This is a genomic window from Pseudomonas sp. MWU16-30316 (assembly GCF_020515645.1).
In the GTDB taxonomy this organism is placed as follows: domain Bacteria; phylum Pseudomonadota; class Gammaproteobacteria; order Pseudomonadales; family Pseudomonadaceae; genus Aquipseudomonas; species Aquipseudomonas cerasi.
This window is the reverse complement of record NZ_JAIZAZ010000002.1, coordinates 458,916-689,601: the sequence shown is the minus strand read 5'-3', so window position 1 is coordinate 689,601 and position 230,686 is coordinate 458,916. Positions and strand designations below refer to the sequence as shown.

Sequence of the window (230,686 nt, the reverse complement as noted above, 5' to 3'; positions counted from 1 at the left end):
TGTAATTTCTGAAGTAACTCTTCTCCCAGAAGAGTTTTAGAGGTCCGTCGAACAGGGTGCTTAACGTTTTTACGCCCTATGAAGTCAATGATATGCTGAGGGGAGAACCCATGTGAGCCTTGGCTGAAGACGCGATTTCTTATCAATAAAGCCAAATGTGGAATGTAACGCTCATATGACCTATCCTCTCCGTGAGAGACATTTGGGAGTTTCAAGAGCAAACCGACTTCAACAAGCAGGCTAATCATTCTATTGAATAGAGGATTTTCTTCCTCCTCTATCCCAACAATAATTTGTTTTTGCGTCGTTTTCTTAACGGGAGAGTTAGCGTCTTTTATTAACTCAACGATCCTGTTTAACGTTGCTTCGCCTGTATCGATTATACTTTCCAATCGAGGCAACTTACTTACTAGTGATCTATACTCACTCAGTCGAACGCTTGTATATTTCTCAATGAGCTTATTAAATTTCTGCTGTGAACTTCGAGAACTATCAGAGTGATATTCTCGAAGCATCATCAAGTAGGCTCGAGGTATTCCAAAAGCCGCATATTTTAGAAGTTGAGAGATATCCTCCGGTATTTTCTCATACTCATTGAATCGCTTTTGTGCGATCGCACCCAACACTAAAGCGTAGTTGTCCGCCTCAATAGAAAGCCAAGCATCAACACTTTCAGCCTCATGTGCTACGTGAAACTTCGGGCCATACTCTGTAGTTCCCGGATACACCGATGCCTTTGGGGATATACGGGACGTTTTCAGTGTTCTAACAATATCAAAAAATTCGTAAAGATATTCAGGCGTTAGGGTTATTGCAGCATCATCAAGTAAAACAACTACTCGTTTTCTTTCTAACCATTCAGTCAAAGAATGAAGCGCGCTTGTCACGCCGGAAACACTTATTTTCTCTACCAGAAATTCCAAATCAGATGTAGGTGATAAGCTTTGCTCTAGCCGCTCAACGATGCTTTCTAGGTCTTGTTTTGTAGCAATCAGGATTGAGCTCAAATCGAGTTCTTGATCATCCTCGATATCACACGTCACTTCATGAGCGGCAATAAGTATTTTGGCTAGCACCCAAATATTAAAAAGTGCAATTGCGTTAGGCTTCGACTTTAGCAAGGGCTCGAGCCGAAAATACTTATTGAACGAGACATAAATAGCTAAGGGTAATGACTCATCCCCTTTACATTTAGTCCAAGCATAACGCATTAAATGCGTTTTCCCACAACCGCGGGGACCTACAATCAACTTGGTTCCCCGAGAAATCAGAGCAGTATAAATACTCTTGTAAAAATCGCCATCCTGCACCGTACACGCTAGAAGTTCACTTTCTTCTAGATAATCCGCACGTTCTTCTAAAAAAGACGTAAGCTCTTCAACTTCCAATTGTTGTTTTGCCATTATTTCAAATCCATTTTAAGATGAGCAAGCTGTTTCATGGACATTTGAGCCGCTGCGACACCATAGCTCAACTCAGATATTTTTAACTGTCCGTCTTTCGAACTCACATATTTAAATATTTTTTTTGAGTACTTTTTATCGGAACGAATTATAAATAGGCAATCACTGACAACTGCATATCCTGAAACTACACTAGCTATTTTTTTAAAAAAATTCCGACCAACACGCGCGATCAATATATCCCCAGGACGCGCCACTAGAAACTTAGTAGGATCCAAACTCAGAAGCTCAATGCAACCCGACAACTCATAATTCGAATGTACGCCGCTTAAATCTGTGGTGTGAACAGTCGCGCAGTCCAACTCTCTGACTTGAACGGAGGAGTGCTTTCCTCTTTTGATCTCCGCAATATCTTGCAACTCATGGTGAAAATATGAAGGTCTCGCTCCATGTCGTTGCATCCGTGAGTGATAGCTATAGTCCAATCGATGAACGCCGTCATCCGAGGAAATCGATATTGCCGGAGATAGCTTTCCAGTTTCCAAAATAGTCCGAAGTTCTATTTTTTCACCGATTCTTTCGCAAGAAGCTTTATTGAATATCAATATATGTGTCTGGGCCTCTGTACGCTTGAAAATCTTCCGAGGTAGCTGTATTATTTTTTTTACACAATGCTCTTTTAAAAGAAACTCTCTAAAACTCGAAAATTTTTCCGCAGTAAAAATTCCATCTGGCAATATAACACCCGCCTCACCACCACTTTTTAACATTCTTATCATTTGCGCTAAAAACAATACTTCGGACGAACAAATTTTTGTAATTGAGGAGTATTTGCATATTCCAATCTGCTCAGAAACCTGTTGAAACTCATCCCGCCAATCAGGTTTTATATATGGAGGATTACATACCGCAAGATCTATTGACCCCTCTGTCATCCCGAGAGTACTTGGGAGGTCAAATAGTAATGCATCCCCAACTACATGATACCTATTCTCATTTTCAGAATCAGGAATCTGATGTCTACTTTCAATATCAAGAGAGAATATTTTTGCGTTATTCCAACGTTGAGAAGCAGCGAATGATAGACTGCCCAAACCGCAGCCCAAATCCAATATATTTGTGGCCTTAGCAGTATCCATCAAAGACACTAGCAAACTACTTATGTCGTTTTCTGTATAATATCTACCCAGACTATCTCTAGAAGTAAATGGAACTATATTCATACTTTTTAACATCTCTAGAGTATTTAACGATTTCCGCTATTCGCAATATTGGTTCGACACTGCCTAGGTCGCCTCGCATGCATTGCCTCATTGCAGGGGACCGCCCTCTTAGGCCCGGACACTCAATATTCAGCGCCATAGGGCATCCTGAACGTTACACTCATCGTCCAGCTGGAGGATTCTCCCCCTTTAGGCTAATCATCCCACATCCGTCGCTAACAAAATATCTCCAATCCGAGCCTACTGCTCGTCTGCCCAATGATCCCCATAAGATCAAACACATACACATATCCGGCAGACTCGGATCCCCAAACCTCAAGCCGTCTCCTGACCCACAGCAGGCAAGAGATAGAGAGCAGATTAAGCCAGCCATACTCCTCAACATGCTGAGGAAATTTGACACATTTTTCCCGCACCTCGCACGTAAAACTGGCAGGGACTGAAACGCGGGCGGGTACGGGTAGCGGACATGTGGCGCTATTCGTTAAGGAGGGCCGTGCTTCATGCGACGCGCTGGCCCTGGAAATTCCGGCGGCCGGGGCGCCCCCGTCGATGTGTACATGGTTGGCAACCGGAAAGATGACGCGCGCCTCCAGAGTTGGGCTTCGCATATCGACATCGATTCAGAGAATGGGCTTTGACGATTATGGCCGTCTTACCCTACTGCGCCGCCTCATCAGCTTCCTGCTCGTCAGGCCAGCATTTTGCCTCGGGCTTCCTTCAGATTCGCAGTCACCCGCGACACCCTTGCCTCTGGCTAACACTTCCTCTTGCCAGGTGTGTAGACGACTTGCACCTCCAAGTCACCAGCCTGGCCACGACAGCCAAGCTGGTTGCCCTTGCGCGCAACGCGCCATGGCTGGCGCACCATGAAAAAGCCCATTCTTTTCAGGTTGGGCTAAGTCATTGAAAAATATCTCGGGACGGAGGGATGCGAACTTGCCCCGTAGCACCCCATATTAATCAGCCGACTCACACTGTGCACTACCCGTTGAAATTCGCCCGGTATGCGGCATGTATGTTTCGGGCGTAGGCGGCGGAACGCCAACCTCTAGCGCATCTAATAAGTCCGCCCAATACTGCATCATCCTACGTCTCGGCTCGACGTATTCTGCATGATTGTATGCAGCCCGAATTTGGTTGGTATCAGCGTGTGAGAGCTGCGCCTCAATCCACTCTTCTACAAAGCCAACCTCGTTGAGCGCCGTTGAGATGGTGGCCCTGATGCCATGCCCGGTGAGCCTTCCTTTGTAACCCATCCGGCTGATTGCGGTGTTAAGGGTATTTTCACTGATCATTTCCTGCGGTTCGTACCGGTGAACCAGCAGATACCGCGCACCACGCGCTCTTAACTGCATTAGCCGCTGCACAATTGCAATTGCTTGAATAGACAGAGGAATCACATAAGGTGGGATCTCATTCCCCTGTGTTCGAACACGACTCCGGAGCTGCTTCACACCCTCCGGCGGCACCAGCCAAATCCCCTTGTCGAGATCGAATTGGCCTGGGGTCGCAGCCCGCAGCTCTCCTGTACGCACCCCTGTCAGCAGCAATAGCCGAATACCAAGCCGTGTCGCTTCTGCACACCCATAGTGGGTAACGGTCCTGAGCAGTCCTGGAAGTTCATTTACCTGGAGGAAGGGATTATGGCGAACTGGCCGCGGCGTCTCGGCGACGATATCAAGATCTGCTGCTGGGTTCACATCAACTAACCCTTCCGCCATGGCAAAACGAAAGATCTGGTTGAGCCAGGTGCGCACCTTTCGCGCAGAGACCAGCGCCCCTCTGCGCTCAATTCGCCTAATGAGCTCCAGCACGTCACCACGAGAAATATCTGAGATCGGAAGATCGCCCAAACACGGCAGCATGTCCTTCTTGAGGTATTTGCTCGCTTGCCCTGCACTGCCCTTCTTACTTTTCGTCAGCTTTTTACTTCGGAACTCATGCCAGCGACCAGCAACCGCTTCAAACGTGTTTTTGGCGGCGTGAGAGGCTTTTTGGCGCTCGGCGCGACGATGTGAGCGGGGATCGATATTGTTGGCCACCAGCGCACGTGCAGCCTCTCTCCGCTGGCGAGCCTCCTTGAGACTGACGTCGGGATAGATGCCAAGGGAAATACGCAATTGCTTGTCATTCCAATAGAAACGGAAATGCCAGCGCTTCGAACCCGTCGTGGGCACTTGCAGAGATAAGCCATCCCCATCAGTTAACGTATAAGGCTTGCTGGCGGGCTTGGCTTGCTTTATCGCTGTATCTGTCAGAGCCATCAGACACCTCCTTTTGCATCAAGGAGAGGAATACAACCCAGCGGTAGACGGACCAATACGAAAATTGATGCGCAAGGAATCGTAAAAGGCTGTGCCAGCGGTGTACTTAAATGTGTACTTAAAAACCGTGGCTGGAGATGGATTCCAGTGGAATTCAGGAAACGAAAAAAGCGGCTCAAGGCTGCTATCTCCGTGGCTTCCAGGCGTTCAGTGGGCCTTAGTGGAAGCAAATATGGCGCAGCGGACGGGACTCGAACCCGCGACCCCCGGCGTGACAGGCCGGTATTCTAACCGACTGAACTACCGCTGCGCGTAACACTAAAAGCGAGTTTGGTGGGTGATGACGGGATCGAACCGCCGACCCGCTGCTTGTAAGGCAGCTGCTCTCCCAGCTGAGCTAATCACCCTTCACTCTCGGTGTGGCGCGCATTCTACGGAGCGACCTGTACTCTGGCAAGCACTTTTTCAAATAATTTTTATAATCCTTCCAAAGGCTTACAAACGCTCTGTACAGGGTTGGCCCCAGCGGCTGAGGAGCGAATAATGCCCGCCTTTGTATAGAAAGAGAGATTCACCTCATGTGGTTCAAAAACCTGCTTGTCTATCGCCTGACCCAGGACGTGCCTTTTGATGCCGAAGCGCTGGAGACAGCACTGGCGACCAAGCCGGCGCGCGCCTGCGCCAGCCAGGAGGTAGCCACCTATGGTTTCGTCGCTCCTTTCGGCAAGGGCGAAGACGCTCCATTGGTACACATCAGTCAGGACTTCATGCTGATCGCCGCACGCAAGGAAGAACGCATTCTGCCGGGCAGCGTCGTGCGTGACGCGCTCAAGGAAAAGGTCGACGAGATCGAAGCCGAGCAGATGCGCAAGGTCTACAAGAAGGAACGTGATCAGCTCAAGGATGAAATCATCCAGGCGTTCCTGCCGCGCGCCTTTATCCGCCGCTCCGCCACCTTCGCCGCCATCGCGCCGAAACAGGGCCTGATCCTGGTCAATGCCTCCAGCCCGAAACGCGCCGAAGACCTGTTGTCCACTCTGCGCGAAGTCATCGGCTCGCTGCCGGTACGTCCGCTGACGGTCAAGGTTTCACCGAGTGCGACCATGACCGACTGGGTCAAGACCCAGAAAGCAGCCGACAACTTCTTCGTGCTGGACGAGTGCGAGCTGCGCGACACCCATGAAGATGGCGGTATCGTGCGCTGCAAGCGTCAGGACCTGACCGGCGACGAAATCCAGCTGCACCTGAGCACAGGCAAGGTCGTGACCCAGCTGTCGCTGGCCTGGCAGGACAAATTGTCGTTCGTGCTGGACGATAAACTGGTGGTCAAGCGTCTGAAGTTCGAGGACCTGCTGCAGGATCAGGCCGAACAGGACGGTGGTGACGAAGCGTTGGGGCAACTGGACGCCAGCTTCACGCTGATGATGCTGACCTTCGGCGAGTTCCTGCCGGAGCTGTTCGAGGCACTGGGCGGCGAAGAGATTCCGCAAGGCATCTGATACGCGCTTTTGCAACATTGCCGCTCGAAACACCGCGCCGTCTCGTCAGACGGCGCATTCATTTCATCCCGGTTATTCAACAAGAAGGAGCAGGCCATGCGTGCGTTGGCAGCCTTGAGTCGTTTTGTCGGCAACACGTTTGCCTACTGGGTTTTGTTGTTTGCCATTCTGGCATTTCTGTTTCCGCAGGTTTTCATCGGCCTGAAAAGCTGGATCGTGCCGCTGCTGGGGCTGGTCATGTTCGGCATGGGCCTGACCCTGAAACTTGACGACTTCTCCGAAGTGGCGCGTAACCCGTGGCGAGTGGCGCTGGGTGTGATCGCGCACTTTGTAATCATGCCCGGTGTAGCCTGGTTGCTGTGCCAGGTGTTTCAACTGCCGCCGGAGATCGCCGTGGGCGTGATTCTGGTCGGTTGCTGCCCGAGCGGCACTTCATCCAACGTCATGGCCTGGCTGGCAAAGGGTGATCTGGCGCTGGCGGTGGCAATCGCTGCGGTCACTACCCTGCTCGCCCCGCTGCTGACCCCGACCCTGATCTGGTTCCTCGCTTCGGCGTGGCTGCCGGTGTCTTTCCTCGATATGTTCTGGTCGATCCTGCAACTGGTCATGCTGCCGATTGTGCTCGGTGTGGTTGCACAGCGCCTGTTGGGTGCGCGGGTCAGCTATGCCGTGGACGTGCTGCCGCTGGTCTCGGTGGTCAGTATTGTGATGATCGTCTGCGCTGTAGTCGCCGCCAGTCAGGCAAAAATCGCTGAATCCGGCCTGCTGATCATGGCAGTGGTGATTTTGCACAACACGTTCGGTTTTCTGTTGGGTTATTTCACTGGCAAGGTTTTCAAGCTGCCATTGGCGCAACGCAAGTCGCTGGCGTTGGAGGTCGGTATGCAGAACTCGGGGCTGGGCGCTGCGCTGGCGAGTGCTCATTTCTCGCCGCTGGCGGCGGTGCCAAGTGCGCTGTTCAGTATCTGGCACAATATTTCCGGGGCGTTGCTGTCGACGTATTTCAGGAAGATGCCGGAGGAAGAGAATACGTCCAGGCCGCAGTGACGCTTTGCTTCATACAGCGGTTCTGTGACATCAGGCGGATTGGGGTTCAGGCTCGACTATCGTTCCCACGCTCCGCGTGGGAATGCCGTTCGTGACGCTCCGCGTCACACGGCGGTTCTGTGACATCAGGTGGATGTGGGTTCCGGCTCAGGTCACCTTTGGCTATCGTGCCAACGCGAAGTGGTTGGCACGTCAGTCGTACGGAGCGCCGACGCTACTGCACTTTCCCTCTCAGTGCTTTCACTTCTTCGCGCACGTCCACGGGGGTTGCCACGTCTGCTGCAATGGGCGAGCCGGCAACCAGCACGACGCGAGACCACAGGCGGCGAAACAGGGTCTTGCTCGGGTCGCGGCTGAAGAAGCTGCCCCACAGGCCTTGCAGTGCCAGTGGAATGACCGGTACCGGGGTTTCCTGAATGATGCGGCTCATGCCGTTCTTGAAGCCGTTGATTTCGCCGTCGGTGGTCAGTTTGCCTTCCGGGAAGATGCACACCAGTTCGCCTTCTGCGAGGTACTGGGCGATGCGTTTGAACGATTTCTCGTAGATGTCCATGTCTTCGTTACGCCCGGCAATGGGGATGGTCCCTGCAGTGCGAAAGATGAAGTTAAGCACGGGCAGTTGGTAGATCTTGTAGTACATGACAAAGCGGATCGGGCGCCTCACTGCGCCGGCAATCAGCAATGCATCGACAAAGGACACATGGTTGCAGACCAGCAGCGCCGCGCCTTCGTCAGGGATACGGTCCAGATTGCGGTGTTCGACGCGGTACATGGAATGGCCAAGCAGCCAGATCATGAAGCGCATGGTGAACTCGGGGACGATCTTGAAGATGTAGATATTGACCGCGATGTTCATCACCGACACGGCCAGAAACAGCTGCGGGATCGACAGTTTGGCAACGCTCAGCAGCAGGATCGAGACAATCGCCGAGACCACCATGAACAGCGCGTTGAGAATGTTGTTGGCGGCTATGACGCGCGAGCGCTCTTTTACCGGCGTGCGCGACTGGATCAAGGCGTACAGCGGCACGATGTAAAAGCCGCCGAAGATGCCGATACCGAGAATGTCGAACAGCACCAGCCAGCCCTGCCCGGAAGACAGCACCGCCAGCCAGTCGTTGGCCTGCACGTTCTGCGGGAAACCGCCAGAATGCCACCACAGCAGCAGGCCGAAAATCGTCAGGCCCATCGAGCCGAACGGCACCAGCCCGATCTCGACCTTATGCCCGGACAAGCGCTCGCAGAGCAGCGAGCCCAGCGCGATGCCGATGGAGAACACGGTCAGAATCAGGGTAACGACCGTTTCGTCGCCGTACATCCATTCCTTGGCATAGGCCGGGATCTGCGTCAGGTAGATCGCCCCCACGAACCAGAACCACGAGTTGCCGACAATCGAGCGCGAAACCGCAGGCGTTTGCCCCAGCCCCATGCGCAAGGTCGCCCATGACTGGGTGAAGATGTTCCAGTTGAGCTTCATCTCCGGCGAGGCGGCATCGGCGCGCGGGATACCGAAGCTGGCCAGGAACCCCAGGCAGGCGACCAGCACGATGGCAGCCGCCACCACCCAGGCATAGTGCGAAGAAGACATCATCACACCCGCGCTGATGGTGCCGGCCAGAATCGCCAGAAAGGTGCCCATCTCGACCAGCGCGTTGCCGCCGACCAGTTCGCTCTCGCGCAGGTGCTGGGGCAGAATCGAATACTTGACCGGTCCGAACAGCGCCGAATGCGTGCCCATGGCGAACAGCGCGGCGAGCATCAACTCCAGATGATTGAACAGAAAACCTGCGGCACCGACCGCCATGATGACGATCTCTCCGAACTTGATGATCCGGATCAACTTGTCCTTGGGGTACTTCTCGCCGAACTGCCCTGCCAGCGCCGAGAACAGAAAGAACGGCAGGATGAACAGCAAAGCGCACAGATTGACGTAGATCGAACGATCCCCGTCGATGCTCAACTTGTAAAGGATGGCAAGGATCAATGACTGCTTGAAGATATTGTCATTGAACGCCCCAAGGGACTGCGTAATGAAAAACGGCAGGAAACGGCGTTTCCCGAGCAGGCTGAATTGTGACTGTTGGCTCATCGTCCGTGGTCCTGAGAGGCTGGGGTGAACTGACGCAGCGGCCAATCCGAGGCACATTGAAGACGTAACGCTGACGAATGTCGATAGGACATTTCTTTTTACAAAACCTGTGTCGCTATTTTTATCACTTCGGGCTTGGTCGGGGCAGCTGCGACACCGCGCCACGCTCGACCTTGGTCGACAAAGACGAAGCGCAGCCATCGTGCGAGACTGCGCGTTATCGATACGGTGTGGAATTTGATATGTCGCTGTCCAGCGGGCTGATTGCGGCCGTTGCCTTGTCCTATATGGCCATCATGTTTGCTATCGCCTTTTACGGCGACCGCTACAGCGCGTCGCTGCGCCCGACCATGCGCGCCTGGGTCTACAGCCTGTCGCTGGCGGTCTACTGCACCAGCTGGACGTTTTTCGGCGCAGTGGGTCAGGCCGCCGAGCAGTTGTGGTCGTTCCTGCCGATCTACCTGGGGCCCATCGTGCTGATGGTACTGGCACCCTGGGTGCTGCAAAAAATGGTGCTGATCAGCAAACAGGAAAACATCACCTCGATCGCCGACTTCATCGCGGCGCGCTATGGCAAATCCCAATCCCTCGCAGTCATGGTGGCGCTGATCTGCCTGATCGGCATGCTGCCGTACATCGCGCTGCAGCTCAAAGGCATCGTGCTGGGGGTGAATATCCTGATCGGTGCCGTGGCCGATTCCACCGGTATTCGTGCTCAGGACACCGCGCTGGTGGTGTCGCTGATTCTCGCGCTGTTCACCATCGTCTTCGGTGCGCGCAATCTGGATGTCACCGAACACCATCGCGGCATGGTGCTGGCCATTGCTTTCGAGGCGCTGGTCAAGCTGTTCGCCTTCATGGCAGTCGGTGTGTTCGTCACGTTCGGCCTGTACGACGGATTCGACGACCTGTTCAATCAGGCCAAACTGGCGCCACGCCTCGAGGAATACTGGAAAGACACGATCAACTGGCCGTCGATGTTCGTGCAGACCGGCGTGGCGATGATGGCGATTGTCTGCCTGCCCCGTCAGTTCCACGTGACGGTGGTCGAGAACATCGAGCCTCAGGACCTGAATCTCGCCAAATGGGTGTTCCCGGCCTATCTGGCGCTGGCTGCGCTGTTCGTGGTGCCGATTGCGCTGGCCGGACAAATGCTCCTCCCCGGCTCCATGCTGCCCGACTCGTTCGTGATCAGCCTGCCGCTGGCGCACGCTCACCCGTCGCTGGCGCTGCTGGCCTTCATCGGCGGAGCATCGGCAGCAACCGGCATGGTGATCGTCGCCTGCGTGGCGCTGTCGACGATGATTTCCAACGACATGCTGCTGCCGTGGCTGTTGAGACGCAAAAACACCGAACGGCCGTTCGAGGCGTTTCGTCACTGGATGCTTTCTGTCAGACGCATCAGCATCGTGATGATTCTCCTGCTGGCCTACGTCAGCTACCGGATGCTGGGGTCGACGGCCAGTCTGGCAACCATCGGCCAGATCGCCTTTGCCGCGATCACCCAGCTGGCTCCCGCCATGTTCGGTGCCTTGTACTGGAAGCAGGCCAATCGGCGTGGCGTATTTGCAGGCCTGGCGGCGGGCATCTTCATCTGGTTCTACACCCTTGTGCTACCGGTAGCGGCGCATGGCATGGGCTGGTCGCTGAGCACTTTCCCGCTGCTTTCCTGGCTGCACAGCAACCCGTTCGACCTGCCTATCTCGCCGATGACCCAGGGCGTGGTGCTGTCGATGGCCGGCAACTGTACGTTGTTCGCCTGGGTGTCGATGTTGTCGCGCACGCGAGTAGCCGAGCACTGGCAGGCGGGTCGTTTCATCGGCCAGGAAACCCAGGGACGCGACTTCAGCCGCCCCCTGCTCGCGGTGCAGATCGAGGACCTGCTGAGCCTGTCGGCACGCTTCGTTGGTGAGGACCGCGCGCGACAGAGTTTCATCCGCTTCGCCCACAGGCAGGGCAAGGGTTTCAACCCCGGCCTGAATGCCGATGGTGAATGGATCGCGCATACCGAGCGGCTGCTGGCCGGCGTGCTCGGCACCTCTTCGACCCGCGCCGTGGTCAAGGCCGCTATCGAAGGTCGCGACATGCAGTTGGAAGACGTTGTACGCATCGCCGACGAAGCCTCCGAAGTTCTGCAGTTCAACCGCGCGCTGCTGCAGGGTGCCATCGAAAACATTACCCAGGGCATCAGTGTGGTGGACCAGTCCTTGCGGCTGGTGGCCTGGAATCGTCGTTACCTGGAGCTGTTCAACTACCCCGAAGGCCTGATCGGCGTTGGCCGGCCGATTGCCGATATCATCCGTTACAACGCCGAGCGCGGACTCTGCGGACCGGGCGAGGCAGAGGTTCACGTTGCGCGGCGTCTGCACTGGATGCGCCAGGGCCGCGCTCACACCTCGGAGCGGTTGTTTCCCAATGGCCAGGTGATCGAACTGATTGGCAACCCGATGCCGGGCGGCGGATTCGTCATGAGTTTCACCGACATCACCGAGTTCCGCGCCGCCGAACACGCCCTCAAAGGCGTCAATGAAAGCCTTGAGCAGCGGGTAGCCGCACGTACCCACGAATTGTCCCAGCTCAACCAGGCGCTGACCGACGCCAAGGGCACCGCTGAAGCCGCCAACGAATCGAAAACCCGCTTCCTGGCCGCGGTGAGTCATGACCTGATGCAGCCGTTGAACGCTGCACGGCTGTTCTCCGCTGCGCTGTCACATCAGCAGGAGGGGATTTCCAGCGAAGCCCAGCAATTGGTTCGGCACCTGGACAGCTCGTTGCGCTCTGCCGAAGACCTGATCAGCGACCTGCTGGATATTTCCCGAATCGAAAACGGCAAGATCACCCCGGATCGTCAGCCGTTTCCGCTCAGCGCGCTGTTTGACACCCTGGGTGCCGAATTCAAGGCGCTGGCCCAGGAACAGGGTCTGAGCTTTCGTGTAAGGGGCAGTTCACTGCGCGTCGACAGTGATATCAAACTGTTGCGCCGGGTGCTGCAGAACTTTTTGACCAACGCTTTCCGCTATGCCAAAGGCCCTATTCTGCTGGGTGTCAGGCGCTACGGTGACAACCTGAGCCTGGAGGTCTGGGACCGGGGGCCGGGCATTCCCGAAGACAAACGCAAGGTAATCTTCGAAGAATTCAAACGCCTCGACAGCCACAAGACTCACGCGGCCAAGGGGCTGGGTCTTGGGCTGGCGATTGCCGATGGTTTGTGCCGCATTCTCGAGCATCCTTTGCAGGTGCGCTCATGGACCGGCAAAGGCAGCGTGTTCAGCGTCCGGGTGCCGCTGGCCGCGCCTCAGGCGGCAGTCCCCGCAACACTGCCCGATGTCAGCCGCCCCGCGCTGAACGGCACACAGGTGCTGTGTGTCGACAACGAGGACAGCATCCTGATCGGTATGCACAGTCTGCTGTCACGCTGGGGCTGTCAGGTCTGGACCGCGCGCAATCGCCAGGAATGCGAAGCGCTGTTGAACAATGGCATCCGGCCGCAGATTGCTCTGGTGGATTACCACCTGGATGAGGGCGAAACCGGTACTGAACTCATGGCCTGGCTGCGCACCCGACTGGGTCAACCGGTACCGGGCGTGCTTATCAGTGCCGATGGGCGTGCGGAGTTGATCGCTCAGGTGCACGCGGCGGGGCTCGATTACCTGCCCAAGCCGGTCAAGCCTGCAGCGCTGCGCGCGCTGTTGAGCCGTCATGTGAGCCTGGACGGGTAACGGAATGCCGGTTGTTCGCAGAGGCTGCGAACAACCGGATCAGAGGGGGAATAACCGGAAAGACTGTCGCTTAACCGAACAACCAGTAGCCCAGCAGCGTCAGTACCACGACGGCCAGAACAGGGCGCAGTACGCGGTAAGCCTTGGGGTTGGCGCGCTTGAACTGCTTGACCTTGCCACTGAAACCATCGCTGAAACGCTTGCTGAATGCATACGCCTGATTGATTCCGCCGACGCGCTCGTCGTCAAGGTTCTGCGGAGCGGTGGCGCGGCCCAGAAACGCGCTGACGCTGCGGTTCACACGGGTCATGAAGCGGTTGGTCAACGGACGCTCGACATCACAGAACAGAATTACACGGGTCTGGTCGGTCTCGTTCTTGACCCAGTGAACGTAGGTCTCATCGAACATGACGTCCTGACCGTCACGCCAGGCGTATTCCTTGCCATCGACGAAGATCCGGCAGTCATCGGAGTTGGGTGTCGACAGGCCCAGGTGATAACGCAGCGAGCCGGCGAACGGATCGCGGTGCGGATTGAGGTGACTGCCACCCGGCAGCAGCGCGAACATCGCGCCCTTGACGTTGGGAATGCTGTTGACCAGTTCAACGGTTTTCGGGCACAGCGCCTCGGCAGACGGCAGGGCCTTGTCATACCACTTCAGGTAAAAGCGCTTCCAGCCCTTCTTGAAGAACGAGCCAAAACCGGCGTCGTTGTTTTTCTCCGCTGCACGAATATAGCCTTCGTCGAACAGGTGCATGGCTTCGTCGCGAATGGTTTCCCAGTTGTCCTTGAGGATGTCCAGCTCAGGGAATTTGCTGCGGTCCAGATAGGGCTCGGACGGGACGCGGGAAAACAGGTACATCAGTGCGTTGTACGGTGCGAACAATGCCGAATGGTTGACGAACTGCCGCAACAGAGGCAGTCGGGCCCGACCGCGCAAATGAACGTACAGCGTGCTGCCCAGAAACAGCATCAGGATCGATGCCTTGGCAACAAATGAAAGGGTCATGAAGCTCTCCTTGAAGCGGGCAGATAACGCCAAACGTCACGCGGGCAGTGCTGATGCATGATTCTGAATAATGACTGGAGCGCCGGGCCGACAGCGCTGATCGTCCGGCGAGTCGTAAGCTGGCCATCATAAACCCTTGCGTTGCCCGCATGAAGTGCGCACTTGCGAAGATGTGTTACTGGGAAAGCTCCTGATCGGTAAACAGATCGCTGAACAGCATGCTCGACAGGTAACGTTCGCCGGAGTCCGGCAGGACCACCACGATCGTCTTGCCCTGCATCTCCGGTTTTTCAGCCAGACGAACGGCGGCCGCCATCGCCGCGCCGCAGGAGATACCACAGAGGATGCCCTCCTCCTGCATCAGACGCCGGGCCATGGCCTTGGACTCTTCATCGGTGACACGCTCTACCCGGTCGACAATCGACAGGTCGAGGTTTTTCGGGATGAAGCCGGCGCCAATGCCCTGAATCTTGTGTGAGCTGGGGGTGATCGTTTCACCGGCCATCGCCTGGGTGATGATCGGCGAACCGTCCGGCTCGACTGCGACCGACAGGATCGGTTTGCCTTCGGTGTGCTTGATGTACCGGGAGATACCGGTGATAGTCCCGCCAGTCCCTACCCCTGCTACCAGGACGTCGATGGCACCGTCGGTGTCTGCCCAGATTTCCGGGCCAGTGGTCTTTTCATGGATGGCCGGGTTGGCCGGGTTCTCGAATTGCGCCGGCATGAAATATTTCTCGGGGTTGTCTGCCAGCAGTTCTTCGGCCTTGGCAATCGCACCTTTCATCCCCTTGGCCGCTTCGGTCAGCACCAGTTCTGCGCCCAGTGCCTTGAGTACCTTGCGACGTTCTATGCTCATGGAAGCGGGCATGGTGAGCATCAGTTTGTAGCCACGGGCAGCGGCAACGAAGGCCAGACCTATGCCGGTGTTGCCCGAGGTCGGTTCGACGATGGTCATGCCCGGCTTGAGCCTGCCGCTGCTTTCGGCGTCCCAGATCATATTGGCGCCGATACGGCATTTAACGGAATAACCCAGATTACGCCCTTCGATCTTGGCCAGAATGGTGACACCGCGCGGCGCGATACGGTTGATCTGCACCAACGGCGTATTACCGATGGAATGGGCGTTATCAGCGTAGATACGGCTCATGAGGGTGTCCTTGTGCACATCGGTTAAAGACCCAAAGCCTATGCCGCCAACTGTGGGGCGTCCAGTCTGACCGAACGGATGACGGCGCGAGCAGTCAATCCTTCATTGAAACAGGAGACTCATGTCATGAAACGTCGCTACAGCTGGCCGCTATGGACCCTGGCCGCTCTGGTAGTCCTGCTGATCGCTGTCAATATCGCCCTGCCGTATCTGGTGCGTGACTATCTGAACGACAAACTGGCCGACATGGGTGACTACCGGGGCGAGATCACCGATGTGGACCTGGCACTGTGGCGAGGGGCGTACCGGATCAAGGGGCTGAAGATCGTCAAGACCGACGGCAAGGTCCCGGTGCCCTTTTTCGACGCACCGATGATCGAACTGGCTGTCAGCTGGCATTCACTCTGGTATGACCATGCAGTGGTCGCGAAAGCCCTCTTCACCGGCCCGCAGATCAACTTCGTGGACGGCGGCAGCAAGCAGGACTCGCAGACCGGTCAGGGCACCGACTGGCGTACCCAGATGGACAAGCTGCTGCCCATCACCCTCAACGAATTGCGCATCGATAACGGGCGCATCACCTTCAATAACTTCAACTCCACGCCCAAAGTAAAAATCGAGGCGGATCAGGTCAATGCCAGCATCTATAACCTGACCAACGTGGTCGACGTGGAAGGCAATCGCGATGCCGAGTTCAAGGGCAAGGCACGTCTGCTGGGCCATGCCGACCTGGAGAGCTCAGCCAGATTCGATCCGTTCAGCAACTTTGAAGACTTCGACTTCAAACTGCGCGCCACCGGCATCCAGCTCAAGAAACTCAACGATTTCTCGTCGGCCTACGGCAAGTTCGATTTCAACGCCGGCGATGGAGATGTGGTGATTGAAGCGCAGGCCGACAAAGGCCAGCTCAAGGGCTATATAAAGCCGCTGCTGCGCAACGTGGACGTGTTCAACTGGCAGCAGGATGTCGAAAACAAGGACAAGGGTGTTTTCCGCTCGATCTGGGAAGCGCTGGTCGGAACCAGCGAAACCGTATTGAAAAACCAGCGGGAAAACCAATTCGCCACACGCGTCGACCTCAGCGGCAGCGTTCATCAGCAGGACATCAGCGGCTTCCAGGCGTTTCTGCAGATCCTGCGCAATGCTTTCGTGCAGGCATTCAATGCGCGCTATGAGAGCAGCAAGGGGTCTTAGCAGTTTTTTCAGGCGCGCCAACGATGAAAAATCGTACGTTTTCATCAGGGACAGCGTTGACTTAACTGTCGGAAAACAAAGTATCCGCGCTTGTCTGGATGTCCAGTTCAGGCCATTCGACGCTCCAGCCATGGTCGCCCAACTGTGCCTGGGCGAACGCGTCATCGGCTATCAGTGGACGCAGGCCGGGGAAGGTCTGCACATCGGAGCTCATGTCGAAGGTGTGTTGCTGATCATCTATCAACGTCAACGCCAGCCGGTGGCAGGCCAATACTTGAACATCCTTAAAGCAGCGTTACAATTTCGACCCGGTCACTGCGTGACGCCCCATTCAAGAACTGAATGAGGCGTCTTCGTTCACAGCCATCGGGCCGCCACGTTATAGTCAGGGCATTGCTTGCCCTATTACGGCGCGCGTGCCGACCGGTTACGCGCACCCACGCGAAAAGGATGGATCAATGAAGTTCGAAGGTACGCCGGCCTACGTTGCCACTGACGATCTCAAGCTGGCGGTCAACGCGGCCATCACGCTGGAGCGTCCACTGTTGGTCAAGGGCGAGCCCGGCACCGGCAAGACCATGCTCGCCGAACAACTGGCCGAGTCCTTCGGCGCGAAACTGATTACCTGGCATATCAAGTCCACGACCAAGGCCCATCAAGGCCTGTACGAGTACGATGCGGTGAGCCGTCTGCGCGACTCGCAACTGGGCGTCGACAAGGTCCACGACGTACGCAATTACCTGAAGAAGGGCAAGCTCTGGGAGGCCTTCGAGTCTGACGAGCGGGCGATTTTACTGATCGACGAGATCGACAAGGCCGATATCGAATTCCCCAACGACCTGTTGCAGGAACTCGACAAGATGGAGTTCTACGTTTACGAGACGAATGAAACCATCAAAGCCAGGCATCGACCGATCATCATCATTACCTCCAACAACGAGAAGGAGTTGCCGGATGCCTTTCTGCGTCGCTGCTTCTTCCACTACATCGCCTTCCCGGATCGGGCCACGCTGCAACGCATCGTCGATGTGCATTACCCGGACATCAAGAAAGACCTGGTGAGCGAAGCGCTGGACGTATTCTTTGACGTGCGCAAGGTGCCGGGGCTGAAGAAGAAGCCCTCCACCTCCGAGCTGGTCGACTGGCTGAAGCTGCTGATGGCCGACAACATCGGTGAAGCCGTGCTGCGCGAACGCGACCCGACCAAGGCGATTCCGCCATTGGCCGGCGCGCTGGTCAAGAACGAGCAGGACGTGCATCTGCTGGAACGTCTGGCGTTCATGAGCCGTCGCGGCAATCGCTGATCGTGTCTATCCAACCTGCCATGTAAAAGGGCGACAGCCATGCTGCTCAACCTGTTCAACGAAATGCGCGCGGCCAAGGTGCCGGTGTCTCTGCGTGAACTGCTGGACCTGATCAATGCGCTTAAACAGCGGGTCGTGTTCGCCGACATCGATGAGTTCTACTTTCTGGCGCGCACGATTCTGGTCAAGGACGAGCGCCATTTCGACAAGTTCGACCGGGCCTTCGGTGCGTATTTCAACGGCCTGGAAAACCTCGACGAGCATTTGCAGGCGCTGATCCCGGAAGACTGGCTGCGCAAAGAGTTCGAGCGTTCGCTGACGGACGAGGAACGCGCGCAGATTCAATCGCTGGGCGGCCTCGACAAGCTGATCGAAGAGTTCAAGAAACGCCTGGAAGAACAGAAGGAACGCCATGCCGGTGGCAACAAATGGATCGGCACCGGTGGCACCAGCCCGTTCGGCTCGGGCGGCTACAACCCGGAAGGCATCCGCGTCGGCGATGCAGGCGAGCGCAAAGGCAAGGCCGTCAAAGTCTGGGACCAGCGCGAATATAAAAACCTGGACGATCAGGTTGAGCTGGGGACGCGCAATATCAAGGTGGCCCTGCGTCGCCTGCGCAAGTTCGCTCGTCAGGGCGCTGCGGATGAACTGGACATCGACAGCACCATCGATCACACCGCACGCGATGCGGGCCTGCTGAACATTCAGATGCGTCCGGAGCGGCGCAACACCATCAAGTTATTGCTGCTGTTCGACATCGGCGGCTCGATGGATTCACACATCAAGGTCTGTGAAGAGCTGTTCTCCGCATGCAAGACCGAGTTCAAGCACATGGAGTATTTCTACTTCCATAACTTCATTTACGAATCGGTGTGGAAGAACAACCAGCGCAGAAACTCGGAGCGGACCGCCACCCAGGACCTGCTGCACAAGTATGGCGAGGACTACAAAGTGATTTTCATCGGCGACGCCTCGATGGCGCCCTATGAAATCACCCAGCCCGGCGGCAGCGTCGAACACTGGAATGAAGAGCCAGGCTATGTGTGGATGCAGCGCTTCATGGCCAAATTCAAGAAGATCATCTGGATCAATCCCTATCCGAAAGATGCCTGGGACTACACCACCTCGACGCATGTTGTGCGTGATTTGATCGAGGGTCAGATGTATCCGCTGACCCTTAGCGGTCTGGAAGAAGGCATGCGCTACCTGGCGAAGTGAAGGCGGCGGGCGCGCGACCATAGCGACGCCCGCTCTGCTTGTCACAACGGCCTGCAGTCAACTCCTGTGGCGTTCGAACTGCGGCTTGCGTCGTCCGCCGTGGATCACCCAGCCGAGCAACAGCACGAAGCTTTCGATCACCAGCGCCAGCAGCAATGCACTGATAATGCCCCAGGCAATGACCTCGGGGGCCAGCAGAACCTGCCACGTATAACCGTTGAAGGTTTCGCGACGGATATCCGGATCGGAAGAAGTGGCCACGAACAAGGCTTTGGAATACCAAGGCCCCTGAAGCCCGAGCCACTGACGCTCAAGGATGTGGGTGCGGTTCATCAGGGTGTCGATAGTGTCCGCATCGCTGCGAAAAACCGGGTCCTCACTGCTGCGATAATGCTGGATCAGCGCCTGAATATCGCCCTTGAAGAACTGCTGCGCAGTGGCGGTATAGCCCTTGACGGATTGCTGCGCCTCGATCAGATGCGCTTCGACACGCTTGCTGTAGTCACTGATGAAACCGGGAATCTGTACCCCGAACAGCAGGCCCATGGTGAACAGGACCAATCGCAGATAACTTCGCAGCATCAATATCCCTCTTCTTTTTTATCCAGTAAGCCGATGGGTCGGTGTCTCAGGGCCTGGTCGTTTCAGTGACGGTGTCGACCGAGCCCTGCGCCACGCACTCGCCCTTGCGCCACAGGCTCCACTGGCCCGGCTCATAGCGGTTCCAGTTTTCGTTCTCGGTCAAGGGTTCGGTCGCGATGACCGTGACCACGTCGTGCGGCGTCGTTTCAGCCTGAAAATCGACAATCACGTCGACATCTTTCAACCTCGCCGGACCGAATGGGGCACGGCGAGTGATCTGAACCAGTTTGGTACTGCAAAAGCAAAACAGCCAGTCACCGTCGCTCAACAGGCAGTTGAACACGCCTTTGCTGCGATATTCGGCACACGCCTGGACCAGAGAAGGCAGCAATTCCTCGACTTCGACCGGTTCGGGAAAGGCTTCGCGGACGCGATTGAGCAGGTCGCAGAATGCCGCTTCGCTGTCGGTATCGCCCACCGGCCGATAAAAGGTAACGCCCGGGGTGAAATCCGCCAACTGACCATTATGGGCAAAGCACCAGTTACGGCCCCAGAGTTCACGCACGAAAGGATGGGTATTGGACAGGCAGACCTTGCCGACGTTGGCCTGACGAATATGGCCAATCACGACTTCGCTTTTGATGGGATAGCGCTGCACCAGTTGTGCGACTTCCGATTCGCTGCTGGCTGCCGGGTCCTGAAACAGGCGCAGGCCGCGGCCCTCGTAGAAGGCAATGCCCCAGCCATCGCGATGCGGACCGGTGCGGCCGCCCCGCTGCATCAGCCCGGTAAAGCTGAAGACTATGTCGGTCGGGACATTGGCGCTCATGCCCAGTAGTTCACACATGCTCAGGTTCTCGCTTCAAGACGTTTTGCAGCAGGTCACGCGCCGCTGCTAACGGCGCTTGCCAACGAAGCGGGAGCTACAGCCGCGGCTCGACCCGTGCAGCCCTGGTCGGCGGAAGGGGCGCAGCGTTTCTGCGAGCGTAGTGATCGTCTTCGGCAAACGGTTCGTCAGCAGGGTCGGTATCCACAGGCTGGGCCGCAGCCTTGGGTTGGCGAGCCTTGCGGCTGCGCTCGATCGGCCAGCGGATCAGCACGAACAGCAGGTACGCGGCGAAGGCGAACATGCCGTACATGGCAAGGTCCGACACGGCGGTCCAGACATTGCTGCCGACCTTGAACATCAGGTCGAGCGCGGTGATCGCCACGGCTGGTGCCATCGCGTCCTTGGCAGGGTCGACCATGGTCGGCGTAAACAGCAGCACCGCGACCGCCACCAGCAACGGCTCCTTGAGATACCGCCACATCCAGCGGGTCATCAGAAACCATACCAGCAGGCAACCCAACGCGGCGAAGGCGTAGACGCTCCAGGCGATCAGATAGTCGTTTTCGGTCATGACGTCCGTGGTAAGCCAGGTAAAGAGGCGCTTATGATAACGGCTTTTGCCTGACGCGGCTTGCCTCGCTGCAGTATTCGGTTCAGCGTGTACCGATATTTTCCTGATTGATGCCTTAACAGAGAGCCCAGCATGTCCTTCTCGAATGCAACCTCCAGCGCCCCGAGCGCTCGCAAGGCCGACGGTTCCGACCCCTACGCCTGGCTGCAGAACCGCGACACTGACGAAGTGCTCGACTACCTCAATGCCGAAAACGCCTGGCAGGAGCAGCAACTGGCAGAGCAGGCCGGACTGCGCGATAGCCTGTTTGAAGAGATCAAGGGCCGTATCCTCGAAACCGACCTGTCGCTGCCCTCCCCCTGGGGGCCGTACCTTTATTACACCCGCACCACACAAGGCGACGAATACGCCCGGCACTACCGCTGCCCGCGCCCGGCCGACGACAGCAACACGGTGGATGAAAACGCTGAGGAGCTGTTGCTCGACCCCAACGAGATGGCCGATGGCGGCTTTTTCTCACTGGGCGCGTTCAGCATCAGCCCGGATCACCAGCGTCTGGCCTACAGCCTGGACACCAGTGGCGACGAGATATACGAGCTGTACGTCAAAGAGCTGAGCACCGGTCAGATCAGCAGCCTGCCTTTCGAAAACTGCGACGGCAGCATGACTTGGGCCAACGACAGTCAGACCCTGTTTTTCGGCGAGCTGGACGAAACCCATCGTCCGGGCAAGCTGCATCGCCATACCCTGGGCACGTCATCAGCCGAGCTGGTGTTCGACGAGCCGGACGGCAGATTCTTCCTGCATTGCTTCCGCAGCAGCTCAGAGCGCCAACTGATCATTCTGCTCAACAGCAAAACCACCAGCGAAGCCTGGGTGCTGGACGCCGATCATCCGCAACAGGCCTTCACCTGCCTCGCGCCACGCAGCGAAGGCCACGAATACTATCCGGACCACGGGCTGCTCAATGGCGTCTGGACCTGGTTCATCCGCAGCAATCAGAGCGGCATCAACTTCGCGCTGTATCACGCTGCGCAACAAGCCAGTGATGTACCGGGGCGCGAGGACTGGCAGACACTGGTCGCGCACGACGACCAGGTCATGCTCGAAGGCGTCAGCCTCAACGCCAAAGGCATCAGTCTGAGCCTGCGCGAGGGCGGCCTGCCGATCATCGAAGTGCGTCCGCAGGCGCTGCCGACTTATCGCGTGCAGCTGCCTGACGCCGCTTACAGCCTGTACGTGCAGGACACGCTGGAATTCGACAGCGACAAGATTCGCTTGCGCTACCAGTCGCTGAACCGTCCGGCCCAGGTCCGCCAATTGACCCTGGCCAGCGGCGAGCAGGCAGTGCTCAAGGAAACCCCGGTACTGGGCACCTTCGACGCCGATGCCTACGTCAGCCAGCGTTTGTGGGCCACGGCCAGCGATGGCACCCAGGTGCCGATCAGCCTGGTGGTCAAGCGCGAACTGGCCGGACAGGCCACCCCGCTGTATCTGTACGGCTACGGCGCCTATGGCGAGAGCCTCGACCCGTGGTTTTCCCACGCCCGTCTGAGCCTGCTCGACCGTGGCGTGGCGTTCGCCATTGCTCATGTGCGCGGCGGCGGCGAGCTGGGCGAGGCCTGGTATCGCAACGGCAAGCAGGAGCACAAACAGAACACCTTCGGCGATTTCATTGCCTGCGCCGAACACCTTGTTGCCCAGGGGCTGACCAGCGCTGAACAACTGGTGATCAGCGGTGGCAGCGCCGGTGGCCTGCTGATCGGTGCGGTGCTCAACCAGCGGCCAGAGCTGTTCAAGGCAGCGATTGCCGAAGTGCCGTTCGTCGATGTGCTGAACACCATGCTCGACCCGGACCTGCCGCTGACCGTCACCGAATACGACGAATGGGGCAACCCGCAGGAGCCCGAGGTCTACGCGCGTATCAAGGCTTACGCGCCCTACGAAAACGTCACGGCCCAGGCATACCCGGCCATGCTGGTCATCGCCGGTTATAACGACAGCCGCGTGCAGTATTGGGAAGCCGCCAAATGGGTCGCGAAGTTGCGCGCCACCAAGACCGACGACAATCCGCTGCTGCTCAAGACCGAACTGGGTGCCGGACACGGAGGCATGAGCGGTCGCTATCAGGGCTTGCGTGACGTGGCGCTGGAATACGCGTTTATCTTCAAGGTATTGCAGATCGCTGAATGAACTTGGTGTGAAACACCTGTCTTACTAGGATCGGGGGCAGCGGAGTTGCCCCTTTGTCAGGATTACCAGACCTCACATGTCAGAACCACTGTCCAACCTGAACAACGCCATACGCGACATGCTGCTGGATTGCGGCCTGTTCGACACGCTGCTGCCGGGCGATTTCTTTACCGTAGCGGGCTATTTCAGCATTACCGATATCGATAAAGGCGAGACCATCTTCGCCGAGGGCGATGCCGGAACCTTCATGTGCATCATCCATCAGGGCACCGTGTCTGTGCAGAAGCTTGCTGCAGACGGTCAACAGGTGGAAATCGCCGTTCTGCGGCGCGGACGCGCCTTCGGAGAAATGGCGGTGCTGGATGGCGAGCGCCGCTCGGCCAGTTGTATCGCAGCCACCAGTTGCCAGCTATTGAACCTGGGCCGTGATTCGCTGGACAAGATGCTCGAGGACGCGCCGAAAATCGCCGCCAAGATCATTCGCGCCCTGGCCATCTCGTTGTCCAAGCGCCTGCGCATGGTCGATGGTCAATTACTCTCCCAGCAGGTGTGAGTTTGCCCATCTGGCGCTAAACTTGCCGACATTCCGCTTTCAATGCGCACACGCACAGGTGACACCATGAGCACGGCCAATCCTCCTTCCCATACTGCCAAGCTGGACCGCATCCTGGCCGACGCCCAGCGCGACCGCGAGATGGGCTACCGCGACAAGGCGCTGCGCATGTACCCGCACGTTTGCGGCCGCTGCGCGCGCGAGTTCGCAGGTAAACGCCTCAGCGAACTGACCGTACACCACCGCGACCACAACCATGACAACAACCCGCAGGACGGCTCCAACTGGGAGCTACTGTGCCTGTATTGCCACGACAACGAGCACTCGCGCTACACCGATCAGCAGTACTTCGCCGATGGCTCCCTGGGCAGTCCGAAAACCGCCAAGGCGACCCACAACCCGTTCGCTGCACTGGCCGGACTGATGAAAAAGGACGAGTGACCTCGGTACCTTCAACGCCCCGCGCTCCCCCGCCCTACCTGCACTTCTCCTGGCCTGCGGCCACCCGACCGACCGGATATTTCGCCATGCCCACCCGAACCTCAAGACGAACCTTTGTGAAAGGGCTGGCCGCCAGTGGCCTGCTCGGCGGCCTCGGGCTATGGCGCAGTCCGGCGTGGGCGGTGCCCAATCCGGGTCAGCCCAACGGGTTGTCCGGCACTGAGTTCGATCTGTATATCGGCGAAACCCAAGTCAACATCACCGGCAGCGCCAGGACCGCGCAGACCATCAACGGCGGCATTCCTGGCCCGCTGCTGCGCTGGCGCGAAGGCGACACCGTGACCCTGAGGGTCAAGAACCGGCTCGACGAAGCCACATCCATCCATTGGCACGGCATCATCCTGCCGGCCAACATGGACGGCGTGCCAGGGTTGAGCTTTGACGGCATCGCGCCGGATGGCCTGTATGTCTACCGCTTCAAGGTCAGGCAGAACGGCACCTACTGGTATCACAGCCACTCCGGCTTCCAGGAACAGTCGGGGGTCTACGGGCCACTGGTGATCGACGCGAAAGAGCCGGAGCCGTTCGAATATGATCGCGAACACGTGATCATGCTCAGCGACTGGACCGACGAAAAGCCGGTCCAGCTGATGAAAACGCTCAAGAAACAGTCCGATTACTACAACAATAACCAGCGCACCGTCGGCGACTTCATCAACGATGTGGGTGAAAAGGGCTGGAGCGAGACCACCAGGGATCGCTGGATGTGGGCGAAGATGAGAATGGACCCGACCGATCTCGCGGATGTCAGCGGCGCAACCTACACCTACCTGATGAACGGTCAGGCGCCGAACATGAACTGGACCGGGCTGTTCAAGCCTGGCGAGCGGATCCGACTGCGGCTGATCAACGGCTCGGCAATGACGTACTTCGACGTGCGTATTCCGGGCCTGAAGATGACCGTGGTGGCCAGCGACGGCCAGCACGTCAAGCCGGTGACTGTCGATGAGTTGCGCATCGCAGTGGCGGAGACTTTCGACGTGATTGTCGAACCGGCGGAAGGTGCCTATACCCTGTTCGCCCAGTCGATGGACCGCACCGGTTATGCCCGCGGCACCCTGGCCAGCAGGCCCGGCCTGCAGGCTGTCGTTCCGCCCCTCGATCCACGCCCGCTGTTGAGCATGGATGATATGGGCATGGCGGGCATGGATCATGGCAGCATGAACCACGCCGCAGCCCCGACAACGCACGACATGTCAGGCATGGACCACAGCAAGATGGGGCACGACGCGATGCCCGCAATGGACCACACGCAGATGCCGGCCCCGAAAACGCCGAACCCGCAATCGCACCCCGCGAGCGAAAACAATAACCCGCTGGTCGACATGCAAGCCATGAGCACCTCGCCCAAGCTCGACGATCCGGGCATCGGCCTGAGGGGCAATGGCCGTAGAGTCCTGACCTACGCTGATCTGCACAGCACCTTCGAAGACCCGGACGGTCGTGAGCCAAGCCGCACGATCGAGCTGCACCTGACCGGGCATATGGAAAAATACGCCTGGTCGTTCGACGGTGTGAAGTTCTCGGACGCCAAACCGCTGATGCTCAAATACGGTGAGCGGGTGCGTGTCGTGCTGGTCAACGACACGATGATGACCCACCCCATCCATCTGCATGGCATGTGGAGCGACCTCGAAGACGAAAACGGCCGGTTCATGGTGCGTAAACACACCATCGACATGCCACCGGGATCACGCCGCAGCTATCGGGTGACCGCCGATGCGCTGGGCCGTTGGGCTTATCACTGTCACATGCTGTACCACATGGAAATGGGCATGTTCCGCGAAGTGCGGGTTGAAGAATGAGGACCTTGATGTTGAGCAGAACGCTGAATTCGCCCCGCCTGCCGATGCTGTTGCTGGCTGCCGGGCTGACCGCTGCACCGTGGACCTTGAGCATGGCCGCGGGGATGGAAGGCATGGACCACGGCAGCCATGCGATGCATATGGATGCCAGCGACAGCGAGGACGCGTCCTCGACGCAGTCTGCGCCCGCCCAGAGCCGAACCCCGATCCCGCCGATCACCGATGCGGACCGGGCTGCGGTGTACACCAGCCACGCCGGCCATCAGGTCCATGACAGCGCCATTAACAGTTACTTTCTGGCCGACAAGCTGGAATGGCAGGACGCCAATGACGGCAGCGCGCTGGCCTGGGACCTGTCCGGCTGGATCGGCGGTGATATCGACCGCCTGCTGTTGCGCTCCGAAGGCGAGCGAACCAACGGCAAGACCGAAGAAGCGGAAATCCAGGCGTTGTGGGGCCACTCGATCAGCCCATGGTGGGACGTGGTCGCCGGTGCACGTCAGGATTTCAAACCGGGCGCGCCGCAAACCTGGGCCGCCTTCGGCCTGCAGGGCCAAGCCATTTCGGATCTGGATATCGAGGCCACCGCGTTCATCGGTGAAGCCGGGCAGACCGCCGCTCGCCTGGAGGCCGACTACGACCTCCAACTGACCAACAATCTGGTGCTGCAGCCCACCGCGGAGCTGAACTTCTACGGCAAGAACGACCCGCAACGCGGCAATGGTTCGGGCCTGTCGACCAGCGAGTTCGGCCTCAGGCTGCGCTACGAAATCACCCCGCAATTCGCACCTTATGTCGGCGTGAGCTGGGACCGCTCCTACGGCAAGACCGCCGATTACGCGCGCGAGGACGACGAGGACACCCAGGACGCGCGACTGGTGGTCGGCGTGCGCATGTGGTTCTGAACACAGTCAATGGCATTGCTCTGAGGCTGCCGTATAATCCCCGGTTTTCTTCAGAGCACCCTCCCCGTGGCCAACAAACGGTACGCCTGCATCGGTCTTTACAACCCCAAGTCCCCGGAAAACGTCGGCTCCGTGATGCGTGCGGCCGGCTGTTACGGCGTGGCGTCGGTGTTCTATACCGGTAAACGCTATGAGCGCGCGCGGGACTTCATCACCGACACCAAGAAAATCCATCAGGACATCCCGCTGATCGGCATCGAAGACCTCAAAAGCATTCTGCCGCTGGGTTGCATCCCGGTGGCCGTCGAACTGGTCGACGGCGCCCGCGCACTGCCCGAATACACGCACCCTGATCGCGCGCTGTATATCTTCGGCCCGGAAGATGGCTCGCTGGATCAGGAGATTCGCGACTGGTGTGAAGACGTGGTCTATATCCCGACCGAGGGCTGCATGAATCTGGCGGCGACCGTCAACGTCGTCCTCTACGACCGCATGGCCAAAGGTATCAATACCCGTTCGGGCCCGCAGTTCGGTCGCGAGAAAATTGATCCGGCCAGTGACCGCTGACGGAAAAGCATTGAACCTGTGTCGCGCGCGGGCAGTCAGTTTCTCTGAATCGAGCAACTGCTTCCAATTTGCCAACTCCGACCTACTACCTCTTTGCCAACTCCGACCTACTACCTCATGGAGAGCCATCATGCGCGACACCCCGATCATCGAACGCATCGACACACCTGAACTGCTTCAACGCAACCCCGAGCAGAATGTACAGGGCTGGGAGCGCATCGGCTCACTGGCTGGCGGCGTACTGCTGATGGGTAAAGGCGTCCGTCGTGGCGGCTTTCTGGGCCTGATTCAACTGGCCATCGGCGGCGCGGCACTGGCTCGCGGTATCAGTGGTCACTGCTCGGCGAAAAGCCTGATGGAAAAAGGCCGCAGCGATCTGCAAAGCGCACGCTCGACCATCGAACGTGCAGGCGCAGAACTGAACACCCTCAAGGACGACGCTGAAAATGCCGTGAAGACGGCGGCTGTCAAAGGCGTGGAAGCGTTGACCGAGCCAAAGCCGGTCATTTAAGCATTCAACCTGCGCGAAAAATCAGGTAATCCTCCCAGTCGTCTTCGGCCACATTGTTCTCGCTGAGCATGCGGCCTGACTGGGAGATGCGTTCGTGATGCACGGCCGTGCGATCACCACACACCAGATGGTGCCAGAGCGGCAAATCCTTGCCCTCGCTGACCAGACGATAGCCGCAGGTCGGCGGCAGCCACTTGAACTCATCTGCCTGACCAGGCGTTAGCTGAATGCAATCGGGCACCGAGGCACGACGGTTTGCGTAGTCGGAGCACTGGCAGGTTTTCAGATCCAGCAGCTTGCAGGCAATTCGCGTGTAATAAACCGCGTTGTCTTCCTCGTCCTCAAGCTTCTGCAGGCAGCACAGGCCACAGCCGTCGCACAACGACTCCCACTCCTGGGTATCGAGCTGGTCAAGGGTCTTGCGAATCCAAAAGGGTTCAACTTTAGCGGCCATGGTTCGGACAACGGTATCGATAATGAAAAGGCCGCCAGTCTAGAGGTACGCGCGGTGCGGGCCAAGCACTTGCGACTGCCGGTAGCCGGGACTTGTCAGCGACGGGGCAAAACAGTAGCGTTAACGGGTTTTCAGTGCGTTCAAGCGATGCCTGCCGACCACGGCCCATCAAGCCACGCTCGTTTTCAACCTTCGCTATCAAGGACTTTCATGAGCACGAACCCTCGCATCGCCGATCACCCTATCGACCCGCAATTCACCGAGCGCTGGTCGCCACGTGCCTTCAGTGGCGAGAGCATCGACCAGGAAACCCTGCTGAGCTTTTTCGAAGCCGCACGCTGGGCACCCTCGGCGTATAACTCGCAGCCCTGGCGCTTTCTCTATGCACGTCGCGATACGCCAAACTGGGAGCGTTATCTGGGCCTGCTGAACGAGTTCAACCGCAGCTGGGCGCAACACGCGGCGGCCTTGGTGATCGTCATTTCCAAGACCACCTTCGTCGCCCCCGGCGCAAGCGAAGAGAGCCCGGCGCTATGGCACACCTTCGACACGGGTTCGGCATGGGGTTACCTGGCACTGCAGGCCAGCCTGAGCGGCTGGCACACCCACGGCATGGCCGGTTTCGATCAGGATCTGACCCGCAAGGAACTGAATATTCCCGAGGGCTACGCTGTGCACGCGGCCATCGCGATCGGCAAGCTGGGTGACAAGTCGACCCTGCCGGACTACCTGCAAGGCCGCGAAGTGCCAAGCCCGCGCAAGCCGCTGGCAGAACTGGCCGCCGAAGGTGATTTTTCGCTGTAACTGACTGGTTGCAGTAATCGATGCCTGCGAGCCGGCGCCTGAAACGTCGGCTCGTTGGCAAGGGCGTCAGTAACCTCGCGAAAAATCGACCTCGCCGCGCAGCGCTTCTCCTGCCTGGAAAGCTTGCAGGTTATGGACGAAAAGCTCGGTCATGGCCACGGGCGAGGTAGGCGCCGAGCTGTGACCGGTCAACAGCAGACCGTAGGCAGTCCAGAACGGATGCCGCTGCGGCAAAGGCTCCTGACGGCAGACGTCAATCACCGCGCCAGCCAGATGCCCTTCCTTCAACGCCTCGACCAGATCCGCATCGACAACCGCCACGCCGCGCCCGACGTTGATGAACAGCGCCGTGGGCTTGAAGCTGGCGAACAGCTTGGCATCGTACAGGTCGTGCGTCTCGGGCGTGTTGGGCAGCAGGTTGATGACGTAATCCATCTCGCCGAGCAGACGCGTCATGTCTGACAACGCCGTCACTTCGATGAACGGTTCCTGTGCGCGCGCACTGGAAGCCACACCGTACACCTGCACACCGAACGGCAAGAGGAACTCGGCAACCCGCTGACCGATATCACCGGCACCGACGATCAATGCCTTGCGGCCCGACAGACTCTGCCCGGTCCGGTTGTCCCACTTGCGTTCGACCTGGCTCATCAGGCGCGCCAGCACCTCGCGCTCATGGCCAAGCATGTAGGTCAAAACGAATTCGGCCATGACCTGACCGAAAATCCCGACTGCACGGGTCAGGCGATATTCCCGCGACAGGCTGTCAGCCAGCAGCGGTGTGATGCCCGCCCAGGTGGATTGCAGCCACTGCGGCTTGTGCCCCTGCCGCAACAGGTTGGCCATCAGGTCCGGCTGTCCCAGCCAGACCGGGCAGTCGCTGGCCATGCGCGACAGCTCGGCAGAATCGCCAGTGCTGAAAACTTCCAGATCAGGCGCAGCCTTGCGCAACAATTGGGTGTAAACGTGGTAATCGTGCTCGGCAATCAGAACGCGCATGTTTCAAAAACCTTAAAAACAGGACAGGCAACCCACGTCGATGTGGGCTGCTTTACAACGTGGGCAACGATTACATGGGATCGTTGCGGCGCAGCAGCTCTTCGGGCAGGTGCTCGATGTAATCGTCTTCAGCCGGCGGCATCTGCAAGTGATAGCCCTGGCTGTCAAGGTTCTCAAGCACCACATTGATATCTTCACGCGACAGCGCCCGCTCGGGGCTCAGCACCAGATCGAATGCATGAACCGGCTTGCCGAACGCCACCATCAGCTCTGGAGGCACACGCTTGAGAACGTCGCTCTTCAGGACGTAAAGGTACATCTCGTTTCTTTTCGGGCTGCGATAAATCGAGCAGATGCGCTTCAAGACGGTTCTCCGGGGGTGGCCAGGCTGTCCAGCAGCGCCTGACCCATCAACTCGCGACGCCAGCCACGCAGCGAGTCGGGTAATTGGTAAGGACCATCGGGGTAGCCGCTCTTGAGCAGGGCTTCGAGGGTCTTCTTGCGCAGCATCAGTTCCGGGGCCATGTCCAGTTGCTCGGCATACTGCTGACCGATTGCACGCAGACGCTTGATCGACCCGGCGGCATCGATGGGCAATGGCTCGGGCAACGCAGGTGGCCACTCTTCTGGAGGCAGCACGCTCGCGGTCTTGATCAGCTCGAGCAGAAACTCGCCGTCATGGCGGACCGTACGCGGGTGCATGTCTTCGATCCGCGCCAGCGCGCCGAGGTTGTCCGGCTGGGTCTTGGCCAATGGCCAGAGCGAGTGTTCGCGCACGATACGGTTGCGCGGCAGGTTGCGGGCACGCGCCTCGCGCTCACGCCAGGCACACAGCTCGCGCAGCACCGCCAGCTGGGCACGGGACAACTTCCAGGCCAGCTTGGCGTCGCGATACACCTCGTACGGGTCCACCTCACGGCGCAGGTTGGCGACCAGTTCAGCGCCGTCGTCCAGCAGCCAGGCGTATTTGTCGTCGGACAAGCGCGGGCGCAGGATGGTGAACAGCTCGGCCAGGTGCACGGCATCTTCGGCCGCGTAGCTGATCTGCGTTTCCGACAGCGGACGCTGCAGCCAGTCGGAGCGGGTTTCGCCCTTGGGCAGGTCGATGTCGAGGACCTCCTGCACCAGACGCGAGTAGCCCATGGAAAAACCGAGGTTCAGGTAGGCAGCTGCCAATTGGGTATCGAACAGCGGAACCGGCAGGCTGCCGGTCAGGCGCAGCAATACCTCGAGGTCTTCGCTGCACGCATGCACCACTTTGATGACGTCGGGGTTTTCGAGCAACGCAGACAGCGGCCGCCAGTCGTTGATCAGCAATGGATCAATCAGCCAGGCGCTCTGCCCGTCGCCGATCTGCAGCAGCGCAGCGATCGGATAAAAAGTTTCGACCCGCATGAACTCGGTGTCGAGCGCCACGAAAGGCAGTGACTGCCATTGTGCGCAATGCCGGGCGAGGCTGTCGTCGTCGCGAATCCAGTGAATATCGATGGCCACACGGCTCTCCCTTCAACAATGGCGCGCAGTATATATCGTCATGGGAGATTATCGCGCGTCTGTCGTCCGGGTCTGGCGCATCTTCATGCAAATGAAGGACAGGAGGAGCTATTGCCTCACAGACACGCTGCCAATGATCGCCCCCACGGCTTGAGAGGACGATCAATACCCGGCACGCCGCGCATGTCGTTACTTGTCGGTGGTCGCCAACTCGCTGCGGCATGCGGCAAACATATCGAGACTGGGGTCATAGACCTTGGTATCGACTTTCAGCAGACCGAGCATGGAATGGAAAAGATTGTCCTGGCTCAACGGTGCATTGCGCTGTTTGGCCAGACACTCCGGCGTAACGGCAAAGGACTTCTGATAGGTATCGGACAACCAGACCATCATCGGCACATGCTTTTGCTGATCAGGCGCCAGCACATAAGGCGTGCCATGCAGGAACAGATTATATTCGCCCAGAGATTCGCCATGATCCGACAGGTACACCATGGCGGTATCGACCTTGTTTTGATTGGTGCGCAGAAGATCAATCAGCGTGGACAATACATGGTCGGTGTACAGCAACGTATTGTCGTACCCATTGACGATGCTGTCCCGGCTGCAATTGTTCAGCGCATTGCTTTCACACACCGGGGTAAACGTTTCAAAGTCTTTCGGGTAACGTTTGTAGTATTCAGGACCGTGGCTGCCCATCTGATGCAGAACAAGCACCGTGTCCTTGTCGAGGCCGTCGATAAAGGCCTGCAGGTTTTGCAAGAGTATCTCGTCCCGGCATTCATGGTTGTTGCACAACAGCGGGTCCTTGAGATTGCTCACGTCCTGGAAGGTCACTCGATCACAGGTGCCCTTGCAGCCCGCTTGATTGTCACGCCATATCACGTCTATACCCGCGCGCTTCAGTACGTCCAGCAAGCCTTCCTGATTACGCGCCTGGGTAGCGTTGTAGTTCTTGCGTCCCATATTGGAAAACATGCAAGGCACCGATACTGCGGTTTCGGTACCGCAGGAATACACATCGGTAAACGCCACCAGTCCGCTTTCCTTGTTCAGGTTGGGCGTGGTGTTACGACCGTAGCCAAGGATTCCGAAGTTCTCGGCCCGGGCACTTTCGCCGACCACCAGCACGGTCAATGATTTGCGGGCGTGCGTGGCCCAGTCCGCAGAACGCTTGGCGTCCTCGCCGATCTTGACGAAGGGACGCCTGGCGGAGATCACCTGCTCACTCAGGTAGCCCAGCGACGCACCAATGTAATTGCTTGGCACTACCATCAGGCGCAATTCATGGTGGTTGCGGAACAACGACGACAAGCCCTGGTAATTGGCCAGTGCAATGGCGCCGATTGCCACGCAGCACGCCACCGTCACCAACAGTTTGCTGAACAATTCGAGGTGCCAGCGACGGTAGCTGATCGGCAGTTTCCAGAGTATCAGCGAAGGCACTATGCCCAGCAGAAGGATATACAAAGCCAGTTTTAAAGACAGCAGCCCCTGCACTTCCGTGACGTTGGTTTCGGCGAAGTTTCGAAACATGCCCGCGTCGATCATGACCCCGTATTCGGTCATGAAATAAACCACCCCCGCGCTGATCATAAACAGACTGATCAACACCGGTTTAAGCACACGACGAAATGCCAACAGCGTCAACACGATATTGAACACGCAGAAAATCATCAAGCCAAACGCAAAGCGCATGGCCAACCCTTTGCTATCGGCGCTGGTAATCGAGAAAAGATGCTGCCAAAGATTGATATTGAAACCCAGTAACAGAAACGCACTGGCAAGTAGGGTTACAACCTCTGGACGAACAGTTCTGGGTGTCGGCATCGTGGTCTGCTTATCGAATTAATATGCATCGGGCATTCAGGAGCCAGTGAACACTCCGATGGCGCGCACTGTAGGCAGCGCATCATCAATTTTATGTGAAAAAGGTGAGAGGATTGGGTTGAATGAAGCTTATTTCACTGTAAAGAAACTCATTGCAGCGTTACTGCATTTGCAGAGCAGCGTGTCTCCGCAAGCAAGCTTGCGGAGACGTCATCCTCGCAGATACGCCCGATCAGACCGAGCGGCGGCGATAGGCCCGGTAGCCCGGCAACCAGAAATTACGCTCGATGGCCTCAAGCAGCGCCTCTTCGGTGGTTTCCAGCGCCAGCCCTTCGGCTTGCGCTTCCTTGGCCACAGCCAGGGCGATCTTGCGGCTGACCTGCTGGATTTCCTTGAGCGGCGGCAACACCGCATCGCCCTTCCCTGTCACCATCGGCGAGCACTCGGCCAGCGCATTGGACGCCGCCATGAGCATCCGGTCGGTGATGCGCGATGCCTTGCAGGCCACCACGCCGAGGCCGATGCCCGGAAAGATGTAGGAGTTGTTGCACTGCGCGATGTGTACCGTGCGGCCGTTGATCTCCACTGGCGCAAACGGACTGCCGGTGGCCACCAGCGCATTACCGTCGGTCCAGCGCAGGATTTCTTCCGGAGTGGCTTCTACCTTGGAAGTCGGATTGGACAGCGGCATTACCAAGGGTTTGGCGCAATGCTTGTGTAATTCGCGAATCACCTGCTCGGTGAACAGACCCCGTTGCCCGGACACACCGATCATTACGGTGGCCCCGGCGTGGGTGACCACGTCGAGCAACTGCGGGAAGGCTTCGGCGCCGGCAGTCCAGCCAGATACGTCGGCAGTCTTTTGCGCCAGTCGCTTCTGGAAGTCGAGCAGGTTATCCATGCCTTCGGTCAACAGGCCGAAACGATCGACCATGAAGATACGTTTGCGCGCCTCGCTTTCGCTCAGGCCTTCGATGCGCATCGCTGCGATGATGTGCTCGGCGATCCCGCAGCCTGCCGAACCGGCACCGACAAACACCACCTTCTGCTGGCCGAGGGTTTCATTCTTGGCCTTGCAGGCCGCCAGCAACGTACCCACGGCAACCGACGCGGTGCCCTGGATGTCATCGTTGAAGCAGCACAGCTCGTCCCGATACTTTTCGAGCAGCGGCATGGCGTTGGACTGGGCGAAATCTTCGAACTGCAACAGCACGTCCGGCCAGCGACGCTGCACCGCGTCGATGAACAGCGCGATGAAGTCTTCGTATTCCTTGCCCGATACCCGCTCGTGACGCCAGCCCATGTACATCGGGTCGTCCAGCAGCTCACGGTTGTTGGTGCCGACATCCAGCACGATCGGCAGCGTGTACGCCGGGCTGATCCCGCCACAAGCGGTGTACAGCGACAGTTTGCCGATCGGAATGCCCATGCCGCCGATGCCTTGATCACCCAGACCGAGAATTCGCTCGCTGTCGGTCACGACGATGATTTTGATCCGGTCCTTGGTCGCGCTGCGCAAAATATCATCGATGCGGTCGCGCTCAGGGTAGGAAATGAACAGGCCGCGATGCGTGCGGTAGATCTTGGAAAACTCCTGACAGGCCTGCCCCACCGTCGGCGTGTAGATGATCGGCAGCATCTCGTCCAGGTGGGAGTCGAGCAGACGGAAAAACAGGGTTTCGTTGTTGTCCTGGATCGAGCGCAGGTAGATATGCTTGTCCAGGTCGCTCGCACACTGTTTGTACTGGCTGTAGACCCGGGTGACTTGCTCTTCGATCGTCTCCACGTTCTGCGGCAGGAGCCCGATCAGATTGAATTCGACCCGCTCTTGCGGGGTAAAGGCACTGCCTTTGTTCAGCAGGGGCATTTCCAGCAGTGAAGGTCCTGCGTAGGAAATGTACAAAGGTCGCGAAGTTTTGGTCATTTTCTCTAATCGCCTTTTTCGTCTACTCATTAATTCTTTACGTCGACCGGGGCGGGCAGCCTGGCTCAGTTCTTGTTGTTTTTTCTTGTCGCCAGCTCTCTATCAGGCCATGCCGAAAACCATTCGGCAGATAAGGTCAGGGCGAACATATTACTCGCCTGACAGCGGCTTGCGACATTTTGTCGCGCAAAGAATGGCTAAGTGACGCTACTGCAGGTGCAGCATTCCGTGACCAACCAGTGCATTCTGCACGCTGGAAGCCATCATGGTCTCGGGTTGAAAAAGCCCCGACGGACGTCGAGGCTCCATGGGGTCAGGCTGCGTCAGGCTTTTCGGCGATAAGCCCGATGGTGAACCCATCGACGGCCGAGATTCGGCCCCGCCACAGCACACCGGCATCACAAATCGGGTTGCCGTCAGTGGAATAGGTGCGGCAGTCCTTCAAGTGAATGAAATGGAAGGCCGGGGTGTCTTCAGATGACTCACCGGGCTTGAAGGACAGGATCATCTCTTTCATGGTCGCGTCAGTGCCGTTGGCGAACGAGCTGAACGGTGCCGAGATATCGTCGGCCAACTGCTCGAAATACGCATCGTGAGAAATCAGATGCCCGGAAACCAGATTCCCGCCCACCGACAGCGTCACGCCCATCTCAACCTTGGTGTTGGCAACAAACTTGACCAGCCATTGCAGCAACCAGTCGATCTGCTTGCCCTGCCATTTGAACTGAGCAATCACGTCATCGTGGCTCTGGCTGGGAGAAGGTTGCGACTTTTGTACCTGATCTACGTCTGACATCTGAAAGCTCCTCGCCTCACAAAACGTTGAACCCAAGGTATAGATCAGAAAGGGCGAAAGCGAAACCGGGAGGCAGGATTAGTTTGCGAATGGCCGAATGGGACGAGTGAGACCAGGCGATTTCGCAGGAGGATGATGACAGTGTTTCTACCCTGCACGGGATGCCAGTGGTTCGGTTAGGTGCTGCAGACCGACTATTCGTGATTTTTTTTCACCATGACTGATCCAAAAGGTCTGAGATCAGCCTGAAGGTCATCTATAGAATCAAATGATCGATTTCCGAAACGGAGTAAAACGATGACTCAGAACAATCAATCGCTCGGCCTGGAGAACCATACGGCGTTCAGCGGTACATTCCAGCGTGATCAGTTGACCATCGGGTTCATCTCGCCCGCGCGAGGCTATCCTGACAGCCCTTTTCCCAGCCTGGAGGACCAGGCCGAGATCGTGCAGCGCCTTGATCAGAGCGATGCTGCGGCGCTGTGGCTGCGCGATGTGCCGTTTTACGATCCGTCATTTGGTGATACCGGCCAGGTCCTTGATCCGATGGTGTACGCGGGCTGGCTGGCAGCGCTTACGAGCAGAATCGCCATCGGCACCGCAGGCATCGTCAGCCCGTTGCGGGAGCCGGTTATCACCGCCAAGCAGATTGCGACGGCGGACCAACTCCTCGGAGGCCGCTTTCTCGCGGGCATGGCTTCGGGTGACCGGGCAACAGAATATCCGGCTTTCGGAGTCGACTTTGCCAGCCGGGCTGAACGCTATCGGGAAGCGGTAACGCTGATCAAAACGCTGCTTTCAGAGTCGTTTCCGCGGCTGAAGACACAGCATTTCGGCCAGTTGCGGGGCGACATCGATCTGGTACCCAAACCCGTTGCTCAACCGGTCCCTGTCATCGCCATCGGTCGTGCTGGACAGAGCCTGGAGTGGCTTGCGGCCAATGTCGATGCCTGGATCTGGCATGGCGATGCGCTGCGCATGCCGGAGGCTGTACCGCATTGGCGTGAGGCAACCGCTTCCAGGGGATTCATCCCTTTCGGCTACGGCGCGATGTTCGACCTCGATGCCAATCCTGACGCGCCGCTACAAACGGGGCGGATGCTACGGGGTGGTCGAAAGGCGCTGAAGGACTTCTTCTCCCGGCAACGCGAAGCCGGGATCAATCATGTCGCATTGAACCTCAAGCCGACGCGGCGTCCCTCTCTGGAGGTGATCGATGAACTTCAGGAGCACATTCTCCCCGAGTTTTCCATCACGTCCCAACACGCCCGGCAGGCGTGAGGTTAGCTCCCAGGCAGGCACTTAACGCGCTGACTTTTGGCAGCGCCTCGCGACTTCGCAGCCAGACAAGACTCATCGGCAGGCCTTCGGTAGCAAGATCCAGTAGCACCGCCACCAGCCTGCCGCTATTCAGATGCCGCTGGCCAATCAATACGCGCCTTGCCCTGTGCTCGGTCTGGGTTGAAGTCAGCGCAATCTCGACTTCCTGCAGATCTGAAACGACCGTCGTGCAGGTACGGTAGAAGGTTTCCCCCGCCTCGGTGAGCGACAACCGACGCGTGGTGCACTGAAACAACCGGGTGCGCACACGCCCTTCCAATCACGCTACTGGTGAGGCACAGCGTTCGAGCGGTGGCTCGGCTGGTCTCACGGTAAAAGTAGCCTTTCAGGATAGAAGTGAGGGGCTGGGCTGAGGATCATCAAATCCCGGAAACCAAAAAGCCCCGCATTGCGGGGCTTTTTGGATAAATAATGGCGGAGAGATAGGGATTCGAACCCTAGGTACCGGTGAAGGTACAACGGATTTCGAATCCGTCCCATTCGGCCACTCTGGCATCTCTCCAACGGCGCGCATCATAACAGCATCAACGCAGAAGGCGAAGCCCTTCTGCTGTTTTTTTTCGTGCTATCAAGCGCTTGCGTGCTTTTTCCGCTTACAGCGGCACGCCCAGACGGTTTGCGACTTCTTCATAAGCTTCGATAACGTCGCCCAGACCCTGACGGAAGCGGTCCTTGTCCATTTTCTTGCGGGTGTCCTTGTCCCAGAGACGGCAGCCGTCAGGGCTGAATTCGTCGCCAAGGACGATTTCACCGTGGAATACGCCGAACTCGAGTTTGAAGTCGACCAGCAGCAGGCCAGCGTCGTCAAACAGCTTGGTCAACACGTCGTTGACCTTGATCGACAGCTCTTTCATGCGAACCAGTTGCTCGGCGGTACCCCAGCCGAACGCCACAACGTGGGATTCGTTGATGAACGGGTCGCCCTTGGCGTCGTCCTTGAGGAACAGTTCGAAGGTGTACGGATTGAGCCTGGTGCCCTCTTCGATGCCCAGGCGCTTGACCAGGCTGCCAGCGGCGTAGTTACGCACGACGCATTCGACCGGGATCATGTCGAGCTTCTTGACCAGGCACTCGTTGTCGCCCAACAGCTTGTCGAATTGGGTGGGGATACCCGCCTCTTCAAGCTTCTGCATGATGAAGGCGTTGAACTTGTTGTTCACCATGCCTTTACGGTCCAGCTGTTCGATGCGCTTGCCGTCGAACGCCGAGGTGTCGTTGCGGAACAGCAGGATCAAGCGGTCAGCGTCGTCGGTCTTGTAAACCGATTTGGCTTTGCCGCGGTAGAGTTCTTCACGTTTTTCCATGATGGGCTCCGCTTGCTAAGTAGTTGGGCTAGGCGATATGTCGCCAGTCGAGCCCTGAATCTTGATCGGCCAGTTGCAGCCAGTCCGGGTCGCACCCGAGGGTGTCGACGAAACATTGCCGGGCCAGATGCGGCAGGTTGTTCTTGCTGCTGAGATGCGCCAGCACCAGGTGCTGAAGGTCCTGCCATCCCAGCTCGCTCACCAGGCTGGCGGCCTGATGGTTGTTCAAATGACCTGTTTCACAGCCCACGCGCTGCTTGAGAAAGACCGGATACTGGCCTCGGGCAAGCATGTCGCGACAGTGATTGGCCTCGATCATCAAAGCATCCAGGCCTTGATAACGCTGTAATACGTTGGAGCAGTAAGACCCAAGGTCGGTCAGCAGGCCGAAGCGGCGCTTGCCGTCACTGAAGACGAACTGCGTCGGCTCGAGCGCATCGTGAGCGACCGACACCACGTCGATGTCCAGTGCGCCGATCCGCAAACTCTCCCCGCCTGCCAGGAGGCCGGCAATTTCCACCGGCTTGCGCATTCCGCGCAAGGTCCCGTTGCTGAGGTAGACCGGCACATTGTAGCGCCGCGACAGCAAACCCACGCCATGCACGTGATCGGCATGTTCGTGGGTTACCAGAATAGCGCTCAGCTGGCTTGCCGAGACGCCCAGACGAGCCAGGCGCCGCTCGGTTTCCCGCAAGGAGAAACCGCAATCGACCAGTACGTACGTATCGTTGCTTGCGACCAGCGTGCCGTTGCCACGACTACCGCTGCCGAGAACCGCGAAACGCACTTAACCCAGGTTGTCTTGAATAACGCTCAACACCCGGCGCGCGATATCCGCTGGCGCAACGGTGTTGATGTTCTTCTCGACGGTCACTTGAACGTTGTCACCGACCTTGCTCAGGCGGACCTGATAGCGCTCGGCACGGGCATCGATCTCTTCCTTGGTCGACTTGCTGCCAAACATCCTGCCGAAGAAACCAGGCTCGTTTTCAGGCGTTTTGGCCTTTTCAGCCAGGTTGATGTAGTACAGACCCAGGCTGCGGTTGATGTCCTCGACACGCCAGTCGCCCTGATCCAGGGCGCGGCCAACACTCGACCATGCGCGGTCCAGGTCGGCACCGAGGTTCAATACCGGGTTGCCGCTGCCGTCTTCGCTCAAGGCAACACGGCTCGGGGTGTCGTAGTCACGTGCCGCCAACAGGGAAATAGAGCCGCCCTTCTCGGCGTTGCGGCCCATGCTGGCCAGCAGATCGTCGGTCAGTGCGGCATCGAGGCCCAGGTTGGTGGTGCGCGTCGGGAAGGCCACGTCGGCAGTGCTGCCGGCAGGACGCTCGACGCTGACCACGTAGACTTCACTGGTATTGCGCTGCACGCCCGGCTCGATACGCACCCGCACGCGGGTTTCTGCATTGGCGGCGACGCCAGCGGCGCTCAGACGCTTGGCCACCGAAGCGGACAACTCATCGAGGCGCTGCCACGAGGAGCTGAACTCGCCTGTCTGCGGACGCTCTTCGGCGATACGGAAACCGTTGTCTTCGAAATACTGATGAGCCACCGGCCAGACTTCGGCAGGCTGGCGCTGAGCCAGGATCCAGCGCGCATCGCCACTCTTCTGCAGGCTGAAGTCGCTCGACTCGGAAGTCGTGCCCAGCGGCTGAGGACGCGGCACGATGTACTCGCCGTCTTTCTGGGTGCTGTCAGCCACGTTACGCGGGATCGGCAGCAAAGGATCCAGGCGTTTGACGCCGCTAACATCGGCGGGCAACTGCATGGGCGGGGTCTGGGTCGCCTGGAGGTAATCGCTGCCGCGATCACGGAAGTAACCATCTTCGCCCCAGAGCCAACCGCAACCGCTGGTGCTGGAGATAATAAGAGCAAGTGCGGAAAGTCCGGCCAATCGCTTCATTGCGTGATACTTCCTCAATTAAACCAGGACGCCGGACTGGCGCATGGCCTGACGCAGCGGTTCATGACAGGCTTCGCTGAGCCAGGTAAGCGGCAGACGGATACCGTCTGGCATCAAACCCATTTCATGCAAGGCCCACTTCACGGGGATAGGGTTGGATTCGATGAACAGGGTGTTGTTGAGCGGCATGAGCTTTTCGTGAATCGCCCGGGCCGTTTGCGCATCGCCACGCATGGCCGCTGCGCACAGATCGCTCATGGCGCGCGGTGCAACGTTGGCGGTGACGGAAATATTGCCCTTGCCACCCAGCAGCATCAACTCGACTGCTGTAGCGTCGTCGCCGGAGTACACCAGAAAATCGCTGCTGACGCTGGCCAGGATGTCCTTGGCGCGTTGCAGGTTGCCGGTGGCTTCCTTGATGCCGACGATGTTTTTTACCGTCGACAGACGCGCAACGGTCTCTGGCAGCATGTCGCAGGCCGTACGGCCCGGCACGTTGTAGAGGATCTGCGGGATGTCGACGGCATTGGCGATGTGGCTGAAATGCTGGAACAGGCCTTCCTGAGTCGGCTTGTTGTAGTAAGGCGTCACCAGCAGGCACGCGTCGGCACCCGCATTTTTGGCGTTGGTGGTCAGTTCGACGGCTTCACGCGTCGAATTGGCGCCTGTACCGGCGATGACCGGAATGCGACCTGCAACCTGAGTGACCACCCGGCGGATGACTTCGATGTGTTCGTTCACATCCAGCGTCGCCGATTCACCGGTGGTGCCTACGGCAACAATGGCGTTGGTGCCCTCTTGCAAGTGGAAGTCAACCAGTTTGCTCAGGCTGTCCCAGTCCAGACGACCTTGTGCATCCATTGGTGTGACCAGTGCCACCATACTGCCCGCAATCATGCAACCGCTCCTGCCGGAAAAAGAGAGCCGTAATGGTACTGGCGCTATCAGCCTTGTACAAGCGAAGTACCGCGCTCTGAGCATTCCCCTGAGCGATGGTTTTCGCTACCCTTCGTCCTTTGATCGGTACTGGTCACCTGCGCACCTCGCTCAATCGGTCGAATTTGTCGCCAGAAGCCCTGCCCCAGCGCACTCCAGCCCAGTCATGGTATATCCATGCAGGCCGGGCGCCGAGGGACCCGGCAAGTTATCTTGCGCCATCGATTGTCGAAACAGCCCCGCAAGTCCGAAAAAGTACCGACCGCTCATCGTCTAGGAATGCTGCATGTCGTCCACCCCCACAGTTCGCGAACAATTCCTTGTCATCAGTGCCCTTGGCGCAAACCCCATGGAGCTGACCAACGTCCTGTGCCGCGCCAGCCATGAAAACCGCTGCTCGGTCGTCACCTCGCGCCTCACCCGCCACGGCGAGTGCAGTGCGCTGATTCTTCAGGTGTCGGGCAGCTGGGACGCTCTGGCGCGCCTTGAAACCGGCCTGGCGAGTCTCTCCAAGAAGCATGCGTTCACGACCAGCGTCGTGCGCAGCGCCACGCTGGAGAACCGTCCGGAAGCCCTGCCCTACGTGGCCTACGTCAGCTCGGCGTACCGCCCGGACATCATCAATGAGCTGTGCCAGTTCTTTATTGACCACAACGTCGAGCTGGAGAACCTGATCTGCGACACCTATCAGGCTCCGCAGACCGGCGGCACCATGCTCAACGCCACGTTCACGGTGACACTGCCTGCCGGGACGCAGATCAGCTGGCTGCGCGATCAATTCCTCGATTTCGCCGACGCGTTGAATCTGGACGCACTGATCGAACCCTGGCGCCCACAAGCCCCAATGTAAGGAGTCCTCATGACTGTCACAGTAGATCATCCGGTTCCCGATTTTCAGGCACCCGCTACCAGCGGACAGACTGTCGAGCTGTCTGCGCTCAAGGGTCAGCAGGTCGTGATTTATTTTTACCCGAAAGACAACACGCCCGGCTGCACCACGCAGGGCCAGGACTTTCGTGACCATATCGCGCAGTTTCAGGCAGCCAACACGGTTGTGCTCGGTGTTTCCCGGGACAGCCTGAAGACCCACGAAAACTTCAAGGCCAAGCAGTCTTTCCCGTTCGAGCTGATTTCGGACAAGGACGAAGCCGTCTGCCAACTGTTCGACGTCATCAAGCTCAAGAAGCTCTACGGCAAGGAATACCTGGGCGTCGACCGCAGCACATTCCTGATCGACAAGGAAGGCGTACTGCGTCAGGAATGGCGCGGTGTGAAAGTGCCGGGCCATGTGGCTGAAGTATTGGCGCAGGCAGAAGCCCTGAACAAAGGCTGATCAGCATGCCCCGCTGCGGCGCGCAAGGTGCCGCAGCGATTCAGTCCTTCTGTCGCAATGATCGCGTCAAAGCAACGGGGCTACCGTCGGCTCATTGCGTGGCCAGGCGTCGAGCACGGCCTTGAACAGCGTGGCCAGCGGAATCGCAAAGAAGATCCCCCAGAACCCCCACAGCCCACCGAACAACAGCACGGCGCATATGATTGCGACCGGGTGCAGATTGACGGCCTCGGAAAACAACAGAGGCACCAGCACGTTGCCATCCAGCGCCTGAATGATCCCGTGAGCGATCATCAGGTAGATGAACTGATCACCCCAACCCCACTGAAACAGACCGATCAACGCCACCGGCACGGTGACCACCACTGCGCCGACATAAGGCACGACCACCGATATGCCGACCAGCATTGCCAGCAGCGCCGCGTAATTGAGCCCGAGCGCGGCGAAAGCGATGTAGGTCACGCCACCACAGATGAAAATCTCGATGACCTTGCCGCGAATGTAATTGGCAATCTGGCGCTTCATCTCATCCGCCACCCGGTTGATCAAGGCACGCTCACGGGGCAGATAACCACGCGCCCAGCGGCCGATCATGTGCCGATCCTTGAGGAAGAAGAACACCAGAATCGGTACCAGCACCAGATAGATCATCAGGTTGACCAGCAGAGGCAGACTGGAGATCGAGAACGTCAGCGCCAACTGACCGATCTTGCCCACTTCACCACGGGCGACTTCAATGGCCAGCAGCACTTGCTCGTCGGACACCAGATGCGGATAACGCTCGGGCAGCAACAGCAGTACCGACTGCCACTTGGCAAGCATGCCCGGTGCTTCGTTGAACAAGGTGATCAACTGATGCCAGAGCAGAGGCACCAACACCAGCAGGAACACCAGCAATACGCCGATGAACAGGGTGAATACCAGACCGACGGCGGCCATTTCAGGCATGCGCAGGCGTTCCAGAGCGCTGACCAGACCATGCATCAGAAACGCCAGCACCAGACCGGCGAGAACCGGCGCCAGCATGCCGCCCAGCGTCAGGACAAGGGTGAACGCCAGAAACAGCAAAACTGCCAGGACCACCGCTTCCTCGTCAGAGAAATAGCGTTGCACCCAATTGCGAAGCACATTGAACATCAAACATCCTTTTCGAAAAAAACCGCAGCAATGGATCAGGCCTTGCGCAGCCAGTAACGATAAATGCCAGCATCGACCTCTTCATACAGCAACTCATGCCCGGCAAGCCTGGCAAAGGTTCGAAAATCGCGCTGCGAACCGGCATCGGTGGCAATGACTTTAAGCACCGCACCGCTGGCCAGGCGGTTGAGCTCCATCTTGGCTTTCAGCAGGGGCAGCGGACAGTTGAGACCACTGGCATCCAGTTCGGCATCACAGGCCTCGGGGCGCACTACAGCGTCAGACATCGTTTCTCTCCAGGCGGACACATCGAATTACAAAGCGGGGCCGAAAAGGCAGCACGAACAAGGCGGCAAGAATACCTCACTCTGGTCAGCACGCCATTGAGCCAGCTACAGTACAGGTTCTTCTGACCAGAGCTTCATGCATGAATTTTTTGCGTCCTACACTGCTCACTCTCGCCTGCCTGTTCGCTACACACGGCATGGCGGATGACCTCCCCTCACTGGGTGACGCCAGCTCCTCGATTGTCTCTCCCGAACAGGAGCACCGTCTGGGCCGTGCGTGGCTGGGGTTGCTGCGCGGCCAGGTGGCGCAGCTGTCGGACCCGCAACTCAAGGACTACGTCGAAACCTCGGTCTACAGCCTTGCCGAGACCAGTCAGGTTCAGGACCGGCGGCTTGAATTCATCCTGATCAACAGCCCGCAACTCAACGCCTTTGCCGCACCCGGCGGGATCATCGGCGTCAACGGCGGTCTGTTTCTCAATGCTCAGACCGAGGGCGAGTACGCTTCGGTATTGGCTCACGAGCTGGCTCACTTGTCGCAGCGCCACTTCGCCAGAGGCATAGAAGCCCAGCAACGCATGCAGGTGCCAGTCATGGCCGCGATGCTGGCAGGTATCGTCATGGCAGCCGCAGGCGCCGGTGATGCGGGTATCGCCACCATCGCCGGCTCACAGGCCGCCGCGATCCAGGAGCAACGGCGCTTTTCACGCCAGAACGAGCAGGAGGCCGACCGCATCGGCATTCTCAACCTGGAGAAGGCCGGTTATGACCCGCGTAACATGCCGACCATGTTCGAGCGCCTCATGCGCCAATATCGATTCGACGCCAGACCTCCGGAGTTTCTGCTGACTCACCCGGTCAGCGAATCGCGGATCGCCGACACACGCAACCGTGCCGAACAGGCCAAACCGGGCGGTAAGGAAGACAGCGTGCTGTATCAACTGATGCGCGCCCGCGTGGCACTGATCTATGAAGAAACGCCTGGCATCGCCGCCAAGCGCTTCCGTGCGCAACTGGTTGAAAACCCGAAATCCGATCCGGCGCGCTATGGCCTGGCCATCGCACAGATCAAGGGCGGACAGTTGAACGAGGCCAGGGAAACCCTCAAGCCATTGCTCGAAAAAGCGCCGAACGACATTACCTACAACCTGACGCAGATCGATCTGGACATCACCAATAACCGGCTGGCCGATGCGCAGCAGCGTGTCGATCGCATGCTGACGCTGTACCCCGGCAATTATCCGCTCAACGACGTGCGTATCGACGTGCTGCTCAAGCAGAACCGCACGGCCGAGGCAGAGAAAAGCCTTGAAGCGCTGCTCAAGACCCGCCCGGACGATCCGGACATATGGTACGTCGTGGCGGAAACCCGTGGCCTGAACGGCAACACCATCGGCCTGCATCAGGCGCGCGCCGAGTACTTTGCGCTGGTCGGTGATTTCCGTCAGGCGATCCAGCAGCTGGACTTCGCCAAACGCCGTGCGGCCAATAATTTTCAGCTGGCATCACGGATCGATGCGCGGCAAAAGGATCTGATCGAGCAGGAGCGGATGGTCAAGGACATGATGAACTGATCGTCCGGCGCAAGGCGCCCGATACGACCACAAATAAAAAGCCCGACGCTTCAGTCGGGCTTTTCATCACAGCGGTCAGGCGTTGCCTGCCTGTCGCAAGCGCGCTGCCTGCGTGAAGTCCAGCATGCGTTGCAATGGGCGCACGGCATTGGGGATCAGCGCCGGGTCGACGAATATCTCGTTACCGCCCTCACGCAGGCATTGCAAGGTGCGCTCAAGCGTATTCATCGCCATCCACGGGCAATGTGCGCAACTCCGGCACGCCGCGCCGTTACCGGCCGTAGGCGCCTCGATAAAGATCTTGTCCGGACACAGCTGCTGCATCTTGTAGAAGATGCCGCGGTCAGTGGCGACGATGAACGTCTTGTTGGGCAAGCGTTGCGCTGCAGCAATCATCTGGCTGGTGGAGCCGACCACGTCAGCCAGCTCGATGACCGCTTCCGGCGACTCCGGGTGAACCAGAATCGCAGCCTCGGGGTACAAGGCTTTCATGTCTTCGAGCTGCTTGGATTTGAACTCTTCGTGGACGATGCAGGCACCGTCCCACAACAGCATGTCGGCACCGGTTTCACGCTGAATGTAGCGGCCCAGGTGCTTGTCTGGCGCCCAGATGATTTTCTCATCGTTGTCCATCAGGCTCTCGACGATCTCCAGCGCACAGCCTGAGGTCACTACCCAGTCCGCACGGGCTTTGACCGCTGCCGAGGTGTTGGCATACACCACCACCGTACGCTCCGGATGCTGGTCGCAAAAAGCGGAAAACTCGTCGACCGGGCACCCCACATCGAGCGAGCAGGTGGCCTCGAGCGTCGGCATGAAGACGCGTTTTTCCGGGTTGAGGATCTTCGCGGTTTCGCCCATGAAACGTACACCCGCCACCAGCACAGTACTGGCCGCGTGGTTATTGCTGAAGCGCGCCATTTCCAGAGAGTCGGCCACGCAGCCACCGGTTTCCTCGGCCAGCGCCTGGATAACCGGATCACAGTAATAGTGAGCGACCAGCACGGCGTCCTGCTTCTTGAGTTCCTCAGCAATGTCGGCACGGTAACGCGCCTGCTCTGCCGGGCTCAACGTCCTGGGCTGTTTGGCATCAAGATGCGCCTGCACCAGGAAACGTTCGGAGATCTGTGTCATGTTCACGGGACCTGAAAGCGCCAGTGCGCGAAAGGCAAGTTTACACCCGAAATACAGGCAATAAAAAAAGCCTGACAGAGGTTGTGCCATCTGTACAAAGGCTTATGGCTGATACCCGGTGGATATCGGCCAGACTTCTTGAGGCGCGCCGATTCTAGCGCCAAAAAACTGATTTAACAGCTGTTTCTGGCTCATCAGGCAGCGATGAGAAGCGTTCCTGAAGACCCGCTTGCCGAGGCGTGATTCCGACCGGCGACTCAATGAAACGACGCACGCTATGCCCTGTCACAACCATCAGACCCCTTGTGACGGAGAAAATGACATGGCAGGCGAATCGACCAATACCCCGGTGTGGTTCATCACCGGCTGTTCCACCGGCTTCGGCCGCGAACTGGCCAAACTTGTCATCGCTCGCGGCTGGCGCCTCGTGGCAACGGCCAGGGACAAGTCGCGAGTCGCAGACCTGGCCGAGGGTGCAAAAGGCCAGGTACTGGTGGTCGACCTCGACGTCGGCAAGGCAGACCAGATAGAAGCCGCCGTGGCTGCCGCAAAGGAGCAGTTCGGCAGAATCGACGTACTGGTCAACAATGCGGGTTACGGTTATCAGAGCTCGATCGAAGAAGGCGAAGACGCTGAAATCCGTGCCCAGTTCGATGCCAACGTGTTTGGTCTGTTCGCCGTCACCCGCGCCGTGCTGCCGATCATGCGCGAACAACGCAGCGGCCACATCATCAATATCACTTCGGTTGCCGGCCTTATCGGCTTTCCGGGATCGGGCTACTACGCAGCCTCCAAGCACGCCGTCGAAGGTTTTTCCGACGCGCTGCTCGCGGAGGTCAAGCCATTGGGGATTTCCGTCACGTGCGTAGAGCCGGGGCCGTTTCGCACCGACTGGGCAGGACGCTCATTGCGCCAGACGCCATCGCGCATCGACGACTACAAGGACACTGCCAGCAAGCGTCTGGAGTCGACCAGACAATCGAGTGGCAATCAGGCCGGGGACCCGGTACGTGCCGCAGAGGCGATGGTCGCCCTGACCCAAAAACCCGATGCGCCGCGTCATCTTGTATTGGGTAGCTGGGGGTATGACGCCGTGGTGGCTGATCGTCAGACACGCTTGAAGCATATCGAGCAGGTTCGCGACATCAGCATCGGCGCGGACTTTCCGAAAGAGTGAGGTGCTGAGCACTGCACAGCTGCCAGGCAGGGACGATGAATGCTGTCAGGCACGCATCGCCCGCCCGTTCTCAAACGTTGGTCCAGTCACTTAAATCGCCAGCCCGCAGTCGAGAATTGATCTCCTGCAACTGATGCAAAGGGAGTGCTCCCAGAGGCTTCCCCTTTGCCTGCTCGGCCACTTGAGCTGCCAGGTTTTGCCGAAATGCCTGTATTTGTTGCGCGTCCAGATACTGAGCTTTTTCGCTTTTTTGGCCTTTAACACGCACGACTATATCGGCAGGCAATTCAAAGCCCTTGACCGCGCACCCCAGGCACAATGTGGCGAAATCACCCAGGCTACGCACCTCCACTTCTTTCAGCTTCCCACCATTCTCCGGACTTCCGGCAAGTGGGTGCTCGGTATCCTGATAAGAGTGCTGTGTGGTTTTCGAGCGTAATTTGATTTCATGCGTAGACAGGTTGTTGATTTTCTCGAAACCGAACACCAGTGGAACAATGGCTCCCTTGTTCAACAAACCCAGGTAAGGGGCCTTGCCATTTTCCAGAGAACGCTGCAGTTCACTCGCCGCCTGATGATAAAAGCGATTCAGCTCTTCACCCTGTAACTTCTTTACCTGCCCATCGACTCTCAACTCAATCGAGCCAGGTAACTTCAGTGAGTCCAGATGCTCGCCCAGTGGGGCATTGATGAATGGGAGCCCGCCTAATTTATTGATGTACCCGCCATGCAGTAAACGTTGCAGCCACGCAGCACCTTCGATATGCAGCGTCTCTGGGCTGCTCACTTCGATCGATGGCGCGAGTTCATTGGTGGAGAGCGATCTGCCGTTGTCCAGCGCATGCAGGATCACTTGCGCCATTCGGTGTTGCTGAGCGCGCGAGTAAGCATTGCTGGGATGCATCCCCTCACCTTTCGCATAGATTCTGGGCTTGCTGCGCAAGTCTGCACGAGTGGTTTCAGCGCTCGCACTTTCGCGCGTTCGATCAGAGAAAAACACCTTGCCTTCAAGAGACTGGGTTCCACCCTTTGCATCATTGACACCGCCCCTGAGCGCTCCCGACTGCAGGATTTCCAGCCCCCAGGGCGTTCCGTGCAGAGCCTCGGGCTTGGTATAGCCCAGTGGCGCAGTCGGGTTGAGTGACTGCAGTAATGCCATGCGCAGACTGGAACGGCTGCGCTCGTCGATATCACGCATAGTGTCGAGGACGTCCAGAGGCGAGTGCCCTTGTGCATCCAGTTTATTGGCGCGCGCGCCCTCATTGCGCAGCTGCGCTACGGCCTTGCTGTCGCGACTGACCACTGCAGCATGCAGCGCAGTGCCAGGCGATGGCGCTTGAGTTGCAGGCGAATGAGCGGGCGGGATGAAAGACGGAGAATTACGAATGGGGTTCATGGCGGGTCTCATGGCCTAAAACCCCTTGGTGGACCCGACGCAGACAGCGGTTCCAATACAGACAGGTCTCTGTCCGTCACTGAAGGGCGTCTTGCCGTTACGCCGACTCCACCGCCACCTCAATCATGCGTTGCCTTGGATCGGCGACGCATATACCGCACCAACGCCGCGAGAGTCACCAGTGCTACCACCGAAAGGAAGATTGGCAGGCGATACGGCTTCAGGTCACCAAGTAAATGCTGTAACGCCTCTCCGGCCCAATAGCCGGCGCAGACGAACAGGGTTGCCCAGACTGCCGCACTCAGCACATTGATAAGCGCGAAACGCCAAGGCGACAGGCCACTTGCACCTATTACCATGGGCCCTACCAGGCGCATGCCGTAGAGAAAGCGAACAGCGAATACCGAGGTCGTGGGGTAGCGCTGGATGAGCCCCTCGACCCGCCTAATGGCAGACTGGTGACGCTTGAGTCTGGGCAGCAGGCGCTCCCCGGAATAACGTCCGGTCCAGAATAACAACTGATCGCCGAGCATACCGCCCAACGTGGCCAAGCCGATTACTTGCAGCAATTGCAAAGTGCCCTGATGCGCAGCGATACCGCCAAGGATCAACACTGTTTCACCTTCCAACAGGCAGCCCAGGAAGATGACCCAATAGCCGTAGGCGGCGATCAGCGCGTTGAGGTCGAGATGTTCGAACATGGTCTTTCCTGTACGTCTGACATCACTTGAATCCAGGCTGAAAGGCCAGCGTCGTCACTTTCTTCCCACGAGGTACCGTACGCCATGCTCACCAAACACTTCCGAATGGGGCTCGTTACATTCCAGGTGAAAAATATCTCCTGAGTTGTAGGTGAAATCACTATCAGATTTATGGATGACGAGGCTACCGTGCAGAACCAGCGCCATCGCCTCAAAGTTGTGGGCATGCGAGTTCAGCGTTCCAAACGCTTCGCGCTCAACTTCAACAACGGTTCCAAACCCTTCGGCAGCCAGCAGTTGCAAAAAAGCCTCTTTTTCCATTTTTCACTTTTCCTGAATCTTTTGGATGGAGTAGCGAACCTGATCGACGGCTGGAATGGCGGCGCCGGGACAATTAATCACAGCGTTATAGATCACCTTGAGGGAGCAACATTCAATAAGTTTGCCAGCGCTTCCGGCCCTGCCTGCCGAGCACATTGGAGACCATCGCCTGGTGGCAGGGAGTTCCCGAAAAGCGCACACGCAAGCCTCGACTTCCAGCTGGTGAAAGGCCGGTGGTCTGACAATCAAGGGGGCGTGTGACCGCTTACCGACTCAGTTGCCTAGGCTCGCTTCGTATCCGGCTCGTTGAGGCACTGACTAATGACATCTCTTACGACGATGAATCTGAGGTCGAGGATCGGCTAACCGATGCCTTCGGCCAGGATGTGTTCGTACTGCGCAGATCAAATGCGCAGGTGCGTCAGTTCGACCAGTTGGGATTTCCGGAAGACACCTGCAACACGCCAACTGCCGTAAAGCGCGCTTTCTCCAAGCTGATCGCGCTTTGGAGGATCCATACTGGCTGCGCATCCTGTCAGCGACAACATAATCAGAAAGGATGAGCTGAAAGAAAATCGAGATCTCATAAATGGGATCCGTGATTTTGGTGAATGCGAATATCGAATCCTCGTGCTGAGCAACCCTTGGATCGACATCAGGCCGTGGCGGGCATTAGAACGACTTTTATGAGTTCGTGAAGTGGCTGTTGTCCAGAATAGCGTCGTCCTGGATAACGGCAGCCAGCAAGCCCAAAGGCGCGCCAGCCACCCTCACCACTGCTCAGAACCCCATCAATGTTCTGCCCAGCTACACCATATCTGGTGATTGGGTGAACGCGCTAGCCACACCCACCAGCGACACCTGCGCGGTTGGCGCAAAGATCATATCGTTGTTGCCCAGATCCTGGGTCCAGTCGTCGGTGAGGGCAATCTCAAACCGATGGCCCTGAGCGTCAGGTTCCACATCCTTGAGGTAGGTGCGGTCCAGATCCGCATTATAGGCCATCTTCAGTGTAGTGCCGGTACCGTCACCGAACCCTGTGTAACCCAGCGCCGACACATCTATCTTGTCGTTGTTGTTTGCGAACCGGACAATCAGGTCCACGAAACTCTGGCTGTCCGTGCGGTAGCTGTCAGTGGCTGCCGTGTAGCGGAATACGTCAGCGTCATTGATGCCATTACGGCCAGAGACCGAAAGGTTCGGGTCGTCGCCGCCGATCAGCAAGTCGGCGCCCGCGCCTCCGATGATCACATCCGAGCCTCTGCCGCCGTCGATACGGTCGTTGCCGGCCAGGCCATAGATGACTTCCGACATTGCGCTTCCCGTGATTACGTCCTTGCCAGCCGTTCCTTCGACGGTGGGGGCCGTGAACACCAGGTTGGTGCTGTTAAACTGCCCCGTCAGGTTGCCTTCGAACGCCAGTTCGAAGCGCTGTCCGTTGGCGTCGGCATCGAAGCTTTTCAGGTATGTGCGCGTGCCCTCAGCGTTGGCCTGGATGGCCAGCGTGCCGTTATGGCCATCGCCAATGCCGGTAAAGCCCAACGAAATCAGATCGACACGGTCCTGAGAGGCGTCGAAGTCCAGAATCCGGTCGCTGCCTGTTTCGGTAGCGGTACGGTAGCTGTCGCTGATCTGGGTGAAGCGGAAAATATCTGAGCCCGTCCCGCCTGCCAGCACGTCACGGCCACCCGCGCCTTGCAGCACATCGTCTCCGCCCAGGCCACGGATAATCTCGGCTGTGTCGTTGCCAATCAGGTGGTTGGCCTGGCTGGATCCGTCCACGTGGTATTGGCCGTCCTGGCTGCCGAAGGTGGTGTCCAAGCTGCCATCGGCGTTCAGTCGGGTGATCACGTCGCCGGCGATAAGGATTTTGCCATCCGGCTGAACGATTGCCGAGTGGGCATAGTTCTTCGCGCCTTGGGGCACCTGGATCGTCAGCTTGCCATCGTCACTAAAGGAGGTGTCGAACGAGCCATCCGCATTCAGCCGCAGTACGTTGAAGGCGTTATTGTCGTTACTCTCGCCGGCCACGATGATCTTGCCATCGGCTTGCACGGTTATCGCAGCCCGGTAGTCCAGCCCCAGCGCAGTATCAAAATACACCACACCGTCCACACCGAACGCGGTATCCAGGTTGCCGTCGGTTGCAAGTCGCTGAACGGCATAAACCGGATCGCCCGGGTCGTGGGGGCCGTCGGCGCCCACATACAGCCAACTGCCGAGCAATAAGCTGCCGTCGGTCTGCACAACGGTGGCGATATTACCGGTGCCGTAATGCCCCGTCGGGTTGAGGAGAAGTGCGCCGTTGGCACCGAAATCCTCGACCGGCGCCCCGGTGCTGTCCAGCTTGAACACGATCGCTTGGGACGTGCCGCGAAGGCTGACGTACACCGAGCCATCTGCTGTGGCGTAAATAGCCATTCCATCAGCGCCGATCGGTACATCAAGGCCAGCCGCGCCGCCTTTGCCGAAAGTGGTGTCCAGAGTGCCATCTACGTTGAAGCGTTCTACCTTCAAACCGCCCAGCCCTGGCTGTGCTGATAGCACTTTACCGTCGGCCTGCACCGCCATTACGTAGTAAGCATAATCTTCCGGGTCCAGGTTGCCGGGCACGAGGGCAATTCCCTCTTGGCCGAAGCTGTTGTCCAGGCTGCCGTCAGCGTTGAGGCGCACCGCCGTGTAGCTGCCGCGCGTACCATAGCTTTCATCGCCCGGCGAGCCAGGATAGCCAATGGCAGTCTGGAAGCTTTCGCCACCGACAAGGATTTTGCCGTCAGGCTGAAGGATGATGCTCCAGTTTGAATCGCCACCCGAGGATGGGTCGACCTGCACTGTTCCCGGGCCTGTTCGCACGGTGTAGTTGATGGTGGCCTTGCTATCGATTGACGCCATGACATTGTCCTTTAGGCATGGAACCCGAACGGATTGGGAAGGGGCTTGCACGGATCCTGTGGATCTGACCTTGGCAAGATGAATAAATGCGAACGGTTTAAGCTTTGCCGACAATCGCAGTGCGAGCATCGCTCAGTGCATATTTTAGAGAAGATTTGTCCATCTGATTGTTCCGAGCTATACGGCGGCCCACGATAAACCCTTGAGCCTGCGAACCGCTTTTTAGAAACAGTGCGTAAATCTGTAAATACCCCAGACTCTAAACAACTTGATCCGGCAGCCGTTATGTAGTGGTCTAATGATTCCGGACACTCATTTAGGCGAGAATATCGCCAGATAGAGGTGTCTGATGACCAAGCAACGCCGTACCTTTTCCGCTGAATTCAAACGCGAGGCCGCAGGCCTCGTGCTCGACCAAGGCTATAGCCATATCGAAGCCGCCCGTTCGCTTGGGGTGGTGGAATCTGCGCTGCGTCGCTGGGCGAGCCAGCTCCAGCAGGAGCGCAATGGCGTAATGCCTCAGAGCAAAGCCCTGACGCCCGAGCAGCAGAAAATTCAGAAGCTGGAAGCCAGGATCGCTCGTCTTGAGCGGGAGAAATCCATTTTAAAATCTATGGTCACCCCTTTTTTTGCAATGTCAGGTCATTTTGCTAGGCGCGGCGTGTGCGTGGGTTGTCGAGGTTAGCAAACCATTCGACCGCTGAGGGTACAGCCGCCAATTGCTGAAATTCGACGACGGTCAGCCTGCGTGGATCACCTGAGCTAATCTTCGTCACGTCCTGCATGTATAGCCCTATCATGCCTAATAAGTGATCGAAATCGAAATCATGGTCACAATGGCAACGCCATGAACGATGCCGCACACCATTTCTAAAAGTCGGTAGAAAGTGGTGATAACCTATTTTATCAACCTTTTTGTTACTGGTAACAAGTCTCACTCCGCAGTCAGGCACGAACCCAAAACGTCAAAAACAGATCGCTACGACAATCCACATGTTCTGTGCAATCCCAGAAATACGAAGTTATTGGGTTAAATTTCTATAAGATTCAGTAGCTTATAAGCACCTCAGGGAGAGTTTAGCTCAAGACCGTACGTGTCTAAAGCGGGATGACTTAATCAGAGAGCCTCCGCAAACAACTGTTCAGGGTGGCGTATTGCCACAAGCATTGATCTCAGGCTATGATTCAGACTTGAAAACATATCTGCGATTGAAGTGAAACGTCCTGCCGACGCAGAGTAGCAGTCTATGAATGCACGGCTTTTAATTCCGGCGGTATGTTTGTTTACGTTTTAGCATGCCTAAGGCCAGATATAAATGTAGTCGCCTTTTTTATAATAAAATTCAAGCATATAACCACAGGGAAGAACATGACAACTGCAGTTAAGGTTTTTGTTAGCTACAGCCACCTTGACAAGTCTTACTTAGATAGTTTCGAAAGATGCTTATCAAACATGAGGCGCCACAACGAAATATCTACCTGGACAGACAAAGATGTAACCGCAGGTGAAGAATGGAGAAACAAGATTGAAAGGAACCTTGAAGAAGCTGAGATCATTATATTACTAATCAGCCCTGACTTTATGCATTCTGGATATTGCTATGACGTAGAAATGGGCAAAGCGCTACAGCACCATAGAGAAAAGAAAGCCAAAGTTATACCTGTGTACATAAGAGCAACTGACGTGAAAGGCTCAATAATTGCTGAGCTTCAAGGTTTGCCTGAAGACAGGCGGCCTATTAACCAGTGGGACGACAAAGATGGCGCTTGGAAAAATGTGGTCGAAGGTTTACGCTTGTCGATAGCCGAATACCTGCAGGCCAAGCCAATGCACGTAGAGACAACTCCAAAGCGCTTCGAAAGTTCTTTTAGCGAAACGCATACGCTGTGGCTCGATGACACCGAAATAACGCTCACACACAGAGTCGCTGATATAGTAAGGCTGCGTGATATATTTATAGCCCCAGACCTAATTGTATCTAACAAAACCCTGAACAACAAAGTCAGGAAGAGCATAAACTCTGTCAACTTGCTCAAAGAGTCCAAACTTTCTTTAGTGATCGGCGAGGAACAAGCAGGGAAAACTTCGCTAGCAAAAGCAATTAGCTGGCAAACCCTAGAATTGGGATTGACGCCAATTTACATATGTGGCAGCGAGATAAGATCCGCCAATATCGAGGCACTAATTGAAAAGCGAAGCAGCGAACAACTTCAGCAAAAGACAAAATTAGAAACTGAAGACCTGAAAAGCTGCATACTGATAATTGACAACTTCCATCTGAACGGCCTGAACAAAAAGCATATTGAACAATTGCTCAAGAGCTTGAAATCGTCTTTTCATACAGTAGTTCTTTTTGCAACTGAAACATTCAGATATGTCATGCCGGATTTTGAAGAGCTCGAAGACTTCGATGTTTTTCAGATCAACGAGTTCGGCAACGTAAAGCGTTCTCAACTTATTGAAAAATGGGTCTTACTTGGAGTAGAAGAGTCTCTAAGTGAAAAGGACATGTACAGAGAATGTGATGAAATTGAAACAAAAATCAATTCCATTATACGAAAAAAGCTCCTACCCTCTAAACCGATATTCATCCTTTCCATCTTACAGATGCTCGAGGCATCTACCTCTCAGCGCTTGGACATGACATCGCACGGGCATTGCTATCAAAGCCTAGTTTATCAAGCTTTAGAGCGAATAGAGGTAAAACCTAAAGAAATTGATAAGTACATGAACGTTATGACCGAGCTGGCTTGGGCTCAATATTCTAACTCCGGCAAAGCTTTGTCGGTAGAAGAGCTTTCCAAATTTTACGATAATTATGCCCTCGAATACCTAAGCGTTGATAAAACAAAAATAACGGAAGACCTTCACAAAGCCAGCATTCTAGCCACACATGAAAACTGTGTATCCTTTAAATACCCATACATTTACTACTTTTTCGCCGCAAAGAAACTAGCAGACTCATTCACCAAAACTGATAGCATCAAGAAAGAAATAACGAAACTTCTGGAGGGGCTACATCGCGAAGACTACGCGAATATCATAATATTCATTACTCATCACACCAAGGAGAGGTGGATTTTAGACGAGATAGAAGTATGCCTAATGGAACTGTTCAGCGAGAATGACCCTGCGACGTTAAAAGCTCAAGACACCGCTTTTCTCGAAGAATTTTTGAGAGACATACCAGGCCTAGTAATCAAACAAAGAATAGTTCATCGAGAAAGAGAAAAACATCAACAGCTGCTTGACAGCTCAGAGGAAGACTTCAGCAATGAAGAACAGCATCATGAAGGGATCGATGCGAATGGCTTATTTGCAAAAATCAATAAGGTGTTCAAAGGTTCTGAGTTGATTGGTCAAATTGTTCGAAACCGGCATGCATCTCTGAGCAAAGCAGAACTGACTAGCCTACTGACCGAGGCATATTCGTGCGGACTAAGGTTTTTACAGTTTTTTATTGACATTTCGGACTTGGCAAAAGAAGGTGTAATTCTCACTATAGCTCAACAGATCCGGGAAAATCCGCAACAGACTGATCAGGATATTATAAAAGAAGCACGGGGGACATTCCTCCTTTACACCTATTCAGCTATTTACGCGATGATACGTAAAATCGCTAGTTCAACCGGATGCATCGAAGCTGAAGAAATCTATAAAGTGATCGAGAAACTATCTCCAACACCGGCGGTAAAACTAATCAACCAAGCTATTGAATTGAGCTTTCACAAGAGACTGAATTACGAGGTACTTGATACCTTAGCAAATGAATTCAAAGGAAATGTTGTCTGCGATCGAATACTAAAGGAAATCGTTATTCAGCACATTTACATGTTTCCGGTAGATTACAGAGACAAGCAGAAAATTTCGGCATGCTTAGACCTCCCCATGGACAAGCTCCAACTGCAGGACTTGGACAAAAATACAAAAATGCTGGGGGCAAAGAAATGATGTCGTCGGACACAGTTAACTATCCTCCTACACAGACTGAAGCTGGACGATACTCCAAATTATATCAAAATTCGCATTATGGATTGGTTGCTGTAAACTTGAGCTTGCTGGTTGCAAGTGCTGGCATCGACCTGCTCAATCTTGAAGCCATTGAATATCCTAAAACCTTGCTACTAATTCTGAGCTTAATAATATCTTTCACGATTAAAAAACTGAGACTAGATCAAAAATGGTACGCTTCGAGATCCTTATCTGAGTCAATTAAAACTTTAACATGGCGTTACACAATGGCCGTTCATCCATTTGAAGCGCCAAACTCTCATGTTCAGGAATTATTTGTCGCACGCATCCAAGAAGCTTGTGAACAAACCAACAAAATAATTGGCTTTCAGAAGTTCACTTTTGATACATCACAGCTCCCCCCACAGACTAGCAGTCTAAGTTCAAACTTGCAGAATAGAATCTCTCTCTATGCCAGACTTCGGCTTGGAAACCAGTCAAAGTGGTATAAAATCAAAGCCAGAAAACTGAAAAATATATCTGTCGCTTTTTTTTCCATTTTAGCGTTCAGCAACGTAGCTGCCATAACGCTTTCGATTCTCGATGAGTCAGGTATCTTTATCGGGAGCATTGCCACTGGTCTATTCGCGTCCCTAACAACTGCATTAATCGGCTGGATTGAAGCTAGAAGATATGGCGAGTTATCCGCTGCATACTCATTAACTTATAATGAAATAGAGCTATTGACACACTATCTCCATAGCATAAGTAAAACTTCCGAACTTAATGATTTCGTAGGGGAGGCAGAGTCTCTGTTTTCGAGGGAGCATACTCAATGGGCTGCGAAGCGTGGTTTGATCGAATTCGCAAAAATTTAGTCAATCGAGATCGGCTTGCCCGCTGGTTTCGCTTAAGCTTTTGATCGCTATAGAGCGATGTCCCGGTCTCCTCAGTCACGCTCCATTTCCTACGGAGTTTTCATCCTTCCACAACCCACTGCTACTCAGATAGGGTTTGATAAGGCGCATGACTTCTCAAGCAGGCAATGTTTCCCCTTTGAGTAAAACGACCTCATCGGAGTCCTTATGCGTTTGTATCTGTGCGAGAAGCCCAGCCAGGGTAAAGACATCGCCGCCGTACTCGGGGCCAAGACACGAGGTGACGGCTGCATCAAAGGCAATGGTGTGGCCGTGACCTGGGGAATTGGACACTTGCTGGAAACAGCTCCTCCCGATGCCTATGGAGAGCACCTGAAAAACTGGAGCCTGGACACACTTCCAATCCTGCCTGCGGAATGGAAAGTGCTAGTCAAGCCGAAAACCGCCAGCCAGTTCAAGATCGTCAAGCAGCTACTCAAGCAGGCCACCGAGCTCGTCATTGCGACAGACGCTGACCGCGAGGGCGAGATGATCGCGCGCGAACTGATCGAGTATTGTGGGTACTGGGGACCGATTCAAAGGCTATGGCTGTCTGCGCTCAATGAAGCATCCATCCGCCAGGCGCTCAACACCGTCAAACAAGGCTCTGAAACCTACCCGTTGTATCTCTCGGCGCTCGCTCCAGAGCGGACTGGCTCATCGGTATGAATTTTTCGCGGCTATTCACCCTGCTCGGCCGACAGGCCGGGTACACCGGTGTGCTCTCCGTGGGCCGTGTCCAAACACCGACCCTTCGCCTGGTGGTCGACCGCGACCGGGAGATCTCGAACTTCATACCCAAACCGTTCTGGAGTGTCGAGGTTCAGCTCTGTACGGCAGGACAATCGTTCTTGGCGAAATGGGTCGCCGATGAGTACGTGGTAGATGAGGAAGGCAGTTGCCTTGATCAAGCTGCTGCAACTGCTGCACTGGCCGCGCTGAAATGTAGTCAGGCTGCCTCAACAGTTTCTGTTGATACAAAGCGTGGCAAGGATCCAGCTCCGCTCCCGTTCGATCTGAGCACCCTGCAGGAGGTGTGCTCTGCAAAGCTTGGGATGGGTGTGCAAGAGACGCTGGACGTAGCACAGTCACTTTATGAAACTCACAAGGCGACGACCTACCCAAGGACCGATTGCGGGTACCTGCCGGAGAGCATGTTTGATGAAGTCCCCATGGTCCTCGATGCTCTAAACCGAACTGATCCATCTATCGGTAAGACGCTGCAACTGATCGACCCGGAGCAACGTTTGAGTTCGGCGAATTGGAGGATATTGCTCGCTGGATCAGGGAAAATGCTGCTGGCGAGATGGTTGTTCAGACTGCAGCCGAAGAAGACATAGGCACAATCAGCGAAGGCAAGGCATCTTTTCAATCGCCCAACGGCTGTTACAAGATCCCTTGGAGCAGTGGATCTGTAAAGTGAGTCGACGGTGCGGCGGATCCCTAAATGCCATCATCATGAGCGCTCGCCAGAGCATGTATTCAGTTTCAGTAGACGTGCAAGATAGCCGATAACAGCCACGCACTGCGTCAGGATGAAAAAATATGCGTGGCCTCCAGTAGCTCTGAAGCTGCACTCCGCCTTGCAATTTGACATCACGGCTTGCCGGCGCTATGTCTCGCGACAGACGGCTGCTTGTCTGGGTGGCATCGCGTTCAAACGGTATCGCCTGCCTTCAGCTTCGAAAGACTAGCCAGCTGCCTTACAGATCGTTGCCTCAATGCCGTGACGGAAGCCCAATCAGCTACCCACCTTAGGCCGGATATCTGCAAGGCAAAAAAAAACCTGGAAATCCGCATTTTCATGGGCCTTCCAGATTTTCGAAATGGTGGGTCGTGTGGGATTCGAACCTACGACCAATTGGTTAAAAGCCAACTGCTCTACCAACTGAGCTAACGACCCTCTGTTGTGTGGCGCGTATATTACTGATTTTTATGAGTAATTCAACACCTTTTTTTAAAAAACTTTAAAAATAGCGAGTCGGGTCTGCGATACCGGCGGCGGTAAAGCCCTCTGCGCGCAAACGGCAGCTGTCGCATTTGCCACAGGCACGACCCTGGTCGTCAGCCTGGTAGCAGGAAACCGTCAGCGAGTAATCGACTCCCAACGCAGTGCCAGCCTTGACGATGTCCGACTTGCTCAGATTCTGCAGCGGCGCCCTGATGGTGAAGCCCTGCCCTTCCACACCGGCCTTGGTAGCCAGATTGGCCATGCGCTCGAATGACTCGACAAACTCGGGACGGCAATCCGGATAACCCGAGTAATCCACGGCATTGACGCCAATGAAGATATCCCGCGCGCCCAGGACCTCTGCCCAGCCCAGGGCGAGCGACAGGAAGACGGTGTTGCGTGCCGGTACGTAGGTGACCGGAATGCCTTCAGAAGGCGACTCAGGCACGGCAATCGAGCTGTCGGTCAATGCCGAGCCACCTATACCGTTGAGGTTCAGGCCGATGACCTTGTGCTCCACGGCACCGAGATCACCGGCAACGCGTGCAGCGGCATCCAGCTCGGCGCGATGACGCTGGCCGTAATCGAAGCTCATGGTGTAACAGGTGTAACCCTCGGCGCGTGCCATGGCTACGACGGTCGCAGAGTCCAAACCACCAGACAGGAGGATCACGGCTCTTTTTTCAGTCTTGGTCAATTCACTCATATCAGCGCCCCGGCTCGTCATCCCAAAGAATTTTATGCAACTGCATCTGCAGGCGTACCGGCAGGTTATCAGCCACGATCCAGTCCGCCAGATCACGGCCCTTGAGCTCGTGGTGGCTGGCCGAGAACAGAACTTCGCCCGCACGACGATCAAGACCGTACTGAATCAGCTTGGAAACGGCCCAGTCATAATCCTCGCGCGAACAGATCACGAATTTAACTTGATCATTGGCCGTCAGCAGTTCCATGTTCTCGTAGCGATTACGCGAGACTTCTTTTGACCCTGGGGTCTTGAGGTCTACTACGCGACTGACACGAGGGTCCACCGCCGAGATATCCAGAGCACCACTGGTCTCCAGAGACACTTCATAGCCTGCATCGCAAAGACGCTTCAGCAACGGAATGGCATTGGGCTGGGCGAGAGGTTCGCCACCGGTGACGCAGACATAACGAGGGCGATAGGAGGCCACTTGTCCAAGGATGTCGTCCAGCTTCTGAATGGTGCCGCCACTGAACGCGTAGGCACTGTCGCAGTACTGACAGCGCAACGGGCAGCCGGTAAGGCGTACGAATACGGTGGGCAGGCCAGCCGTACGGGTTTCACCCTGCAACGAGTGAAAGATTTCGGTGATGCGTAATGTGTCTTGCATATCAGCCACGGGCGTAACAGCTAAACAGGCCGTCCGCCTCCGTCAGGCACTTCAAGGGACTCGACAATCGCGGAATCCAGAAAAGCGTAAGGTGTACCGGAATTTCGGGTGCGAGATTCTAACGAAAAAAGCCGCGACTAGCGCGGCTTTCTTGATCAGCGGGTCAGGACATCAAAGGCGCTGGAGATCCCGTTGCGCCAATTGTGCAGCTGAAGTGCCCGGATACTGGGCAACGACCTGCTGCAATATGCCTTTTACCTTATCGGTGTGACCCAGACGGCGTTCGACATCAGCCAGCTTGTAGAGCGAATCAGGCACCTTGGCATGCTTCGGATACTGCTGACTGACTTTGGCGAACGCCTGACCAGCGCCCTGAAGGTCGCCTTTGGCCAGATTTACTTCACCCAGCCAGTATTGGGCGTTGCCCGCATACGAGCTGTTGGGGTATTTGCGCAGGAAAGCGGTGAAGGCCTGACTGGCCTTGTCGAAATCCTTTGCCTTGATCAAATCGAATGCCGCTTCGTAATAAAGCTTTTCCTTCGCCGGATCAGGAGGCTCGGTGCCTGCTGCCGGTGCCTGCTGAGCCGCTGAGGCCGAAGGCGTCCCGCCGGCGTCGATAGCGCCACCAGCAGGTTGGGAATTATTGGTAGCCGGAGCGGCTGCGCCACTGGCTATACGTTGATCGAGTTCCTGATAACGCTCCAGAGCTTCCTGCTTCATGCGCTGGATATCATTTTGCTGGACCTCGACAACACCGCGCAAACGCGCGATTTCGTCCTGCATTTGCTGCAGCTGCATGAACAGCTGACCTTGTGCCGAGGCAGGGGCCGTAACCCCTCCCCCGGCATAGGCGCCGGACGTGCCATAACCCGCTGGCGGATAACTGCTGCTGCCAGAGCCAGAATTGTTATCGACCACAGGTGCCGCACCCAACGCTGAAAGCGGAAGGGCGAGGGCCAAAACGGTTAGAGCACGTCGGCACGTTCGCATGTCAAATTACTTACGCAGTTCGACGCGACGGTTTTGGGCCCAGGACTGCTCGTCGTTGCCGGTAGCAACTGGACGCTCTTCGCCGTAGGAAACCAGTTCCAGCTGAGCTGGGGAAACACCTTGCAGTACCAGGTAGCGCTGAACGGCTTTCGCACGACGCTCGCCCAGTGCCATGTTGTACTCGCGAGTACCACGTTCGTCGGTGTTGCCTTCCAGAACAACGCGAGCGCCGTTAGCTTTCAGGTCTTTGGCGTGCACGTCCAGGGAGCGCATGGCTTCTGGCTTCAGGTCCGAACTGTCGTATTCGAAGTAGAAGGTGGTGATTGCGCGCAGAGCAGCTTCTTCGCTCAGAGAGCCGTCAACAGCACCCGAGTTGGCGCCGTAACCAGCGTTAGGATCAACAGCAGCACCGCCTGCACCGGCATTGTCGCCGCCTTTGGACGAGCAACCTACAGCTACGGCCATGGCCAGAGCCAGCGCAGCAAATTTACCAAACTTCAGCATTTCCATCTTGAAACTCCTAATGAACCCCAGTGTGTTAAGCAAATCGTGTAGCGCCGCGTCAGTTCAGGTAAGGGGACCAGGAAGGTTCTCTGACTTCGCCTTGAGCGGTAGGAAGCGGGAGCCTTACGCGTCCATTAATGGACACGAGCATCAAGACTCCCCGGCCCTGCTGGCGGGTGGCGTAGATTACCATGGTGCCGTTGGGCGCAACAGTAGGCGACTCATCAAGGTTGCTATCTGTGAGGATTTTTACGCTACCGCGGGCCAAATCCTGCACTGCCACCTTGAAATTAGTGAAGCCGTCCTGCCGGTGAATCATTACCAGCGTCTTTTCATCGGCTGACAATTTCGGGTTGGCGTTGTAGTTACCCACGAACGTCACGCGTTCGGCACCGCCGCCATTGATATTGGTCTTGTAGATCTGTGGCTTGCCGCCACGGTCCGACGTGAAGTATAGCGTAGACCCGTCCTTACCGAAGAAAGGTTCAGTATCAATCGAAGAATCGTTGGTGACGCGGCTCAATTGACGCGACGCCAGATTGATTACATAGATCTCCGGGTTGCCGTCCTTGGACAGCACGAACGCCAGCTTGCTGCCATCCGGCGACCAGGCAGGCGCACCGTTCAGGCCTTCGAAGTTGGTGATCTGTTCGCGACGACCGGTATCGATGTGCTGAACAAAGATGCGTGGACGCTTCTGTTCGAACGAGACATAGGCAATACGCTTGCCATCCGGCGCGAAACGCGGCGACAGGATTGGCTCACGGGATTGCAACAGGGTTACCGCACGAGCACCGTCGTAATCCGAACGCTGCAGGGTGTAACGCGTGTTATTTTCAGAGAAGCGTTCGGCCGTCACGTAGAGCATACGAGTGGAAAACGCACCCTTGATACCGGTGAGTTTCTCGAACGACTGGTCGGCAATGTAATGCGCCATGTCACGCAGCTGGTCATTGGTACCCGATACGTTGCCGGTCAGTACCTGCTGCTCGGTAGCGACGTTGAACAGTGCGTACTGGATCTGCAGACGTCCGCCGGCAGGCGTGATGTTGCCGACCATGACGTACTGGGCACCCAGCGCTTTCCAGTCACGGAAAATGACTTCGCTGGCCTGGGTCGGCAAGCTGATCATGTTCTGCTTCGGGATCGGCGCGTAGTAGCCGGAGTTGCGCAGATCGTTGCTTATGATTTCGGCCATGTCTTCAGGCAGAACGTTACCGCCCTGCCATCCGAAAGGCACAACAGCGATGGGCGCTGCACGGTCACTGCCGCTGGTGACCAGAATGTTCTTTTCTTCTGCCGACACCATTGCGGATGCGAAACAGAGAACGACCAGCAGTCCTCGAAAAAGGTTGATCACAAGGCTAGATCTCCAGGTGTGAATGTCATCTTGAATGAACGATAGGGCGCGAAGTCAGCCGGCTTCAGACCCTGCATTTCTGTCAAACGTCCAATGTTCTTCACCGCAGCAACCGCAGAGCTGTCAAACGGTCCGTCACCACTGGATTTGGCAATCGATACAGAGGCAATCGTACCGTCGGGCAACATCCCGATCTGCAACGTTACCGACATGTTGTTACGTGCCGATGGTGGACGACTCCAGCCTTCGGAAGCCCTGACACGAATCAGGTCATCGAAACTGCCAGCCGTTTCATCGCCCCGCTCGTCAGCCAAAGCCTGTTGCCGCTCCGGTTTGTCGGAGAGCAAATCGGCCAATGCCTGCGCCTTCTTGTCTTCAGCGGATTTACGGGCTGCTTCCTGCGCCTTCTTGGCGGAATCGGCAGCGGCTTTTTTCTTCGCGTCCTCGGCAGCCTTTTTCTTGGCGTCTTCTGCGGCCTTTTTCTTGGCCTCATCAGCAGCCTGTTTCTTGGCTTCCTCGGCAGCAGCTTTCTTGGCGTCTTCTTCGGCTTTTTTCTTCGCCTCTTCTTCGGCCTTTTTCTTGGCTATATCAGCCTGCTGCTTCTCTTCAAGCTTTTTGGCGTCGGCAACCTTCTTGGCTTCATCGGCTTTCTTGGCATCGTCAGCCTTTTTGGCCTCCTCTGCTTTCTGTTCGGCCTTTTTGGCTTCGTCGGCAGCTTTCTGCTCTTCGGCTTTTTGAGCAGCCTCTTCTTTCTTTTGTTCCGCAGCTTTTACAGCTTCCTGTTTTTGCTGCTCGATCTTTTTCTGCTCCAGCTGTTCGACTTCGGTTTGTCGCGCAGCGGTTTTCTTCGCCTCACCGGCAATCTTCTGGTTGGTCTGGGTAGTGGCCTGGCTCTTGGACTTGAGCTGATAGAGCGTTGCCTGAACGATAGGCTTGGCTTCGGGCAGATCCGGAGTCATGGCAAAGCTGACGAACAGCATGCCAAAGATCAGAATATGCAATGCCACGGCCCAGACACTGGGCCAGAAGTAGCTTTCCGAGGCGGACGGCTCTCGAATCGGCTGCATCAGGGTGCCTCGGTAATCAAGCCAACATTCCCGACCCCAGCCTTCTGCAGCCCGCCCATCGTGCCCATGACCGAGCCGTAATCGACGGTCTTGTCACCACGAATGAAAACCTGCGTCTGCTTGCCTGCATCACGACCGGCAGCGACGATCTTGGTCACTGCGGCAGTCAGCTGTGGCAGGGTCATTGCCTTGTCCATCTGCTTGTCGGTATCGACTTCGCTGCCAAGGTTCCAGTAATAGGTCTTGTCAGCCTTGATCGAAATGGTCAGGACCTGATTGTTGTTGTCTTGCGGCAAAGCCTCGCTGGAGACCTTGGGCAAGTCGACTTTCACGCCCTGGTTGATCATGGGAGCCGTCACCATGAAAATCACGAGCAACACCAGCATCACGTCGATGTAGGGCACTACGTTCATTTCGGCGACCGGCTTGCGTTTTCTGCGACGATCTCGAGCGATTAAAGCCATGGGGAATTACCTGCTCACTCTTCGCTGGTGTGCACTTTACGGTGCAGGATGGCCTGGAACTCGTCAGCGAACGTGTAGTAACGGCTGATCAAGGTCTCACTGCGCGCGGCGAAACGGTTATAGGCAATAACGGCCGGAATGGCTGCAAACAGGCCGATGGCCGTTGCAATCAGTGCTTCGGCAATGCCCGGTGCCACGGTCGCCAGCGTTGCCTGCTGCGCCGTCGCCAGACCGCGGAAGGAGTTCATGATCCCCCAGACAGTACCGAACAGACCGACATAAGGGCTGGTAGAACCCACGGTCGCCAGATATGGCAGACCCGCTTCGAGCTTCTCTTCCTCGCGGGAGATGGCAACACGCATGGCGCGCGCCACACCTTCCATGACCGCATCAGGATCGACGCCGGACTGCTGACGCAGGCGCGAAAACTCCTTGAAACCGGCACGGAAGATCTGCTCGACGCCCGAGTCCGGATCGGGATTGCTGCCCGCCTGACGGTACAGTTTGGACAGATCGATACCCGACCAGAAACGCTCTTCAAAGCTGTCCAGTGCACGTCGGCCTGCGCGCAGCATGTTGCTGCGCTGAAAAATCACGATCCACGAAGTGACCGAAGCAGCTACCAGAATCAGCATTACCAACTGAACAACAATGCTGGCATTGCTGACCAAACTCCACATGGAGGAATGGTCGACGACGTTAGCTTCCACGCTTTATCTCCTGCTCTGAATGTATGCCCGCGCCGCCCTGGTCGGCAAAGGCCGCTCGCAGAGCTTCGGGAATGGCCCGGGGTTTAAAACTATCGGCGCGTACACACGCCACCAGGAACTGCCCTTCACAGAGCAGCGTTGCATCCGACGCCCGCCTGATCTGCTGTTTAAAGCGCAGGCTGACGCGATTCAATTCGGTTACTTCCGCACTGACGAGCAACTCGTCATCCAGCCGCGCCGGCTTGTGATAACGAGCCTCACTGGAGTGCACGACAAATAAAAGGTTTTCCTGCGCCAGTTCGGATTGGGCAAAGCCCAATTCCCGTAGCCGCTCGGTACGAGCCCGCTCCATGAATTTCAGATAATTGACGTAGTAGACGATGCCGCCGGCATCGGTGTCCTCGTAATAAACGCGACAGCGATGTGCGAACGACTGAACCCCGTTTTGCGCGCGCATACTCTAGAGCTTACTCCTCAGGTTGCCAATCGGGTCAGGCAACTGTTTTTCAACCTTTTGCCACTTAGTTACAGGTATCGGCGGCAGGACTGGCAATGTGACCACAGAGACCGCAAATAAATTGCAAGCCATCGCTATAAATCCACAGGCTCGTCGCCAAAATCGTCCGGCACTGGTATCTCCCCCATCCTCGACGGGATGTTCAGGCCGAAATGCAGATACGCATGCCGGGTGACCACACGCCCGCGAGGTGTGCGCATGATATAGCCTTGCTGGATCAAATAGGGCTCGAGTACGTCCTCGATGGTATGACGCTCCTCGCTGATAGCCGCTGCCAGGCTGTCGATACCCACCGGACCACCGTCGAACTTCTCGATCATGGTCAGTAGCAAACGCCGGTCCTGATGATCGAAGCCGTGCTCGTCGACGTCCAGCAGGTTGAGGGCCTTGTCGGCTGTCTGCCGGGTAATCTGCCCGTTGCCACGAACTTCGGCAAAATCCCGCACCCGACGCAACAGGCGGTTGGCGATACGCGGCGTGCCACGGGCGCGCCTGGCGATCTCGAAAGCGCCCTGCGGTTCGATGACCAGCCCCAGAATGCCTGCCGAGCGCGAGACAATCGTCGAAAGATCGGCGATGTTGTAAAACTCGAGTCGCTGCACAATGCCGAAGCGATCGCGCAACGGGTTGGTCAACATGCCGGCGCGAGTGGTCGCGCCGACCAGCGTGAACGGCGGCAGATCAAGTTTGATCGAACGCGCTGCCGGGCCTTCACCGATCATGATGTCGAGCTGGAAGTCTTCCATTGCCGGGTACAGCACTTCCTCGACGATCGGCGACAGACGATGGATCTCGTCGATGAACAGTACGTCATTGGGTTCGAGATTGGTCAGGATCGCTGCCAGATCGCCAGGCCGTTCGAGGACCGGGCCGGACGTGCTCTTGATCGACACGCCCATTTCCTGAGCGATGATGTTGGCGAGCGTGGTCTTGCCCAGGCCGGGCGGACCGAAGATCAGCGTGTGATCCAGCGCTTCGCTGCGACCACGGGCAGCCTGGATGAACAACTCCATCTGCTCGCGTACGGTCGGCTGGCCGATGTAGTCCGCGAGGCTCAGTGGCCGAATCGCGCGGTCCATCTGTTCATCACGATCACGGCCACCAGTGGCGGTTATCAGGCGGTCGGCGTCTATCACTTAACCCATCCCCTTCAACGCACGGCGAATCAGATCCGCACTGCTCAAATCTTTTTCCTTGATGGCGGAGACGGCCTTGCTCGCCTCCTGAGGTTTGTAGCCCAGCGAAATCAGTGCGCTGACCGCATCGGACTCTGCCGACGCGACAGGCTCGGCCTGATTGGGGCCATTGGAAACCAGCGTAAAGGTGCCTGGCAAGGACTCCCAGGCCTTGAAACGGTCCTTGAGCTCGACCAGCAGCCGCTCGGCGGTCTTCTTGCCCACGCCGGGGATACGCGTCAGCGCTGATGTGTCCTGCGCCTGCACGCAACGCACCAGCTCATCGACTTCCAGACCGGACATCAGCGCCAGTGCCAGCTTGGGGCCGACGCCATTGAGCCGGATCAGCTCACGAAACAGCTCGCGTTCGCGCTTTTCGTAGAAGCCGTACAAAAGGTGCGCGTCCTCGCGGACCACCAGGTGGGTGTGCAAAGTCACCGTTTCGCCAACATGCGGCAGCCGGTACAGGGTGGTCATCGGCACTTCCACCTCATAGCCGACACCGTTGACATCCAGCACCAGATGCGGAGGCTGCTTTTCGGCGAGAGAGCCGCGTAAACGTCCAATCACGTTTCAGATCCTTTCGTGTTGCCTGTCGCTCGCGCGAAGAAGTTGAACACCGTCATCATAGAAAATAGGCGGACACATAATGCCAGTCAGAGCCGCAAGCGGCCGCCGCGACTGCGCGCAGTGCCCAACCCGTGAGGAATCAGACTGGAGCGCGTATGCGCGTGGCACAGGGCGATGGCAAGGGCATCGGACGCATCGATTTGCGGTTTCTGGGTCAGCTTGAGCAGGTGCATGACCATCATCATCACCTGTTCTTTATTGGCACCGCCGGTTCCTGCAACGGCCTGCTTGACCTGGGTTGCGGTGTATTCGGCAATTTCCAGCGCTTCTTCGGCACCCGCCACGATGGCCGCGCCCCTGGCCTGCCCCAGCTTCAATGCCGAATCGGCGTTACGCGCCATGAACACCTTTTCGATACCCATCGTCACAGGTCCGTAGGTCTTGATGACCTCCCGCACACCGCGATAAACGATCTGCAAACGCTCGTGCAGCTCGCCGCTGCCAGTGCGGATACAGCCCGACGCGACATAGACACAGCCGCGCCCGGTGTCGCGTACCACACCATAGCCGGTAATTCGCGAACCGGGATCGATACCAAGAATAAGAGTCATAACGCCTGCAGCTTGAGGAGGTCACGCAAAACAATAGGTGCAGCATAAAGGCAGAAGCCGGGGGCCGATAGCTGCGTGTTGCTCACAGCTTCGTTCCCCCGGCTTCCGACCTGGTGTTACCGGTGAGCGATCAGCCCAGCTGCTCCATCACTTCATCCGGGATTTCCGCGTTTGAATAGACGTTCTGCACGTCATCCAGGTCTTCGAGCATATCAATCAGCTTGAGTACCTTTTCAGCGGTTTCCAGATCAAGCACGGCGCTGGTGGTCGGCAGCATGACGATTTCTGCATCTGCCGCCTTGAAGCCCGTAGCCTCCAATGCGTTACGCACCGCGTAAAACCCGGAGAACGATGTGAACACATCGATCGAGCCGTCTTCGTTGGTCACGACATCGTCTGCATCGGCCTCCATGGCAGCCTCGATCAGCGAATCCTCATCGACACCGGCAGCGAAGGATATCTGGCCCTTGCGATCGAACAGGTAGGCAACAGAGCCGTCGGTGCCGAGATTGCCGCCGCATTTGGTAAATGCGTGGCGCACAGCCGCCGCGGTACGGTTGCGGTTGTCGGTCATGGTTTCGACCATGATCGCCACGCCGCCCGGACCGTAGCCCTCGTAACCCAGCTCCTCGACATCATCACCGTCGGATGCCCCTACCCCTCGCGCCACCGCACGATCAATGGTGTCACGGGTCATGTTCGCACCAAGCGCCTTGTCCAGCGCCAGACGCAGACGCGGGTTGGAACCAGGGTCACCGCCGCCCTGACGTGCAGCAACGGTCAGCTCACGGATCCACTTGGTGAAAATCTTGCCTTTTTTGGCATCCTGACGCTCTTTGCGGTGCTTGATGTTCGCCCACTTAGAATGACCTGCCATTTTTCGCTCCAGATTCTTTTTGAAACACCTTCACCTTCCGCCCCGAACAGCCCGGGCAAAAAGCTTCACTCAATAAGGGCAGATACAGGGCGTATCGACGATACGCCCTGCCCGGCATCACTCGGCCTTCGGCTGCTCACGCAGACGGATGTGCAGCTCGCGCAACGCTTTGGCATCGACAACGCCAGGCGCCTGGGTCATGACATCGGCCGCGCTCTGGGTTTTCGGGAACGCGATCACTTCGCGAATCGATTGCGCGCCGGTCATCAGCATCACCAGACGGTCCAGACCGAAAGCCAGACCACCGTGCGGTGGCGCGCCGTATTTCAAGGCATCGAGCAGGAAGCCGAACTTCTCCTGCTGCTCGTCTTCGGCAATGCCCAGCAGACGGAAGACCGCCTGTTGCATTTCCTTGCGATGGATACGGATCGAACCGCCGCCCAGCTCGGTGCCGTTGAGCACCATGTCATAGGCACGGGACAGCGCGGTCGCCGGGTTGGCTTCCAGCTCTTCAGGCGTGCACTTGGGTGCGGTGAAGGGGTGGTGCAACGCGGTGAAGCTGCCGTCGTCGTTTTCTTCGAACATCGGGAAGTCAACGACCCACATCGGTGCCCACTCGCAAGTATGCAGCTTGAGGTCATTACCGATCTTGATACGCAGCGCGCCAAGGGCCTCGCTGACGATCTTGAACTTGTCCGCACCGAAGAAAACGATGTCGCCATCAACCGCACCAACGCGATCGAGGATGACGTTCAGATTGTCTTCCGGGATGAACTTGACGATCGGCGACTGCAAGCCTTCCGGCCCCTTCGCGCGCTCGTTGACCTTGATGTAGGCCAGCCCCTTGGCACCATAGATGCTGACGAACTTGGTGTAGTCGTCGATCTGGCTGCGCGCCATGCTGGCGGCGCCCGGTACACGCAGTGCGGCAACGCGCCCCTTGGGGTCGTTGGCCGGGCCGCTGAACACCTTGAATTCCACGCCGGTGAGCTGATCGGCAACATCCACCAGTTCCAGCGGGTTACGCAGGTCCGGCTTGTCGGAACCGTAGCGGCGCATGGCCTCTTCGAAAGTCATGTGCGGGAAATCACCGAACTCCAGGTCCAGGACTTCCTTGAACAGCTGACGAACCATCTTCTCGGTCAGACCGATGATGTCCTCTTCATTGAGGAAGCTGGTTTCGATGTCGATCTGGGTGAATTCCGGCTGACGGTCGGCACGCAGGTCCTCGTCGCGGAAGCACTTGGCGATCTGGTAGTAACGGTCGAAGCCGGCCACCATCAGCAGTTGCTTGAACAGCTGAGGCGATTGCGGCAGAGCGAAGAAGCTGCCCGGGTGTGTACGGCTTGGAACCAGATAGTCGCGAGCGCCTTCCGGGGTAGCGCGGGTCAGGATCGGCGTCTCGACGTCGAGGAAACCGTTGTCATCCAGGTAGCGACGGATACTGGTCGTGATGCGCGAACGCAGACGCAGCTTCTCGGCCATCTCCGGACGGCGCAGGTCGATGAAGCGATAACGCAGGCGTGTTTCCTCGCCGACGTCGGAGTACTCATTCAGCGGGAACGGCGGCGTTTCGGACTCGTTCAACACCTCGAGCTCGTAACCCAGAACCTCGATGGCGCCAGACGCCATATTCGCGTTCACGGCACCTGCCGGACGAGCACGAACCTTGCCCACGACCTTGACCACGTACTCGCTGCGCACACGGTCGGCGGCTGCGAAACTGTCGGCACGATCAGGGTCGAACACGACTTGAGCCATGCCTTCACGGTCGCGGATATCGAGGAAGATAACGCCCCCGTGGTCACGACGACGGTGGACCCATCCGCAAAGGGTAATTTCCTGGCCTTCCAGACTCTCGTTCAGTTGGCCGCAATAATGGCTGCGCATCATGATGGTGTTTTCACTTCTCGTAATTCGAATTCGGTGGCGATTTCGCTCCTGGCTTGCGCTCAGTGGTACAAGGCACCGGCACAAGGCTAAAGCCAGCCCTGGCCCACGCAGAGTCACGCCCGCTAGCAAGACGGAGGATTATATAGAGTTAATTGGCACCGTGCAGCCGAACGAACCCATTAACGACCGGATAAGGTTGTGACCACCCCGCGCAGCCGCGCTGTTCACTCGCGCTGCGGGGGACAGCGCAGGCACGCCTGAGCGAGCCCGCAGAAATAAGGATAAAACCAAGCTAGACGTGGGAATTTTCCAGGCAGTCGCCCTTCAAAAGATGCGCCACACAGACAACACGAATCAGGCCACTGAAATTCTTTACCCCCCCGTACCGTAAGTGAACCTCCCGATCAATGTAGGACAATACCGCATTAACGGAGCATTCATTGGAACTGGCGATACCTGAAAGAATGTTCCAGTACACGTTCTCAAGACGCAGGCACGTCGCCAGACCGTTAAGCCGAACGGATTTGGAATGTGGCTGCGCCAGCGTCATATTGAAATCCTCGACAAAAGGATCATGGCGTATTTCCACCTCTCGATGTAACAACTTAAGTTCTCGCTCAGCACTTCGCAACACCATAACCGCCACCTTCGAATCATTGAGTTTTAAACACCAAAAGAAATATTCAAAAACAAATAAATGTCCCGATGTATAAAACATGATTGGCGATTTTATAGCCAGAAGCCCCTACACCTTATCACTGTAGGAGATGGCAACAGGAAATAGCGGAATATCGTTTAAACTTGAAGGGACTATGAAGAAAGCGAGGAGAACTGCAGCGCAGCGCAGGGCATTCGGGCCTTGAGCTGCCCGAGTGATTGCGCAATGAAGGCAGGTGACGAGAGGGAAGAACAGTTGAAGAGCGGGACGAGTGGCACTTGAAGCCACCCGCCCCTGGCCGTTACTTCGATTCAAGCATCGAGCGCAACATCCAGGCCGTTTTCTCATGAACCTGCATGCGTTGTGTCAGCAGGTCAGCTGTCGGCTCATCGCTAACCTTATCCAGAAGAGGAAAGATACTACGAGCAGTACGGACAACAGCCTCTTGACCCTGCACCAGACTTTTGATCATATCTTCAGCACTTGGCACGCCTTCTTCTTCCTTGATGGAAGACAGGCGCGCATAGGTCGAATAAGTGCCAGGAGCAGGGAAGCCCAACGCACGAATACGCTCGGCAATAGAGTCAACCGCCAGTGCCAGTTCGTTATACTGTTCTTCAAACATTAAATGCAGCGTGCGAAACATCGGCCCGCTGACATTCCAGTGAAAGTTGTGAGTCTTGAGGTAAAGCACATAAGTATCCGACAGCAGATGCGACAGACCGTCCACGATCGACTTGCGATCCTCTTCACTGATACCAATATCGATTGCCATGTTTCATGCCCTTTTAGTGAGGATTGAAAAGCAGTAAAGACCACTACTCTATCAAGAGAACCCGAACGGCGCAGCTTTCCGTTGGTGCGATGCTGCCAGCTGACAGCGACTCGCACCAATGCCACGGCTGTTCCAACGGGGCCGCAGCGGCCACCCGGCGCGGAAAATCCCCGCCAGCCTGTAAGAATCATCAGCAAAATCCGCCAGAGCCCTCTGTTTCGGCCTCTGCAGAGGCACTAAAGGACAGCGTGATGCCAAGGCAGGACAGGCGCCTGCACCATTATCGATTGCTGATTTGAGTAGGATCAGGCTTTGCTGTTAAATACACGGCGTGTCGCCAACGAGTTGTCATCCAGCGCTGGCACATAGGCCGGCCCAGCGTCCGTGCATCACGCCTCATCTTGTTCAGAAGCGTACCGGGCGTTACCAGCTATTTCTTGTAATCCTTCTTGCATGTGAGCTTTTTAAAATGTTGAAAATCGTCCACCTGGTAACGGGAGCAGCAGCCCTGTTGCTCTCTTTCATACCCAGCCTGCGTAGTGAAGCGGCATCTCTCTACCTGCAAAATCCTGACGCGATCTGCCTGGCTTTTCTAGGGCTGCTTAACCTGATACTCGCTCCGGTCATTCCTTACTGGAATCGAGGCCCGCGTCATAATCTGCAAAATCTGGTCAGTGCACTGCTTGTCATTGCGGTAATCGTACAAACGCTAACCTTGCTTGTTCCTCTACCAGGCATCGCAGGCCAACCCGCCATTCTGGTGAGCCTGGCTATCGCCATCTTAGCCGTCGCCCTGCACCTGGGTGTCAGCTTTTACAGGTCTTACACCCCTTCGTCCGCGCCGCAAAGCCACGACATGGGAAATCGTGATACCGGCACCGTAAAGTGGTTCAACACGTCCAAGGGTTTCGGCTTCATCTCCCGGGATTCCGGCGACGATATTTTTGTGCATTTTCGCGCCATTCGCGGTGAGGGTCATCGCGTACTGGTCGAAGGGCAACGCGTCGAATTTTCCGTGATGAACCGCGACAAAGGCCTGCAGGCCGAAGATGTCATTGCAGCCCTGCCCCGCCGCTAATTGTTTCAAGCAATAAAAAACCGCGACCTCCTGGCGGAAGTCGCGGTTTTTTTATGCCAGCCGATCAATAGTGAGGTGGCGGGGCATCTTCCTCGAAGGTCTCGAACTGGCTGCCCATTTCCTCCTGACGCTTAAGCATCGCCGCCATCTGCAGTTGCAGATGATCCAATTCGCGCCGCTGCTTTACCAGCACGTCATTGAGTGCCTGGATCGTATCGTCCTGAAAGGCCATACGGCTTTCAAGCTCCATGACTCGCTCTTCAAGGCTCATGATTACTCCTCCTCAAATCGGAAATCATTTGTCAGTACCGGCTTCAACTGCCGACGGATTGCCGAGAGCTGTTCGTCGGTATAAGCGATGGCAGCATGCTTGCCCCACACGGGCGCAGGCCAGGCGGCATCGTCACGTTTGCGCACGATGACGTGCATATGCAGCTGGCTCACTACGTTGCCCAAGGCGGCAACATTGATTTTATCCGCATCGAAGAGCTCGTTCAGCACCTTGGCCAGCGCACTCGTCTCCTGCCACAACTGCATCTGGTCTGCTGCACTCAGCTGAAAGACTTCGGTGATGTCTGCGCGGCGCGGCACCAGAATGAACCAGGGGTAGTGGCTGTCGTTGGAGAGCAGTAACCGGCATAGCGGAAAGTCGCCAATCGGCAAGGTGTCTTGTTGAAGACGGGAATCCAGAACGAACACGATAAAAAGCTCCTGATTGCCAGGTGAATGCACCTGCCCTGTCGGTAACAGGGTGCTGCGATAGGCAGTCAGGATACTAGGCTTCGCGTAAGGCTTCACCTGCGCACCAGAATGCATCCACTGCAACGGTCGCCGCACCGATTTGACGCCACTGACTGACGGCGGATCCCGCTGAAAACAGCCTCACCCTGAACCACCCCCTTACAATTGCCTACCTCGCGTACATGAAAATGAAACATCCATTGCCTCACCATGACCGCCACCCATAGCAATGCTCCAGGTTCAGGCGAACCCGATGGGGAATGCACCAAAATCACACACTGCTGTTGCGTCAGCAACACGGTGGATTCGTTTTCTACTCAATGTAAGCGTATACCGGTAACGTTTTTGGGCGAGAGGGGCAGAAGCCAGCCTTGGCGGAGAAAAGCCAGAGGTATTTTCAAAAAATAAAAATAGTCATTTAAAACAGCTAGATAGAGCAAAAAGGCGATCTTGATTCTGATTTTTCACAAAATTTTTTCATTTTCGGAAACTTTGTGCACGCTTGTTGCTTTATCACCCATATGATCACGACACCCCTGGCGGAAAACAGGGGTGACAGCATCAAGGGAAACAAGGCTTGCGACCCTGAGGGACGCCGTGACGGACCGCACTTTGATCGATCCGACAATGTGCAGAATGCCACTACAGGCTAGCTCGGCTGCGCGTCGTAAAGATTCTGAAAGGATAAGGCTGTAGCTATAGCAACCCAAGTCAGCGTGATATAGATTCCGCCGACAAAAATAGAAAGAGCCGCCCAGATAAAAAAACAGGTGGGACGGCAGACAAATCTTCTAAAAACCAAAGGAGCAATCACGATGAGAGTGATGAAGTGGAGCGCAATCGCACTGGCCGTTACGGCAGCCAGCGCCCAAATGGCAACAGCCGCACCTTTCGTCAGCGATCAGGCTGATGCCAAGGGCTTTGTGGAAGGCAGCACGCTTGACCTGAAGTTGCGCAACTATTATTTCAACCGCGACAAGAAAAACAACCCTGCTCCAGGCGGCCGCAGCGACAAAGACTGGACCCAGGGCATCTGGGCCAACTTCAGCACCGGCTACACTCAAGGCACCATCGGTGTAGGCGTTGAGGCATTCGGCTACGGGGGCCTCAGGCTTTGGGGTCTCGACAAATACTCAGGCTCTGGAAACTTGGTCACTGACGCCAATGGTGATAACGAGGCTACGCAGGGCAAGCTGGGCGGCGCTGTAAAATTCCGCGTATCGAAGACTGAATTGAAAATCGGTGATATGCAGCCTACCAGTCCAGTATTTGCGGTTGGCGGATCACGCCTGCTACCTCAAACCGCTAGTGGTCTAAGCCTGCAAAGCAGTGAGATTGCAGGTCTTGATCTTGAAGCAGGACACTTCTACTCGGGCACAAGCCAGGATGACACCAGTCACGACGGCAGCATCTGGGCAACTTACGCAAACGGCTTCAACGGCCTGAAAGCCAGCAGCGCAGATTTTGTTGGCGGCAAGTACGCAGTGACCGACGGTTTGGGCGTAGCTTTCTATGCAGCCAAACTCGAAGACATCTGGGATCAGTACTACGGTAACGTGAACTACGCATTGCCTTTGGGGAATGATCAGTCACTGGCTTTCGACGTCAACCTGTACCGCACCCTTGACGAAGGCAGCGCTAAAGCCGGGTCGATTAACAACACCACTTACTCGGCATCGGCAGCCTATTCATTCCTGGCAGCGCATACCATTACCGTTGCGTACCAGAAAGTCGACGGCGATACACCGTTCGACTACATCGGTATAGGCGACAACAATCGTGGCGGCGACTCGATTTTCCTGGCCAACTCCGTTCAGTACTCCGACTTCAACGGTCCAGGCGAGAAATCGTGGCAAGTGCGCTACGACCTGAACATGACGCCTTACGGCGTTCCTGGCCTGAGCTTCATGACCCGCTACCTCAACGGTGACAACATTGATGGCACCAAAGTAGACGCGTCCAGTGCCTATGCCAACATGTATGGAGCCGACGGCAAGCACCACGAAACCAACCTTGAAGCCAAATATGTTGTACAGACTGGCCCAGCCAAAGATCTGTCCTTCCGTATGCGTCAGGCATGGCACCGTGGTAACGATGCCCAGGCAGATGGCGACGTCAACGAGTTCCGCCTGATTGTCGATTACCCGATCTCGATCCTGTAATCACCGCTCAGCACTCGTTAATAGAAGAAGCCCGGCACATGCCGGGCTTTTTCATGCTCCCATCAAAGCGCTCTGACGCCACCTGCAAGCCAGCCCCGCCCTGTACGCGACCGGCACACCGCCGTACAATGCCAGGTCATTTCCTGTCTCAGCAACCGACAACGGCCAACCATGCGCACCAGTCAATTTTTGCTCGCCACACAGAAAGAAACCCCTTCCGATGCGGTCGTGGTCAGCCATCAGCTGATGCTGCGCGCTGGCATGATTCGTAAATTGGCATCCGGTCTTTACACCTGGCTGCCTATGGGCCTGCGCGTGCTGCGCAAGGTCGAAGCCATTGTTCGTGAAGAAATGGACGCCGCTGGCGCACTTGAAATTCTGATGCCCGGCATTCAGCCTGCAGAACTCTGGCAGGAATCCGGTCGCTGGGAACAATACGGCCCGGAGCTGATGCGTCTGGTCGACCGCCACAATCGCGAGTTCTGCCTGGGCCCGACCCACGAAGAAGTCATCACCGATCTGGCACGCAATGAGCTCAACAGCTATAAACAGCTGCCAATCAATCTGTACCAGATCCAGACCAAATTCCGTGACGAGATCCGCCCACGCTTCGGCCTGATGCGTGGACGCGAGTTCGTCATGAAAGACGCTTACTCGTTCCACGCCGATCACGAATCGCTGCAGGTCACCTACGATCGCATGCACCTGGCATACAGCAACATCTTCACCCGCCTGGGCCTGAAGTTCCGCCCGGTCGAAGCGGATAACGGCTCGATTGGTGGCGCAGGCTCGCACGAATTCCACGTACTGGCCGAATCCGGCGAAGACGATATCGTGTTCAGCGATGGCTCCGATTACGCAGCCAACATCGAAAAAGCCGAAGCGGTGCCTCGCGAAAAGACTCGTCCGGCCGCTACTGAAGAATTGCGTCTGATCGACACTCCAAACGCCAAAACCATCGCCCAACTGGTCGAGGGTTTCGGTCTGCCCATCGAGAAAACCGTCAAGACTCTGGTGGTCCATGCGGCCGAAGAAGGCAAGCTGATCGCCCTGATCATCCGCGGCGATCACGAGCTCAATGAAATCAAGGCCAGCCAGCTGGAACAGGTCGCCAGCCCGCTGGTCATGGCGTCCGAAGCCGAACTGCGCGACGCCATCGGCGCAGGCGCGGGCTCGCTGGGCCCATTGAACCTGCCACTGCCGTGCATCATCGACCGCTCTGTCGAGCTGATGAGCGACTTCAGCGTGGGTGCCAACATCGACGACAAGCACTACTTCGGCGTCAACTGGGAGCGCGATCTGCCGGTGCCGACCGTCGCCGACCTGCGTAACGTGGTTGCGGGCGATCCAAGCCCGGATGGCAAAGGCACGCTGGAAATCAAGCGCGGCATCGAAGTGGGTCACATCTTTCAGCTGGGCACCAAGTACAGCGAAGCGATGAAGTGCCAGGTGCTGGGTGAGAACGGCAAGCCGGTCAATCTGGCGATGGGTTGCTACGGCATCGGTGTTTCCCGGGTGGTGGCGGCTGCCATCGAACAGAACAGCGACGAAAACGGCATCATCTGGAACGACACCCTCGCACCGTTCCAGATTGCGCTGGTTCCGCTGCGCTACGAGACAGACGCCGTTCGTGAAGCGACGGACAAACTGTACGCCGACCTGACGGCTGCCGGTTTTGAAGTATTGCTCGACGACCGCGACAAGAAGACCAGCCCAGGCATCAAGTTCGCCGACATGGAACTGATCGGTATCCCGCACCGCATCGTGGTGAGCGACCGAGGCCTGGCCGAAGGCAATCTGGAATACAAGAGCCGTACCGAATCGCAACCGCAAGCCATTGCAGTCGCGGACGTGCTGTCGTTCATCCAAGGCAAAGTGAACCGCTGAGTCAAAAGGCGCACCTGTTAGCAGGTGCGCCGCTCTTCACTCGCCCAATCCGCATCAGAGATCCCATGCTCAAACGAAGCACCCTAAGCCTCGGCAGCGCCGTTCTGTGCGGCTCATTTCTCGTCGGCGGCTGTGCCAACCAGCTCTCTCAGCGCAGCGAGCACGAGGAGCGAGTTGAACGCAAACTGCTCGAACATACCCTGCAAGTCGATATCGGCGAACCCAAGACACTGGAGTTGCCGCAACGCCGCGTGCGGATTCACGAGCACAAATCGTTCGAGGTCACCGACTTTGAAGTCACTCGACACTATGACCGCTACACGCCTTACCAACCGTGGCGGGAGGTCTACGAGATCCCGCTCGGCGCGATAGCGGTTGTCGCAGGTGTCGGGGCCAACGTGGTCAACGTGTTTGCGCTGGGCAATTTGCCGGAAAGCATGACCAAGGACTGGATTCACTATGGCGTGGCAGGTCTGAACCCGTTCATGAATGCCCCGTCCCACGGTCGCGCCGAGCAGAATCTGGCGAGCATCGACGAGGTTCAGAAGGACAAGCGGATCGAGAACTCCACCCTGCCCTGGAATGAACGCCCGGTGATGGTCAAGGCTGGCAATGAAACTCACGAAATGAGCACTGACCGCAACGGCATCCTGCGCCTGAACCTGCTGGACAGCCCGTTTGCGGAACAGGACCTGAGCCGCATCACGCGCATCTATATCAATGTCGAAGACGATCAGGACAGCGCGCACGCGAACGCCAGTTTGCCAATCAGCCATTCGCTACGCGGCAAGTTGCTGGAGGCGCACGCCCTGATCTACGACGACCTGGAAGATGACGAGGTCAGCCAATGGGTGCATCGCGTCAAACGTCTTTCTGACATGGGGCTGGAAGAAGAAGCCAGCGAGCTGGAACAGAGCCTGATCGAACTGACGCGCAACGATCCGCAGTTGCAGGGCGAGTTTCTCAAGTCTCTCGCCAGAGACGCTGGCCGTCTGGTCGCCGTTCCTGCCCAGAGTCAGTAGCAAGAGCCCGTAACATGAAAGGCCGCGGCGTATAACCGCGGCCAGTCATTATCGAGAGAACAATTCCAGTTGCTCATGGGCTGCACGCAGATCGTGCAAACGTACGCCTATGCCCAGCAAGCGGACCGGCTTGCCACCACGGGCGAACGCCTGAGCCAGCAACTGTTCATAGCTGCCCAGATCCCTGCCGGCTCCGGACTGCTCCAGAGTCGTCTGCGTAAAGTCGTGAAACTTCACTTTGACGAACGGCTTGCCGGGCCGGTACTGCCCTTCCATTCTGGCCATGCGGCCACTCAACGTTTCCAGCAGGTCCGGCAGCTTTTCCAGGCAGGCCGCCAGATCGGGCAGATCCGTGTCGTAGGTATTTTCAACGCTGACTGACTGACGTCGGCTGTCATTCTGCACGGGGCGGTCATCGATCCCGTGCGCCAGACTCCAGAGGCGCTCGCCAAAGCTGCCGAATTCCCGGACCAGCGCGAGCTTGCTGCGGCTTCGCAGGTCGGCGCAGTCGACGATACCCAGCCGGCCGAGCTTGTCTGCGGTGACTTTTCCGACGCCGTGAAGCTTGGTGACCGGCAAGGAAGCAACGAAATCCTCGACCTGATCCGGTGTGATGACGAACAACCCGTTGGGCTTTTTCCAGTCGCTGGCGATCTTGGCGAGAAACTTGTTGGGCGCAACGCCCGCCGACACGGTGATGTGCAACTGATTCGAGACCCTGCGACGGATGTCCTGCGCGATGCGTGTGGCACTGCCGGAAAAATGCCCGGCCTCGGACACATCCAGAAAGGCCTCATCCAGAGACAACGGCTCTATAAGGTCGGTGTAATCGCGAAAGATCGTGTGGATTTCCCGCGATGCTTCTTTATAAGCATCCATGCGCGGCTTGACGATGGTCAGGTCCGGGCAGAGTTTGAGCGCATGCCGGGACGACATGGCCGAACGCACCCCATAGGCGCGCGCCTCGTAATTACAGGTCGCAATCACCCCGCGCCGCTCCGCAGAGCCGCCTACCGCCAGCGGCTTGCCAGCGAGGTCGGGCTCGTCACGCATTTCAATGGCTGCATAAAAGCAGTCACAGTCGATGTGGATGATTTTGCGCTGCGTCATGACCTGATGGGATTTTGCAATCAATGGCCGCGCAGTATCTCATTCGTACCGCCAAGTAACATCCAATGATGCGAAAGGCCGCCATGAAAAGTAGTCAAAAGCCCATCACGCATGACCGAAAAAGCCGCAAAGCCCCGTCATGCAAGCGCCGATGCCGTGCAGACCGATCATTTGGATCCGCTAAGCATTTGAAGAAAAAGCACTTTTTTAAAACTAACCATTGACACCTCGCCATCTCTCTGTAGAATGCCGCCACACAGACGCGGGATGGAGCAGTCTGGTAGCTCGTCGGGCTCATAACCCGAAGGTCGTCGGTTCAAATCCGGCTCCCGCAACCAAACATCAAGAAAGGCTACTCGAAAGAGTGGCCTTTTTTGTGCGCGCCTGAAAAGCACCCTTCCAAGGCCTGGACATGGACCATGCCTCGCGCAGATATAGATCGCTCCCGGCGACCTGCGTCAAATCCTGACCAAAGGCCTTACGCTTTCCTGATAATGCCCCACGCAAGCGCGCAGCCCTGAAAACTGCGCATCCGAACCCAATCGTGCAAAATCTGCACAATCTGCTACTCATTTGCAGGCTTTCCGGATTAAGGGTTGACACGTCGGCGTTCGGCTGTAGAATGCCGCCACACAGACGCGGGATGGAGCAGTCTGGTAGCTCGTCGGGCTCATAACCCGAAGGTCGTCGGTTCAAATCCGGCTCCCGCAACCAAACATCAACAAAGGCTACTCGAAAGAGTGGCCTTTTTTGTTTCCGGCAAAAAAGCAGTGCGGGCAACGGCTAACTGTCTGACAAAAAAGACTATTTCCAAAGCCCTTTGAAACCCTATCATCACATCTGTAACGTAATGCGTGCATTTACGACAGTTTTTGCGTGCGCTGCCGATAGGTGTTACTAAGCTGAATCACGACTGAACCGCAGCTGAACAGCATCACCCGGCTCGATTCGCTATTCGCTCGTTAGACGTTGACGCGCTAACATCCTGAAATATTTTCTGCGTAGGGATTGGTAACTTGGCTGCATACCTCCATCCTGTCGCGCACGATCCAAGGAGTGATTGATGCGCGACAACATGTCCGATTCCAATGAAACCATTGATGCAGAGCAACCCATCAGCCCACCGCGCCATAACTGGCGGGAGCTGCTGAGCAAATACCGACAGCCCATCGGGCTGGCAGTGATGCTGCTGTTGTTCAGCCTGGCCCTTATAGCCTGCCGCCACATGCTGGTCGAAATGGACTGGTATGCGCTGCACGACTCGCTGTTCGCAGTCCCCCTGCCCGCCTTGGGCGGTGCGCTGCTCGCGGCAATCGTCGGCTATATCATCCTGATGGGCTATGAACTGTCGGCCAGTCGCTATGCCAATGTCGACCTGCCCATCAAGACGCTGCTTCTCGGCGGCTTCACCTCATTTGCCATCGGCAATGCGGTCGGCCTGTCGATGCTGTCCGGTGGCTCGGTGCGCTACAGGCTTTATTCACGCCACGGCGTAGGCGCAATCGAAATTGCCCGCATGACCGTGTTCGCCAGCCTGTCACTGGGTTGTGCGCTGCCGCCGCTGGCTGCACTGGCCACGTTGAGCAACCTGTCAGGCGCGTCACTGGCACTCAAGCTTCCCGTCGACGTGCTGGCTGTCGTCGCCACAGCAGTTTTGATCGGCAGCTTGCTGCTGGCGGTGTTTGTCTACCGTCGCCGCCTGCCGGAACAGGACATCCCGCACAATATTCTGGTTCGTCTCGGTCGTCGTACCTTGCGCCTGCCGGATTTGAAGCTGACGCTGATCCAGCTGGTGATCACCGCGCTGGATGTCGCCGCCGCAGCGATGGTCCTGTACCTCCTGCTGCCGCACGCGCCGCCGCTGGGTGCATTCATCCTTATCTATCTGCTGGCCCTCGCTGCTGGCGTACTCAGCCATGTGCCTGGCGGCGTCGGTGTGTTCGAAGCGATTCTGCTCGCAGCCTTTGCCAACGAACTGGGTGCCGCCCCGCTCGCCGCTGCGCTGCTGCTGTACCGCCTGATCTACGTGATCCTTCCGCTGCTGCTGGCCTGTCTTACCCTGCTGTTTACCGAAGCCCAACGTCTGCTGCCGACCCGGCAAGCCATGCGCGTCGCCTCAGGGCTGGCGGCACCGATTCTGGCACTACTGGTTTTCTTGTCGGGGGTGGTGCTGCTCTTCTCTGGTGCCACCCCTGAAATCGATACCCGTCTGGAAAACGTCGGCTTCATGATCCCGCATCGACTGATCGATGCATCGCACTTCGGGGCCAGTCTTGTCGGCGTACTGTGCCTGCTGCTTGCCCAGGGCCTGCGTCGGCGACTGTCGGCCGCATGGATGCTGACTTCTATTTTGCTGCTGGTCGGTGCAGTGCTGTCGATACTCAAAGGCTTCGACTGGGAAGAAGCCAGCATGCTGCTGCTGACCGCCTGCCTGCTGCTGACCTTCCGCCGTTCGTTCTACCGTCCAAGCCGCCTGCTGGAGCTGCCGTTCTCGCCGGTCTACCTGATTGCCAGCATTTGTGTGGTCGGTGCCTCGATCTGGCTGCTGCTGTTCGCCTATCAGGACGTGCCTTACAGTCACCAGTTGTGGTGGCAGTTCACCCTCGATGCAGACGCCCCGCGCGGTCTGCGTTCGGCGCTGGGCAGCGCAGTACTGCTGGTGGTGGTTTCGCTGACCTGGTTGCTGCGTACTGCCAGACCGGTCATCAAACTGCCCGACGCGGCAGATCTGGACAAGGCAGCCGAGATCCTCAAGGCATCCAAACAGCCGGATGGCGGCCTGGTGCTGACCGGCGACAAGGCGATCCTGTTTCATCCGGCCGGCAATGCATTCCTGATGTACTCGCATCGCGGCCGCAGTCTGGTGGCGCTTTACGATCCGATCGGCCCTACACAGCAGCGTGCCGAGCTGATCTGGCAATTCCGCGATCTGTGCGACGTGCACCATGCACGTCCGGTGTTCTACCAGGTACGTGCAGAAAACCTGCCGTTCTACATGGACATCGGTCTCACCGCCATCAAGCTGGGTGAAGAAGCGCGCGTCGACCTGCGGCGCTTCGACATCGACGCCAAGGGCAAGGAGATGAAGGACCTGCGTTACACCTGGAACCGGGGTGGCCGCGATGGTCTTTCGCTGGAAATCTACGAACCGGGCCAGGCGCCGATCGACGAGCTGAAAGTGATTTCCGACGCCTGGCTGACGGGCAAGAATGTCCGTGAAAAAGGCTTCTCCCTGGGCCGCTTCAGCACCGAGTACCTAAAGTACTTCCGCATTGCCATCGTGCACTTTCAGGGCAAGCCGGTCGCGTTCTCCAACCTGCTGGAAACCACCAGCCCGGAACTGGCCAGCCTTGACCTGATGCGCTCTCACCCGGATGCGCCCAAGCTGACCATGGAGTTCATGATGGTCGGCCTGATTCTGCATTACAAAGCCCAGGGCTATGCGCGCTTCAGCCTGGGCATGGTGCCTTTGTCGGGTCTGCAGCCACGACGCGGTGCACCCATCACCCAGCGTCTGGGTTCGATGATCTTCCGCCGTGGCGAACAGCTGTACAACTTCCAGGGGCTGCGTCGCTTCAAGGACAAGTTCCAGCCTGACTGGGAACCTCGTTATATGGCCGTGCCTGCCGGACTTGATCCGCTCGTGGCACTGGCTGACACCGCCGCCCTGATTGCGGGCGGCCTGACTGGATTGGTGAAACGCTGATGATTCGACGCTCCTGGCGCCTTTTGCTCGCAGCTCTGGTAATTGTTCTTTTAATCGTAGCGCTGGGAGTCTGGGTCTGGACCCGCCCCGCCCCGCCCGCATCACTGGAACACTCGAACCTTGACGGTGGCGCGCCGCTGACCAGCGTAACACCGGCCACCAGCATCAAGACCCGTATCGCACTGGCCGTTACCGCTGAAGACATGTTGACCGACAAACAATTGCTGGCGATCAGCAAGGATGCGTCAGCACGCATCATTCAGGTGGTGTTGCCCAAGGACGACTGCGTCCTGCAGCAGAAGACCTTCCAGGACGCTCTGGCGAAGCTCGACGGCCCGGCAAAGGTCGTCGGTGGCATAGGCCCTGGTGCAACGCTGGCCTGGCGCTGGCTGGCCGCACAGACTGATGACAAGGCGCAGGCCATTTCCGTAGGTTTTGCGCTTGAACATGCCTCGAACCCGCCGCCTGTTGTGGAAGAGGACGAAAAGCCACCACAGATCTGTGACGTGCCACTGCCACAAAAGGCTGAGCACGGGCACTGGCTGGCCGCCTGGAATGACGCGCCGGATGATCCGAGCGCAGCGTTCGTGCGCGACCAGACCAACGCCGACACCAGCATCAGCGACTACGACATTCCGCTGCCTCAGGTGCTCAATACCGAACTTCGTCATCTGCTGCTCGGCGAGAATGACAGCGGCGGACTGGGCATACCAACGGTCGAAGTCCCGGCCAGCCAGCCTTCTGACACGGTGACGCTGTTCATGTCCGGTGACGGCGGATGGCGCGACTTGGACAAGGTCGTGGCTGGCGACATGGCCAAGATGGGCTACCCGGTGGTCGGCATCGATGTGCTGCGCTACTACTGGGAACACAAGACGCCGGAACAGACCGCCGTCGACCTCACCGACCTGATGAACCACTACCGTCAGAAATGGGGCACCAAGCGCTTCATTCTGGCTGGCTACTCGTTCGGTGCGGACGTTATGCCAGCCATCTACAATCGCCTGGCCGCAGACGATCAGAACCGGGTTGACGCAATCATTCTGCTGGCCTTCGCGCGCACTGGCAGCTTCGAGATTCACGTTGACGGCTGGCTCGGTAACGCAGGCAAGGAAGCCACCACCGGACAGGAAATGGCCAAGCTGCCAGCCGCCAAGGTGTTCTGCGTTTACGGCGTAGAAGAGAAGAAAGACAGCGGTTGCACCGACACCACCGCCGTTGGCGAAGCGGTTCAGTTACCAGGCGGTCATCACTTCGATGAAGACTACCCGGCACTGGCCAAACGTCTGATCGACGCGATCAACAAGCGTCAGGGCAAGACTACCGCTCAGTAACGCTGCAGTCTGCGACCCAAAAAAATCCCGGCACCGTGAGGTTGCCGGGATTTTTTTATCTGCGCTGCCGGACAACCCGGCCAACGTTTACATCTCCACTTGCGTACCCAGCTCGATCACCCGGTTGAACGGCAGCTTGAAGAAGCGCAGGTTGCCGTTGGCGTTCTTGAGCATGAAGGCGAACAGCGCTTCACGCCAGCGCGCCATGCCATCCATCTTGGACGGGATCACCGTCTCGCGGCTGAGGAAGTACGTGGTGCGCATCGGACTGAAGTCCAGCTCCGGCAAGTGACACAGGGCCAGTGCAGCCGGTACATCGGGCTCATCGATAAAGCCGAAGTGCAGGATCACCCGATAGAAGCCTTCGCCATAGGATTCCACTTCGAAGCGCTGAGCGGACGGTACACGCGGCGAATCTTCATACACCACCGTCAACAGCACCACTTGCTCGTGCAACACCTGGTTGTGCAGCATATTGTGCAACAGCGCATGGGGCACGGCATCCGAACGCGCCGTCAGGAACACTGCCGTGCCCTGCACCCGATGCGGGGGCTGGACGCGAATACTGCCGATGAAGATCGGCAATGGCAGGCCGCCCTCGTCGATTCGCTCCGCGAGCAATTGCTTGCCGCGCTTCCAGGTGGTCATGAGAATAAACAGCACCGCACCCGCCAGCACCGGGAAGGCCCCGCCCTGGAAGATCTTCGGCACGTTGGCCGCGAAGAACAGACCATCCACCAGCAGCAGGCAGATCAGCAATGGAACGGCCAGCAATGGCGGCCATTTCCAGAGCATCAGCATGACGGTCGACACCAGAATGGTAGTGCAGAGCATGGTCCCGGTCACCGCCACGCCGTAGGCAGACGCCAGCGCGCCAGACGATTCGAAGCCGATCACCAGCAGAATCACGCCCGCCATCAGCGCCCAGTTGACGGCACCAATGTAGATCTGGCCTTGCGCGTCGCTGGAGGTGTGCTGGATGTGCATGCGTGGAATGTAGCCCAGCTGGATCGCCTGCAGCGTCATCGAGAACGCGCCGGAGATCACCGCTTGCGAGGCAATGATGGTCGCCATCGTCGACAGGCCGATCAGCGGCAGCAGCGCCCAGCCCGGCGCCAGCAGGTAGAACGGGTTACGAACCGTTTCAGGATTGCCCAGCACCAGCGCACCCTGACCGAAATAGTTGAGCAGCAACGCAGGCAGCACGAGGATAAACCAGGCACGTGAAATCGGCTTGCGGCCAAAGTGACCCATGTCGGCATACAGCGCCTCGGCCCCCGTCAGGGCGAGCACTACAGCACCCAGAATGGCCACACCAATGCCCGGATGGATGATGAAGAAATTCACACCCCATGCCGGATTGACCGCTTTCAGCACTTCCGGCGACTGCATGATGCCATAGACACCCAGCGCACCGAGCACCAGAAACCAGGTCACCATCACCGGGCCGAACAGCACGCCGATGCGCGCGGTGCCATGACGCTGAATCAGAAACAGGCCCACCAGCACCACCAGCGCCATGGGCACGATCCAGTGATCGAGGCCATCGAACGCCAGTTCAAGCCCTTCCATTGCCGACAACACCGAAACTGCCGGGGTGATCATGCTGTCACCGTAGAACAATGCGGCGCCGAACAGTCCGAACACCACCATCATCATTTGCAGGCGGGGATGCTTGGCAGACGCACGCCGCGCCAGGGCCATCAGCGCCATGATGCCGCCCTCGCCCTGGTTATCAGCACGCAGGACGAACGCCATGTATTTGAAGGAAACCACCCAGATCAGCGACCAGAAGATCAGCGACAGTACCCCGAGAATCGCATCATGGGTCACTTCCACGCCGTACCCCCCCTGAAACACCTCCTTGAGGGTGTACAGCGGACTGGTGCCGATGTCACCGTAAACCACCCCGACTGCGGCGATCAGCAGTCCGATGGGCTTGGCAGCGCCTCCGGCCTCCGCATGACTGTTTGCTTGACTCATCCACTACTCCCGGAAACCAGACATGAGGTTCAACACTGAGAACATCACAAGGCGTAACAATTCAGATTCAGCCAGACATTGACATGCCTCGGCGCGATGGCGCGAAGCATAACGCAGCACTCGTCGTAATTCTTGGTGAAACGCAGATGGTTATATCGATCCGGCCTGCCACCACGCCTTGATCACGGCCCCTTGAAGCAGTTTTTCGAAGCAACATTTCTCATGGAACGACAAAAATATTGACCGGTCATTACTTAAGCCTGCCGCATCAGGGGTCTTCAAGAACCGCATCGACGCCAGGGCACCCTGATCCCCTCCCACCGAGATGCTCTGATGACCACACAAAACCTGACTGTCCAGCCGTTACCCTTCCAGCCCTCATTTGAAGTCGTTCCGGACGATGAAGCGCAGACCAGCAAAGAGCTGGTCGAAGCCATGCATTCCATCCTCGAGACCACGTATCAAGACACAGGGCACGCCATTCGCAGTGTGCACGCCAAGGCTCACGGCTTGCTTCACGGTCAGATTCAGGTCTACGGCGACCTGCCCGAGCCGTTGGCCCAGGGTGCCTTTGCCAGGCCCGGCAACTTCCCGGTCGTCATGCGCTTCTCGACCAACCCGGGCGACATTCTCGACGACAAGGTATCCACGCCCAGAGGCCTGGCCATCAAACTGGTTGGCGTCGAAGGCGCGCGCTTGCCTGGCAGTGCAGAGGCAACCACTCAGGATTTCGTCATGCAAAACGCCAAGGCCTTTACCGCCAAGGACCCCAAGGCCTTCCTGAAGACCTTGAAGTTGCTGGCCAAAACGACCGACAAGGCTCCGGGCATGAAACGTGCGTTGTCTGCCGTCCTGCGCGGCATAGAGTCGGTGATCGAGTCTGCAGGGGGCGAAAGTGGCACACTGAGAAGTCTCGGCGGGCACCCGATGACCCACATCCTCGGCGAGACGTTCTACACCGTCGTGCCTTTTCTGTATGGCCCCTACTATGCCAAGCTCAGCGTCGTGCCCGTCTCCGCCGAGCTGATTGCGCTGACCGACAAGGCACTGGACCTCAAAGACAATCCGGACGGTCTGCGCGAAGCGGTCAAAGCGTTTTTTCTTGAACACGACGCCAGCTGGGAAGTCCGCGTTCAGCTGGCCACGGACCTGGAAAAAATGCCGATCGAGGACGCCTCGGCGATCTGGCCGGAAGACCTCAGCCCCTACGTCACCGTCGCTCGCATCGATGTGCCCCGCCAGTCGTCGTGGTCCGAGCAAAACGTCCAGGAAATTGACGAAGCCATGGCATTCAGCCCCTGGCACGGCCTTGAGGCACATCGTCCATTGGGCGGCGTCATGCGCGTACGCAAGCCGGCCTATGAACACTCAGCGGGCTTTCGCAGTCAGCACAACGGCTGCCCGATGCATGAACCGCGGCGCTGAGAACATGTGAAAGTCAGTCCAGGCCCGTTCATGCGGGCCTGGACTGCATTCAGAATGTCTCAGTCGCACGCTGCAACCTCGGCCATGTCCCTCAATACACTGCGTGTACCGAAGCTACTGTCGATCATGATGCGATCGAATGGGTGGGCGCTGACCCCGTCTGCGTCTCGCGTACGTCGTAATTCTCATGCAAACGCTGGTCATCCTGTCCACTCACCGCTAGAATCGCGCACTTTTTGATCAGAGGCGCAGCAAGCGCCCAGTCAGCGCCTGCGCTTCGCGTCCGGGTGCCCTTCACGCCGAGGTTTGCCATGTCCACCGTCACCACGCCGTCCGCCCCCAAGGTTGGATTCGTTTCACTGGGTTGCCCAAAGGCACTCGTTGACTCTGAACGCATCCTGACCCAGCTGCGCATGGAAGGTTACGAAGTCGTTGCGACCTACGAGGACGCCGACGTGGTGGTGGTCAACACCTGTGGCTTCATCGATACGGCCAAGGCCGAGTCGCTGGAAGTGATCGGCGAAGCCATCAAGGAAAACGGCAAGGTCATCGTTACCGGCTGCATGGGCGTCGACGCCAATGTCATCCGCGACGTACACCCCAGCGTGCTGTCGGTGACCGGCCCGCAGCAATATGAACAGGTGGTCAACGCCGTGCACGACGTAGTGCCGCCCCGTCAGGACCACAATCCGCTGATCGATCTGGTGCCGCCACAAGGTGTCAAACTGACCCCGCGTCACTACGCGTATCTGAAAATTTCCGAAGGCTGCAACCACAGTTGCAGCTTCTGCATCATCCCGTCGATGCGCGGCAAGCTGGTCAGCCGCCCGGTGGGCGATGTGCTGGACGAGGCCAAGCGCCTGGTAAAATCCGGCGTGAAGGAACTGCTGGTCATTTCCCAGGACACCAGCGCCTATGGCGTTGACGTCAAATACCGTACCGGTTTCTGGGACGGTCAGCCGGTCAAGACCCGCATGACCGAGCTGTGCCAGGCGCTGGGCTCGATGGGCGTCTGGGTGCGCTTGCACTATGTCTACCCGTACCCGCACGTCGACGAACTGATCCCGTTGATGGCCGCTGGCAAGATCCTGCCGTACCTGGACATCCCGTTCCAGCACGCCAGCCCGAAAATCCTCAAGCTGATGAAGCGTCCGGCCTTCGAAGACAAGACGCTGGCGCGCATCAAGAACTGGCGTGAGCAGTGTCCTGACCTGATCATCCGTTCGACCTTCATCGTCGGCTTTCCGGGCGAAACCGAAGAAGACTTCCAGTACCTGCTGGACTGGCTGACCGAAGCGCAGCTGGACCGGGTTGGCTGCTTCCAGTACTCGCCGGTTGAAGGCGCGCCCGCCAATCTGCTGGACGCGGCCATCGTGCCGGACGACGTCAAGCAGGATCGCTGGGATCGTTTCATGGCTCATCAGCAGGCAATCAGCGCTGCGCGCCTGCAGATGAAGATTGGCAAGGAAATCGAAGTGCTGATCGACGAAGTCGACGATCGTGGTGCCGTGGGCCGCTGCTTCTTCGACGCCCCGGAAATCGACGGCAACGTGTTCATCGGCCTGGAAGACGGCAGTACCGTTCAGCCCGGCGACAAGATCATGTGCCGGGTGACCGATGCCGACGAATACGACCTGTGGGCCGAGATGCTCTAAGCGCTCGCCCTGGTTGCAAACGAAAGCCCTGCCCTTTAACCGGCAGGGCTTTTTTGTCTCCGGCTGTTGTCTATCCAGGACCAGCTGAAAGGAGGACGCGAGATGCCGCTGTATACACCGGATACCCACGATTACCCGGAATTGACCGAGGTATGGGAACGCTCGGTGCGCGCGACCCATGACTTTCTGCCAGACGCCTACATCACCCGGCTCAAGGGGCTGCTGCCGCAGTATCTGGGCAGTGTGACCCTGTTCTGTACCCGGGATGAACAGCTCAACATCACCGGCTTTGCGGGCACGCGCAAGACCAGTCTGGATATTCTGTTCATCGAGCCGGACCATCGCGGCCAGACGCTGGGCACGCAGTTGCTGGCTCATGCAATCGAGCAGTTCAATATCCGTGAACTGGACGTCAACGAGCAGAATACGCAGGCGTTGGGGTTTTACCGCAGGTATGGTTTCGAGGTTGTCAGCCGCTCTGAAGTCGATGGCCTGGGCCAGCCTTACCCCATGCTCAGAATGCGCCTGATCGATCGTCAATGACATCGATTGCAACGCAGATGCAATGTTGCCGCGATTAACCGTCGCCAGACGGTTACAATGGCGACTTTATTTTAGCAAACGGCTTTTTTGTCATGACAGACCCCATTCGCCTTTCCAAACGCCTAATCGAGCTGGTCGGTTGCTCCCGCCGGGAGGCCGAGCTGTTTATCGAGGGCGGCTGGGTCACGGTGGACGGCGAGGTCATCGAAGAACCGCACTTCAAGGTCAGCACCCAGAAAATCGAACTCAGCCCGGACGCCAAGGCCGACGCCCCGGAGCCGGTGACGATCATCCTGCACAAACCCGCCTCGGCAAGCGCCGAAGAGGCTTTGCAGATGATCACTCCGGGCACGCTTTCCGTAGAGCACAGCTACAGCAAGCGTCCGCTCAAGGGCCACTTCATGCGCCTTGAGGCGATTTCAAGCCTGCAGGCCAACGCCAGCGGCTTGATGGTGTTCAGCCAGGACTGGAAGATCCTGCGCAAGCTCACCGATGACCGCAGCAAGATCGAGCAGGAATACGTGGTGGAGATCTCGGGCGAGATGGTTGCTCATGGCCTCAACCGGCTGAACCACGGCCTGACTTACAAAGGCAAGGAGCTGCCGGCCGTGAAAGCCAGCTGGCAGAACGAGAACCGCCTGCGCTTTGCGATGAAAAATCCGCAGCCCGGCATCATCGCCCTGCTGTGCGAGGCCGTCGGCCTGAAGATCGTCGCCATCCGCCGTATCCGTATTGGCGGCGTGTCCATGGGCAAACTGCCCGAGGGCCAGTGGCGCTACATGACGGCCAAGGAAAAGTTCTGACCCTCGCGCCACCCACCTTATTACAGCGCGCATGACCACCGTCATGCGCTGCCCTACGACTTATCAGGAACCACGCCTCATGATGAACAACGACGTACTGCGCAGCGTGCGCTACATGCTCGATATCAGCGACAGCAAGATTGTCGAGATCACCGCACTGACCGGTTTTGAAGTGTCGAAAAGCGATGTCATCGCGTTCATGAAAAAAGAGGAAGAAGAAGGCTACCTGGATTGCAGCGATGAAATCATGGCGCACTTCCTTGATGGCCTGGTCTACTTCAAGCGTGGCAAGGACGAAAGCCGTCCGCCACAGCCGATCGATTTGCCGATCACCAACAATATCGTCCTGAAAAAACTGCGCGTGGCGTTCGAACTGAAAGAAGATGACATGCACGCCATCCTCAAATCGGTCGACTTCCCGGTTTCCAAACCAGAACTGAGCGCCCTGTTCCGCAAGGTCGGACACACCAACTACCGCGCCTGTGGCGATCAACTGCTGCGCAATTTCCTCAAGGGCCTGACCCTGCGCGTGCGCGGCTGAACCTGCCACGATGAGCTACAAGGTCTCCCCTGTCGGCTTCGTGCGCTCCTGCTTCAAGGAGAAATTCGCCATCCCTCGCCAGCCACAACTGGCCCCGGCGGCCCGCGGGGTGCTGGAGTTGGTGGCACCGTTTGATCAGGGTGAAGCGGTTCAGGGGCTGGAACAGGTCAGTCACGTCTGGCTGCTGTTTCTGTTCCACCTGGCGCTGGAAGACAAGCCACGCCTGAAGGTGCGCCCGCCGCGCCTGGGTGGCAACCAGTCGATGGGCGTGTTCGCTACCCGCGCAACCCATCGTCCCAATGGCATCGGCCAGTCGGTGGTCAAGCTGGACAAGGTCGAGCCTGGGCGACTCTGGCTGTCCGGCATCGACCTGCTGGATGGCACGCCGGTGCTGGACATCAAGCCCTACGTACCCTACGCCGATGCAATTGGCGGTGCGACCAACTACATCGCCAGTGCTGCGCCAGCCCTGATACCGGTGCACTGGCAAGACGCCGCGCTGCAACAGGCTCGCGAACACGCGCTGCGCCTGAATGAGCCGCTGGTCGAACTGATCGAGCAGTGTCTGGCCCAGGACCCGCGCCCGGCCTATCAGCTGCCCACGCCGGAACGTCGCTATGGTGCTCAGTTCTGGGATCTGGACGTGCGTTGGCACTACCCGCAAGCGGGTGTGATTTGCGTGCTGGAAGTGCTGCTCGCCTGAAGCTGCTGCTTGCCTAAACTGATCGAGGCGACAAATCCCGCGCGACAAAAACCCGCCTGATCCAGTCAAGGACGAGGCGGGTCTTGTGCAGCCGGTTTACTTCTCGACGAAAGCACGCTCGATCAGATAGTCGCCCGGCTCGCGCATACGCGGCGATACGGTCAGGCCGAAGCTGTTGAGCACTTCACTGGTCTCGTCGAGCATGCTTGGGCTGCCGCACAACATGGCACGGTCGTCCTGCGGGTTGATCGGCGGCAGGCCGATGTCGCTGAACAGCTTGCCGCTGCGCATCAGGTCGGTCAGACGACCTTCGTTCTCGAAGGGCTCGCGGGTGACCGTCGGGTAGTAGATCAGCTTGTCACGCAGCGCTTCACCGAAGAATTCATTCTGCGGCAAATGCTCGGTGATGAATTCGCGATAGGCGACTTCATTCACGTAACGCACGCCGTGGCAGAGGATGACCTTCTCGAAACGCTCGTAGGTTTCGGGATCCTGGATGACACTCATGAACGGCGCAAGGCCGGTGCCAGTGCTCAGCAGGTAAAGATGCTTGCCCGGCTTGAGGTCGTCCAGCACCAGCGTGCCCGTAGGCTTCTTGCTGATGATGATTTCGTCACCTTCCTTGAGGTGCTGCAACTGGGAGGTCAGCGGGCCGTCCGGCACCTTGATGCTGAAGAATTCCAGATGCTCTTCCCAGTTCGGGCTGGCAATCGAATAAGCACGCATGAGCGGACGACCGTTTGGCTGCTGCAGACCGATCATCACGAACTGACCGTTCTCGAAACGCAAACCAGGGTCGCGGGTGCACTTGAAACTGAAGAGGGTGTCGTTCCAGTGGTGGACGCTGAGGACACGCTCGTGGTTCATGTTGCTCATGTACGTGAGGACTCCTGAAAAAATAGTGCGCGCAGAAGCACTGCGCTATTGCGCGACATTCTAGTGGCAGACACAATATCTGTTAAATGAATTATCAAGATATAGGTTATCGGTTATATAGATATGCGATTTACTCTCCGTCAGCTCCAGGTATTTGTGGCCGTCGCCCGGCAGGAAAGCGTCTCCAAAGCCGCGGTACTGCTTTCGCTTTCGCAGTCGGCTGCCAGCACCTCCATCACCGAGCTGGAGCGCCAGTCGAGCTGCCAGCTATTTGACCGCGCCGGCAAGCGCCTCAGCCTCAACGCCACCGGCAGGCAATTGCTGCCGCAAGCCGTCGCGCTGCTCGATCAGGCCAAGGAAATCGAAGACCTGCTCAATGGCAAATCAGGCTTCGGCTCACTGGCGGTCGGAGCCACGCTGACGATCGGCAATTACCTCGCAACCCTGCTGATCGGCGGCTACATGCAGCGCCACCCGGAAAGCCAGGTCAAGCTGCATGTCCAGAACACAGCGCATATCGTGCAACAGGTCGCTCACTACGAGATCGATCTGGGCCTCATCGAAGGCGATTGCAGCCACCCGGACATCGAAGTGCAATCCTGGGTCGAAGACGAACTTGTGGTGTTCTGTGCCCCGCAGCATCCGCTGGCCAAACGCGCTCAGGTAACGCTGGAAGAGTTGACCCACGAAGCCTGGATCCTTCGGGAACAAGGCTCGGGCACGCGCTTGACGTTCGATCAGGCGATGCGTCATCACCGTAACGGGCTGAATGTCCGGCTGGAGCTTGAGCACACCGAAGCGATCAAACGTGCAGTCGAATCCGGGCTGGGCATTGGCTGCATCTCCAGACTGGCGCTGCGCGATGCCTTTCGTCGCGGCAATCTGGTGGAGCTGGCCACGCCCGAGCTGGACCTGGCCAGGCAGTTCTATTTCATCTGGCACAAACAGAAATACCAGACCTCAGCCATGCGCGAGTTTCTTGAGCTGTGCCGCGCATTCACCGCCGGAGTTCAGCGCAGCGACGAAATCGTGCTGCCAAGCCTGTATTGACGCGTCTGTATCGAAAGGCATCAGCCCAGCAGAATGATCGCCCACACCAGACCGATCATGCTCAGAGCGATGAACTGGGCAGCGCTGCCCATGTCCTTGGCGTTCTTGGACAGCGGGTGCAGGTCCAGCGAGATGCGGTCAATGGCCGCCTCTACGGCCGAGTTGAGCAGCTCGACGATCAGCGCCAGCAGGCACACGGCAACCAGCAGGGCATGCTCACCCTTGCTGACGTGCAGAAAAAACGACAGCGGGACCAGGACCACGTTGAGCAGTACCAACTGACGGAAAGCCGCTTCACCTTTGAAGGCAGCGCATAAACCGTCCAGTGAATAACCTGCGGCATTAAGAATACGTTTCAGACCGGTTTGGCCTTTGAAGGGCGACATAGAGAGGCTGCTGTGTAAAAAGATGAGGAAAGCTAAGGCAATAAAGGTCAAAAAAGCGTGAATACTGGAACCTGAAAGCCGTCAGCTGGACGAAATGGACTCAAGCTGCTGTAACAACAATGCTGCCTGGGTGCGCGTGCGTACGCCAAGCTTGCGGAAAATCGCCGTGACATGTGCCTTGATGGTGGCTTCGGACACGCTGAGTTCGGAAGCAATCTGCTTGTTCAGCAAGCCTTCACAAACCATCGTCAACACTCGAAACTGCTGCGGCGTCAGGCTGGCAAGGCCTGCGCTGGCGGCCTTTGCCTCGTCTGAAACACTGATCACTTCATTGACCTGCGGCGGCCACCAGACGTCACCATCAAGCACCGTGCGTACCGCCTGCTGAATGACTTCCAGCGAGCTGGATTTGGGAATGAAGCCACTGGCACCAAACTCTCTGGAGCGCACCACGATGGAGGCTTCTTCCTGCGCCGAGACCATCACCACCGGTATCTGCGGATACTGGCCACGCAACAGGACCAGCCCGGAGAAGCCATAGGCCCCTGGCATGTTCAGGTCCAGCAGAACCAGATCCCAATCAGCCTTCTCCGCCAGGCGCGACTCAAGCTGGGCAATGCTTTCTGCCTCGACCAGCCGTGCGTCAGGCCCCAGACCGATGCTCAGCGCCTGATGCAGCGCACTGCGAAACAGGGGATGATCATCGGCGATCAGGATGTCGTAGGTCATGTAATGATCCTGTTTTTATAGTGAGGGACCGACGAATCGGCCACCCAGCGAGGCTGGCGAACGCGCAGTGCGCAACCCAAAACGGGCGCCGGCGCAATGCCAGACCAGATGAATCGGCTTCCAGGCGGCGCCAAGCATGCCCAGCATGGCCATGACGGTCAAGCGCGAAGCGTCGATACCCGAGAACATAGATGGCAATTAGCCAAACCAGTGGACTTCGGCAGCCCCTTGTTATGAACAGCCTTCAAATGAACGCTTTCAAATGGGTATGCGCCACGTCGTCGGAATCAATCGGATTCTGATACTTGGCGCCCAGATAATGAGCGCTGAACACGTCCAGATAAGCATCCAGCACTCCGCTGGCGCTGGCATCACCGGCCAGCTCCAGACACAGGGCGGCCACTTCCGCCGTGCAGAAGTGATCGTCGCGCCTTGATCGACGCAAACGGTAGCGCGAGATCTGCTCGGGCTCCAGACTCAATACTGGAAAACGCTCCAGATAAGGGCTCTTGCGAAACATCTTGCGTGCTTCGGTCCAGGTGGCATCCAGCAGAATGAACAGCGGGCGCTTGCCATCCAGGCGCGAAACCGTATTCACCACGCGGTCCTCGGCAACAAACTCACCGGGAAAAACGATGTAAGGCTGCCACTGCGGGTCATCCAGCAAGGCGAGCAATTGCTCATCGACCTCTATCCGCGACCAGAGAAAGGCATGAGTGTCCTTGATGACGTCGGCGATCAGCCAGCCGGTGTTGGTCGGTTTCAAGGGCTCGGTGTCATACATCAGCAGGCAGATGCCTGACTCGGCAGCGACGCTGGGTCGCCATTCGCACAGGCAATAGCTGAAAATCACCCGGCAATCCGGGCAGCGCGGCGCGCGCGAGCCTCGGGCAATGAAAGGCCTGGTACTGCGGGCCAGACGCTCATCGCGCAGGCGGGAAACGGCATGGCTCATTACAGGACACGCCTGCGGGGGAAAGACATCGACACCACAAAGACTCGGCAGGATTAAAGTCCGCGCAGTTTATCAGAGCCCCGGCACTTCAACGCGCTTTCGGTCCGCAGGCCTGTTTTCGTACAGAGCCTAGGCCCGATGAAGGCTCCTGCTCTATACTGCTGCGCCATCGCACCCCGCGCTATCGGTGGGCTGCCCGGAACGCACTTTGAAGTCGCTGGTCCAACGGCCAGTTACTTAACCAGGAGAGTTTAATGCTGCGCCTTATCGTACCCACCCTTACGCTTTTGCTCGTTGCTCCACTGTGCGCCCAGGCGGCGTCGAAACAGGAGTTCGAACTCAGCAAGATGCTGGAAAAAGTCGCTAAGGAAAGCAGTGTCGGCACGCCGAGAGCGATCAACGAAGACATCCTCGATCAGGGCTACACCGTCACCGGCAACCAGTTGATCAACCACTTGAGCGTTCGTGAAGGCCAGGCTCAGCAGATGCGCGCCAATCCGGACGTGATGCGCAACCAGTTAGGCAACAGCGTTTGCCACAACAATGGTTTCCGCCAGTTGATGACCAAGGGTGCCGTCCTCAAGTATCAGTTCACTGAGTACAAGACCAACCGCCCGGTTGCGACGCAAACCTTTCAGGCTTCCGACTGCACTGTAAAACCCAAGCAATAAGCCATATCCGACATGTAACCTCCCCCGCGCGCCTGTCCCTCAGGCGCGTCAGTCGAGCAACTCTCAAGACATCCTGCAACTAATCCACCCTGGCAATGAACAGGGAATGGGTAGCCTTTCGCTGCAAACCGGGACATCATCGATTCAACACGCCCCATCGGGCCATTGATCCAGCAGGAGGAAAAATCCCGAATGCCGTATGTACCTGACGATCTTCTATCCCGACACTTCCAACGCGACGGTCTCGACCTGACCAGCCAGATTGAAGAGCACATCAATGAGGTGGCTCCGGGCACGAAAAACCTGCCGCTGTACCGCGACATGATGCTCACGGTGTTGCGCATGGCCCAGGATGACCGCAACCGCTGGGACGTCAAGATAACGCTGCAAACCCTGCGCGAACTGGACAAGGCCTTTCGGGTGCTCGAGCGTTTCAAGGGCCGCCGCAAAGTCACTGTATTCGGCTCCGCTCGCACACCGGCGGAACATCCGCTGTACGCACAGGCCAGAGAGCTGGGTGAAAAGCTGGCCCGCTCCGACATGATGGTCATCACCGGCGCGGGCGGCGGCATCATGGCGGCAGCCCATGCCGGCGCAGGCTTGAAACACAGCCTTGGGTTCAACATTACCCTGCCCTTCGAACAGCACGCCAATCCGACAGTGGAGGGCAGCGAAAACCTGCTGCCCTTCCACTTCTTCTTCACACGCAAGCTGTTCTTCGTCAAGGAAGCCGACGCGCTGGTGCTATGCCCCGGCGGCTTCGGAACTCTGGATGAAGCCCTGGAAGTGCTGACATTGATACAAACCGGCAAAAGCCCGTTGGTGCCTGTTGTATTGCTGGATACGCCTGGCGGAAGTTTCTGGCAAGGTGCACTGGACTTCATCAAGCATCAGTTGCAGGACAATCACTACATTCTGCCAGCCGACATGAAACTGATGAGGCTGGTCTACAGCGCCGATGAAGCGGTGGAAGAGATCAACCGGTTTTATGCCAACTTCCATTCCAGCCGCTGGCTGAAAAACAAGTTCGTGATCCGTATGCATCATGCGCTGAACGAACAGGCCCTGGAGCACATGCAGGAAGCGTTCGCTGACCTGTGCATCAATGAAAACTTTCATCAGCACAGTTATCAGGGCGAAGAGCACGATGAAGCGCAATTCAGTCACCTGACACGACTGGCGTTCACCTTCACAGGACGCAATCAGGGCAGGCTTCGGGAACTGGTGGATTACATCAATCAACAGGAAAACTGGGAAGACGCTTCAGTGACAAGGGACGCAGCTCGGAATCGGGCGCCACAGTAAGCGCCCTGATAGATCAGTCATCCCCGCCACGGCCGCTTAACAAGCGGCCGATCATTTCCAGCGGATAGCCGCGATAACTCAGAAAACGCCCCTGCCTGGCCCGCTCGCGCGCATCGACAGGCAGGGCACCGGCAAACTTGCGCTGCCAGAGCTCGTGAAGCTTCTCCTGCCAATCAACGCCGCACTCCCTGAGCGCCTGCTCAATGTCGGCACGTTGCAAGCCTCGCTGACCCAGCTCTTCGCGAATACGAACAGGACCGTAGCCCGAACGTGCCCGGTAAGAAACGAAGCTTTCGAGGTAACGGGATTCAGAGAGCAGACCTTCCTCGACCAGACGATCAAGGGCTGCATCGATAAGCTCGGGGGGAGCGCCGCGCTGACGCAGTTTACGCGTCAGCTCGACTCGACCGTGCTCGCGACGTGCGAGCAGGTCCATTGCAGTGCGCCGGACGGCGACGGGTGTATCGAGTACGGCAGGCATGGCTATCAGATATCGACATCTGCTTCAGACATGTCATCGGCAGCCACTGCTTCACGTGAGCCGACAGCCTTGGTATCGACCCCAGGGGTCAGCAACTTGTCGCGGATCTGCTTCTCGAGCGCCTTGCAGATTTCCGGGTTATCTGCCAGGAACTTGGCCGAGTTGGCCTTGCCCTGACCAATCTTGCTGCCCTGGTAGCTGTACCAGGCGCCGGACTTCTCGACAAAACCATGCAGAACGGCCAGATCGACGATTTCACCGTTCAGGTAGATACCCTTGCCGTAAAGAATCTGGAACTCGGCCTGACGGAACGGCGGAGCTACCTTGTTCTTCACGACCTTGACGCGGGTTTCGCTGCCGACAACTTCATCGCCTTCCTTGACCGCGCCTGTACGGCGGATGTCCAGACGTACCGAAGCGTAGAACTTCAGCGCGTTACCACCGGTGGTGGTTTCCGGGCTGCCGAACATCACGCCGATCTTCATGCGGATCTGGTTGATGAAGATCACCAGGCAATTGGCGTTCTTGATGTTACCGGTGATCTTGCGCAGCGCCTGCGACATCAGACGCGCCTGCAGACCCACGTGCATATCACCCATTTCGCCTTCGATCTCTGCCTTGGGTACCAGCGCAGCAACGGAGTCGACCACGATCACGTCGATGGCATTGGAGCGCACCAGCATGTCGGTGATTTCCAGCGCCTGCTCACCGGTGTCCGGCTGCGAAACCAGCAGGTCGTCGACGTTGACGCCCAGCTTGCCGGCGTATTCCGGATCCAGTGCGTGCTCGGCGTCGACAAAGGCACAGGTAGCACCCATTTTCTGGGCCTGAGCGATGACCGACAGCGTCAGTGTGGTTTTACCGGAAGACTCAGGACCGTAGATTTCCACGATCCGGCCTTTCGGCAGACCGCCAATACCGAGTGCGATATCCAGACCCAGCGAACCGGTGGAGATGGCAGGGATCGCCTGGCGATCATGATCGCCCATGCGCATCACGGCGCCTTTACCGAACTGACGCTCGATCTGACCCAAGGCCGCAGCCAAGGCTTTCTTCTTGTTGTCGTCCATTGAAGTCCTCACGTAATCAAATTCAATTAGGGCCTTGATGGCCACAACACCTGTATAAGTAGACAGTATTATTCCACAGCAGTGAGCGCGCGCCTACCCCTGTTTTGGCATTTCTCCGCGTGCAAGCTGTATCAGCCCGTGCAGCGCGGCTTCGACCGTCTGTCGACGGACCTGATCACGGTCGCCATCGAAGTGGCAACGCCGGGCGATCAGCGCATCATCCTTGCCCCAGCACAGCCACACAGTACCGACCGGTTTGTCCGGCGAACCGCCGCCAGGCCCCGCGACACCGCTGACCGCGACGGCGAATCGTGCACCGCTTTCACGCTGTGCGCCTCGCACCATGGCCTCGACAACCGGCTGACTGACCGCCCCGACCTGTGCGAACAACACCTCGGGCACCCCTAACTGGCGGGTCTTCTGGGCATTCGAATAGGTCACGTAGCCCGCTTCGAACCACGCCGAGCTGCCGGCAATGCGCGTGATCGCTTCGGCTATTCCGCCCCCCGTACAGGATTCGGCAGTGGTCACTTGCGCGCCCATTGCACCCAGAAGCCTGCCAAGCGTATCGGCAAGCCCGGTTATCTCATCCTCGGTGTAATCGTTCATGCTAAAAAGCCTGTAAAGGTGAATCCTGAGGCAGCGCACCTGCCGCGCAACGGGGCTGAGCATGCTGCTTTACTGGTCATTTTTCCTGCGCCCGGGCTTTTTGACCGTTTCCACCGTGGTTTCTCTCGGCCTTTTTCTGGCTTCTTCCAAAGGAATGAAGCGCCCGCTGACAGAGTCCCTTGCTCGTTTGTTCTTCATATAAAAGTCCTTTTTTATAAGTTACCGTCCGGTTATCGGGTGGCAGCGATGAAAGTCTATACGCCAAATCGGGATGCATGGCTGTCTGGAAACGCCCGGTCACCAATACGCGGGAAGCCACGCGGTCACTGCACCACCCGGTCGAGCGTGATAACCTTGCCGCCATCGCACATACCCGGCAGACGCCCCTTGATTCAGACAAGGGCCACCCGTCGCGTCTCAAGGTTGCCTCACTCCTCTCAAGAACTTGCCTAAGCCACTGATGAATAAAGCAATTTCCGACCTCTCCGCACACACTCCGATGATGCAGCAGTACTGGAAACTGAAAAACCAGCACCTGGATCAGCTGATGTTTTATCGCATGGGCGATTTCTACGAGATCTTCTACGAAGACGCGAAGAAAGCCGCCAAGCTGCTGGATATAACCCTGACCGCACGCGGCCAGTCGGCAGGTCAGAGCATTCCCATGTGCGGGATTCCCTACCACGCAGCCGAGGGTTATCTGGCCAAGCTGGTGAAACTGGGCGAATCAGTGGTGATCTGCGAGCAGATCGGCGACCCCGCCACCAGCAAGGGGCCGGTGGATCGTCAGGTGGTGCGGATCATCACGCCAGGGACCATCAGCGATGAGGCCCTGCTCGACGAGCGCCGCGATAACCTGATCGCCGCCGTGCTGGGTGACGAACGTCTGTTCGGCCTCGCGGTACTGGATATCACCAGCGGTAACTTCAGTGTGCTGGAGATCAAGGGCTGGGAGAACCTGCTGGCCGAGCTCGAGCGCATCAACCCGGTCGAGCTGTTGATCCCGGACGACTGGCCACAAGGTCTGCCTGCCGAGAAGCGCCGTGGTTCTCGACGTCGCGCGCCTTGGGATTTCGAGCGCGACTCAGCGCATAAAAGTTTGTGTCAGCAGTTTGCAACCCAGGACCTGAAGGGTTTCGGTTGCGAAAACCTGACGCTGGCCATCGGTGCTGCCGGCTGCCTGCTGAGCTATGCCAAGGAAACCCAGCGTACCGCCCTGCCCCATCTGCGCAGCCTGCGTCACGAACGTCTCGACGATACCGTGATCCTCGATGCCGCCAGTCGCCGTAATCTGGAACTGGACACCAACCTGTCCGGAGGCCGTGACAACACCCTGCAATCGGTCATGGACCGCTGCCAGACCGCAATGGGGACACGGTTACTGACCCGCTGGCTGAACCGGCCATTGCGCGACCTGACCATCCTTCAGGCACGCCAGACGTCGATCACCTGTTTTCTGGAACGCTATCGCTTTGAAAACCTGCAGCCACAGCTCAAGGAAATCGGCGACATTGAGCGGATTCTGGCGCGCATCGGCCTGCGTAACGCGCGGCCACGTGACCTCGCTCGCCTGCGCGACGCCCTGAGCGCCCTGCCCGAGTTGCAACAGGCGATGACCGATCTGGAAGCGCCGCATCTGCAGCAACTTGCGCAGACCGCCAGCACCTATCCCGAGCTGGCCGATCTGCTGCAGCGCGCGATCATCGACAACCCGCCAGCCGTCATTCGTGACGGTGGCGTTTTGAAGACTGGCTACGACGCTGAGCTGGATGATCTGCAGTCTCTGAGCGAAAACGCCGGCCAGTTCCTGATCGACCTGGAAGCCCGCGAAAAAGCCCGCACCGGTCTCGGCAACCTGAAAGTCGGCTACAACCGCGTACATGGCTACTTTATCGAGCTGCCAAGCAAGCAGGCCGAGCAGGCGCCGGCTGATTACATACGCCGCCAGACCCTGAAGGGCGCCGAGCGCTTTATCACGCCCGAGCTCAAGGAGTTCGAAGACAAGGCGTTGTCGGCCAAGAGCCGCGCCTTGGCTCGGGAAAAGATGCTCTACGAAACGCTCCTCGAAGACCTGATCGGTCATCTTGCGCCGCTTCAGGATACGGCGGCGGCGCTGGCCGAACTGGACGTGTTGAGCAACCTTGCGGAGCGCGCGCTGAATCTGGACCTCAATTGCCCACGCTTTGTCGCCGAACCCTGCATGCGCATCGAGCAAGGCCGTCATCCGGTGGTGGAACAGGTTCTGAGCACGCCTTTCGTTGCCAACGACCTGGCGCTGGACGACAGCACTCGCATGCTGGTCATCACCGGCCCGAACATGGGCGGTAAATCGACCTATATGCGTCAGACGGCGCTGATCGTGCTGCTGGCCCATATCGGCAGCTTCGTGCCCGCTGCCAGCTGCGAACTGTCGCTGGTCGACCGGATCTTCACGCGCATCGGCTCCAGCGACGACCTGGCGGGAGGACGCTCGACGTTCATGGTCGAAATGAGCGAAACGGCAAACATCCTGCACAACGCTACCGATAAAAGTCTGGTGCTGATGGACGAAGTGGGGCGCGGCACCAGTACTTTCGACGGCCTTTCGCTGGCCTGGGCGGCAGCCGAGTGCCTCGCGCAGCTGCGCGCCTATACACTGTTCGCCACGCACTATTTCGAACTGACGGTGTTGCCGGAAAGCGAACCGCTGGTGACCAATGTGCACCTCAACGCCACCGAGCATAATGAGCGCATCGTGTTCCTGCACCGCGTCCTGCCAGGGCCTGCGAGCCAGAGCTACGGTCTGGCCGTGGCGCAACTGGCCGGGGTGCCGGGCAAGGTCATCAGCCGCGCCAAGGAACACTTGCAGCGTCTGGAAACCACCAGCCTGCCGCACGAGCAGCCGCGCGCCAAACCCGGCAAGCCCGCAGTCCCGCAGCAGAGCGATATGTTCGCAAGTCTGCCGCACCCGGTGCTCGACGAGCTGTCGAAGGTCAAGGTCGACGATATGACCCCGCGGCAGGCGCTGGATTTGCTATACACATTGCAAACTCGCCTGTGACGCGAAGCGTTACATACTGTTAGAATCCCGCGCGGTTTGGGACGCTCTCGGCTTTTAGCCTGGTCGAGGCGTTTTTCGAGCCGCGTGAAAATGCAGCGAACCATCGGTAGGTAGCAGGGACAGGTAGCAGACGCCGCAGTCTTACCGCTTCAAGGCCACCCACCAAAAGCACGTGTTTTCATAGGGCCGGGAAACCTCCCGAACCTGGCACCCCTGTCTGGAAGGGCTCTGCCGCAGCCGCCTGAGGAGAAAATTAGAAATGACCTTCGTCGTCACCGACAACTGCATCAAGTGCAAGTACACCGACTGCGTAGAAGTCTGTCCGGTGGACTGCTTTTACGAAGGCCCGAATTTCCTGGTGATCCACCCGGACGAGTGCATCGACTGCGCGCTCTGCGAGCCAGAGTGCCCTGCCGTAGCCATTTACTCGGAAGACGAGATCCCTGCCGGCATGGAAAACTTCATCGAGCTCAACGCCGAGCTTGCCGAAGTCTGGCCCAATATCACCGAAAAGAAAGACGCTATGCCGGAAGCGGCAGAGTGGGATGGCAAAACCGGCAAGATCGCTGATCTGGAACGCTAGATTCCAGACAGACAAAAGGCCCTCAAGAGGGCCTTTTTTATTGAATGCGCTTTTCTGCAGACAAAAAAAGGGGCGGTATAACCCGCCCACGTTTTTCCCTGATCCCTGTATTCCCTTGTCATCATCCTGATGAATCGCATCCCGCGATGTCCTTGACCGTCATCCTTGATGGCCCGTGCCTGTCCGTTGGCACAGCTTCGATATTAGAGATTTAACCCTGGAGAGCAACACCCGAAACGCTCCAGAATATTTCCCGGTCGATTGTTTTACAGGATTAAAACCTTTTCTAAAACAAAGCCTTGCAACGAAAAAACCGTGAAATTGGCGACTAGCCTTACTCCGATTACCTGAATGACTTACAGCAAGCGTGCGCAATGACTTACAGGCTTTGAACCTTCCAAGTACACCGACCGCGAGATTGAACAGGCAAAACCGTATTGGCGGGTCCCGTGAGCAGCAATATTGAAATGACGAAAGACATATAAAAAGGCCGATATACACACACTGTGTTATATCGGCCCTGGATGGATGCTGCAGAGGGGGGATTACTGGAAGAGGGATTCGCTGGACAGACCATTTTTCTCGAGGATCTCACGCAGACGCTTGAGTCCTTCAACCTGAATCTGCCTTACACGCTCACGCGTCAGGCCGATCTCAAGCCCTACATCTTCAAGCGTGCTGCTTTCATGCCCGCGCAAACCGAAGCGGCGAATCACCACCTCGCGCTGCTTCTCGGTCAGTTCAGACAGCCATTGATCGATACTCTGTGAGAGATCGTCGTCCTGCAGCAACTCGCAGGGGTCTGTCGGACGGTCGTCGGTCAAGGTATCGAGCAGCGTCTTGTCCGAATCCGGGCCCAGCGAAACGTCCACTGACGAAACACGCTCGTTCAAGCCCAGCATGCGCTTGACCTCGCCTACCGGTCTTTCCAGCAGGTTGGCGATCTCTTCAGGAGAAGGTTCGTGATCCAGCTTCTGGGTCAGCTCTCTGGCCGCACGCAGATAAACGTTCAGCTCCTTGACCACATGAATCGGCAGTCGGATGGTCCGCGTCTGATTCATGATCGCGCGTTCAATGGTCTGACGAATCCACCAGGTGGCGTAGGTAGAGAAACGAAAACCGCGCTCCGGGTCGAACTTCTCAACCGCCCTGATCAACCCCAGGTTGCCCTCCTCGATCAGATCAAGCAATGACAGCCCACGATTGACATAGCGTCTGGCAATTTTCACTACCAGCCGCAGATTGCTTTCAATCATGCGTTTGCGCCCGGCCGGATCTCCACTTTGCGACAGACGCGCAAAATGCACTTCTTCTTCCGGGGACAATAGAGGAGAAAAACCGATTTCATTGAGGTACAGCTGGGTAGCATCAAGCGCCCGCGTGTAGTCAATGTACTTGTGTTGTTTGAGCGATGTTGATTGCTTGACCTTGGTACGTCCCGAGACAGCGGCTGGCTGCTTCTCGTTTGACGCTTCCTTCAGGACAATGCCGGCTTCCATAAGGAGCACTTCATCATCGATGTCAAACTCCGGCGCTTCGTTGCCAAGAGCCATTGTTTTAGTCCTTTGGTGAGTTCGACCTCAAGCTCCAGCATCGCCTGGTTCCATGGCAACGCTTGAGCCTGTTCCTATTACGCCTGGAACAGGCTGGCAACTATCAACGACGTGGCAAGAATCCTAACGGATCTACAGGTTTCCCTTGGCGGCGAATCTCAAAATGCAGTTTCACCCGGTCAGTTCCTGTTGACCCCATTTCGGCAATCGTCTGCCCTGCCTTGACCTGTTGTCCTTCCCGTACCAAAAGCCTGCGGTTATGACCGTAGGCACTGACGTAGGTATCGCTGTGTTTGATGATGATCAATTCGCCGTAGCCCCGTAATCCACTTCCGGCGTAAACAACTGAACCATCAGACGCTGCCAAAACAGGCTGTCCCAAATCACCAGCGATATCAATTCCTTTATTCAAACTGCCGTTTGAGGAAAATTTTCCTATCAAAATGCCACTCGAAGGCCAGGTCCAACCTGTCGGGGACTTGCCGGCCGGGCCTGTCCCGGTGGTCGCCGAGGGAGGTATAACCACAGGTACAACCGCAACAGGTTTGGACATAACCGTGGTTTTGACGGATCCGGAACTGCTGGTAGTGGTTGACGTGGACGTCACTGGACGCCCGGCGCCCGACGTTGAAACCACGCTCGGTGTTGAAGAGGAGCGTCCGTCAAAGCGAATTGTCTGACCAGGCTTGATGGTAAACGGCTCCGGGATCTGGTTACGGGCAGCCAGCGCCTTCCAGTCCCAGCCGTAACGAAATGCAATGGAAAAAAGTGTGTCACCGCGCCTGACCACGTATTGGCCAGTGGTCACCGTCGGACGCTGGGCCACGGCATTGCCGTTGCGATCAACGACGCGAACGCCGCCTGAGGGCGAGCTGGAGCAGCCGACCAAAAGGACACTGAGAGCAATGCCAATCACCAGACGCTGATAACTTCTTGAAGACCTGAGCTGCTGAATGACTGTGAGACTCACCCGCCACTCCCTTTACTGGTGACTGAATTCAAAAAAGATGCCTATTGTGCCGTAATAGCGACGGGCAGCCAGTGATATCCGCTGAAAAACGCTGTTAAGTATCAATCAGCTGCATGGAAATGATGCCATCAGGCCATTCAACATTCCGGGCCGCGCGCTGTAGACAGATGACTGACGCCAGAATTCATTGTTTACCGCAGACAATCTTCAAGCGATGGGTCCATTGAGCAATGGCACGAAGCGCACAGCCCCCAGCACGTGCCGGGAAAAACCGTGTTCCTCACGGATGATCAGCATCAACTGCTGAACCTCCCCCGAGCCCACGGGAATGACCAGACGGCCTCCCGGTGCCAGCTGATCGAGCAATGCCTGCGGTACATCGGTTGCCACCGCCGTGACGATGATGCCGTTATAGGGCGCCAGGGCTGGCCAGCCTTCCCAGCCGTCACCCCAGCGGAACACCACGTTGCGCAGATTGAGCTCGACCAGACGTTCCTTGGCGCGATCCTGAAGCACCTTGATGCGCTCGACCGAGAACACTCGTTCTACCAGCTGCGCCAGCACAGCAGTCTGATAGCCTGACCCCGTACCGATCTCCATGACCTTGTCCAGCGGCCCGGCTGCCAACAGCAGCTCGCTCATCCGCGCGACCATGTAAGGCTGGGAAATGGTCTGGTTGTGACCGATGGGCAATGCGGTGTCTTCGTAGGCGCGATGCGCCAGCGCTTCATCGACAAACAGATGCCGTGGCGTCTTGCGAATGACGTCCAGTACCCGCTGGTTGGAAATGCCCTCTTCACAGAGGCGCTGAATCAGACGCTCGCGGGTACGCTGCGATGTCATTCCGATCCCTCGACGCAATAAATCATCCTGCTCGCGTGACATCAACGAAGTCCCTCCAGCCAGGTGTTCAGGCTGCTGAATCCGTCCTGATAGGTTCTATCCAGCTGCAACGGCGTGATCGATACATAGCCTTGTACGACCGCATGAAAGTCGGTCCCGGCGCCGCCGTCCTCGACATCACCGGCAGCAGCGATCCAGTAGCCAGCGCGGCCACGCGGGTCGACGACCTTGATCGGCGCCGCAGCGCGGGCACGATGCCCCAATCGGGTCAGTTGAATGCCGCGGATGTGCTCGAGCGGCAGGTTGGGAATATTCACGTTCAATACCGTGCGGGGTGGCAGGTCGAGTTGCTCATGGGCCTCGACCAGCAAGCGCGCGTAATGCGCCGCCGTCGCCAGATTATCCGGCTGACGTGACAGAAACGAAAAGGCAAACGACGGGCGCTGCAGAAAACGCCCTTCAAGCGCTGCGGCGACCGTTCCGGAATACAGTACATCGTCGCCCAGATTAGCCCCCAGGTTAATGCCTGAAACCACCATGTCCGGTTGCCGCTCCAGTAGCCCGTGAATGCCCAGATGCACACAATCGGTGGGCGTACCGTTGACACTGATGAAGCCGTTTTCCAGGGTGTGCGGATGCAAGGGCCGGTCGAGTGTCAGAGAACTGCTGGCACCACTTTTGTCCTGATCAGGCGCAATCACCACGCAGTCGGCGTAGTTCGCCAACGCCGCATGGAGCGCGACAAGACCGGGCGCATTCACCCCGTCATCATTTGATATCAGAATACGCATGAGCTGTCCGTCTGCCCAACCGGCACCAGATCGATGAGTTCGCGTACCAAGACGGTCGCAAAGCATCCGGGCGGAAGGACGAATTCCAGTTGCAGAATGTCAGACTCGGGATAATGCCACGTCAGCCGCCCAATGGGCAGTCGCAGGATGCGACGTTCGTGCTCCATGCCCGCTCTGACCAGCCAGTCACGCAACACGGATTCGTCATCGGCAACGGTATTTTCCAGCGCTGCCGTCGCACCGCCAGCTGGCGAAGGGCCTTCACCCCACTGAGGACCGGTGGGGTGCAGATCGAGGATCGCCAGACGAGGATCGCTGCATTCATCCAATCCGGCCGGGAAAAAACTGCGACTGTCGGTGAACGCAAGCAAATCCCCGACCTGAGCCTTCTGCCAGCTGCCATCGGCAACCCGGGCGGCCAACACCCGGTTGAACAGGTAACTGCGCGCCGTGGACAACAGTCGCGAACGCACGGCGCGCTGCTCAGGCAGCGCCTTGCGGGCGGCGTAATCGCGTGCCTCGCCAAGATTTCCGCCCTGATAGCCAAAACGCTGCGTGCCGAAATAATTGGGGATGCCCTGCCGGGCAATGGTTTCAAGGCGCTGATTCAACGCGCCCTGATCTGCATCCAGCTGAGTCAGACGCAGGGTGAAGCCATTGGCCGCATGGGCGCCACGTTGCAGCTTGCGTTTGTGACGACCGCTTTTGAGAATCTTCAGCGTGTCGTCCTGCGCAGCAGACAGATCAGGATCGGCCTTGCCCGGCAGTTGAATACTGAACCACTGACGGGTCAATGCCTGGCGATCCTTGAGACCGGCGTAGCTGACTGTGCGCAACTGAACGCCCGCAGCCCGGGCCAGCCGGCGCGCCGCCTCTTCCGTGTTCAGGCCGCGTTTCTCGACCCATAGCCACAAGTGCTCGCCATCCCCGGAAAGCGGAATGTCCAGCACTTCATCGACCTGAAAGTCTTCGGCAGTCGCCTTGAGCACTGCACGCCCCAGTGCATCGCCGTAAGCTCGCGGGCCCAGCAGTTCAAGTTCATTCATGCGCGCAGCAACAACGCAACGGCATGCACCGCGATGCCTTCTTCACGCCCGGTAAAGCCAAGCTTTTCGGTCGTTGTGGCCTTGACGTTGACCTGATCCAGCTCAACCTGAAGGTCTTCGGCGATCAATGCACGCATGGCATCGATGTGCGGTGCCATTTTCGGTGCCTGAGCGACGATGGTCGCGTCGACATTACCGACCTTCCAGCCTTTGCCATGGATCAGCGTGAGGACATGACGCAGCAGCACGCGGCTGTCGGCGCCCTTGAACCGCGGGTCGGTGTCAGGAAAGTGCTTGCCGATATCGCCCAGCGCTGCGGCGCCCAGAAGCGCGTCGCTCAAGGCATGCAGCAGGACATCGCCATCGGAATGGGCCAGCAGGCCGAACCCGTGTGCAATCCGCACGCCGCCCAAGGTAATGAAGTCGCCTTCAGCGAAACGGTGCACATCATAGCCATGGCCAATACGCATAAAAAAAACGCCCTGAAAAAAGTCAGGGCGTGATTCTACCTGCTTTGGCGCGCGTTAGCTGTTCAAGGCTGCAGCGTGATGCCTGAGATGGTCTTCGATGAAGCTGGCGATGAAGAAATAGCTGTGGTCGTAACCTGGCTGCATGCGCAGGGTCAGCGGGTAATCCGCAGCCTTGGCCGCCTGAACCAGCACCTCGGGTTTGAGCTGGTTGACCAGAAAATCATCACGATCGCCCTGATCGACCAGGGTCGGCAGCTTTTCGGACGCCTGCGCAATCAGCACGCTGGCATCCCACTCGCGCCAGCGAGAACGGTCTTCGCCCAGATAACGGGAGAATGCCTTTTGCCCCCAGGGGCAATCGATCGGATTACTGATCGGCGAAAACGCCGACACCGAGCGATAGCGGCCAGGATTGCGCAATGCGCAGACCAGCGCGCCGTGACCGCCCATCGAGTGGCCGCTGATACTGCGCACCTGCGACGCCGGGAAATGCCCCTCGATCAACGCCGGCAGTTCCTTGACCACGTAATCATGCATTTGGTAATGCCGCGCGTAAGGCTGCTCGATAGCGTTAAGGTAGAAGCCCGCGCCCTGACCGAAGTCCCAGGCGCCGTCAGGGTCATCTGCCACGTCGGCACCGCGCGGACTGGTATCAGGCGCCACGATGATGATGCCCAGCTCGGCCGCCAGTCGATGGGCCGCTGCTTTCTGCATGAAGTTCTCATCCGTGCAGGTCAGGCCGGACAGCCAGTACAACACCGGCAGCTTGCCGCCCTGCTCCGCCTGTGGCGGCAGGTAGACGGCAAACACCATGTCGCAACCGAGCACTTGAGAATGATGCTTGTAGCGCTTGTGCCAGCCGCCGAAACTCTTTTGGCAGGAAATATTTTCCAAAGGCATAGGGTTTCCTCCAGTTGCAGGCGTCAAGCCTCAGGCTGCAGGCATGGACCAGAGCATCCTGCTTGCTGCTTGAAGCCGAGCGCCTGCCGCTGCTCCTTAAAAATGAATGACCGTGCGGATGCTTTTGCCTTCATGCATCAGGTCGAATGCCTTGTTGATGTCTTCCAGGCCCATGGTGTGGGTGATGAACGTATCCAGCGGGATTTCACCGGTCTGCGCCATGTCCACGTAGCTTGGCAATTCGGTACGACCACGCACGCCACCAAATGCCGAACCGCGCCAGACGCGCCCGGTCACCAGCTGGAACGGACGAGTAGCGATTTCCTGACCGGCACCGGCCACGCCGATGATGACCGACTCGCCCCAGCCCTTGTGGCAGGATTCCAGCGCTGCACGCATCAGTTGCACATTACCGATGCACTCAAACGAGAAGTCGACGCCGCCATCGGTCATGTCGACAATGACTTCCTGGATCGGACGGTCGAAATCCTTCGGGTTGACGCAATCAGTCGCGCCCAGCTGTTTGGCGATTTCGAACTTGGCCGGGTTGATGTCGATGGCAATGATTCGAGCTGCCTTGGCTTTGACCGCACCGATCAATGCCGAAAGGCCAATACCGCCCAGGCCGAAGATGGCCACGGTATCGCCAGGCTTGACCTTGGCGGTGTTGAGCACCGCACCGATACCGGTGGTGACACCGCAACCCAGCAGGCAGACCTTTTCCAGCGGTGCCTGCTTGTCGATTTTGGCCACCGAGATTTCCGGCAGTACGGTGTACTCGGAGAAGGTCGATGTGCCCATGTAGTGGAAAATCGGCTCGCCCTTGTAGGAAAAGCGCGTGGTGCCATCCGGCATCAGGCCCTTACCCTGAGTGGCACGAATCGCCTGACACAGGTTGGTCTTGCCCGAGCGGCAGAACTTGCACTGACGGCATTCCGGGGTGTACAGCGGAATCACGTGGTCGCCGACCATCACCGAGGTCACGCCCTCTCCCACCGCTTCGACAATCGCACCGCCTTCGTGACCGAGGATCGACGGGAAAATCCCTTCAGGGTCAGCCCCGGACAGGGTGTAGGCATCGGTGTGGCAGACGCCGGAGGCTACTACTCTGAGCAGCACTTCTCCCGCCTTGGGCATGGCGACATCGACTTCAACGATCTCCAATGGCTTTTTGGCTTCAAAAGCGACAGCAGCGCGCGACTTGATCATCAATCTTCTCCGACGGGTAAAAACAAGGATTGCAGTGTAGTACAGTGCCAATTGACGAGTAATGCGGCTAAAAGCAAAACATTAATGCTGTACAGGGATAATCGATGTACACCAATCGCTGGGAAGGTCTGGATGAGTTCGTTGCCGTTGCAGAATGCGGGCAGTTCACGGCGGCAGCTCAGCGGCTCGGGGTCTCCTCGTCGCATGTGAGCCGTCAAATCGTTCGTCTTGAAGAGCGCCTGCAGACCCGTCTGCTCTACCGCAGCACACGCAAGGTCGCGCTGACGGAAGCCGGGCAAACCTTTCTGCACCACTGCCAGCGCCTGCAGGACGGCCGCGAAGAAGCTCTGCGCGCCGTGGGCGATCTGGCCAGCGAACCGAAGGGTTTGTTGCGCATGACCTGCGCGGTGGCCTATGGCGAGCGCTTCATCACGCCGCTGGTCACGCGTTTCATGGACGTTTACCCGCACCTGCGGGTCGATATCGAGCTGAGCAACGACACGCTGGACCTGGTTCATGAAGGCATGGACCTGGCGATTCGGCTTGGCCGGTTACAGGACTCGCGTCTGGTCGCGACCCGCCTCGCGCCACGGCAGATGTACCTGTGCGCTTCGCCGTCCTACATCGAGCGTTACGGCAGACCGCACAGCCTTTCGGAACTGAATCGCCATAATTGCCTGATAGGAGGCAGCGATACCTGGCAGCTTCAGCAGAACGGGCGTGAGTTTTCCCAGCGTGTACAAGGCAACTGGCGCTGTAACAGCGGCCAGGCCGTGCTGGATGCCGCGCTGCACGGAGTCGGTTTGTGTCAGTTGCCGGATTACTACGTGCAGAAACATCTCAACGACGGCACGCTGGTTTCATTGCTGGAGGCGCATCAACCGCCTAACACTGCAGTATGGGCGCTCTATCCGCAGCAAAGGCACCTGTCACCCAAGGTGCGCAAGCTGGTGGATTATCTTAAGGAGGGGTTGGCGATGAGGGATGAGTATCGCCAGTAGCGGAAACCTGGCGCCCGAACTTGCTGCGGCGCTGGCGCAGCCACTCCAGGTCTTCGGGACGCGTGACCTTGATGTTGTCGGAACGTCCCTCGATCAGGCGTGGCGACTGCCCCGCCCACTCGATGGCCGATGCCTCATCGGTGATGCTGACGTTAGAGACCAGGCTGTCCGCCAGGGCGCGATGCAGGGCACCAAGACGAAACATCTGCGGCGTGAAGGCTTGCCAGATCAGGCTGCGATCCACTGTTTCCAGCACGCGACCGCTGCTGTCGGCACGTTTGAGCGTGTCGCGGGCCGGCACGGCCAGCAGGCCGCCGACAGGGTCATCGGCCAGTTCGCCGAGCAGATTGTCCAGATCGCTGCGCGCCAGGTTCGGACGCGCAGCGTCATGAACCAGCACCCAGTCATTGTCACTGGCGCCCTGCGCATGCAGGTGCAGCAGCGCATTGAGTACCGAGCCTGAGCGCTCGCTGCCGCCGTCCACGCGCTGAATGCGAGTGTCATGCGCGCAGGGCAATGCAGCCCAGTAAGGGTCGTCCACAGCCAGACTGATCACCAACCCCTTGAGCCGGGGATGATCGAGAAAGCAAAGCAGGCTGTGTTCCAGAATTGTCAGGCCGCCCAGTGGCAGGTACTGCTTGGGACGGTCGGCTGCCATGCGAGCACCAATGCCCGCTGCAGGTATCACTGCCCAGAAGGCAGGAAGAAAGTCTTTCATCGCACCAACTTGATTATTGCGCGAGCTGGTAAAGGGTTTCGCCGTCCTTGACCATGCCCAATTCATGTCGGGCACGCTCTTCGACGGTTTCCAGACCTTTTTTCAATTCCATGACCTCGGCATCAAGCACGCGGTTGCGCTCCAGCAGCACCTGATTTTCAGCATGCTGGTCGGCAATCTGCTGAGTCAGGCTGGCCACTTGCGCAAGGCTTCCGTTACCGACCCAAAGGCGGTACTGCAAGCCAGCCAGCAACAGGAGCAGGACGAGGAACAACCAGTTAGGACTGCGCATTGAAATATCAGGTACCCAGTAAAAAAGACAGCAGAGCCAACGTGAACAACAAACGACTGAGGGCATTGAGCCTGACATAAGCCAGGCTCAATCACTCCAGATTACCGCGGAGCGTCAGCATCGGAGCTGCACGGGCAAGTCAGGGGACTCGAATCCGTGCAGCACTCTGCGTCTTTTTACCATCTATGGCTCAGCCGCGAAACTCGGCACGACCACGATACACAGCCTTGGAGCCCAATTGCTCCTCGATGCGCAGCAATTGGTTGTACTTGGACACGCGGTCGGAGCGGCACAGCGAACCGGTTTTGATCTGACCGGCAGAGGTGCCCACAGCCAGGTCGGCAATGGTCGAATCTTCGGTCTCGCCGGAACGGTGAGAGATGATCGCCGTGTAACCGGCAGCCTTGGCCATCTGAATGGCTTCCAGGGTTTCGGTCAGCGTGCCGATCTGGTTGAACTTGATCAGGATCGAGTTGGCGATCTTCTTGTCGATGCCTTCCTTGAGGATCTTGGTGTTGGTCACGAACAGGTCGTCACCCACCAGCTGGGTTTTCTCGCCGATCTTGTCGGTGAGGATTTTCCAGCCATCCCAGTCGGACTCGTCCAGACCGTCTTCGATGGAAATGATCGGGTGCTTGCGAGTCAGCTCGGCAAGGTATTCGGCGAACTCGGCAGAGCTGTATTCGCCCTCTTCGCTCAGTTTGTACTTGCCGTTCTTGTAGAACTCGCTCGCTGCGCAGTCCAGCGCCAGGGTCACGTCGGTGCCCAGCGTATAACCCGCATTGGCAACAGCCTCGGCGATAGCGTCGAGCGCTTCCTTGTTGGATGCCAGGTTAGGCGCGAAGCCACCTTCGTCACCCACTGCGGTGTTCAGGCCACGCGCCTTGAGGACCGCCTTGAGGTGATGGAAAATCTCGGTGCCCCAGCGCAGGCCTTCAGCGAAGGACTTGGCGCCGACAGGCTGGATCATGAATTCCTGGATGTCGATGTTGTTATCGGCATGCTCGCCACCGTTGATGATGTTCATCATCGGCACCGGCATGGAGTACACACCCGGGGTGCCATTGAGGTTGGCGATATGCGCGTACAGCGGCAGGTCCTGATCCTGTGCCGCCGCCTTGGCAGCTGCCAGGGAGACCGCGAGGATGGCGTTTGCGCCCAGGCTTGCCTTGTTTTCGGTGCCGTCCAGCTCGATCATCGCGTGATCCAGCGCCTTCTGGTCGACCGGATCCTTGCCCAGAAGCAGGTCACGGATAGGGCCATTGATGTTGGCCACAGCTTTCAGAACGCCCTTGCCCATGTAACGGCTCTTGTCGCCATCACGCAGCTCCAGCGCTTCGCGCGAGCCGGTTGAAGCACCGGACGGCGCGCAGGCGCTGCCGATGATGCCGTTATCGAGGAGCACATCTGCTTCCACGGTGGGATTGCCACGGGAGTCGAGAACTTCACGACCTTTGATGTCGACGATTTTTGCCATTGTTGTAAACACTCCAAGATTGACGAAAACGACGCAGCTGGGAAAACAATGCTCGCAATCAGACGCAGGAAAAGGCAGGTCTGAATGCGACAACCCCGTCACGGATGACGGGGAACGGCACTTTACCGGAGAACCCTGTTCAAGCGGTCTCTACGATCGGAAAACTCTTTACAAGTTCATCCAGGGACTTGAGTTGGGCCAGAAACGGCTCGAGCTTGTCCAGACGCAGGGCACATGGCCCGTCGCATTTGGCGTTGTCAGGATCCGGATGGGCTTCAAGGAACAGACCGGCCAGATTCTGACTGATACCGGCCTTGGCAAGATCCAGCACCTGGGCGCGGCGCCCGCCCGCAGAATCGGAACGACCGCCCGGCATCTGCAGGGCATGGGTCACGTCGAACAGGATCGGGTACTCGAACTGCTTCATGATGCCAAAGCCAAGCATGTCCACGACCAGATTGTTGTAACCGAAGCTGGAGCCCCGCTCACAGAGAATCAACTGATCGTTCCCCGCCTCTTCGCACTTGGTCAGGATGTGTTTCATTTCCTGGGGTGCAAGGAACTGGGCTTTCTTGATGTTGATGACTGCACCGGTTTTCGCCATCGCGACGACCAGATCGGTCTGCCGCGACAGGAAAGCCGGCAGTTGAATGATGTCGCAGACTTCGGCCACCACGGCGGCCTGATGAGGCTCGTGAACATCGGTGATCAGCGGCACGTTGAAGGTGCGCTTGATCTCTTCGAAAATACGCATGCCTTCTTCAAGGCCCGGCCCACGGTAGGAGTTCACCGAAGAGCGGTTGGCCTTGTCGAAGCTGGCCTTGAACACGTAAGGGATACCGAGCTTTTCGGTGACCTTTACGTATTCTTCACAGACCTGCATGGCCATATCCCGGGATTCGAGTACGTTCATGCCGCCGAACAGCACCATTGGCTTGTCGTTGGCGATCTCGATCGAACCTACGCGGATGATTTTCTGAGCCATGTCTGCAGTCCCTGTCAGGAATTTTTCTGATGTTGAGCCAATGCCGCCTTGACGAAGCCGCTGAACAGCGGATGACCGTCACGGGGCGTTGAGGTGAATTCCGGGTGGAACTGGCAAGCGACGAACCATGGATGATCCGGTGCTTCGACCACTTCAACCAGTGCGCCATCGCCCGAGCGGCCGGAGATCTTCAGGCCCGCCTCGATCAGTTGCGGCAACAGGTTGTTGTTCACTTCATAGCGATGACGATGACGTTCGACGATCACGTCCTTGGTGTAGCAATCGTGGACCAGCGAACCGGCTTCAAGCTGGCACTCTTGCGCGCCCAGACGCATGGTGCCGCCCAGATCGGAGCTTTCGGTACGGGTTTCGACTGCACCGGTGGCGTCTTCCCATTCGGTGATCAGACCCACTACAGCGTGTGCGCTGGTACGGTCGAACTCGGTGGAGTTGGCGTCTTTCCAGCCCAGCACGTTACGCGCGAACTCGATGACCGCGACCTGCATGCCCAGGCAGATGCCGAGGTACGGAACCTTGTTCTCACGGGCGAACTGAACGGCAGTGATCTTGCCTTCGACGCCGCGCAGACCGAAGCCACCCGGAACCAGGATCGCGTCCACGCCTTCCAGCAGGCCGGTGCCCTGGTTTTCAATGTCTTCAGAGTCGATGTAGCGCAGGTTGACCTTGGTGCGATTGGTGATACCGGCGTGGCTCATGGCTTCGATCAACGACTTGTAGGCGTCGAGCAGCTCCATGTACTTGCCGACCATCGCGATGGTCACTTCGTGTTCCGGGTTGAGCTTGGCGTCGACGACCTTGTCCCATTCGGACAGGTCGGCACCACCACATTGCAGACCGAAGCGCTCGACCACAAAATCGTCCAGGCCTTGCGAATGCAGAATGCCCGGGATCTTGTAGATGGTGTCCGCGTCTTCGAGGGCGATGACCGCACGCTCTTCGACGTTGGTGAACTGAGCGATCTTGCGACGCGAGGAAACGTCGATCGGGTGATCGGAGCGGCAGACCAGCACATCAGGCTGCAGGCCGATGGAGCGCAGTTCCTTCACCGAATGCTGGGTCGGCTTGGTCTTGGTCTCGCCGGCAGTAGCGATGTACGGCACCAGCGTCAGGTGCATCAGCATTGCGCGGCGTGCGCCGACTTCGAAACGCAACTGGCGGATGGCTTCAAGGAACGGTTGGGACTCGATGTCGCCTACGGTACCGCCGATCTCGACCAGCGCCACATCGGCATCGCCTGCACCCTTGATGATACGGCGCTTGATTTCATCGGTGATGTGCGGGATGACCTGAATGGTCGCGCCCAGGTAATCACCACGGCGCTCTTTGCGCAGGACGTGCTCGTACACACGGCCGGTGGTGAAGTTGTTGTTCTGGGTCATGGTGGTGCGGATGAACCGCTCGTAGTGACCAAGGTCCAGGTCGGTCTCGGCGCCGTCGTGAGTGACGAACACCTCACCGTGCTGGAACGGGCTCATGGTGCCTGGGTCCACGTTGATGTAGGGATCCAGTTTGAGCATGGTGACCTTGAGTCCCCGCGCCTCCAGGATGGCCGCCAATGAAGCCGAGGCAATGCCTTTCCCCAATGAAGAAACAACACCGCCCGTGACGAAGATGTAGCGCGTCATGAAAAACCCTAGAAGTCTGCGTTAAAGCGGTCAGAGCCGCCGGGGATAGCGAAGGAAGGCCGAAGCCCCCGATTACCGACAAAATTCACGGTGCACTCCCGAAACTGCTGCGTTGAAACCGACCGGCCGAAGCCAGTGTGGTGTGCGCTACATTTTAAGAATTACCCAGTAAATACTGGTTGGTAACCGGCAACTCATGTCGTTTCAAAAGAACCGACAGAAGCTGTATCAAGAAGGGAGCGTAGTCTACCTGAAAGGGCCTTTCAGCTCAAACTTTGGTCGCCGGTCGGCGCAACCCAGCGCAAACGCCAGTTTTCATTGGGCGAACCGTCCAGTCCAGGCAGGTTGGCGACGGCCAGCAGCACGTTATCGAGGTAGAGCAGCGGCAATCTGCCGCGCAGAAACGCCGGTACTGACTGCTCGTTGAGCAGGCGCTTGAGATCACGGCTGCCACGCCCGTCCAGGCGTAACACTTCACCGCCCTGCCGATAGCGGACTTGCAGACACCCCGACGGCGCCTCGCCTTCCAGAACCACGCGGCCATTGCCGGGCAAGTCCAGCGCCACACCAGGGTCCGTCCAGTCCATTGCCTGATGACAGAGCCGCTCCCAGGCAGCCGGCACCCACCAGATGCAGCCCTGCGCCCTGTGCAACGTTCCATCGGCGAGCCGCCACAGCGGACCCGTGTCCTGCGCCGCATCGCGCAACGCCTCCCAGCCAGCCCAGTGATCGGTGTCCGGCAGACGCGTCAGTGGCGCAAGCCAATGACGCACTGCATTGCGCTGCCGGGCTGCGGACAAAGCGGCAATCGGCCCGAGACTCAACACCGGCAGGCCAACCCAGCCGAACGACGTAGCCGCCTGAGCATTGGCAATATCCTGCAGCGCAAGCTCATCGAGCAATTGCTGCGCTTCGCCGAGGTGGTGTGCGGTACGTGCCAGGCTGGCGGCTGCCTGCGGCCATCTGGAGGTCAGCAACGGCAGTACCTGATTGCGCAGAAAATTGCGCGAAAACTGCTGATCGTCATTGCTGGGATCTTCGATCCAGTTCAGTCCATGTCGACGCGCGTAATCTTCCAGTTGCATACGCGATACATCCAGCAGCGGCCTCAGCAGATGCCCACGGCCCAGCACCCGCTGATCGGGCATGGCAGCCAGACCACGCACGCCTGCGCCGCGCAGCAGACGGAACAGCAGGGTCTCGGCCTGATCATCGCGATGCTGCCCGGTCAGCAGCACCTCACCCTCACCCAGCCGCTCAGTGAAGGCGCCGTAACGCGCCTGACGGGCAGCCTGCTCGAGACTTGCAGCGGGCTCGACCTGAACGCGAACAGACTCGAATGCCACGCCGAGCGCCTTGCAGACCTGCTGACAATGCTCTGGCCAGGCATCGGCAGCGGTCTGCAGACCGTGGTGCACATGGATTGCGTTGAGCGCAGGCAGGGTTTCGCGGCCGGCGAGTTCAGCCAGAAGATGCAAAAGCACGGTTGAGTCGAGGCCGCCGGAGAAACCGACATGCCAGACAGGCGCATTGCGCCAGGGGGCCAGAACTTGAAGAAGCCTGACAGAAAGATCATGACCGGCGCGTGATGGAGTGGTCATGGGTGTTTTTCACCGGTCTGGCGGGTTCGCACACTAAACGCTTCAGTGCTCAAGCCAGTCCTTTCGCGAACAGGTTCGCTCCCACGCCTTCCGGGCAGAAGCCCGCAAGACGTGGAAGCAATCGGGCGACGCAGCTTACAGACCGTAGCTCATCAAGCGGTCATAACGGCGGGCCAGCAGCTCATCGTTATCGAACTCCTTGAGCATCGCCAACTGACTGCTCAACTCTTCGCGAATCAAGGCAGCGGCGGCGACCGGATCACGATGCGCGCCACCCAGTGGCTCGGCGATGACCTTGTCGACGATACCCAGGCCTTTCAGGCGGTCAGCGGTGATGCCCATGGCTTCAGCAGCATCCGGTGCCTTCTCGGCGGTTTTCCACAGAATCGACGCGCAGCCTTCCGGAGAGATTACCGCGTAGGTCGAATACTGCAGCATGTTCAACTGGTCGCATACGCCAATCGCCAGCGCACCACCGGAACCGCCTTCACCGATAACAGTAGCGATGATCGGGGTCTTGAGACGGGCCATCACACGCAGGTTCCAGGCAATTGCCTCGCTCTGGTTGCGCTCTTCCGCGTCGATACCAGGATAAGCGCCCGGCGTATCGATAAAGGTCAGGATCGGCATCTTGAAGCGCTCGGCCATTTCCATCAGGCGGCAGGCCTTGCGATAGCCTTCGGGGCGCGGCATGCCGAAGTTGCGACGAACCTTCTCGCGCACTTCCCGGCCTTTCTGATGACCGATAACCATGACTGGCTGGTTGTCGAGACGGGCAATACCGCCGACGATCGCCGCATCATCGGAGAAATGACGATCACCGTGCAGCTCATCGAACTCGGTAAAGATGTTTTCGATGTAGTCCAGCGTGTAGGGACGACGCGGATGGCGCGCCATGCGCGCGATCTGCCAGCTGGTCAGGTTGCCGAAGATGCTTTCAGTGAGCGTCTTGCTCTTGTCTTGCAGCCGGGAGATCTCGTCGCCGATGTTCAGCGAGTTGTCATTACCCACCAAGCGCAGTTCTTCGATTTTGGCCTGCAAGTCAGCGATAGGCTGTTCGAAATCAAGAAAATTCGGGTTCATAGGCATCCGTCTTGGGTCGACGGCCAAGAGGCCGGCCGGTTGATCCGTCTGCGCCGTTCCTGTTCGGAACCGGCGCGTTCAGGTCGAAATTAAAATTCAGGGTTGAGCGCAAGTCGAGCCTGCGACGTTCAACGATACTGGAGAAAGACGTTCTCACGTCCGAACTGGTCACGCAGAGCTTGAATCAAGCTGTCCGCAGGATCAATCCGCCATGCTTCTCCCAATTGCAGCAATGCGCGGGCGTCCTGCCCCGTGTAGTCCACCGTGATCGGACAGGCACCGCGATGGCGCTTGCACAGATCGCCCAGCCAGCGCAGCCGGTCGCCCTTGAGCGCTTCGGCACGCACCGTCACACGCAGGCTCTCGGCCAGATTGGTGCGGGCATCCTCGATACTCATGACACGCTTGGCCCGCAGGCGCAGCCCGCCGGAGAAGTCATCATTACTGACTTCGCCCTCGACCACCACCATAGCATCGGTCTGCAACAGTGACTGAGCCGAGTGAAACGCTTCGGCAAACAGCGACGCCTCGATGCGCGCCGAGCGATCGTCCAGGGTAATGAACCCCATCTTGTCGCCCTTCTTGTTCTTCATGACGCGCAGGGCAATGATCAGGCCTGCGACCGTCTGGGTGTCTCTTGCGGGCTTGAGATCGATGATCCGTTGCCGGGCGAAACGGCGGATCTCGCCTTCATATTCATCGATCGGGTGCCCGGTCAGGTACAGCCCCAGGGTTTCCTTTTCACCACGCAGACGATCCTTGAGGCTCAGCTCACGGGTCTTGCGATGATTCGCATAAACATCGGCGTCCGCTTCGACGAACAGGCCGCCGAACAGGTCCGAGTGACCACTGTCGCGACTGCGCGCTGTCTGCTCGGCAGCCTGAATGGCCTCTTCCAGCGCCGCAAGCAACACCGAACGGTTACGATCGATATTGGCCTGATAAGCTTTGGGCTCGAGTTCGAAGTACGGCCCGAGACGATCCAGCGCACCGCTGCGAATCAGGCCATCCAGCGTTCGCTTGTTGACGCGCTTGAGGTCGACGCGGGCGCAGAAGTCGAACAAGTCCTTGAACGGCCCGTTCTGGCGCGCATCGGTAATCGCCTCGACCGGCCCCTCGCCTACGCCCTTGATCGCGCCAAGGCCATAAAGAATGCGGCCATCGTCACTCACCGTGAACTTGAACTCCGAGGTGTTCACGTCCGGCGCGTCGAGGCGCAGCTTCATCGTGCGCACTTCTTCGATCAAGGTCACGACCTTGTCGGTGTTGTGCATATCCGCCGATAACACCGCCGCCATGAACGGCGCCGGGTAGTGAGTCTTCAACCAGGCAGTCTGGTACGACACCAGCCCGTAGGCCGCGGAGTGGGACTTGTTGAAACCGTAACCGGCGAACTTTTCCACCAGGTCGAAGATGTTACCGGCCAGGTCCGGGTCGATGTTATTGGTCTTGCAGCCATCGATGAAACCACCGCGCTGCTTGGCCATTTCCTCGGGCTTTTTCTTGCCCATTGCGCGACGCAGCATGTCCGCACCGCCAAGGGTGTAACCGGCCATGACCTGAGCGATCTGCATCACCTGTTCCTGATACAGGATAATGCCGTAGGTCGGTGCCAGTACCGGCTTGAGGCCTTCGTACTGGTAATCGACGTGCGGATAGGACAGCTCGGCGCGACCATGCTTACGGTTGATGAAGTCGTCCACCATGCCCGATTGCAGCGGGCCGGGGCGGAACAACGCCACCAGTGCGATCAAGTCTTCCAGACAGTCGGGCTTGAGCTTTTTGATCAGCTCTTTCATGCCGCGCGACTCGAGCTGGAACACCGCCGTGGTCTCGGCGCGCTGCAGCAACTGATAGGTCGGCATGTCGTCGAGCGGGATGAACGCGATGTCCAGCGGTTCTTCGTTGACCTTGGCGCGGTCGCGGTTGATGGTCTTGAGTGCCCAGTCGATGATGGTCAGGGTACGCAGACCGAGGAAGTCGAACTTCACCAGCCCCGCAGCCTCGACATCGTCCTTGTCGAACTGGGTCACCAGACCGTCACCGGCCTCATCGCAATAGATCGGCGAGAAGTCGGTCAGCTTGGTCGGGGCAATCACCACACCACCGGCGTGCTTACCGACGTTACGCACAATGCCTTCGAGCTTGAGCGCCATCTCCCAGATTTCCGCAGCTTCCTCATCCACCTTGAGGAAATCGCGAAGAATCTCTTCCTGCTCGTAGGCTTTTTCGAGGGTCATGCCGACTTCGAACGGGATCATCTTCGACAGACGATCCGCCAGCCCGTAAGACTTGCCCTGCACACGCGCTACGTCACGCACCACCGCCTTGGCGGCCATGGAACCGAAGGTGATGATCTGGCTCACCGCGTTGCGACCGTACTTCTCGGCCACATACTCGATCACCCGGTCACGACCATCCATGCAGAAGTCGACGTCGAAGTCGGGCATGGAGACCCGTTCCGGGTTCAGGAAGCGTTCGAACAGCAGGTCGTATTCCAGCGGGTCGAGGTCGGTGATCTTCTGCACATAGGCAACCAGCGATCCGGCCCCCGAACCACGACCCGGCCCCACCGGTACGCCGTTGCTCTTGGCCCACTGGATGAAGTCCATCACGATCAGGAAGTAACCGGGGAAGCCCATCTGGATAATGATATCCAGCTCGAAATTCAGCCGATCGACATACACCTGACGCCTGGCTTCGTAATCTTCGGTCGTGTCCTTGGGCAGCAGGACTGCAAGACGCTCTTCGAGACCGTCGAAGGAGACCTTGCGGAAATACTCATCGATGGTCATGCCATCGGGAATCGGGAAGTTGGGCAGGAAGTGCGTGCCCAGCTTGACGTCGATGTTGCAGCGCTTGGCAATCTCGACGGTGTTTTCCAGCGCTTCCGGCAGGTCGCTGAACAGCTCGGCCATTTCTTCCGGGCTTTTCAGGTATTGCTGATCGCTGTAATTGTGCGAGCGACGCGGGTCGTCCAGCGCACGGCCTTCACCGATGCATACGCGGGTTTCGTGGGCTTCGAAATCGGCCTGTTTGATGAAGCGCACATCATTGGTCGCCACCAACGGCGCGCCGTGACGCTCGGCCAGGGCCACCGCAGCGTGCAGGTGTTCTTCGTCATTGGCGCGGTTGGTACGCTGCACTTCGATGTAGAAGCGGTCAGGAAAGACTTCCAGCCACTCGCGCAACAGTTCGTCGGCCTCCCCCGGATTGCCGCCGAGCAAAGCCATGCCGATCTCGCCTTCCTTGGCCGCGGAAAGCGCAATCACGCCTTCGCTGGCCTGCGCGACCCACTGGCGCTGAATGACGATCTGACCGTTGCGCTGGCCTTCGATAAAGCCTCGGGAAATCAGCTCGGTCAGGTTGCGGTAGCCCTGGGCATTCATGGCCAGCAGGCTGATGCGGCTGAGCGCGGCATCTTCGTCCCTGCCTGCCAGCCATAGGTCGACGCCACAGATCGGCTTGATGCCGGAGCCTTGAGCGGCCTTGTAGAACTTGACCAGCGAACACATGTTGTTCTGGTCGGTCACCGCCACGGCGGGCATGTTCATGCCGGTCAGCGCCTTGATCAACGGCTTGACCCGGACCAGACCGTCAACCAGAGAATATTCGGTGTGCAGGCGTAGATGAACGAAAGAAGCCGGCATGGTGATCCTATAAAACGCGAAAATACAAAAAACGAAGGGCAGGATTGTAGCTGGCCCGGAGTGAAACGTCAGTCCTGCAGCAAACCGGCTGACAACGGAAGCGAGCCGCCGAGCATCAGCGTGGCGCGCGCTTCATGGGCTGCACGCACCGGAGCGAAGGAACGCCGATGAATGGGCGTAGGCCCAAGCCGGGCCAGTGCTTCCAGATGCACCGGCGTAGGATAACCCTTGTGCCCACCGATGCCATAACCCGGATAGATGAGTTCAAACGCCGCCATTTCCCGGTCCCGGCTTACCTTGGCGAGAATCGATGCGGCGGCGATGGCGGGTACCTTGGAGTCACCCTTTACCACCGGCGCCGAAGGCACCGACAACTGCGGGCAGCGGTTGCCGTCGATAAGCGCCAGTCTGGGCGTGATACTCAACCCTTCGACGGCGCGCTGCATGGCCAGCATCGTGGCGTGCAGGATATTCAACTGGTCGATCTCTTCGACTTCAGCCCTGGCGATGAACCAGCACAGGGCTTTCTCCTGAATTTCGACGTAGAGCTTTTCGCGCCTGGCTTCGGTCAGTTTCTTAGAGTCATTGAGACCGAGAATGGGCCTGGTCGGATCGAGAATGACGGCGGCGGTTACCACTGCACCGCACAGCGGACCGCGACCCACTTCATCGACACCCGCCACCAGGTCCTCGACGAGGGTAAAATCCAGACCTGTTTGCATCATGGGCGACCTCACAGTGAAGGCGACCGTCCGAGCAGGCTCAATACCGCATCGGCGGCCTGATTGGACGCATCGCGGCGCAGAACCCGGTGAATAGCGTCAAAACCGGCGGTTTGCTCGCGACCGTCTTCGATCAATGGCAGCAGCGTACGCGCCAGGGCTTCTGGCGTAGCGTCGTCCTGCAGCAGTTCAGGCACCAGCAGACGCTGGGCCAGCAGGTTCGGCAGCGACACATAAGGGCTCTTGACCATTCGCTTGAGTATCCAGAAGGTCAGCGGCGCCAGGCGGTAGGCAACCACCATGGGACGCTTGTAAAGCAGCGCTTCCAGGGTCGCCGTGCCGGAGGCGATCAGTACCGCATCGCAGGCGGCCAGAGCAACGTGCGACTGGCCGTCGAGCAGCGTGACGGGCAAATCACGACCCTGCAGCAACTGTTCCACCTGAGCCCGCCGCTGCGGGCTGGCGCACGGCAGTACGAAGCGCAGGCCCGGGCGCCGGGCAAGCAACAGTTCGGCCGTGTCGAAAAACAATGCGCCCAGACGCCCCACTTCACCGCCCCGGCTGCCCGGCATCAATGCCACAACCGGCGTATCCTGCGCGAATCCCAGGCCAGCGCGAGCACCTGCACGATCGGACTCCAGGGGGATGGTGTCTGCCAGCGGATGCCCGACGAAGCGCACCGGTACGCCCTGCTCTTCGTAGAAACGCGCCTCGAACGGCAACAGGGTCAGCATCAGATCACAGCCTTCACGAATCTTCAGCACACGCTTCTGGCGCCAGGCCCAGACTGAGGGGCTGACGTAGTGCACGGTCTTGATGCCGGCGCGACGCAGCTGAAGTTCGATATTGAGCGTGAAATCAGGGGCGTCGATGCCGATGAAGACGTCCGGCTTTTCAGTGATCAGGGTCTGGACCAGCAGCTTGCGCCGGGCCAGCAGCTCGCGCAGTCGCCCGAGCACTTCAACCAGCCCCATCACCGACAGGCGTTCCATCGGGAAGAAGGACTGCATGCCTTCGGCTTCCATCAACGGACCACCGACACCAATGAAGCGGATATCGGGATGGCGCACCTTGAGGGCACGCATCAAACCGGATCCGAGGATATCGCCGGATGCTTCACCCGCGACCAGAGCGATACAGAGTGGACTGGTCATGATTAGCGAATGATGCCGCGAGTCGACGTCTGAATGGACTGAAGAAATATGGCCACTTCAGGAAACTGCGCCGCAGGCTCTGCCAGATCGGCCAGCGCCTGGCCGATGGTCAGCCCCTGGCGATAAACCGTCTTGTAGGCTCTGCGCAGCGCATGAATGGCTTCTTCGGAGAAACCCCGACGACGCATGCCCTCGAAGTTCATGCTGCGCGCCTCGGCCGGATTGCCAAACACCGTGACGAACGCAGGTACATCCTTGCCGATCGCAGTGCCCATGCCGGAGAAGCTGTGCGCACCGATATGGCAGAACTGATGGACCAGAGTAAAGCCCGACAGGATAGCCCAGTCATCCACATGAACATGGCCTGCCAGGGCGGTGTTGTTGACCAGAATCACGTGGTTGCCGATCACGCTGTCGTGCCCGATATGGGCATAGGCCATGATCAGGTTGTGATCACCCAGCGTGGTTTCGGCACGGTCCTGAACGGTCCCGCGGTGAATGGTCACGCCTTCGCGGATCACGTTGTGATCGCCGATGACAAGGCGGGTTTCCTCGCCCTTGTATTTCAGATCAGGCGTGTCTTCACCCACCGATGAAAACTGGTAGATACGGTTGTGCTTGCCGATTCTGGTTGGCCCCTTGAGGACAACGTGAGGACCGACAACTGTACCCTCGCCAATTTCCACACCGGGTCCGATGATCGACCAAGGGCCGACCTCAACATTGTCGGCCAGAACGGCCGTCGGATCGATGATTGCGCGAGGGTCAATCAAACTCATAGTTTGCGTTCCGCACAGATGATTTCGGCAGAGCAGACTGCCTTGCCATCAACGGTAGCCTTGCATTCGAACTTCCAGATCTGACGTTTGCTGCTCAGGAACTTCGCCTCAAGAACCAGTTGGTCGCCCGGCAGGACCGGCTGACGGAAACGCAGTTTGTCCGAGCCCACGAAATAATAGAGCGTGCCGTCCGAAGGCTTGGAGTCGAGCATCTTGAACGCAAGAATACCGGCAGCCTGCGCCATCGCTTCGATGATCAGCACGCCGGGCATGATGGGATGCTCGGGAAAGTGACCGTTGAAGAAAGGCTCATTGACGCTGACATTCTTGTAGGCGCGAATGTTCTTGTTCTCGATATCCAGCTCGGTCACGCGATCCACCAGCAGGAACGGGTAACGATGAGGCAGGTATTCGCGAATTTCTTTGATGTCCATCATTTCGAGGGGAAGCCTGTAGTAAAGATTAGGAGTGCGTCGCGACTGCGCAGCACCCCTCTACATCAAGGAGGCAGTTTATCGACTGAGCACGCTTGATATTAAAAAGGTATCAGCCATCAGATGAGCGATTATCAGCGCAGGTCACCGTCTCTATGGCCTTTTCAAGCTTTTGCAGACGTCGCGCCATATCATCGATTTTGCGCAGACGAGCTGCACTCTTGCGCCACTCGCCGGCCGGCTGCATGGCCGTACCGGACGAGTAGGAACCCGGCTCGGTAATGGAATGCGTCACCATCGTCATGCCGGTGATGAAAACACCATCACAAATCTCGATATGCCCTACCAGACCAACACCACCAGCAAGCATGCAATGCTTGCCGATTTTAGTGCTTCCGGAAATGCCGACACACGCGGCCATCGCAGTGTGGTCGCCAATCTGAACGTTGTGAGCAATCTGAATCTGGTTATCCAGTTTCACGCCATTGCCAATGCGTGTGTCAGCCAGTGCACCGCGATCGATCGCCGTATTAACACCGATCTCGACGTCATCACCCACGGTGACGCCGCCGATTTGTGCGATTTTCTGCCAGACACCCTTTTCATTGGCAAAGCCGAAACCTTCACCGCCCAGCACAGCACCCGACTGAATGACCACACGCTTGCCGATGCGCACATCGTGATAAAGCGTCACACGGGGTGCCAGCCAGCCGCCTTCACCGATCTCGCAGCGAGCGCCGATGAAGCAGTGCGCACCGATGGTGACACCTGCTGCAATGCGCACACCGCTCTCGATGACGGCAAAAGCGCCAATGCTGGCGGCAGGATCAACCAGTGCATCCTCGGCAATCAAGGCCGTCGGATGAACGCCTGCGCTGCTTTTGGGCTTGGGATCGAAAAAATGCGAAATACGGGCATAAGCCAGATAAGGATCCGGGACCAATAGCGCATCTCCGGTGTAGCTGTCGGCATCTGCGGGCTTGAGCAGCACGGCAGCAGCCTGGGCATCGACCAGGAATTGACGGTATTTGGATTTTGCCAGAAAACTGATTTGACCAGGGCCAGCCTCTTCTAAAGAGGCCAGCCCGGTGATGTCCTTGTCCTTGTCGCCACGTAACGTGGCACCAAGGAACTCGGCCAACTGACCGAGTTTGATGGTTATGCTCATGGTTACTTCAGCTGGTTCATGCGCTCGATGACCTGACGAGTCACGTCATACTGAGGCTTGACGTCGATCACCGCACCGCGCTCGAAAACCAGGTCGAAACCACCTTTCTTGATGACTTCTTCTACAGCCTGATCCAGCTTCGGCTTCAACTGCTTGAGCATTTCACGGTCAGCAACTGCCTTGGCTTCGTTCAGTTCCTTGGACTGGAACTGGAAGTCGCGGGCCTTTTGCTTGAATTCAAGCTCCAGACGCTCGCGCTCAGGCTGAGCCATCTTGTCGCCACCGCTGACCAGACGATCCTGGATACCCTTGGCGCTGCTTTCCAGACTTTTCAGCTTGGTCAGTTGCGGACCGAATTTTTTCTCGGCATCGACAGCGTATTTCTTCGCAGCGTCAGATTCCAGCAAGGCCATCTGATAGTTCAGTACCGCAATTTTCATGTCGGCGAATGCAGGGCTTGCGACCAGTACGGTTGCCAGCATTACCAGTTGAGTCAACTTACGCACAATACAACTCCTACAAAATTCGTTGCGTTATCAAAGATCAGACGCTTAGAAGGTCTGACCCAAGGAGAATTGGAAAACCTGCGTTTCGGCTTCGTCGTCCGGCTTCTTGATCGGCATCGCCAGAGCGAAGCTCAGCGGGCCGAGTGCGGTGATCCAGGTGACGCCGATACCCACAGAGCTGGCCATGCCGGAAAGGTCGATGTCGTTACATTCGACTTTCTTGCCTGACGAGCTTGTTCTGGTCGAGTCGCACTTGGTATCGAAGACATTACCCACGTCCCAGAACACAGACGTACGCAGCGAGCGCTGATCCTTGACGAATGGCAGCGGGAACATGACTTCTACACCACCCTGAACCAGGGCGTTACCGCCGAACGGCAGTGGATCCTGATCGGGGTCACGCAGAGTACCGGGCTTGCCCAGGCCGCTGGGATCATCAGCTCCGCGACTAGGCGTACTACGCGGACCGAGAGTGCTGTCCTTGAAGCCGCGTACCGAGTTGAAACCGCCCGCGTAGTAGTTCTCGTAGAACGGCAGACCCGAGGTCGAACCGTAGCCGTCACCGTAACCCAGCTCGGTGTGCAGACGCAGGGTGTAGTTATCGGTGATCGGGTGGAAGTACTGAGCACGGTAATCCAGCTTGAAGAACGACAGGTCGCTGCCCGGCAAGGTGGATTCGAACACCAGGCTTTGCGAGTGACCACGGGTCGCCAGCACGCCTTTGTTCAGAGTCGATTCAGACCAGCCAATCGAGCCCTTGAAGTTCAGGTACTTGTCGCCTTCCTTCTCGACGAAGTCAAAAATCTCGTCAACGGTGTACTTGCCGGTCTTGATTTCGTCCTGCTGCACGGTCAGGCCGTAGGTCAGGCGCGAAGTCTCGCTGATCGGGTAGCCGAGGTTGATACCGGCACCCAGGCTGTCAACCGCATAGCTTGCAACATCAACGTCGAGGTCATCGTAGTTGGTGGTGCGGTAGAACGCGCTGTAACCCAGGCTGACACCGTCCGGCGTGTAGTACGGATCGACGTAGCTGAAGTTGTAACGGCTCTGGTATTCGCTGCGGGTCAGACCGATGCTGACCTTGTTACCAGTACCCAGGAAGTTGTTCTGGCTGATCGAACCACCGAGGATCAGACCGGCGCTTTGCGCGAAGCCGACGCTGGCGGTGATCGAGCCGGACGCCTGCTCTTCAACGGCGTAGTTCACATCGACCTGATCGTCGGTGCCTGGAACAGGTGGCGTCTCGACGTTGACTTCCTTGAAGAAGCCCAGACGATCCAGACGGGTTTTCGACTGGTCGATCAGGTAGGTCGATGCCCAGCCGCCTTCCATCTGACGCATTTCGCGACGCAGCACTTCGTCTTCCGACTTGGTGTTGCCGCGATAGTTGATACGGTTGACGTAGGCACGCTTGCCCGGGTCGACGACAAAGGTGATATCGACCGTGTGGTCTTCGTTGTTCGGCGTCGGCACGCCGTTGACGTTGGCGAAGGTATAGCCTTCGTTACCCAGACGACGGGTGATCAGTTCGGACGTCGTGGTCATGACCTTGCGCGAGAAGACCTGGCCCGGCTGCACCAGCAACAGGGATTTGACCTGGTCTTCAGGGACCTTGAGGTCACCGCTCAGCTTGACCGACTTGACGCTGTACTTCTCGCCTTCGTTGATGTTGACCGTGATGTACACGTTCTTCTTGTCAGGCGTGATAGACACCTGGGTCGAGGCGATATCCATGTTGATATAGCCGCGATCGAGGTAGTACGAACGCAGACGCTCAAGGTCACCCGACAGCTTTTCACGGGCGTACTTGTCATCATTCTTGAAGAACGACAGCCAGTTGCTGGTCTTGAGCTCGAACAGGTCGGTCAGGTCTTCATCGGAGAAGACAGTGTTGCCCACCACGTTGATGTGTTGAATGGAGGCTACGGTGCCTTCATTGATGTTGATCTTCAGGCCTACGCGGTTGCGCGGCTGAGGAACGACCTCGGCGTCAACCTCGGCAGAGTAACGGCCTTGGGCAACGTATTGACGTTGCAGCTCGTTACGCACACCTTCGAGGGTTGCACGCTGGAAAATCTCACCTTCGGCCAGACCGGACTGTTTCAGCCCCTTCATCAGGTCCTCGGTGGAAATGGCCTTGTTACCCTCGATTTCGATACTCGCAACCGAAGGGCGCTCGACGACATTGATGACGAGCACGTTGCCGTCGCGACCCAGCTGGATATCTTGAAAGAAACCGGTTTTAAACAGCGAACGGGTAGCATCGACCAAACGACCATCGTCCGCCTGCTCGCCTACGTTCAGCGGCAATGCACCAAAGACACTGCCGGCGGATACCCGCTGCAGGCCGTTGACACGGATATCGGAGATGGTGAAGGACTCGGCGTGAACTTCAGCGATCATCAGTGCGGAAAGAACCGCAGTTAGCAGCAGACGTTTCATGAAGTCCTTTCTTATTCCAACTGGCAATAAACAAACTGCCGCAAAATGCGGCAGATTCGCAACTCGGCAACGCTTTACAGTCGGCCCAGATCGTTGACCAGCGCGAGCAACATTACGCCCACTACCAGACTGATACCGATCTGCGCCCCCCAACCTTGAACCTTTTCCGAAAGGGGACGACCACGCGCCCACTCGATCAGATAAAACAGCAAATGCCCCCCGTCCAGGACGGGAATGGGCAGCAGATTCAGAACACCCAGGCTAATACTCAGATAAGCGAGGAAGTTCAGAAAATCTCCGATGCCCGACTGGGCCGAAGCGCCCGCCACTTTAGCAATGGTTATCGGTCCACTCAAGTTTTTTACCGAGAGCTCGCCGAACAACATTTTCTTCAGCGAGTCCAGGGTCAGCACACTCATGTTCCAGGTGCGCTTCACACCCTCGGCCATCGCCGCGAAAGGCCCGTAACTGACCTCGCGCAGCATTTCCGGTGGCCAATCGACAGCTTTCACACCAGCACCGAGGTAACCCGCGGCAGCCTTGCCCTCGCCCTTGGCCGCGAGAGTCACCGGCACGTCCATTTGCACGCCGTCGCGCTCGATGCGCAGCGAAATCTTCGCCTCAGGACGCTCGCGTACCCGATCCACAACCTGTTGCCACTCATTGAGCGGCTGACCGTCCATCGAAACCAGACGATCACCTGTTTTAAGCCCCGCGCTCTGCGCTGGACCTTTCGGATCGATTTCTGCCAGCACCGGCAACAGCGCGGGACGCCACGGACGAATACCCAGCGACTTGATAGGATCAGGCTCTTCTGCGCCCCTCAGCCAGTCATTGAGTACCAGCTCACGGGAGGTGTCGACCGTAGAACCCTGATCCCTGACCTTCAAAGCGATAGTACCGCTTTCACCCAGACGACGGACCAGTTGCAGGTTGACCCCGGCCCAACCAGAAGTAGGCTCGCCATCGACAGCGACGATTTCCTGTCCAGCCGTCAGGCCAGCCTGCTGGGCGATACTTCCGGCCTCCACTGCGCCGATAACCGGACGCACCTGCTCACTGCCCATCATCGCCAGCACCCAGAAAAATGCGATGGCGAGAAGGAAGTTGGCTGTCGGGCCGGCGATCACGATGGCGATGCGCTGCCCTACTGTCTTGCGATTGAACGATTGGTCAGCGAGCTCGGGCGGAACATTACCCTCGCGCTCGTCGAGCATTTTCACATAGCCGCCCAGAGGGATGGCAGCCACCACGTATTCTGTGCCCTGACGGTCATGCCAGCGCAGCAGAGGCGTGCCGAAGCCTACTGAAAAACGCAGCACTTTGACGCCACAACGACGCGCCACCCAGAAGTGGCCGAATTCGTGGAAGGTCACCAGCACACCCAGCGCAATCAGGGTGCCGAGAATCATGTATAAAGCGCTCATCAGTCTTCTCCGGGTACCGACTGGTCGGCCAGTGTGTTAATCATTGCAGGCCTTCAGGCCCGCCGTTGACGCACCACATCAACCCTTTCACTCACACCCTGACGGGTTTTCAGGTCGCTATCGCCCGTGTCTCTCAAGCCATTGGCCTGCCAGCAAACGCGCCTTCGCGTCAGCTGCGAACACCGCATCCAGCCCTTCGACCGCAGTGACAGGCTCGTGATCGAGAACCTCCTCGATAATACCGGCGATTTCCAGGTAGCGGATACGCCCTTCGAGGAATGCCGCAACGGCCACTTCATTGGCCGCGTTGAGCATGGCAGGTGCACTGCCCCCAGCCTCCGCCGCCTGTCGGGCCAGCCGCAGACATGGGAATCGTTCCTCGTCCGGCGCCTGAAAATCAAGCTGGCCGATACGAAACAGATCCAGTGGCGCAACGCCAGAGTCTACACGCGCAGGCCATGCCAGTGCATTGGCGATGGGGGTACGCATGTCGGGATTTCCCAACTGAGCCAGCACCGAGCCATCGACATAGTCGACCAGCGAGTGGATCACGCTTTGCGGGTGAATGACCACCTCGACCTGATCCGGACGCGCATCGAACAGCCAGCAGGCTTCGATCAGCTCGAGCCCCTTGTTCATCATGGTTGCCGAATCGACGGAGATCTTGCGCCCCATCGACCAGACCGGATGGGCACAGGCCTGCTCTGGCGTAACATTCTGCAACTGCTCCAGCGGCGTTTCGCGGAACGGTCCGCCCGAGGCAGTCAGCATGATCCGCCGGACACCGACGGCACCCAGCCCGCGGGCGAAGTCGCCGGGCAGGCACTGGAAGATCGCATTGTGCTCGCTGTCGATGGGCAACAGCACAGCGCCATTTTGCCGAACAGCCTGCATGAACAGGGCGCCGGACATGACCAGCGCTTCCTTGTTGGCCAGCAATACCTTCTTGCCCGCTTCCACCGCAGCCAGCGTCGGACGCAAGCCGGCAGCCCCGACAATGGCGGCCATGACCGCATCGACCCGCGGGTCAGCGGCCACTTCGCACAAACCGCCCTCGCCGACCAGCACCCGGGTATCGAGCCCGGCAGCCGCCAGGTCATCCTGCAGTTTGCGGGCGACCACCTGATCAGGCACTACGGCGTATTGCGGCGTGTGCCTGATGCACAAGGCCAGCAGTTCGTTCAGACGGCTGAAGCCGGTGAGCGCGAACACTTGATAAAGCGTTGGATGACGGGCAACGACATCCAGAGTGCTCAGACCGATGGAACCGGTTGCACCCAGAATGGTAATTTGTTGCGGCCCACTCACATGACACCCCAGTCAGCGGCCCAGAGCAGAACGGCAAATACCGGAATGGCCGCCGTGAGGCTGTCGATACGGTCCAGCACCCCGCCGTGGCCAGGCAACAGATTGCTGCTGTCCTTGACCCCGGACTGGCGTTTGAACATGCTTTCGGTCAGGTCGCCAATCACCGAGATGAATACGATCACCGCTGCGCCGAAGAGCGCCGCAATGAACTGCGCAACTGTCCAGTCGCGGGAAAAGCCCACTGCTGCCGTGATGCCCAGACTGACCACCAGACCGCCATATACGCCCTCCCAGCTCTTGCCAGGGCTCACCTTGGGCGCAAGCTTGCGCTTGCCAAAAGCCTTGCCGGAGAAATAAGCACCAATGTCGGCGGCCCAGACCAGCACCATTACCGACAGAATCAGCCAGTTACCCAGCGGCCATTGCTTGATCAGAACCAGACCCTGCCATGCAGGCAGCAGAATCAGAAGACCGATGACCAGCTTGCACGCTGCACTTGCCCAGTGACTGCTCGAGTCCGGATAGGTAAGGACCAGAAAGGTCGCAACGCCCCACCAGATGACTGCGGCAACCAGCACCCAGGGCTCCAGCCCCGGCAGCAGGTACATGAGAAAAAGCAGAACAGCGACCACAGCCGCATAGCCGATACGCATCGACTGTGCGGCAAAACCTGCGAGTCGTGCCCATTCCCAGGCACCCAAAACCACGACCACCCCGATGAACAGGGCGAAGTACATGCCGGTCAGCAGGAAAAACCCGCACAAGGCGATCGGCAACAGAATGAGTGCCGTGATGATCCGTTGTTTCAGCATTAAGCCCGGGCTCCAGCTTCTACCTGTTCGCTGGTTTTACCGAAGCGACGTTGGCGAGAAGCGAAATCTGCCAGCGCAGCGCGCATGGCATCGTGTTTGAAGTCCGGCCAGAACAGGTCGGAGAAGTACAGCTCGGCGTAGGCCAGCTGCCAAAGCAGGAAGTTGCTGATGCGGTGCTCACCGCCGGTGCGGATGCACAGATCCGGCAACGGCAGGTCGCCGGTGGCCAGACAGGTCTGCAACAACTGGGGAGTAATGTCCTCCGGCTGCAGATGTCCGGCCTGAACCTCACGCGCCAGCCGCTGGGCGGCCTGCGCGATGTCCCACTGCCCACCGTAGTTGGCAGCGATCTGCAGCACGAAGCGGCTATTGCCGGAGGTGCGCACTTCCGCCTCGCGCATGGCCGCCTGAAGTTCAGGGTGAAAGCGCGAGCGGTCGCCGATGATACGCAGGCTGATCTCGTTTTCGTTCAAGCGCTTGGTTTCACGGCGCAGCGCCGTGAAAAACAGCTCCATCAGCGCACCCACCTCTTCGGCCGGGCGCTGCCAGTTTTCACTGGAAAACGCGAACAGTGTCAGCACTTCGACCCGGGCTTCAGCGCAGACCTCGATAACGGCCCGCACAGCATCGACACCCGCCTTGTGGCCTGCAACGCCTGGCAGCAGGCGCTTCTTGGCCCAGCGATTATTACCATCCATGATAATCGCGACATGGCGCGGCACCGAGGGCGTCATGGCCGGTTTTATCTTTTCCATGAAAGCGTCCGAAACCTTAAACAGCCATCAGATCGGCTTCTTTCTGCTTGACCGCAACTTCGATTTCCGCCACGAACTTGTCAGTCAGCTTCTGTATGTCGTCAGCCGCACGACGCTCTTCGTCTTCGCTGATTTCCTTCTCCTTGACCAGGTCTTTCAACTGGCTCAAGGCGTCACGGCGAATGTTACGGACGGCCACACGGGCATCTTCTGCGGCATCACGCGCCTGCTTGGTGAAGCCCTTACGGGTTTCTTCGGTCAGCGCCGGCATGGAGATCAGCAGCAACTCACCCAGGTTGGTCGGGTTGAAACCCAGACCGGAGCTCTGGATGGCCTTGTCGACAGCGGCCAGCATGTTGCGCTCGAACGCTACGACCTGAAGGGTACGCGAGTCCTTGACGGTGACGTTGGCCACCTGGCTGAGCGGGGTATCGGCACCGTAGTAAGGAACCATGACTCCACCGAGGATGCTCGGATGCGCTTTGCCGGTACGGATACGGGTGAACGCATGGGTCAGCGATTCCAGACTCTTCTGCATGCGGGTCTGAGCGTCTTTCTTGATTTCGTTGATCATTATTGTGCTTCCTCGATCAGGGTCCCTTCAGCGCCACCATGGACGATATTCAGAAGAGCACCCGGCTTGTTCATGTTGAAGACGCGCAATGGCATCTTGTGATCGCGACACAGGCAGATTGCGGTCAGATCCATCACACCCAGCTTGCGATCCAGCACTTCATCGTAGGTCAGATGATCGAACTTCTCGGCATTCGGGTCCTTGAACGGATCTGCAGTGTAGACACCGTCCACCTTGGTGGCCTTGAGCACTACATCGGCGTCGATCTCGATCGCTCGCAGGCAGGCAGCCGAGTCGGTCGTAAAGAACGGATTACCAGTGCCGGCAGCAAAAATCACCACTTCCTTCGAGCTGAGATGGCGCATGGCCTTGCGGCGGTCGTAATGATCGGTCACGCCTACCATGGAAATGGCCGACATCACGATGGCGGTGATATTAGCGCGCTCCAGCGCATCGCGCATTGCCAGGGCGTTCATCACAGTGGCCAGCATGCCCATGTGATCGCCTGTCACCCGATCCATGCCCGCAGCACTCAAGGCCGCGCCACGAAACAGGTTGCCGCCGCCGATCACCAGACCGACCTGAACGCCGATACCGACCAGCTGGCCGACTTCCAGCGCCATGCGATCCAGCACCTTGGGATCGATGCCGAACTCTTCCGAGCCCATGAGGGCCTCACCGCTAAGCTTGAGTAGAATGCGTTTATAGCGAGCCTGATAACCACTGCCCTGCTGAGCCATTGCGAATCTCTCCTGCGGCGTTTTCTGAAAAAAATCTGTGCGGGCTATTTCAAGCCTGCGCTTACTTTAGCTTGACGCTTTGCGCGCGTCGGGAGAATGCAGCCTTGTGGGCACAATCTCCAAGGAAAATTTCCCTTTCTCTTTCGACAAAGAGGCCGCACGCGTGAGCGGGCAGCCTCTTTGGGGCGACAGTTGAAAAACCGTCTTACTGCTTGGCGGCAGCCAGTTGAGCAGCCACTTCATCAGCGAAGTTATCAACTGGTTTCTCGATGCCGTCGCCTACTTTGAAGTAGGTGAAGGAAACGATTTCAGCGCCGGCTTTCTTGGCCAGATCACCGACCTTGACTTCCGGGTTCTTGACGAAGGCTTGCTCGACCAGGCTGGCTTCTGCCAGGAACTTGGTGATACGACCGCCAACCATTTTCTCAACGATGTCAGCCGGCTTGCCTTTGATCTTGTCTTCGTTCAGTTGCAGGAAGACATTCTTCTCGCGCTCGATCGCTTCAGCAGACACTTCCGAAGGGAACAGGAACTCAGGGTTGCTTGCCGCTACGTGCATGGCGATATCTTTGGCCAGCTCGACGTCGCCACCCTTGAGGGTAACAACTACGCCGATCTTGTTGCCGTGCAGGTAAGTACCTACAACATCACCTTCGATACGCTTCAGGCGACGGATGTTGACGTTTTCGCCAACCTTGCCGACCAGTACCAGACGCGCAGCTTCCTGAGCTTCGATCAACGGAGCGGCATCAGTCATCTTGTCAGCGAAGGCTTTTTCGACGCTTGCAGCAACGAAAGCCTTGAAGTCGTCTTGCAGGGCCAGGAAGTCGGTCTGCGAGTTGACTTCGATGATGACAGCGGCTTTACCGTCGTCCTTGATGGCGATAGCGCCTTCAGCAGCCACGTTACCTGCTTTCTTGGCGGCCTTGATGGCGCCGGAAGCACGCATATCGTCGATTGCTTTTTCGATGTCGCCGCCAGCCTTGGTCAAGGCCTTTTTGCAATCCATCATGCCTTCGCCGGTACGCTCGCGCAGTTCTTTGACCAACGCTGCAGTAATCTCTGCCATTTCAAAATCCTCTTGGATAGGTCTTCAACCATTCCACCCGACAGGCCGGGCGTGCAATTCTTGAAAAATCAGGGTGGCAGCAACACATGACAGCGAGGTCATGGTTACAGACCGACAAATCATTTCCTAGGTGGCAAAAAGGGGGCTAAGCCCCCTTTTCGCGTACTGAGTAAACGCCAGGCGTTTGTACTCAGCCTTCTACAGCAGCTGCAGCTGGAGCTTCTTCGACGAAAACGTCGGTGCCGCCAGCAACATTGTTACGACCACGGATAACAGCATCAGCCATCGAACCCATGTACAGCTGGATGGCGCGGATTGCGTCATCGTTGCCCGGGATGATGTAGTCGACGCCTTCCGGGCTGCTGTTGGTATCGACGACGCCGATAACCGGGATGCCCAGCTTGTTGGCTTCGGTGATCGCGATGCGCTCGTGATCAACGTCGATGACGAACAGAGCGTCCGGCAGACCGCCCATGTCCTTGATACCACCCAGGCTGCGATCCAGTTTTTCCAGATCACGGGTACGCATCAGGGCTTCTTTCTTGGTCAGCTTGGCGAAAGTACCGTCTTCAGCCTGTACTTCCAGCTCACGCAGACGTTTGATCGACTGACGGATGGTCTTGAAGTTGGTCAGCATGCCGCCCAACCAGCGATGGTCGACGTACGGCGAACCGCAACGTGCTGCTTCTTCAGCAACGATCTTGCCAGCGGAACGCTTGGTGCCGACGAACAGAATCTTGTTTTTGCCCGAAGCCAGGCGCTCAACGAAAGTCAGAGCTTCGTTGAACATAGGCAGGGTTTTTTCAAGGTTGATGATGTGAATCTTGTTACGCGCGCCGAAAATGTACTTACCCATTTTCGGATTCCAGTAACGGGTCTGGTGGCCGAAGTGGCAACCAGCCTTCAGCATATCGCGCATATTGACTTGGGACATAAATAGTTCCTTGATAAGTCGGGTTAGGCCTCCACGTATCCCAATGACCAACCAATGGCATCTGCCAAGGGCACCCAGGTCATCGTGTCGACACGTGTGTGGGTTTGTGCTTCAAGGACGGACCTTGGAAAGCGGCGCATTTTATATCATAAAAGGGAAGAGAACGGAACTCCCATCAAGTGCTTGTTTTGCGGTGACTTTGCAGCTTCATGGACAGCCTATAGAAGGAAGCGATGATTACCCGGCACCGGCGGTCTGATAGAATTGCGCCTTTGCGCACCAACCGCGTGCCTGCCACGCCGAGAGAATTCGTATGACCATCACCCTCAAAACCCCGGAAGACATCGAAAAGATGCGCATCGCCGGTCGCCTGGCCGCCGATGTTCTGGAAATGATAGCGCCGCACGTCAAGCCCGGTGTGACCACCGAAGAGCTGGACCGCCTCTGCCACGACTATATCGTCAACGAACAGAAGGCGATCCCGGCCCCGCTGAACTACAAGGGCTTCCCCAAGTCGATCTGCACCTCGATCAACCAGGTGGTCTGCCACGGCATCCCGAGCGACAAGAAGCTGAAGGACGGTGACTCGCTGAACATCGACGTCACTGTCATCAAGGACGGCTACCATGGCGACACCAGCAGGATGTTCCATGTCGGCACCGTTCCGGTATGGGCCGAGCGCCTGTCGAAGGTGACTCAGGAGTGCCTGTACAAGGCCATCGAAATCGTCAAGCCCGGCACGCGCCTGGGGGACATCGGCGCCGTCATCCAGAAACACGCTGAAAAGAACGGTTTCTCCGTGGTTCGCGAGTTCTGTGGTCATGGCATCGGCAAGGTGTTTCATGAAGAGCCGCAGGTCATGCACTTTGGCGAGGCCGGAACCGGTATCGAACTGCAGGAAGGCATGACCTTCACCATCGAGCCGATGATCAACCAGGGGCGCCCTGAAACCAAGATCCTCGGCGATGGCTGGACGGCGATCACCAAGGATCGCAAGCTCTCGGCGCAATGGGAGCACACGCTGCTGGTGACCGCCGACGGTTACGAAATCTTCACCTTGCGCAGCGACGACACCATTGCCCAAAAGGCTCCCTGACCCGAGTCTGCCCGGCTGAACCCACGCCCGTCACTTGCACAGCCCGACACGAGGAATACTGCTCAATGCCGCAAGTAGATCCAGACTTGTTCGATCGTGGCCAGTTCCAGGCCGAACTGGCCTTGAAAGCCAGCCCCATCGCTGCGTTCAAGAAGGCCATCCGCAAAGCGAGAGACGTCCTTGATGAGCGCTTCCGGTCGGGCCGTGACATTCGACGACTGATCGAGGACCGGGCATGGTTTGTCGATAACATCCTGCAAAAGGCCTGGGATCAGTTCGAATGGAGTGAAGACGCCGACATCGCGCTCCTGGCAGTGGGTGGCTATGGCCGCGGCGAGCTGCACCCGTACTCGGACATCGATCTGCTGATCCTGCTGGACAGCGACGACCACGAAGTTTTCCGCGAACCCATCGAGCGGTTTCTGACGCTGCTGTGGGACATCGGCCTGGAAGTCGGACAGAGCGTACGCTCGGTCAACGAATGCGCACAGGAAGGCCGCGCCGACCTGACCGTGATCACCAATCTGATGGAAAGCCGCACCATCGCCGGCCCCGAGCATCTGCGCCAGCGCATGCTGGAAGTCACCAGCACCGAGCACATGTGGCCGAGCAAGGAGTTCTTCCTCGCCAAGCACGCGGAACAGAAAAAACGTCACCACAAGTACAACGACACCGAATACAACCTGGAACCCAACGTCAAGGGTTCTCCAGGCGGCCTGCGCGATATTCAGACCATCCTCTGGGTAGCGCGACGCCAGTACGGCACGCTGAACCTGCATGCGCTGGCAGGCGAAGGCTTCCTGCTGGGCAGCGAAAACGCCCTGCTCGCCTCCTCTCAGGAGTTTTTGTGGAAGGTGCGTTACGCGCTGCACATGCTGGCCGGACGCTCCGAGGACCGGCTTCTGTTCGATTATCAGGTACGCATCGCCGGCTTGCTGGGCTATGAAGACAACGATGCCAAGCTGGCCATAGAGCGCTTCATGCAGAAGTACTACCGAGTGGTCATGAGCATCGCCGAACTCAGCGATCTGATCATCCAGCATTTCGAAGAAGTGATTCTTTCCGACGACAGCGGTACGGCACAGCCGATCAATTCACGCTTTCAGTTGCACGACGGGTATATAGAAGCTACCCACCCGAACGTCTTCAAGCGCACCCCGTTTGCCATGATCGAAATCTTCGTGCTCATGGCCCAGCATCCGGAAATAAAGGGTGTGCGTGCCGACACCATTCGTTTGCTGCGTGAACATCGTCACCTGATCAACGATGACTTCCGCAATGATATTCGCAACACCAGCCTGTTCATCGAGCTGTTCAAGTGCGAAATCGGCATTCATCGCAACCTGCGCCGGATGAACCGCTACGGCATTCTCGGCCTGTACCTGCCCGAGTTCGGCCATATCGTCGGCCAGATGCAGCATGACCTGTTTCACATCTATACCGTCGATGCGCACACGCTGAATCTGATCAAACACCTGCGCAAGCTGCAATACACCGAAGTGTCCGAGAAATTTCCGCTGGCCAGCAAGATCATGGGCCGTCTGCCCAAGCCGGAGTTGATCTACCTGGCCGGGCTTTATCACGACATCGGCAAGGGTCGTGGCGGTGATCACTCGGAGCTGGGCGCAATCGACGCACAGGCGTTCGGCACGCGCCATCATCTGCCTGCGTGGGACACCCGGCTCATCGTCTGGCTGGTGAGCAACCATCTGGTGATGTCGACCACCGCCCAGCGCAAGGACCTTTCCGACCCGCAGGTCATCCACGACTTTGCCCAGTTCGTGGGCGATGAAGTGCATCTGGATTACCTGTATGTGCTGACCGTCGCCGACATCAATGCGACCAATCCGACGCTCTGGAACTCGTGGCGTGCCAGCCTGCTGCGCCAGCTGTACACCGAGACCAAGCGAGCCTTGCGCCGCGGCCTGGAAAATCCGGTAGACCGCGAAGAACAGATTCGTCGCACACAGACTGCCGCGCTGGATATTCTGGTACGCAACGGCACCGATCCGGATGACGTCGAGCAGCTCTGGTCAGCGCTGGGCGACGACTATTTCCTGCGTCACACCGCAGGCGATGTGGCCTGGCATAGCGATGCAATTCTGCAGCAACCGGCCGACGGCGGGCCGCTGGTGCTGATCAAGGAGACCACGCAGCGTGAATTCGAGGGCGGTACACAGATCTTCATTTACGCCCCGGATCAGCATGATTTCTTCGCGGTGACCGTGGCGGCGATGGATCAGCTGAACCTGAACATTCATGACGCGCGTATTATTACGTCCAGCAGCAAATTCACACTCGACACCTACATCGTTCTCGACCATGAAGGCGGTTCGATCGGCAACAATCCGGAGCGGATTCAGGATATCCGCGAAGGCCTGACCGAGGCCCTGCGCAACCCGGATGATTACCCGACAATCATCAAGCGCCGCGTGCCACGGCAGCTCAAGCACTTTGCTTTCGCACCGCAAGTCACCATTCACAACGACGCCCAGCGTCCGGTGACGGTACTCGAACTGCTGGCACCGGATCGCCCCGGCCTGCTGGCGCGCATCGGCAAAATCTTCCTGGAATTCGACCTGTCCCTGCAAAACGCCAAGATTGCGACGCTGGGCGAACGTGTGGAAGACGTGTTCTTCATCACCGACGCCAACAATCACCCACTGTCCGATCCACAATTGTGCCGCCAGTTGCAGGATGCAATCGTCAAGCAACTGAGCGTCAACTCAGAGCCAGGCGGCGATTTGCGGATCAGCATATGAATACTCGGTCATACGAATCGACTCAACGCAGCTCATTGAGGAACACGTTCCATGAATAACGCCATGCAACTGCTTCAGCCTTACCCGTTCGAGAAGCTGCGCGCTTTGCTGGCCGGCGTAACGCCCAATCCGGAAAAGCGTCCGGTAGCGCTGTCGATTGGCGAACCGAAGCACCGCTCCCCCGATTTCGTTGCCAAGGCGCTGGCCGACAACCTTGATCAGATGGCGGTTTACCCGACCACGCTGGGTATTCCGGCACTGCGCGAAGCCATTGCCGGCTGGTGCAGCCGTCGGTTCGACGTGCCACAGGACTGGATCGATCCGGCGCGCAATGTACTACCGGTCAATGGCACGCGCGAAGCGCTGTTCGCCTTCACCCAGACCGTGGTCAATCGCAGTGATGACGGCCTGGTGATCAGCCCGAATCCGTTTTACCAGATCTATGAAGGCGCCGCTTTTCTGGCCGGAGCTCAGCCGCACTACCTGCCATGCCTGAGCGAGAACGGTTTCAATCCCGATTTCGATGCCGTCAGCCCGGATATCTGGAAGCGTTGCCAGATCCTCTTTCTGTGCTCGCCAGGCAACCCGACCGGTGCACTGATCCCGGTTGAAACTCTGAAAAAGCTCATTGCCCTGGCTGACGAACATGACTTTGTCATTGCTGCGGACGAGTGCTACAGCGAGCTGTACTTCGACGAACAAACCCCGCCGCCGGGCCTGCTCAGTGCCTGCGTCGAGCTGGGCCGCAAGGATTTCAAACGCTGCGTGGTCTTCCACAGCCTGTCCAAGCGCTCCAATCTGCCGGGCCTGCGCTCCGGTTTTGTGGCGGGTGACGCGGAGATCCTCAAGGCCTTCCTGCTGTATCGGACCTACCACGGCTGCGCCATGCCGGTTCAGACTCAACTGGCCAGCATCGCGGCCTGGAATGATGAGGAGCACGTACGCGCCAACCGTGATCTGTACCGCGAGAAGTTCGCTGCGGTGCTCGACATCCTGAGCCCGGTGCTCGACGTTCAGCGCCCGGACGGCGGCTTTTACCTGTGGCCGAATGTTGGTACCGATGACGCTGCATTTTGCCGCGATCTGTTCGTCGATCAGCACGTCACCGCAGTACCGGGCTCGTACCTTTCCCGCGAAGTGGACGGCGTCAACCCTGGCGCAGGCCGGGTGCGTCTGGCACTCGTGGCACCATTGGCGGAATGCATCGAAGCGGCCGAACGTATCCGAGCCTTCCTGAGCAAGTAAAAGCCAAACCCAAAAAAATCACCCCGCCGCATGCAATGTGCGGCGGGGTAATTAGTTACCACCTCCCGCCCGCTGCGTGAACGTACTCTCAACCTTCATTTTTCATGCTTCCGGACACGGAGCGAATCACCATGAAGGCCAATCCCATGCCCGCATCCACTGCTCCCAAAGGCGTAAAACTGCCCGCATCCTGCTGCATGCGCAGCGCTGGAAATCACCAGGCTTCGTATGAAGCAGCGATTCACGAAAATCCCGCCAACGCGGCTATCAATCCTGCTTACAACTCGGAAACCGACGACACCGGCCAGCCAAGGCAGCAGGCGCGCCTGCTGGTTTCGTTCAGCAAATACTGGGCTCGCGGGCGAACCCTGAAAGTTCTTTTCCTTAAGAATCCTCCAGCCACCCTCACAGCCCCCATCGTGGAAGCGGCAAGCAAATGGCTGCCGCACATAAACCTGAAATTCGAGTTCGTGACGGACGGAGCGAGCGATATCCGAATTGGCTTCAATGAACATCTGAACTGGAGCGCCATAGGCACCGATACCCTGCTGGCCGAGCCTGATGAATCGACCATGGAGTTCAACGTCAAAGAACTGTACGCGGCGGACCTGAAACCAATGCCGGACCTGACGCGTATCGTTCTGCATGAATTCGGACACGCATTGGGCGCGGTTCACGAGCATCAACATCCGCAGGCAAACATCCCCTGGAACGAACCACTGGTGCGCTCACTGCTTTCGCAAACCGGGTTGAGTGACGAAGAGATCAATATCAATTTCTTCGACAGGTACGAGGCCGCCGATTTCCACCATTCGGCTTACGATCGTGATTCGGTCATGCATTTCGATATCCCCAACGGCCTGACCCTCGGCGATTTCGAGATCATCAATGTGGGCAAGACGCTCAGCAGCAATGATATCGCCGTGATGAGCGCCATCTACGCGGACCGGAGCAACTCGAAATTCGAAACGCCCTGACAGGACAGCGTTCGAACAGGTGCTGATCCTGCTGCAATCAACAGTGCGCCATACGTTTCGCACGTGTGGCGTGACCGCCTGAGAAAAGTGCTGACTATTCTCGGGTTCGCAGCTTTTCAGCTACCCAGCCGACCGCCCAACTGACAGGATCATGAGACTGCATGGGCAGCAACGGCTTTCCTTCACGAGCAGCCAGCCGGCCCTGGGCTTCGGCTTCACCGTGAATCCAGAGGGTACTTTGCTTGAATCCCTCGGCACGTTGACGCTCCCTGTAATAACGCTGCCGGACAAGCGCTTCCTGACGCTTCTTCTCTTGCTCAGACATAACGCACCCAAACTTCAAATGACGAGTAATAATTGCCCGCAGCAGCCAGCGACTCAAGCGTGAGCGGGTGAAGTTTTCTTAATGATGGTTAGCCTTATTATCTAGTTTCCGTTCAGTCTCTGTACTGGCGCTGTCACAACACTGAACGGAATGACGTGGCATAATAGTCGGCTAAATTGCGAGGAGAGGACGTGGGGAGTATCGAGCAAGATCAGCCACCCCACCTTAAACAATGACTTACACTCTGTTTGGCATCAAAGCCTGCGACACGATGAAAAAGGCCCGTACCTGGCTCGACGAGCATTCGGCGAGCTACGAATTTCACGACTACAAGACCCAGGGCATCGACCGTGAGCACCTCGAGCAGTGGTGCAATGAACACGGATGGCAGGTTGTGCTGAACCGCGCAGGTACGACCTTTCGCAAGCTCGAAGACGGACAAAAGGCCGATCTCGACCAGGCGAAAGCCATAGAACTGATGCTCGCGCAGCCGTCCATGATCAAGCGTCCAGTGCTTGATCTGGGCAATAAAACCCTGATCGGCTTCAAGCCTGACCTGTATGCAGCGGCTTTACAGTAAGCCAGAGCGCTACTGAAAGCCCCTTGATAAAGCCACGAGGTATTTACATGTCCACCACCCTGTTCAGCCTGGCCTTCGGCGTCGGCACCCAAAATCGTCAAGGCGCATGGCTTGAAGTATTTTATGCTCAGCCTCTGATCAATCCTTCTGCGGAACTGGTAGCGGCCATCGCACCGGTTCTGGGTTACACCGGCGGCAACCAGGCAATCACCTTCAATGTCGATCTGGCCTACAAGCTGGCCGAAGCGGTCAAATCCGTGGACACGACTCAAGCCGCACTGCTGACTCGCCTGGCCGAAAGCCAGAAGCCGCTGGTCGCGACCCTGCTGGCTGAAGACGCCACACTGACGTCGACTCCCGAGGCGTACCTCAAGCTGCATCTGCTGTCGCACCGCCTGGTCAAGCCGCACGGTCTGAACCTGGCAGGCATCTTCCCCCTGCTGCCAAATGTGGCCTGGACCAGCCAGGGCGCGGTCGACCTGGTCGAACTGGCCGAGCGTCAACTCGAAGCACGCCTCAAGGGCGAGCTGCTGGAAGTATTCTCGGTCGACAAATTCCCGAAAATGACCGATTACGTTGTGCCGAGCGGCGTTCGTATCGCTGACAGCGCTCGCGTGCGTCTGGGCGCCTATATCGGCGAAGGCACGACCGTCATGCACGAAGGCTTCGTCAACTTCAATGGCGGCACCGAAGGCCCGGGCATGATCGAAGGCCGCGTTTCCGCCGGCGTATTCGTCGGCAAGGGTTCGGATCTGGGCGGCGGCTGCTCGACCATGGGTACGCTGTCCGGTGGCGGCAACATCGTCATCAAGGTCGGTGAGGGCTGCCTGATTGGCGCCAACGCCGGCATCGGCATCCCGTTGGGTGATCGCAACACCGTGGAGTCGGGTCTGTATGTGACCGCAGGTACCAAGGTCGCGCTGCTCGACGAAAACAATGAGCTGGTCAAGATCGTCAAGGCCCGTGAGCTGGCAGGTCAGACAGACCTGCTGTTCCGTCGCAACTCTCAGACCGGCGCAGTGGAATGCAAAACCCACAAGTCGGCCATCGAGCTGAACGAAGCACTGCACGCTCATAACTGATGCTGTGTGCGGGTTCGAGGCCGATGGCGTTGAACCCGCCTCCACACGCTGGACGAACAATGCCCCTCTTCTCTCCCTGGCGCAGCGACTTCCCCGCACTCGCCGCTCTGCAACGGCAAGGCCAGACCTATCTGGACAATGCCGCCACGACGCAGAAGCCTCAGGCGCTGATCGACGCCCTGACTCATTACTACACCAACGGTGCCGCCAACGTGCATCGTGCCCAGCATCTGCCCGGCGCGCACGCCACCCAGGCGTTCGAGGCCAGCCGTGGCAAGGTCGCCCACTGGCTGAATGCCGGTGAACACGGCCAGATCATCTTCACCCATGGCGCAACGTCTGCGCTGAACCTGCTGGCCTACGGGCTGGAACATGAATTCGCTGCGGGCGACGAAATCGCCATCAGCGCGCTGGAACATCACGCCAATCTGCTGCCATGGCAGCAACTGGCTCAGCGACGCGGCCTGAAACTGGTAATTCTGCCGCTGGACATTGATGGCGTGATCGACTGCGATGCGGCAGCCAACCTGATCGGACCGCGCACACGCCTGCTCGCAGTCACCCAGCTCTCAAACGTGCTCGGCACCTGGCAACCCTTGGCCCGCCTCATCGCACTGGCCAAGACCCAAGGCGCACTCACCGTCGTGGACGGCTCACAAGGCGTGGTGCACGGACGCCACGATGTGCAGGCGCTGGGTTGCGATTTTTATGTGTTTTCCAGCCACAAACTGTACGGCCCGGAAGGACTCGGCGTGCTTTACGGACGCAACGAGGCGCTGCCCAGCCTCGCGCATTGGCAGTTCGGCGGCGAGATGGTGCTGACGGCCGATTATCAGCACGCGAAATTTCGTCCGGCCCCCCTGGGTTTCGAAGCCGGCACCCCGCCCATCGCCAGCGTGATCGGCCTGGGCGCTACGCTGGGTTATCTGGACAGTCTCGACCATCAGGCGGTTGCAGAACATGAAGCCAGACTGCACCGTCGCCTGCTCGAGGGCCTGCAGCAGCGGGACGGCATTCAGGTTCTGGGCTCGCCGGATCTGGCACTGGTCAGCTTCGTCGTCGACGGTATTCACAATGCCGATGTGGCCCACCTGCTGACCGAACAGGGCATAGCCGTACGCGCCGGTCATCACTGCGCGATGCCGCTGTTCAAGACCCTTGGCCTGCCCGGCGCGATTCGGGTGTCACTGGCGCTGTACAACGATTCGGACGATCTGCTGCAGTTCTTCAGCGCACTGGATCAGGCACTGGAGCTGCTTCGATGAGCCTGCCCGCATTGGCGCAAACTGCGCTCGACAGTTTTTCCCGGCAACAAGGCTGGGAACAGCGCGCGCGCCTGCTGATGCAATGGGGCGATCAACTGGCGCCGTTGAGTGACGAAGAAAGGACCGACGACAATCTGGTGCACGGTTGTGAAAGCAAGGTCTGGCTGACCGGCGAAGTCAGCGACGACGCCTGGCTGTTTCGAGCTGCGAGCGACGCTCGACTGATTCGCGGTCTGGTAGCGCTGCTGCTGGCGCGTGTCAACGGCCTGTCGGAGCGAGAACTGGCAGCCGTGGATTTACCTGACTGGTTCAATCGATTGGGACTCGCCCGCCAACTCTCACCCTCGCGCAGCAACGGCCTGAATGCCGTACTGCAGAAGATGCGCCATCTGACTCAAGCCTGATCGGGCGTTGCAGCCGCTGGCTTGACCCGCTCCGAAGGCCGTCGCGTGCCCGCCACCAACTTGTCCACTGCACGGGTGGCGGCAACCATGCCAAAGGTCGCGGTCACCATCATCACGGCACCGAAACCACCGGCGCAATCGAGCTTTACGCCCTCGCCGACGAATTTCTTTTCCAGACAAATGCTGCCATCCGGCTTGGGGTAGCGCAGTTGCTCGCTGGAAAACACGCAAGGCACGCTGTAGTGACGGTTCGGCGTACGTGAAAAACCATAATCCCGACGCAGGGTCGAGCGCACCTTGGAGGCCAGCGGGTCATTGAAGGTGCGGTTGAGGTCGGCGATCTGAATAAGGGTCGGATCGATCTGCCCACCCGCCCCGCCGGTGGTGACCATCTGAATCTTGCGTCGTTTGCACCAGGAAATCAGCGCAGCCTTGGCATTGACGCTGTCGATACAGTCGATCACGAAGTCCATGTCAGGGGTAATGCACTCGGCCATGGTGTCGCGGGTCACGAAATCAGCCACGGCGTGGACAATGCAATCTGGGTTGATCGCGCGGATACGCTCAGCCATCACCTCGACTTTCGGCTGGCCGACCGTACCGCCCAGCGCATGCAACTGGCGGTTGCTGTTACTGACACAGACATCGTCCATGTCGAACAGCGAAATCTCGCCCACGCCACTGCGCGCCATCGCTTCCGCCGCCCAGGAGCCCACACCGCCGATACCCACCACCGCCACATGAGCCGCGCGCAGGCGTGCCAACCCCTCGATGCCATATAGACGGGCGATACCCGCGAACCGTGGATCTTCTGCGCTCATGATCAATACCTCAAAAACCGGCGCGCATTATAGGGGTTTGTCGACGGCAAGACACCTGACTTGTTCCCGGCAGGCGAGGTCGTTGTCCGTTGACGAGCTGCCCCAGAGACTCAAGGGAAGTAAAAAATAATGATCTCAGAACGCGATCAACGCTGACTGCTTAAACGCCATACCGTTTTTGGAAAAGCCCGAGGAAAAGAGTCTAAGCATTGCAAACGGCAATGAACGAGGACGACTAAGGTTAATCAACGCGAAGGGAACTCGCGGCACCGGCGCAACAAGCATGGAGCACATTGCAGACATGGATGAATATTCAAACAAGGCAGGCACGTGGCTGAAAAACCTGTTCAAAACCAGGTTCAACTATCCGCCCAACTGGCCTGCAATGATCTCTGGCGTGGCCTACGCCCCTTTTCGACCGGGCCAAAGCCCCTACAAACAGATTTTTCCGACGCGTGATCAGATAAGAGAAGACCTGCTGCTACTTCGAAGCATTACACGGAATATAAGAACTTACTCGGTGGGAGGGACATTGATGCATATCCCCGAACTCGCCGAAGCACTTGGCATGAATGTCACGCTTGGCGTGTGGATAACAGAGGATGAAACGCACAATATCGAGGAAATAAATGCAGGGATCGAACTCGCCAACCGTTACTCCAGCGTGCAACGCCTGGTCTTGGGAAATGAAGTCCTGTTTCGTGATGATGTTCCGATCGACCTGCTTATTCTCTATCTGCAGACCGCACGACGCGCCGTCAATGTGCCTGTTTCGACCTCCGAGATATGGACACAATGGTACGAGACGCCGGAACTCGTCAGGCATGTCGACTTCATTGCCGCCCATATTTTGCCTTTCTGGGAAAGCGTTTCAGCGCTGGACGCGACCGCGATCACTCTGGCACACGCGAACGAACTGAGAACGAGATTCCCCGACACCCCCCTCATACTTTCCGAGATTGGCTGGCCGAGCAAGGCCATCGCCAAGAGGCGGATGACGACCTCTGACGCAGAGCACTCGATATACCTGCGCAACCAGATTCCATTACTGGATCAGCACGGCCATGACTATTTCGTGATAGAAGCCTTCGATCAGCACTGGAAGACTGAAGAAGGTCTGCCCGGGCCTAATTGGGGTTTGTTCGATGCAAAGCGCAGATTAAAACTGCACATCAACGGCCCGGTAAAAATGCCGGTCAACATGCTCTCGGAAATACTCAGGCTTATCACCCGCCTTAAACCGGAGTCGTGGCCTACAGGCGCCTTGATAATCGTGCTGGCTTATTGCGTATTGTCAGGGTTCGGCATGCACTACTCACAGCCACTGCCCGCCTGGCTCGCGCTGCCTGTCGCCTTTATCTGGGCTGCCAGCGTGCTGACTTACGTGGGTATCGAAACGCACGAATTCCTCGAAGCCTGCTGGGGACCGGACACCCCACGGTCTTTCCGCCCCGTCCATCGTCCTGTTGGTCCCGCCCCGAAAGTTTCCCTGCATGTTCCGTGCTGCAACGAACCTCCGGATATGGTGAAACGGACCCTCGACTCGCTGCAAAAGCTGGACTACCCGGACTTCGAGGTGCTGGTCATCGACAACAATACTCAGGACCCGGCCATCTGGAAGCCTATCGAGCGATACTGTCAGCAGCTCGGCCCTCGGTTCCAGTTTTTTCATGTCAGTCCACTTCCCGGATTCAAAGCGGGTGCACTTAACTATCTCCTGAGACATACCGCTGAAGACGCAGAAGTAGTGGCAGTCATCGACGCTGATTACTGCGTCCATCGACAGTGGCTCAAACATATGGTGCCCCACTTCACGGACCCGAAGGTTGCAGTCATTCAATCGCCGCAGGATTATCGCGACGGTCACGAAAGCCTGTTCAAGTATTGCTGTCAGGCCGAGTACCAAGGTTTTTTTAACATCGGCATGGTGATCCGTAACGATCACGATGCAATTATCCAGCACGGCACCATGACACTGATCCGCCGATCAGCACTGGACCGACTGGGCTGGGCGGAATGGTGTATATGCGAAGACGCCGAACTTGGCCTGCGTATGCTGGAAAGTGGTTTCTCCACGGGTTACGCCGCTATCAGCTATGGCAAAGGGCTGACTCCCGATACGTTCATGGACTTCAAGAAACAACGATATCGCTGGGCATATGGAGCTATGCAGATCGTCAAGCGGCACGCCGGAAGCCTGATTGCAGGAAACTGCGAGTCCCTGAGCGCGATGCAACGCTACCATTTCATCGCGGGGTGGATGCCGTGGGTGGCAGAAGGAATGAACTATCTGTTAACGCTGGCTGCGTTGGCCTGGTCGATGGCAATGATCCTTAAGCCCGAGACTTTCGGGCCGCTGCCATGGATATTTTCCACGTCGTTGATACTGATGTTTGCCCTGCGCTCGTTAAAGATGATTGTGCTCTACCGGCAGTTGGTCAGCACACATACCAAAGAGGCACTGGCGGCGATACTGGCCGGCATGGCGCTTTATCCGACCTTGGGCAAGGCAGTGCTGGCGGGGCTTTTCACCTCGGCAATGCCTTTCTACAGAACGCCCAAACATACCTCTGCAAACCGGATCGGACAAAACCTGCTCGATGTAAGGGAAGAACTGTCTACCTTGGCGATCTCCTGGATCGCGATTGTGCTTTTGCTCACAGGCAGGGCATCCATCGATACGAATTCCGGTTTCTGGATAACCATGCTGTTCGCACAATCACTCCCTTATCTGGCAGCCATTACCATGGCAATCCTGTCCGCTCGCGCAACTCGCCCCGCCCCATCCACAACCTGACCTATTCACAGCGCACGATAAACGACGGCCTCAGGTCGTCGTTTTGCTTTAAGATATCTGCCTTTTCGCGCCCAAAGTCTTGCTACCGGAGTTCTGTACATGACGGCCCCAGCCGACCTCTCGCCCACCCTCCAACTCGCCTGCGATCTGATCCGCCGTCCTTCAGTGACGCCGGTCGATGCCGATTGCCAGACCGTGATGATGCAGCGCCTGGGCGATGCCGGCTTCAAGCTGGAGCCAATGCGTATCGAAGACGTCGACAACTTCTGGGCCACCCACGGCACCACCGACGGCCCGGTGCTGTGTTTCGCCGGTCATACCGACGTGGTTCCGACCGGTCCGCTGCAGAACTGGCAGAACGACCCGTTCGATGCGTTGATCGACGAGCACGGCATGCTCTGCGGGCGCGGCGCGGCAGACATGAAAGGCAGTCTGGCGGCCATGCTGGTGGCGGCCGAGCGCTTTGTCGCCGATCATCCTGATCATAAGGGCTCGGTGGCATTTCTGATCACCAGCGACGAAGAAGGCCCGGCGCATCACGGCACCAAGGCTGTCGTAGAGCGCCTCGCGGCCCGTAACGAGCGTCTGGACTGGTGCATCGTCGGTGAGCCTTCGAGCACCACACTGGTCGGCGATGTGGTCAAGAACGGTCGACGCGGCTCGCTGGGGGCCACGCTGACGGTGCGCGGCAAGCAAGGCCATGTGGCTTACCCGCATCTGGCGAAGAACCCGATTCATCTGGCCGCGCCGGCCCTGGCCGAACTGGCCGCCGAGCACTGGGACCATGGCAACGATTTCTTCCCGCCGACCAGCTTCCAGATCTCCAACCTGAACGCTGGCACCGGCGCCACCAACGTCATCCCGGGCGATCTGGTGGCGGTCTTCAACTTCCGCTTTTCCACCGAATCTACCGTCGAAGGCTTGCAGCAGCGCGTTGCCGACATCCTCGACAAGCATGAACTGGACTGGCACGTGGACTGGGCATTGTCCGGCCTGCCATTCCTGACCGAGCCGGGCGCGTTGCTGGACGCCGTGTCCTCAAGCATCAAAAGCGTCACGGGCCGTGACACCAAAGCCTCGACCAGCGGCGGAACCTCCGATGGTCGCTTCATTGCCACACTCGGTACCCAAGTGGTCGAGCTGGGGCCGGTCAACGCGACGATCCACCAGGTCAACGAACGTATTCTGGCCAGCGATCTGGATGTGCTGACCGAGATCTACTACCAGACCCTGGTCAAGTTGCTCGCCTGATGCTGACCTGCCCGATCTGCTCAGCGCCGCTCAGCACTGCCGACAACGGCGTTGTGTGCCCGGCCAATCATCGCTTCGACCGCGCCCGTCAGGGTTATCTGAACCTGTTGCCGGTGCAGCACAAGAACAGCCGCGACCCTGGCGACAATCAGGCCATGGTCGAGGCGCGACGCGACTTTCTCAACGCCGGGCACTACGCTCCGGTAGCCCGACGTCTGGCTGAACTGGCCGCCGAGCGATCCCCCGCGCATTGGTTGGACATCGGCTGTGGCGAAGGTTATTACACCGCGCAGATTGCCGAAGCCTTGCCTCATGCCGATGGCTATGCGCTGGACATCTCCCGTGAAGCGGTCAAGCGCGCCTGCCGTCGTGACCCAACGCTGACCTGGATGGTCGCCAGCATGGCGCGTGTGCCACTTCCGGATGCCAGTTGCCAGTTTCTGGCCAGCGTGTTCAGCCCGCTGGACTGGCAGGAAGCCAAACGCCTGCTGACCCCAGGCGGCGGACTGATGCGGGTCGGCCCGACCAATGAGCATCTGATGGAGCTGCGTCAGCGGCTCTATGATGAAGTGCGCGATTATGCCGATGACAAGCACCTGTCGCTGGTGCCGCAAGGCATGCAGCTGCAACACAGCGAAACCCTGCGCTACACGCTGAAGCTGATCGACGGCCAGTCCCGCGCCGATCTGCTGGCCATGACACCGCACGGCTGGCGCGCCAGCGCCGAACGTCGGGCAGCGGTCATCGAGCAACCAGGACCTTTCAAGGTCACCGTTTCCATGCGCTACGATTATTTCGTGCTGCAATAAGCATTCAACAGAGGCCCCCATGCGCCAACCCGATATCGAGATTTACCTGAAAGACGAAGACGTCGATCACAAGGCCATCGCCCAATGGCTCGGCGACGCGCTGGGCTCCTGCAGCGAATGGAAGCAGAAAGGCCAGACCTGGAAATGCACAGCGGGCAGTGTGGCCGTCACCTGGCTGCCCAAAGCGGTCGGCAAATGGAACAGCCTGCACCTGGACAGCGATCAGACCCCGTGGGAAGACGACATCGCCTGCGCCCGCGCTGCATTCAAGGCCTTGAACGTTGAAGTACGTTGCGCCCCGGGCACCTGGGTTGAAGAAGAAAGCGACGAGACTGCCGATCGCTGGATACGCGTGAGTGCCGACGGCGAAGAAGAGATAACCTGGCGAACCTCGTAGGATTTTTCGCTGCGACGTTGCCGATGCGTGCCGTCGTGAGGTGAACCCGGCTCGGTGCGCGGTCATTCAGACTTGATCCGTTCAGCCGGCATACGGCGCTTTTGCCGATCGCTGCGGGATACGTCACACTGGCGCCCATCCAGGGCAATCGCCCGCCCCTCACTCAGCAGAAGCCGTATGACCCGTTCTCCATTCCGTCGTCTTGTGTTCGGCACCCTGCGCCGGTTGTTGTATCTCTGGGTTCGCTCGGAAACCATCAATCAATCGTCTTTCACGCTGAATCTGGACCGCAGTCGCCCGGTGTTCTATGCGCTGCAATCGCCGTCGATCAGCGATCTGGCAGTGATCGACACAGAATGCCGCAAGGCCGGTCTGCCTCGTCCGGTGCTGTCGGTGGCGGTCGGTAACCTGATTGAGCCCGCCGCATTCTTTTACCTGACCCCCTCCCCTGACTGGCTCGGTCGCCAGGACAAGCGCGGTGCGCCCCCGACGCTGGAGCGTGTGGTTGCAGCCATCAGCCAGAACCCCGGCGAAGACGCGCAGATCATCCCGGTCAGCGTGTTCTGGGGCCAGTCACCTGACCGCGAGTCCAGTGCCTGGAAGCTGCTGTTTGCCGACAGCTGGGCGGTGACCGGTCGCTTACGCCGTCTGGTCAGCATCCTGATTCTGGGCCGCAAGACCCGCGTGCAGTTTTCTGCGCCGATTCACATGCGCGAACTGGTGGGTGAAAACAAGGGTTACGAACTGACGCTGCGCATGACTCAACGTCTGCTGCGCGTGCATTTTCGCAACCTGAAAAGCGCCGTGATCGGCCCGGACGTTTCGCACCGGCGCACGGTGGTCAAGGGTCTGCTGGATGAGCCACTGGTCAAGCAGGCGATCATCGAAGAGGCCGAGCGTGAACACATCACCCAGGAAAAGGCGCGGGAACGGGCACTGAGCTACGGCAACGAGATCGCCTCGGACTACACCTATTCGGTGATCCGCTTCATGGAAGTGGTCCTCAGCTGGTTCTGGAACAAGATCTACGATGGCATCAAGGTCAGCCACATCGAAGGCGTTCAGGAAGTGGCGCCGGGACATGAGGTCATTTATGTACCTTGCCACCGCAGCCATATCGATTATCTGCTGCTGTCTTACCTGCTGTTTCGCAACGGCCTCACGCCGCCGCACATCGCCGCCGGCATCAACCTGAATATGCCTGTGGTCGGCAGCCTGCTGCGACGTGGCGGGGCATTTTTCATGCGCCGCACGTTCAAGGGCAACCCGCTGTATACGGCGGTGTTCACCGAGTACCTGCACACGCTGTTCATCAAGGGCTTTCCGGTCGAATACTTTGTCGAAGGCGGCCGTTCGCGCACCGGGCGCATGCTGCAACCGAAAACCGGCATGCTCGCCATCACCCTGCGCAGCTTCCTGCGCAACTCGCGGATGCCCATCGTCTTCATTCCGGTGTACATCGGCTACGAGCGTGTTCTGGAGGGCCGCACCTACCTGGGCGAGCTGCGCGGGGCAACCAAGAAGAAAGAGTCGATCTTCGATATCTTCAAAGTCATTGGCGCGCTGAAAAAGCGCTTCGGCCAGGTCTCGGTGAACTTCGGTGCGCCCATCAAACTGGCCGAGTTCCTTGATGGCGAGCAACCGGACTGGCGTGAACAGCAACTGGACCCGCAATTTCGCCCCGAATGGCTGAGCGAGACCACGCACCGCCTGGGTGAGCGTGTGGCCCAGCACCTGAACGAAGCCGCTGCCGTCAACCCGATGAACCTGGTTGCCGTGGCGTTACTGTCGACGCAAAGGCTGGCGCTGGACGATCAGGCCATGGAGCGGGTTCTCGACCTGTATCTGACCCTGCTACGCGCCGTTCCGTACTCCCCGCACACGACGCTGCCCGAAGGCGACGGCCGCTCGCTGATCGAGCATGTCAAAGGCATGGACCTGCTCGCCGAGCAAAAAGACGCGCTGGGCAAAATTCTGTACCTGAACGAGCAGAATGCGGTGTTGATGACCTACTACCGCAACAACGTTCTGCACATCTTCGCCCTGCCGTCGCTGCTGGCGAGCTTTTTCCAGAGCTCGTCGCGCATGACCCGCGATCAGATCCTGCGCTACACACGTGCGCTGTACCCGTTCCTCCAATCGGAGCTGTTCATTCGCTGGCCGCTGAACGAACTGGATGAGGTGGTCGATCAATGGCTCGCTGCGTTCGTGGAACAAGGTCTGTTGCGCTTCAAAAAGGACGCCTACGTGCGACCCGAGCCCAGCTCGCGCGAGTTCGTCTTGCTGACCCTGTTGTCACGCGCCATCGCCCAGACCCTGCAGCGCTTCTACATGGCGATCGCCTTGTTGCTCAACAGCGGGCAGAACACGCTGAGTCCCGAACAGCTCGAGGACCTGTGCACGGTCATGGCCCAGCGCCTGTCGATTCTGCACGGCCTCAATGCGCCGGAGTTTTTCGACAAGAGCCTGTTCCGGCACTTCATCCAGACCCTGCTGGACCTGGGCGTGCTGCGCAAGGACAGTGCTGGCAAGCTGAGCTATCACCCGATGCTGGGCGAACTGGCGGAAGGGGCGGCCAAGCGCGTATTGCCTGCCGAAATCCGTCTTTCGATACGGCAAGTGGCCTTGCACAGCAACGAAGAGGAGCAGGATGTGGGAACTGATCAAGGCGCAGCGTAGTGATTTTCCGTAATCTGGCAGGGATCTTTAGACGAGTGTTTTGTGCTGTCTGGACCCTGCTAGGTTTGGTTTGCACCAATGACTGGTGCCTATCAACTCAGGCAGCCTGCTGATCCGTTCAACACCGACTGCTCCCTTCAAAGGTGCGCCTCGGCGCGCCGTTGTCGTTTCACAAAGCTTCATCCCCTCGACATCGATTGACGTCCATCGCTACCGGGTGCAAGTGCCTGTCGCGACTTCCTGATACGCTTGCTCATGCACCGCACCACTATCGCCCCGGGTTCAGGTCAGAACCCACTTCAACAAGGACGCTCTCATGCTTCGTTTTTCGTTCTCCCTGGCCGGCCTGTGCGCTGGCCTTCTGCTGTCGGCCAACGTTTTCGCCCTGTCGTTGAGCGACCTCTCGCAATCGGACGCAACCGGTGGACTCAAGGATGCCCTGACTCAGGGCGCACAGGTCGCCGTCAAACAGCTCGGCGTTCCCGGTGGTTTCAGCAAAAATGAAGAGGTGCGCATCGAGCTGCCGGGCAAACTCGGCCAGATCGCGAAGAAGATGAAAATGCTGGGCATGGGCACTCAGGTCGATCAGCTGGAAACCAGCATGAACCAGGCCGCCGAAGCCGCCGTGCCTCAAGCTCAGGCACTGCTTGTGGATGCAGTGAAGAAGATGAGCGTAACCGACGCCAAGGCCATTCTCAGCGGCGGCAAGGACTCGGCCACCCAGTACCTGAGCAGCACCAGCCGCGAGCAGATCCGCGCCAGGTTCCTGCCTATCGTCAAGAAGTCCACCGATCAGGTGGGTCTGGCCCAGAAGTACAATGCCTTTGCCGGCAAAGCGGCGGCGCTTGGTGCGCTTGACAGCAAAAGTGCCAACCTTGAAGGCTACGTGACCGAACAAGCGCTGAACGGGCTGTTCGAAATGATCGCCAAACAGGAAGAAAGCATCCGCGCCAACCCTGCTGCTGCCGCTACGGGCCTGGCGAAGAAGGTATTTGGCGCGCTTTGAGTATAAGGTCTGCGCCTGTATTCACGGGCGCCTCTGCGTTTGACTCGGGCCCGGGCCGTTGAGAATAGGCGCTATGCACCGCTTTCCTCTGCGGCTGCCTTGGGCTTCAAGGCCTTCTTCGGGTAAATGTCGTAGCGGCTGGATTTGCCGTCCAGCGCATAACCTGGCTTGAGGCCGTCGATGCAGGGGGCCTTGCGCGGGCGTTTGACCACCACGCGGTGGGTGGCAAGCGCCAGTGCTGCCTCAAGCAACGCAGGCGCGTCCATGTCATCACCGACCAATGGCCGGAACAGACGCATTTCCTTTTTCACCAGTGCGGTCTTTTCCCGGTGCGGAAACATCGGGTCCAGGTAGATCACCTGAGGCGGCTCCCCTGTCCAGGCACGGATGATATCGATCGAGTTGCCGGTCAACAGGCGCATCCGGGCGATGATAGAACCGACATCACGATCACCGCGCCCACGGGCCAGACCGTCTTCCAGCAATGCAGCGATGATCGGCTGACGCTCGATCAGACTCATGTCGCAACCGAGACTCGCGAGCACGAACGCATCCTTGCCAAGGCCTGCCGTTGCGTCCAGCACGCTGGGGCGAATGCCTGGCTGAATACCGACCGCTTTGGCAATCATCTGCCCGGTCCCACCACCGAACAGCCGCCGGTGAGCGACTGCGCCCTCGACAAAGTCGACACGTACAGCGCCCGGTGCATCATCGCCCAACTGCTGCAATTGCAGCCCGTCGTCAGTCAGTTGCAGTGCAAAATCAGCGTGCGCATCGCTCAACGGCAGGCCCAGGCGCTGCGCCCATTGCGCCGCCTGCTCCTGCTCGCCAACGGCCAGGGCTTCGACCCGGATACGACTGCCTGCTTGCTGCTCAATCATTGCGTCTACACACTCAAAAATTGTTAATGATCGGCAAAGTCTGCCGATAACCAAGTATCCGGCATTTTGCCAGACCCAAGGCCAGTACTGATCGCTATGTCAGAGATTGTTCAATCATCCATCGGCTATTTGTCGCACTCAGGCGACTTTAGCGTACGCAACAGCCGCACACTGGGTGGTGTGACACAGCTGTGGTCGGATGCATTTGCCCGGGCGATGGCGGATCAGGTCAGTGAAAGCGCTTCAGTACCCGTACACCCGACGGCTGTTGAGGTGGATGTAGAAACAGGCGAGCCGGTCGCTGGCGCCAAAACCCTGAGCAAGATCGTCGAGCAACGCACCTGCCCGGTCACCGATACAGAGGTCAAGCCTCCAGAGCCGCTGTTCCTGCCGATTGCCGAGTTTGACCTTGATCTGCTGCCTCCGCCTGCAGAGCCGTTCAGCATGGCTGAAATGATCGAACAGCAACGCCATCTGGAGTTCGAGAGCCACTGGGTACGCCCTACCGTTCTGAACCCTTATGACGATAGCGTCAAACCAGGCCCAGGCCCGCAGCCACGCCCGCTGCATCTGCCGATTGCCGAATTCGAATGGGAACTGGCCGACAAGCCTGCCCAACCTCTGGATGAGCAGACCATCGCCGCCCAACAGCGCCAGTTCGACTACGAGAACGGCTGGGCACGTCCGCTGATCCTGCAGAACCTGCGCATGGCGGCATAAGCCCGAACACTTACCTGCACACCGACCAGCGCCCCATGTCGACGTGAAAATGATCGCGATGCGTAGCGTTGTACTCAGGCCCGAGCACCGTGCTGAAGTTTTTGCAGGCACCGTCACGTAACAGCCTCAGAAAACGCCCCTTTTCCCCCTCGTCGCCCCAATCCTTGAGAACAACGATGCGCTGACCGTCTGCCAGGCGAAAACCTGCCATGTCCAGCGCATTGGCCGTGGCGTGCTGGCTGAGCCGAGCATTGGCGCGGTTGTAGATGTTGCGGCAGGCAAAGCTGCCCAAATGATCGATCCGCGCTACCCGCTGGCCGAAAACAGCCTGGGCGGCGGGTTGCAAGGTGTGAATATCAAACAGCGCATAGGCGACCGCCAACGGGCAACTGGCCAGAAAGCTGCTGCTCAGCGCCACGTCGCCACCCTGAATGCGCAGGGTATTTTCCAGGGGGCAACGGGCAGAAGGATCACTGTCGGCCTGGCGACTGAAACGCAACCCTGACGAACTCAGCACCTGATCGCACAGCGCGGGATCATTTTGCAGTCGCGACAGCTTGTAAGACGTCAGAAAGTTGGGCTCGGCCCGCACATCCAACGGCGCCCACGGGTTCCAGCGCTCGGGTACATCGACCCAGCCGCGCCAGACGGCGAACGCCCCCATTGCACAGAGCAGCAGGAATACCAGCAGCACGCGCATGCTTAACCCTTGACCCGCGCAACGGGTGCGAATCGAACAGAAAATCTGTGAACAGGAACAAAACAGCGCAGTTGCGAATCCATAAGCGGGCTCTCCACAAGGTCGGACTCTGTCAGCCCACACCTGGAAGACCTCAGAGCAAGCCCAACTGTTCCACCTGAGGCCCGCGATCCAGTTCGAACAATGCCGGCAGGCCAGGCAATCGCGCCATCAGTTGCTGATGAAAGCGCATGGCCTGTTCGGCAGCCCTGATGTTGTCCGGGGTGTGCAGGAAGACATAAGGCGTGCGCCCCTCTTCGATCCACACGGCGACCTTTTCCACCCACTGCACCAAAAACTGATCATTGGCCTCCAGGTCAGGACCGCCGATGAAACGGACCTGAGGAAACAGGGTCAGCGCGGCCGGACGAGGTGGCACCTTGGGTTTTTTCGATTGGGCGTGCAGGACTGCGGGATCGCTTGAGACGCAGCTGAACAACGCGCGGGAATCGAGACAGATGCGCTCGACGCCTCGGTCCAGCAACAGGCGATTGAGCATGCGCTCTTCATCACCTTTCAGGAAAAACGCCATATTGCGCACTTCTACGGCAAGCGGCACGTTGAGTTCGTCGAGAAAGCCGGCCAGCTCGGCCAGACGCTGCGGCGTGAAGCTGGCGGGCAACTGCAGCCAGAACGGCGCGATCCGCCCGCCCAGAGGCGCAAGTAACCGGATGAATTCCTCAGCGGCGCCGACCTGCTCACGAAGGTCGCCGTTATGACTGATGTCTTTATGGAATTTGGCGGTGAAACGAAAATCGTCGGGCATCGTTTCTGCCCAGCGCTGCACCGTGGTGGCGGCGGGACGGGCGTAGAAAGTGGTGTTGCCTTCGACAGCGTTGAATACCTGAGTGTAAAGATTCAGGAAATCATTGGGGCGGGCATCTTCTGGATACAGCGAATCGCGCCAGGCGTTTTCACTCCATGACGGACAACCAACGTAGTAAGGCAGACGGGACACAATCAAACGTGCAGATCGAGCCCCGATACTTCAAGGTCCCAATCGACAAAACTGGCAGTGGCCATATAACTGGCCAGCGCGTGGGCGACACGAGAGCTCATGGAGCGCGGAAAAATGATGTCTTGCGGACGCGCAGGCACGTTGGCAGTGCTGCCAATCGGTGAATCACCCGTTTCACGGCGAGCGCGCGCTGGGGGCGGCGGCAACTCGGCATCAACTACGACTTCCTCAAAAGACCCTTCGACGGTCGAAGGCGTTTTCTGCGGCTTTCGCTTGATGGGATACGAGCGTGATGAGGTTCCGTCTATGCGCATCGATTATGTACTCGGCGTCGATAGTAGCAATTTAGCGTTACCGCCTTGTAGTTCGCAAATTGCGTAACGATAACTAGACCACATATCTTGCAACTTGTTATCGCCAAATGAGATTAAAGACCATTCAGACGATAAACGGTAGATGGCAAACTGATATTTTTAAATACTGGCTGCGCGGTTGGCGAGTATTGAAAGACATCTGCATGGAATGCGGCAGGCTGTTGTGCAAGCCCCGCCCTTCCGTCAACGCGCCTTCGGCGTAGCCACCTTGTCACGCAGGTAAACCGGCTGAGCGTCATCCGCAGGCAGGGCTTCGCCGCGGTGCCAGGCAAAGGTTGCCAGCGTCAACAGATCCTGCGCGTGCGGCAGCATGGCTGCATCATGGCCTGTCAGACTGAGCGGAATACGCTCTGCATAGCCCCAGCCCGTACCGGCGCCAAACCACTGCCCGCTGGCGTGCGCAGGCAGCGCGGCCAATTCGGGCGCCATCACCGCCTCTTCGCCCAACAGGCGCATTTCCCCGGCGGCCTCGTGATAGCAACCCCAGTACACCTCGTCCATGCGCGCATCGATAGCCGATGCCACCTGCGACACGCCGTGTTCGCGCAAGGCGCGCTGCGCCAGCACGGCGAGGTTCGACACGGGCAGCACCGGACGCTCAAGGGCGAATGCCAGGCCTTGCACGACGCCGATGGCAATACGCACGCCGGTAAACGCGCCGGGACCGCGCCCGAAAGCGATGGCGTCCAGCGCCGACATGGCAATGCCCGCCTCGGCCATCAGGCTTTTGATCATGGGCAGCAGCCGCTGGGCATGCAGGCGCGGGATCACCTCGTAGTGGCTCAGCACCTTGCCGTCATGCAGCAAAGCGACCGAGCAGGCTTCAGTGGCGGTGTCCAGGGCCAGCAAGGTGGTCATCGGTGTTTCCGTCGTGGTCAATGTGAAAAAGTGCAGCAGTATAAATGACAAATGGCCCGCAAGCGGGCCATTTATTGTTCAGACCGAGAGCCTTACTTCAGGGCTTCCAGTACTTTTGCAGTGATGTCCTCAACCGAACCGACGCCCGGAATATGGCTGCACTTGGGCTTGCCGTTCTTCGCTTCCAGCTTGCTGTAGAACTCGACCAGCGGCTTGGTCTGAGCGTGGTACACCGACAGGCGATGACGCACGGTCTCTTCGACGTCGTCCTTGCGCTGCAGCAGTGGTTCGCCGGTCACATCATCAATGCCTTCAACCTTCGGCGGATTGAAGATGGTGTGGTAGATGCGCCCGGAACCTTCGTGAACCCGGCGGCCGGACATGCGCTTGACGATTTCTTCGTCATCGACGGCGATTTCCAGCACATGGTCGATTTCCAGACCGGCTTTCAACAGGGCTTCGGCCTGTGGAATGGTGCGCGGAAAGCCATCGAACAGCACGCCGTTCGCGCAGTCCGGCTGGGCCAGACGGTCCTTGATCAGGCCGATGATCAGGTCATCGGAAACCAGACCGCCCGAGTCCATGACGCTTTTGGCCTTCAGGCCCAGCTCGGTTTCAGCCTTGACTGCAGCACGCAGCATGTCGCCTGTCGAAACCTGCGGGATGCCGAACTTTTCAGTGATGAATTTTGCCTGAGTACCTTTACCGGCCCCGGGAGCTCCCAGCAGAATCACGCGCATCGTCATGCTCCTCAAATTTTTTATAGTGAAATCATCGGATTCGCCTCGGGGGCCAATCTAAAAAATGAATCAGGCCAATAGGCCGAAAGGCTGATCAAGATACACAGCAGACCGAGGCCGCACAAGCCGCCGAAAGTCGCAGTAAGCGCAGGCGTACCGCCTTGTCAGCCTTGATTTCAGAGTGATATGACCTGTATCAAGGTTTACGGCAGGCCAGCCTGCAAATCCCGCGCTGACCATCGCCGGACCGAAAAGGCCCGGCGATGGCATGGGCCTCATCCATCAGCCGGTGTTGCGCAGACCGGCAGCAATCCCCGCTACAGACACCAGCAGCGCCAGTTCCAGAGGACTGTCCAGACTGGCTTCACGATTACGCGAGCGCGACAGCAGCTCTGCCTGAAGCAAATGCAACGGGTCAAGGTAGGTGTTGCGCAGACTGATGAATTCCAGTGTTTCAGGACTGTGGGCCAGCAGTTGCTTCTGCCCGGTCAACCCCAGAACCACATTGCACGCCTGCGACAATAGGTCGCGTAAATGTGCGCCCAAATGTTGCAGCTCGGCGCTGACCAGACGTTCGTCGTAGAGTCGGGCGATGTCCGCATCGGCTTTGGCGAGGACCATTTCCAGCATGTCGATACGGGTTCTGAAGAACGGCCACTGCTCACGCATCTGTGCCAGCACCTCGCCTTCGCCGCGCTCCAGGGCTTTGCTCAGTGCAGCTTCCCAACCCAGCCAGGCGGGCAGCATCAGACGCGTCTGCGTCCAGGCGAAGATCCACGGAATGGCACGAAGACTCTCTACACCGCCCTCGCGGCGCTTGGCCGGACGACTGCCAAGTGGCAAACGCCCCAGTTCCTGCTCGGGTGTCGCCTGGCGGAAATACTCGACGAATTCAGGGTTCTCACGCACCACCGCGCGATAGGCGCTGACCCCGTCGCCGGCCATCTGGTCCATCATCGTCCGCCACGCCGGTTGTGGAGGTGGCGGCGGCAACAGGGTCGCTTCCAACACGGCGGCCAGATAAAGATTGAGGTTCTGTTCGGCGATGTCCGGCAGGCCGAATTTGAAACGAATCATTTCCCCTTGCTCGGTGGTCCGAAAACGCCCGGCCACAGAACCCGGCGGTTGCGACAGGATCGCCGCGTGCGCGGGACCGCCGCCACGACCGACTGTACCGCCACGGCCGTGGAACAGCAGCAATTCGACCTGCTGCTCGCGACAGATCTCCACCAGCCTTTCCTGAGCGCGGTACTGCGCCCAGGCCGCCGCCGTCGTGCCGGCATCCTTGGCCGAGTCGGAATAGCCGATCATCACCTCTTGCGGGCCGTGCAGACGCGAGCGATAGCCCGGCAGCCCGAGCAGCGTCTCGATCACTGGCCCGGCGTTATCCAGATCGGCCAGTGTCTCGAACAACGGCACCACACGCATGGGCCGCTGCAGCCCCGACTCCTTGAGCAGCAGCTGCACGGCCAGCACATCCGAGGCCGAGCCGGCCATCGAGATCACATAAGACCCCAGGGACGCCGCTGGAGCGGCTGCCACCTCCCGGCAGGTTGCCAGCACCTCTGCGGTGTCGGCTGCCGGCTTGAAGTAGCTCGGCAGCAGCGGCCTGCGGTTATTCAATTCACGCAATAGAAAGTCGATGCGGGCCTGCTCATCCCACTCTTCGTAGCGACCCAGCCCCAGGTAATCAGTGATTTCGGTCATCGCTGCGCAGTGACGGCTGGAATCCTGGCGAACATCCAGACGCACCAGAAACAGACCGAATGTGACTGCGCGACGCAGGCAATCCAGAAGCGGCCCGTCGGCGATCACACCCATGCCGCATTCGTGCAGCGACTGGAAGCACAGCAGCAAAGGGTCCAGCAGTTCACGGTTGTCCCGCAGCACCGCTTCCGGCGCAGGCAAGGTTTCGCTCAATGAGGCATTGGCCCAGTTGCGCGTCGCACGCAAACGCTCGCGCAGGCGTTTGAGCTCCGCCCGATAGGGCTCGGCGCTGTCACCCACGCTGGCACGCAAAGCGTCACTGGCTTGCTGCATCGACAGTTCTGCGGCGAGATTGTCCACGTCACGCAGATACAGGTCAGCCGCCATCCAGCGCGCCAGCAACAGCACTTCGCGGGTGACCGCAGCCGTGACATTCGGGTTACCGTCACGGTCGCCGCCCATCCAGGAGGCAAAACGGATCGGCGCGGCTTCCAGCGGCAAATGCAGGCCGGTGGCCGCATGCAACGCATGGTCAGCCTTGCGCAGGTAGTTTGGAATGGCGTGCCAGAGCGAGTGTTCAATGACCGCGAACCCCCATTTGGCTTCATCGACCGGCGTAGGTCGGATGCGCCGGATCTCTTCGGTGTGCCAGGCCTCGGCGATCAGCCGCTGCAGGCGCGAAGTAATCTGTGTGCGCTCGGTGCTGTTGAGGTCGCGATGATCGAGTGCTGCCAACTGCGCAGCGATGGCGTCGTATTTCTGAATCAGCGTACGGCGTGCGACCTCGGTGGGGTGCGCAGTCAGCACCAGCTCGATTTCCAGTTTGCTCAGCTGACGTGCCAGGGCAGCAGGTGAATGGCCTTCGGCCTTCAGGCGATCAAGCAGCTCGGGCAGTACTCGCGACTCGAACGGCAGCGGCTGTTTATCGTCGCGGCGGTGCATGAGCTGATATTGCTCGGCAATATTGGCCAGGTTGAGAAACTGGTTGAACGCACGTGCAACCGGCAGAAGCTCGTCATCACCCAGCCCGTCGACGCTGGAACTGAGTTGCTCGGCCCCTTCTGCGGAACCGCGCCTGCCCGCTTTGGCACCTTTGCGAATACGCTCGATCTTGTCGAGAAATTCAGCGCCTCGCTGCTCACGAATCGTATTCCCCAACAGCTCACCCAACAGGTGAACGTCTTCGCGCAGACGCGCATCGATATCGGCCATCGTTCCTCTCCCGCTTTTTATCTGGGCTCAGTTGCGTACCCGCTCGGCAGCACGGGCATACGTGAATTCAAATCCGCTGTGCCAACAGTGCACCAAAAGCCTGCAATTGGACAAATGCTTCAGCAAAAACCTGAACGCCATCAGGGTTATTGATCGTGGCTTCACGCCCCTTCATATGATGGATAACATATTGGCAATCGTCTGAAGGCCTCTGAAAAATCCTGACCGCTCAGTAGATATTTATCTGAACTATTCAAAAACCGCGCAGGTCGGAACGATTAACCATTACAGGAAAGCCCGAAAGGCAGTAGGCGGTTGTACAACCTGATGCCCGGACTTGATGCAACGACTGTCATGGATAACCACGTTGGAGTCAGACATTGGAGTTGATCAACATGAACACCCTAACTGCCAAAACCAAGTTCAAAGGCCTGCGCGGTCTCAAGCTGGCTGCGCTGGCACTCGGTAGCACCTTTATCCTGGCCGGTTGTGCCGGTAACCCGCCCTCCGAGCAGTACGCGGTTTCGCAATCGGCCGTCAACAGCGCTGTCAGCGCTGGCGGTACCGAGTTCGCGGCGGTAGAAATGAAGTCGGCTCAGGACAAGCTCAAAGCTGCTGATCTGGCCATGCAGGATCATAAATACGATGAAGCACGCCGTCTGGCTGAACAAGCCGAGTGGGACGCTCGCGTAGCAGAACGTAAATCTCAGGCCGCCAAAGCTGCCAAGGCCGTGCAGGACGCTCGTCAAGGCGTCAACGAACTCCGTGAAGAAGGCCTGCGCCAGGTACAGTGATTGCCCTGCGCCCCCTTCTGTTTTCATGAATTCGTAACTGATTAAAGGACGACCCTATTATGCGTAAACAATTGATGATCCCTGCTCTGCTGGCCATGAGCGTTGCCTTGGCAGCCTGTGCAACCAAGCCGAACCCTAACCTGGAACAGGCTCGCAGCAACTTCACCGCGCTGCAGACCAACCCTCAGGCCACTCAAGTCGCAGCCCTGGAAACCAAGGACGCCAGCGAATGGCTGACCAAGGCAGAACAGGCCTTCCGTAACGATGAAGACGTACAGAAAGTCGATCAACTGTCGTACCTGACCAACCAGCGTATCGAGCTGGCCAAACAGACCATCGCCCTGCGTACCTCTGAAGCAGCTCTGCAAAACGCTTCTGCCGACCGCGCCAAGGCCCGTCTGGAAGCGCGTGACGCGCAGATCGCTGCACTGAAAAACAGCCTGAACGCCAAGCAGACCGAACGCGGTACGCTGGTGACTTTCGGTGACGTACTGTTCGACTACAACAAGGCCGAACTGAAGCCAACCGCCCAGGGCGACATTGGCAAGCTGGCTGGCTTCCTGCAGGAAAACCCGGACCGTAAAGTGATTGTCGAAGGCTATACCGACAGCACCGGTTCGGCTTCCTACAACCAGTCGCTGTCCGAGCGTCGCGCCAACTCGGTGCGCATGGCTCTGGTACGCATGGGTGTAGACCCAGCGCGCGTTGTGACCATGGGTTATGGCAAGGAATACCCGGTTGCTGACAACTCCAGCAACTCGGGCCGCGCCATGAACCGTCGTGTGGAAGTCACCATCTCCAACGACAACCAGCCTGTTGCACCACGCTCTTCGATGAAATAAGCGACTGAGCTGCTGCACCGAAGCCCCGCCTGCGCATACAGGCGGGGCTTTTTCATGGGCGAGGGTTTTTACCGCTGTCTTTATTGCCGAGGCGTTTGCTGACCCAGGCAACGTACTGCCTGCCTGCGATCATCGATCAATACGCCCGACAGACCTTTTCGTGACGTATCGAACAACACCAGTACGCCATCAACGCACTGCGCCACCTCGGCGGCCGGCGTGGCAGCGACTTTATAATCCTCGCCGGGTACGGTTTTTAGCAGTGTGAATTCACCGAGCAGCAGCGCATCTTCTGGCTTTGCGAAGTGCAGGTAACCGTAAAGCCACAGGCAGCCCACCGTGCCGATGACTGCACCGACAGCGCTGAGGATCATGCCATTGAGGTTACGGTCGCCACTCATGGCGCTGGCGGTGTGGCGGGGGTCGGGTAGTTGGGCACTTCCGCAAGGCGGCGCAGGCCGTTGAAATGCGTCGGATCGTCCAGATAACGCAGCATCACCTGACGCCAGAGAGGGTCTGCGAATGTCTGTACGTGCTCGCCCCGGGTCAATTGCAATACGCGCGGTGGTGGCGCGGCCTTGTACAGCTCGATACCGTTGGCGAGTGGTACCAGCGTGTCGTCCATGCTGTGAAAGATCAGCATCGGCGTGCCGGCCAATCGTGGCAGGCCGTTGACGGCACTGTCTGCCTCCGGGATCAGCCAGGACAAGGGCGTTTTCAATGGCCAGGTCAGCCACGATTTACTCAGCGAGTTTCGCGCGACGCTGCGGTAGCTGGCCGGCACGCTGTCCAGCACCAATGCCTTGAGCCGCGAGCGCTCCTGCGGGTGTTCGGACAGGTAATGCACTGCCAGTGCTCCACCAATACTTTGTCCCAGAACCACAAGGGGTTTGCCTTGCACTTGCGGTGCAGTGTTCAACCAGTCGAAAGCGGCTTGAACATCCTTATAGACCGCAGGCAGGCTCGGCTCGCCCTGCGACTCGCCATAGCCGCGGTAATCCAGCATCAGCACCTGATAACCCTGCTCGGGCAACCACCAGACGCCACCAAGGTGCCAGGACAGGTTGCCACCGTTGCCATGCAGATGCAGCACCGTACCCTTCACCGGCACGCCTTCCCTGGCGGGCAGCCACCAGCCATGCAGGCGTGTACCGTCGGCCGCAGTGAGGTTCACGTCCTGATACTGCAGGCGCGCCTTGTCGGGCGTGAACGGAACACCTGGTTCGGGGTAGAACAACATCGAACTGCAACCGGTGAGCGCAAGGATCAGGGTGAAGATGCCGAGCAGTTTCAAATGAGGTTTCCTTGTTGTTTTCATCGCCACATCACTGCCGTGCTGGCGCAGAGCAATGGCACGATAGTTACAAGATTATCGTTCCTCACGCTCCAGCGTGGGAATGCCGTTCTGGACGCTCTGCGTCCGATCCTGACTGTGCAGCGCGGCGCAGATTTGTGACGCCGAGCGTCACCCACTGCGTGCCAACGCGGAGCATTGGCACGATAGTCAGTTCGGCCTACAAAATATTCGAGTAGTCCGCTTCGATGCGGTCCAGGCTCAGGTGGTTGAGGAAGTTGGAGAAGCACATCCAGGCCGACAGGGCGTTCATGTCCCGGAACTGCTCGGGCAGGTACTTGGGTGCAACCACCAGCCCTTCGTCCACCAGTTGGCGCAGGGTACGCATGTCTTCCAGCGTGGTCTTGCCGCAGAACAGCAGCGGCACCTGTTCAAGCTTGCCCTTGCGCACGGCGAGCTGAATGTAGTTGTAGACCATGATGAAGCCTTTCAGATAGGACAGGTCCTTGGTGAACGGCAAGCCGTTGGGCACCGAGCCGCGGAAGACGCGACTGGCATTGCCGTAGCTCTCCGACATGCCAAAACCCTGCTCGCGATAGAACTCGAACACCTGCAGAAAATCAGCGCCCTGCTCGGCCATGTGAATGGCGCGCGTGCGGTTGGTCAGCTTGCGCAGGCGGCTGGGATAGGATGCAAAGGCGATGACTTCCATGAGAATCGCCAGGCCTTCCTGCGTCACCGTCGACGACGGCGGCCCCTTGGACAAGAACGTACAGATCGGCTGGTTTTGCCCGTTCAGCGTGGTACCCACGTGCACCAGCCCTTCGTGCACTTCCAGCGCACGGACGTCGCGCTCGTTGAACATGGCGTCGGTGCGGATCTTGATGTAGTCGGCACCGGCAGCCGCATCAGCGACGATCCCGTCGGATTCGAAAACCCGGATGGTCTCCTCGGCCTCACCGAACACGCGGTTCAAACGCGATTGCAGCAGCGAAACGGCGTCCTTGGCGGTGAGCGTTTTCGGCTCGTCCTTCAGGTCGCCGCGTCCGGCAATGTTGTTCAGGTAATCCGAAAGCATCAAGCCAAGATCGGCCAGCGTCGGGTCACCCGCATGAAAGGCGTCGGATGCCGCGCCGTACAGTTCCTGAGAAATCAGGCCGAAGTCGGACGTACCGCGGGCCTCGAGCATACGCACCACCATGCGGTACTCACGGCACATGCGGCGCATGATCTGACCGACCGGATTGAACTGCCCCAGTTGGCGCGTGACGTCGCGCTCGATGTTCTGAAACTCCTGTTTCAAGGCGGAAGAGTCGAAACCCAGCGGACGGTTTTCGTAGTAGGCGCGGTCCACGGCAGGAAGCGCCTTGCCCTTGGCGGCCAGAAACTCCTTGCGGACGTTCTCATCCCATTTAACTGCATCCAGAATGCGAATCGGCGTCTGTGCAACGACGATCCGATCCGATAAAGCACGAATAGTCTGTTGATACTCGTCCACCGGTACTCCTTGGCTGGCTGTCACGCTACTGCTTGGCGGCGCCGAACAACACGCCACCTCTGGAAAATATCGAAACCGGCAGGATCGTCAAGCCATCTGAACAGCCGATCCCAGGCACTCGCGCAGCAGTATAGTCACCCTCGAAGCGGCTGCGGGGTCCCCAGGACCAGACGCATCTGCCGCGTCAGGATACAGAGCATTTCTTCGTCCGCCTGACGCTGCGGCCCATGCAGCAGACCTTGATACTCAATGCGACGAATAAGCCCCGTCAACACCTGAGCATCCTGATAGGGCTGCAGGGAACCGATCACCTGAAAGAACTGACAACTGCCTTGCAGAAGAATTTCCTGATGGGCCATGACCAGCGGCGTCAGGCGCGGGTTGATCAATGCTTCGTGGTAGAACGCCTGCTCGGCGATCAGATAGTCACGCCGGGTCAGCAATTGATGGCGAATATGCTCCGTCACCATACGCGCAATGTCGTCCGCCAGACGAAACCGGTCAGTCGGGCTCCCGGAACTGCGGCTCATCATCTCGCGCAGAATGCCTTCAGTGTTTTGCCACAGCCGCGCCAGATAGTCGGCACTACGCTGTACATACTGGGCGAAGGCATCGGTCAGCAGATCATCGATGTCCTTGAAGTAATAGGTGGTTGCCGACAGCGGTACGCTGGCTTCGGCGGCCACTGCACGATGGCGTACGGCGCGTACGCCGTCACGCACCACGATACGCATGGCGGCATCGAGAATGACCTGCCTGCGTTGCTCACTGCCCTCACGCGCAGCCTTGCGCCCCTGATACTTGACACTTTTGGCCACCGCGCTCGCTACTCCGGCGGCCCCTTCTCTGGCAATCGTCACGACAGCTTCCTTATAAGTCGCTCTGAAATGAGTCGATCTGAAAAAACACTTAAAAAAAAGCCGCCCAATGAAGGCGGCTGTTTTTCCACTGATTACGCTTGCGGGCGCATGTGCGGGAAGAGGATCACATCACGGATCGATGGCGAGTCGGTGAGCAGCATCACCAACCGGTCGATACCGATCCCCTCGCCTGCCGTCGGCGGCATGCCGTACTCCAGCGCGCGGACGAAGTCGGCGTCGTAGTGCATGGCTTCGTCGTCACCGGCATCCTTGTCGGCCACCTGAGCCTGGAAGCGTTCGGCCTGATCTTCGGCGTCGTTGAGCTCGGAGTAGGCATTGGCGATTTCGCGACCGCCGATGAACAACTCGAAACGGTCGGTAACATTCGGGTTTTCGTCATTGCGGCGCGCCAGCGGCGACACTTCGAACGGGTACTGGGTAATGAAGTGAGGCTGTTCCAGCTTGTGCTCGACCAGCTCTTCGAAAATCATCACCTGCAATTTACCCAGACCTTCGAAGCCCAGCACCTTGGCACCGGCCTTTTTCGCGATGGCGCGGGCCTTGTCGATGTCCTGCAGGTCGGCAGCGGTCAGCTCGGGGTTGTACTTGAGGATCGAGTCGAACACCGACAGGCGCACGAACGGTTCGCCGAAGTGGAACACCTTGTCGCCGTAAGGCACGTCGGTGGTACCCAGAACCAGTTGCGCCAGTTCGCGGAACAGTTCCTCGGTGAGGTCCATGTTGTCTTCGTAATCGGCGTAGGCCTGGTAGAACTCGAGCATGGTGAACTCGGGGTTGTGCCGGGTCGAAACACCTTCGTTACGGAAGTTGCGATTGATCTCGAAGACCTTCTCGAAACCACCGACCACCAATCGCTTGAGGTACAGCTCCGGGGCGATACGCAGGAACATTTCCATGTCCAGCGCATTGTGATGGGTTTCGAACGGCTTGGCCGCCGCGCCACCGGGAATGGTCTGCAGCATCGGCGTTTCGACTTCGAGGAAGTCGCGCTTCATCAGGAAGCTGCGGATGTGAGCGATAACCTGCGAGCGCACGCGGAAGGTCTCGCGCACGTCTTCGTTGACGATCAGGTCGACGTAACGCTGACGGTAGCGCTGTTCGGTATCGGTCAGGCCATGGTGCTTGTCGGGCAGCGGACGCAAAGATTTGGTCAGCAGACGAACGCTGGTCATCTCGACGTACAGGTCGCCCTTGCCGGAGCGTGCCAGAGTACCTTCGGCAGCGATAATGTCGCCCAGGTCCCAGGTTTTCACCTCGGCCAGGGTTTCTTCAGGCAGGGTCTTGCGGTTGACATAGACCTGGATGCGCCCGGTCATGTCCTGGATCACCATGAACGAGCCACGGTTGAGCATGATGCGACCGGCAACCTTGACCGGAATCGCTGCCTCTGCCAGTTCTTCCTTGGTCTTGTCGACGTACTGTTTCTGCAGGTCATTGCAGTAGCTGTCGCGGCGGAAGTCGTTGGGGAAGGCCTGACCCTTGGCACGGCCTGCTGCAAGCTTTTCCTTGCGCAAGGCGATCAGGGTGTTTTCTTCCTGTTGCAGGGCTTGCGGGTCGAGTTGTTGGTCGCTCATGTCTTTAAAGATTCCATCACAGGTTCGCCCTCGACTTGCGACGAGGGACTTGAGGTGTCGGCTGACGGTTTACAGCCCTTGCTTGAGGCTCGCGATCAGGTATTCGTCGATATCGCCATCAAGCACCTTGTCGCAGTCGCTGCGTTCGATGTTGGTCCGCAGGTCCTTGATACGCGAGGCGTCCAGTACGTAGGAGCGAATCTGATGACCCCAGCCGATATCGGACTTGGTGTCTTCGAGTGCCTGGGACGCTGCATTGCGCTTCTGCACTTCCTGCTCATACAAACGGGCCCGCAGCATTTTCATGGCGGTGTCCTTGTTCGCATGCTGGGAACGCTCGTTCTGGCAGCTGACCACGGTATTGGTCGGAACGTGGGTGATCCGCACCGCCGAGTCAGTGGTGTTTACGTGCTGACCACCGGCCCCGGAAGAACGGTAGGTGTCGATGCGCAGATCCGCCGGATTGATGTCGATTTCGATGTTGTCATCGATTTCCGGCGAAACGAATACGGCCGAGAACGAGGTGTGGCGACGGTTGCCGGAGTCGAACGGGCTCTTGCGCACCAGACGGTGAACGCCGATCTCGGTACGCAACCAGCCGAAGGCGTATTCGCCCTTGATATGCACGGTAGCGCCCTTGATACCGGCGACCTCACCGGCAGACAGTTCCATGATGGTAGCGTCGAAACCGCGCTTGTCAGCCCAGCGCAGGTACATGCGCAGCAGGATGTTCGCCCAGTCCTGCGCTTCGGTGCCACCGGAGCCGGCCTGGATGTCCAGATAAGCGTTGTTGGGGTCCATGTCGCCGCTGAACATGCGGCGGAACTCGAGCTTTTCCAGCGATTCGCGCAGGCGCTCGACTTCGGCGGCGACGTCATCGACGGCAGCCTGGTCTTCTTCTTCGGCAGACATCAGCAACAGGTCTTTGGCATCGGCCAGACCCGAGGACATTTCGTCCAGGGTTTCTACGATCTGCGCCAGCAGGGAGCGCTCGCGCCCCAGTTCCTGGGCGTAGGCCGGGTTGTTCCAGACGTTTGGATCTTCGAGCTCGCGGTTGACTTCGGTCAGACGATCATGTTTGTGATCGTAGTCAAAGATACCCCCGAATGGTTTCGGAGCGCTCGGACAAATCCTTGATGCTGTTTAGGATCGGGTTGATTTCCATGGTAGGCAGCACTCGCAGGCGAAATTTTCAAAGCCGACGAGTATACCCCAGGCAAGGCCACGAAAGCAGCCCGTCGAGCGGGCGTTGTGAGGCCTATTTACCGGTCGCTGCCGGCGTCAGCCCGCCGCGACCTGATTGCGCCCGTTATTCTTGGCCTGATAAAGCCCCTTGTCGGCATCCAGAATCAGCTGACGGCTGTGCATTCCGAGCTGCGGCGTCACGGTTGCCACGCCGATACTCACCGTCAGGCTGGAGCCAGGCGCTGGCGCCATATGCGGGATATTCATGCCGGAGACACTCTGGCGCAGCTTTTCAGCCAGCAGACGCGCCCCTCCCGGCGAGGTGTTGGGCAGGACCATGGCGAACTCCTCGCCGCCGTAGCGAGCCGGCAAGTCCGACGGGCGACTGCAACTGTTGCGGATTGCCTTGGCGACCTGACGCAGGGCCTCGTCACCCTCAAGATGCCCGAAGTTGTCGTTGTAGGGTTTGAAGTAGTCCACATCGATCATCAGCAACGACAACTGGGTCTGCTCGCGAACTGCACGGCGCCACTCCAGTTCCAGATACTCGTCGAAATGGCGGCGGTTCGACAGCCCCGTGAGGCCATCGGAATTCATCAGGCGCTGCAGAACCAGATTGGTATCGAGCAGTTGTTGCTGGCTGACGCGCAGGGCCCGATAGGCCTCGTCGCGCTGCAACAGGGTCATGTACGAGCGCGAGTGATAGCGAATGCGCGCCACCAGCTCGATGTTGTCCGGCAGCTTGACCAGATAGTCGTTGGCCCCGGCCGTGAACGCCGCGCTCTTGATCAGCGGGTCTTCCTTGGTGGACAGCACGATGATCGGGATATCGCGGGTCAGCGGGTTGCTGCGGTACTCGCGAACCAGCGTCAGCCCGTCCAGGCCCGGCATCACCAGGTCCTGCAGAATCACCGTCGGCTTGATCTGCACGGCCTGTGCAATCGCCTGATGCGGGTCGGCACAAAAATGAAAGTCGATGGACTCATGGCCGGCCAGGCCGCGTCGTACGGCTTCACCAATCATGGCCTGATCATCCACCAGAAGCACCATTGCGCTGTTTTCATCCGGCGTCTTGAGCTCATCCGTTTGCAGGTCATTCATGATCTTTCTCCTGATCGCCGACTGCCACTGAGTTCAGCAGAGCAGTCATTGAGTAAATACCTCGATCAAGCGAGGTGCTATGGCGGGCAATGGGGAGATTTCCACGGCAGCATCAATGGCTGCAGCAGCCTTGGGCATGCCATACACAGCAGAACTGGCCTGATCCTGAGCGATGGTCAGAAACCCCCGCTCACGCATGGCCTTGAGCCCCTGTGCACCGTCGCGCCCCATCCCGGTCAGCAGAACGCCGACCGCCTCGCCACTCCAATATCGGGTAACGCTCTCGAAAAACACATCAATCGAGGGCCTGTAAACTTCATTCACCGGCTCCGCTGTGTACGCCAGCGTGCCGTCCTTGAGCAAACGGATATGATGATTGGTGCCTGCCAGCAACACCACACCCGGCTGTGGCGTTTCGCCTTCCCTTGCCAGACGTACCGGCAGGCCGGAGGCCGAGCTCAACCACTCGGCCATACCGGCGGCGAAGACCTGGTCGACGTGCTGTACAAGGACAATCGCTGCCGGGAAACTCACCGGAAGCGCCTTGAGCAGAATCTCCAGCGCTGCAGGCCCGCCTGCCGAGGAACCGATCGCCACGAGCCGGTCACGTTTCGACGGCGCGGAAACCGGCGCAACCGCGACCCGTTCAACGCCGACACGCTGGCCGATCAGCCAGTCGATATTGAGGATCTTGCGCAGCAGGGGCGCCGCCGCCTCCTTTGGATTGGGGCCACCAATGGCCGGCGTGTCCACCACATCCAGCGCGCCGTGCCCCATCGCTTCGAACACGCGGCGCATGTTCTGCTCGCGGTCGACGGTCACGATAACGATAGCGCAGGGTGTTTCGGCCATGATCCGGCGGGTGGCTTCGACGCCATCCATCACCGGCATGATCAGATCCATCAGGATCAGGTCCGGGGTCTGCTCGACGCAACGCTGCACGGCGTCGGCACCATTGGACGCCACCCAGATGATCTGATGCGCGGGCTCGAAAGCCAGTGCACGGCGCAGGGCTTCGATGGCCATGGGCATATCGTTGACGATGGCAATCTTCATCCTTGCGCGTCTCCTATCAATTCGACGACAGCGTCGAGCAAGGCATCATCGTGGAAACTGGCCTTGGCCAGGTAATAATCGGCGCCAGCGTCCAGGCCGCGACGCCGGTCCTCTTCACGGTCCTTGTAGGACACGACCATGACCGGCAGGGACTGCAAGCGGGTATCGCGGCGCAACAGGGTCACCAGCTCGATACCGTCCATACGCGGCATGTCGATGTCGGTAATCAGCAGGTCGAAGTCCTCGGCGCGCAGCGCGTTCCAGCCGTCCATTCCGTCCACGGCCACCGACACCTGGTAGCCGCGACTGAGCAGCAGCTTGCGCTCCAGCTCGCGCACGGTCAAAGAATCATCGACGACCAGCACGCGTTTGCGTGACACCTGGTCTGCCTGACGAGTGCGTCGGTCGATGCGCTCCAGGCGGCCGGTATTCAGAAGTTTTTCCACCGAGCGCAACATGTCTTCGACATCGATGATCAGCACCACCGAACCGTCGTCGAGCAAGGCCCCCGCCGACACGTCCTGAACCTTGCCCAGGCGCGCATCGAGCGGCATCACCACCAGCGTGCGCTCACCGATGAAGCGTTCAACGGCCACGCCGTAAACAGCATCACGCTCACGAATCACCACAACCTTGAGCGTTTCTCCGGCCTTCTGCGCAGCCGGCCGATTCAACAGCTGACTGGCCGAAACCAGACCGACATGACGCTCTTCATCCCAGAAATGCTGACGCCCTTCCAGTTGCAGAATGTCGTCAGGCTGCAGGTCGCGCATGCGCTCGATATGAGCCAGCGGGAAGGCATACGCTTCACCGCCCACTTCCACGACCAGGCTGCGTACCACTGAAAGCGTCAGCGGCATTTCTATCCTGAAGCGACTGCCCTCGCCCGCCCATTGCTGCAGCTCAACGCTGCCGTGCATCTGGCGAACCATATGCTGCACGGCATCGAGGCCGACACCACGGCCGGAGATCTGCGTGACCTTGTCGCGCATGCTGAAGCCCGGCAGGAACAGAAAACTCAGCAGTTCCTCCTCGCTCAGCTGCGCAGCGGTCTCGGCCGGCGAGAGCTTGCGGTCGATAATGTTCTGGCGCAGACGTTCAAGGTCCACGCCGCCACCGTCATCGCTCAACTCAACGACCAGCAAGCCAGCCTGATGCGACGCCTGCAGACGAATCAGACCTTCAGGGTCCTTGCCGGACGCCACGCGCTTTTCGGGCGACTCGATGCCGTGGTCCACGGCGTTGCGCAGCAGGTGAGTCAAGGGTGCATCGAGCTTTTCCAGCACATCGCGATCGACCTGGGTCTTCTCGCCTTCGATCTGCAAGCGGACCTGTTTACCCAGCTCACGCCCCAGATCCCGGACCATGCGCGCCTGACCATTCAGTACGTCGGCGAAAGGTCGCATGCGGCACGCGAGTGCCGTGTCGTATAACAGTTGCGCACGTTGTGCCGACTGCCAGCCGAATTCATCCAGCTCGGCAGTCTGCCGGGCCAACACCTGCTGCGCCTGGGACAGGAGGTTGCGCGCGTCCTCCAGGGCTTTTTGCACATCGGCCGAAGGACCTTCTTCACCAAAGCTGGCCCCCAATACCTCCAGCGCACGGTCGCTGCTGCTTTGCAGGCGCTTGAGACGCTGCATACCGGCCAGCAAAGGCTTGAGGCGCTGAGTCTCGACCAGCGATTTGCTGGACATGTCCAGCAGCCCGTTGAGGCGCTCGGCGGTGACTCGTAACACGCGTTCGCCGCCCTCGGCCACACGCCGTTCACGCAAGGGCGTGAACGGTGCCTCTGGTTCCGAAGCCGGCATGGCGGCTGGACTGGCAAGCGACGCGGCGGCCAACGGCGCTGCGACAGACTCAGGCGCTGGCACAACCGACCCGCTTGACGTCTCAAGCTGCAGCATCGCGCTGGCCAGCAAGGCCTCCGAGGCTGGATCCGGCAGTGGTGTACTGACCGTACGCGCCGTGCCAGCGCCGGAAGCCAGCAACGTATTGAGCCTTTCGACATAACTGTCGATATCAGGCTGACCAATACCGTCGCTGCCGGGCGTGGCGATACGCATCAACAGGTCGGTCCCCGACAGCAGCGCGTCGATATGCTCGGCCTGAAGCAGCAGACGCCCTTCCTGAGCGCTGACCAGACAGTCTTCCATCACATGCGCGACACTCACACCGAAATCGACGCCGACAATCCGCGCTGCGCCCTTGAGCGAGTGAGCGGCACGCATGCAGGCTTCCAGCTGATCCGCCTGAGTCGGGTTACGTTCGAGTGCCAGCAGGCCCGCACTCAATACCTGGGTCTGCGCGTCGGCTTCCAGCGTGAACAGTTCGAACAGCGAGGCGTCACGCATTTGATCTGGCGTCATGTGAGGCTCCGATACACCGCCGACAACAACTCTTCTTCGTCCAGCCAGCGCAGGCTGCGGCCCTTCCATTGCAGCACGCCACGGGTGAAACGGGCATTGGCATGCGTGCCGGATGCCGAAGCAGCTTCCAGCTCACGCTCGTCGATGGCGTGAATACCGTCCACCTCGTCGACCGGCACCACCACCGGGCCGCCTTCGACGCTGACGATCAACATGCGCGGTACCACCCGCGTCGACGGGGTACTCACCGCGGTGCTGTCCAGCCCGAGCAGCTCGACCAGCGAGATGCACGCTACCAGAGCGCCGCGTACATTGGCGACACCCAGCAATGCACGCGAACGCTGGTGTGGCAGTGAATGGATGGTCTGACTGGGGGCGACTTCCGAGAAGCAGCGCGACGCCAGCCCCAGCCATTCTTCACCAAGCCGGAATACCAGAATCGAGCGCGTCTCGATATCGCGCAGCAACACCGAACCCTGAAACTGTTCTGGCGACTCCTGGACCAGCGAGTAGCGGTCCAGCAGACGGGTGGCGGCAGCCGAATAAACCGCGCAATTGCGGCAGTGGATATGCTCTGCAAGCAACGGGCAGGAGCGATCGCCATGAATACCGATGCGGTTCCAGCAATCATCGATATCCAGGGCCTGATCATGGGTCAGACTGGAAAAACCGGACACGCCCGCCATCATTGGTTTCCTTGTTTATTCGTGCCACGTGCTGCGCGGTCCTGCAAGCGCCGGGCGCCGGCAGTGTCACCCTGGGCAGCCAGCAATGCTGCCAGTTGGGCCAGCGATTCGGAGTGCTGCGGTTGCAGATACAGCGCCTTGCGATAGAAGCCCTGCGCCTGTGGCACCTGGCCTTCCACTTCGCTGAGCAGACCCAGCCAGTAAAACACCTGCGCGACCGGCTCATGCTGCTGCAGGTAACGCTCGCACGCAGCCCGAGCCTCAGCACTTTTACCTTCGTTGGCCAGCCCCGCGATCCTGTCGAGCAAGGCCGAAACATCGCTGTTGCCTGCCGCAGCGACGGGTTTCGCGACGGGCGCAAAAGCTGCGGATGTTCGCGGCGCAGGTCGTGGCGCGACCGCTCTGGCAGGTGCCTCGACCACCGGACGCGATGCCATCGGTGCAGCGACAGGCACCGGCACCACCGCATCGACGGGCGCGTGCCGGAAGGCGAAGGACTGGGCGATACCCGTCGAGCGCATGCCGATACCCGCCAGCAGATTGCCCTCCGCCGGACCGATAAACAGCAGGCCGTCTTCACGGGTCAGTTGTTTGAGGACCTTGAATACATGTTGCTGGGTCTGCCGATCAAAATAGATCACCAGATTGCGGCAGAAGACGATGTCATAGGCCACTTGTGAAGCGAGTTTCGGGTCGAGCAGGTTACCCGGCTGAAAACTCACAGAGTCGCGAACACTGTCAGCGATTTCAAAGCCGTCAGCGACAGGACTGAAATAGCGCTCGCGATAACTGATGTCGCTGCCACGGAACGAGTTTTTGCCGTAGACACCGTGCTCGGCCTTGGCAATCGAAACGGGGCTGATATCGATGGCATCGACCTTGAATTGCCGGGCGTCGACACCGGCGTCGAATAACGCCATGGCGATGGAATACGGCTCCTCACCGGTCGAGCACGGCAGGCTGAGAATGCGCAAGGGGCGCGCACCGGCAAGACCGGCGATACGCTCGCGGGCCAGCATACCCAGGGTGACAAATGATTCGGGATAACGAAAGAACCAGGTCTCGGGAACGATCACCGCTTCGATGAGCGCCTGCTGCTCCTGCGGCGACGAGACCAGAAGATGCCAGTACGCATCACTGTCAGGGCAATTGACAGCCGTCGCACGCTGACGCAAGGCGCGCTCGATGATCGCTTCGCCGACGGACGTCACATCCAGTCCGATACGCTCCTTGAGAAAGCTGAAGAAGCGCGAATCATCCACCTTCATCGCGCGTCCTCGAGCAGCTCAAGGTCAATCGGCGGCACCGGGTACAACAACTCGCGGACCGGCTCGCTCAACAGTTCGTGAACATGAATCCACTGCAGCAGGCCCTGCTCGTCCTCGCGGACCGGCCCCAGGTAAGGTGACAGGCGATTGTCCAGCCCGTACGCCTTGAACTGCGCAACCGGGCAGCGCAGCGTTTCGGTCGCCTGCTCCAGAATCAGCCCGAGCAACTGAGCCGGGTGCGCGTCATCGTAGCGATAATGCACCAGCACCATGCGCGTACTGGTACGCGAGCGCGCTGGCTGACCGGAATTCAGCGCGCTGATGTCGATCACCGGGACAATCTCGCCGCGATGAGCAAAGATTCCCGCCACCCAGTGCGGTGCCTGGGCAATCGCCTTGAGTTTTACCCGCGGCAGGATTTCGGCGATCTCGGTCGCGTCCAGCGCATAGCGGTCTTCGCCGATGCAAAACAGCAGAAAAAGCTTGCTGGCGGTCAGTGGCGTGCCATTGCGCCTCGGCGATTGATCGCTCATTGATCCTTCAGACCTTGAAACGCGAAACGCCGCTGCGCAGCCCGACCGCGACCTGACTCAACTCGTCGATCGCGAAACTGGCTTGACGCAGTGATTCGACGGTCTGGCTGCTGGCATCCGCCAGTTGTACCAGCGCCTGATTGATCTGTTCGGCGCCGGTGGCCTGGGCCTGCATGCCTTCGTTGACCATCAGCACACGAGGTGCCAGCGCCTGAACCTGATGGATGATCTGCGACAGCTGCTCACCGACCTGGGTGACCTCGAACATGCCACGGCGCACCTCTTCGGAAAACTTGTCCATGCCCATCACACCCGCAGACACCGCAGACTGGATTTCCCGCACCATCTGCTCGATATCATAAGTGGCGACGGCAGTCTGGTCGGCCAGGCGACGGACCTCGGTGGCAACCACTGCAAACCCGCGACCGTATTCACCGGCCTTCTCGGCCTCGATGGCGGCATTGAGCGACAGCAGATTGGTCTGGTCGGCGACCTTGACGATGGTGACGACGACCTGATTGATGTTGCCGGCCTTCTCGTTGAGGATCGCCAGCTTGGCGTTGACCAGATTGGCAGCGCCCATCACCTGATGCATGGTGTCTTCCATACGTGCCAGGCCCTGCTGGCCGGAACCGGCGAGAACCGACGCCTGATCCGCCGCCGAAGTGACTTCGGTCATGGTGCGCACCAGGTCCCGCGAGGTGGCGGCGATTTCCCGCGACGTGGCGCCGATCTCGGTGGTGGTTGCAGCGGTCTCGGTGGCGGTAGCCTGCTGCTGGCGTGACGTTGCAGCGATCTCGGTGACCGAGGTAGTGACCTGTACCGAGGAGCGCTGCGCCTGGGCAACCAGCGCGGTGAGCTCGGTGACCATGTCGTTGAAGCCAGTCTCGACCGCATTGAACTCGTCCTTGCGCGACAGGTTCAATCGAGTGCTCAGGTCGCCGGTACGCATGACGTCCAGGATCCGAACGATCAATTGCATCGGTGCCGTGATCGAACGCATCAACAGCAGACCGCAGGCCGCAGCCGCCAGCACGGCGACCAGCAGCGACAGGATCATGCTGATCTTGGCAGCCAGCACGGCATTGACAATGTTGGCGGTGGCCTGATCAGCCAGCTGTTTATTGGCGACAATGAGATCATTGAGCTGCTTGCGTCCCGTGAGCCAGACCGGGTTCACTTCGCCATAGAATTCGGCGCGCGCGCCTGCGTAGTCGCCGCTATCGTACTTGGCGTGAACATCGGCGAGCATGCGCGAATAGGCTTCGCGGCGCTTTTCGAAGAGCGCGAAGCTGTCTCTGTCTGCATCATCGAAGATGGACTTTTTGTAGCCGTCCATCTGTGCCTGCAGGTTTTCGTCAAAGCCCTGAAACTGGTCCTTTTCCTGCTTGGTCAGCGGCCGCGCCTGCCCTTCGGCAATCAGCTCCAGCGTGCGGATGTAACTCTCGCCCCAAGCACTGCGCACCAGGGTGCTGTAATACACGCCGGGCAACGCATCCAGACGCACATCTTCCTCGCTGGACTCGATGGACAACAACCGTGAATAAGATACAACGACCATCAACAGCATGATTGCGATGATGACGGCGAAACTCGCCAGAATCCGTTGGCGCAAGGTCCAGTTCTTCACAGTCAGCCCTCAAGAGTTCAACGACGGCGTCGGGCCGTGTTCAAGAAGTGGACCGACGGACGGTCCAAACGGCGTGAGTATAGCCCAGCCGTCAAACGTTACATGGGTAATACAGAACGAAGTCACGGCCGCTATCGATCGCCGCTCCTTCACCCATCCAATGTCTTGTCGGCCATCGCCACCACTACTTGAGCGATGGTCTTCAGAAACAGCGAAAGCACATAGATAGTTAGCACTTGTACGGCAAGTCACGACCGTAAGCTTTGTCGTTGTTCATTCACGACAAGGCACTTAAATGCTGGATCTATCTCTGTCGGGCAAGGCTTCTGCACTCCCGCATCTGCAACTGATAAAAGACAAGGCCCCGGAGTGGCTGCTTCAGGCTGAGCCGGCAACCCATGCGGCCTTGCGCAAGGCCTCGCGGCGCCCCGTGCAATGGCTGAAAGGCGCACGCAAGTCCAGCCCTGATCAGGTCGCCGAACTGCAGCGCCTGTATGCCGAGCATCGCGAGAACGAGCAACAGGTTCGTTCGACGCTGGATCGCCTGTCGACGCTGGAGGACTTCGCAAGACCCTTGCTGACAGCCGCCATCAAGGACCGCTTCGGGCTGGAGGTGGACGTCACCGACACCTGGCTGTTCCACGCCAGTCGGGCGCGAGTCGATCAATCGTTCAATACGGCATCCAGAGACCCTCTAACGCAGGCAAACATTGCACTGAGGGCCGCGACCCAGAGCCTGCTCAAGGTTGCGCTACAGAATTTCGAAGCCTGGGAAACCGCACCAGGCGCAATGGACGCCAGCACCGGTATCAAGGCCCAGGTGTTTTCTTCCTTTGAAATCCTCGGCCCACAGATCACCGGCAAGTCCCTGCCTATTTCCCCGGCCGGCTTTGCGGCGCTGTGCCGTGAGCTGGACCTGGGCGGCCAATATCAGGCGCATATCCAGACCGCCTTCAGCACGCCTTCGACCCCTGACGAAACGGAAGACGCTGCGGCATCGAGGCTGCGCCAGACCTTCATGCAGCTGGAAGCATCGTCGATCCGGCTGCAGTTGCAGATTGCATCCCTGCAACAACAGATCAGCCCGGACTTGCAAGGCGCATTACTGGAGCTTCTCGATGGCAAGCAACAAGTCCGCCTCGATAACCGGCCAGTCAACTGCAGCGTTGTGTGCCTGGGCGATATCGAACTGAGCGGTCTTCTGGTTATTGGCAAGGACCGGGATATTGCCACTCAGGCAGAGCGGATTGTGGTGTATATCCCGGATGATCCCGTTGCGCCGTTGAAGGAATACGACTCGGTCGAAGTCTTCATAAATGAATTACGCGACCGGATGTTCATCAACGACTACCTGAACTTCTTCATGCGCTTCATACCGGCGCGCCATCGAAGTGCCTTGTTTGAAAAGTTGTCCGAGCGCCTATACCCCAAAGTCAAGAAAGGCGGCATTTTCGAGCGCCAGTGGCTGGAGCGTGAGGCGGACCGAAACGCCCGACTCCACCTGAGAGAAACCGTGCTGCAAGGTCCACTGCTGGACAACCTGCACGAGCGCAAACGCGCGGCCTTGCGCGACGACGCACTGTTTCATGGTGTGCCTACAGCAGTACAGGATCAGAAAACCTTCGATGAGCGCGTGCAGTACTTCATGGACACCGCCTTCAATGTCCTGAATATCGCAGGCTTCGTCGTTCCGGTATTGGGCGAAGTGATGATGGCCGTCACCGCCATTCAGCTGGTTCACGAAGTGTATGAGGGCGTGGAAAGCTGGGCCAAGGACGAGAAACAGCAGGCGTTCGCCTACCTGTTCGATGTAGTCGAGAACGTTGCCCTGATATCGGCTCTTGGCGCTGCGTCGACGGGCGCCGCAGGTATCCCGGCGGTACAGGCGCCCGAGTTCGTAAACAGCCTCAAGCCCGTGGATTTGCCGGGCGGCACGACCCGCCTGTGGAAGCCTGACCTGACGCCCTTTGCCCATGACATCGTACTGCCCAAGGGTCTGCAGCCCGACGCTACCGGGCTGTACACCTGGCAAGGCAAGCAGTGGTTGCCACTTGAAGGACGTACCTATTCAGTCAGCCCTGCCACGAGCGGCGACGGTTACCTGATCGAGCACCCGACCCGCGCGGACAGCTATCGGCCCGCCTTGCGGCACAACGGCGCAGGCGCATGGCTGCATGAGCTCGATCAGCCGCTGGAGATGGAAGGCCTGAACCTGTTTCGACGGTTGGGCTATTCCAGTGAAACGTTTTCGGACAGCACCGCCAGGCGCATCGTCAAAGTCAGCAACACGCCTGAATCCGTGATGCGCGAGGCACTGACCGATCAGCGTCGTCCTCCGGCATTGCTTGAGGACACGGCGCGCCGGTTCAGGCTGGACCAGGAGATCGAGCGTTTCATCGAACAGCTGGAAGCCAACGATACGAACGCCGCGGCGCCCCTTCAACTTGAACTGTTGAGCCAGGACCGTGGCTGGCCGAGCAATCGCGCCTTGGTACTGGTGGATGCCGAGGGCCGCACGCTGCAGACATTCGCTCCGGCCTATCAGCCGGTCGTGTCTGACACCCTCAACATCACTGTTCATGCCGACCAGCCGGATGCCCTGCGCCAGGTGCTGGAAAAGCTGAGCAACAACGAAATCCGCACCCTGCTCGACGAAGAGTTCGGTGCAGGCCAGCTTGGCATGTCACCGCGACTGATCACGTTACGGGCGCAATTGGCGGCACGCGCCCGTGCCACGCGGGGCTGGCTGTTCGAGTCTCATTACCGCGCATTGAACACCACCGAGGCGCAAGGTGCGCAAACCCTGCAGAAGGCATTTCCCGGTCTGCCGCCTTTGGTAACCGAGGAACTGGCCAGCCATGCCTCGCCTGCCGAAAGACTGCAACTCGTGACAGAACGACGTGTACCGTTGACCATTGCCGAAGAGGCCAGCGCCTATTTACAACAGGTAAGGCTGGCGCGGGCCTATGAAGGGCTTTATCTGACCTCGGTCTACAGTGCCGACACTGACTGCCTTGCATTGCACAGCCTTGAAGCCCTGCCGCAATGGCCGCCCCAGGTCAGACTTGAGGTCCATGACCGGTATTTCGGTGGCCGCTTGATCGACAGCATCGGCCCCGAGGATGCCCCCGTACGCAAAGTACTGATCAAGGACGGCAATCGTTACCAGGCCCGTGACGCTGAGGACCAGCACCTGCACGGGCTGGACGATCTGTACTCGTCCGTGCTGCACGCCCTGCCCGATGCCCAACGCAAGCAATTGGGCTTTGCCCGGACCAGCGAGGGCCAGACGCTGGCAGCGCTGATTCAGGACAATCCCCTGCCCCGCCAGCACCTGGCACCATTGCTGAAAATGCAGGCGATCAAGCCAGGCTCGAAATCCCCCATGCGCCTGGCTGACGGTCGCCTTGGCTACCCTCTGAGCGGTAGCGGCAGAGTCGACTGGCACATGACCGACGAGAGTCTGCTGGACAAGATCCGCACACTTGAGCTGGAGGATGCGTTTCCCGAAGACATCCTCGACCGTCTGCGCCACGCCGGCTGGGACAACAGAACCATCGATACGCGACTCAACGACCTGCTGGGCGAGCAAATGCTGTTGCGCGCAAGTCTCGACGCCTGGACCTATGAATCCGTGGCAATGCCCCCCATGAGTCAGGCTCATATCGACAGTCGCACGCGCATCCACGAAGCGATCTGGAGCCACTGGCGCCTCAACAACCTCCCCGAGATAGGACGGACGCTTGAGCCGCTGCGCCTGCACCATGTCTCGCTGAGTGATTTTCCGCAACATCTGCCGGACTTCGTCTTCAACCGCGTTACCGCACTGCACCTGGAAAACATATCGGTCGAGTCCGGAGCGCGACTCGATGCAGCGGATATAACGCCAGCAGGCATGAACCTGCCCCGACAGTCGACCAACAGCGTCGAACTTGGCGCCTTCCTGCAGCGCTTCCCGCATACCCGCGCACTGAACCTGATCAGTGAGCCCGCCTCCCGTCTGGCCCCCGAGCCCTCGATCTTTCTCAACCTGCCTCAGCAAGTGTCCCGTGTGCTGCCCCAACTGACCGAACTGGGGCTGATCAACCAGGGCATTTTTCTGGACCAGGCGCAAATGGACCCCTTGCGCAGCATGCCTGGCCTGAGGATGCTGAACCTCAGTGGCAATCGCCTGATCAGCGTGCTGCCCATGGACCTGAGCTGGCTGCACCTCGACCGGTTGGTGCTGGAGCGGGTCAGCATGCACCGCTGGCCGTCCTGGCTGACCGACATAATCCCGAACAACATTCGCGAACTGTCGGTGGCGCACAATAACCTGACGGAACTGCCCGGGTGGATCCTCGACAATCCTCCCAGCCCTGAGCATCGGACAGTGATTGACTTGCGCGGCAACATCCTGTCCCGACACACTGCGATGCATGCACGTATCAATGAAGCGGTAGCCGGCAGTTCCTTCAGTTTTGTCATGGACACTCCGGTTGCCGTGCAGGCCGCTGTAAACAGGCAATTGAACGAAGGTGCAGAATTATTTGCCGCCGTTGATCGGTGGACGCATGCCTCCAGCTCGATGGCCTTACCGAGCGAGCAGACCCTCGAATCACGCCGTCGGATCGGCAGGCTTCTGACCGATCACTGGCGAACCTTCAGCCTGGGGCAAATCCACAGTCCACTGCGCCTCGCAGACATTGCGTTGGCCGACTTTCCCCGACACCTGCCGGATTTCTTTTATCGCCAGGTACGCTATCTGCATCTGAGCAGAATCATTGGCACAGCCGCTGATCTGGATCAACTGTTGCGCCGCATGACGGATCTGATCTCGCTGGAAATAAGCGGGCATGTCGCCCCCCTGCTGCAACTGCCACCGGCGCTGCTCGAGCTTCGATCTCTTCGTACACTATCGCTGATGGATCAGGGGATGCTGGTAGAGCAACAGCACATCGATTTCTTCGGCCGGATCGCGACGCTTGAAAGGCTGGAGCTGGATGGCAACAGAATCGGTGCCATCAGCGACCTGGCCAGCCTCAGTGGCACAGCACTTAACTGGCTGTCACTGAACAACATCGGATTGGTCGAATGGCCAACCTGGGTGGAGAGCATGGTCCCAGCCCAGATCAGGACACTGTTGCTGGAAGGCAATCTGATCAGCGAACTGCCAGAACACATACTCGCCAATCCCGGCAGCGAGTTTTCGCACACGGAAATAAGCCTGCTGAGCAATCCGCTTTCCGAAGACACCATGCGCCGGGCACATCTGTCAGAACGTTATGGACGCTCTTTCACCTTCGACATGGATCTGCCGCCCGAGCTCAGCGCGATGGACTGGACGGAACACCATGACTCGGACGCATCGATCTCTGATTATCTGTCATCAGATGACAGTCGGGCATCGACTCCGGAGCCCGTCACCGTCGAGCCCTGGCTGGACGACAGCAACCCGTTGAGCGCCGGGCGGCGTGAGATGTGGGAGCAACTGGAGGCCAGCGAGCACACCCGCAACCTGCTCGACCTGATCGACTCGCTGCGTCGCAGCGCCGATTATCGCAACATCACCAGCCGCACAGCACTGCGCGAGCGCGTCTGGCGGGTACTGACCGCAGTGAGTCAGGAGCCTCAACTTGGAGAGACCCTCAACGCCATCGCCGAAGAACCGCTCAGGCTGTTTCGTGACAACGACACTTGCCCGGACGGCATTCTTCTGGAATTCAACCAGATGGAGGTGCTGGTGTTCGTCCGGCAGTCGTTGCAGGACGTCGTAGCGGAGCAGCGCGGCGCCCTGTTGTATCGGCTGACCGTCCGGCTGTATCGCCTCTCCGAGCTGGATGCCGCAGCCCGCGAACAGTCCGGGGGCCGTGATGAAGCCGAGGTGCGTCTGGCGTATCGCACGCACTGGGCCAGCGCGCTGGACTTGCCAGTACCACCGGAAGGCATGCTTTTCCAGGCTCACGCAGCCATCAGACCCGGTGAGTTCGACACTGCAATGCTTCGCGTGCAAAACGGAGAACGCGGCGAGCCCTTCCTGCGCTTCGCTCAGCAGCAGGATTACTGGATCAGCTACCTGCGTGAAACCCACACTGGACGCTTCGAAGCACTCGAACGTACCTACAGGACTGAACTGAACCAGCTCACCGACGAGTTCGAACAACGCAATATCAGTCTCGAAGACCCGGAGTATGAAGAACGGATTGTAGAGTTCGAAGCCACATTCAAGGAGCAGCAGACAGCGCTGATCAGGGAACTGACCAACGCCGAAGGAATGGAACACCCCTGATCGGGGCAGTTGCCTGGCACACAAGGCGTGCCAGGCAACTCACTGGCCGGAGAGCCGGTTTACTCAGCGTTCCGCACCTGGCCTTCAAGCTCGGTCTTGAGGCCGGGTTCCAGCTTTAACTCACGCGCCAACTCATCGAGGTAGGCGCGTTCCATGAAGTGCTCTTCATCCACCAGCATCACACTGGCGATGTACATTTCCGCCGCCATTTCCGGCGTGGTCGCGGCCCGGGCCACCTCTGCCGGGTCCAGCGGCTTGTTAAGCTCGGCGTGAAGCCATTGCTGAAGCGTCTGATCGTTGTTCAGTTTGGTGAACTCACCTTCGATCAGTTCGCGCTCACGCTCATCGACATGGCCATCGGCCTTTGCGGCGGCGACCAATGCGCGCAGGATTGCCTGGCTGTGCTGCTCGGCTTCAGCCTCGGGCAGCCGGTCGATGGTTTGCGGTTCACGTTGAGCGGCAAGCCCCTGGCTGGACTGCCAGTTGTTGTATGCCTTGTAAGCCAGTACTCCTAGCGCCGCCAGGCCTCCGTAGGTCAACACCTTGCCGCCCATCCCGCGGGTACGCTTGCCGCGCAGAAGACTCATGGCACCTGCGGCCAGGGCGCCACCACCGGCGCCGGACAGCAGACCACCCAGTCCATTCTGGGAACCGCCCTGTCCTTTGCCACCGCCAAGCAGGCTGCCGAGGCCATTGATCAGTGAGTCGCTGCCCGACGATTGCTTGCCGGATTTGCCTTTGTTCTTGTCCTGCAACATGCTTTGTCCGGACTTGAGCAATTGATCGAGTAAACCACGCGTATTCACAGGAAGCCTCCTACAAGGTTTGTCAGATGAGTCATTGACCAACAAGTTGAAGAGAAGTCACTGTCTGGCTATTACCGGTGTGCTTCCGGATGTTACGGGTTTGAGCAGATACCCGTTCGTCAATCTGCCCCGCCTATTGGCGAACTGCGTGCAACCCGCACCTGTGGCGAAGAGTCAATAAAGTACAGGCTGCAGGTAAAAGCAGGTATGCAGCCCCTTTCCTGAACTGAGCAAACACACATCCCTATTCATATGAATACCCTTGCCTCTTCATGCAGATTTTCAGGAGCTTGTCCGAAGTGATATCGCCCACTGGTTTCCCGACCGCCAACGGCAAGGCCGCCGGGATTATCCGATCCAGGGACTGGAGTCAGACTTCACTCGGACCGATCGAGCATTGGCCGGTATCGCTGAAAAACACCCTGAATCTGATCCTCAATTCTCCGGAGTCCATGTACCTGCTCTGGGGACCGGATCTGGTGTTTTTCCACAATGACGCCTATACCCCGATCCTCGGCCCGCGCAAGGACGACGCTATCGGCGCACTCATTCCGGATCTGTGGGCAGACGTCTGGGACCAGGTCGCGCCGCTGGTGATCGACGCCCTCGCCGGCAAGCCCTGCCACTACCAGGACTTGCCGCTGTCCATGGCACGCTACGGCGAGGTCGAGCAGACATGGTGGTCATTCTCGTTTTCACCGGTCATCGACGAGCATGGCGTGGTAGTCGGCATGTTCTGCATTACCAACGAAACCACTGCGCATGTTCTCAATCAGCAAGCGCTGCAGGAAAGCGAGCGCAAACGCCTGAAACTGATTGATGATCTGGTCAGTCTGGAACGACAGCAGACCGCCAGACTTGAACAACGGACGCTGGAGCTGGACACGTTTTGGCAAATATCTCCTGACCCGCTGGCGATACTCGATTTCAACGGTATCTTTCTGCGGGTAAACCCGGCCTGGACAGCGCTGCTGGGCCACCCGGAACAAGAGCTGCTGGGCACCTCCATCATGACCCTGCTGCATCCGGATGATGTCAGCAACACCCAGAATGCTCTGAAACACACTGTCAACCATGTACTGCCGCTGTTTGAAAATCGTTATCAGCATGTCGACGGCAGCTACCACTGGTTCGGCTGGACTGCGGCACCCGGCAACGGAATCATTTTTGCGCTGGGCAAGCACCTGACCCACGAAAAGGACCGCATCAAAGCATTGCGTATTGCCGAAGAGGCCTTGATTCAATCGCAGAAAATGGAAGCGGTCGGGCAACTGACCGGCGGGCTGGCTCATGACTTCAACAACCTGCTGATGGGCGTCACCGGCAACATGGAGCTGCTGCTGTCGAGGATCAGACAGGAACGCTTCACGGAACTGGACCGCTACATCAACGCAGCGCTGGAAGGCTCGAGACGCGCGGCATCCCTGACACATCGGCTGCTGGCATTTTCGCGCCGTCAGACGCTGGCCCCCAAGGCCACGGATATCGATCTTCTGGTCGCGGGCATGGACGAGCTGATTCGGCGCACCGTAGGTCCGGCCATCGATATGCAGGTCAACGCCTCACGCGGGCTATGGGCGACCCTGGTTGATCCGCATCAACTGGAAAATTCGCTGCTCAACCTGTGCATCAACGCCAAGGACGCCATGCCCGATGGCGGAAAACTGCTGATCCAGACGGGCAATCGCCACCTGACGGCAGTCACGGCGACCAAGTATCAACTGCCCACAGGCCGTTATGTGGAACTGTCCGTCAGCGACACCGGCACCGGCATGAGCAACGACGTCATGGCGCGGGCCTTCGACCCGTTCTTCACCACCAAACCGATAGGCATGGGCACCGGGCTGGGGCTGTCGATGATTTACGGTTTTGCACGGCAGTCCGGTGGCGGCGTTTACATTACGTCAAAGGTTGGCGAGGGTTCGAAAGTCTGCATTCTGCTGCCGATGCACGAAGGCGAAGCTGAAACGGTGGTCTTCGATGACAGCCCGTTGCAAGTCCCCGCTTCCAGCACGAGTGACGAAACCATTCTGGTCGTCGATGACGAGCCCGCCGTGCGCTTGCTCATTGCCGAGTTGCTTGAAGACCTTGGCTATATCGTCTTGCAGGCTGAACGGGGTGCCGATGCCCTGACCATTCTGCAGTCCAAAGCGGCGATCGACCTGCTGATCACCGACGTCGGTCTGCCGGGAGGCATGAATGGTCGTCAGGTCGCAGACGCGGCGCGGGATGTCCGGCCCGACCTGAAAATCCTGTTCGTGACTGGTTATGCTGAAAACGCCGCGTTGGCGCATGACACGCTTGAGCCGGGCATGCATGTGCTGCCCAAGCCGTTCGCGATTGCCGAACTGATCGGCCGCGTCACCGAACTGCTGGAAGGCGAGTAAAAAAATTGAGCGCCGTGCGGCGCTCATTTATCGGGTATTGCCAGCAGAGACCAATTGGCGATCAGTCGCGCAGGTCAGACTCATGAATGGGCTGATCACGATGCGTGGCGCGTTGATACTGCGCAGGCCAGGTTGCCAGGCGGCCACCCAGGTCTTCATCGGCGCGCAGTGGCCAGTACGGATCACGCAGGAGCTCACGCGCCAGCAGGATGATATCGGCCTGCCCGGTGCGCAGAATATGTTCTGCCTGAGCCGGATCGGTAATCATGCCCACCGTGCCCGTCGCGATGTCGGACTCCTTGCGAACCCGCTCGGCAAAGCGCGTCTGGTAGCCTGGACCAACCGGAATTTCCGCATTGGCTGACGTACCGCCCGATGAGACATCGATCAGGTCCGTCCCGATTGCTTTCAAGCGACGCGCCAGCTCGACGGTTTCATCGGCGTTCCAGCCGTCTTCCACCCAGTCGGTGGCGGACACGCGAACGAACACTGGCAGCTCTGCAGGCCATACCGCACGCACGGCTTCGGTCACTTGCAGTGTGAAGCGAATGCGGTTCTCGAATGAACCACCGTACTCGTCGGTGCGCTGGTTGCTCAGAGGCGACAGGAACTGATGCAGCAAATAGCCATGGGCGGCGTGGATTTCCACTACCTTGAAGCCTGCCTCCAAGGCACGCCGCGCAGAATCGACAAACGCCTTGATCAACTCCTGAATCTGCGTTTCGCTCAATTGCACAGGGGTCGTGTGCTGCGGATCGAATGCAATCGCTGAAGGCCCGACTGGCGTCCAGCCGCCTTCATTGAGAGAAATACTGCCATGCTTGCCAAGCCACGGGCGCCAGGTGCTGGCCTTGCGGCCGGCGTGCGCCAGCTGGACGCCTGCAACTGCGCCCTGAGCGTTGATAAAGCGCGTGATGCGTTGCAGCGGTTCGATCTGTTCGTCGTTCCACAGCCCAAGGTCTTCGGGAGTGATGCGGCCGTCCGGCGTCACCGCCATCGCTTCGGTGATGACCAGTCCGGCACCGCCGACGGCACGGCTTCCAAGGTGAACCAGATGCCAGTCATTGGCCAGGCCGTCGACACTGGAATACTGGCACATCGGCGACACTGCGATGCGATTGCGAAGGGTCAATTGGCGCAGGGTATAGGGTTCAAGCAGCAGGCTCATGGCAACCTCTCGTAATGAAAATTCAGGTGTCCAGGTTCCGTTCATTCAAAGAACAGGTTTGGCAAACCGTGTAGTGTCGACAACCCGGTGGAGAGAGGGGTTCCTGCTATCGTCAACGCGGTGCGATATGCACCACCATCAGCTGCACGGTTTCGTTGCCGCGAAACTCGTTGAGGTCGAGTTTGTAGGCCAGCTCGACCCAGCGGATATTCGGATTGGGCCAGACATCCCGGTCGACGCCGAACGCAATGCCATCGAGCTTGACGCTGCCGCACTCGGTCTTGAGCACCATCTTCAAGTGACGCTCGCCCACCACCCGTTGCTCGACCAGCTGAAACACGCCGTGGAACAGGGGCTCGGGGAAGTGCTGCCCCCAGGGACCGGCATTGCGCAGCGCGCGGGCCAGTTCCAGGTGGAATTCCTCAACGGCCAGCGAGCCGTCGGACAGCAGACGTCCGGTCAGGTCCTGCTCATCGAGTTGACGACGCACCTCCAGATCGAACGCTTCGGCAAACGCCGGGAAGTTCTCTTCAGGCAGCGAAAGACCTGCCGCCATCGCGTGGCCGCCAAACTTGCTGATCAGATGCGGATGGCTGGCCGCCACAGCGTCCAGCGCATCGCGAATGTGAAATCCCGGCACCGAGCGGGCCGAACCTTTGAGCACACCCTCCCCGGCGCTGGCGAACGCGATGGTAGGTCGGTGGTAACGCTCCTTGAGACGCGAAGCGAGGATGCCGATGACCCCTTGATGCCATTCGGCATCGAACAGGCAGAGGCCGAACGGCATCGACTCTACCGGCAGGTCCTTGAGCTGGGCGAGCGCTTCACGCTGCATGCCCTGCTCGATGGATTTGCGATCCTGGTTCAACTCGTCCAGTTGCACGGCCATTTCCCGCGCCAGTGTCGGGTCGTCACAGAGCAGGCATTCGATGCCCAGGCTCATGTCATCCAGGCGCCCTGCCGCGTTCAGGCGTGGCCCGAGGATGAACCCCAGGTCGGTGGAGGTGATGCGCGAAGGTTCACGCCGGGCCACTTCCAGAATGGCGCGCAGCCCGGGTCGGGCACGCCCGGCACGGATACGCATCAGCCCCTGATGAACCAGAATGCGGTTGTTGGCATCCAGCGGCACCACATCGGCCACGCTGCCCAGCGCAACCAGGTCCAGCAGCTCGCCCAGATTGGGCTGGGCACGCTGATTGCTCTCGAACCAGCCGGTCTCGCGCAGACGCGCACGCAAGGCCATCAATACATAGAAAATGACCCCGACACCGGCCAGCGACTTGCTGGGAAAGGTACAGCCTGGCTGGTTCGGGTTGACGATGGCGTCTGCGGCAGGAAGCTCATGACCAGGCAAATGGTGATCGGTCACCAGTACCTGCAAGCCGGCCGCCTTGGCCGCCGCCACGCCCTCGACGCTCGAAATACCGTTATCCACGGTGATCAACAGCTGAGGTTCGCGCTGCAACGCCACTTCGACGATTTCCGGCGTCAGGCCGTAGCCATATTCAAACCGGTTGGGCACCAGATAATCCACATGCGCCGCGCCCAGCAGACGCAGGCCCAGAACACCCACGGTGCTGGCGGTCGCGCCATCGGCGTCGAAATCGCCGACGATCAGCATACGCTGGCCCTCGCGTAGCGCAGTCACCAGCAGGTCTACCGCAGCATCGATCCCCTTGAGTTGCTGATAAGGAATCAGCCGCGCCAGGCTTTTGTCCAGTTCGGCCTCGCAGGCCACACCTCGTGCTGCGTACAGTCGAGTGAGCAAGGGCGGCAGGTCGCCGAGGAACGGCAAGGTGTCGGGCAATAGACGAGGTTCGATGCGCATGCGGGTCAGCTGATTCTCTTTGCAGTGTCGATGAATGTGTTTTCGATCGGAACCGGCGGCTGTCAGCCGCGCTCGCCCGCAAGCCATTGCAACTGGACTTCATGCTGGCCGCGGTCGTCAGTGACGAACACCGTCCCTTCACTGATCATCACATCCCACTTGATGACCCGCGGCATGTCCTTGGCCAGCACTTCCAGCACTTCCTGCGGGACGGCGGCGATATTGACGTTTTTCAGGTTCTTGATCGCCGGGATGACCTTGCCTTCCCAGACGCGCAGGCTGCCATAGGCCAGCAGGCTGGTGCGTTCGGTACGGCGCGAGCACCAGGTCAGTCGGTCGGCGTCCGGCTGGCCGACTTCGATCCAGTGCAGAACGCGGTCATCGAGGCTTTTTTCCCACAGCGCGGGTTCGTCCACATCAGACAGGCCGCGACCGAACGACAACTGTTCGTTGTACCAGAAGGCATAGGCCAGCAGACGCACGGTCATGCGCTCTTCGGTTTCCGAAGGATGACGGGCAATGGTCTGCTTGACGCTCTCGTACACGCCGCGATCAAGGTCGGTGAGGTTGAGTTCGAATTTGTAGGTCGTGGACGGCTGGGCCATGAACGGGCTTCTAGAGTCTGGAGGGAAGACAGCAAGTCTACCCGATGCCGGGCCTGTGAACGAACTTGCTCGCGCAAGGATGTGCTTGCCCCCCATTTGCAGGACGAACAAAAATCGATAATTTGAAACAAATTTCTGATACATATCTGTGCTAAAGACGATCTGCAGCGAGCACCCGAACTCCCAACCGGGGCACCTGAATGTGACGCCACTGGCGCAGCACCATTCAAAGAGCTGCCAACCCTACCTCAGACTGTTGAACCCTTTTCGAGGATGACACCCGCGAATGCCCCTTCCTGCCTCGTGCTGTACAACGGCTCGATTGATGCTCGCCCTGTCGCTGGCTGCCATGTCGTGCGTCAGCCAGGCCAGGGAGACGCTGACCTGGCTGATGCGCGACATCCCCCCTTCCACGATTTTTTCCGGTGCCATGCGCGGCCAAGGTGCAATTGATCAGTTGATGCCCTTGCTGACAGCACGAATGCCCGAGTACAACCACGTGCTGATGCGGGTCAACCGCGCCAGGGCTCTGCAAATGCTGAGCGACGACACGTCTCTCAGTTGTGATCCCACCATGCTGTGGACGGCAGAAAGAGCCAGAACCCTGCTTTTTTCCATACCGATCGGCGCCATCCTCAGCAGCGGCCTGATTGTGCGCAAGGAGGAGATGTCGAAGTTCGAGCCCTACGTGGAGGACGGAAAGCTAGACTTCGCGGCCTTGATGGCCAGCCGGACGATCAAATTGGGCATCGTTGCCGAACGCAGCTATGGAGAAATGATCGACCACACGCTGCACGACGTCGATGAAGATATCCTCGTGCCGCACTACGGTAACGATGCGGTCGGCAGCCTGCTGCAAATGGAGCGTCTGGGGCGTCTGCAAGCCTTTATCAGCTTCTGGCCGGAAGCGCGCTATCAGGCCATGCAACAAGGCATAAGGCCGGAGGAACTGGCCTTCTTGCCGATCAAGGACAATCCTGCATACCAGTTCGTCTATGTCAGTTGCAGCAACTCGCCCAAGGGCAAGCAGGCCATTGAACTGATCAACCGCGAGATGCGCGTGCTGCGTGAAACCAGCCTGATGGGCTTTTATGCGCAGTGGCTGGAGCCCGCGCAACGGGCCAGCTACCTGGAAGACGTCAAGGCACTGCTGGACAAGGAATGACCGGACAAAAGAAACCCCGGGCAGAGGGGGACCTGCTCGGGGTAAACGTGACCTTATCGGTCATGACGTCAGCCGTTGATCACCGGAGCACAATGATCAAAACTGACGTAATGCATAGGAGTGCAGCGAACCCTTCAGGTTCCAGTTCCTTTAACGCCGGTTAAGCAACTGTTAAGCAAAAGATGGGGTGCCGACAAACGTACGGCTGATTGCAGCATTGCGCATGGCGGCAATGACGCAGGGTTCGATTCGCCCCTCGGCAACCATAAGATCGCGGCGCAGACCGTCTACCACGTCGGTGAGCTGACGTTTGTCGCTCAGTTGATCAGCGCTGAATGCGCGCTCGATCACACAGGTGCCCGCTTTATCTTTCAGAGTCACCAGACGTTCGCCCCGAGAACCGGCCGGGCCAATACTGGCCTGATAGGGAGCCAGCGCTTCGCTTAGCAGTAAGCTGATATTTTCCATCCGGATCACCACTCAACAGTTTGAATGCAAAGGTGCTAACCAATGACCATCGGCGACAGCAGAAAGTTCTTTCTATCGCCAGATCGCAGCACCTGTCTGTCATTTCGAGCATGCCTGCTGAATGTGACAAGGAAAAAACCGGACGCCGATGCCAGCCGAAAGTGAGCTTGTAGGAAGAATCCAACACAATTCCGCTACGCGTCCTACAAGGTGCCTATGCTCTTGATCACTGCGTTAAACAATTCCATCGCGTGCAATACCCGTATAGCCCTTTTGACGGAGCCATCCCTTGAGCGATTCCGCTGATCGCCGGTTGCGGGTCATCGTGGCTGATGACCACCCGATTTTTCTCATCGGCCTGCGCGTTGTACTGGAGCAGGACAATCTGGCCAGCGTCGTCGCCGAGGCCTGCAATCCGGACGAACTGCTCCAGGTACTCGAACGCCACGCCTGCGATGTGCTGGTGACTGACTTCATGATGCCCGTCGAACGGCAGAACGACGGCCTGCGTCTGCTGCAACGTATTCGCCGGGATTTCCCGGCGCTGCCAGTGATCGTTGTCACCACCCTGAGCAATGCCGGACTGTTTCAGTCCATGCTGGACCTGGGTGTCCGGGGTTTGTTGAGCAAGGCCAGCCTTGCCGGAGAACTGCCTGCTGCCATCAAGGGGGTCAGGCGCGGTGGGCTTTTTGTCGCCGATTCGGTACGCAGGGTACTCAGAGAAGCACGCCAGCATGGGCCCGACGCGCTGCTGCAGGCAGATCGCTTGTCGCCAAGGGAGCTGGAAGTGTTACGCCTGCTCTCGGCTGGCCACACGGTGGGGCAGATCGCGGCGCAACTCAATCGCAGCAAACAGACCGTCAGCGCCCAGAAAGTCGCCGCCATGCGCAAGCTCGGACTGGCCAATGACGCTGCTCTGTTCATTTATTTGCAGGAAAGCGGTCTGTCCTGAGGCGGGTTGTCTCTGGAAACAGCTTGCAGATGGCCGCTGTCACGCTCCGCCACCCAGCGCATGAAGGCCGAGGCCGGCATCGGGCGGGCAATGAAATACCCCTGAATGGCGGGATCGCCCAGCGCCAGCAGACTGTCAACGTCTTCAATCGTCTCGACACCTTCAACCACCACCGACATCGACAGCCGCTGCGCCATGAACAAAGCACCGGCCACGACCGCCGATTTACGCGCGTCGTCGGCCATGCCGCGCACGAACTCGGTTGGTATTTTCAGCTCGCTGAAAGGTAATTGCAGAAGGCGGTCGATGTTCGAAGCGCCCATGCCAAAGTCATCGATAGACAACTTGCAACCCTGCATGCATAACCTCAGCAGGCCTTCGAGCTGCCAGGTTTCCGGGCGCGCGGCGTCCTGCTCGAGGATTTCCAGGGTCAGCGCGGTGGCCGGTACGCCATGCCGGGCAAGCGCTTGCATGATCTGCTCGGCGAAATCCAGCTGCTGCAGCACTTGCGGGTCAATGTTGACGGCAACCGACAGCGGCTCACCCCGCTCGCGCATGACCTGCGCAGAGAACTGCAGGGCCTGATCCAGGACCCGCCAGGTCAATGCAACGGTCAGCCCTTCAGCCTCGATGACGTCGATGAATCGCCCGGGTGCCAGCAGCCCATACACGGGGTGCTGCCAGCGAACCAGCGCTTCGGCACCCAGCAACTCGCCCTGCAGACTGACCTTGGGTTGAAAATAGGTGATCCATTGTTCGGCAATGGACGCCACGTCTATCGGTCCGCTGCGCGTCGGGTCAAACAATTCGATGGCGGAAAGAGCTCTAAACGCGCTGCCCGTCGGGGCCTGCTCTACACAGTCTGTCCGACCGGGCCCATACGCCTCAAGCAACTCGTACAACGCCCCGGCGGACGCAGGTTTCTGCACATACCCCAGAACGTTCAGGCCTTGGGCGAGCGCCAGTTGCGCGGCCCCTTCCAGCACGCAGGCGGCGGAACAGCTGACGATGATCAGCGCACGCGCCAAACCGTTCTCAGCCATGAAGCGGATCAATTCCAGGCCGTCAGGCCCTTCCATCTGCAAGTCGCAGATCGCGATGTCGACCGGACCACGGCTTTGCAGGGAAAGCCTGGCGACTTCCACGCTATCGGCCGTCAGCACATCGAACACCTGATTGGCGTTGAGCATCTGATGCAGAGCCATCAGCTGGAAGGGATGATCCTCGAGAATCAGAACCTTGAGTGAGTGCACGATCACGCCTGCGGAGTCAGAGCCAGCGGCCCGGGATAACACTTACTGTAGCGGGTCCCGGACACCCGCCCCATAGGACATGTCCTAAACCCGCCACACGTTGTTCGCAAGATTCAACCGCCTGGCACCGCAGTCTCCGGCACGACCACCAGTTGCACTTCGATATCAGCGCGCAGACGGGTCATGGCTACCTCCAGTGCCTGCCAGCGTTCCGCCAGACTGGCCGTGCTCTGCAGCCGGACACTGTCGTCCAGCGCGGCACACGCCTTGGCAAGCGGCACTGCGTCAACCAGGCTCGCCGCCCCCTTGAGGCGATGCAGACAGGCGCTCAGCATCTTCCAGTCATTGGCCGACACCGCAGGCTCCAGCAAAGCGTATTCGTGCCTCAGATTCTTCCATAACTCGCCCAGCAACCGTTGCATCTGTTGCGGATTAGCCTGAGTCATGGTTTGCAGCGTGCCGATGTCGAACGTCGGCTCACGCACCCGATCCGCCAGCTCCTGGGCCAGACGCGCCAGTGACAGCGGCTTGATCAGCAGGCCGTCCATGCCTGCCTGCTCGCAACGTGCCGCCTCGTCACTCATCGCGTTGGCGGTACAGCCTATGACCGGGCAGCGCTGACGTTGCTCTTTCTCTTCGATCTGGCGAATGGCCTGGGTCAATGCGTAGCCGCTGATACCCGGCATGTTGCAGTCGGTGATAACCGCATCAAACGCCCCTTCACACCAGCTCGACAACGCCGCCCTGCCGTCCTCGACCGCCGTTACCTGATGGCCAAGAAACTCCAGCTGCCGGGTCAATACCAGACGATTGGCCGACATGTCATCGACCACCAGCAGATGAAGGCTACGCGTGTCGACGGGCGCATCCGCAACATCGTCCGCGGGCAAAACCGGCTCGCTCACCCTGGTCAGCGGCAGGTCGATGGTGACCAGCGTCCCTTTGCCCGGCTCGCTGTGCAGGCTGATGTCGCCCTTCATCAGTTCAACCAGTTGCCGGGTGATACTCAACCCCAGCCCGCTGCCCCCGTAGTGTGCGGCCGTGTCGTCATTTGCCTGGGTGAAAGGCTGAAATACCTGCTGCTGACGCTGCGGATCGATCCCTTCGCCACTGTCCTGAATGCCAATGCGCAGACGCGTGGACTCAGGCGAGTCACTGGTCACATCAAGCGTCACGACCACCGCACCTTGCCGAGTGAACTTCAACGCGTTGCCCAGCACATTGTGCAGCACCTGACGCAACCTCAAGGGATCCAGCCAGTAGTCGCCCCGCGCCTGCCCGGAGAACTCCAGGCGCAGTTCCACCCCCTTTTCCCGAGCCTGCGCGGAAAAAAGCTCGATCACCCCGTCGAAAAGCCCTTCCAGGGAAGTGACAGCCAGTGACAACTGCATGCCGCCCGCTTCGATTCTGGCCAGATCAAGGCTTTCGCCAATCAGCGCTACCAGCTCCGTAGCTGAGCGGTGGGCCACTTGCAGGCCTTGCGAGGGAATCCTGCCCAGGCGCAAGGCCTGTTCGCATTCCAGTTCCAGCAAACCAATGATTGCCCCCATCGGCGTGCGAATTTCATGGCTCATGCTGGCCAGGAAAGCGCTTTTTGCCTCGTTGGCCTGAGCGGCCAGATGCATGGCCTCCTGAAGCTGCTGCTCCAGTTGCTTGCGCTCGGTGATATCGATCCAGCCGCCAAGCAGCCCCTGCAACTGTCCATCGGCGGCGAAGAACGGGACCGTCCATTGCCAGACGTCCATGCGTTTGCCAGGCAGTTCGATGGTGCGATCGGAAAAGACCGGCTGATGATTTTCCAGCAGATTGAGGTAATCGGTGTGCATCTGCTCGGCCAGCGCGCGCGGGATCAGATTGACGTCCGTGAGGCGTCGGCCATTCATCTGTTCGAAACTGATGCCCAGACTCTGCTCGTAGCTACGGTTGCAGGAAATCAGACGCCCTTTGAGATCGCGTACATAAATCGGATTGGGGATACCGTCGAGCAGAGCGTGTTTGAAGGCCAGTTGATCATTGAGCTGTCGTTGCGCCCTTTGGCGCTGGCGAATCTGCACCTTGAGGCGACTGCTCCAAATCAGCGACACCAGACCGGTCAGCAACGCCAGGGACACTACCCAGAATACCCATTGCGGTATGCGCGCCCAGAGCGACGGCTGAGGCAGCGCCGATCCCAGCCACTTCAGACGGACTGAACGCAATTCGGCTACCGGGAACTCTTCCAGCGCTTTGTTCAGAATCCCCAGCAGTTCGGGTTGGGTCTTGATCACTGAAAATCTGTCGGGCGACCACTGGCCTTCGACACTTCTGGCAACCTTCAATTGTCCGGACGGAAACAGGTAGGCCCCCACTTCATTCTGAATGGTCGCATCGGCAGCACCACTTTCCACCAGCGCACGGGCCTGATCGTAGGTGTCCACCAGTCGCAGCTGGATCGAGGGGTGCTCGCGCCTGATGAGGTCCTCGAGCGCATGCCTGGCCGGAAGGGCCAGTACTTTCCCGGCCAGACTGTCGAGCGATATGCGCGACGAGCGGTCGGAGCGCACCACGAACATCCAGCTATTGCCGCCGAACGAATAAGTGAAGTCCAGAAACCGGCGACGCTCGGCATTTTCCGCGAGCGTGGTATTCATGTCGGCCTGACCGGCGCGCAGCATGTCGATGGACTGCTGCGTGGAAGGCGATTCCTGATGGACGAACTGCAATCCGGTCATGCGCGAGATACGTGACAGCACATCTGCGTTCAATCCCACCCAGTGGCCGTTACTGTCTTTGTAGATATACGGTGGGTGCTGCGCGGTCGCAATGGTTACACTCGGATGCTTGAGCAGCCAGCGTCGCTCAGCACTGGTAAGGCGAATGCGTTGCCCCTCCACGTCAGCGCCCAGACCCATGGTCCAGCGGCCGAGCACTTCACGACTGGTCGAAGGTGCAATGCTGTCCAGGGCCCGATTGATGAAGGTCAACAGGCGCTGCTCGTCGTCACGCACCGCAAAGGAGAACCCCACCGGGGGCAAACGACTTTCGAATTTGATCTGCAAATCGAGGTAGGGCCGCAGGGCGGTATAGGTACGGACGATGACTTCGTTGCCGATGAACACGTCCACTTCACCCTGACTTAGCGCTTCCAGAGCACTGTAGAGGTTAGGCGCGATAATGATCTGGCTGTCAGGGTAAACGCGATGCACCACGTCCGAATCGGCATAGCCGTCAAGCAGTACGACCTTCTTGCCGGCCAGGCTCGACAACGGGCTCAAATCGTTGCCGCGGCCAACGACCACCGATCGATCAGGCATGTATTCGGTCGAGAAGGACAGTCCTTTCACACCGCGCTCGAAACCGTTGGCACTGGTCAGCAGGTCTATGTTGCCGTCGCGCAGCGCATCGATAGCCTCGTAACGCTTGGCAAACCCGGTGACCTGCACCGGGAGGTTCAACTGGTCGCTGACCAGCCCCAGGTAGTCGGCACTGATGCCCTGATAACGGTTGCGGTCACTGGTGATATCGATCGGCTCGTAGTCTGCGATCGCAATGCCGACCCGAAGAACCTTGCGCTGGTCGAGCCAGGCCCGGTCCTGATCTTCGAGGATCAGATCCGCCGAAGCCACAAAAGGGGCTGTCAGTGAAAACGGCAAGCTTTGCGCCGCATTGGCTGCCCCGGCAAAAACCAGCGCCAGCAACACCCATACCCTGCGCCATGCGCGGCATCTCGATGTGTTGCCTGCCTCCCTGACTACGCCTTGCATACTTGCCTGCTTCACTACGAATGACTCAACTCAGTGGTTCGAAAAACCAGCGAAGTTTGGCACGTAGAAACAGAAAGGCCCGCCAAGTGGCGGGCCTAAAGTTGTTACACGACGCTTCTGTCAGAGCGGTTTACCGCGATTGCCGTGCTGGCTGACAAACGCCTGTATGGCTTTCAGGTCATTTGGCAGAACAGTGCAGCGCTCGTCACGCTCGAACAAATCAGACAAATGTGCAGGTAGCTCAAGCGCTTTTCCTACACCGGCCTTCTCCACCGCTTCCGGAAACTTGACCGGATGCGCGGTGCCCAGAATCACCATCGGCGTGTCCAGACTGCGGCGGCATTCGCGCGCGGCCTTTACCCCGATAGCGGTATGCGGGTCGAGCAGCTCGCCGGTGCTGGCAAACACTTCGGCAATGGTCGTGCAGGTATCCTCATCACTGACTGCCAGCGAATCGAACAGTTTACGGGTCTCGGTCCAGCGCTCTTCTTCGACGCTGAAACCGCCACCCTGGCGGAACGTGCTCATCAGCCCGGCAATGGCAGCGCCGTTGCGACCGTGCATGTCGAACAGCAGGCGCTCGAAGTTGGACGACACCATGATGTCCATGGAGGGCGACAGCGTGGCGTGCAGGGTTTCCTTGACGTACTGATTGCCGCTCATGAAGCGGTGCAGGATGTCGTTGCGATTGGTGGCGACGATCAACTGGTTGATCGGCAGCCCCATGTTGCGCGCCAGATAACCGGCAAAGATATCGCCGAAGTTACCGGTCGGTACCGAGAACGATACCGAACGCGCAGGTCCGCCCAACTGCAGCGAGGCGTGGAAGTAGTAAACGATCTGAGCCATGATCCGCGCCCAGTTGATCGAGTTGACCGCGACCAGCGGTGTGCCCTTCAGGAAGCTCTGGTCAGCAAAGCTGGCCTTGACCATTTCCTGGCAGTCGTCGAAGTTGCCTTCGACCGCGATGTTATGGATGTTGTCGCCGAAGATCGTGGTCATCTGCCGACGCTGTACATCGGATACACGATTGTTCGGGTGGAGGATGAAGATGTCGACGTTGTCGCAGCGACGGCAGCCTTCGATGGCCGCAGAACCGGTGTCGCCCGAGGTCGCGCCGATGATCACGACACGCTGGCCACGCTTGGCCAGTACATAGTCCAACAGGCGGCCAAGCAGTTGCAGTGCGAAGTCCTTGAAGGCCAGCGTCGGGCCATGGAACAGCTCAAGCACCCACTCGTTGCCATGCAGCTGGCGCAGCGGCGCAACAGCGCTGTGGGCAAACACGCCGTAGGTCTCTTCGAGAATCTTTTTAAAGTCGGCATCCGGGATGCTGCCAGCCACGAAGGGGCGCATCACCCTGAAGGCGAGTTCGTGATAAGGCAGACCTGCCCAGGAAGCGATCTCTTCCTGCGTGAAGCGTGGCAGGTTTTCCGGCACATAGAGGCCACCATCGCTGGCCAGACCAGTCAACAGCACGTCTTCGAAATTCAGGGCCGGCGCCTGGCCGCGAGTACTGATATAGCGCATGGGATCAAACCTTTGGTCTGGGCTGAAAGCCAGGGCTCCAGGGCTGCAAGGTCGAAACGATCGGCTTGCGGCCTGGAACTGACAGCTTGCAGTTGATGTTAATTAAGGTGCTCGACGCGGATACGAACCACCGGGCCAACGACATCCTGCAGGGCTTCCAGGGCTTGAATGGCGTCATTGATACCCTGCTCCACTACCCGGTGAGTCAACAGGATCATCGGCACCAGGCCATCGTGTTCTTCGACATCCTTCTGCATGATCGATTCGATGTTGATGCCACGCTCGGACAGGATGCTCGCGACCTGGGCCAGCACGCCCGGGTGATCCTTGGCCTGAATGCGCAGGTAGTAGGCGCTTTCGCAGGCTTCGATCGGCAGGATCGGGTGGGCTGACAACGAATCGGGCTGGAAGGCCAGATGAGGGACCCGGTTTTCCGGATCCGAGGTCATCGCACGGACCACATCGACCAGATCGGCCACCACGGAAGAAGCCGTAGGCTCCATACCGGCACCCGCGCCGTAGAACAGCGTCGAGCCGGACGCATCGCCATTGACCATCACCGCGTTCATGACGCCGTTGACGTTGGCGATCAGGCGATCGGCCGGGATCAGCGTCGGGTGTACACGCAGTTCGATGCCTTGAGCCGTGCTGCGTGCAACGCCCAGGTGCTTGATGCGATAGCCCAGCGCTTCGGCATAGTTGACGTCTGCAGTCGTCAGTTTGGTGATGCCTTCGGTGTAGGCCTTGTCGAACTGCAGCGGAATGCCGAAGGCAATGGAGGCGAGGATGGTCAGCTTGTGCGCAGCGTCGATACCTTCCACGTCGAAGGTCGGATCGGCTTCGGCATAACCCAGGGCCTGAGCCTCGGCCAGAACATCGGCAAAGGTACGGCCCTTCTCGCGCATTTCAGTGAGGATGAAGTTGCCGGTGCCGTTGATGATGCCGGCCACCCAGTTGATACGGTTCGCCGACAGGCCTTCACGAATGGCCTTGATGACCGGAATACCGCCGGCAACAGCGGCTTCAAAAGCAACGATCACGCCCTTCTCACGCGCCTTGGCAAAGATCTCGTTGCCATGCACCGCGATCAGCGCCTTGTTGGCGGTCACCACGTGCTTGCCATTCTCGATGGCCTTGAGTACCAGTTCGCGGGCAACGGTGTAGCCGCCGATCAGTTCCACGACGATGTCGATTTCAGGGTTGGTCGCAATGGCAAACACATCGCTGGTGGTAGGCGTACCGGTAATCTGGCAATTGGGGTTTGGTGTACGAACCGCAATTTGCGCAACTTCGATTCCACGCCCGGCACGGCGGGCAATCTCCTCGGCGTTACGCTTAAGTACGTTGAAGGTACCGCCACCGACAGTACCCAGCCCACATATGCCTACTTTGACCGGTTTCACTGATGAACTCCCCGAAAAACAGCCGAACCTGAATCGGCTGTGGAAAAACTGCCGCATGGCGCCATGCGGCTGAAATTTTGACGACACTTCGGCCACTTGCGCCGTGTATGCACAAGGCGCGCCTGAAAACACCGGCTTATTTGGCGCCCATTGCCAGCTTGGCAACCTGAGCTGCAGGCTGATAACCCGGAATTACCTGACCGTCGGCCAGGACAATCGCAGGCGTCCCGTTCACGCCGATCGACTGGCCTAGCTCATATTGCTTGCTGACCGGATTGTCGCATTTGGCTGCCTTGATGTCCTTGCCATCGACCATGCGGTCCATCGCGCCTTTGCGATCCTTGGAACACCACACCGCCTGCAACTGCTCGTCACCCGGAGAGCCAAGGCCCTGACGCGGGAATGCCAGGTAACGGACTTCGACACCCATCTTGTTCAACTGGCCGACTTCTTCGTGCAGCTTGTGGCAATACGGGCAAGTCGTGTCGGTGAATACTGTGATGTGCGACTTGGTCTCGCCCACTGCCGGATAGATCACCATCTCGGAAGCAGGAATGGCGTTGATGGTCTTGGAAATGGCCAGACGTTCGGTTTTCTCGGTCAGGTTGACCGGCTTGCCGTTCTGCACCTGAAACAGATAGCCCTGAACCACGAACTGACCGTCGGCACTGGCGTACAGGACGCGGCCGCCCTTGAGCTTCACTTCATAAAGGCCATTGAGCGGGCTCGGCGAGATACTCTCGACCGGCAGCTGCAATTCCAGCGAGTCGAGCGTCTTGCGGATGGCCTGATCAGGGGCTGCATCAGCCAGGGCAGACATACTGAAGGTGCCGGCCAGCATCAAAGCCGCGGCAGCGAAAATCTGTGGCAAACGCATGAAAACTCCTATGACGGCGGACAGGCTGGCAACTGTCGAAAAAAGGAGTGCCAGCCTTGATAGGCGAAACCGGCAAAGCCTACCACATAAGGCTCGCGGGGCCGACTCGGAGCGACGTAAGAAGCTTCGCAAAATACGTCGTGAGTCAACCGCGTGGATGATGCTTGGCATGCAATTCCTGCAACCGCGCCCGCGCCACATGGGTGTAGATCTGCGTTGTCGAGAGATCACTGTGCCCGAGCAACATCTGCACCACGCGCAAGTCAGCGCCGTGATTGAGCAGATGGGTGGCGAAGGCATGGCGCAGGGTGTGCGGTGACAGGGATTTGCCAATGCCTGCAACCGTTGCCTGGTGCTTGATACGGTGCCAGAAGGTCTGGCGGGTCATCTGATCGCCACGTGAGCTGGGGAACAGTACGTCGCTGGGCTTTCCGCCCAGCAACTCGTCGCGGGCGCCGCGCAGGTAACGCTCGACCCAGACGATGGACTCTTCGCCCATGGGCACCAGTCGCTCCTTGCTGCCTTTGCCCATCACGCGCAGCACGCCCTGACGCAGATTGACCTGCTCCAGGGTCAGGCTGATCAATTCGGTCACGCGCAGACCGCAGGCATACAGCACCTCAAGCATGGCGCGGTCACGCTCGCCGATGGGCTCGCTCAGGTCGGGAGCAGCAAGTAATGCTTCGACGTCAGCTTCGGAAAGCGATTTGGGCAACGGCTTGCCCAACTGAGGCATGTCGATTTGCAGGGTGGGATCGACGGAAATCAGCTTTTCGCGCAGCAGGTAGCGGTAGAAGCCACGTGCGCCAGACAGGAAACGCGCCGTGGAGCGCGGCTTGTAGGCATTTTCAACGCGCCAGGCAAGATGATCGAGGATGACTTCACGCCCGGCACTGATCAGATCAACGTTGCGCTCCTGCAGCCAGCCGTTGAACAGCGCCAGATCACTGCGGTAAGAATCCCGGGTGTTGTCGGACAGGCCCTTTTCGAGCCAGAGCGCGTCCAGAAACCGGTCAATCAGCGGATGGTCGATGGCAGCCATGTTCACTCAGTGCGTGTTTCGGTAGACAAGGGGTGAATCATCAAACAGCAGACAGCAAAAAGGCAGCCCTGGGGCTGCCTTTTTTATGCATCGAAAAACTGTATCAGGACAGTTTTTCCTTGATGCGCGCTGCTTTACCGGACAGGTCACGCAGGTAGTACAGTTTGGCCTTGCGAACGTCACCGCGACGTTTCACAGCCATGCTGTCGATTTGCGGGCTGTAAGTCTGGAAAGTACGCTCAACGCCAACACCGTTGGAGATTTTACGAACAGTGAAAGCACTGTTCACGCCACGGTTACGCTTGGCAATTACAACGCCTTCGAATGCTTGCAGACGAGCGCGGTCGCCTTCCTTCACTTTAACTTGGACGACAATGGTGTCGCCTGGTGCAAAGGTAGGGATCTCTTTGGTCATCTGCTCTGCTTCGAGGGCAAGAATGATTTTGTTAGTCATGCTGGTGCTCCTAAGGTAATCCGTCTGGATCGACCATCGATACGTTAACTATCGTCCCGCTCGCGGATGTATTCCGCCAGCAGCTTCTTCTCTTCTCCAGAAAGCGAGCGGCTTTCCAGAAGATCAGCGCGTCGTTCATAGGTCCGCCCAAGGGACTGCTGTAAACGCCAACGCCGGATGTGCGCGTGATTGCCACTTAGCAACACGTCGGGAACACGCTGATCCGCATACACCTCAGGTCGGGTGTAATGCGGGCAATCCAGCAGACCGTCCGTGAAGGAATCTTCCTCCGCGGAGTCCACATGCCCTAAAGCTCCAGGCAGCAGCCGCGTAACCGCGTCAATCAGGACCATCGCCGGCAGCTCGCCACCGGAAAGAACATAGTCACCAATCGACCACTCTTCATCGACATGAGCATCAATAAAACGCTCGTCAATGCCTTCATAACGACCGGCGATGAGGATAATCGCTTCCTCCTGCGCCAGTTCGCGTACCGCAGACTGATTCAGCTGGCGGCCTTGTGGCGACAGGTAAATCACCTTCGCCGCATCCCCTGCCGCTTGCCTGGCCTGAACCAGAGCATCTTCAAGGGGCTTGATCTTCATCACCATGCCCGGACCACCGCCAAATGGGCGATCATCCACAGTGTGATGGCGATCAGTGGTGTAATCCCGCGGATTCCAACAAGTAAGCTGCAACAGCCCTTGTTTCACCGCACGGCTGGTAATGCCGTATTCGCTGATGGCGGAAAACATCTCGGGAAACAGACTGATGACTTCTATGCGCAGGCTGGCCATGGCATTCAGAAGTCCGCGTCCCAATCCACCTTCATCTCGCCAGCAGCCATATCGATTACCAACACGCATTGCTCTGTATAGGGCAACAGGCGTTCGCGATCATCCAGGCTACCCGCGCAGGGCTTTACAACCATTACATCGTTCGAACCGGTTTCGAGCAGGTGATCGATTTTCCCGAGCAATTGCCCGAGTTGGTCGATGACCTTGAGGCCTTCAAGCTGGTACCAGTAGTACTCGCCATCGTCCAGATCAGGGAACAGGTTACGCGGCACGCAGATTTCGTAACCGGACAGAAGACGTGCTTCTTCACGATCATCGAGACCCTTGAGCTTTGTGACCAGAAACTTGCTTTGCAAGCGTCCGCTGACCAGCTCCACCTGTTTATCAACGCTGCCTTCGCGCCGAAGCGTCCAGGTTTTGTAGTCCAACAGGTTTCCAATCGGATCAGTAAAGGAATAAACCTTCACTTCGCCGCGAACGCCATGAACCGAGTAAATCTTGCCAATGACGATCAGATCGTCGGCAGATGCAGGCGTCGCGCTCATAAGACTCAGGCCGCGGCCTTGGTCTTGTTGTGCTCTTTGAGCAGCTGGGCAACGCGCTCGGAAGTTTGTGCACCCACGCTCAACCAGTAGTTGACGCGTTCTTCGTTAACGGACAGACGGATTTCCTGACCACGGGCAACAGGGTTGAAGAAACCAACCTGTTCCTTGTGGGAACCGTCACGAGCGTTGCGGCTGTCGGTTACGGTCAGGTGGTAAAACGGGCGCTTTTTGGAGCCGCCAAGGGCAAGACGGATGGTTAGCATTGAACATCGTTCCTGTAGTCGGTGCTGCAAATCTAAGATGCACAGCGGGCATAGGTGCCCGAAAGGCCGCATATTCTAAGGAATATCCCGACTTTTGCAAATGTCTTTTTCCGGCGCCTATCGGCATGCCTTCCAGATTTGCGAGGGAGCTGTCGGTATGACAGCCGGCAAAAGCCCGCATGACGCGGGCTGACTGGGGGTCACCCCCCAGATGGGACGCGTGCAAAGCCTCTTGCACGCGACGCAATTACATTTTTGGCATGCCGCCGCCGGGGAACATTCCACCCATGCCGCGCATCATTTTGGCCATCCCGCCCTTGGCGGAGAATTTCTTCATCATCTTCTGCATCTGCTTGTGCTGCTTGATCAGACGCCCGATGTCCTGAACCTGAGTGCCCGAACCCATCGCAATGCGGCGCTTGCGCGAGCCACTGACCAGATCCGGATCACGACGCTCGGCAGGGGTCATCGAGTTGATGATGGCTTCCATCTGCTTGAACTGTTTTTCAGCTGCGCCCTGGGCGTTGCCCATCTGCGACAGGTTGACGCCGCCGATGCTCGGCAATTTGTCCATCAGGCCGCCAAGGCCACCCATGTTCTTCATCTGCTGCAGCTGGTCGCGGAAGTCTTCGAGATCGAAGCCCTTGCCCTTCTTGAGCTTTTTCGCCAGCTTGTCGGCCTTGTCCTTATCGAGGGTCTGTTCGGCCTGCTCGATAAGGCTGAGCACATCGCCCATGCCGAGGATGCGTGACGCGATGCGGTCCGGGTGAAACGGCTCCAGCGCCTCGCTCTTCTCGCCCATACCGATGAACTTGATCGGCTTGCCGGTAATGGCACGCACCGACAGGGCGGCACCACCGCGGGCATCACCGTCGACCTTGGTGAGGATCACGCCGGTCAGCGGCAATGCGTCACCGAAGGCCTTGGCGGTATTGGCAGCATCCTGGCCGGTCATGGCATCGACCACGAACAGCGTCTCGGCCGGCTTGACCGCCGCATGCAGCGCCTGGATCTCGCCCATCATCTCGACATCGACGTGCAAACGACCGGCGGTGTCGACGATGACCACGTCAATGAACTTGAGCCTGGCTTCTTTAATGGCCGCCTGGGCGATGTCCACCGGCTTCTGGCTGATGTCGGAGGCGAAGAACGTCACGCCGATGTCGTTGGCCAGCGTTTCGAGCTGCTTGATGGCTGCGGGACGATAAACGTCGACCGACACCACCATCACGGTTTTCTTCTTGCGCTCTTTAAGGAAGCGCGCCAGCTTGCCGGCAGTGGTGGTCTTGCCCGCACCCTGCAAACCCGCCATCAGGATGACGGCAGGCGGCGTGACATTGAGCACCAGGTCTTCGTTGGCCGCGCCCATCAGGCTTTCGAGTTCGGCCTGGACGATCTTCACGAACGCCTGACCCGGGGTCAGGCTGCGCGACACCTCGGTGCCGACGGCGCGTTCCTTGACGTTATTGACGAAGTCTTTGACCACCGGCAAGGCGACGTCGGCTTCGAGCAACGCCATACGCACTTCGCGCAAGGTATCTTTGATGTTGTCCTCGTTCAGCTTGGCCTTGCCAGTAACATGGCGCAGCGTCTGCGAGAGGCGGTCAGTCAGATTTTCAAACATGCGCGATCCTTTAGGGCTCTCGTCGAACCCCGGTTGATGCGGCCCGGCCCGTAATGCAGAAATGGCGCTCGGCGAGCCTGCGGCTTGAGCAGGTCGCGGATTATAGCGAAGACTCCGTCGCACGGACACCACGCAGACTGCTTCTGTGGTCTTTCGTGATTTGCCGGTTCTATGCCAAACTCAGCGTCTTTTCAGGCCCGTCCATCAGGATCTATGTCCCCTTTGCCACCCAGCCTGCTTCCCAGCCTCGCCGCCGCCATCATTTATGCCGCTGCGACCGTCTATCAGAGCCTGCGCCTGAGCCAGGCCGTCAAGCCCGACAAGCGGCTGCTTTGCCTGCTCGGTACACTGGCGGTCATCGCACATGCCATTGGTCTGTTTTCCCAACTGACGCACTCGGTCGGCCTTGGCCTGGACTTTTTCAACTCGGCCAGCCTTATCGCGGCGTCGGTGATCGTCGTGACCCTGATCGCCACGTCGCGCATCCCGGTGGAAAACCTGCTGGTACTGTTGTTCCCGCTGGGCATGGTCACCGTACTGCTCGCCCAGTTCGCCCCTAGCGGCACCGTGCAGCCGATCATGGAAGAGCCCGGCATCCTCAGCCATATCCTGCTGTCGTTGCTGGCTTACGGGATGTTTACCATTGCTGCATTTCAGGCGCTGCTGCTGCTGTTGCAGGACTACCGCCTCAAGCACAAGCACCCTTCCGGGCTGATCAAGAACTTCCCGCCGCTGCAAACCATGGAAAGCCTGCTGTTCGGTTTCCTGTGGGCTGGCTGGTCATTGCTCTCGCTGTCGCTGATTTCCGGCTGGCTGTTCGTCGAAAACCTGTTTGCCCAGCATCTGGTGCACAAGACCCTGCTGGCCTGTCTGGCCTGGATCGTGTTCAGTGTGCTGCTGTGGGGGCGTAACCGCCTTGGATGGCGTGGTCACAAGGCCATTCGCTGGACCCTGGGCGGCTTCTGCCTGCTGATGCTCGCCTATTTCGGCAGCAAGCTGGTACGCGAATTCATCCTGCACATCTGACGGGCCCTGATCATGGATAATCTGCCCCTGGGCCCGCTGCTCGGTGTCCTCGCCCTCCTGCTGTTGTGGGCCGGTCTGCTGACCGCAGTCGAGGCTGCTCATCATCAAGTCAAGGCGATGCGCGCCGCCAGCCGCCCGGAAAAGTCGGCACCGCTCCCCGAGCTGGCGTTCAACCTGAACAGCCTGATTCTGGGCAATACCCTGATCAGGGTACTGATCACTGTCATCGCCACGCTTATCGCCGCCAGTTACTGGTTCTACAACGGTCCCACCGTGGCCTGGCTCGCTACCGTGAGCATCATGCTGGTCTTCGCCGAATACATGCCCCGCCGCCTGGCGAACCGCCACCCTGTCTCGACGCTGCTGCTGGGCAACAGTGTGCTGCGCATTCCGATGAAGATCGTCTGGCCGCTGGCCTACGTGTTCAATGTTCTGGCCAAGACACTGCTGCGTCCCTTCCTGTCTCGCGCCGTACAACAGCAGGATCAGGCTTTCGAAGACGACACGCAAAATACCCCGCGCAACGATGCTGCCCAGGAATACTCTCCGCGCGCCAGCGTGCTGTCAGGCATTCGTGCGCTGGACAGCATTACGGTCAATGACATCCTGATCCCGCGCAACGAAGTGGATGGCGTCAACCTCGATGATCCCATGGAAATGATCATCGAACGCCTGATCATTTCACGGCACACGCGCCTGCCGGTCTATCACAACGACATCAATCAGGTGCAAGGCGTCATCAATACCCGTGACATCAGCCACCTGCTGCCCAAGGGCACGTTGACCAAAGAGCAGTTGCTGGCGGTCTGCTACGAGCCTTATTTCGTGCCGGAAAGCACACCGTTGCAGTTGCAGTTGCTGAATTTCCACAAACAGCAACGGCGTCTCGGCGTGGTGGTCGATGAATACGGCGAAGTGCTGGGCATCGTCACCCTTGAGGATATTCTCGAAGAGATTGTCGGCGAGTTCGAAAGCGAGCAGCGACTGGATAATCCGCACGTCAAACAACAGGACGACGGGCGTCTTGAAGTCGAAGGCGCAGCGTCCATTCGCGACTTGAACAAGAGCCTTGGCTGGCACCTGCCTTCAGACGGTCCGAAAACCGTCAACGGGCTGGTTACCGAAGCACTGGAAACCATCCCGGACGCTCCAGTCTGCTTGAAGATAGGGCCTTACCGGCTGGAAATCCTCGAGACCGAGGACAACCGCGTCAAGCGTGTCGCCATGTGGCAAAACACGCTGGTCCGCACGTTCAAATAAATGTCTGCCTTCAAATAGATCGCACCACCCTTGCCTCTCGACCCATTCGGGTTACTCTGCTCGACGCTGCACCCACAATCACAATAAATGCATGCTTGCCGGACACGGTCCTTGCCGACCGGCGAGTCGACTGTCAGGGAATCCGCATGACCAGCACCCCGCTCTCTCGTGAAGATCACGACGCGCCCGCAAAGCCGGTGAATTCGACGACCCGCGTCGCCACGGCCAGCTTCATCGGCACGGCCATCGAGTTCTACGACTTTTACGTTTATGCCACCGCCGCCGCTCTGGTGATCGGTCCGGTCTTTTTTCCGCAGACATCGGGCACGGCACAGATGCTGTCCTCGTTTCTGACCTTCGGCATCGCCTTTCTCGCTCGCCCTCTGGGGTCGACGCTGTTCGGTCACTTCGGCGACCGGATCGGGCGCAAGTCGACGCTGGTGGCCTCGCTGCTGTTGATGGGGATCTGCACCACACTGATCGGCGTATTGCCAGGCTACGCGACGATCGGGGCATGGGCGCCGATTCTGTTGTGCGTGCTGCGCTTCGGCCAGGGGCTTGGCCTGGGTGGCGAATGGGGTGGCGCGGCACTGCTGGCGACCGAGAATGCCCCGAAAGGCAAGCGCGCCTGGTTCGGCATGTTTCCGCAACTGGGCCCTTCAATCGGCTTTCTCGCCGCCAACGGCCTGTTTCTGACGCTGGCAATGACCCTCAATGACGAACAATTCCGCGCGTGGGGCTGGCGGATTCCCTTTCTGCTCAGTGCCGTACTGGTCATGGTCGGACTGTACGTGCGTCTGAAGCTTGAAGAGACACCCGTCTTCGCCAAGGCCATGGCTCGCCATCAAAGGGTCAGCCTGCCCATCGTGGAAACCTTCGGTCAGCACTGGAAACCCATGCTGCTCGGTGCGGCGTCGATGGTGGTCTGCTACGCACTGTTTTATATCTCGACGGTGTTTTCGTTGAGCTACGGCGTGGCCACACTGGGCTATACCCGAGAAACGTTCCTGGGGCTGTTGTGCTTTGCGGTGCTGTTCATGGCGGCGGCCACACCGCTGGCTGCATTGGCGAGCGATCGCTTCGGACGCAAGCCGGTGTTGATTGCGGGTGGCGTGCTGGCGATCCTGTCAGGTTTCACCATGGAGCCACTGTTGACCCACGGCAGCACCTGGGCTGTGGCGCTGTTTCTGTGCATCGAATTGTTTCTGATGGGCATCACGTTCGCCCCGATGGGCGCGCTATTACCGGAGCTGTTCCCGACACAGGTTCGCTATACCGGCGCATCGGCGGCCTACAACCTGGGCGGAATCGTTGGGGCGTCGGTCGCCCCCTTCTTCGCCCAGAAACTGGTGGCGATGGGTGGCCTGAGCTGGGTGGGCGGGTATGTGTCTGCAGCAGCGCTGATCAGCGTGCTGGCGGTGTTGAGCCTGAAGGAAACGCGGGACAGCGAGCTCTAGCTTTGAGGTCATGGTGAATGCAGGCGGCAAGAATACGCGCAGCGTTGTTTCTTGCCGCCTGCGGCGTGAGCCTTACAACTTGACGTCGACTGCCTGCGAGGCACGAGTGGCCTTGGCACGGGCGGCTTCGATGGACTCGTCACGCGCCAGGGCAACACCCATGCGCCGCTGACCGTTGACTTCCGGCTTGCCGAACAGACGCAATGCGGTGTCGGGCTCGGCCAGCGCAGCACCGAGGTTGGCGAAAGCGGTTTGCGTGGATTGGCCTTCGACCAGAATCACTGCCGACGCCGAAGGGCCGAACTGGCGGATCAACGGAATCGGCAGGCCAAGAATCGCGCGTGCGTGAAGGGCAAACTGCGACAGGTCCTGAGAAATCAACGTCACCAGACCGGTGTCGTGCGGGCGCGGCGAGACTTCGCTGAACCACACCTGATCGCCCTTGATGAACAGTTCAACGCCAAACATCCCGCGCCCACCCAATGCCTCGGTCACCGCCTTGGCAACACGCTCGGACTCTGCCAGCGCAACAGGGCTCATAGCCTGCGGCTGCCAGGACTCCTGATAGTCGCCCTTTTCCTGACGATGCCCAACCGGCGCGCAGAACGTGGTGCCACCGATGTGACGCACGGTCAGCAGGGTGATTTCGTAATCGAAGTCGATGAAACCCTCGACGATGACGCGACCCTTGCCGGCGCGACCGCCCTCTTGCGCGTAGTCCCAGGCTTTCTGTACGTCATCGGTGCTCTTGAGCAGGCTCTGCCCCTTACCCGAAGAACTCATGACCGGCTTGACCACGCACGGGAAACCGAGGTCTTCGACCGCCTTGCTGTACGCCTCGAAAGTGTCGGCAAAGTGGTAAGGCGAGGTCGGCAGCTCCAGCTCTTCAGCCGCCAGACGACGAATGCCTTCGCGGTTCATGGTCAGTTGCGCGGCGCGTGCGGTCGGGATCACAGTGAAGCCTTCGGCCTCAAGCTCAACCAGCGTCGCGGTGGCGATGGCTTCGATTTCCGGAACGATGAAATCCGGCTTCTCGGCCTCGATGACTGCGCGCAGTGCCGCGCCGTCGAGCATGTTGATCACATGGCTGCGATGCGCGACCTGCATGGCCGGCGCGTTCTCGTAACGGTCAACAGCGATCACTTCAACGCCAAGGCGCTGCAGCTCGATCACGACTTCCTTGCCCAGTTCGCCGCTGCCGCAGAACAGTACGCGCGTCGCGGTGGGCGACAGTGGAGTTCCGATTTGAGTCATCTCAGGTCCTCGTGAAGCAGATGTCGAGGGCTGCCCGCCGTATGCAAGCAACCGCTGTGGAGAAAGGCGCGCAATTTACCACGAAGCCCCGGCAAATGGGCGCTCAGCCCGGACACGCACTGTTGCGCGCCCGCCAGGCCATGATCATCCAGACAATGGTCACGCCAGCGAACTTCGATAGCAGCGCGGTGAGCACGACCGGCGCTGTCAGGGCGTCGATCATGCCGAAGAAGATAAAGGTATCCAGCGGAATGCTGAGTGCCGAACTGATCCACAACCGATCACGCAACGGGCGCCTGGTAATGCTGAACACCAGCCAGTCAATGCATTCGGAAACCGCAAACGCCGTGGCGCTGGCCAGGGCGATGGTGGGGTCGCTGGTGACATAGGACAGGACCAGCGCCACCAGCATGGCAATGATCGCGCCATGGCCAAAGCGAATCTGCACCATGTCCCGCAACACGAACACCAGCCCGCCCCAGGCAGACCAGATCATGTCCAGGTGCGGCGCACTGGAAAAGGCGAAGTTGATCAGCACGACACTGCTGATGTAAGCGATCAGGAAAAGCATGGAGGGTTTGGGCCTGTGCAAGCGAGCGGCAATGATAGCAAACGCGGGCAAGAGCCGCGCCCAAGCGAAAACGAAAGCGTTATTCCTGACGTAGCAAATGCATCGACTGCACCGCCCTCTTCGCGAACAAGTTCGCGCCTACAAAAGCTCGCGGATAACCTGTAGGAGCAAACTTGTTCGCGACTACAAGGCCATCAGAACATCAGCGTGCCCCGCCAACCGTCCACATCAGACCGCTGGCTCTGGCGCGCTCGTCGCACAGGCCGAGCACGACACGCCGCTCGTCGTTGCTCATGCGGCTCCAGCGGGTGATCTCGGTGACGGTTCGCTGGCAACCGGTGCATATATCCTGCTCATCCAGTGCACAAATACTCACACAGGGGGAGCGGACCGGCTTTTCGATCGGGGTATCAGTGCTCATCAATCTTCCTGCACCGCCAGGTCACGGGCGTAACGCTGGGCATTGTGTACGTAATGGGCTGCGCTGGCTTCCAGCATCTGCTTCTGCACATCGGTAAGTTCGCGCACCACTTTACCCGGTGTCCCCATGACCAGCGAGCCATCAGGAATGACCTTGTTTTCTCCGATCAGAGAATTGGCGCCGATGATGCAGTATTTCCCGATCTTCGCCCCGTTGAGGATGACCGCGTTGATGCCGATCAGGCTGTAGTCGTCAACACTGCAGCCATGCAGCATGGCGTTGTGGCCGATGGTCACGCCTTTGCCGATACTCAGCGGCGAGCCCATGTCGGTGTGCATCACCGTGCCGTCCTGCACATTACTGTTTTCACCGATGTGAATCAGTTCGTTGTCGCCACGCAACACCGCGTTGAACCACACACTCGCGCCGGCCTCGAGCCTGACATTGCCGATCAGCGTCGCATTGGGAGCCACCCAGCTCTGCGGATCGGTCTGGACACGGGATTCTCCCAAGCGAAATTTCATGCAGCCTCCTCGGGCGGGTCGTACTCATGGGGACGAACTATAAACGACGACGCTTCAGGTGCCAGCGACTCAGATCGTCGAGCGTTCGGGCGGATGATGCAGGCTGATTCTGGTGTCGTACAGCACGTTGACCAACTCGACGATCATGATCGCGGTAAGCCCCCAGATCTTGTACTCGCCATAACGGTAACTGGGCACGTACCAGCTGCGGCCTTCGTAATCGATACGGTGAGTGTGCTCGCGCGTGTCCTGACGAAAGAACTCCAGTGGCACGCTGAAGACGGCAGCGATCTCGCCGTCATTGGGCTGGTATTCGACGAAGTCAGGTATCACCCCCACATAAGGCGTGACCTTGATACCGTGCTTGGAAATCAGCGGACTCAAAGGCCCGATCACCTCGACCAGCCCGGGAGGCAGGCCGATTTCCTCCTCGGCTTCGCGCAACGCCGTGAAAATCAGATCGGGGTCGCCCGGGTCGCGGCGGCCACCCGGAAACGCCACTTCACCGCCATGCGTCGACAGGCCACTGGCGCGCAGGGTCAGAATCAGCTCGGGTTGCTCGCTGCGGGTAATCGGCACCAGAACAGCCGCCTCGGGGAATTGTCGATCCGAGTCGAGGGTTTCTGGCGTATGACTGACTACACGGCGAAGTAGCTCATCCAGCATGGGAAATCTCGATCTGTTGCCTGTCTGGCATCATGCACCAAAGCAACGCTGCGCCCAAGCCCTTGTAGGACAACTCCGGTCACACTGAGGGTTGCCGAGCCGCCGCACGACAGGCCAAGATAGCGACTGCGTTCACTATCGACTGATCCCATGAAATTTTGCAGCCAGTGCGGCAACCCTGTTATCCAGCGCATTCCCGAAGGCGACAGCCGTTTGCGCTATGTCTGCGAGCATTGCCACACCGTTCATTACCAGAACCCGAACATCGTTGCGGGCTGCCTGGTGACGTTAGGCGGCAAGGTCCTGCTGTGCCGCAGGGCCATCGAGCCGCGCCTGGGTTTCTGGACGCTGCCGGCCGGTTTCATGGAAAACGGCGAAACCATCGAACAGGCTGCACGGCGCGAAACCATGGAAGAAGCCTGCGCCACCCTGAGCGAACTGCATCTGTACACCTTGATCGATGTGCCGCATATCAATCAGGTGCATGTGTTCTATCGCGGGGAGATGGCGAATGAGGCATTCGCCGCAGGCATCGAGAGCCTGGAAGTGCAGTTATTCGACGAAGCCGACATTCCGTGGTCGGACCTGGCTTTCATGACAGTCGGGCGTACCCTAGAATACTTCTTTGCGGATAGGCGTCGGCAGACCTACCCGGTTCATACCAGCGCCCTTCCCCCGTCACGTCCGTTGCTGGACACCTGAAAGCCAGGGTCGCACACAACATCGGCGCTTTTGTTAAAGAAGTATCTTCAGGGAAATCGTAATGCGCTGGTTGCTCGCACTCTTTTGCATGTCGTTCATGCCGCTTTCGCAGGCCGCGTTTACTCAAACTATCGTGCCCAAGGGCAGCGAACAGAAAATCATCAATAACAAGGTCATCAATACCGAGAGTATCGCCAGCAAGCCTATCGACAAGGTGCTGGTGCTAAAGTCGGTGCGCCAATTGCAGCTGATCAGCGGTGGCGAGGCATTGAAGACCTACCGAATCTCACTGGGCAAGAACCCCAAGGGCACCAAGCTGCAGGAAGGCGATCAACGCACGCCGGAAGGTTTCTACTGGCTCGACTGGCGCAAGCCCAGCAATAACTACAACCTGTCGATGCACATTTCCTACCCGAATATCTCGGACTCGGCACGCGCACGTTCCGCAGGCGTAAAACCGGGGAGCATGATCATGATCCACGGCACACCGGTGGATGAAGAGTATCCGGAATGGTATTTCCACACGCTGGACTGGACCAACGGCTGCATCGCGCTTAAGAACAACGACATGCGGGAAATATGGGATCTGGTGAAAGACGGGACGATGATCGAAATTCGGCCCTGAATAGACGGCGTTGCGCATTCGCGAGCAAGCTCGCTCCCGCGAGACACTCTGAGCGATGGTTATCGTCCCCACGCTCCAGCGTGGTGATGCATTTCCGGACGCTCTGCGCCCAGCTTCAGAACTCTGCCAGCCGCCATACTTCATAAGCAGGCGTTTCGTAGGGATGGCTCTGCCTGAGAGCCTCCACCACGTGCTGAATCAGTTCGTCAGCGACGACCAGCTCGACCTTCCACTCCTCTACCGACTCGACCACACCGCTCTGCCCGATAAATGGCTGACTGCCATCCAGCGGGCGGAACTGGCCCTGGCCGAGCACTTGCCACGAGCAGTGATCGTAAGCGCCGATTCGCCCTGCACCAGCAGCGAATACGGCGTTCTTGACGTCGTCCACATGGCTCGGCGGAACGAAGAAGGCGAGCTTGTACACGCGCCTTAGTTAACCCAGGCCCGCGCGTTGCGGAACATGCGCATCCAGGCACCGTCCTCGTTCCAGTCCTCAGGACGCCACGAGTTCTGCACTGCGCGGAATACACGCTCCGGGTGCGGCATCATGATGGTCACACGACCGTCGAGGGTGGTCATGCCGCCAATACCGCGTGGCGAGCCGTTCGGGTTGGCCGGGTAGGTTTCAGTCACCTTGCCGTGGTTGTCGACGAAGCGCAGTGCCACGGTGCCGGAAACGTCAGCTTCAAGCAGTGCATCGTCACTGCGGAACTCCGCGTGCCCTTCGCCATGCGCGATGGCGATTGGCATGCGCGAACCGGCCATGCCCTGCAGGAAGATCGACGCCGACTCCTGAACCTGGACCATAGCCACACGCGCTTCGAACTGTTCGGAGCGGTTACGCACGAAATGCGGCCAGAACTCGCTGCCCGGAATCAGCTCGTGCAGGTTGGACAGCATCTGGCAACCGTTGCACACGCCAAGCGTGAAGCTGTCGGAACGCTCGAAGAAGCCCTGGAACGCATCACGCGCACGGCTGTTGAACAATGCCGACTTGGCCCAGCCTTCGCCGGCACCCAATACGTCGCCGTAAGAGAAGCCACCGCAGGCGACCATGCCCTTGAAGTCGTTCAGGTCGACACGACCGGCAAGGATATCGCTCATGTGCACGTCGATTGCGTTGAAGCCGGCACGATCAAAGGCTGCCGCCATTTCGACCTGACCGTTGACACCCTGCTCGCGCAGAACGGCAACCTGAGGACGAACACCCGTCTTGATGTACGGCGCGGCGATATCTTCGTTGACGTCGAAGCCCAGCTTGACGGTCAGGCCCGGATTGTCCTCTTCCAGCAGCGCATCGAATTCCTGATCCGCGCATTCGGCGTTGTCACGCAGGCGCTGGATCTGATAGCTGGTCTCGGCCCACTGACGTTGCAACAAACGACGCTGGCCACTGAATACCGGCTCGCCATGGAAGCTGATCGATACTTCATCGTTGTTGATCGGCTGACCGATCACTGCCACGCAGTCTTCCAGACCGGCCGCGCTGAATTGCGCCAGCACCAGTGGAGTAGCGTCCTGACGCACCTGGATGACCGCACCCAGCTCTTCGTTGAAGAGGATCGCGCTCAGTTCGGAAACGTTGTCGGCCACACCGTCCAGATGCAGGTTCAGACCGCAGTGACCGGCGAAAGCCATTTCCAGCGTGCTGACCAGCAAACCACCGTCGGAACGGTCGTGATAGGACAGGATATGACCGTCGGAATTGAGCCCCTGAATCACGGCGAAGAAGGCCTTGAGGTCTTCAGCGTCGTCGACGTCCGGAGCGACTCGGCCGAGCTTGCCGTGAGTCTGCGCAAGAATCGAGGCGCCCATGCGGTTCTGGCCACGACCCAGATCGATCAGGATCAGGTCGGTGATGCCCTTGTCCATGCGCAGCTCGGGCGTCAGGGTTTGACGGATGTCGACCACTGGCGCAAAGCCCGTCACGATCAATGACAGCGGCGAGGTCACGCTCTTTTCGGTGCCCTCGTCACTCCAGCGGGTCTTCATGGACATCGAGTCCTTGCCCACTGGAATGGTGATTCCCAGTTCCGGACACAGCTCCATGCCCACCGCTTTCACGGTGTCATAAAGACGCGCGTCTTCTCCAGGGTGGCCAGCCGCCGACATCCAGTTGGCCGACAGCTTGATGTCAGAAAGCTTTTCAATACGCGAGGCCGCGATGTTGGTCAGCGTTTCGCCGATCGCCATACGACCCGACGCCGGAGCATTCAGCAGCGCCAGCGGAGTACGCTCGCCCATTGCCATGGCTTCGCCGGTGTTGACGTCGAAGCTGGTGGCGGTGACGGCGCAGTCAGCCACAGGCACCTGCCATGGACCGACCATCTGATCGCGAGCGACCAGACCGGTAATGCTGCGGTCACCGATGGTGATCAGGAAGCTTTTGCTGGCGACTGCCGGGTGGCGCAATACGCGCTGCACACTTTCTTCGATGTCCAGCGTGCTTGGATCGAAATCATCGCCGATCTCTTCTTCGCGGGCGACCGAGCGGTGCATGCGCGGCGCCTTGCCCAGCAGGACTTCCAGCGGCATGTCTACCGGACTGTTACCGAAATGGCTGTCAGTAACGGTCAGTTGCGGCTCTGCCGTGGCTTCGCCGACAACCGCAAACGGGCAGCGCTCGCGCTCGCAGATAGCCTTGAAGCGCTCGAAATCCTCGACGCCAACGGCCAGCACGTAACGCTCCTGGGATTCGTTGCTCCAGATTTCCAGCGGGGCCATGCCCGGCTCGTCATTCGGTACGTTACGCAGTTCGAAACGTCCGCCGCGATCGCCATCGTTGACCAGTTCAGGGAAGGCGTTGGACAGACCACCGGCACCGACGTCGTGGATGAAGCTGATCGGGTTACGGTCGCCCAACTGCCAGCAGCGGTCGATGACTTCCTGGCAACGACGCTCCATCTCGGGGTTTTCACGCTGAACCGAAGCGAAATCCAGGTCTGCGGAGCTGGTGCCGGTTGCCATCGAGGAGGCCGCGCCGCCACCCAGGCCGATCAGCATCGCCGGGCCACCCAGTACGATCAGCTTGGAACCCACGGTGATCTCGCCCTTCTGGACGTGATCTTCACGGATGTTGCCCATACCGCCCGCGAGCATGATCGGCTTGTGGTAACCACGAACCTCGTCACCGTGGTGTGTGTTGATGGACTGCTCGAAGGTACGGAAATAGCCGGTCAGCGCAGGACGACCGAACTCGTTGTTGAACGCCGCGCCACCCAGCGGGCCTTCAATCATGATGTCCAGCGCCGTCACGATGCGCTCGGGCTTGCCGTACGGCACCTCCCAAGGCTGCACGAAACCGGGGATCTGCAGGTTGGAGACGGTGAAACCGGTCAGCCCGGCCTTGGGCTTGGCACCGCGACCGGTTGCACCTTCGTCGCGAATCTCGCCGCCGGAACCGGTCGCTGCACCAGGAAACGGCGCAATGGCGGTCGGGTGGTTGTGCGTCTCGACCTTCATTAGAATGTGCACCGGCTCCTGAACCGCGCCGTACTGACGGGTTTCAGGGTCCGGGAAGAAACGGCCGGCGACGTTACCGACGATCACCGAAGCGTTGTCCTTGTAAGCGGACAGCACGCCTTCGTTGTGCATCTGGTAGGTGTTCTTGATCATGCCGAACAGGCTTTTTTCCTGGCTCTGACCGTCGATGTCCCAACTGGCGTTGAAAATTTTATGACGGCAGTGCTCGGAGTTCGCCTGGGCAAACATCATCAGCTCGATGTCGTGCGGGTTGCGCCCCAGACCATTGAAGCTGGTGATCAGGTAATCGATTTCATCTTCGGCGAGGGCCAGGCCCAGCTCGACGTTGGCTTTTTCGAGTGCCGCGCGACCGCCACCCAGAATGTCCACAGCGGTCAGCGGCTTGGGCTGAGCGTGGCTGAACAGGTTGGCAGCCTGCTCGAGGTCGCCCAATACCAGTTGCGTCATGCGGTCGTGCAGGCTGTCGGCGATTGCCTGGGCCTCGGTCTCGCTGAACTGGCCTTCTACATAGAAGGCAATCCCGCGCTCCAGGCGCTGGATTTTGCTCAGACCGCAATTGCGAGCGATGTCGCTGGCCTTGCTCGACCAGGGTGAAATGGTGCCAAAACGCGGCAACACCAGAAACAGACGGCCGCTCGGCTCTTGAACCGGCACGCTGGGGCCGTATTTCAGGAGGCGATCGAGAACCTGCTGTTCTTCGCTGGTCAGAACGTCGTTGACGTCAGCGAAGTGGGCGAATTCGGCGTACAAGCCACTGACAGCTGAAACTTTTTGTTTCAGTTGTTCTAGTAATTTGCTGTGGCGGAAAGCAGAAAGGGCAGGAGCACCGCGCAGGATCAACATCTTCGGGACAGCCTCGAGAAGGGGGTGTGCTTTGAGGCCGCGTATTCTAGCCTAAACCGGGCATTTGATCACCCAAAACGGCGGCATCCGCTGCGCCCGAATGTCGCCCCACGCAAAAAAACTCCGGAAATGCCCATAAAAGCCACTCGCCTATCAGACGCAAGCTTCACTGTCGAGATATGGCGCCCGGTGCGCTTTGCGTATACTGCACCGATGTTCTTCAAACCAGATTTCCGCCCACGTTGCGCCAAATGGCTCATCGCAACCGGACTCTTCCTGATGCTCGGCGCCTGTGTGGAAAAACCCACCACACTGGAGCGAGTCAAGGAGGACGGCGTACTGCGGGTGATCACTCGCAACAGCCCGGCGACTTATTTCCAGGATCGCAACGGTGAAACCGGCTTCGAATACGAGCTGGTCAAGCGTTTTGCCGAGGACCTGGGCGTCGAATTGAAGATAGAAACGGCTGACAATCTGGACGATCTTTTCGACCAGATGAACAAACCGGGCGGTCCGGTACTGGGTGCCGCCGGCCTGATCGAGACGCCAAAGCGCAAATTGCAGGCGCGTTTCTCGCATTCCTATCTGGAAGTCACCCCTCAGGTGGTCTATCGCAACGGCCAGTCACGGCCGACCGATCCCGGCGACCTGGTGGGCAAGCGCATCGTGGTGCTCAAAGGCAGTGCGCATGCCGAGCAACTCGCGGCGCTCAAGGCGCAGAATCCCGGCATTGAATATGAAGAATCTGATGCGGTCGAGGTCGTTGATCTCCTGCGCATGGTCGACGAAGGCCAGATCGACCTGACCCTGGTCGACTCCAATGAGTTGGCAATGAATCAGGTCTACTTCCCCAATGTGCGCGTGGCCTTCGACCTGGGCGAAGCCCGCGCACAGCGCTGGGCCGTAGCGCCGGGTGAAGACAATAGCCTGCTCAACGAAATCAACGCCTACCTCGACAAGGTCGAAAAGAACGGCACGCTGCAACGCCTGAAAGACCGCTACTACGGCCATGTCGACGTACTCGGCTACGTGGGTGCCTACACCTTTGCCCAGCACCTTCAGGAACGTCTGCCCAAATACGAGAAACATTTCCAGACATCGGCCAAGAAAGAACAGGTCGACTGGAGACTGCTGGCCGCCATCGGCTATCAGGAATCGATGTGGCAGCCGACCGTGACCTCGAAAACCGGCGTGCGCGGCCTGATGATGCTCACTCAGAACACCGCGCAAGCCATGGGCGTATCCAACAGGCTGGATGCACGCCAGAGCATTCAGGGCGGGGCAAAGTATTTTGCCTACATCAAGGATCAGCTGGACGACTCGATTAAAGAGCCGGATCGCACTTGGCTAGCTCTCGCTTCCTACAACATTGGCAGCGGTCACCTCGAAGATGCGCGCAAATTGGCCCAGAACGAGGGGCTGAATCCTGATAAATGGCTCGACGTGAAAAAAATGCTGCCGCGTCTGGCACAGAAGAAGTGGTACAGCAAAACACGATACGGCTATGCCCGAGGCGGTGAGCCGGTGCATTTCGTGGCCAACATTCGCCGTTATTACGACATTCTGACCTGGGTGACGCAGCCACAGCTTGAAGGAAGTCAGGTCGCCGATGGCAATCTGCACGTTCCTGGCGTCGACAAGACCCAACCGCCCGTCCCGCCAGCCTCTCCCGTCCCCTCCTCCAGCAGCACGGACGAATCTGCGCTCTAAACGCTGTGTTTGCCAGCGTCCTTGGCTGCCCTGCGCATTCTGAAAAACTCGCTCAACATCGTCCCGCATTCCTCGCCCAGCACCCCGCCTTCGAACAGCACGCGGTGATTGAGAAAAGCCTGACTGAAAAACTGCCCCTGGCTCTGCACGATGCCCGCCTTGGGCTCAAGCGCCCCGTAGACCACACGTGCCACGCGTGAGTGCACGATCAGCCCCGCGCACATGCTGCACGGCTCCAGCGTTACGTAGAGCGTGCTGCCCGGCAGGCGATAATTGTCCAGCGTCTTGGCGGCATCACGAATTGCGACCATTTCAGCATGCGCGCTCGGGTCGCTGCCGCTGATCGGGCAGTTGTAACCGCGACCGATGATCTCGCCGTTCTGCACCAGCACTGCCCCGACAGGCACCTCACCCAACAGTGCGCCTTGCGCGGCGAGCGCCAGCGCCTCGCGCATGAAGTGCTGATCCTTACTGCGGTCGATGATCTGCGGTTGCCGCATCATGCCACCTCGATGGCGGCCATCAGGCCGGTTTCCATGTGATCGATCACGTGGCAATGGAACATCCATACACCAGGATTATCCGCCACCAGCGCCACTCGCGCCCGCTCGTTACGACCCAGCAAGAACGTGTCAGTAAAGTACGGGATGATCTTGCGCCGATTGGAGGCGATCACCTTGAAACTCATGCCGTGCAAATGAATCGGGTGCTGATACTGAGTCATGTTCTTCAGTTCGAAGATATAGCTTTTACCGAGCTTCAACCTGGCGATAGGCCGATCGGCGCAGGTCTTGTCGGTAATGTCCCACGCTTCGCCATTGATCTGCCACAGGCTGGG

199 protein-coding genes, 6 tRNA genes and 6 pseudogenes (2 of these 211 only partly in view) are annotated in these 230,686 nt (G+C 58.4%); 71 read left to right on the top strand and 140 right to left on the bottom strand.

What is annotated here, in order from left to right:
• The 5 genes from LCH65_RS09920 to LCH65_RS09900 form a co-directional block, all read right to left on the bottom strand.
• Positions 1-1,403: the 5' portion of a zinc ribbon domain-containing protein gene (locus LCH65_RS09920; RefSeq protein WP_226439314.1), read on the bottom strand. It extends 319 nt beyond the left edge of the window; 1,403 of the gene's 1,722 nt are visible here — the first part of the coding sequence; it begins with the start codon at positions 1,401-1,403; its stop codon lies off the left edge, out of view.
• The gene (locus tag LCH65_RS09915; protein WP_226439313.1) at positions 1,403-2,626 is read right to left on the bottom strand and encodes an N-6 DNA methylase; all 1,224 of its coding nucleotides are present in this window, start codon (positions 2,624-2,626) and stop codon (positions 1,403-1,405) included. The genes LCH65_RS09920 and LCH65_RS09915 overlap by 1 nt, the downstream gene beginning before the upstream one ends.
• A gap of 959 nt (positions 2,627-3,585) precedes the next feature.
• Positions 3,586-4,893, bottom strand: coding sequence for an integrase arm-type DNA-binding domain-containing protein (locus LCH65_RS09910; protein WP_226439312.1), 1,308 nt, complete (start codon positions 4,891-4,893; stop codon positions 3,586-3,588).
• A gap of 233 nt (positions 4,894-5,126) precedes the next feature.
• Positions 5,127-5,203 (bottom strand) — tRNA-Asp (locus LCH65_RS09905).
• A gap of 21 nt (positions 5,204-5,224) precedes the next feature.
• Positions 5,225-5,300, bottom strand: a tRNA-Val gene (locus LCH65_RS09900).
• A 171-nt stretch (positions 5,301-5,471) separates the two neighbouring features.
• On the opposite strand from LCH65_RS09900, the gene rdgC reads away from it, so the two are divergent.
• Both rdgC and LCH65_RS09890 read left to right on the top strand, forming a co-directional pair.
• On the top strand, positions 5,472-6,392 hold the full coding sequence (gene rdgC / locus LCH65_RS09895) for a recombination-associated protein RdgC (protein ID WP_003317427.1): 921 nt from the start codon (positions 5,472-5,474) through the stop codon (positions 6,390-6,392).
• A 96-nt stretch (positions 6,393-6,488) separates the two neighbouring features.
• Positions 6,489-7,439 carry a bile acid:sodium symporter family protein gene (locus LCH65_RS09890; RefSeq protein ID WP_226439311.1) on the top strand — a complete coding sequence of 317 codons (951 nt, stop codon included), beginning with the start codon at positions 6,489-6,491 and terminating at the stop codon, positions 7,437-7,439.
• A gap of 214 nt (positions 7,440-7,653) precedes the next feature.
• Here LCH65_RS09890 and LCH65_RS09885 read toward each other — a convergent pair whose 3' ends face one another.
• Positions 7,654-9,528, bottom strand: a complete 1,875-nt coding sequence (locus tag LCH65_RS09885; RefSeq protein WP_054080792.1) for an MFS transporter — start codon at positions 9,526-9,528, stop codon at positions 7,654-7,656.
• A gap of 242 nt (positions 9,529-9,770) precedes the next feature.
• On the opposite strand from LCH65_RS09885, the gene LCH65_RS09880 reads away from it, so the two are divergent.
• The gene (locus LCH65_RS09880; RefSeq protein WP_080479508.1) at positions 9,771-13,247 is read left to right on the top strand and encodes a PAS domain-containing hybrid sensor histidine kinase/response regulator; all 3,477 of its coding nucleotides are present in this window, start codon (positions 9,771-9,773) and stop codon (positions 13,245-13,247) included.
• A 70-nt stretch (positions 13,248-13,317) separates the two neighbouring features.
• On the opposite strand, the gene LCH65_RS09875 is transcribed toward LCH65_RS09880, so the two are convergent.
• Both LCH65_RS09875 and cysK read right to left on the bottom strand, forming a co-directional pair.
• Positions 13,318-14,256, bottom strand: coding sequence for an aspartyl/asparaginyl beta-hydroxylase domain-containing protein (locus LCH65_RS09875; protein WP_054080790.1), 939 nt, complete (start codon positions 14,254-14,256; stop codon positions 13,318-13,320).
• Between the two features lie 175 nt (positions 14,257-14,431).
• On the bottom strand, positions 14,432-15,406 hold the full coding sequence (gene cysK / locus LCH65_RS09870) for a cysteine synthase A (protein WP_226439310.1): 975 nt from the start codon (positions 15,404-15,406) through the stop codon (positions 14,432-14,434).
• 126 nt (positions 15,407-15,532) lie between these two features.
• On the opposite strand from cysK, the gene LCH65_RS09865 reads away from it, so the two are divergent.
• Positions 15,533-16,600, top strand: coding sequence for a DUF748 domain-containing protein (locus LCH65_RS09865; RefSeq protein ID WP_054080788.1), 1,068 nt, complete (start codon positions 15,533-15,535; stop codon positions 16,598-16,600).
• Between the two features lie 64 nt (positions 16,601-16,664).
• Here LCH65_RS09865 and LCH65_RS09860 read toward each other — a convergent pair.
• Positions 16,665-16,886 (bottom strand): annotated as a pseudogene (locus LCH65_RS09860) (DUF2442 domain-containing protein); the annotation flags it as partial.
• A gap of 172 nt (positions 16,887-17,058) precedes the next feature.
• Between LCH65_RS09860 and LCH65_RS09855 the strand changes: the two are divergent.
• Together LCH65_RS09855 and LCH65_RS09850 are read left to right on the top strand one after the other, a co-directional pair.
• Positions 17,059-17,904: a MoxR family ATPase gene (locus LCH65_RS09855; RefSeq protein WP_003368308.1), complete on the top strand. Its 846-nt coding sequence runs from the start codon at positions 17,059-17,061 to the stop codon at positions 17,902-17,904.
• Between the two features lie 39 nt (positions 17,905-17,943).
• Positions 17,944-19,122 carry a VWA domain-containing protein gene (locus LCH65_RS09850; RefSeq protein ID WP_003368305.1) on the top strand — a complete coding sequence of 393 codons (1,179 nt, stop codon included), beginning with the start codon at positions 17,944-17,946 and terminating at the stop codon, positions 19,120-19,122.
• 57 nt (positions 19,123-19,179) lie between these two features.
• Here the strand turns inward: LCH65_RS09850 and LCH65_RS09845 are convergent, their stop codons facing one another.
• The 3 genes from LCH65_RS09845 to LCH65_RS09835 form a co-directional block, all read right to left on the bottom strand.
• The gene (locus tag LCH65_RS09845) at positions 19,180-19,704 is read right to left on the bottom strand and encodes a DUF2937 family protein (RefSeq protein WP_003368303.1); all 525 of its coding nucleotides are present in this window, start codon (positions 19,702-19,704) and stop codon (positions 19,180-19,182) included.
• A 46-nt stretch (positions 19,705-19,750) separates the two neighbouring features.
• Complete coding sequence (locus LCH65_RS09840; RefSeq protein ID WP_226439309.1) at positions 19,751-20,551, bottom strand: class II glutamine amidotransferase; 801 nt, start codon at positions 20,549-20,551, stop codon at positions 19,751-19,753.
• 76 nt (positions 20,552-20,627) lie between these two features.
• Positions 20,628-21,104 carry a hypothetical protein gene (locus LCH65_RS09835; RefSeq protein WP_003368300.1) on the bottom strand — a complete coding sequence of 159 codons (477 nt, stop codon included), beginning with the start codon at positions 21,102-21,104 and terminating at the stop codon, positions 20,628-20,630.
• A 132-nt stretch (positions 21,105-21,236) separates the two neighbouring features.
• On the opposite strand from LCH65_RS09835, the gene LCH65_RS09830 reads away from it, so the two are divergent.
• The 7 genes from LCH65_RS09830 to LCH65_RS09800 all read left to right on the top strand — a co-directional run bounded on the left by LCH65_RS09830 (position 21,237) and on the right by LCH65_RS09800 (position 28,139).
• Positions 21,237-23,297 (top strand): S9 family peptidase, encoded by a 2,061-nt coding sequence (locus LCH65_RS09830; protein WP_188056928.1) that lies wholly within the window; start codon positions 21,237-21,239, stop codon positions 23,295-23,297.
• 76 nt (positions 23,298-23,373) lie between these two features.
• The gene (locus LCH65_RS09825) at positions 23,374-23,850 is read left to right on the top strand and encodes a cyclic nucleotide-binding domain-containing protein (RefSeq protein WP_003345583.1); all 477 of its coding nucleotides are present in this window, start codon (positions 23,374-23,376) and stop codon (positions 23,848-23,850) included.
• Between the two features lie 66 nt (positions 23,851-23,916).
• On the top strand, positions 23,917-24,291 hold the full coding sequence (locus LCH65_RS09820) for a YajD family HNH nuclease (RefSeq protein WP_003317410.1): 375 nt from the start codon (positions 23,917-23,919) through the stop codon (positions 24,289-24,291).
• An 86-nt stretch (positions 24,292-24,377) separates the two neighbouring features.
• Positions 24,378-26,156 (top strand): copper resistance system multicopper oxidase, encoded by a 1,779-nt coding sequence (locus tag LCH65_RS09815; protein ID WP_058416643.1) that lies wholly within the window; start codon positions 24,378-24,380, stop codon positions 26,154-26,156.
• An 11-nt stretch (positions 26,157-26,167) separates the two neighbouring features.
• Positions 26,168-27,061: a copper resistance protein B gene (locus LCH65_RS09810; RefSeq protein WP_032609115.1), complete on the top strand. Its 894-nt coding sequence runs from the start codon at positions 26,168-26,170 to the stop codon at positions 27,059-27,061.
• Positions 27,062-27,127: 66 nt separating this feature from the next.
• On the top strand, positions 27,128-27,628 hold the full coding sequence (locus LCH65_RS09805) for an RNA methyltransferase (RefSeq protein ID WP_003317406.1): 501 nt from the start codon (positions 27,128-27,130) through the stop codon (positions 27,626-27,628).
• Between the two features lie 130 nt (positions 27,629-27,758).
• Entirely contained in the window at positions 27,759-28,139 is a 381-nt protein-coding gene (locus LCH65_RS09800) for a DUF2892 domain-containing protein (protein ID WP_003368282.1), read from the top strand.
• A 4-nt stretch (positions 28,140-28,143) separates the two neighbouring features.
• Here LCH65_RS09800 and LCH65_RS09795 read toward each other — a convergent pair whose 3' ends face one another.
• Positions 28,144-28,593, bottom strand: a complete 450-nt coding sequence (locus LCH65_RS09795) for a YcgN family cysteine cluster protein (protein ID WP_003368281.1) — start codon at positions 28,591-28,593, stop codon at positions 28,144-28,146.
• 210 nt (positions 28,594-28,803) lie between these two features.
• On the opposite strand from LCH65_RS09795, the gene LCH65_RS09790 reads away from it, so the two are divergent.
• Positions 28,804-29,397 (top strand): nitroreductase family protein, encoded by a 594-nt coding sequence (locus LCH65_RS09790; RefSeq protein ID WP_003317403.1) that lies wholly within the window; start codon positions 28,804-28,806, stop codon positions 29,395-29,397.
• Positions 29,398-29,463: 66 nt separating this feature from the next.
• On the opposite strand, the gene LCH65_RS09785 is transcribed toward LCH65_RS09790, so the two are convergent.
• From LCH65_RS09785 to gvpU, 6 genes are all read right to left on the bottom strand, one after another.
• Positions 29,464-30,396 (bottom strand): D-2-hydroxyacid dehydrogenase, encoded by a 933-nt coding sequence (locus LCH65_RS09785; protein WP_003368280.1) that lies wholly within the window; start codon positions 30,394-30,396, stop codon positions 29,464-29,466.
• A 70-nt stretch (positions 30,397-30,466) separates the two neighbouring features.
• Positions 30,467-30,760 (bottom strand): YcgL domain-containing protein, encoded by a 294-nt coding sequence (locus LCH65_RS09780; RefSeq protein WP_003317401.1) that lies wholly within the window; start codon positions 30,758-30,760, stop codon positions 30,467-30,469.
• On the bottom strand, positions 30,757-31,890 hold the full coding sequence (rnd, locus tag LCH65_RS09775) for a ribonuclease D (protein ID WP_226439308.1): 1,134 nt from the start codon (positions 31,888-31,890) through the stop codon (positions 30,757-30,759). The genes LCH65_RS09780 and rnd overlap by 4 nt, the downstream gene beginning before the upstream one ends.
• Positions 31,891-32,079: 189 nt before the next feature.
• On the bottom strand, positions 32,080-33,720 hold the full coding sequence (locus LCH65_RS09770; protein WP_003430856.1) for a phosphoethanolamine--lipid A transferase: 1,641 nt from the start codon (positions 33,718-33,720) through the stop codon (positions 32,080-32,082).
• Positions 33,721-33,952: 232 nt separating this feature from the next.
• A complete protein-coding gene (locus LCH65_RS09765; RefSeq protein ID WP_096120658.1) occupies positions 33,953-35,644 on the bottom strand; it encodes an NAD-dependent malic enzyme in 1,692 nt (563 codons plus the stop codon).
• Between the two features lie 313 nt (positions 35,645-35,957).
• On the bottom strand, positions 35,958-36,440 hold the full coding sequence (gvpU, locus tag LCH65_RS09760) for a gas vesicle accessory protein GvpU (RefSeq protein ID WP_003409447.1): 483 nt from the start codon (positions 36,438-36,440) through the stop codon (positions 35,958-35,960).
• Between the two features lie 297 nt (positions 36,441-36,737).
• On the opposite strand from gvpU, the gene LCH65_RS09755 reads away from it, so the two are divergent.
• Positions 36,738-37,721: an LLM class oxidoreductase gene (locus LCH65_RS09755; protein WP_096136962.1), complete on the top strand. Its 984-nt coding sequence runs from the start codon at positions 36,738-36,740 to the stop codon at positions 37,719-37,721.
• On the opposite strand, the pseudogene LCH65_RS09750 reads toward LCH65_RS09755, so the two are convergent.
• From LCH65_RS09750 to dapA, 6 genes and pseudogenes are all read right to left on the bottom strand, one after another.
• Positions 37,693-38,049, bottom strand: a pseudogene (locus tag LCH65_RS09750) (hypothetical protein); the annotation flags it as partial. The gene LCH65_RS09755 and the pseudogene LCH65_RS09750 overlap by 29 nt on opposite strands.
• A 144-nt stretch (positions 38,050-38,193) precedes the next feature.
• Positions 38,194-38,283 (bottom strand) — tRNA-Ser (locus LCH65_RS09745).
• A 91-nt stretch (positions 38,284-38,374) separates the two neighbouring features.
• Positions 38,375-39,085 carry a phosphoribosylaminoimidazolesuccinocarboxamide synthase gene (gene purC, locus LCH65_RS09740; RefSeq protein WP_003430849.1) on the bottom strand — a complete coding sequence of 237 codons (711 nt, stop codon included), beginning with the start codon at positions 39,083-39,085 and terminating at the stop codon, positions 38,375-38,377.
• A 28-nt stretch (positions 39,086-39,113) separates the two neighbouring features.
• The gene (locus tag LCH65_RS09735; protein ID WP_003430848.1) at positions 39,114-39,872 is read right to left on the bottom strand and encodes an MBL fold metallo-hydrolase; all 759 of its coding nucleotides are present in this window, start codon (positions 39,870-39,872) and stop codon (positions 39,114-39,116) included.
• Entirely contained in the window at positions 39,873-40,991 is a 1,119-nt protein-coding gene (gene bamC / locus LCH65_RS09730; protein WP_096120660.1) for an outer membrane protein assembly factor BamC, read from the bottom strand.
• Between the two features lie 18 nt (positions 40,992-41,009).
• Complete coding sequence (gene dapA, locus LCH65_RS09725) at positions 41,010-41,888, bottom strand: 4-hydroxy-tetrahydrodipicolinate synthase (RefSeq protein ID WP_003368265.1); 879 nt, start codon at positions 41,886-41,888, stop codon at positions 41,010-41,012.
• A gap of 325 nt (positions 41,889-42,213) precedes the next feature.
• Between dapA and LCH65_RS09720 the strand changes: the two genes are divergently transcribed.
• Together LCH65_RS09720 and LCH65_RS09715 are read left to right on the top strand one after the other, a co-directional pair.
• Positions 42,214-42,777 carry a glycine cleavage system protein R gene (locus LCH65_RS09720; RefSeq protein ID WP_003368263.1) on the top strand — a complete coding sequence of 188 codons (564 nt, stop codon included), beginning with the start codon at positions 42,214-42,216 and terminating at the stop codon, positions 42,775-42,777.
• Between the two features lie 9 nt (positions 42,778-42,786).
• Complete coding sequence (locus LCH65_RS09715; RefSeq protein ID WP_003317382.1) at positions 42,787-43,260, top strand: peroxiredoxin; 474 nt, start codon at positions 42,787-42,789, stop codon at positions 43,258-43,260.
• A gap of 66 nt (positions 43,261-43,326) precedes the next feature.
• Here LCH65_RS09715 and LCH65_RS09710 read toward each other — a convergent pair whose 3' ends face one another.
• Positions 43,327-44,397 carry an AI-2E family transporter gene (locus LCH65_RS09710; protein WP_011267087.1) on the bottom strand — a complete coding sequence of 357 codons (1,071 nt, stop codon included), beginning with the start codon at positions 44,395-44,397 and terminating at the stop codon, positions 43,327-43,329.
• 35 nt (positions 44,398-44,432) lie between these two features.
• Positions 44,433-44,684 carry a sulfurtransferase TusA family protein gene (locus LCH65_RS09705; RefSeq protein WP_003368260.1) on the bottom strand — a complete coding sequence of 84 codons (252 nt, stop codon included), beginning with the start codon at positions 44,682-44,684 and terminating at the stop codon, positions 44,433-44,435.
• Positions 44,685-44,824: 140 nt separating this feature from the next.
• Between LCH65_RS09705 and LCH65_RS09700 the strand changes: the two genes are divergently transcribed.
• The gene (locus LCH65_RS09700; protein ID WP_003368258.1) at positions 44,825-46,258 is read left to right on the top strand and encodes a M48 family metalloprotease; all 1,434 of its coding nucleotides are present in this window, start codon (positions 44,825-44,827) and stop codon (positions 46,256-46,258) included.
• 75 nt (positions 46,259-46,333) lie between these two features.
• Here the strand turns inward: LCH65_RS09700 and nadA are convergent, their stop codons facing one another.
• A complete protein-coding gene (nadA, locus tag LCH65_RS09695) occupies positions 46,334-47,392 on the bottom strand; it encodes a quinolinate synthase NadA (RefSeq protein ID WP_096128288.1) in 1,059 nt (352 codons plus the stop codon).
• A 322-nt stretch (positions 47,393-47,714) separates the two neighbouring features.
• Between nadA and LCH65_RS09690 the strand changes: the two genes are divergently transcribed.
• The gene (locus LCH65_RS09690) at positions 47,715-48,569 is read left to right on the top strand and encodes an oxidoreductase (RefSeq protein WP_226439307.1); all 855 of its coding nucleotides are present in this window, start codon (positions 47,715-47,717) and stop codon (positions 48,567-48,569) included.
• 70 nt (positions 48,570-48,639) lie between these two features.
• On the opposite strand, the gene LCH65_RS09685 is transcribed toward LCH65_RS09690, so the two are convergent.
• The 3 genes from LCH65_RS09685 to LCH65_RS09675 form a co-directional block, all read right to left on the bottom strand.
• A complete protein-coding gene (locus LCH65_RS09685; RefSeq protein ID WP_060708791.1) occupies positions 48,640-49,965 on the bottom strand; it encodes a hypothetical protein in 1,326 nt (441 codons plus the stop codon).
• A gap of 119 nt (positions 49,966-50,084) precedes the next feature.
• Complete coding sequence (locus LCH65_RS09680; protein WP_003368249.1) at positions 50,085-50,666, bottom strand: DedA family protein; 582 nt, start codon at positions 50,664-50,666, stop codon at positions 50,085-50,087.
• A gap of 54 nt (positions 50,667-50,720) precedes the next feature.
• Positions 50,721-50,987: a cupin gene (locus tag LCH65_RS09675; protein WP_226439306.1), complete on the bottom strand. Its 267-nt coding sequence runs from the start codon at positions 50,985-50,987 to the stop codon at positions 50,721-50,723.
• Positions 50,988-51,346: 359 nt separating this feature from the next.
• Here LCH65_RS09675 and LCH65_RS09670 point away from each other — a divergent pair.
• Positions 51,347-51,439, top strand: a pseudogene (locus tag LCH65_RS09670) (twitching motility protein PilT); the annotation flags it as partial.
• Positions 51,440-51,794: 355 nt separating this feature from the next.
• Here the strand turns inward: LCH65_RS09670 and LCH65_RS09665 are convergent.
• Positions 51,795-53,879 (bottom strand): hypothetical protein, encoded by a 2,085-nt coding sequence (locus LCH65_RS09665; RefSeq protein ID WP_003430838.1) that lies wholly within the window; start codon positions 53,877-53,879, stop codon positions 51,795-51,797.
• Positions 53,880-54,228: 349 nt separating this feature from the next.
• On the opposite strand from LCH65_RS09665, the pseudogene LCH65_RS09660 reads away from it, so the two are divergent.
• A pseudogene (locus tag LCH65_RS09660) lies at positions 54,229-54,489 on the top strand (transposase); the annotation flags it as partial.
• A 43-nt stretch (positions 54,490-54,532) separates the two neighbouring features.
• Here the strand turns inward: LCH65_RS09660 and LCH65_RS09655 are convergent.
• Positions 54,533-54,664, bottom strand: a pseudogene (locus tag LCH65_RS09655) (integrase); the annotation flags it as partial.
• 584 nt (positions 54,665-55,248) lie between these two features.
• Between LCH65_RS09655 and LCH65_RS09650 the strand changes: the two are divergent.
• From LCH65_RS09650 to LCH65_RS09640, 3 genes and pseudogenes are all read left to right on the top strand, one after another.
• On the top strand, positions 55,249-57,831 hold the full coding sequence (locus tag LCH65_RS09650) for a TIR domain-containing protein (protein ID WP_164989714.1): 2,583 nt from the start codon (positions 55,249-55,251) through the stop codon (positions 57,829-57,831).
• The gene (locus LCH65_RS09645; RefSeq protein WP_080348745.1) at positions 57,753-58,709 is read left to right on the top strand and encodes a DUF4231 domain-containing protein; all 957 of its coding nucleotides are present in this window, start codon (positions 57,753-57,755) and stop codon (positions 58,707-58,709) included. The genes LCH65_RS09650 and LCH65_RS09645 overlap by 79 nt, the downstream gene beginning before the upstream one ends.
• Before the next feature lie 207 nt (positions 58,710-58,916).
• Positions 58,917-59,995 (top strand): annotated as a pseudogene (locus LCH65_RS09640) (DNA topoisomerase); the annotation flags it as partial.
• A 580-nt stretch (positions 59,996-60,575) separates the two neighbouring features.
• On the opposite strand, the gene LCH65_RS09635 reads toward LCH65_RS09640, so the two are convergent.
• The 17 genes from LCH65_RS09635 to LCH65_RS09555 form a co-directional block, all read right to left on the bottom strand.
• Positions 60,576-60,651 (bottom strand) — tRNA-Lys (locus LCH65_RS09635).
• A 64-nt stretch (positions 60,652-60,715) separates the two neighbouring features.
• Positions 60,716-61,405, bottom strand: a complete 690-nt coding sequence (queC, locus tag LCH65_RS09630; RefSeq protein ID WP_003364714.1) for a 7-cyano-7-deazaguanine synthase QueC — start codon at positions 61,403-61,405, stop codon at positions 60,716-60,718.
• A 1-nt stretch (position 61,406) separates the two neighbouring features.
• Positions 61,407-62,054, bottom strand: coding sequence for a 7-carboxy-7-deazaguanine synthase QueE (queE, locus tag LCH65_RS09625; protein WP_226439305.1), 648 nt, complete (start codon positions 62,052-62,054; stop codon positions 61,407-61,409).
• Between the two features lie 171 nt (positions 62,055-62,225).
• Positions 62,226-63,044, bottom strand: a complete 819-nt coding sequence (gene ybgF / locus LCH65_RS09620; RefSeq protein ID WP_004418664.1) for a tol-pal system protein YbgF — start codon at positions 63,042-63,044, stop codon at positions 62,226-62,228.
• A gap of 6 nt (positions 63,045-63,050) precedes the next feature.
• Entirely contained in the window at positions 63,051-63,554 is a 504-nt protein-coding gene (pal, locus tag LCH65_RS09615; RefSeq protein WP_003314369.1) for a peptidoglycan-associated lipoprotein Pal, read from the bottom strand.
• A 52-nt stretch (positions 63,555-63,606) separates the two neighbouring features.
• Complete coding sequence (gene tolB, locus LCH65_RS09610; RefSeq protein ID WP_210434907.1) at positions 63,607-64,857, bottom strand: Tol-Pal system beta propeller repeat protein TolB; 1,251 nt, start codon at positions 64,855-64,857, stop codon at positions 63,607-63,609.
• A 47-nt stretch (positions 64,858-64,904) separates the two neighbouring features.
• Entirely contained in the window at positions 64,905-65,975 is a 1,071-nt protein-coding gene (gene tolA, locus LCH65_RS09605) for a cell envelope integrity protein TolA (RefSeq protein WP_003364724.1), read from the bottom strand.
• Positions 65,975-66,430: a protein TolR gene (gene tolR, locus LCH65_RS09600; protein ID WP_161420636.1), complete on the bottom strand. Its 456-nt coding sequence runs from the start codon at positions 66,428-66,430 to the stop codon at positions 65,975-65,977. Before tolR ends, tolA begins: the two co-directional genes overlap by 1 nt.
• A gap of 23 nt (positions 66,431-66,453) precedes the next feature.
• The gene (gene tolQ, locus LCH65_RS09595; RefSeq protein ID WP_002554655.1) at positions 66,454-67,149 is read right to left on the bottom strand and encodes a protein TolQ; all 696 of its coding nucleotides are present in this window, start codon (positions 67,147-67,149) and stop codon (positions 66,454-66,456) included.
• Entirely contained in the window at positions 67,139-67,606 is a 468-nt protein-coding gene (gene ybgC, locus LCH65_RS09590; protein WP_003314364.1) for a tol-pal system-associated acyl-CoA thioesterase, read from the bottom strand. The genes tolQ and ybgC overlap by 11 nt, the downstream gene beginning before the upstream one ends.
• Before the next feature lie 134 nt (positions 67,607-67,740).
• Positions 67,741-68,802: a Holliday junction branch migration DNA helicase RuvB gene (gene ruvB, locus LCH65_RS09585; protein WP_003433316.1), complete on the bottom strand. Its 1,062-nt coding sequence runs from the start codon at positions 68,800-68,802 to the stop codon at positions 67,741-67,743.
• Complete coding sequence (gene ruvA / locus LCH65_RS09580; protein WP_003364731.1) at positions 68,803-69,411, bottom strand: Holliday junction branch migration protein RuvA; 609 nt, start codon at positions 69,409-69,411, stop codon at positions 68,803-68,805.
• An 86-nt stretch (positions 69,412-69,497) separates the two neighbouring features.
• Positions 69,498-70,022, bottom strand: a complete 525-nt coding sequence (gene ruvC, locus LCH65_RS09575) for a crossover junction endodeoxyribonuclease RuvC (protein WP_003364732.1) — start codon at positions 70,020-70,022, stop codon at positions 69,498-69,500.
• Between the two features lie 130 nt (positions 70,023-70,152).
• Positions 70,153-70,899 (bottom strand): YebC/PmpR family DNA-binding transcriptional regulator, encoded by a 747-nt coding sequence (locus LCH65_RS09570; RefSeq protein ID WP_003364734.1) that lies wholly within the window; start codon positions 70,897-70,899, stop codon positions 70,153-70,155.
• 117 nt (positions 70,900-71,016) lie between these two features.
• Entirely contained in the window at positions 71,017-72,792 is a 1,776-nt protein-coding gene (gene aspS / locus LCH65_RS09565) for an aspartate--tRNA ligase (protein WP_002554661.1), read from the bottom strand.
• A 292-nt stretch (positions 72,793-73,084) separates the two neighbouring features.
• Positions 73,085-73,429: a ribbon-helix-helix domain-containing protein gene (locus LCH65_RS09560; RefSeq protein ID WP_003364736.1), complete on the bottom strand. Its 345-nt coding sequence runs from the start codon at positions 73,427-73,429 to the stop codon at positions 73,085-73,087.
• Between the two features lie 322 nt (positions 73,430-73,751).
• On the bottom strand, positions 73,752-74,225 hold the full coding sequence (locus LCH65_RS09555) for a Dps family protein (RefSeq protein ID WP_003314356.1): 474 nt from the start codon (positions 74,223-74,225) through the stop codon (positions 73,752-73,754).
• Between the two features lie 469 nt (positions 74,226-74,694).
• Between LCH65_RS09555 and LCH65_RS26280 the strand changes: the two genes are divergently transcribed.
• A complete protein-coding gene (locus tag LCH65_RS26280) occupies positions 74,695-75,303 on the top strand; it encodes a cold-shock protein (RefSeq protein WP_180336195.1) in 609 nt (202 codons plus the stop codon).
• A gap of 64 nt (positions 75,304-75,367) precedes the next feature.
• Here the strand turns inward: LCH65_RS26280 and LCH65_RS09545 are convergent, their stop codons facing one another.
• Both LCH65_RS09545 and LCH65_RS09540 read right to left on the bottom strand, forming a co-directional pair.
• On the bottom strand, positions 75,368-75,574 hold the full coding sequence (locus LCH65_RS09545) for a SlyX family protein (RefSeq protein WP_003364741.1): 207 nt from the start codon (positions 75,572-75,574) through the stop codon (positions 75,368-75,370).
• Positions 75,575-75,576: 2 nt separating this feature from the next.
• Positions 75,577-76,002: an HIT domain-containing protein gene (locus LCH65_RS09540; RefSeq protein ID WP_003433318.1), complete on the bottom strand. Its 426-nt coding sequence runs from the start codon at positions 76,000-76,002 to the stop codon at positions 75,577-75,579.
• Between the two features lie 857 nt (positions 76,003-76,859).
• On the opposite strand from LCH65_RS09540, the gene LCH65_RS09535 reads away from it, so the two are divergent.
• The 3 genes from LCH65_RS09535 to LCH65_RS09525 all read left to right on the top strand — a co-directional run bounded on the left by LCH65_RS09535 (position 76,860) and on the right by LCH65_RS09525 (position 81,115).
• The gene (locus LCH65_RS09535; protein WP_003433319.1) at positions 76,860-78,206 is read left to right on the top strand and encodes an OprD family porin; all 1,347 of its coding nucleotides are present in this window, start codon (positions 76,860-76,862) and stop codon (positions 78,204-78,206) included.
• A 171-nt stretch (positions 78,207-78,377) separates the two neighbouring features.
• Complete coding sequence (locus tag LCH65_RS09530; protein WP_003364749.1) at positions 78,378-80,093, top strand: proline--tRNA ligase; 1,716 nt, start codon at positions 78,378-78,380, stop codon at positions 80,091-80,093.
• Between the two features lie 65 nt (positions 80,094-80,158).
• The gene (locus tag LCH65_RS09525) at positions 80,159-81,115 is read left to right on the top strand and encodes a hypothetical protein (protein WP_003433321.1); all 957 of its coding nucleotides are present in this window, start codon (positions 80,159-80,161) and stop codon (positions 81,113-81,115) included.
• 48 nt (positions 81,116-81,163) lie between these two features.
• Here LCH65_RS09525 and dinB read toward each other — a convergent pair whose 3' ends face one another.
• On the bottom strand, positions 81,164-82,225 hold the full coding sequence (dinB, locus tag LCH65_RS09520; protein WP_003364753.1) for a DNA polymerase IV: 1,062 nt from the start codon (positions 82,223-82,225) through the stop codon (positions 81,164-81,166).
• Between the two features lie 261 nt (positions 82,226-82,486).
• On the opposite strand from dinB, the gene LCH65_RS09515 reads away from it, so the two are divergent.
• The 4 genes from LCH65_RS09515 to LCH65_RS09500 all read left to right on the top strand — a co-directional run bounded on the left by LCH65_RS09515 (position 82,487) and on the right by LCH65_RS09500 (position 87,265).
• Positions 82,487-82,563: transfer RNA gene (locus LCH65_RS09515), tRNA-Met, on the top strand.
• A gap of 299 nt (positions 82,564-82,862) precedes the next feature.
• A tRNA-Met gene (locus LCH65_RS09510) sits at positions 82,863-82,939 on the top strand.
• A 349-nt stretch (positions 82,940-83,288) separates the two neighbouring features.
• A complete protein-coding gene (gene mprF, locus LCH65_RS09505) occupies positions 83,289-85,931 on the top strand; it encodes a bifunctional lysylphosphatidylglycerol flippase/synthetase MprF (protein WP_003415578.1) in 2,643 nt (880 codons plus the stop codon).
• Positions 85,931-87,265: an AcvB/VirJ family lysyl-phosphatidylglycerol hydrolase gene (locus LCH65_RS09500; protein ID WP_226439304.1), complete on the top strand. Its 1,335-nt coding sequence runs from the start codon at positions 85,931-85,933 to the stop codon at positions 87,263-87,265. The genes mprF and LCH65_RS09500 overlap by 1 nt, the downstream gene beginning before the upstream one ends.
• Before the next feature lie 87 nt (positions 87,266-87,352).
• On the opposite strand, the gene LCH65_RS09495 is transcribed toward LCH65_RS09500, so the two are convergent.
• Complete coding sequence (locus tag LCH65_RS09495) at positions 87,353-89,248, bottom strand: potassium transporter Kup (protein ID WP_003433327.1); 1,896 nt, start codon at positions 89,246-89,248, stop codon at positions 87,353-87,355.
• Between the two features lie 333 nt (positions 89,249-89,581).
• Between LCH65_RS09495 and LCH65_RS09490 the strand changes: the two genes are divergently transcribed.
• The 6 genes from LCH65_RS09490 to tsaA all read left to right on the top strand — a co-directional run bounded on the left by LCH65_RS09490 (position 89,582) and on the right by tsaA (position 94,918).
• Complete coding sequence (locus LCH65_RS09490) at positions 89,582-90,673, top strand: catalase family protein (RefSeq protein WP_003364761.1); 1,092 nt, start codon at positions 89,582-89,584, stop codon at positions 90,671-90,673.
• 311 nt (positions 90,674-90,984) lie between these two features.
• A complete protein-coding gene (gene rimO / locus LCH65_RS09485; protein ID WP_003433328.1) occupies positions 90,985-92,328 on the top strand; it encodes a 30S ribosomal protein S12 methylthiotransferase RimO in 1,344 nt (447 codons plus the stop codon).
• A gap of 102 nt (positions 92,329-92,430) precedes the next feature.
• On the top strand, positions 92,431-92,871 hold the full coding sequence (locus tag LCH65_RS09480; protein ID WP_058416028.1) for a GNAT family N-acetyltransferase: 441 nt from the start codon (positions 92,431-92,433) through the stop codon (positions 92,869-92,871).
• 92 nt (positions 92,872-92,963) lie between these two features.
• A complete protein-coding gene (locus LCH65_RS09475) occupies positions 92,964-93,674 on the top strand; it encodes an rRNA pseudouridine synthase (RefSeq protein WP_003364769.1) in 711 nt (236 codons plus the stop codon).
• A gap of 79 nt (positions 93,675-93,753) precedes the next feature.
• On the top strand, positions 93,754-94,215 hold the full coding sequence (locus LCH65_RS09470; RefSeq protein ID WP_003433332.1) for a DUF1456 family protein: 462 nt from the start codon (positions 93,754-93,756) through the stop codon (positions 94,213-94,215).
• 10 nt (positions 94,216-94,225) lie between these two features.
• Complete coding sequence (gene tsaA / locus LCH65_RS09465; protein WP_058416027.1) at positions 94,226-94,918, top strand: tRNA (N6-threonylcarbamoyladenosine(37)-N6)-methyltransferase TrmO; 693 nt, start codon at positions 94,226-94,228, stop codon at positions 94,916-94,918.
• A 96-nt stretch (positions 94,919-95,014) separates the two neighbouring features.
• Here the strand turns inward: tsaA and fpr are convergent, their stop codons facing one another.
• Positions 95,015-95,794 (bottom strand): ferredoxin-NADP reductase, encoded by a 780-nt coding sequence (gene fpr, locus LCH65_RS09460; protein ID WP_002554680.1) that lies wholly within the window; start codon positions 95,792-95,794, stop codon positions 95,015-95,017.
• A 123-nt stretch (positions 95,795-95,917) separates the two neighbouring features.
• Here fpr and LCH65_RS09455 point away from each other — a divergent pair, with 123 nt between their 5' ends.
• Positions 95,918-96,844 carry a LysR family transcriptional regulator gene (locus LCH65_RS09455; protein WP_003339525.1) on the top strand — a complete coding sequence of 309 codons (927 nt, stop codon included), beginning with the start codon at positions 95,918-95,920 and terminating at the stop codon, positions 96,842-96,844.
• Between the two features lie 20 nt (positions 96,845-96,864).
• Here the strand turns inward: LCH65_RS09455 and LCH65_RS09450 are convergent, their stop codons facing one another.
• The 4 genes from LCH65_RS09450 to LCH65_RS09435 all read right to left on the bottom strand — a co-directional run bounded on the left by LCH65_RS09450 (position 96,865) and on the right by LCH65_RS09435 (position 98,914).
• Positions 96,865-97,230 (bottom strand): diacylglycerol kinase, encoded by a 366-nt coding sequence (locus LCH65_RS09450; protein ID WP_003364775.1) that lies wholly within the window; start codon positions 97,228-97,230, stop codon positions 96,865-96,867.
• An 81-nt stretch (positions 97,231-97,311) separates the two neighbouring features.
• Complete coding sequence (erdR, locus tag LCH65_RS09445) at positions 97,312-97,959, bottom strand: response regulator transcription factor ErdR (protein ID WP_003433336.1); 648 nt, start codon at positions 97,957-97,959, stop codon at positions 97,312-97,314.
• 15 nt (positions 97,960-97,974) lie between these two features.
• Entirely contained in the window at positions 97,975-98,157 is a 183-nt protein-coding gene (locus LCH65_RS09440; RefSeq protein WP_072365702.1) for a hypothetical protein, read from the bottom strand.
• 46 nt (positions 98,158-98,203) lie between these two features.
• The gene (locus LCH65_RS09435; RefSeq protein WP_058398120.1) at positions 98,204-98,914 is read right to left on the bottom strand and encodes a tRNA-uridine aminocarboxypropyltransferase; all 711 of its coding nucleotides are present in this window, start codon (positions 98,912-98,914) and stop codon (positions 98,204-98,206) included.
• Between the two features lie 254 nt (positions 98,915-99,168).
• On the opposite strand from LCH65_RS09435, the gene LCH65_RS09430 reads away from it, so the two are divergent.
• Entirely contained in the window at positions 99,169-99,585 is a 417-nt protein-coding gene (locus LCH65_RS09430; protein ID WP_003364781.1) for a quorum-sensing-regulated virulence factor family protein, read from the top strand.
• Between the two features lie 192 nt (positions 99,586-99,777).
• Positions 99,778-100,890 (top strand): TIGR00730 family Rossman fold protein, encoded by a 1,113-nt coding sequence (locus LCH65_RS09425; protein ID WP_003364783.1) that lies wholly within the window; start codon positions 99,778-99,780, stop codon positions 100,888-100,890.
• 13 nt (positions 100,891-100,903) lie between these two features.
• Here the strand turns inward: LCH65_RS09425 and recX are convergent, their stop codons facing one another.
• The 3 genes from recX to LCH65_RS09410 form a co-directional block, all read right to left on the bottom strand.
• Positions 100,904-101,371 (bottom strand): recombination regulator RecX, encoded by a 468-nt coding sequence (gene recX, locus LCH65_RS09420; protein WP_074805467.1) that lies wholly within the window; start codon positions 101,369-101,371, stop codon positions 100,904-100,906.
• 5 nt (positions 101,372-101,376) lie between these two features.
• Entirely contained in the window at positions 101,377-102,441 is a 1,065-nt protein-coding gene (gene recA, locus LCH65_RS09415) for a recombinase RecA (protein ID WP_002554688.1), read from the bottom strand.
• A gap of 93 nt (positions 102,442-102,534) precedes the next feature.
• Positions 102,535-103,050 (bottom strand): CinA family protein, encoded by a 516-nt coding sequence (locus tag LCH65_RS09410; protein WP_003433344.1) that lies wholly within the window; start codon positions 103,048-103,050, stop codon positions 102,535-102,537.
• A gap of 472 nt (positions 103,051-103,522) precedes the next feature.
• Here LCH65_RS09410 and mutS point away from each other — a divergent pair, with 472 nt between their 5' ends.
• Both mutS and fdxA read left to right on the top strand, forming a co-directional pair.
• Positions 103,523-106,090, top strand: a complete 2,568-nt coding sequence (gene mutS / locus LCH65_RS09405) for a DNA mismatch repair protein MutS (protein WP_161937152.1) — start codon at positions 103,523-103,525, stop codon at positions 106,088-106,090.
• A 259-nt stretch (positions 106,091-106,349) separates the two neighbouring features.
• Positions 106,350-106,673, top strand: a complete 324-nt coding sequence (gene fdxA, locus LCH65_RS09400) for a ferredoxin FdxA (protein ID WP_003433347.1) — start codon at positions 106,350-106,352, stop codon at positions 106,671-106,673.
• A gap of 545 nt (positions 106,674-107,218) precedes the next feature.
• Here the strand turns inward: fdxA and rpoS are convergent.
• The 8 genes from rpoS to LCH65_RS09360 all read right to left on the bottom strand — a co-directional run bounded on the left by rpoS (position 107,219) and on the right by LCH65_RS09360 (position 114,455).
• A complete protein-coding gene (rpoS, locus tag LCH65_RS09395) occupies positions 107,219-108,226 on the bottom strand; it encodes an RNA polymerase sigma factor RpoS (RefSeq protein WP_003364793.1) in 1,008 nt (335 codons plus the stop codon).
• Positions 108,227-108,329: 103 nt separating this feature from the next.
• Positions 108,330-109,196: a peptidoglycan DD-metalloendopeptidase family protein gene (locus LCH65_RS09390; RefSeq protein WP_003364795.1), complete on the bottom strand. Its 867-nt coding sequence runs from the start codon at positions 109,194-109,196 to the stop codon at positions 108,330-108,332.
• A 207-nt stretch (positions 109,197-109,403) separates the two neighbouring features.
• Positions 109,404-110,039, bottom strand: coding sequence for a protein-L-isoaspartate(D-aspartate) O-methyltransferase (locus LCH65_RS09385; protein ID WP_003364797.1), 636 nt, complete (start codon positions 110,037-110,039; stop codon positions 109,404-109,406).
• Between the two features lie 41 nt (positions 110,040-110,080).
• Positions 110,081-110,830, bottom strand: a complete 750-nt coding sequence (surE, locus tag LCH65_RS09380) for a 5'/3'-nucleotidase SurE (RefSeq protein WP_003364800.1) — start codon at positions 110,828-110,830, stop codon at positions 110,081-110,083.
• Complete coding sequence (gene truD, locus LCH65_RS09375) at positions 110,818-111,876, bottom strand: tRNA pseudouridine(13) synthase TruD (protein WP_003433352.1); 1,059 nt, start codon at positions 111,874-111,876, stop codon at positions 110,818-110,820. The genes surE and truD overlap by 13 nt, the downstream gene beginning before the upstream one ends.
• Complete coding sequence (gene ispF / locus LCH65_RS09370) at positions 111,873-112,346, bottom strand: 2-C-methyl-D-erythritol 2,4-cyclodiphosphate synthase (RefSeq protein ID WP_096108165.1); 474 nt, start codon at positions 112,344-112,346, stop codon at positions 111,873-111,875. Before ispF ends, truD begins: the two co-directional genes overlap by 4 nt.
• 54 nt (positions 112,347-112,400) lie before the next feature.
• Positions 112,401-113,246, bottom strand: a complete 846-nt coding sequence (gene fghA, locus LCH65_RS09365; protein WP_058398125.1) for an S-formylglutathione hydrolase — start codon at positions 113,244-113,246, stop codon at positions 112,401-112,403.
• A 96-nt stretch (positions 113,247-113,342) separates the two neighbouring features.
• Positions 113,343-114,455 (bottom strand): S-(hydroxymethyl)glutathione dehydrogenase/class III alcohol dehydrogenase, encoded by a 1,113-nt coding sequence (locus LCH65_RS09360; protein ID WP_003391047.1) that lies wholly within the window; start codon positions 114,453-114,455, stop codon positions 113,343-113,345.
• 104 nt (positions 114,456-114,559) lie between these two features.
• Between LCH65_RS09360 and LCH65_RS09355 the strand changes: the two genes are divergently transcribed.
• The gene (locus LCH65_RS09355; protein ID WP_003433355.1) at positions 114,560-115,456 is read left to right on the top strand and encodes a LysR family transcriptional regulator; all 897 of its coding nucleotides are present in this window, start codon (positions 114,560-114,562) and stop codon (positions 115,454-115,456) included.
• Here LCH65_RS09355 and ispD read toward each other — a convergent pair.
• The 23 genes from ispD to rpsB form a co-directional block, all read right to left on the bottom strand.
• Positions 115,416-116,174 (bottom strand): 2-C-methyl-D-erythritol 4-phosphate cytidylyltransferase, encoded by a 759-nt coding sequence (ispD, locus tag LCH65_RS09350; RefSeq protein WP_003433358.1) that lies wholly within the window; start codon positions 116,172-116,174, stop codon positions 115,416-115,418. The genes LCH65_RS09355 and ispD overlap by 41 nt on opposite strands.
• Positions 116,175-116,187: 13 nt before the next feature.
• Complete coding sequence (gene ftsB, locus LCH65_RS09345) at positions 116,188-116,466, bottom strand: cell division protein FtsB (protein WP_003314315.1); 279 nt, start codon at positions 116,464-116,466, stop codon at positions 116,188-116,190.
• 190 nt (positions 116,467-116,656) lie between these two features.
• Positions 116,657-117,943, bottom strand: a complete 1,287-nt coding sequence (gene eno, locus LCH65_RS09340; protein WP_003339565.1) for a phosphopyruvate hydratase — start codon at positions 117,941-117,943, stop codon at positions 116,657-116,659.
• A gap of 139 nt (positions 117,944-118,082) precedes the next feature.
• A complete protein-coding gene (gene kdsA, locus LCH65_RS09335) occupies positions 118,083-118,928 on the bottom strand; it encodes a 3-deoxy-8-phosphooctulonate synthase (protein ID WP_003314314.1) in 846 nt (281 codons plus the stop codon).
• A gap of 14 nt (positions 118,929-118,942) precedes the next feature.
• Entirely contained in the window at positions 118,943-120,574 is a 1,632-nt protein-coding gene (locus LCH65_RS09330; protein ID WP_003364819.1) for a CTP synthase, read from the bottom strand.
• A 263-nt stretch (positions 120,575-120,837) separates the two neighbouring features.
• Positions 120,838-122,175 carry a tRNA lysidine(34) synthetase TilS gene (gene tilS, locus LCH65_RS09325; protein ID WP_058416024.1) on the bottom strand — a complete coding sequence of 446 codons (1,338 nt, stop codon included), beginning with the start codon at positions 122,173-122,175 and terminating at the stop codon, positions 120,838-120,840.
• A gap of 135 nt (positions 122,176-122,310) precedes the next feature.
• Entirely contained in the window at positions 122,311-123,258 is a 948-nt protein-coding gene (gene accA / locus LCH65_RS09320) for an acetyl-CoA carboxylase carboxyl transferase subunit alpha (RefSeq protein ID WP_003364825.1), read from the bottom strand.
• Positions 123,259-123,386: 128 nt separating this feature from the next.
• On the bottom strand, positions 123,387-126,908 hold the full coding sequence (dnaE, locus tag LCH65_RS09315; RefSeq protein ID WP_003433366.1) for a DNA polymerase III subunit alpha: 3,522 nt from the start codon (positions 126,906-126,908) through the stop codon (positions 123,387-123,389).
• Between the two features lie 68 nt (positions 126,909-126,976).
• The gene (rnhB, locus tag LCH65_RS09310; RefSeq protein WP_058416034.1) at positions 126,977-127,630 is read right to left on the bottom strand and encodes a ribonuclease HII; all 654 of its coding nucleotides are present in this window, start codon (positions 127,628-127,630) and stop codon (positions 126,977-126,979) included.
• An 11-nt stretch (positions 127,631-127,641) separates the two neighbouring features.
• On the bottom strand, positions 127,642-128,784 hold the full coding sequence (gene lpxB / locus LCH65_RS09305; protein ID WP_003364834.1) for a lipid-A-disaccharide synthase: 1,143 nt from the start codon (positions 128,782-128,784) through the stop codon (positions 127,642-127,644).
• 2 nt (positions 128,785-128,786) lie between these two features.
• Positions 128,787-129,563, bottom strand: a complete 777-nt coding sequence (gene lpxA, locus LCH65_RS09300) for an acyl-ACP--UDP-N-acetylglucosamine O-acyltransferase (protein WP_003364836.1) — start codon at positions 129,561-129,563, stop codon at positions 128,787-128,789.
• Positions 129,560-130,000 carry a 3-hydroxyacyl-ACP dehydratase FabZ gene (fabZ, locus tag LCH65_RS09295; RefSeq protein WP_002554719.1) on the bottom strand — a complete coding sequence of 147 codons (441 nt, stop codon included), beginning with the start codon at positions 129,998-130,000 and terminating at the stop codon, positions 129,560-129,562. Before fabZ ends, lpxA begins: the two co-directional genes overlap by 4 nt.
• Before the next feature lie 109 nt (positions 130,001-130,109).
• A complete protein-coding gene (lpxD, locus tag LCH65_RS09290; RefSeq protein WP_003364838.1) occupies positions 130,110-131,165 on the bottom strand; it encodes a UDP-3-O-(3-hydroxymyristoyl)glucosamine N-acyltransferase in 1,056 nt (351 codons plus the stop codon).
• Between the two features lie 2 nt (positions 131,166-131,167).
• Positions 131,168-131,671: an OmpH family outer membrane protein gene (locus LCH65_RS09285; protein WP_003364839.1), complete on the bottom strand. Its 504-nt coding sequence runs from the start codon at positions 131,669-131,671 to the stop codon at positions 131,168-131,170.
• Between the two features lie 45 nt (positions 131,672-131,716).
• A complete protein-coding gene (gene bamA / locus LCH65_RS09280; RefSeq protein WP_226439303.1) occupies positions 131,717-134,113 on the bottom strand; it encodes an outer membrane protein assembly factor BamA in 2,397 nt (798 codons plus the stop codon).
• 74 nt (positions 134,114-134,187) lie between these two features.
• A complete protein-coding gene (gene rseP, locus LCH65_RS09275; protein ID WP_003364845.1) occupies positions 134,188-135,540 on the bottom strand; it encodes a sigma E protease regulator RseP in 1,353 nt (450 codons plus the stop codon).
• A gap of 117 nt (positions 135,541-135,657) precedes the next feature.
• Positions 135,658-136,848, bottom strand: a complete 1,191-nt coding sequence (ispC, locus tag LCH65_RS09270) for a 1-deoxy-D-xylulose-5-phosphate reductoisomerase (RefSeq protein ID WP_003364848.1) — start codon at positions 136,846-136,848, stop codon at positions 135,658-135,660.
• Entirely contained in the window at positions 136,845-137,660 is an 816-nt protein-coding gene (locus LCH65_RS09265) for a phosphatidate cytidylyltransferase (RefSeq protein ID WP_003415535.1), read from the bottom strand. The genes ispC and LCH65_RS09265 overlap by 4 nt, the downstream gene beginning before the upstream one ends.
• Positions 137,660-138,415 carry a polyprenyl diphosphate synthase gene (gene uppS, locus LCH65_RS09260; protein WP_003433380.1) on the bottom strand — a complete coding sequence of 252 codons (756 nt, stop codon included), beginning with the start codon at positions 138,413-138,415 and terminating at the stop codon, positions 137,660-137,662. The genes LCH65_RS09265 and uppS overlap by 1 nt, the downstream gene beginning before the upstream one ends.
• A gap of 16 nt (positions 138,416-138,431) precedes the next feature.
• On the bottom strand, positions 138,432-138,989 hold the full coding sequence (gene frr / locus LCH65_RS09255; protein ID WP_003433381.1) for a ribosome recycling factor: 558 nt from the start codon (positions 138,987-138,989) through the stop codon (positions 138,432-138,434).
• Positions 138,989-139,729, bottom strand: a complete 741-nt coding sequence (gene pyrH / locus LCH65_RS09250; RefSeq protein ID WP_003364856.1) for a UMP kinase — start codon at positions 139,727-139,729, stop codon at positions 138,989-138,991. The genes frr and pyrH overlap by 1 nt, the downstream gene beginning before the upstream one ends.
• A gap of 205 nt (positions 139,730-139,934) precedes the next feature.
• The gene (gene tsf / locus LCH65_RS09245) at positions 139,935-140,798 is read right to left on the bottom strand and encodes a translation elongation factor Ts (RefSeq protein ID WP_003364858.1); all 864 of its coding nucleotides are present in this window, start codon (positions 140,796-140,798) and stop codon (positions 139,935-139,937) included.
• Positions 140,799-140,988: 190 nt separating this feature from the next.
• Entirely contained in the window at positions 140,989-141,732 is a 744-nt protein-coding gene (gene rpsB, locus LCH65_RS09240) for a 30S ribosomal protein S2 (protein WP_003314293.1), read from the bottom strand.
• 313 nt (positions 141,733-142,045) lie between these two features.
• On the opposite strand from rpsB, the gene map reads away from it, so the two are divergent.
• From map to LCH65_RS09220, 4 genes are all read left to right on the top strand, one after another.
• The gene (gene map, locus LCH65_RS09235) at positions 142,046-142,828 is read left to right on the top strand and encodes a type I methionyl aminopeptidase (RefSeq protein WP_003391089.1); all 783 of its coding nucleotides are present in this window, start codon (positions 142,046-142,048) and stop codon (positions 142,826-142,828) included.
• Positions 142,829-142,893: 65 nt separating this feature from the next.
• Positions 142,894-145,590: a [protein-PII] uridylyltransferase gene (locus tag LCH65_RS09230; protein ID WP_003364865.1), complete on the top strand. Its 2,697-nt coding sequence runs from the start codon at positions 142,894-142,896 to the stop codon at positions 145,588-145,590.
• A 51-nt stretch (positions 145,591-145,641) separates the two neighbouring features.
• Positions 145,642-146,835, top strand: coding sequence for a succinyldiaminopimelate transaminase (dapC, locus tag LCH65_RS09225; protein ID WP_003433390.1), 1,194 nt, complete (start codon positions 145,642-145,644; stop codon positions 146,833-146,835).
• A gap of 131 nt (positions 146,836-146,966) precedes the next feature.
• The gene (locus LCH65_RS09220; RefSeq protein ID WP_054080753.1) at positions 146,967-147,812 is read left to right on the top strand and encodes a matrixin family metalloprotease; all 846 of its coding nucleotides are present in this window, start codon (positions 146,967-146,969) and stop codon (positions 147,810-147,812) included.
• Between the two features lie 94 nt (positions 147,813-147,906).
• Here the strand turns inward: LCH65_RS09220 and LCH65_RS09215 are convergent, their stop codons facing one another.
• A complete protein-coding gene (locus tag LCH65_RS09215; RefSeq protein ID WP_003314288.1) occupies positions 147,907-148,137 on the bottom strand; it encodes a hypothetical protein in 231 nt (76 codons plus the stop codon).
• A 232-nt stretch (positions 148,138-148,369) separates the two neighbouring features.
• Here LCH65_RS09215 and LCH65_RS09210 point away from each other — a divergent pair, with 232 nt between their 5' ends.
• From LCH65_RS09210 to LCH65_RS09195, 4 genes are read left to right on the top strand one after another with little or no spacing between them, the layout of a single operon-like run.
• Positions 148,370-148,717 (top strand): ArsC family reductase, encoded by a 348-nt coding sequence (locus tag LCH65_RS09210; protein ID WP_003364871.1) that lies wholly within the window; start codon positions 148,370-148,372, stop codon positions 148,715-148,717.
• 47 nt (positions 148,718-148,764) lie between these two features.
• On the top strand, positions 148,765-149,799 hold the full coding sequence (gene dapD, locus LCH65_RS09205) for a 2,3,4,5-tetrahydropyridine-2,6-dicarboxylate N-succinyltransferase (RefSeq protein ID WP_003364873.1): 1,035 nt from the start codon (positions 148,765-148,767) through the stop codon (positions 149,797-149,799).
• Between the two features lie 59 nt (positions 149,800-149,858).
• A complete protein-coding gene (locus LCH65_RS09200) occupies positions 149,859-151,064 on the top strand; it encodes a cysteine desulfurase (protein WP_003364876.1) in 1,206 nt (401 codons plus the stop codon).
• Positions 151,061-151,468, top strand: a complete 408-nt coding sequence (locus LCH65_RS09195) for a SufE family protein (protein ID WP_003364878.1) — start codon at positions 151,061-151,063, stop codon at positions 151,466-151,468. Before LCH65_RS09200 ends, LCH65_RS09195 begins: the two co-directional genes overlap by 4 nt.
• Here the strand turns inward: LCH65_RS09195 and tcdA are convergent.
• A complete protein-coding gene (gene tcdA / locus LCH65_RS09190; RefSeq protein WP_003433397.1) occupies positions 151,459-152,289 on the bottom strand; it encodes a tRNA cyclic N6-threonylcarbamoyladenosine(37) synthase TcdA in 831 nt (276 codons plus the stop codon). The genes LCH65_RS09195 and tcdA overlap by 10 nt on opposite strands.
• A gap of 301 nt (positions 152,290-152,590) precedes the next feature.
• On the opposite strand from tcdA, the gene LCH65_RS09185 reads away from it, so the two are divergent.
• The 6 genes from LCH65_RS09185 to LCH65_RS09160 all read left to right on the top strand — a co-directional run bounded on the left by LCH65_RS09185 (position 152,591) and on the right by LCH65_RS09160 (position 161,228).
• Complete coding sequence (locus LCH65_RS09185) at positions 152,591-155,086, top strand: glycosyltransferase family 2 protein (protein WP_226439459.1); 2,496 nt, start codon at positions 152,591-152,593, stop codon at positions 155,084-155,086.
• Between the two features lie 99 nt (positions 155,087-155,185).
• Positions 155,186-156,337 carry a succinyl-diaminopimelate desuccinylase gene (gene dapE, locus LCH65_RS09180; protein ID WP_003433402.1) on the top strand — a complete coding sequence of 384 codons (1,152 nt, stop codon included), beginning with the start codon at positions 155,186-155,188 and terminating at the stop codon, positions 156,335-156,337.
• On the top strand, positions 156,337-157,146 hold the full coding sequence (locus LCH65_RS09175) for a putative RNA methyltransferase (protein WP_003433405.1): 810 nt from the start codon (positions 156,337-156,339) through the stop codon (positions 157,144-157,146). Before dapE ends, LCH65_RS09175 begins: the two co-directional genes overlap by 1 nt.
• Positions 157,147-157,165: 19 nt before the next feature.
• The gene (locus tag LCH65_RS09170) at positions 157,166-157,543 is read left to right on the top strand and encodes a hypothetical protein (protein WP_046719794.1); all 378 of its coding nucleotides are present in this window, start codon (positions 157,166-157,168) and stop codon (positions 157,541-157,543) included.
• A gap of 177 nt (positions 157,544-157,720) precedes the next feature.
• Complete coding sequence (plsB, locus tag LCH65_RS09165; RefSeq protein WP_058398134.1) at positions 157,721-160,222, top strand: glycerol-3-phosphate 1-O-acyltransferase PlsB; 2,502 nt, start codon at positions 157,721-157,723, stop codon at positions 160,220-160,222.
• Between the two features lie 316 nt (positions 160,223-160,538).
• On the top strand, positions 160,539-161,228 hold the full coding sequence (locus tag LCH65_RS09160) for a DUF4197 domain-containing protein (RefSeq protein WP_003364891.1): 690 nt from the start codon (positions 160,539-160,541) through the stop codon (positions 161,226-161,228).
• 71 nt (positions 161,229-161,299) lie between these two features.
• Here LCH65_RS09160 and LCH65_RS09155 read toward each other — a convergent pair whose 3' ends face one another.
• Positions 161,300-162,109 carry a class I SAM-dependent methyltransferase gene (locus LCH65_RS09155; protein ID WP_003364894.1) on the bottom strand — a complete coding sequence of 270 codons (810 nt, stop codon included), beginning with the start codon at positions 162,107-162,109 and terminating at the stop codon, positions 161,300-161,302.
• A gap of 96 nt (positions 162,110-162,205) precedes the next feature.
• Between LCH65_RS09155 and LCH65_RS09150 the strand changes: the two genes are divergently transcribed.
• On the top strand, positions 162,206-162,829 hold the full coding sequence (locus LCH65_RS09150) for a hypothetical protein (protein ID WP_003364895.1): 624 nt from the start codon (positions 162,206-162,208) through the stop codon (positions 162,827-162,829).
• A gap of 10 nt (positions 162,830-162,839) precedes the next feature.
• Here LCH65_RS09150 and LCH65_RS09145 read toward each other — a convergent pair whose 3' ends face one another.
• The 6 genes from LCH65_RS09145 to ppc form a co-directional block, all read right to left on the bottom strand.
• On the bottom strand, positions 162,840-163,529 hold the full coding sequence (locus tag LCH65_RS09145) for an extensin family protein (RefSeq protein ID WP_003364896.1): 690 nt from the start codon (positions 163,527-163,529) through the stop codon (positions 162,840-162,842).
• Between the two features lie 133 nt (positions 163,530-163,662).
• Positions 163,663-164,526 (bottom strand): DUF72 domain-containing protein, encoded by an 864-nt coding sequence (locus tag LCH65_RS09140; RefSeq protein ID WP_032609524.1) that lies wholly within the window; start codon positions 164,524-164,526, stop codon positions 163,663-163,665.
• Positions 164,527-164,528: 2 nt separating this feature from the next.
• Positions 164,529-164,840 (bottom strand): hypothetical protein, encoded by a 312-nt coding sequence (locus LCH65_RS09135; protein WP_003364898.1) that lies wholly within the window; start codon positions 164,838-164,840, stop codon positions 164,529-164,531.
• 243 nt (positions 164,841-165,083) lie between these two features.
• Positions 165,084-165,758 (bottom strand): tRNA (adenosine(37)-N6)-threonylcarbamoyltransferase complex dimerization subunit type 1 TsaB, encoded by a 675-nt coding sequence (gene tsaB / locus LCH65_RS09130; RefSeq protein WP_003433409.1) that lies wholly within the window; start codon positions 165,756-165,758, stop codon positions 165,084-165,086.
• A 92-nt stretch (positions 165,759-165,850) separates the two neighbouring features.
• On the bottom strand, positions 165,851-166,498 hold the full coding sequence (gene adk / locus LCH65_RS09125) for an adenylate kinase (RefSeq protein WP_003364903.1): 648 nt from the start codon (positions 166,496-166,498) through the stop codon (positions 165,851-165,853).
• 282 nt (positions 166,499-166,780) lie between these two features.
• Entirely contained in the window at positions 166,781-169,417 is a 2,637-nt protein-coding gene (gene ppc / locus LCH65_RS09120) for a phosphoenolpyruvate carboxylase (RefSeq protein ID WP_003433410.1), read from the bottom strand.
• 380 nt (positions 169,418-169,797) lie between these two features.
• Here ppc and LCH65_RS09115 point away from each other — a divergent pair, with 380 nt between their 5' ends.
• Complete coding sequence (locus LCH65_RS09115; RefSeq protein WP_003409265.1) at positions 169,798-170,211, top strand: DUF4398 domain-containing protein; 414 nt, start codon at positions 169,798-169,800, stop codon at positions 170,209-170,211.
• Between the two features lie 59 nt (positions 170,212-170,270).
• Positions 170,271-171,053, top strand: a complete 783-nt coding sequence (locus tag LCH65_RS09110) for an OmpA family protein (RefSeq protein ID WP_003364910.1) — start codon at positions 170,271-170,273, stop codon at positions 171,051-171,053.
• A gap of 80 nt (positions 171,054-171,133) precedes the next feature.
• On the opposite strand, the gene LCH65_RS09105 is transcribed toward LCH65_RS09110, so the two are convergent.
• From LCH65_RS09105 to LCH65_RS09045, 13 genes are all read right to left on the bottom strand, one after another.
• A complete protein-coding gene (locus LCH65_RS09105) occupies positions 171,134-171,454 on the bottom strand; it encodes a hypothetical protein (protein ID WP_058416020.1) in 321 nt (106 codons plus the stop codon).
• On the bottom strand, positions 171,451-172,347 hold the full coding sequence (locus LCH65_RS09100) for an alpha/beta hydrolase (RefSeq protein ID WP_058416019.1): 897 nt from the start codon (positions 172,345-172,347) through the stop codon (positions 171,451-171,453). Before LCH65_RS09100 ends, LCH65_RS09105 begins: the two co-directional genes overlap by 4 nt.
• 220 nt (positions 172,348-172,567) lie before the next feature.
• Complete coding sequence (locus LCH65_RS09095; protein ID WP_003433414.1) at positions 172,568-173,845, bottom strand: flavohemoglobin expression-modulating QEGLA motif protein; 1,278 nt, start codon at positions 173,843-173,845, stop codon at positions 172,568-172,570.
• 134 nt (positions 173,846-173,979) lie between these two features.
• Entirely contained in the window at positions 173,980-174,705 is a 726-nt protein-coding gene (locus tag LCH65_RS09090; protein WP_003364919.1) for a TetR family transcriptional regulator, read from the bottom strand.
• Positions 174,706-174,797: 92 nt separating this feature from the next.
• Entirely contained in the window at positions 174,798-176,300 is a 1,503-nt protein-coding gene (lysS, locus tag LCH65_RS09085; RefSeq protein ID WP_003364921.1) for a lysine--tRNA ligase, read from the bottom strand.
• 69 nt (positions 176,301-176,369) lie between these two features.
• Positions 176,370-177,465 (bottom strand): peptide chain release factor 2 gene (prfB, locus tag LCH65_RS09080; protein ID WP_096102164.1). Its coding sequence is split into 2 segments (ribosomal slippage): positions 176,370-177,392 and positions 177,394-177,465, totalling 1,095 coding nucleotides; the frame shifts between segments, so codons are not numbered across the junction.
• A 116-nt stretch (positions 177,466-177,581) separates the two neighbouring features.
• A complete protein-coding gene (locus LCH65_RS09075) occupies positions 177,582-178,586 on the bottom strand; it encodes a PleD family two-component system response regulator (RefSeq protein WP_003364923.1) in 1,005 nt (334 codons plus the stop codon).
• A gap of 45 nt (positions 178,587-178,631) precedes the next feature.
• Positions 178,632-179,642 (bottom strand): chemotaxis response regulator protein-glutamate methylesterase, encoded by a 1,011-nt coding sequence (locus LCH65_RS09070; RefSeq protein WP_058416018.1) that lies wholly within the window; start codon positions 179,640-179,642, stop codon positions 178,632-178,634.
• The gene (locus tag LCH65_RS09065; RefSeq protein ID WP_058416017.1) at positions 179,639-182,008 is read right to left on the bottom strand and encodes a hybrid sensor histidine kinase/response regulator; all 2,370 of its coding nucleotides are present in this window, start codon (positions 182,006-182,008) and stop codon (positions 179,639-179,641) included. The genes LCH65_RS09070 and LCH65_RS09065 overlap by 4 nt, the downstream gene beginning before the upstream one ends.
• Positions 182,005-182,694: a chemotaxis protein CheW gene (locus LCH65_RS09060; RefSeq protein WP_003433418.1), complete on the bottom strand. Its 690-nt coding sequence runs from the start codon at positions 182,692-182,694 to the stop codon at positions 182,005-182,007. Before LCH65_RS09060 ends, LCH65_RS09065 begins: the two co-directional genes overlap by 4 nt.
• A complete protein-coding gene (locus LCH65_RS09055) occupies positions 182,694-183,962 on the bottom strand; it encodes a protein-glutamate O-methyltransferase CheR (RefSeq protein ID WP_003364932.1) in 1,269 nt (422 codons plus the stop codon). The genes LCH65_RS09060 and LCH65_RS09055 overlap by 1 nt, the downstream gene beginning before the upstream one ends.
• On the bottom strand, positions 183,959-184,495 hold the full coding sequence (locus LCH65_RS09050; RefSeq protein ID WP_003364934.1) for a chemotaxis protein CheW: 537 nt from the start codon (positions 184,493-184,495) through the stop codon (positions 183,959-183,961). The genes LCH65_RS09055 and LCH65_RS09050 overlap by 4 nt, the downstream gene beginning before the upstream one ends.
• A gap of 7 nt (positions 184,496-184,502) precedes the next feature.
• Positions 184,503-186,125, bottom strand: coding sequence for a methyl-accepting chemotaxis protein (locus LCH65_RS09045; RefSeq protein WP_044309239.1), 1,623 nt, complete (start codon positions 186,123-186,125; stop codon positions 184,503-184,505).
• Positions 186,126-186,420: 295 nt separating this feature from the next.
• On the opposite strand from LCH65_RS09045, the gene LCH65_RS09040 reads away from it, so the two are divergent.
• Complete coding sequence (locus LCH65_RS09040; RefSeq protein WP_058416016.1) at positions 186,421-192,393, top strand: NEL domain-containing protein; 5,973 nt, start codon at positions 186,421-186,423, stop codon at positions 192,391-192,393.
• A 59-nt stretch (positions 192,394-192,452) separates the two neighbouring features.
• Here the strand turns inward: LCH65_RS09040 and LCH65_RS09035 are convergent, their stop codons facing one another.
• Positions 192,453-193,199, bottom strand: a complete 747-nt coding sequence (locus LCH65_RS09035) for a tellurite resistance TerB family protein (RefSeq protein WP_054080746.1) — start codon at positions 193,197-193,199, stop codon at positions 192,453-192,455.
• Between the two features lie 299 nt (positions 193,200-193,498).
• Here LCH65_RS09035 and LCH65_RS09030 point away from each other — a divergent pair, with 299 nt between their 5' ends.
• Positions 193,499-195,586 (top strand): response regulator, encoded by a 2,088-nt coding sequence (locus LCH65_RS09030; RefSeq protein ID WP_054080829.1) that lies wholly within the window; start codon positions 193,499-193,501, stop codon positions 195,584-195,586.
• 61 nt (positions 195,587-195,647) lie between these two features.
• Here the strand turns inward: LCH65_RS09030 and LCH65_RS09025 are convergent, their stop codons facing one another.
• The 3 genes from LCH65_RS09025 to LCH65_RS09015 all read right to left on the bottom strand — a co-directional run bounded on the left by LCH65_RS09025 (position 195,648) and on the right by LCH65_RS09015 (position 199,187).
• Positions 195,648-196,754 (bottom strand): NADH:flavin oxidoreductase/NADH oxidase, encoded by a 1,107-nt coding sequence (locus LCH65_RS09025; protein ID WP_003391177.1) that lies wholly within the window; start codon positions 196,752-196,754, stop codon positions 195,648-195,650.
• 112 nt (positions 196,755-196,866) lie between these two features.
• Positions 196,867-198,582, bottom strand: a complete 1,716-nt coding sequence (gene recJ, locus LCH65_RS09020; RefSeq protein ID WP_003364955.1) for a single-stranded-DNA-specific exonuclease RecJ — start codon at positions 198,580-198,582, stop codon at positions 196,867-196,869.
• 62 nt (positions 198,583-198,644) lie between these two features.
• Complete coding sequence (locus LCH65_RS09015; protein ID WP_003314240.1) at positions 198,645-199,187, bottom strand: YaeQ family protein; 543 nt, start codon at positions 199,185-199,187, stop codon at positions 198,645-198,647.
• 325 nt (positions 199,188-199,512) lie between these two features.
• Here LCH65_RS09015 and LCH65_RS09010 point away from each other — a divergent pair, with 325 nt between their 5' ends.
• Positions 199,513-200,352, top strand: coding sequence for a TIGR02285 family protein (locus tag LCH65_RS09010; RefSeq protein ID WP_003364958.1), 840 nt, complete (start codon positions 199,513-199,515; stop codon positions 200,350-200,352).
• Between the two features lie 171 nt (positions 200,353-200,523).
• Here LCH65_RS09010 and LCH65_RS09005 read toward each other — a convergent pair whose 3' ends face one another.
• Entirely contained in the window at positions 200,524-200,820 is a 297-nt protein-coding gene (locus LCH65_RS09005; RefSeq protein WP_003433423.1) for a DUF3509 domain-containing protein, read from the bottom strand.
• 289 nt (positions 200,821-201,109) lie between these two features.
• On the opposite strand from LCH65_RS09005, the gene LCH65_RS09000 reads away from it, so the two are divergent.
• Entirely contained in the window at positions 201,110-201,772 is a 663-nt protein-coding gene (locus LCH65_RS09000) for a response regulator transcription factor (protein WP_003364962.1), read from the top strand.
• Here the strand turns inward: LCH65_RS09000 and LCH65_RS08995 are convergent.
• The 11 genes from LCH65_RS08995 to ffh form a co-directional block, all read right to left on the bottom strand.
• Positions 201,745-203,031 (bottom strand): EAL domain-containing response regulator, encoded by a 1,287-nt coding sequence (locus LCH65_RS08995; protein ID WP_058398139.1) that lies wholly within the window; start codon positions 203,029-203,031, stop codon positions 201,745-201,747. The two genes, LCH65_RS09000 and LCH65_RS08995, sit on opposite strands and share 28 nt — an antisense overlap.
• A gap of 107 nt (positions 203,032-203,138) precedes the next feature.
• Positions 203,139-206,705 carry a transporter substrate-binding domain-containing protein gene (locus LCH65_RS08990; RefSeq protein WP_058416015.1) on the bottom strand — a complete coding sequence of 1,189 codons (3,567 nt, stop codon included), beginning with the start codon at positions 206,703-206,705 and terminating at the stop codon, positions 203,139-203,141.
• 183 nt (positions 206,706-206,888) lie between these two features.
• Positions 206,889-208,298 carry a threonine synthase gene (thrC, locus tag LCH65_RS08985; RefSeq protein ID WP_003433427.1) on the bottom strand — a complete coding sequence of 470 codons (1,410 nt, stop codon included), beginning with the start codon at positions 208,296-208,298 and terminating at the stop codon, positions 206,889-206,891.
• Between the two features lie 98 nt (positions 208,299-208,396).
• Positions 208,397-209,701, bottom strand: a complete 1,305-nt coding sequence (locus LCH65_RS08980; protein ID WP_054080742.1) for a homoserine dehydrogenase — start codon at positions 209,699-209,701, stop codon at positions 208,397-208,399.
• 136 nt (positions 209,702-209,837) lie between these two features.
• A complete protein-coding gene (gene dsbC, locus LCH65_RS08975) occupies positions 209,838-210,578 on the bottom strand; it encodes a bifunctional protein-disulfide isomerase/oxidoreductase DsbC (protein ID WP_003364987.1) in 741 nt (246 codons plus the stop codon).
• Positions 210,579-210,723: 145 nt separating this feature from the next.
• Positions 210,724-211,620 (bottom strand): site-specific tyrosine recombinase XerD, encoded by an 897-nt coding sequence (gene xerD / locus LCH65_RS08970; RefSeq protein ID WP_003364989.1) that lies wholly within the window; start codon positions 211,618-211,620, stop codon positions 210,724-210,726.
• A gap of 103 nt (positions 211,621-211,723) precedes the next feature.
• Positions 211,724-212,074: a 50S ribosomal protein L19 gene (rplS, locus tag LCH65_RS08965; RefSeq protein WP_002552524.1), complete on the bottom strand. Its 351-nt coding sequence runs from the start codon at positions 212,072-212,074 to the stop codon at positions 211,724-211,726.
• Positions 212,075-212,118: 44 nt separating this feature from the next.
• Positions 212,119-212,871, bottom strand: a complete 753-nt coding sequence (gene trmD, locus LCH65_RS08960; RefSeq protein WP_002552523.1) for a tRNA (guanosine(37)-N1)-methyltransferase TrmD — start codon at positions 212,869-212,871, stop codon at positions 212,119-212,121.
• A gap of 5 nt (positions 212,872-212,876) precedes the next feature.
• Complete coding sequence (gene rimM, locus LCH65_RS08955; RefSeq protein WP_003433429.1) at positions 212,877-213,416, bottom strand: ribosome maturation factor RimM; 540 nt, start codon at positions 213,414-213,416, stop codon at positions 212,877-212,879.
• 5 nt (positions 213,417-213,421) lie between these two features.
• Positions 213,422-213,679, bottom strand: coding sequence for a 30S ribosomal protein S16 (rpsP, locus tag LCH65_RS08950; protein ID WP_002552521.1), 258 nt, complete (start codon positions 213,677-213,679; stop codon positions 213,422-213,424).
• A gap of 247 nt (positions 213,680-213,926) precedes the next feature.
• Positions 213,927-215,303 (bottom strand): signal recognition particle protein, encoded by a 1,377-nt coding sequence (gene ffh / locus LCH65_RS08945; protein ID WP_004406399.1) that lies wholly within the window; start codon positions 215,301-215,303, stop codon positions 213,927-213,929.
• Positions 215,304-215,516: 213 nt separating this feature from the next.
• Here ffh and ccsA point away from each other — a divergent pair, with 213 nt between their 5' ends.
• The 3 genes from ccsA (at position 215,517) to LCH65_RS08930 (ending at position 219,046) form a co-directional block, all read left to right on the top strand.
• Positions 215,517-216,329, top strand: a complete 813-nt coding sequence (gene ccsA / locus LCH65_RS08940; protein WP_003314223.1) for a cytochrome c biogenesis protein CcsA — start codon at positions 215,517-215,519, stop codon at positions 216,327-216,329.
• Positions 216,330-216,341: 12 nt separating this feature from the next.
• Positions 216,342-217,589: a transporter associated domain-containing protein gene (locus LCH65_RS08935; RefSeq protein WP_044309230.1), complete on the top strand. Its 1,248-nt coding sequence runs from the start codon at positions 216,342-216,344 to the stop codon at positions 217,587-217,589.
• Positions 217,590-217,735: 146 nt separating this feature from the next.
• The gene (locus LCH65_RS08930; protein WP_003433432.1) at positions 217,736-219,046 is read left to right on the top strand and encodes an MFS transporter; all 1,311 of its coding nucleotides are present in this window, start codon (positions 217,736-217,738) and stop codon (positions 219,044-219,046) included.
• A 72-nt stretch (positions 219,047-219,118) separates the two neighbouring features.
• Here the strand turns inward: LCH65_RS08930 and purT are convergent, their stop codons facing one another.
• The 5 genes from purT to LCH65_RS08905 all read right to left on the bottom strand — a co-directional run bounded on the left by purT (position 219,119) and on the right by LCH65_RS08905 (position 222,482).
• Complete coding sequence (purT, locus tag LCH65_RS08925; protein WP_003433433.1) at positions 219,119-220,300, bottom strand: formate-dependent phosphoribosylglycinamide formyltransferase; 1,182 nt, start codon at positions 220,298-220,300, stop codon at positions 219,119-219,121.
• 103 nt (positions 220,301-220,403) lie between these two features.
• Positions 220,404-220,871 (bottom strand): hypothetical protein, encoded by a 468-nt coding sequence (locus LCH65_RS08920; RefSeq protein ID WP_003365000.1) that lies wholly within the window; start codon positions 220,869-220,871, stop codon positions 220,404-220,406.
• Positions 220,872-221,073: 202 nt separating this feature from the next.
• A complete protein-coding gene (locus LCH65_RS08915; RefSeq protein ID WP_003365002.1) occupies positions 221,074-221,292 on the bottom strand; it encodes a DUF1289 domain-containing protein in 219 nt (72 codons plus the stop codon).
• Complete coding sequence (locus LCH65_RS08910) at positions 221,292-221,816, bottom strand: gamma carbonic anhydrase family protein (protein WP_003433434.1); 525 nt, start codon at positions 221,814-221,816, stop codon at positions 221,292-221,294. The genes LCH65_RS08915 and LCH65_RS08910 overlap by 1 nt, the downstream gene beginning before the upstream one ends.
• Before the next feature lie 69 nt (positions 221,817-221,885).
• Positions 221,886-222,482, bottom strand: a complete 597-nt coding sequence (locus LCH65_RS08905) for a CoA pyrophosphatase (protein ID WP_003365012.1) — start codon at positions 222,480-222,482, stop codon at positions 221,886-221,888.
• 150 nt (positions 222,483-222,632) lie between these two features.
• Between LCH65_RS08905 and LCH65_RS08900 the strand changes: the two genes are divergently transcribed.
• Both LCH65_RS08900 and LCH65_RS08895 read left to right on the top strand, forming a co-directional pair.
• Positions 222,633-223,184, top strand: coding sequence for a zinc ribbon domain-containing protein (locus LCH65_RS08900; RefSeq protein WP_010428262.1), 552 nt, complete (start codon positions 222,633-222,635; stop codon positions 223,182-223,184).
• A 61-nt stretch (positions 223,185-223,245) separates the two neighbouring features.
• The gene (locus LCH65_RS08895; protein ID WP_003365014.1) at positions 223,246-223,809 is read left to right on the top strand and encodes a L,D-transpeptidase family protein; all 564 of its coding nucleotides are present in this window, start codon (positions 223,246-223,248) and stop codon (positions 223,807-223,809) included.
• Positions 223,810-223,924: 115 nt separating this feature from the next.
• Here LCH65_RS08895 and LCH65_RS08890 read toward each other — a convergent pair whose 3' ends face one another.
• Together LCH65_RS08890 and purL are read right to left on the bottom strand one after the other, a co-directional pair.
• Positions 223,925-224,236 (bottom strand): YqfO family protein, encoded by a 312-nt coding sequence (locus LCH65_RS08890; RefSeq protein WP_058398145.1) that lies wholly within the window; start codon positions 224,234-224,236, stop codon positions 223,925-223,927.
• Positions 224,237-224,241: 5 nt separating this feature from the next.
• The gene (gene purL / locus LCH65_RS08885; protein WP_054080738.1) at positions 224,242-228,138 is read right to left on the bottom strand and encodes a phosphoribosylformylglycinamidine synthase; all 3,897 of its coding nucleotides are present in this window, start codon (positions 228,136-228,138) and stop codon (positions 224,242-224,244) included.
• Positions 228,139-228,351: 213 nt separating this feature from the next.
• On the opposite strand from purL, the gene mltF reads away from it, so the two are divergent.
• Entirely contained in the window at positions 228,352-229,848 is a 1,497-nt protein-coding gene (gene mltF / locus LCH65_RS08880) for a membrane-bound lytic murein transglycosylase MltF (RefSeq protein WP_058416013.1), read from the top strand.
• Here mltF and tadA read toward each other — a convergent pair.
• Both tadA and LCH65_RS08870 read right to left on the bottom strand, forming a co-directional pair.
• The gene (gene tadA / locus LCH65_RS08875; RefSeq protein ID WP_046720330.1) at positions 229,845-230,348 is read right to left on the bottom strand and encodes a tRNA adenosine(34) deaminase TadA; all 504 of its coding nucleotides are present in this window, start codon (positions 230,346-230,348) and stop codon (positions 229,845-229,847) included. The genes mltF and tadA overlap by 4 nt on opposite strands.
• Positions 230,348-230,686, bottom strand: partial view of a multicopper oxidase family protein gene (locus LCH65_RS08870; RefSeq protein WP_058416032.1) — the 3' end only. The gene runs 1,035 nt beyond the window's last position; only the last 339 of its 1,374 coding nucleotides appear in the window; its start codon lies beyond the right edge, outside the window; the stop codon is at positions 230,348-230,350. The genes tadA and LCH65_RS08870 overlap by 1 nt, the downstream gene beginning before the upstream one ends.

What these genes read in the sequence shown, in the direction of transcription:
- LCH65_RS09915 (WP_226439313.1), bottom strand. Translation starts at nt 2,626, where the DNA reads ATGAATATAGTTCCATTTACTTCTAGAGATAGTCTGGGTAGATATTAT.
- LCH65_RS09910 (WP_226439312.1), bottom strand. Translation starts at nt 4,893, where the DNA reads ATGGCTCTGACAGATACAGCGATAAAGCAAGCCAAGCCCGCCAGCAAG.
- rdgC (WP_003317427.1), top strand. Translation starts at nt 5,472, where the DNA reads ATGTGGTTCAAAAACCTGCTTGTCTATCGCCTGACCCAGGACGTGCCT.
- LCH65_RS09890 (WP_226439311.1), top strand. Translation starts at nt 6,489, where the DNA reads ATGCGTGCGTTGGCAGCCTTGAGTCGTTTTGTCGGCAACACGTTTGCC.
- LCH65_RS09885 (WP_054080792.1), bottom strand. Translation starts at nt 9,528, where the DNA reads ATGAGCCAACAGTCACAATTCAGCCTGCTCGGGAAACGCCGTTTCCTG.
- LCH65_RS09880 (WP_080479508.1), top strand. Translation starts at nt 9,771, where the DNA reads ATGTCGCTGTCCAGCGGGCTGATTGCGGCCGTTGCCTTGTCCTATATG.
- LCH65_RS09875 (WP_054080790.1), bottom strand. Translation starts at nt 14,256, where the DNA reads ATGACCCTTTCATTTGTTGCCAAGGCATCGATCCTGATGCTGTTTCTG.
- cysK (WP_226439310.1), bottom strand. Translation starts at nt 15,406, where the DNA reads ATGAGCCGTATCTACGCTGATAACGCCCATTCCATCGGTAATACGCCG.
- LCH65_RS09865 (WP_054080788.1), top strand. Translation starts at nt 15,533, where the DNA reads ATGAAACGTCGCTACAGCTGGCCGCTATGGACCCTGGCCGCTCTGGTA.
- LCH65_RS09855 (WP_003368308.1), top strand. Translation starts at nt 17,059, where the DNA reads ATGAAGTTCGAAGGTACGCCGGCCTACGTTGCCACTGACGATCTCAAG.
- LCH65_RS09850 (WP_003368305.1), top strand. Translation starts at nt 17,944, where the DNA reads ATGCTGCTCAACCTGTTCAACGAAATGCGCGCGGCCAAGGTGCCGGTG.
- LCH65_RS09845 (WP_003368303.1), bottom strand. Translation starts at nt 19,704, where the DNA reads ATGCTGCGAAGTTATCTGCGATTGGTCCTGTTCACCATGGGCCTGCTG.
- LCH65_RS09840 (WP_226439309.1), bottom strand. Translation starts at nt 20,551, where the DNA reads ATGTGTGAACTACTGGGCATGAGCGCCAATGTCCCGACCGACATAGTC.
- LCH65_RS09835 (WP_003368300.1), bottom strand. Translation starts at nt 21,104, where the DNA reads ATGACCGAAAACGACTATCTGATCGCCTGGAGCGTCTACGCCTTCGCC.
- LCH65_RS09830 (WP_188056928.1), top strand. Translation starts at nt 21,237, where the DNA reads ATGTCCTTCTCGAATGCAACCTCCAGCGCCCCGAGCGCTCGCAAGGCC.
- LCH65_RS09825 (WP_003345583.1), top strand. Translation starts at nt 23,374, where the DNA reads ATGTCAGAACCACTGTCCAACCTGAACAACGCCATACGCGACATGCTG.
- LCH65_RS09820 (WP_003317410.1), top strand. Translation starts at nt 23,917, where the DNA reads ATGAGCACGGCCAATCCTCCTTCCCATACTGCCAAGCTGGACCGCATC.
- LCH65_RS09815 (WP_058416643.1), top strand. Translation starts at nt 24,378, where the DNA reads ATGCCCACCCGAACCTCAAGACGAACCTTTGTGAAAGGGCTGGCCGCC.
- LCH65_RS09800 (WP_003368282.1), top strand. Translation starts at nt 27,759, where the DNA reads ATGCGCGACACCCCGATCATCGAACGCATCGACACACCTGAACTGCTT.
- LCH65_RS09795 (WP_003368281.1), bottom strand. Translation starts at nt 28,593, where the DNA reads ATGGCCGCTAAAGTTGAACCCTTTTGGATTCGCAAGACCCTTGACCAG.
- LCH65_RS09790 (WP_003317403.1), top strand. Translation starts at nt 28,804, where the DNA reads ATGAGCACGAACCCTCGCATCGCCGATCACCCTATCGACCCGCAATTC.
- LCH65_RS09785 (WP_003368280.1), bottom strand. Translation starts at nt 30,396, where the DNA reads ATGCGCGTTCTGATTGCCGAGCACGATTACCACGTTTACACCCAATTG.
- LCH65_RS09770 (WP_003430856.1), bottom strand. Translation starts at nt 33,720, where the DNA reads ATGCCGACACCCAGAACTGTTCGTCCAGAGGTTGTAACCCTACTTGCC.
- LCH65_RS09765 (WP_096120658.1), bottom strand. Translation starts at nt 35,644, where the DNA reads ATGACCAAAACTTCGCGACCTTTGTACATTTCCTACGCAGGACCTTCA.
- gvpU (WP_003409447.1), bottom strand. Translation starts at nt 36,440, where the DNA reads ATGTCAGACGTAGATCAGGTACAAAAGTCGCAACCTTCTCCCAGCCAG.
- LCH65_RS09755 (WP_096136962.1), top strand. Translation starts at nt 36,738, where the DNA reads ATGACTCAGAACAATCAATCGCTCGGCCTGGAGAACCATACGGCGTTC.
- purC (WP_003430849.1), bottom strand. Translation starts at nt 39,085, where the DNA reads ATGGAAAAACGTGAAGAACTCTACCGCGGCAAAGCCAAATCGGTTTAC.
- bamC (WP_096120660.1), bottom strand. Translation starts at nt 40,991, where the DNA reads ATGAAGCGATTGGCCGGACTTTCCGCACTTGCTCTTATTATCTCCAGC.
- dapA (WP_003368265.1), bottom strand. Translation starts at nt 41,888, where the DNA reads ATGATTGCGGGCAGTATGGTGGCACTGGTCACACCAATGGATGCACAA.
- LCH65_RS09720 (WP_003368263.1), top strand. Translation starts at nt 42,214, where the DNA reads ATGTCGTCCACCCCCACAGTTCGCGAACAATTCCTTGTCATCAGTGCC.
- LCH65_RS09715 (WP_003317382.1), top strand. Translation starts at nt 42,787, where the DNA reads ATGACTGTCACAGTAGATCATCCGGTTCCCGATTTTCAGGCACCCGCT.
- LCH65_RS09710 (WP_011267087.1), bottom strand. Translation starts at nt 44,397, where the DNA reads ATGTTCAATGTGCTTCGCAATTGGGTGCAACGCTATTTCTCTGACGAG.
- LCH65_RS09705 (WP_003368260.1), bottom strand. Translation starts at nt 44,684, where the DNA reads ATGTCTGACGCTGTAGTGCGCCCCGAGGCCTGTGATGCCGAACTGGAT.
- LCH65_RS09700 (WP_003368258.1), top strand. Translation starts at nt 44,825, where the DNA reads ATGAATTTTTTGCGTCCTACACTGCTCACTCTCGCCTGCCTGTTCGCT.
- nadA (WP_096128288.1), bottom strand. Translation starts at nt 47,392, where the DNA reads ATGACACAGATCTCCGAACGTTTCCTGGTGCAGGCGCATCTTGATGCC.
- LCH65_RS09690 (WP_226439307.1), top strand. Translation starts at nt 47,715, where the DNA reads ATGGCAGGCGAATCGACCAATACCCCGGTGTGGTTCATCACCGGCTGT.
- LCH65_RS09685 (WP_060708791.1), bottom strand. Translation starts at nt 49,965, where the DNA reads ATGAACCCCATTCGTAATTCTCCGTCTTTCATCCCGCCCGCTCATTCG.
- LCH65_RS09680 (WP_003368249.1), bottom strand. Translation starts at nt 50,666, where the DNA reads ATGTTCGAACATCTCGACCTCAACGCGCTGATCGCCGCCTACGGCTAT.
- LCH65_RS09675 (WP_226439306.1), bottom strand. Translation starts at nt 50,987, where the DNA reads ATGGAAAAAGAGGCTTTTTTGCAACTGCTGGCTGCCGAAGGGTTTGGA.
- LCH65_RS09665 (WP_003430838.1), bottom strand. Translation starts at nt 53,879, where the DNA reads ATGGCGTCAATCGATAGCAAGGCCACCATCAACTACACCGTGCGAACA.
- LCH65_RS09650 (WP_164989714.1), top strand. Translation starts at nt 55,249, where the DNA reads ATGACAACTGCAGTTAAGGTTTTTGTTAGCTACAGCCACCTTGACAAG.
- LCH65_RS09645 (WP_080348745.1), top strand. Translation starts at nt 57,753, where the DNA reads ATGCTTAGACCTCCCCATGGACAAGCTCCAACTGCAGGACTTGGACAA.
- queC (WP_003364714.1), bottom strand. Translation starts at nt 61,405, where the DNA reads ATGAGTGAATTGACCAAGACTGAAAAAAGAGCCGTGATCCTCCTGTCT.
- queE (WP_226439305.1), bottom strand. Translation starts at nt 62,054, where the DNA reads ATGCAAGACACATTACGCATCACCGAAATCTTTCACTCGTTGCAGGGT.
- ybgF (WP_004418664.1), bottom strand. Translation starts at nt 63,044, where the DNA reads ATGCGAACGTGCCGACGTGCTCTAACCGTTTTGGCCCTCGCCCTTCCG.
- pal (WP_003314369.1), bottom strand. Translation starts at nt 63,554, where the DNA reads ATGGAAATGCTGAAGTTTGGTAAATTTGCTGCGCTGGCTCTGGCCATG.
- tolB (WP_210434907.1), bottom strand. Translation starts at nt 64,857, where the DNA reads ATGGTGTCGGCAGAAGAAAAGAACATTCTGGTCACCAGCGGCAGTGAC.
- tolA (WP_003364724.1), bottom strand. Translation starts at nt 65,975, where the DNA reads ATGCAGCCGATTCGAGAGCCGTCCGCCTCGGAAAGCTACTTCTGGCCC.
- ybgC (WP_003314364.1), bottom strand. Translation starts at nt 67,606, where the DNA reads ATGCGCGCGCAAAACGGGGTTCAGTCGTTCGCACATCGCTGTCGCGTT.
- ruvC (WP_003364732.1), bottom strand. Translation starts at nt 70,022, where the DNA reads ATGACTCTTATTCTTGGTATCGATCCCGGTTCGCGAATTACCGGCTAT.
- LCH65_RS09570 (WP_003364734.1), bottom strand. Translation starts at nt 70,899, where the DNA reads ATGGCAGGTCATTCTAAGTGGGCGAACATCAAGCACCGCAAAGAGCGT.
- aspS (WP_002554661.1), bottom strand. Translation starts at nt 72,792, where the DNA reads ATGATGCGCAGCCATTATTGCGGCCAACTGAACGAGAGTCTGGAAGGC.
- LCH65_RS09560 (WP_003364736.1), bottom strand. Translation starts at nt 73,429, where the DNA reads ATGGTGTTGCGAAGTGCTGAGCGAGAACTTAAGTTGTTACATCGAGAG.
- LCH65_RS09555 (WP_003314356.1), bottom strand. Translation starts at nt 74,225, where the DNA reads ATGGCAATCGATATTGGTATCAGTGAAGAGGATCGCAAGTCGATCGTG.
- LCH65_RS26280 (WP_180336195.1), top strand. Translation starts at nt 74,695, where the DNA reads ATGTTGAAAATCGTCCACCTGGTAACGGGAGCAGCAGCCCTGTTGCTC.
- LCH65_RS09545 (WP_003364741.1), bottom strand. Translation starts at nt 75,574, where the DNA reads ATGAGCCTTGAAGAGCGAGTCATGGAGCTTGAAAGCCGTATGGCCTTT.
- LCH65_RS09535 (WP_003433319.1), top strand. Translation starts at nt 76,860, where the DNA reads ATGAGAGTGATGAAGTGGAGCGCAATCGCACTGGCCGTTACGGCAGCC.
- LCH65_RS09530 (WP_003364749.1), top strand. Translation starts at nt 78,378, where the DNA reads ATGCGCACCAGTCAATTTTTGCTCGCCACACAGAAAGAAACCCCTTCC.
- LCH65_RS09525 (WP_003433321.1), top strand. Translation starts at nt 80,159, where the DNA reads ATGCTCAAACGAAGCACCCTAAGCCTCGGCAGCGCCGTTCTGTGCGGC.
- dinB (WP_003364753.1), bottom strand. Translation starts at nt 82,225, where the DNA reads ATGACGCAGCGCAAAATCATCCACATCGACTGTGACTGCTTTTATGCA.
- mprF (WP_003415578.1), top strand. Translation starts at nt 83,289, where the DNA reads ATGCGCGACAACATGTCCGATTCCAATGAAACCATTGATGCAGAGCAA.
- LCH65_RS09500 (WP_226439304.1), top strand. Translation starts at nt 85,931, where the DNA reads ATGATTCGACGCTCCTGGCGCCTTTTGCTCGCAGCTCTGGTAATTGTT.
- LCH65_RS09495 (WP_003433327.1), bottom strand. Translation starts at nt 89,248, where the DNA reads ATGAGTCAAGCAAACAGTCATGCGGAGGCCGGAGGCGCTGCCAAGCCC.
- LCH65_RS09490 (WP_003364761.1), top strand. Translation starts at nt 89,582, where the DNA reads ATGACCACACAAAACCTGACTGTCCAGCCGTTACCCTTCCAGCCCTCA.
- rimO (WP_003433328.1), top strand. Translation starts at nt 90,985, where the DNA reads ATGTCCACCGTCACCACGCCGTCCGCCCCCAAGGTTGGATTCGTTTCA.
- LCH65_RS09480 (WP_058416028.1), top strand. Translation starts at nt 92,431, where the DNA reads ATGCCGCTGTATACACCGGATACCCACGATTACCCGGAATTGACCGAG.
- LCH65_RS09475 (WP_003364769.1), top strand. Translation starts at nt 92,964, where the DNA reads ATGACAGACCCCATTCGCCTTTCCAAACGCCTAATCGAGCTGGTCGGT.
- LCH65_RS09470 (WP_003433332.1), top strand. Translation starts at nt 93,754, where the DNA reads ATGATGAACAACGACGTACTGCGCAGCGTGCGCTACATGCTCGATATC.
- tsaA (WP_058416027.1), top strand. Translation starts at nt 94,226, where the DNA reads ATGAGCTACAAGGTCTCCCCTGTCGGCTTCGTGCGCTCCTGCTTCAAG.
- fpr (WP_002554680.1), bottom strand. Translation starts at nt 95,794, where the DNA reads ATGAGCAACATGAACCACGAGCGTGTCCTCAGCGTCCACCACTGGAAC.
- LCH65_RS09455 (WP_003339525.1), top strand. Translation starts at nt 95,918, where the DNA reads ATGCGATTTACTCTCCGTCAGCTCCAGGTATTTGTGGCCGTCGCCCGG.
- LCH65_RS09450 (WP_003364775.1), bottom strand. Translation starts at nt 97,230, where the DNA reads ATGTCGCCCTTCAAAGGCCAAACCGGTCTGAAACGTATTCTTAATGCC.
- erdR (WP_003433336.1), bottom strand. Translation starts at nt 97,959, where the DNA reads ATGACCTACGACATCCTGATCGCCGATGATCATCCCCTGTTTCGCAGT.
- LCH65_RS09435 (WP_058398120.1), bottom strand. Translation starts at nt 98,914, where the DNA reads ATGAGCCATGCCGTTTCCCGCCTGCGCGATGAGCGTCTGGCCCGCAGT.
- LCH65_RS09430 (WP_003364781.1), top strand. Translation starts at nt 99,169, where the DNA reads ATGCTGCGCCTTATCGTACCCACCCTTACGCTTTTGCTCGTTGCTCCA.
- LCH65_RS09425 (WP_003364783.1), top strand. Translation starts at nt 99,778, where the DNA reads ATGCCGTATGTACCTGACGATCTTCTATCCCGACACTTCCAACGCGAC.
- recX (WP_074805467.1), bottom strand. Translation starts at nt 101,371, where the DNA reads ATGCCTGCCGTACTCGATACACCCGTCGCCGTCCGGCGCACTGCAATG.
- recA (WP_002554688.1), bottom strand. Translation starts at nt 102,441, where the DNA reads ATGGACGACAACAAGAAGAAAGCCTTGGCTGCGGCCTTGGGTCAGATC.
- LCH65_RS09410 (WP_003433344.1), bottom strand. Translation starts at nt 103,050, where the DNA reads ATGAACGATTACACCGAGGATGAGATAACCGGGCTTGCCGATACGCTT.
- fdxA (WP_003433347.1), top strand. Translation starts at nt 106,350, where the DNA reads ATGACCTTCGTCGTCACCGACAACTGCATCAAGTGCAAGTACACCGAC.
- rpoS (WP_003364793.1), bottom strand. Translation starts at nt 108,226, where the DNA reads ATGGCTCTTGGCAACGAAGCGCCGGAGTTTGACATCGATGATGAAGTG.
- LCH65_RS09385 (WP_003364797.1), bottom strand. Translation starts at nt 110,039, where the DNA reads ATGACATCGCAGCGTACCCGCGAGCGTCTGATTCAGCGCCTCTGTGAA.
- surE (WP_003364800.1), bottom strand. Translation starts at nt 110,830, where the DNA reads ATGCGTATTCTGATATCAAATGATGACGGGGTGAATGCGCCCGGTCTT.
- truD (WP_003433352.1), bottom strand. Translation starts at nt 111,876, where the DNA reads ATGAATGAACTTGAACTGCTGGGCCCGCGAGCTTACGGCGATGCACTG.
- ispF (WP_096108165.1), bottom strand. Translation starts at nt 112,346, where the DNA reads ATGCGTATTGGCCATGGCTATGATGTGCACCGTTTCGCTGAAGGCGAC.
- fghA (WP_058398125.1), bottom strand. Translation starts at nt 113,246, where the DNA reads ATGCCTTTGGAAAATATTTCCTGCCAAAAGAGTTTCGGCGGCTGGCAC.
- LCH65_RS09360 (WP_003391047.1), bottom strand. Translation starts at nt 114,455, where the DNA reads ATGATCAAGTCGCGCGCTGCTGTCGCTTTTGAAGCCAAAAAGCCATTG.
- LCH65_RS09355 (WP_003433355.1), top strand. Translation starts at nt 114,560, where the DNA reads ATGTACACCAATCGCTGGGAAGGTCTGGATGAGTTCGTTGCCGTTGCA.
- ispD (WP_003433358.1), bottom strand. Translation starts at nt 116,174, where the DNA reads ATGAAAGACTTTCTTCCTGCCTTCTGGGCAGTGATACCTGCAGCGGGC.
- ftsB (WP_003314315.1), bottom strand. Translation starts at nt 116,466, where the DNA reads ATGCGCAGTCCTAACTGGTTGTTCCTCGTCCTGCTCCTGTTGCTGGCT.
- eno (WP_003339565.1), bottom strand. Translation starts at nt 117,943, where the DNA reads ATGGCAAAAATCGTCGACATCAAAGGTCGTGAAGTTCTCGACTCCCGT.
- kdsA (WP_003314314.1), bottom strand. Translation starts at nt 118,928, where the DNA reads ATGGCTCAGAAAATCATCCGCGTAGGTTCGATCGAGATCGCCAACGAC.
- LCH65_RS09330 (WP_003364819.1), bottom strand. Translation starts at nt 120,574, where the DNA reads ATGACGCGCTACATCTTCGTCACGGGCGGTGTTGTTTCTTCATTGGGG.
- tilS (WP_058416024.1), bottom strand. Translation starts at nt 122,175, where the DNA reads ATGACCACTCCATCACGCGCCGGTCATGATCTTTCTGTCAGGCTTCTT.
- accA (WP_003364825.1), bottom strand. Translation starts at nt 123,258, where the DNA reads ATGAACCCGAATTTTCTTGATTTCGAACAGCCTATCGCTGACTTGCAG.
- dnaE (WP_003433366.1), bottom strand. Translation starts at nt 126,908, where the DNA reads ATGCCGGCTTCTTTCGTTCATCTACGCCTGCACACCGAATATTCTCTG.
- rnhB (WP_058416034.1), bottom strand. Translation starts at nt 127,630, where the DNA reads ATGCAAACAGGTCTGGATTTTACCCTCGTCGAGGACCTGGTGGCGGGT.
- lpxB (WP_003364834.1), bottom strand. Translation starts at nt 128,784, where the DNA reads ATGACCAGTCCACTCTGTATCGCTCTGGTCGCGGGTGAAGCATCCGGC.
- lpxA (WP_003364836.1), bottom strand. Translation starts at nt 129,563, where the DNA reads ATGAGTTTGATTGACCCTCGCGCAATCATCGATCCGACGGCCGTTCTG.
- fabZ (WP_002554719.1), bottom strand. Translation starts at nt 130,000, where the DNA reads ATGATGGACATCAAAGAAATTCGCGAATACCTGCCTCATCGTTACCCG.
- lpxD (WP_003364838.1), bottom strand. Translation starts at nt 131,165, where the DNA reads ATGAGCATAACCATCAAACTCGGTCAGTTGGCCGAGTTCCTTGGTGCC.
- bamA (WP_226439303.1), bottom strand. Translation starts at nt 134,113, where the DNA reads ATGAAACGTCTGCTGCTAACTGCGGTTCTTTCCGCACTGATGATCGCT.
- rseP (WP_003364845.1), bottom strand. Translation starts at nt 135,540, where the DNA reads ATGAGCGCTTTATACATGATTCTCGGCACCCTGATTGCGCTGGGTGTG.
- LCH65_RS09265 (WP_003415535.1), bottom strand. Translation starts at nt 137,660, where the DNA reads ATGCTGAAACAACGGATCATCACGGCACTCATTCTGTTGCCGATCGCC.
- uppS (WP_003433380.1), bottom strand. Translation starts at nt 138,415, where the DNA reads ATGGAAAAGATAAAACCGGCCATGACGCCCTCGGTGCCGCGCCATGTC.
- frr (WP_003433381.1), bottom strand. Translation starts at nt 138,989, where the DNA reads ATGATCAACGAAATCAAGAAAGACGCTCAGACCCGCATGCAGAAGAGT.
- pyrH (WP_003364856.1), bottom strand. Translation starts at nt 139,729, where the DNA reads ATGGCTCAGCAGGGCAGTGGTTATCAGGCTCGCTATAAACGCATTCTA.
- tsf (WP_003364858.1), bottom strand. Translation starts at nt 140,798, where the DNA reads ATGGCAGAGATTACTGCAGCGTTGGTCAAAGAACTGCGCGAGCGTACC.
- rpsB (WP_003314293.1), bottom strand. Translation starts at nt 141,732, where the DNA reads ATGTCCCAAGTCAATATGCGCGATATGCTGAAGGCTGGTTGCCACTTC.
- map (WP_003391089.1), top strand. Translation starts at nt 142,046, where the DNA reads ATGACCATCACCCTCAAAACCCCGGAAGACATCGAAAAGATGCGCATC.
- LCH65_RS09230 (WP_003364865.1), top strand. Translation starts at nt 142,894, where the DNA reads ATGCCGCAAGTAGATCCAGACTTGTTCGATCGTGGCCAGTTCCAGGCC.
- dapC (WP_003433390.1), top strand. Translation starts at nt 145,642, where the DNA reads ATGAATAACGCCATGCAACTGCTTCAGCCTTACCCGTTCGAGAAGCTG.
- LCH65_RS09220 (WP_054080753.1), top strand. Translation starts at nt 146,967, where the DNA reads ATGAAGGCCAATCCCATGCCCGCATCCACTGCTCCCAAAGGCGTAAAA.
- LCH65_RS09215 (WP_003314288.1), bottom strand. Translation starts at nt 148,137, where the DNA reads ATGTCTGAGCAAGAGAAGAAGCGTCAGGAAGCGCTTGTCCGGCAGCGT.
- LCH65_RS09210 (WP_003364871.1), top strand. Translation starts at nt 148,370, where the DNA reads ATGACTTACACTCTGTTTGGCATCAAAGCCTGCGACACGATGAAAAAG.
- dapD (WP_003364873.1), top strand. Translation starts at nt 148,765, where the DNA reads ATGTCCACCACCCTGTTCAGCCTGGCCTTCGGCGTCGGCACCCAAAAT.
- LCH65_RS09200 (WP_003364876.1), top strand. Translation starts at nt 149,859, where the DNA reads ATGCCCCTCTTCTCTCCCTGGCGCAGCGACTTCCCCGCACTCGCCGCT.
- LCH65_RS09195 (WP_003364878.1), top strand. Translation starts at nt 151,061, where the DNA reads ATGAGCCTGCCCGCATTGGCGCAAACTGCGCTCGACAGTTTTTCCCGG.
- tcdA (WP_003433397.1), bottom strand. Translation starts at nt 152,289, where the DNA reads ATGAGCGCAGAAGATCCACGGTTCGCGGGTATCGCCCGTCTATATGGC.
- LCH65_RS09185 (WP_226439459.1), top strand. Translation starts at nt 152,591, where the DNA reads ATGGATGAATATTCAAACAAGGCAGGCACGTGGCTGAAAAACCTGTTC.
- dapE (WP_003433402.1), top strand. Translation starts at nt 155,186, where the DNA reads ATGACGGCCCCAGCCGACCTCTCGCCCACCCTCCAACTCGCCTGCGAT.
- LCH65_RS09175 (WP_003433405.1), top strand. Translation starts at nt 156,337, where the DNA reads ATGCTGACCTGCCCGATCTGCTCAGCGCCGCTCAGCACTGCCGACAAC.
- LCH65_RS09170 (WP_046719794.1), top strand. Translation starts at nt 157,166, where the DNA reads ATGCGCCAACCCGATATCGAGATTTACCTGAAAGACGAAGACGTCGAT.
- plsB (WP_058398134.1), top strand. Translation starts at nt 157,721, where the DNA reads ATGACCCGTTCTCCATTCCGTCGTCTTGTGTTCGGCACCCTGCGCCGG.
- LCH65_RS09160 (WP_003364891.1), top strand. Translation starts at nt 160,539, where the DNA reads ATGCTTCGTTTTTCGTTCTCCCTGGCCGGCCTGTGCGCTGGCCTTCTG.
- LCH65_RS09155 (WP_003364894.1), bottom strand. Translation starts at nt 162,109, where the DNA reads ATGATTGAGCAGCAAGCAGGCAGTCGTATCCGGGTCGAAGCCCTGGCC.
- LCH65_RS09150 (WP_003364895.1), top strand. Translation starts at nt 162,206, where the DNA reads ATGTCAGAGATTGTTCAATCATCCATCGGCTATTTGTCGCACTCAGGC.
- LCH65_RS09145 (WP_003364896.1), bottom strand. Translation starts at nt 163,529, where the DNA reads ATGCGCGTGCTGCTGGTATTCCTGCTGCTCTGTGCAATGGGGGCGTTC.
- LCH65_RS09135 (WP_003364898.1), bottom strand. Translation starts at nt 164,840, where the DNA reads ATGCGCATAGACGGAACCTCATCACGCTCGTATCCCATCAAGCGAAAG.
- tsaB (WP_003433409.1), bottom strand. Translation starts at nt 165,758, where the DNA reads ATGACCACCTTGCTGGCCCTGGACACCGCCACTGAAGCCTGCTCGGTC.
- adk (WP_003364903.1), bottom strand. Translation starts at nt 166,498, where the DNA reads ATGCGCGTGATTCTGCTGGGAGCTCCCGGGGCCGGTAAAGGTACTCAG.
- ppc (WP_003433410.1), bottom strand. Translation starts at nt 169,417, where the DNA reads ATGGCCGATATCGATGCGCGTCTGCGCGAAGACGTTCACCTGTTGGGT.
- LCH65_RS09110 (WP_003364910.1), top strand. Translation starts at nt 170,271, where the DNA reads ATGCGTAAACAATTGATGATCCCTGCTCTGCTGGCCATGAGCGTTGCC.
- LCH65_RS09105 (WP_058416020.1), bottom strand. Translation starts at nt 171,454, where the DNA reads ATGAGTGGCGACCGTAACCTCAATGGCATGATCCTCAGCGCTGTCGGT.
- lysS (WP_003364921.1), bottom strand. Translation starts at nt 176,300, where the DNA reads ATGAGCGACCAACAACTCGACCCGCAAGCCCTGCAACAGGAAGAAAAC.
- LCH65_RS09075 (WP_003364923.1), bottom strand. Translation starts at nt 178,586, where the DNA reads ATGAATGACCTGCAAACGGATGAGCTCAAGACGCCGGATGAAAACAGC.
- LCH65_RS09070 (WP_058416018.1), bottom strand. Translation starts at nt 179,642, where the DNA reads ATGAAGATTGCCATCGTCAACGATATGCCCATGGCCATCGAAGCCCTG.
- LCH65_RS09065 (WP_058416017.1), bottom strand. Translation starts at nt 182,008, where the DNA reads ATGACGCCAGATCAAATGCGTGACGCCTCGCTGTTCGAACTGTTCACG.
- LCH65_RS09060 (WP_003433418.1), bottom strand. Translation starts at nt 182,694, where the DNA reads ATGGCGGGCGTGTCCGGTTTTTCCAGTCTGACCCATGATCAGGCCCTG.
- LCH65_RS09055 (WP_003364932.1), bottom strand. Translation starts at nt 183,962, where the DNA reads ATGAAGGTGGATGATTCGCGCTTCTTCAGCTTTCTCAAGGAGCGTATC.
- LCH65_RS09050 (WP_003364934.1), bottom strand. Translation starts at nt 184,495, where the DNA reads ATGAGCGATCAATCGCCGAGGCGCAATGGCACGCCACTGACCGCCAGC.
- LCH65_RS09040 (WP_058416016.1), top strand. Translation starts at nt 186,421, where the DNA reads ATGCTGGATCTATCTCTGTCGGGCAAGGCTTCTGCACTCCCGCATCTG.
- LCH65_RS09025 (WP_003391177.1), bottom strand. Translation starts at nt 196,754, where the DNA reads ATGAGCCTGCTGCTTGAACCCTATACCCTGCGCCAATTGACCCTTCGC.
- recJ (WP_003364955.1), bottom strand. Translation starts at nt 198,582, where the DNA reads ATGCGCATCGAACCTCGTCTATTGCCCGACACCTTGCCGTTCCTCGGC.
- LCH65_RS09015 (WP_003314240.1), bottom strand. Translation starts at nt 199,187, where the DNA reads ATGGCCCAGCCGTCCACGACCTACAAATTCGAACTCAACCTCACCGAC.
- LCH65_RS09010 (WP_003364958.1), top strand. Translation starts at nt 199,513, where the DNA reads ATGCTCGCCCTGTCGCTGGCTGCCATGTCGTGCGTCAGCCAGGCCAGG.
- LCH65_RS09005 (WP_003433423.1), bottom strand. Translation starts at nt 200,820, where the DNA reads ATGGAAAATATCAGCTTACTGCTAAGCGAAGCGCTGGCTCCCTATCAG.
- thrC (WP_003433427.1), bottom strand. Translation starts at nt 208,298, where the DNA reads ATGCGCTATATCAGTACTCGCGGCCAGGCGCCGGCCCTGAATTTCGAA.
- dsbC (WP_003364987.1), bottom strand. Translation starts at nt 210,578, where the DNA reads ATGCGTTTGCCACAGATTTTCGCTGCCGCGGCTTTGATGCTGGCCGGC.
- xerD (WP_003364989.1), bottom strand. Translation starts at nt 211,620, where the DNA reads ATGGCTGCCATCGACCATCCGCTGATTGACCGGTTTCTGGACGCGCTC.
- rplS (WP_002552524.1), bottom strand. Translation starts at nt 212,074, where the DNA reads ATGACTAACAAAATCATTCTTGCCCTCGAAGCAGAGCAGATGACCAAA.
- trmD (WP_002552523.1), bottom strand. Translation starts at nt 212,871, where the DNA reads ATGGCCAGCCTGCGCATAGAAGTCATCAGTCTGTTTCCCGAGATGTTT.
- rimM (WP_003433429.1), bottom strand. Translation starts at nt 213,416, where the DNA reads ATGAGCGCGACGCCTGCATCTGCCGACGATCTGATCGTCATTGGCAAG.
- rpsP (WP_002552521.1), bottom strand. Translation starts at nt 213,679, where the DNA reads ATGCTAACCATCCGTCTTGCCCTTGGCGGCTCCAAAAAGCGCCCGTTT.
- ffh (WP_004406399.1), bottom strand. Translation starts at nt 215,303, where the DNA reads ATGTTTGAAAATCTGACTGACCGCCTCTCGCAGACGCTGCGCCATGTT.
- ccsA (WP_003314223.1), top strand. Translation starts at nt 215,517, where the DNA reads ATGTCCCCTTTGCCACCCAGCCTGCTTCCCAGCCTCGCCGCCGCCATC.
- LCH65_RS08935 (WP_044309230.1), top strand. Translation starts at nt 216,342, where the DNA reads ATGGATAATCTGCCCCTGGGCCCGCTGCTCGGTGTCCTCGCCCTCCTG.
- LCH65_RS08930 (WP_003433432.1), top strand. Translation starts at nt 217,736, where the DNA reads ATGACCAGCACCCCGCTCTCTCGTGAAGATCACGACGCGCCCGCAAAG.
- purT (WP_003433433.1), bottom strand. Translation starts at nt 220,300, where the DNA reads ATGACTCAAATCGGAACTCCACTGTCGCCCACCGCGACGCGCGTACTG.
- LCH65_RS08920 (WP_003365000.1), bottom strand. Translation starts at nt 220,871, where the DNA reads ATGCTTTTCCTGATCGCTTACATCAGCAGTGTCGTGCTGATCAACTTC.
- LCH65_RS08915 (WP_003365002.1), bottom strand. Translation starts at nt 221,292, where the DNA reads ATGAGCACTGATACCCCGATCGAAAAGCCGGTCCGCTCCCCCTGTGTG.
- LCH65_RS08910 (WP_003433434.1), bottom strand. Translation starts at nt 221,816, where the DNA reads ATGAAATTTCGCTTGGGAGAATCCCGTGTCCAGACCGATCCGCAGAGC.
- LCH65_RS08905 (WP_003365012.1), bottom strand. Translation starts at nt 222,482, where the DNA reads ATGCTGGATGAGCTACTTCGCCGTGTAGTCAGTCATACGCCAGAAACC.
- LCH65_RS08900 (WP_010428262.1), top strand. Translation starts at nt 222,633, where the DNA reads ATGAAATTTTGCAGCCAGTGCGGCAACCCTGTTATCCAGCGCATTCCC.
- LCH65_RS08895 (WP_003365014.1), top strand. Translation starts at nt 223,246, where the DNA reads ATGCGCTGGTTGCTCGCACTCTTTTGCATGTCGTTCATGCCGCTTTCG.
- purL (WP_054080738.1), bottom strand. Translation starts at nt 228,138, where the DNA reads ATGTTGATCCTGCGCGGTGCTCCTGCCCTTTCTGCTTTCCGCCACAGC.
- mltF (WP_058416013.1), top strand. Translation starts at nt 228,352, where the DNA reads ATGTTCTTCAAACCAGATTTCCGCCCACGTTGCGCCAAATGGCTCATC.
- tadA (WP_046720330.1), bottom strand. Translation starts at nt 230,348, where the DNA reads ATGCGGCAACCGCAGATCATCGACCGCAGTAAGGATCAGCACTTCATG.